The sequence below is a fragment of the Pseudomonas sp. O39 genome, from assembly GCF_045447295.1.
In the GTDB taxonomy this organism is placed as follows: Bacteria; Pseudomonadota; Gammaproteobacteria; order Pseudomonadales; family Pseudomonadaceae; genus Aquipseudomonas; species Aquipseudomonas antarctica_A.
In genome coordinates, this window is sequence record NZ_JBJGXV010000001.1 from 113,953 (window position 1) to 344,638 (window position 230,686).

193 protein-coding genes, 2 tRNA genes, 4 pseudogenes and 1 riboswitch (2 of these 200 running past the window's edge) are annotated in these 230,686 nt (G+C 60.9%); of the genes and pseudogenes, 89 read left to right on the forward strand and 110 right to left on the reverse strand.

What is annotated here, in order from left to right:
• Window positions 1–698, reverse strand: the 5' portion of a protein-coding gene (locus ACI77D_RS00485) for an NEL-type E3 ubiquitin ligase domain-containing protein (RefSeq protein WP_407015865.1). Its footprint begins 6,340 nt before the window's first position; the window shows 698 of its 7,038 coding nt (coding positions 1–698); its start codon is at window positions 696–698; its stop codon lies beyond the left edge, outside the window.
• A gap of 80 nt (window positions 699–778) precedes the next feature.
• A complete protein-coding gene (locus ACI77D_RS00490; protein WP_064450450.1) occupies window positions 779–1,717 on the reverse strand; it encodes a DnaJ C-terminal domain-containing protein in 939 nt (312 codons plus the stop codon).
• Window positions 1,718–1,955: 238 nt separating this feature from the next.
• Between ACI77D_RS00490 and ACI77D_RS00495 the strand changes: the two genes are divergently transcribed.
• Window positions 1,956–3,224: an Hsp70 family protein gene (locus ACI77D_RS00495; protein ID WP_064450449.1), complete on the forward strand. Its 1,269-nt coding sequence runs from the start codon at window positions 1,956–1,958 to the stop codon at window positions 3,222–3,224.
• 152 nt (window positions 3,225–3,376) lie between these two features.
• Here the strand turns inward: ACI77D_RS00495 and ACI77D_RS00500 are convergent, their stop codons facing one another.
• The 4 genes from ACI77D_RS00500 to ACI77D_RS00515 form a co-directional block, all read right to left on the reverse strand.
• Window positions 3,377–3,955, reverse strand: coding sequence for a hypothetical protein (locus tag ACI77D_RS00500; protein WP_064450448.1), 579 nt, complete (start codon window positions 3,953–3,955; stop codon window positions 3,377–3,379).
• Between the two features lie 35 nt (window positions 3,956–3,990).
• The gene (locus tag ACI77D_RS00505) at window positions 3,991–5,004 is read right to left on the reverse strand and encodes an AI-2E family transporter (protein ID WP_064450447.1); all 1,014 of its coding nucleotides are present in this window, start codon (window positions 5,002–5,004) and stop codon (window positions 3,991–3,993) included.
• A gap of 206 nt (window positions 5,005–5,210) precedes the next feature.
• Window positions 5,211–5,510, reverse strand: coding sequence for a PsiF family protein (locus tag ACI77D_RS00510; protein WP_407015866.1), 300 nt, complete (start codon window positions 5,508–5,510; stop codon window positions 5,211–5,213).
• Window positions 5,511–5,582: 72 nt separating this feature from the next.
• Window positions 5,583–6,371, reverse strand: coding sequence for an AraC family transcriptional regulator (locus tag ACI77D_RS00515; RefSeq protein ID WP_407015867.1), 789 nt, complete (start codon window positions 6,369–6,371; stop codon window positions 5,583–5,585).
• 97 nt (window positions 6,372–6,468) lie between these two features.
• Here ACI77D_RS00515 and ACI77D_RS00520 point away from each other — a divergent pair, with 97 nt between their 5' ends.
• Complete coding sequence (locus ACI77D_RS00520) at window positions 6,469–7,356, forward strand: DMT family transporter (RefSeq protein WP_128591419.1); 888 nt, start codon at window positions 6,469–6,471, stop codon at window positions 7,354–7,356.
• 113 nt (window positions 7,357–7,469) lie between these two features.
• On the opposite strand, the gene ACI77D_RS00525 is transcribed toward ACI77D_RS00520, so the two are convergent.
• Window positions 7,470–8,360 (reverse strand): esterase/lipase family protein, encoded by an 891-nt coding sequence (locus ACI77D_RS00525; protein WP_407015868.1) that lies wholly within the window; start codon window positions 8,358–8,360, stop codon window positions 7,470–7,472.
• Between the two features lie 176 nt (window positions 8,361–8,536).
• On the opposite strand from ACI77D_RS00525, the gene ACI77D_RS00530 reads away from it, so the two are divergent.
• The gene (locus ACI77D_RS00530; RefSeq protein ID WP_064450443.1) at window positions 8,537–9,067 is read left to right on the forward strand and encodes a bacterioferritin; all 531 of its coding nucleotides are present in this window, start codon (window positions 8,537–8,539) and stop codon (window positions 9,065–9,067) included.
• Between the two features lie 130 nt (window positions 9,068–9,197).
• On the opposite strand, the gene ACI77D_RS00535 is transcribed toward ACI77D_RS00530, so the two are convergent.
• Window positions 9,198–11,270, reverse strand: coding sequence for an AsmA family protein (locus tag ACI77D_RS00535; protein ID WP_221293790.1), 2,073 nt, complete (start codon window positions 11,268–11,270; stop codon window positions 9,198–9,200).
• Between the two features lie 368 nt (window positions 11,271–11,638).
• On the opposite strand from ACI77D_RS00535, the gene ACI77D_RS00540 reads away from it, so the two are divergent.
• The 7 genes from ACI77D_RS00540 (at window position 11,639) to ACI77D_RS00570 (ending at window position 16,791) form a co-directional block, all read left to right on the forward strand.
• Entirely contained in the window at window positions 11,639–12,010 is a 372-nt protein-coding gene (locus ACI77D_RS00540; RefSeq protein ID WP_064450441.1) for a hypothetical protein, read from the forward strand.
• A 151-nt stretch (window positions 12,011–12,161) separates the two neighbouring features.
• Window positions 12,162–12,794 carry a TetR family transcriptional regulator gene (locus ACI77D_RS00545; protein WP_064450440.1) on the forward strand — a complete coding sequence of 211 codons (633 nt, stop codon included), beginning with the start codon at window positions 12,162–12,164 and terminating at the stop codon, window positions 12,792–12,794.
• Between the two features lie 297 nt (window positions 12,795–13,091).
• Window positions 13,092–13,592, forward strand: a complete 501-nt coding sequence (gene ureE, locus ACI77D_RS00550) for an urease accessory protein UreE (RefSeq protein ID WP_064450439.1) — start codon at window positions 13,092–13,094, stop codon at window positions 13,590–13,592.
• Complete coding sequence (locus ACI77D_RS00555) at window positions 13,589–14,263, forward strand: urease accessory protein UreF (RefSeq protein ID WP_064450438.1); 675 nt, start codon at window positions 13,589–13,591, stop codon at window positions 14,261–14,263. Before ureE ends, ACI77D_RS00555 begins: the two co-directional genes overlap by 4 nt.
• A gap of 21 nt (window positions 14,264–14,284) precedes the next feature.
• Window positions 14,285–14,899, forward strand: coding sequence for an urease accessory protein UreG (ureG, locus tag ACI77D_RS00560; RefSeq protein ID WP_017849719.1), 615 nt, complete (start codon window positions 14,285–14,287; stop codon window positions 14,897–14,899).
• A gap of 26 nt (window positions 14,900–14,925) precedes the next feature.
• Entirely contained in the window at window positions 14,926–15,498 is a 573-nt protein-coding gene (locus ACI77D_RS00565; protein WP_407015869.1) for a HupE/UreJ family protein, read from the forward strand.
• Between the two features lie 171 nt (window positions 15,499–15,669).
• Window positions 15,670–16,791, forward strand: a complete 1,122-nt coding sequence (locus tag ACI77D_RS00570; protein ID WP_407015870.1) for an AGE family epimerase/isomerase — start codon at window positions 15,670–15,672, stop codon at window positions 16,789–16,791.
• A 120-nt stretch (window positions 16,792–16,911) separates the two neighbouring features.
• Here ACI77D_RS00570 and ACI77D_RS00575 read toward each other — a convergent pair whose 3' ends face one another.
• The 9 genes from ACI77D_RS00575 to ACI77D_RS00615 all read right to left on the reverse strand — a co-directional run bounded on the left by ACI77D_RS00575 (window position 16,912) and on the right by ACI77D_RS00615 (window position 28,118).
• Window positions 16,912–17,817: a cation diffusion facilitator family transporter gene (locus ACI77D_RS00575; protein ID WP_064450435.1), complete on the reverse strand. Its 906-nt coding sequence runs from the start codon at window positions 17,815–17,817 to the stop codon at window positions 16,912–16,914.
• Between the two features lie 188 nt (window positions 17,818–18,005).
• Window positions 18,006–18,770 (reverse strand): SDR family oxidoreductase, encoded by a 765-nt coding sequence (locus ACI77D_RS00580; RefSeq protein ID WP_064450434.1) that lies wholly within the window; start codon window positions 18,768–18,770, stop codon window positions 18,006–18,008.
• A gap of 866 nt (window positions 18,771–19,636) precedes the next feature.
• A complete protein-coding gene (locus ACI77D_RS00585; protein WP_064450433.1) occupies window positions 19,637–20,353 on the reverse strand; it encodes an ABC transporter ATP-binding protein in 717 nt (238 codons plus the stop codon).
• Entirely contained in the window at window positions 20,350–21,225 is an 876-nt protein-coding gene (locus ACI77D_RS00590) for an ABC transporter ATP-binding protein (RefSeq protein WP_064450432.1), read from the reverse strand. The genes ACI77D_RS00585 and ACI77D_RS00590 overlap by 4 nt, the downstream gene beginning before the upstream one ends.
• A complete protein-coding gene (livM, locus tag ACI77D_RS00595) occupies window positions 21,222–22,499 on the reverse strand; it encodes a high-affinity branched-chain amino acid ABC transporter permease LivM (protein WP_064450431.1) in 1,278 nt (425 codons plus the stop codon). The genes ACI77D_RS00590 and livM overlap by 4 nt, the downstream gene beginning before the upstream one ends.
• 2 nt (window positions 22,500–22,501) lie before the next feature.
• Complete coding sequence (locus ACI77D_RS00600; protein WP_064450430.1) at window positions 22,502–23,416, reverse strand: ABC transporter permease subunit; 915 nt, start codon at window positions 23,414–23,416, stop codon at window positions 22,502–22,504.
• A gap of 232 nt (window positions 23,417–23,648) precedes the next feature.
• Window positions 23,649–24,785, reverse strand: coding sequence for a branched-chain amino acid ABC transporter substrate-binding protein (locus tag ACI77D_RS00605; RefSeq protein ID WP_064450429.1), 1,137 nt, complete (start codon window positions 24,783–24,785; stop codon window positions 23,649–23,651).
• Between the two features lie 386 nt (window positions 24,786–25,171).
• Window positions 25,172–26,455, reverse strand: a complete 1,284-nt coding sequence (locus ACI77D_RS00610) for an FAD-binding oxidoreductase (protein WP_128588737.1) — start codon at window positions 26,453–26,455, stop codon at window positions 25,172–25,174.
• Between the two features lie 172 nt (window positions 26,456–26,627).
• Window positions 26,628–28,118 carry an aldehyde dehydrogenase family protein gene (locus ACI77D_RS00615; RefSeq protein WP_221293789.1) on the reverse strand — a complete coding sequence of 497 codons (1,491 nt, stop codon included), beginning with the start codon at window positions 28,116–28,118 and terminating at the stop codon, window positions 26,628–26,630.
• 154 nt (window positions 28,119–28,272) lie between these two features.
• On the opposite strand from ACI77D_RS00615, the gene ACI77D_RS00620 reads away from it, so the two are divergent.
• From ACI77D_RS00620 to nadE, 3 genes are all read left to right on the forward strand, one after another.
• The gene (locus ACI77D_RS00620; protein WP_064450426.1) at window positions 28,273–29,160 is read left to right on the forward strand and encodes a LysR family transcriptional regulator; all 888 of its coding nucleotides are present in this window, start codon (window positions 28,273–28,275) and stop codon (window positions 29,158–29,160) included.
• A 214-nt stretch (window positions 29,161–29,374) separates the two neighbouring features.
• Window positions 29,375–30,589, forward strand: a complete 1,215-nt coding sequence (gene pncB, locus ACI77D_RS00625; RefSeq protein WP_064450425.1) for a nicotinate phosphoribosyltransferase — start codon at window positions 29,375–29,377, stop codon at window positions 30,587–30,589.
• A 3-nt stretch (window positions 30,590–30,592) separates the two neighbouring features.
• Window positions 30,593–31,420, forward strand: a complete 828-nt coding sequence (nadE, locus tag ACI77D_RS00630; protein WP_064450424.1) for an ammonia-dependent NAD(+) synthetase — start codon at window positions 30,593–30,595, stop codon at window positions 31,418–31,420.
• A gap of 168 nt (window positions 31,421–31,588) precedes the next feature.
• Here nadE and azu read toward each other — a convergent pair whose 3' ends face one another.
• Entirely contained in the window at window positions 31,589–32,035 is a 447-nt protein-coding gene (azu, locus tag ACI77D_RS00635; protein ID WP_064450423.1) for an azurin, read from the reverse strand.
• A 334-nt stretch (window positions 32,036–32,369) separates the two neighbouring features.
• On the opposite strand from azu, the gene ACI77D_RS00640 reads away from it, so the two are divergent.
• Window positions 32,370–32,552 carry a hypothetical protein gene (locus ACI77D_RS00640; protein WP_064450422.1) on the forward strand — a complete coding sequence of 61 codons (183 nt, stop codon included), beginning with the start codon at window positions 32,370–32,372 and terminating at the stop codon, window positions 32,550–32,552.
• 46 nt (window positions 32,553–32,598) lie between these two features.
• Here ACI77D_RS00640 and ACI77D_RS00645 read toward each other — a convergent pair whose 3' ends face one another.
• The 13 genes from ACI77D_RS00645 to rnr all read right to left on the reverse strand — a co-directional run bounded on the left by ACI77D_RS00645 (window position 32,599) and on the right by rnr (window position 50,842).
• Window positions 32,599–33,489, reverse strand: coding sequence for a transglutaminase family protein (locus tag ACI77D_RS00645; protein WP_262666883.1), 891 nt, complete (start codon window positions 33,487–33,489; stop codon window positions 32,599–32,601).
• Window positions 33,489–35,975, reverse strand: a complete 2,487-nt coding sequence (locus ACI77D_RS00650; protein WP_064450420.1) for a circularly permuted type 2 ATP-grasp protein — start codon at window positions 35,973–35,975, stop codon at window positions 33,489–33,491. The genes ACI77D_RS00645 and ACI77D_RS00650 overlap by 1 nt, the downstream gene beginning before the upstream one ends.
• 159 nt (window positions 35,976–36,134) lie before the next feature.
• Window positions 36,135–39,425: a DUF2126 domain-containing protein gene (locus ACI77D_RS00655; protein ID WP_064450419.1), complete on the reverse strand. Its 3,291-nt coding sequence runs from the start codon at window positions 39,423–39,425 to the stop codon at window positions 36,135–36,137.
• Window positions 39,426–39,601: 176 nt separating this feature from the next.
• The gene (locus ACI77D_RS00660; RefSeq protein ID WP_221293787.1) at window positions 39,602–40,051 is read right to left on the reverse strand and encodes a hypothetical protein; all 450 of its coding nucleotides are present in this window, start codon (window positions 40,049–40,051) and stop codon (window positions 39,602–39,604) included.
• On the reverse strand, window positions 40,044–40,967 hold the full coding sequence (locus ACI77D_RS00665) for a hypothetical protein (RefSeq protein ID WP_064450417.1): 924 nt from the start codon (window positions 40,965–40,967) through the stop codon (window positions 40,044–40,046). The genes ACI77D_RS00660 and ACI77D_RS00665 overlap by 8 nt, the downstream gene beginning before the upstream one ends.
• 204 nt (window positions 40,968–41,171) lie before the next feature.
• Window positions 41,172–43,475, reverse strand: coding sequence for a YgiQ family radical SAM protein (locus tag ACI77D_RS00670; protein ID WP_064450416.1), 2,304 nt, complete (start codon window positions 43,473–43,475; stop codon window positions 41,172–41,174).
• Window positions 43,476–43,665: 190 nt separating this feature from the next.
• Window positions 43,666–45,060, reverse strand: a complete 1,395-nt coding sequence (gene dnaB / locus ACI77D_RS00675) for a replicative DNA helicase (RefSeq protein WP_064450415.1) — start codon at window positions 45,058–45,060, stop codon at window positions 43,666–43,668.
• 110 nt (window positions 45,061–45,170) lie between these two features.
• Entirely contained in the window at window positions 45,171–45,617 is a 447-nt protein-coding gene (gene rplI / locus ACI77D_RS00680) for a 50S ribosomal protein L9 (protein WP_003171376.1), read from the reverse strand.
• Window positions 45,618–45,635: 18 nt separating this feature from the next.
• The gene (locus ACI77D_RS00685; protein ID WP_110623877.1) at window positions 45,636–46,529 is read right to left on the reverse strand and encodes a hypothetical protein; all 894 of its coding nucleotides are present in this window, start codon (window positions 46,527–46,529) and stop codon (window positions 45,636–45,638) included.
• A gap of 36 nt (window positions 46,530–46,565) precedes the next feature.
• The gene (rpsR, locus tag ACI77D_RS00690; RefSeq protein ID WP_002551829.1) at window positions 46,566–46,796 is read right to left on the reverse strand and encodes a 30S ribosomal protein S18; all 231 of its coding nucleotides are present in this window, start codon (window positions 46,794–46,796) and stop codon (window positions 46,566–46,568) included.
• Window positions 46,797–46,824: 28 nt separating this feature from the next.
• Window positions 46,825–47,247, reverse strand: a complete 423-nt coding sequence (gene rpsF / locus ACI77D_RS00695) for a 30S ribosomal protein S6 (protein WP_003217491.1) — start codon at window positions 47,245–47,247, stop codon at window positions 46,825–46,827.
• A 200-nt stretch (window positions 47,248–47,447) separates the two neighbouring features.
• Window positions 47,448–48,212 carry a 23S rRNA (guanosine(2251)-2'-O)-methyltransferase RlmB gene (rlmB, locus tag ACI77D_RS00700; RefSeq protein WP_128588782.1) on the reverse strand — a complete coding sequence of 255 codons (765 nt, stop codon included), beginning with the start codon at window positions 48,210–48,212 and terminating at the stop codon, window positions 47,448–47,450.
• Window positions 48,209–50,842 (reverse strand): ribonuclease R, encoded by a 2,634-nt coding sequence (rnr, locus tag ACI77D_RS00705; protein WP_064450412.1) that lies wholly within the window; start codon window positions 50,840–50,842, stop codon window positions 48,209–48,211. Before rnr ends, rlmB begins: the two co-directional genes overlap by 4 nt.
• A gap of 224 nt (window positions 50,843–51,066) precedes the next feature.
• Between rnr and ACI77D_RS00710 the strand changes: the two genes are divergently transcribed.
• The 4 genes from ACI77D_RS00710 (at window position 51,067) to ACI77D_RS00725 (ending at window position 54,165) form a co-directional block, all read left to right on the forward strand.
• Window positions 51,067–51,153, forward strand: a tRNA-Leu gene (locus ACI77D_RS00710).
• A 177-nt stretch (window positions 51,154–51,330) separates the two neighbouring features.
• Window positions 51,331–51,417 (forward strand) — tRNA-Leu (locus ACI77D_RS00715).
• A 157-nt stretch (window positions 51,418–51,574) separates the two neighbouring features.
• Window positions 51,575–52,600 carry an extracellular solute-binding protein gene (locus tag ACI77D_RS00720; protein WP_221293785.1) on the forward strand — a complete coding sequence of 342 codons (1,026 nt, stop codon included), beginning with the start codon at window positions 51,575–51,577 and terminating at the stop codon, window positions 52,598–52,600.
• On the forward strand, window positions 52,600–54,165 hold the full coding sequence (locus tag ACI77D_RS00725; RefSeq protein ID WP_221293784.1) for an iron ABC transporter permease: 1,566 nt from the start codon (window positions 52,600–52,602) through the stop codon (window positions 54,163–54,165). Before ACI77D_RS00720 ends, ACI77D_RS00725 begins: the two co-directional genes overlap by 1 nt.
• A 91-nt stretch (window positions 54,166–54,256) precedes the next feature.
• Here ACI77D_RS00725 and ACI77D_RS00730 read toward each other — a convergent pair whose 3' ends face one another.
• From ACI77D_RS00730 to ACI77D_RS00790, 13 genes and pseudogenes are all read right to left on the reverse strand, one after another.
• Window positions 54,257–55,141: a methyl-accepting chemotaxis protein gene (locus ACI77D_RS00730; protein WP_407015982.1), complete on the reverse strand. Its 885-nt coding sequence runs from the start codon at window positions 55,139–55,141 to the stop codon at window positions 54,257–54,259.
• A gap of 21 nt (window positions 55,142–55,162) precedes the next feature.
• Window positions 55,163–56,218, reverse strand: a pseudogene (locus ACI77D_RS00735) (methyl-accepting chemotaxis protein); the annotation flags it as partial.
• A gap of 112 nt (window positions 56,219–56,330) precedes the next feature.
• Complete coding sequence (locus ACI77D_RS00740) at window positions 56,331–57,620, reverse strand: adenylosuccinate synthase (protein ID WP_064450408.1); 1,290 nt, start codon at window positions 57,618–57,620, stop codon at window positions 56,331–56,333.
• 54 nt (window positions 57,621–57,674) lie between these two features.
• A complete protein-coding gene (locus tag ACI77D_RS00745; RefSeq protein WP_407015871.1) occupies window positions 57,675–58,862 on the reverse strand; it encodes an ATP phosphoribosyltransferase regulatory subunit in 1,188 nt (395 codons plus the stop codon).
• A gap of 303 nt (window positions 58,863–59,165) precedes the next feature.
• On the reverse strand, window positions 59,166–60,032 hold the full coding sequence (gene hflC, locus ACI77D_RS00750) for a protease modulator HflC (protein WP_003217510.1): 867 nt from the start codon (window positions 60,030–60,032) through the stop codon (window positions 59,166–59,168).
• Window positions 60,032–61,207: an FtsH protease activity modulator HflK gene (gene hflK / locus ACI77D_RS00755; protein ID WP_012721916.1), complete on the reverse strand. Its 1,176-nt coding sequence runs from the start codon at window positions 61,205–61,207 to the stop codon at window positions 60,032–60,034. Before hflK ends, hflC begins: the two co-directional genes overlap by 1 nt.
• A 96-nt stretch (window positions 61,208–61,303) precedes the next feature.
• Complete coding sequence (gene hflX, locus ACI77D_RS00760; RefSeq protein WP_221293781.1) at window positions 61,304–62,605, reverse strand: ribosome rescue GTPase HflX; 1,302 nt, start codon at window positions 62,603–62,605, stop codon at window positions 61,304–61,306.
• A 12-nt stretch (window positions 62,606–62,617) separates the two neighbouring features.
• Window positions 62,618–62,878, reverse strand: coding sequence for an RNA chaperone Hfq (gene hfq, locus ACI77D_RS00765; RefSeq protein ID WP_003188059.1), 261 nt, complete (start codon window positions 62,876–62,878; stop codon window positions 62,618–62,620).
• A gap of 93 nt (window positions 62,879–62,971) precedes the next feature.
• Window positions 62,972–63,943: a tRNA (adenosine(37)-N6)-dimethylallyltransferase MiaA gene (miaA, locus tag ACI77D_RS00770; RefSeq protein WP_407015872.1), complete on the reverse strand. Its 972-nt coding sequence runs from the start codon at window positions 63,941–63,943 to the stop codon at window positions 62,972–62,974.
• Window positions 63,943–65,856: a DNA mismatch repair endonuclease MutL gene (gene mutL / locus ACI77D_RS00775; protein ID WP_407015873.1), complete on the reverse strand. Its 1,914-nt coding sequence runs from the start codon at window positions 65,854–65,856 to the stop codon at window positions 63,943–63,945. Before mutL ends, miaA begins: the two co-directional genes overlap by 1 nt.
• Window positions 65,856–67,277 (reverse strand): N-acetylmuramoyl-L-alanine amidase, encoded by a 1,422-nt coding sequence (locus ACI77D_RS00780; RefSeq protein ID WP_064450403.1) that lies wholly within the window; start codon window positions 67,275–67,277, stop codon window positions 65,856–65,858. Before ACI77D_RS00780 ends, mutL begins: the two co-directional genes overlap by 1 nt.
• 17 nt (window positions 67,278–67,294) lie before the next feature.
• Window positions 67,295–67,765: a tRNA (adenosine(37)-N6)-threonylcarbamoyltransferase complex ATPase subunit type 1 TsaE gene (gene tsaE, locus ACI77D_RS00785; RefSeq protein ID WP_221293780.1), complete on the reverse strand. Its 471-nt coding sequence runs from the start codon at window positions 67,763–67,765 to the stop codon at window positions 67,295–67,297.
• On the reverse strand, window positions 67,753–68,613 hold the full coding sequence (locus ACI77D_RS00790) for an NAD(P)H-hydrate dehydratase (RefSeq protein WP_407015874.1): 861 nt from the start codon (window positions 68,611–68,613) through the stop codon (window positions 67,753–67,755). The genes tsaE and ACI77D_RS00790 overlap by 13 nt, the downstream gene beginning before the upstream one ends.
• 63 nt (window positions 68,614–68,676) lie before the next feature.
• Here ACI77D_RS00790 and queG point away from each other — a divergent pair, with 63 nt between their 5' ends.
• Window positions 68,677–69,741 carry a tRNA epoxyqueuosine(34) reductase QueG gene (gene queG / locus ACI77D_RS00795; protein WP_407015875.1) on the forward strand — a complete coding sequence of 355 codons (1,065 nt, stop codon included), beginning with the start codon at window positions 68,677–68,679 and terminating at the stop codon, window positions 69,739–69,741.
• Here the strand turns inward: queG and ACI77D_RS00800 are convergent.
• Together ACI77D_RS00800 and orn are read right to left on the reverse strand one after the other, a co-directional pair.
• Entirely contained in the window at window positions 69,738–70,355 is a 618-nt protein-coding gene (locus ACI77D_RS00800; protein ID WP_169875734.1) for a trimeric intracellular cation channel family protein, read from the reverse strand. The two genes, queG and ACI77D_RS00800, sit on opposite strands and share 4 nt — an antisense overlap.
• Window positions 70,356–70,539: 184 nt before the next feature.
• Complete coding sequence (orn, locus tag ACI77D_RS00805) at window positions 70,540–71,082, reverse strand: oligoribonuclease (RefSeq protein WP_003171343.1); 543 nt, start codon at window positions 71,080–71,082, stop codon at window positions 70,540–70,542.
• A 108-nt stretch (window positions 71,083–71,190) separates the two neighbouring features.
• Here orn and rsgA point away from each other — a divergent pair, with 108 nt between their 5' ends.
• Window positions 71,191–72,222, forward strand: coding sequence for a small ribosomal subunit biogenesis GTPase RsgA (gene rsgA / locus ACI77D_RS00810; RefSeq protein WP_003171340.1), 1,032 nt, complete (start codon window positions 71,191–71,193; stop codon window positions 72,220–72,222).
• Window positions 72,223–72,271: 49 nt separating this feature from the next.
• On the opposite strand, the gene motB is transcribed toward rsgA, so the two are convergent.
• Together motB and motA are read right to left on the reverse strand one after the other, a co-directional pair.
• Complete coding sequence (gene motB / locus ACI77D_RS00815; RefSeq protein ID WP_407015876.1) at window positions 72,272–73,300, reverse strand: flagellar motor protein MotB; 1,029 nt, start codon at window positions 73,298–73,300, stop codon at window positions 72,272–72,274.
• A 3-nt stretch (window positions 73,301–73,303) separates the two neighbouring features.
• A complete protein-coding gene (gene motA / locus ACI77D_RS00820) occupies window positions 73,304–74,155 on the reverse strand; it encodes a flagellar motor stator protein MotA (RefSeq protein ID WP_064450398.1) in 852 nt (283 codons plus the stop codon).
• Window positions 74,156–74,321: 166 nt separating this feature from the next.
• On the opposite strand from motA, the gene ACI77D_RS00825 reads away from it, so the two are divergent.
• The 3 genes from ACI77D_RS00825 to asd are packed head-to-tail and all read left to right on the forward strand — an operon-like array spanning window position 74,322 to window position 77,607.
• Window positions 74,322–75,857, forward strand: coding sequence for an HDOD domain-containing protein (locus ACI77D_RS00825; protein ID WP_407015877.1), 1,536 nt, complete (start codon window positions 74,322–74,324; stop codon window positions 75,855–75,857).
• A gap of 57 nt (window positions 75,858–75,914) precedes the next feature.
• Window positions 75,915–76,730 (forward strand): thiosulfate sulfurtransferase, encoded by an 816-nt coding sequence (rhdA, locus tag ACI77D_RS00830; RefSeq protein WP_407015878.1) that lies wholly within the window; start codon window positions 75,915–75,917, stop codon window positions 76,728–76,730.
• A 16-nt stretch (window positions 76,731–76,746) separates the two neighbouring features.
• On the forward strand, window positions 76,747–77,607 hold the full coding sequence (asd, locus tag ACI77D_RS00835) for an archaetidylserine decarboxylase (RefSeq protein WP_064450395.1): 861 nt from the start codon (window positions 76,747–76,749) through the stop codon (window positions 77,605–77,607).
• A 142-nt stretch (window positions 77,608–77,749) separates the two neighbouring features.
• On the opposite strand, the gene serB is transcribed toward asd, so the two are convergent.
• Complete coding sequence (gene serB, locus ACI77D_RS00840; RefSeq protein WP_064450394.1) at window positions 77,750–78,964, reverse strand: phosphoserine phosphatase SerB; 1,215 nt, start codon at window positions 78,962–78,964, stop codon at window positions 77,750–77,752.
• Between the two features lie 133 nt (window positions 78,965–79,097).
• Here serB and ACI77D_RS00845 point away from each other — a divergent pair, with 133 nt between their 5' ends.
• Window positions 79,098–80,633: an AhpA/YtjB family protein gene (locus ACI77D_RS00845; RefSeq protein ID WP_221293777.1), complete on the forward strand. Its 1,536-nt coding sequence runs from the start codon at window positions 79,098–79,100 to the stop codon at window positions 80,631–80,633.
• A 189-nt stretch (window positions 80,634–80,822) separates the two neighbouring features.
• Here the strand turns inward: ACI77D_RS00845 and ACI77D_RS00850 are convergent, their stop codons facing one another.
• From ACI77D_RS00850 to ACI77D_RS00890, 9 genes are all read right to left on the reverse strand, one after another.
• A complete protein-coding gene (locus tag ACI77D_RS00850) occupies window positions 80,823–81,533 on the reverse strand; it encodes a membrane integrity-associated transporter subunit PqiC (protein WP_064450392.1) in 711 nt (236 codons plus the stop codon).
• 173 nt (window positions 81,534–81,706) lie between these two features.
• The gene (gene parC, locus ACI77D_RS00855) at window positions 81,707–83,971 is read right to left on the reverse strand and encodes a DNA topoisomerase IV subunit A (protein WP_053254034.1); all 2,265 of its coding nucleotides are present in this window, start codon (window positions 83,969–83,971) and stop codon (window positions 81,707–81,709) included.
• Between the two features lie 10 nt (window positions 83,972–83,981).
• Window positions 83,982–84,503, reverse strand: a complete 522-nt coding sequence (locus tag ACI77D_RS00860) for a TIGR02281 family clan AA aspartic protease (protein WP_064450391.1) — start codon at window positions 84,501–84,503, stop codon at window positions 83,982–83,984.
• A complete protein-coding gene (locus ACI77D_RS00865) occupies window positions 84,500–85,495 on the reverse strand; it encodes an esterase-like activity of phytase family protein (protein ID WP_407015879.1) in 996 nt (331 codons plus the stop codon). The genes ACI77D_RS00860 and ACI77D_RS00865 overlap by 4 nt, the downstream gene beginning before the upstream one ends.
• Entirely contained in the window at window positions 85,495–87,399 is a 1,905-nt protein-coding gene (gene parE, locus ACI77D_RS00870; RefSeq protein ID WP_128588807.1) for a DNA topoisomerase IV subunit B, read from the reverse strand. The genes ACI77D_RS00865 and parE overlap by 1 nt, the downstream gene beginning before the upstream one ends.
• A 45-nt stretch (window positions 87,400–87,444) precedes the next feature.
• A complete protein-coding gene (locus ACI77D_RS00875; protein WP_064450388.1) occupies window positions 87,445–88,053 on the reverse strand; it encodes a YqiA/YcfP family alpha/beta fold hydrolase in 609 nt (202 codons plus the stop codon).
• Window positions 88,054–88,257: 204 nt separating this feature from the next.
• Window positions 88,258–89,073 carry a 3',5'-cyclic-AMP phosphodiesterase gene (gene cpdA, locus ACI77D_RS00880; protein ID WP_221293775.1) on the reverse strand — a complete coding sequence of 272 codons (816 nt, stop codon included), beginning with the start codon at window positions 89,071–89,073 and terminating at the stop codon, window positions 88,258–88,260.
• Window positions 89,074–89,172: 99 nt separating this feature from the next.
• Window positions 89,173–89,622 (reverse strand): DUF1249 domain-containing protein, encoded by a 450-nt coding sequence (locus ACI77D_RS00885; protein WP_017138485.1) that lies wholly within the window; start codon window positions 89,620–89,622, stop codon window positions 89,173–89,175.
• The gene (locus ACI77D_RS00890; protein WP_064450386.1) at window positions 89,613–90,230 is read right to left on the reverse strand and encodes an NUDIX domain-containing protein; all 618 of its coding nucleotides are present in this window, start codon (window positions 90,228–90,230) and stop codon (window positions 89,613–89,615) included. Before ACI77D_RS00890 ends, ACI77D_RS00885 begins: the two co-directional genes overlap by 10 nt.
• A 193-nt stretch (window positions 90,231–90,423) precedes the next feature.
• On the opposite strand from ACI77D_RS00890, the gene ACI77D_RS00895 reads away from it, so the two are divergent.
• Window positions 90,424–91,170 (forward strand): RsiV family protein, encoded by a 747-nt coding sequence (locus ACI77D_RS00895; RefSeq protein ID WP_064450385.1) that lies wholly within the window; start codon window positions 90,424–90,426, stop codon window positions 91,168–91,170.
• Here the strand turns inward: ACI77D_RS00895 and cytX are convergent.
• A complete protein-coding gene (cytX, locus tag ACI77D_RS00900) occupies window positions 91,139–92,428 on the reverse strand; it encodes a putative hydroxymethylpyrimidine transporter CytX (protein WP_064450384.1) in 1,290 nt (429 codons plus the stop codon). The genes ACI77D_RS00895 and cytX overlap by 32 nt on opposite strands.
• Before the next feature lie 139 nt (window positions 92,429–92,567).
• On the reverse strand, window positions 92,568–94,457 hold the full coding sequence (gene thiC, locus ACI77D_RS00905; protein ID WP_407015880.1) for a phosphomethylpyrimidine synthase ThiC: 1,890 nt from the start codon (window positions 94,455–94,457) through the stop codon (window positions 92,568–92,570).
• Window positions 94,458–94,603: 146 nt separating this feature from the next.
• Window positions 94,604–94,709: riboswitch (TPP riboswitch) on the reverse strand.
• 196 nt (window positions 94,710–94,905) lie between these two features.
• Here thiC and ACI77D_RS00910 point away from each other — a divergent pair.
• Complete coding sequence (locus ACI77D_RS00910; protein ID WP_064450382.1) at window positions 94,906–96,345, forward strand: TolC family outer membrane protein; 1,440 nt, start codon at window positions 94,906–94,908, stop codon at window positions 96,343–96,345.
• A gap of 110 nt (window positions 96,346–96,455) precedes the next feature.
• On the opposite strand, the gene waaA is transcribed toward ACI77D_RS00910, so the two are convergent.
• Entirely contained in the window at window positions 96,456–97,733 is a 1,278-nt protein-coding gene (gene waaA / locus ACI77D_RS00915) for a lipid IV(A) 3-deoxy-D-manno-octulosonic acid transferase (protein ID WP_407015881.1), read from the reverse strand.
• A 23-nt stretch (window positions 97,734–97,756) separates the two neighbouring features.
• Window positions 97,757–98,647 carry a LysR family transcriptional regulator gene (locus ACI77D_RS00920; protein WP_407015882.1) on the reverse strand — a complete coding sequence of 297 codons (891 nt, stop codon included), beginning with the start codon at window positions 98,645–98,647 and terminating at the stop codon, window positions 97,757–97,759.
• Between the two features lie 102 nt (window positions 98,648–98,749).
• Between ACI77D_RS00920 and ACI77D_RS00925 the strand changes: the two genes are divergently transcribed.
• The 4 genes from ACI77D_RS00925 to ACI77D_RS00940 are packed head-to-tail and all read left to right on the forward strand — an operon-like array spanning window position 98,750 to window position 102,135.
• Window positions 98,750–99,085 carry a DMT family transporter gene (locus ACI77D_RS00925; RefSeq protein WP_407015883.1) on the forward strand — a complete coding sequence of 112 codons (336 nt, stop codon included), beginning with the start codon at window positions 98,750–98,752 and terminating at the stop codon, window positions 99,083–99,085.
• Window positions 99,086–99,140: 55 nt separating this feature from the next.
• Window positions 99,141–100,316, forward strand: coding sequence for an NAD(P)/FAD-dependent oxidoreductase (locus ACI77D_RS00930; RefSeq protein ID WP_407015884.1), 1,176 nt, complete (start codon window positions 99,141–99,143; stop codon window positions 100,314–100,316).
• On the forward strand, window positions 100,313–101,125 hold the full coding sequence (locus tag ACI77D_RS00935) for an aldo/keto reductase (protein WP_407015885.1): 813 nt from the start codon (window positions 100,313–100,315) through the stop codon (window positions 101,123–101,125). Before ACI77D_RS00930 ends, ACI77D_RS00935 begins: the two co-directional genes overlap by 4 nt.
• 41 nt (window positions 101,126–101,166) lie before the next feature.
• Complete coding sequence (locus ACI77D_RS00940; RefSeq protein WP_064450376.1) at window positions 101,167–102,135, forward strand: hypothetical protein; 969 nt, start codon at window positions 101,167–101,169, stop codon at window positions 102,133–102,135.
• A gap of 122 nt (window positions 102,136–102,257) precedes the next feature.
• On the opposite strand, the gene ACI77D_RS00945 is transcribed toward ACI77D_RS00940, so the two are convergent.
• The 3 genes from ACI77D_RS00945 to msbA form a co-directional block, all read right to left on the reverse strand.
• Window positions 102,258–103,193 carry an NAD-dependent epimerase/dehydratase family protein gene (locus ACI77D_RS00945; RefSeq protein WP_407015886.1) on the reverse strand — a complete coding sequence of 312 codons (936 nt, stop codon included), beginning with the start codon at window positions 103,191–103,193 and terminating at the stop codon, window positions 102,258–102,260.
• Window positions 103,186–104,610, reverse strand: a complete 1,425-nt coding sequence (gene hldE, locus ACI77D_RS00950) for a bifunctional D-glycero-beta-D-manno-heptose-7-phosphate kinase/D-glycero-beta-D-manno-heptose 1-phosphate adenylyltransferase HldE (RefSeq protein WP_064450374.1) — start codon at window positions 104,608–104,610, stop codon at window positions 103,186–103,188. The genes ACI77D_RS00945 and hldE overlap by 8 nt, the downstream gene beginning before the upstream one ends.
• Window positions 104,611–104,749: 139 nt before the next feature.
• Window positions 104,750–106,555, reverse strand: coding sequence for a lipid A export permease/ATP-binding protein MsbA (gene msbA / locus ACI77D_RS00955; protein ID WP_221293770.1), 1,806 nt, complete (start codon window positions 106,553–106,555; stop codon window positions 104,750–104,752).
• A 159-nt stretch (window positions 106,556–106,714) separates the two neighbouring features.
• Between msbA and ACI77D_RS00960 the strand changes: the two genes are divergently transcribed.
• Entirely contained in the window at window positions 106,715–108,574 is a 1,860-nt protein-coding gene (locus ACI77D_RS00960; protein WP_407015887.1) for an O-antigen ligase family protein, read from the forward strand.
• Between the two features lie 45 nt (window positions 108,575–108,619).
• Here the strand turns inward: ACI77D_RS00960 and ACI77D_RS00965 are convergent, their stop codons facing one another.
• From ACI77D_RS00965 to ACI77D_RS01005, 9 genes are all read right to left on the reverse strand, one after another.
• A complete protein-coding gene (locus ACI77D_RS00965) occupies window positions 108,620–109,504 on the reverse strand; it encodes a glycosyltransferase (protein WP_221293768.1) in 885 nt (294 codons plus the stop codon).
• Window positions 109,501–110,655: a glycosyltransferase family 4 protein gene (locus ACI77D_RS00970; protein ID WP_064450370.1), complete on the reverse strand. Its 1,155-nt coding sequence runs from the start codon at window positions 110,653–110,655 to the stop codon at window positions 109,501–109,503. Before ACI77D_RS00970 ends, ACI77D_RS00965 begins: the two co-directional genes overlap by 4 nt.
• Window positions 110,652–111,536 carry a DUF6625 family protein gene (locus ACI77D_RS00975; protein WP_407015888.1) on the reverse strand — a complete coding sequence of 295 codons (885 nt, stop codon included), beginning with the start codon at window positions 111,534–111,536 and terminating at the stop codon, window positions 110,652–110,654. Before ACI77D_RS00975 ends, ACI77D_RS00970 begins: the two co-directional genes overlap by 4 nt.
• A gap of 60 nt (window positions 111,537–111,596) precedes the next feature.
• On the reverse strand, window positions 111,597–113,012 hold the full coding sequence (locus ACI77D_RS00980) for a PIG-L family deacetylase (RefSeq protein ID WP_221293765.1): 1,416 nt from the start codon (window positions 113,010–113,012) through the stop codon (window positions 111,597–111,599).
• The gene (locus tag ACI77D_RS00985; protein WP_221293764.1) at window positions 113,009–113,905 is read right to left on the reverse strand and encodes an antimicrobial resistance protein Mig-14; all 897 of its coding nucleotides are present in this window, start codon (window positions 113,903–113,905) and stop codon (window positions 113,009–113,011) included. The genes ACI77D_RS00980 and ACI77D_RS00985 overlap by 4 nt, the downstream gene beginning before the upstream one ends.
• Window positions 113,905–115,035: a glycosyltransferase gene (locus ACI77D_RS00990; protein WP_407015889.1), complete on the reverse strand. Its 1,131-nt coding sequence runs from the start codon at window positions 115,033–115,035 to the stop codon at window positions 113,905–113,907. The genes ACI77D_RS00985 and ACI77D_RS00990 overlap by 1 nt, the downstream gene beginning before the upstream one ends.
• The gene (locus ACI77D_RS00995) at window positions 115,019–116,776 is read right to left on the reverse strand and encodes a carbamoyltransferase (RefSeq protein ID WP_017138507.1); all 1,758 of its coding nucleotides are present in this window, start codon (window positions 116,774–116,776) and stop codon (window positions 115,019–115,021) included. The genes ACI77D_RS00990 and ACI77D_RS00995 overlap by 17 nt, the downstream gene beginning before the upstream one ends.
• Window positions 116,777–116,917: 141 nt before the next feature.
• Window positions 116,918–117,274, reverse strand: a complete 357-nt coding sequence (locus ACI77D_RS01000) for a YceK/YidQ family lipoprotein (protein ID WP_407015890.1) — start codon at window positions 117,272–117,274, stop codon at window positions 116,918–116,920.
• A 65-nt stretch (window positions 117,275–117,339) separates the two neighbouring features.
• Window positions 117,340–117,675 carry a YceK/YidQ family lipoprotein gene (locus tag ACI77D_RS01005; RefSeq protein ID WP_407015891.1) on the reverse strand — a complete coding sequence of 112 codons (336 nt, stop codon included), beginning with the start codon at window positions 117,673–117,675 and terminating at the stop codon, window positions 117,340–117,342.
• Between the two features lie 173 nt (window positions 117,676–117,848).
• Here ACI77D_RS01005 and ACI77D_RS01010 point away from each other — a divergent pair, with 173 nt between their 5' ends.
• On the forward strand, window positions 117,849–119,951 hold the full coding sequence (locus ACI77D_RS01010) for a TonB-dependent receptor family protein (protein WP_407015892.1): 2,103 nt from the start codon (window positions 117,849–117,851) through the stop codon (window positions 119,949–119,951).
• 96 nt (window positions 119,952–120,047) lie between these two features.
• Here ACI77D_RS01010 and ACI77D_RS01015 read toward each other — a convergent pair whose 3' ends face one another.
• The 8 genes from ACI77D_RS01015 to glnE form a co-directional block, all read right to left on the reverse strand.
• Entirely contained in the window at window positions 120,048–121,499 is a 1,452-nt protein-coding gene (locus ACI77D_RS01015; RefSeq protein ID WP_407015893.1) for a lipopolysaccharide kinase InaA family protein, read from the reverse strand.
• Complete coding sequence (locus tag ACI77D_RS01020; RefSeq protein WP_064450362.1) at window positions 121,499–122,251, reverse strand: lipopolysaccharide kinase InaA family protein; 753 nt, start codon at window positions 122,249–122,251, stop codon at window positions 121,499–121,501. The genes ACI77D_RS01015 and ACI77D_RS01020 overlap by 1 nt, the downstream gene beginning before the upstream one ends.
• Window positions 122,248–122,982, reverse strand: a complete 735-nt coding sequence (locus tag ACI77D_RS01025; RefSeq protein ID WP_064450361.1) for a lipopolysaccharide kinase InaA family protein — start codon at window positions 122,980–122,982, stop codon at window positions 122,248–122,250. Before ACI77D_RS01025 ends, ACI77D_RS01020 begins: the two co-directional genes overlap by 4 nt.
• On the reverse strand, window positions 122,982–123,788 hold the full coding sequence (gene rfaP / locus ACI77D_RS01030) for a lipopolysaccharide core heptose(I) kinase RfaP (RefSeq protein ID WP_407015894.1): 807 nt from the start codon (window positions 123,786–123,788) through the stop codon (window positions 122,982–122,984). The genes ACI77D_RS01025 and rfaP overlap by 1 nt, the downstream gene beginning before the upstream one ends.
• Window positions 123,785–124,909: a glycosyltransferase family 4 protein gene (locus ACI77D_RS01035; RefSeq protein ID WP_064450359.1), complete on the reverse strand. Its 1,125-nt coding sequence runs from the start codon at window positions 124,907–124,909 to the stop codon at window positions 123,785–123,787. The genes rfaP and ACI77D_RS01035 overlap by 4 nt, the downstream gene beginning before the upstream one ends.
• Window positions 124,909–125,970: a lipopolysaccharide heptosyltransferase I gene (waaC, locus tag ACI77D_RS01040; RefSeq protein ID WP_407015895.1), complete on the reverse strand. Its 1,062-nt coding sequence runs from the start codon at window positions 125,968–125,970 to the stop codon at window positions 124,909–124,911. The genes ACI77D_RS01035 and waaC overlap by 1 nt, the downstream gene beginning before the upstream one ends.
• Before the next feature lies 1 nt (window position 125,971).
• Window positions 125,972–127,006 (reverse strand): lipopolysaccharide heptosyltransferase II, encoded by a 1,035-nt coding sequence (gene waaF, locus ACI77D_RS01045; protein ID WP_407015896.1) that lies wholly within the window; start codon window positions 127,004–127,006, stop codon window positions 125,972–125,974.
• 186 nt (window positions 127,007–127,192) lie between these two features.
• Entirely contained in the window at window positions 127,193–130,132 is a 2,940-nt protein-coding gene (gene glnE, locus ACI77D_RS01050; protein WP_407015897.1) for a bifunctional [glutamate--ammonia ligase]-adenylyl-L-tyrosine phosphorylase/[glutamate--ammonia-ligase] adenylyltransferase, read from the reverse strand.
• A 383-nt stretch (window positions 130,133–130,515) separates the two neighbouring features.
• Here glnE and aceE point away from each other — a divergent pair, with 383 nt between their 5' ends.
• The 4 genes from aceE to msrA all read left to right on the forward strand — a co-directional run bounded on the left by aceE (window position 130,516) and on the right by msrA (window position 138,550).
• Window positions 130,516–133,161: a pyruvate dehydrogenase (acetyl-transferring), homodimeric type gene (gene aceE, locus ACI77D_RS01055; RefSeq protein ID WP_064450355.1), complete on the forward strand. Its 2,646-nt coding sequence runs from the start codon at window positions 130,516–130,518 to the stop codon at window positions 133,159–133,161.
• 11 nt (window positions 133,162–133,172) lie between these two features.
• On the forward strand, window positions 133,173–134,819 hold the full coding sequence (gene aceF, locus ACI77D_RS01060; RefSeq protein ID WP_064450354.1) for a dihydrolipoyllysine-residue acetyltransferase: 1,647 nt from the start codon (window positions 133,173–133,175) through the stop codon (window positions 134,817–134,819).
• A gap of 317 nt (window positions 134,820–135,136) precedes the next feature.
• Entirely contained in the window at window positions 135,137–137,830 is a 2,694-nt protein-coding gene (locus ACI77D_RS01065; protein ID WP_064450353.1) for a bifunctional diguanylate cyclase/phosphodiesterase, read from the forward strand.
• Window positions 137,831–137,902: 72 nt separating this feature from the next.
• A complete protein-coding gene (gene msrA / locus ACI77D_RS01070; protein WP_064450352.1) occupies window positions 137,903–138,550 on the forward strand; it encodes a peptide-methionine (S)-S-oxide reductase MsrA in 648 nt (215 codons plus the stop codon).
• 77 nt (window positions 138,551–138,627) lie between these two features.
• Here the strand turns inward: msrA and ACI77D_RS01075 are convergent, their stop codons facing one another.
• A complete protein-coding gene (locus ACI77D_RS01075) occupies window positions 138,628–139,464 on the reverse strand; it encodes a 23S rRNA (adenine(2030)-N(6))-methyltransferase RlmJ (protein WP_064450351.1) in 837 nt (278 codons plus the stop codon).
• Window positions 139,465–139,714: 250 nt separating this feature from the next.
• Here ACI77D_RS01075 and ACI77D_RS01080 point away from each other — a divergent pair, with 250 nt between their 5' ends.
• Window positions 139,715–140,992 carry an O-acetylhomoserine aminocarboxypropyltransferase/cysteine synthase family protein gene (locus tag ACI77D_RS01080; RefSeq protein ID WP_407015898.1) on the forward strand — a complete coding sequence of 426 codons (1,278 nt, stop codon included), beginning with the start codon at window positions 139,715–139,717 and terminating at the stop codon, window positions 140,990–140,992.
• On the opposite strand, the gene ACI77D_RS01085 is transcribed toward ACI77D_RS01080, so the two are convergent.
• The 3 genes from ACI77D_RS01085 to putP all read right to left on the reverse strand — a co-directional run bounded on the left by ACI77D_RS01085 (window position 140,978) and on the right by putP (window position 145,426).
• Window positions 140,978–141,703: a DUF4123 domain-containing protein gene (locus tag ACI77D_RS01085; RefSeq protein WP_407015899.1), complete on the reverse strand. Its 726-nt coding sequence runs from the start codon at window positions 141,701–141,703 to the stop codon at window positions 140,978–140,980. The two genes, ACI77D_RS01080 and ACI77D_RS01085, sit on opposite strands and share 15 nt — an antisense overlap.
• Before the next feature lie 25 nt (window positions 141,704–141,728).
• On the reverse strand, window positions 141,729–143,738 hold the full coding sequence (locus ACI77D_RS01090) for a type VI secretion system tip protein VgrG (RefSeq protein ID WP_407015900.1): 2,010 nt from the start codon (window positions 143,736–143,738) through the stop codon (window positions 141,729–141,731).
• 203 nt (window positions 143,739–143,941) lie between these two features.
• Window positions 143,942–145,426 carry a sodium/proline symporter PutP gene (putP, locus tag ACI77D_RS01095; protein ID WP_064450347.1) on the reverse strand — a complete coding sequence of 495 codons (1,485 nt, stop codon included), beginning with the start codon at window positions 145,424–145,426 and terminating at the stop codon, window positions 143,942–143,944.
• 460 nt (window positions 145,427–145,886) lie between these two features.
• Between putP and putA the strand changes: the two genes are divergently transcribed.
• Window positions 145,887–149,840: a trifunctional transcriptional regulator/proline dehydrogenase/L-glutamate gamma-semialdehyde dehydrogenase gene (gene putA / locus ACI77D_RS01100; RefSeq protein ID WP_407015901.1), complete on the forward strand. Its 3,954-nt coding sequence runs from the start codon at window positions 145,887–145,889 to the stop codon at window positions 149,838–149,840.
• Window positions 149,841–150,066: 226 nt separating this feature from the next.
• Window positions 150,067–151,869 (forward strand): acyl-CoA dehydrogenase, encoded by a 1,803-nt coding sequence (locus ACI77D_RS01105; RefSeq protein WP_407015902.1) that lies wholly within the window; start codon window positions 150,067–150,069, stop codon window positions 151,867–151,869.
• On the opposite strand, the gene ACI77D_RS01110 is transcribed toward ACI77D_RS01105, so the two are convergent.
• Together ACI77D_RS01110 and ACI77D_RS01115 are read right to left on the reverse strand one after the other, a co-directional pair.
• Window positions 151,866–152,159 carry a cell division protein ZapA gene (locus tag ACI77D_RS01110; protein ID WP_064450344.1) on the reverse strand — a complete coding sequence of 98 codons (294 nt, stop codon included), beginning with the start codon at window positions 152,157–152,159 and terminating at the stop codon, window positions 151,866–151,868. The two genes, ACI77D_RS01105 and ACI77D_RS01110, sit on opposite strands and share 4 nt — an antisense overlap.
• Window positions 152,156–152,386, reverse strand: coding sequence for a hypothetical protein (locus ACI77D_RS01115; protein ID WP_038844376.1), 231 nt, complete (start codon window positions 152,384–152,386; stop codon window positions 152,156–152,158). The genes ACI77D_RS01110 and ACI77D_RS01115 overlap by 4 nt, the downstream gene beginning before the upstream one ends.
• A 343-nt stretch (window positions 152,387–152,729) precedes the next feature.
• On the opposite strand from ACI77D_RS01115, the pseudogene ACI77D_RS01120 reads away from it, so the two are divergent.
• The 5 genes and pseudogenes from ACI77D_RS01120 to selO form a co-directional block, all read left to right on the forward strand.
• A pseudogene (locus ACI77D_RS01120) lies at window positions 152,730–153,386 on the forward strand (MCP four helix bundle domain-containing protein); the annotation flags it as partial.
• A gap of 303 nt (window positions 153,387–153,689) precedes the next feature.
• A pseudogene (locus ACI77D_RS01125) lies at window positions 153,690–154,289 on the forward strand (methyl-accepting chemotaxis protein); the annotation flags it as partial.
• A 237-nt stretch (window positions 154,290–154,526) separates the two neighbouring features.
• Complete coding sequence (locus ACI77D_RS01130; protein ID WP_407015903.1) at window positions 154,527–156,269, forward strand: potassium/proton antiporter; 1,743 nt, start codon at window positions 154,527–154,529, stop codon at window positions 156,267–156,269.
• Between the two features lie 56 nt (window positions 156,270–156,325).
• Window positions 156,326–159,664, forward strand: coding sequence for a mechanosensitive channel MscK (gene mscK / locus ACI77D_RS01135; RefSeq protein WP_064450341.1), 3,339 nt, complete (start codon window positions 156,326–156,328; stop codon window positions 159,662–159,664).
• A gap of 48 nt (window positions 159,665–159,712) precedes the next feature.
• Window positions 159,713–161,176, forward strand: a complete 1,464-nt coding sequence (selO, locus tag ACI77D_RS01140; protein WP_407015904.1) for a protein adenylyltransferase SelO — start codon at window positions 159,713–159,715, stop codon at window positions 161,174–161,176.
• Window positions 161,177–161,181: 5 nt separating this feature from the next.
• On the opposite strand, the gene ACI77D_RS01145 is transcribed toward selO, so the two are convergent.
• Together ACI77D_RS01145 and ACI77D_RS01150 are read right to left on the reverse strand one after the other, a co-directional pair.
• Window positions 161,182–161,583: a type II toxin-antitoxin system HigA family antitoxin gene (locus ACI77D_RS01145; protein WP_064450339.1), complete on the reverse strand. Its 402-nt coding sequence runs from the start codon at window positions 161,581–161,583 to the stop codon at window positions 161,182–161,184.
• Window positions 161,580–161,876, reverse strand: coding sequence for a type II toxin-antitoxin system HigB family toxin (locus tag ACI77D_RS01150; RefSeq protein WP_221293749.1), 297 nt, complete (start codon window positions 161,874–161,876; stop codon window positions 161,580–161,582). The genes ACI77D_RS01145 and ACI77D_RS01150 overlap by 4 nt, the downstream gene beginning before the upstream one ends.
• A gap of 235 nt (window positions 161,877–162,111) precedes the next feature.
• Here ACI77D_RS01150 and trxC point away from each other — a divergent pair, with 235 nt between their 5' ends.
• Complete coding sequence (gene trxC, locus ACI77D_RS01155; RefSeq protein WP_221293748.1) at window positions 162,112–162,546, forward strand: thioredoxin TrxC; 435 nt, start codon at window positions 162,112–162,114, stop codon at window positions 162,544–162,546.
• Between the two features lie 131 nt (window positions 162,547–162,677).
• Here trxC and ACI77D_RS01160 read toward each other — a convergent pair whose 3' ends face one another.
• Together ACI77D_RS01160 and ACI77D_RS01165 are read right to left on the reverse strand one after the other, a co-directional pair.
• Window positions 162,678–162,905, reverse strand: coding sequence for a DUF6124 family protein (locus ACI77D_RS01160; protein WP_407015905.1), 228 nt, complete (start codon window positions 162,903–162,905; stop codon window positions 162,678–162,680).
• 477 nt (window positions 162,906–163,382) lie between these two features.
• Entirely contained in the window at window positions 163,383–164,153 is a 771-nt protein-coding gene (locus ACI77D_RS01165; RefSeq protein ID WP_012721840.1) for a ParA family protein, read from the reverse strand.
• A gap of 338 nt (window positions 164,154–164,491) precedes the next feature.
• Between ACI77D_RS01165 and ACI77D_RS01170 the strand changes: the two genes are divergently transcribed.
• Genes ACI77D_RS01170 through ACI77D_RS01265 form a run of 20 tightly spaced genes read left to right on the forward strand, consistent with a single transcriptional unit; the run spans window position 164,492 to window position 181,843 of the window.
• A complete protein-coding gene (locus ACI77D_RS01170; protein ID WP_064450335.1) occupies window positions 164,492–165,211 on the forward strand; it encodes a beta-ketoacyl synthase chain length factor in 720 nt (239 codons plus the stop codon).
• Complete coding sequence (locus tag ACI77D_RS01175; protein ID WP_407015906.1) at window positions 165,187–165,999, forward strand: lysophospholipid acyltransferase family protein; 813 nt, start codon at window positions 165,187–165,189, stop codon at window positions 165,997–165,999. The genes ACI77D_RS01170 and ACI77D_RS01175 overlap by 25 nt, the downstream gene beginning before the upstream one ends.
• Window positions 165,977–166,246, forward strand: coding sequence for a phosphopantetheine-binding protein (locus ACI77D_RS01180; RefSeq protein ID WP_064450333.1), 270 nt, complete (start codon window positions 165,977–165,979; stop codon window positions 166,244–166,246). Before ACI77D_RS01175 ends, ACI77D_RS01180 begins: the two co-directional genes overlap by 23 nt.
• Before the next feature lie 9 nt (window positions 166,247–166,255).
• Window positions 166,256–166,510: an acyl carrier protein gene (locus tag ACI77D_RS01185; protein ID WP_064450332.1), complete on the forward strand. Its 255-nt coding sequence runs from the start codon at window positions 166,256–166,258 to the stop codon at window positions 166,508–166,510.
• On the forward strand, window positions 166,507–167,052 hold the full coding sequence (locus ACI77D_RS01190) for a hypothetical protein (RefSeq protein WP_407015907.1): 546 nt from the start codon (window positions 166,507–166,509) through the stop codon (window positions 167,050–167,052). The genes ACI77D_RS01185 and ACI77D_RS01190 overlap by 4 nt, the downstream gene beginning before the upstream one ends.
• A complete protein-coding gene (locus ACI77D_RS01195) occupies window positions 167,049–168,719 on the forward strand; it encodes an acyl-CoA synthetase family protein (RefSeq protein ID WP_064450330.1) in 1,671 nt (556 codons plus the stop codon). The genes ACI77D_RS01190 and ACI77D_RS01195 overlap by 4 nt, the downstream gene beginning before the upstream one ends.
• On the forward strand, window positions 168,712–169,446 hold the full coding sequence (locus ACI77D_RS01200; protein ID WP_064450329.1) for a glycosyltransferase family 2 protein: 735 nt from the start codon (window positions 168,712–168,714) through the stop codon (window positions 169,444–169,446). Before ACI77D_RS01195 ends, ACI77D_RS01200 begins: the two co-directional genes overlap by 8 nt.
• Window positions 169,443–170,378, forward strand: a complete 936-nt coding sequence (locus tag ACI77D_RS01205; protein WP_064450328.1) for a glycosyl transferase — start codon at window positions 169,443–169,445, stop codon at window positions 170,376–170,378. Before ACI77D_RS01200 ends, ACI77D_RS01205 begins: the two co-directional genes overlap by 4 nt.
• Window positions 170,362–171,903 carry a histidine ammonia-lyase gene (gene hutH / locus ACI77D_RS01210; protein ID WP_064450327.1) on the forward strand — a complete coding sequence of 514 codons (1,542 nt, stop codon included), beginning with the start codon at window positions 170,362–170,364 and terminating at the stop codon, window positions 171,901–171,903. The genes ACI77D_RS01205 and hutH overlap by 17 nt, the downstream gene beginning before the upstream one ends.
• Complete coding sequence (locus ACI77D_RS01215; RefSeq protein WP_064450326.1) at window positions 171,896–172,321, forward strand: thioesterase family protein; 426 nt, start codon at window positions 171,896–171,898, stop codon at window positions 172,319–172,321. Before hutH ends, ACI77D_RS01215 begins: the two co-directional genes overlap by 8 nt.
• A complete protein-coding gene (locus ACI77D_RS01220) occupies window positions 172,318–173,001 on the forward strand; it encodes an outer membrane lipoprotein carrier protein LolA (RefSeq protein WP_407015908.1) in 684 nt (227 codons plus the stop codon). The genes ACI77D_RS01215 and ACI77D_RS01220 overlap by 4 nt, the downstream gene beginning before the upstream one ends.
• Window positions 172,991–175,303 carry an MMPL family transporter gene (locus ACI77D_RS01225; protein ID WP_407015909.1) on the forward strand — a complete coding sequence of 771 codons (2,313 nt, stop codon included), beginning with the start codon at window positions 172,991–172,993 and terminating at the stop codon, window positions 175,301–175,303. The genes ACI77D_RS01220 and ACI77D_RS01225 overlap by 11 nt, the downstream gene beginning before the upstream one ends.
• 33 nt (window positions 175,304–175,336) lie before the next feature.
• A complete protein-coding gene (locus ACI77D_RS01230) occupies window positions 175,337–176,584 on the forward strand; it encodes an NAD(P)/FAD-dependent oxidoreductase (protein WP_262666832.1) in 1,248 nt (415 codons plus the stop codon).
• Complete coding sequence (locus ACI77D_RS01235) at window positions 176,581–177,315, forward strand: class I SAM-dependent methyltransferase (RefSeq protein ID WP_407015910.1); 735 nt, start codon at window positions 176,581–176,583, stop codon at window positions 177,313–177,315. The genes ACI77D_RS01230 and ACI77D_RS01235 overlap by 4 nt, the downstream gene beginning before the upstream one ends.
• Window positions 177,312–177,794: a hypothetical protein gene (locus tag ACI77D_RS01240; protein ID WP_407015911.1), complete on the forward strand. Its 483-nt coding sequence runs from the start codon at window positions 177,312–177,314 to the stop codon at window positions 177,792–177,794. The genes ACI77D_RS01235 and ACI77D_RS01240 overlap by 4 nt, the downstream gene beginning before the upstream one ends.
• Window positions 177,791–178,957, forward strand: coding sequence for a beta-ketoacyl-[acyl-carrier-protein] synthase family protein (locus ACI77D_RS01245; protein ID WP_407015912.1), 1,167 nt, complete (start codon window positions 177,791–177,793; stop codon window positions 178,955–178,957). The genes ACI77D_RS01240 and ACI77D_RS01245 overlap by 4 nt, the downstream gene beginning before the upstream one ends.
• A complete protein-coding gene (locus ACI77D_RS01250; protein ID WP_064450319.1) occupies window positions 178,954–179,415 on the forward strand; it encodes a hotdog family protein in 462 nt (153 codons plus the stop codon). Before ACI77D_RS01245 ends, ACI77D_RS01250 begins: the two co-directional genes overlap by 4 nt.
• Complete coding sequence (gene fabG / locus ACI77D_RS01255; RefSeq protein WP_064450318.1) at window positions 179,412–180,140, forward strand: 3-oxoacyl-ACP reductase FabG; 729 nt, start codon at window positions 179,412–179,414, stop codon at window positions 180,138–180,140. The genes ACI77D_RS01250 and fabG overlap by 4 nt, the downstream gene beginning before the upstream one ends.
• The gene (locus ACI77D_RS01260) at window positions 180,140–181,366 is read left to right on the forward strand and encodes a beta-ketoacyl-ACP synthase (protein WP_064450317.1); all 1,227 of its coding nucleotides are present in this window, start codon (window positions 180,140–180,142) and stop codon (window positions 181,364–181,366) included. The genes fabG and ACI77D_RS01260 overlap by 1 nt, the downstream gene beginning before the upstream one ends.
• Window positions 181,367–181,393: 27 nt before the next feature.
• A complete protein-coding gene (locus ACI77D_RS01265; RefSeq protein ID WP_407015913.1) occupies window positions 181,394–181,843 on the forward strand; it encodes a hypothetical protein in 450 nt (149 codons plus the stop codon).
• A 299-nt stretch (window positions 181,844–182,142) separates the two neighbouring features.
• Here ACI77D_RS01265 and ACI77D_RS01270 read toward each other — a convergent pair whose 3' ends face one another.
• Complete coding sequence (locus ACI77D_RS01270) at window positions 182,143–183,036, reverse strand: LysR family transcriptional regulator (RefSeq protein WP_064450315.1); 894 nt, start codon at window positions 183,034–183,036, stop codon at window positions 182,143–182,145.
• A gap of 172 nt (window positions 183,037–183,208) precedes the next feature.
• On the opposite strand from ACI77D_RS01270, the gene ACI77D_RS01275 reads away from it, so the two are divergent.
• Window positions 183,209–184,435 carry an MFS transporter gene (locus ACI77D_RS01275; RefSeq protein WP_259746777.1) on the forward strand — a complete coding sequence of 409 codons (1,227 nt, stop codon included), beginning with the start codon at window positions 183,209–183,211 and terminating at the stop codon, window positions 184,433–184,435.
• A gap of 180 nt (window positions 184,436–184,615) precedes the next feature.
• On the opposite strand, the gene hemE is transcribed toward ACI77D_RS01275, so the two are convergent.
• From hemE to pilM, 10 genes are all read right to left on the reverse strand, one after another.
• Complete coding sequence (gene hemE / locus ACI77D_RS01280) at window positions 184,616–185,683, reverse strand: uroporphyrinogen decarboxylase (RefSeq protein WP_407015914.1); 1,068 nt, start codon at window positions 185,681–185,683, stop codon at window positions 184,616–184,618.
• 253 nt (window positions 185,684–185,936) lie between these two features.
• On the reverse strand, window positions 185,937–187,355 hold the full coding sequence (locus tag ACI77D_RS01285) for an FAD-dependent oxidoreductase (protein ID WP_064450312.1): 1,419 nt from the start codon (window positions 187,353–187,355) through the stop codon (window positions 185,937–185,939).
• A 124-nt stretch (window positions 187,356–187,479) separates the two neighbouring features.
• Window positions 187,480–191,925 carry a glutamate synthase large subunit gene (gene gltB, locus ACI77D_RS01290; protein WP_064450311.1) on the reverse strand — a complete coding sequence of 1,482 codons (4,446 nt, stop codon included), beginning with the start codon at window positions 191,923–191,925 and terminating at the stop codon, window positions 187,480–187,482.
• 352 nt (window positions 191,926–192,277) lie between these two features.
• Window positions 192,278–193,846 carry an AAA family ATPase gene (locus ACI77D_RS01295; RefSeq protein ID WP_259763164.1) on the reverse strand — a complete coding sequence of 523 codons (1,569 nt, stop codon included), beginning with the start codon at window positions 193,844–193,846 and terminating at the stop codon, window positions 192,278–192,280.
• Between the two features lie 10 nt (window positions 193,847–193,856).
• Window positions 193,857–194,957 carry a 3-dehydroquinate synthase gene (gene aroB / locus ACI77D_RS01300; RefSeq protein WP_053253955.1) on the reverse strand — a complete coding sequence of 367 codons (1,101 nt, stop codon included), beginning with the start codon at window positions 194,955–194,957 and terminating at the stop codon, window positions 193,857–193,859.
• Between the two features lie 124 nt (window positions 194,958–195,081).
• Window positions 195,082–195,600, reverse strand: a complete 519-nt coding sequence (aroK, locus tag ACI77D_RS01305; protein ID WP_017138567.1) for a shikimate kinase AroK — start codon at window positions 195,598–195,600, stop codon at window positions 195,082–195,084.
• Between the two features lie 4 nt (window positions 195,601–195,604).
• Window positions 195,605–196,933 (reverse strand): type IV pilus secretin PilQ, encoded by a 1,329-nt coding sequence (locus ACI77D_RS01310; protein WP_064450308.1) that lies wholly within the window; start codon window positions 196,931–196,933, stop codon window positions 195,605–195,607.
• A 69-nt stretch (window positions 196,934–197,002) separates the two neighbouring features.
• Entirely contained in the window at window positions 197,003–197,974 is a 972-nt protein-coding gene (locus tag ACI77D_RS01315; protein WP_407015915.1) for a pilus assembly protein PilP, read from the reverse strand.
• Entirely contained in the window at window positions 197,971–198,522 is a 552-nt protein-coding gene (locus ACI77D_RS01320; protein WP_407015916.1) for a PilN domain-containing protein, read from the reverse strand. Before ACI77D_RS01320 ends, ACI77D_RS01315 begins: the two co-directional genes overlap by 4 nt.
• Window positions 198,519–199,175, reverse strand: a complete 657-nt coding sequence (pilM, locus tag ACI77D_RS01325) for a type IV pilus assembly protein PilM (protein WP_407015983.1) — start codon at window positions 199,173–199,175, stop codon at window positions 198,519–198,521. Before pilM ends, ACI77D_RS01320 begins: the two co-directional genes overlap by 4 nt.
• 220 nt (window positions 199,176–199,395) lie before the next feature.
• Between pilM and ACI77D_RS01330 the strand changes: the two genes are divergently transcribed.
• On the forward strand, window positions 199,396–201,858 hold the full coding sequence (locus tag ACI77D_RS01330) for a penicillin-binding protein 1A (protein ID WP_407015984.1): 2,463 nt from the start codon (window positions 199,396–199,398) through the stop codon (window positions 201,856–201,858).
• A 206-nt stretch (window positions 201,859–202,064) separates the two neighbouring features.
• On the opposite strand, the gene ACI77D_RS01335 is transcribed toward ACI77D_RS01330, so the two are convergent.
• Both ACI77D_RS01335 and rpmE read right to left on the reverse strand, forming a co-directional pair.
• On the reverse strand, window positions 202,065–203,333 hold the full coding sequence (locus ACI77D_RS01335; protein WP_064450304.1) for a malic enzyme-like NAD(P)-binding protein: 1,269 nt from the start codon (window positions 203,331–203,333) through the stop codon (window positions 202,065–202,067).
• Window positions 203,334–203,621: 288 nt separating this feature from the next.
• Complete coding sequence (rpmE, locus tag ACI77D_RS01340) at window positions 203,622–203,855, reverse strand: 50S ribosomal protein L31 (protein WP_064450303.1); 234 nt, start codon at window positions 203,853–203,855, stop codon at window positions 203,622–203,624.
• A 357-nt stretch (window positions 203,856–204,212) separates the two neighbouring features.
• Between rpmE and ACI77D_RS01345 the strand changes: the two genes are divergently transcribed.
• The 10 genes from ACI77D_RS01345 (at window position 204,213) to ACI77D_RS01390 (ending at window position 217,053) form a co-directional block, all read left to right on the forward strand.
• Complete coding sequence (locus ACI77D_RS01345) at window positions 204,213–206,432, forward strand: primosomal protein N' (protein WP_407015917.1); 2,220 nt, start codon at window positions 204,213–204,215, stop codon at window positions 206,430–206,432.
• A gap of 204 nt (window positions 206,433–206,636) precedes the next feature.
• Window positions 206,637–208,373, forward strand: a complete 1,737-nt coding sequence (gene argS / locus ACI77D_RS01350) for an arginine--tRNA ligase (RefSeq protein WP_221293736.1) — start codon at window positions 206,637–206,639, stop codon at window positions 208,371–208,373.
• A 1-nt stretch (window position 208,374) separates the two neighbouring features.
• Window positions 208,375–209,076, forward strand: a complete 702-nt coding sequence (locus tag ACI77D_RS01355) for an SPOR domain-containing protein (protein ID WP_053253947.1) — start codon at window positions 208,375–208,377, stop codon at window positions 209,074–209,076.
• A gap of 257 nt (window positions 209,077–209,333) precedes the next feature.
• Window positions 209,334–209,864, forward strand: a complete 531-nt coding sequence (gene hslV / locus ACI77D_RS01360; protein WP_064450299.1) for an ATP-dependent protease subunit HslV — start codon at window positions 209,334–209,336, stop codon at window positions 209,862–209,864.
• Between the two features lie 37 nt (window positions 209,865–209,901).
• Window positions 209,902–211,239 (forward strand): ATP-dependent protease ATPase subunit HslU, encoded by a 1,338-nt coding sequence (hslU, locus tag ACI77D_RS01365; RefSeq protein WP_064450298.1) that lies wholly within the window; start codon window positions 209,902–209,904, stop codon window positions 211,237–211,239.
• A 79-nt stretch (window positions 211,240–211,318) separates the two neighbouring features.
• Window positions 211,319–211,696, forward strand: a complete 378-nt coding sequence (locus ACI77D_RS01370; protein WP_064450297.1) for a gamma-butyrobetaine hydroxylase-like domain-containing protein — start codon at window positions 211,319–211,321, stop codon at window positions 211,694–211,696.
• Window positions 211,697–211,945: 249 nt separating this feature from the next.
• Window positions 211,946–213,625, forward strand: a complete 1,680-nt coding sequence (gene phaC, locus ACI77D_RS01375; protein ID WP_064450296.1) for a class II poly(R)-hydroxyalkanoic acid synthase — start codon at window positions 211,946–211,948, stop codon at window positions 213,623–213,625.
• Between the two features lie 163 nt (window positions 213,626–213,788).
• Complete coding sequence (gene phaZ, locus ACI77D_RS01380; protein ID WP_053253943.1) at window positions 213,789–214,634, forward strand: poly(3-hydroxyalkanoate) depolymerase; 846 nt, start codon at window positions 213,789–213,791, stop codon at window positions 214,632–214,634.
• 88 nt (window positions 214,635–214,722) lie between these two features.
• Window positions 214,723–216,405 (forward strand): class II poly(R)-hydroxyalkanoic acid synthase, encoded by a 1,683-nt coding sequence (phaC, locus tag ACI77D_RS01385; protein ID WP_064450295.1) that lies wholly within the window; start codon window positions 214,723–214,725, stop codon window positions 216,403–216,405.
• Between the two features lie 27 nt (window positions 216,406–216,432).
• Window positions 216,433–217,053, forward strand: coding sequence for a TetR/AcrR family transcriptional regulator (locus ACI77D_RS01390; protein ID WP_064450294.1), 621 nt, complete (start codon window positions 216,433–216,435; stop codon window positions 217,051–217,053).
• 171 nt (window positions 217,054–217,224) lie between these two features.
• On the opposite strand, the gene ACI77D_RS01395 is transcribed toward ACI77D_RS01390, so the two are convergent.
• From ACI77D_RS01395 to ACI77D_RS01405, 3 genes are all read right to left on the reverse strand, one after another.
• Entirely contained in the window at window positions 217,225–218,175 is a 951-nt protein-coding gene (locus ACI77D_RS01395) for a phasin family protein (RefSeq protein ID WP_407015918.1), read from the reverse strand.
• 12 nt (window positions 218,176–218,187) lie between these two features.
• Window positions 218,188–218,610: a phasin family protein gene (locus tag ACI77D_RS01400; protein WP_064450292.1), complete on the reverse strand. Its 423-nt coding sequence runs from the start codon at window positions 218,608–218,610 to the stop codon at window positions 218,188–218,190.
• A gap of 105 nt (window positions 218,611–218,715) precedes the next feature.
• Window positions 218,716–218,991 (reverse strand): polyhydroxyalkanoic acid system family protein, encoded by a 276-nt coding sequence (locus ACI77D_RS01405; protein ID WP_407015919.1) that lies wholly within the window; start codon window positions 218,989–218,991, stop codon window positions 218,716–218,718.
• A 144-nt stretch (window positions 218,992–219,135) separates the two neighbouring features.
• Here ACI77D_RS01405 and ubiE point away from each other — a divergent pair, with 144 nt between their 5' ends.
• The 12 genes and pseudogenes from ubiE to ACI77D_RS01465 all read left to right on the forward strand — a co-directional run bounded on the left by ubiE (window position 219,136) and on the right by ACI77D_RS01465 (window position 229,308).
• Window positions 219,136–219,906 (forward strand): bifunctional demethylmenaquinone methyltransferase/2-methoxy-6-polyprenyl-1,4-benzoquinol methylase UbiE, encoded by a 771-nt coding sequence (gene ubiE / locus ACI77D_RS01410; protein WP_003171186.1) that lies wholly within the window; start codon window positions 219,136–219,138, stop codon window positions 219,904–219,906.
• Entirely contained in the window at window positions 219,906–220,529 is a 624-nt protein-coding gene (locus tag ACI77D_RS01415; RefSeq protein WP_064450291.1) for an SCP2 domain-containing protein, read from the forward strand. Before ubiE ends, ACI77D_RS01415 begins: the two co-directional genes overlap by 1 nt.
• The gene (ubiB, locus tag ACI77D_RS01420) at window positions 220,526–222,130 is read left to right on the forward strand and encodes a ubiquinone biosynthesis regulatory protein kinase UbiB (RefSeq protein ID WP_064450290.1); all 1,605 of its coding nucleotides are present in this window, start codon (window positions 220,526–220,528) and stop codon (window positions 222,128–222,130) included. The genes ACI77D_RS01415 and ubiB overlap by 4 nt, the downstream gene beginning before the upstream one ends.
• 41 nt (window positions 222,131–222,171) lie before the next feature.
• On the forward strand, window positions 222,172–222,564 hold the full coding sequence (gene hisI, locus ACI77D_RS01425) for a phosphoribosyl-AMP cyclohydrolase (RefSeq protein WP_012721796.1): 393 nt from the start codon (window positions 222,172–222,174) through the stop codon (window positions 222,562–222,564).
• 2 nt (window positions 222,565–222,566) lie between these two features.
• Window positions 222,567–222,899, forward strand: a complete 333-nt coding sequence (locus tag ACI77D_RS01430; protein WP_053253935.1) for a phosphoribosyl-ATP diphosphatase — start codon at window positions 222,567–222,569, stop codon at window positions 222,897–222,899.
• A gap of 25 nt (window positions 222,900–222,924) precedes the next feature.
• Window positions 222,925–223,203 carry a twin-arginine translocase TatA/TatE family subunit gene (locus ACI77D_RS01435; protein ID WP_064450289.1) on the forward strand — a complete coding sequence of 93 codons (279 nt, stop codon included), beginning with the start codon at window positions 222,925–222,927 and terminating at the stop codon, window positions 223,201–223,203.
• A 10-nt stretch (window positions 223,204–223,213) separates the two neighbouring features.
• Window positions 223,214–223,633, forward strand: a complete 420-nt coding sequence (gene tatB, locus ACI77D_RS01440) for a Sec-independent protein translocase protein TatB (RefSeq protein ID WP_407015920.1) — start codon at window positions 223,214–223,216, stop codon at window positions 223,631–223,633.
• On the forward strand, window positions 223,630–224,421 hold the full coding sequence (gene tatC / locus ACI77D_RS01445) for a twin-arginine translocase subunit TatC (protein ID WP_064450287.1): 792 nt from the start codon (window positions 223,630–223,632) through the stop codon (window positions 224,419–224,421). Before tatB ends, tatC begins: the two co-directional genes overlap by 4 nt.
• Complete coding sequence (locus ACI77D_RS01450; RefSeq protein ID WP_407015921.1) at window positions 224,418–225,125, forward strand: 16S rRNA (uracil(1498)-N(3))-methyltransferase; 708 nt, start codon at window positions 224,418–224,420, stop codon at window positions 225,123–225,125. The genes tatC and ACI77D_RS01450 overlap by 4 nt, the downstream gene beginning before the upstream one ends.
• 186 nt (window positions 225,126–225,311) lie before the next feature.
• Window positions 225,312–226,370, forward strand: a pseudogene (locus ACI77D_RS01455) (methyl-accepting chemotaxis protein); the annotation flags it as partial.
• 144 nt (window positions 226,371–226,514) lie between these two features.
• Entirely contained in the window at window positions 226,515–227,228 is a 714-nt protein-coding gene (locus tag ACI77D_RS01460) for a methyl-accepting chemotaxis protein (RefSeq protein WP_407015985.1), read from the forward strand.
• A gap of 172 nt (window positions 227,229–227,400) precedes the next feature.
• A complete protein-coding gene (locus tag ACI77D_RS01465) occupies window positions 227,401–229,308 on the forward strand; it encodes a methyl-accepting chemotaxis protein (RefSeq protein WP_221293730.1) in 1,908 nt (635 codons plus the stop codon).
• Between the two features lie 5 nt (window positions 229,309–229,313).
• Here the strand turns inward: ACI77D_RS01465 and ACI77D_RS01470 are convergent, their stop codons facing one another.
• Together ACI77D_RS01470 and ACI77D_RS01475 are read right to left on the reverse strand one after the other, a co-directional pair.
• Window positions 229,314–230,048, reverse strand: a complete 735-nt coding sequence (locus ACI77D_RS01470; protein ID WP_221293729.1) for an amino acid ABC transporter ATP-binding protein — start codon at window positions 230,046–230,048, stop codon at window positions 229,314–229,316.
• Window positions 230,041–230,686 carry the 3' portion of an amino acid ABC transporter permease gene (locus ACI77D_RS01475; protein WP_064450282.1) on the reverse strand. It continues 314 nt past the right edge of the window, so 646 of the gene's 960 nt are visible here — the last part of the coding sequence; its start codon lies off the right edge, out of view — the gene reads right to left on this strand; it ends in the stop codon at window positions 230,041–230,043. The genes ACI77D_RS01470 and ACI77D_RS01475 overlap by 8 nt, the downstream gene beginning before the upstream one ends.

Sequence of the window (230,686 nt, forward strand, 5' to 3'; positions counted from 1 at the left end):
TGGGTCGCCTCGTCCGGTTGGACGATGGACTTGATGTGCTGCTGATACAAATTGCCCACGTCCAGGCTGCGGCACACTTGGGCAAATTCATGGGGCGCGATGGGCAGGGCCTGGGAATTGACCGCGCTGAAGGTCGGGATAACGTCGCCGTCATACGAACTCCAGGCGGTTATGATCTGGCAATCGTTGCAGGTACTGGCTCGTTCTTCATCGCGCTCGAAATTGGCCAGGGCGGCCTCAAGTAGGGAAACACCGCGGTATACATAGTTCAGCTCCGAGTCGCGTTGTTGGTCGAAGACAAACGCACCGAACAGGTCGTCGCGACTTTTGAACCCATACTTGCGCGCGAAATAGACGTTCTTGACGTCCACATCCAGGTTGAAGCGTTGCTTGAGTGCGTCTTTAAGCGGCTGCTCGGCAAAGGCGAGCACATCCTTGATATCACCGAGGGTGTTCTCTACCTGGTTCAAGGTTTCGCGATAACGGGTGTGGCTGGCAGCCAGGTCAGCCTTTTGCTGAGCCGTGGCGGTCAGGTACCAGCGAGGCAGTTGCAGTTCGTGGTGGGCGAGTTCTTCCTGGCGTGCAGTAGAGCCTTGGTTGAACCAGCCGGGCACACGGTCTTTGAGGAAGTCATAGTGAACGCCCCGAAGATCAGCGTTGAAGGTGCCTTCGGCGGTAGGGGCAGGTTGTTCTGACATAGTAGGGCTATCCATGACGGGCGGGAAAAAACCAACCTATCGAATAGCCCTACCTGAAAAGCCCTAGATAGTTATGCGGCTCAAAAATGCTCGCGCGGATTGAACGCCGCTTTCTGCGCCAGTTCCTGCCACAACGCCTTGACCTCCTCGTCGCTGCTTTTGGGCATCACGGCCTTGAGCTGCACAAACAGATAGCCGCGCTGCCCGGCTTTGTTGAGTAAGCCATGGCCCTTGGCGCGCATACGCTGGCCGTTCTGGCTGCCGGCCGGCACCTTGAGGTTGATCTTGCCGGTGAGGGTTGGCACCGCCACTTCCGCGCCCAATGCCAATTCCCACGGCGCCAGGGGCAAGTCGATGATCAGGTTTTCACCGTCCACCTCGAACTTGGGGTGCGACGCAAACTTGATGATCAGGTACAGATCGCCATTGGCGCCACCGCCAATACCCGGTGCGCCCTGCCCTTTGAGGCGGATGCGCTCACCGTCGGCCACACCGGCGGGGATCTTCACGTTCAGGCTCTTGGTGGTGTTACTGACGTGACGACCCGAAGCGTCGTATTGCGGCACCTGGAAGCTGATCTGCTTGGACTCGGTGGACAGCGTCTCTTCGAGGAGCACCGTCAGTTGCATCTCCACGTCCTGGCCCTTGCGCCCGGTTGGACGGCGCTGGCCACCACCGAAAGCATCGCTGCGGTTACCAAAGATCGAGCTGAAAAAGTCCGAAAAGTCCTCGGTGTTCTGGCCACCGCCAAAACCGCCACGGCTCTGCCAGCCCGGCGGGCCCTGGAACGGCTGGCCATGCTGGCCGTATTTGCGCAGTTCGTCGTATTCGGCGCGCTTATCGGCGCTTTTAAGCGCTTCATAGGCTTCGGACGCGTCCTTGAATTTTTCTTCGGCGTCTTTTTCCTTGCTCACGTCCGGGTGATATTTGCGTGCGAGCTTGCGATAGGCGGCCTTGATTTCCTTGTCATCGGCCGTCGGCTCGACACCCAGTATCTTGTAGTAGTCTTTGAAATCCATCGGCGGTTCACCATCCTTAATCGAGATCGCACAACCTGAGGCACAACGTGCGCTGCTTTGCACCTGTTGAGTCTTGTGGCCCGGGGGTGCGTCAAAGTGTTATCGGCACTAGCCGTATGCATAAGATGTGGGGGCGAATCCCTTACTTTCAAGCACGATTTAACGGATGGTTGGCCTACGCATCCGCCTTCGACTGGCATACACTGCGCGGCCGTTTTGCAACCGGAACCCGATAGACATGAAAAACCCATCCCCAGCCCGTGCCTGCGGCATCGACTTTGGCACGTCCAACTCCACCGTCGGCTGGATCCGCCCCGGCGAGGAGACGCTTATCGCGCTGGAGGACGACAAGATCACGTTGCCGTCGGTGGTGTTCTTCAACTTCGAGGAGCGCCGCCCGGTGTACGGTCGACTTGCGCTGCACGAATACCTGGAAAACTACGAAGGCCGGCTGATGCGCTCGCTCAAGAGCCTGCTCGGTTCCAAGTTGATCAAGCACGACACCAGCGTGCTCGGCACGGCCATGCCCTTCACCGACCTGCTGGCGCTGTTTATCGGCCAGCTCAAAAGCCGCGCTGAAACCACCGCCGGCCGCGAGTTCGAAGAAGTGGTGCTGGGCCGCCCGGTGTTCTTCGTCGATGACGACCCGATGGCCGACCAGGAAGCTGAAAATACCCTGGTGGATGTAGCGCGCAAGATCGGCTTCAAGGACATCTCGTTCCAGTATGAGCCAATCGCTGCGGCCTTCGACTACGAGTCCACCATCGAAAAAGAAGAGCTGGTACTGATCGTCGACATCGGCGGTGGTACATCTGACTTCTCGCTGGTGCGCCTGTCCCCGGACCGCCGCCACAACGACAACCGCCACGACGACATCCTCGCCACCGGCGGCGTGCACATCGGCGGTACCGACTTCGACAAACAACTCTCGCTGGCCGGCATGATGCCGCTGTTCGGCTACGGCAGCCGCATGAAAAGCGGTGCCTATATGCCGACCAGCCACCACATGAACCTGGCCACCTGGCACACCATCAACTCGGTGTACTCGCAAAAATCCCAGCTGGCCCTGGGCAGCATGCGCTACGACATCGAAGACACCGGCGGCATCGACCGCCTGTTCAAGCTGATCGAACAGCGCGCCGGGCACTGGCTGGCAATGGAAGTGGAAGAAACCAAGATCCAGCTGACCCACGAAGACAGCCGCCACGTGCTGCTGGACCGGGTTGAACCCGGGTTGAGCGTGGACCTGAGCCGCACACTCTTCGAGTCCGCGATTGATGGCTTGCTGGAGCGCGTGCGCAACAGCGTCACTAAGTTGCTGACCGATGCGTCGGTAGAAGTGGCGCAGGTGGACACGGTGTTCTTCACCGGGGGCTCCAGCGGTATTCCGGCACTGCGCCACAGTATTTCGGCGATGTTGCCAAATGCGCGGCACGTGGAAGGGAATATCTTCGGCAGCATCGGCAGTGGTTTGGCGATTGAAGCGAGCAAGCGCTACGGCTCCTGACCTGCCCCAATCTCACCAACACTGAAAATCAAATGTGGGAGCGGGCTTGCTCGCGATAGCGGAGTGTCAGTCGAAGTAAGTATCGACTGAACCACCGCCTTCGCGAGCAAGCCCGCTCCCACTTTTTTGAACGGTGAATACCTGAACACAGCCTAGCGGTGATAGATCGCCCACAAGCCAAGCAACGTCAGGCACCACATGACCGCGCCCAGCACGATCACCAGGTAGTTCCACAAGTTGAAGCGAGCGTTGCTCTGCCCCTCTGGGTCACCTGCCGCAAAATTGATCAGGCCTTGGCCTTGTTGAAGGATGTAGGCACACAGAGGCACCGCCAGGATCGCCAGGGGTTTATAGGCTAACCAGGTATCGATCCGGCCAGCCGCCATTTCGAAAAGCCGGGCACCTACTGTTACCACGACGAACACCGTCGCCCATTGCTCGAAGTCAAAATCGAATTTTCGACCGCTGCGGGCAATGCGATCATCGGCCCGGCGATACAACTGATGAATAAAGAAGATAAAGAAAATGGCCCGCGCCAACGGCCAGATATCCAGCTGATTGGCCTTCTTGTACAAGCTCCAGTTTTTATACGACCAAATGTAGGTGTACAGCCCGAAACTGAGCAGGCTCAGCACCAGCAGCTTGGTTTTGGAAATGACATAAAACTCGGCAGACGCCTTAACCGTCTCGGTCAACTCCGCCGTTGGCGGAGCATAGATATTTTCGCTCAATGCGGACCTCCCCTAATTCCCTTTAAGTTATTGCGTCAAACCATCCCGCCGAGCTTCAGCTCACTCTTCAAATACGCATAATAAATCGGCCCTGCCACCACGCCCGGCAGACCGAATGCGGCTTCAAACACCAGCATCGCCAGCAACAATTCCCACGATTTGGCACTGATCTGCCCGCCCACGATGCGCGCGTTGAGGAAGTACTCGACCTTGTGAATCACGATCAAATACCCCAACGCCGCCACTGCCACCCAGATCGACAGCGACAACGCGACGATGGTGATCAGTGTATTGGACATCAGGTTGCCGATTACCGGCAGCAGGCCGAGCAGGAAGGTCAGCACGATCAGGGTTTTGGTCAGCGGCAGGTGAATCCCGCACAACGGCAGCACCACCGCGAGGAAAATCGCCGTGAACATGGTGTTGAGCGCGGCAATCTTGATCTGGGCGAAGACGATGTTGCGAAACGCCTGGACCAGCAGGTGCAGGCGGTCGAACAAGGCGGCGGCCAGGGGCTTGCGCTTGGTCAGGTCGGGCACGCGCTGCAGCGCGATGATGGCGCCGAGCACCATGCCGATCAGCAGCGTGACGAACATGTGGGCGGCGTCTTTGCCGACCAGTTGCAGCTCGCTCAGGTGCTTGCTCAGCCAGTCGCCGATGGCCACGCGAAACTCGGCGGCGCTGGCAGGCAGGTAGGCGTCGAGGAACGGCGGCAACTGGCCGCGCGCGCGGTCGACCACGCCCATGAATTTATCGAGGGAAGCCCCAGGGTTTTCCGCTTCGTGGAGCAGGAAGCTGATGGCGCCGGCGAAAATCAGGGCCAGCACGCTGACGATCAAGGTGCCGAGCAATGCCACCGCCAGCCAACGCGCGCGCCGGCCTTCGATCAGCCGTTGCAACTGCGGGGTGAGCATATTGACCAGCTCATACACCAGCAAGCCGGCCAGCAGGCTGGGCAGCAGCTTGAGCGGCAGAACCAGCAGCAACCCACCGAAAATGATGACGCAACTGACCAGCAATAACACGTGACGCTGAGAAAACGTTGGCATACAGCCTCAAAACGAACGGCGTTAAAGGATGGGCAGTCTGCCAGCCTTGAGGGAATCAAGCGAGAGGCCAGGTTGTGAATGCGATCAAGTGTGGGAGCCGGGCTTGCCCGCGATGCAGGCGCCTGGGTTTACCTGGCCTACCGAGGTGATGCTATCGCAGGCAAGCCAGCTCCCACATTTGAGCTCCAGCGTTGGCGAAATCGTGGTCAGCCTTTGAGGCAAGTGCTCATAAAGGTCTTACGCGCATCGCCGGTCAACGCCTTGGTTTTCGCCGTGGCATTGCAGTCTTTCATTTTCTGCTGCTGTGGGGTCAGGGTCTTGGCGTCGTTGGCGGCAGGCGCCGACAGGCAGGTCTTCATGAACGTCTTGCGGTCATCGCCTTTGAGCGTCTTGGTAGTGGCTTCAGCATTGCAGGTGGTCATTTTATTTTGCTGGGCGGTAGCGGCGAAGCCTTGGGAACACAGCAGCAGGCCCATCATCAACAACGGAATACGCAGCATCTTCATGGAGTTTTCTCCCTGTTACCGTGCCGGAAGGGCACGGCCTACGCAGCAGTGTAGTCAAAGCCTGTTACATCTTCACCGGCCACGGATATTTGCCCGGCGGTACTGCTCCGGGGTGCAGCCCGCGTGGCGCTGGAACATGGCGATGAAGGCCGAGGCAGTGCTGTAACCCAAGTCAAAGGCCACATGCTGCACACTGTGCTCGCTGTCGAGGGCCTCGATGGCGGCGAGGTAACGCAGGCGCTGGCGCCATTCGCCGAAGCTCATGCCCAGCTCCCGCACAAATTGCCGGGCCAGGGTGCGTTCGCTCACATGCACTTGCTCCGCCCATTGCCCCAATGGGCGATTGTCGCCGGGCTCGGCCTGCATGCCTTCGAGCACACTGAGCAGCCCGGGGTGGCGCGCGTAGGGCAGAAAGCAATCGTGAATCGGCGCTTGCTTGAGTTGGTCCACCAGCACTTGGGCCAGGCGGATATCCGCCTCGGTTTGCGGGATGTTGACATCGCGCAGGGCAAAGTCGCCAAGGATCGCCTTGAGAATCTCGCTGATTGCCAAGGTGCACGGCGCCTGTGGCAGTTGCTCGCAGAGTTGCGGGGCAAGGCCCACCGAGCGATAGACAATGGCCTGGGCGTTGTAGGAGCTGTGCTCGGTGTTCGGCGGGATCCACACTGCGTACTGCGGCGGCGACATAAAGCGGCTGCCGGCCACTTCCATGCGCATCACGCCGTTGGCCGAGTAGTCCAGCGAACCCCAGAAGTGCCGGTGCGGCGTGCACTCGGTATCAGGCGCGAAATCGGAGTAACGGAAGTAGACCGGGCTCGGCAGGCGCGGGAAATCCGCGAGGCGTACGGTGTGTCTGGGCATATTGTCTGGATACAAAGGTCGTTTGTCTGGATCGCAGTATAGGCTTCGATCCAGACAGGGGATAATCCTGCCTCATCAACACACTTGGTTTCTTTCGATGCAATTTGCGTATCCCCTGCTGGCCATCTTTATCTGGGCCGGCAATACCGTGGTCAACAAATTGGCCGTGGGCACGATCTTCCCCGCTGAAATCGGCTTTTACCGCTGGTTGCTGGCAGCGCTGCTGTTTACCCCGTTCATGCTCAAGCCGGTGATTGCCCATTGGCCGCTGATTCGCCCGAACCTGGGCAAGATCTTCATCCTCGGCGTGCTCGGCATGGCCGTGTATCAAAGCCTGGCCTACTACGCCGCGACCCTGACCTCGGCCACCAACATGGGCATCATCCTCTCGCTGATGCCGTTGATGGCGCTGACCGCCGCCATCATCAGCCTCGGCCAGCGCCTGACCTTTGGCGCACTGACCGGCGCAGTACTGTCGTTCGCCGGCGTGGTGGTGGTGGTGTCGGCCGGCAGCCTGGGCGCGTTGCTGCAACACGGGGTCAACCTGGGCGACGGCATGATGCTGATCGCCACCCTGGCCTACGCGGTCTACAGCACTTTGCTGAAGAAATGGCAGCTGCGCCTGCCGCCGCTGGTATTGCTGTATTTGCAGGTGCTGGTGGCCGTGGTGGTGCTGTTTCCGCTGTTCCTGTTCTCCACCAAAGCAGGCCTGGGCTGGGCGAATATTCCGCTGGTGTTGTACGCCTGCTTGCTGGCGTCGATGCTCGCGCCGCTGGCGTGGATGCACTCGGTGAAGACCCTGGGGCCAAGCCGCACCACGCTGTTTTTCAACCTGCTGCCGCTGATTACCGCGTTGATTGCGGCGGTGGTGTTGAAGGAAGAGCTGGCGATGTATCACTTGGTGGGTGGCTTGCTGACGTTGGGCGGGGTGATTTTGTCGGAGCGCTGGACTACGCCGGTTCGCCGTCAGGTCAGTGTTGCCTGATAGGCCGCCTTCGCGAGCAAGCCCGCTCCCACATTCGATCACATTCCAAATGTGAAACTCGGTCGAATGTGGGAGCGGGCTTGCTCGCGAAGAACGATAACGCGGTAAACCTGCTAAACCCCCGCAGCCTTCAGCCTTTTCGCATGCTCTACAAACAACCGAATCGGCTCCGCGCCCTTGCCCACCAGCCCGAAGGACTGGTTCACGATATCGAAGTGGTCCAAGGGGTAGTCATCACCAATCACCCATCCCAGATGCGAGCTATAGCGCCCGACCATACCGTCGCATTGGCCCTTTTCGCGCACAAAACTGCGGGCGAACAGCCGGCAACTGCGGTTCGTGCCGTCCAGCAGGTTGCGCCCGCGATCAGTCTTGCCCGGCTGCAAGGTGCCGGACCATGAGTAATAGCGCACACCGTTGGCCAATTCGGCGCCCTGCCCGCCCCACGTATCGGGCAGGCCCTGAGGGTATTGCCGGTTGAACAGGGCCACGCCTTCGCTGGTCAGGGAATGATGGGAGGCTTTTAGATCAGCCTTGAAGCGCGGCCCGCGATAGCCGGTTTCCAGCAGGCTCATCATCCCTGCGACTAAATGAAACACCGCGCTCACGACTCGGCCTTTCCAACTGTCTGCGGGGTAATGGAGCTGGAAGTAGTCCGCCAATTCCGAGCCATGATTGGGCCCTGCCACTGACGTCACCGAAGCCACCCACTCAGGGCGCCTGGCCGCCGCGTAACGCGCCGTCAGCGAGCCCTGGCTATGGCCGAGCAGGTTGACCTTGTCGGCGCCTGTTTCCCGGCGAATCCGCTCAATCTGTGCCAGCAACTGCTCACCGCGCACCTCGCTGGAATCCAGCGGCGCCACCTGCACGGGAAACACCTGCGCCCCACCCGCCCGCAACGCCGGGACAATCCCGTACCAATACGGGAACAACCCCAAGCGTACGAAGCCCAGCATGCCGGGCACCAGCACCAGAGGGTAACGCGTGGCTAACAACTGCGACATGAGGCGAACGTCCTTGATCAAGTCAGGATGAAGGCAGGCTAACCCAATCCGGCGACGAGCAGATGACACGTTCGGGCAAATCCAATAAAACTTTTTGCCCCGCCCAAGACTCACAACTTGGAGCGATCACGCCGGCAGAGCGTGGCGCAAAACCGGATTAGCACCAGGAGATTGAGATGACTGAAGCACATTTGACTGACGTTGCGACCCTGCGCTCACGCGCCCGCCAGAACGTCGAAAACGGCGCCGTGACGGAAGGCTATGACGCCGACCGCGAGGAAATCATCCGCCTGCTCAACGCATCGCTGGCCACTGAGCTGGTCTGCGTGTTGCGTTACAAGCGCCACTACTTCATGGCCAACGGCCTGAAAGCAAGCGTCGCCGCCGATGAATTCCTCGAGCACGCGACCCAGGAAGCCGAGCATGCCGACAAACTGGCCGAGCGCATCGTGCAACTGGGCGGCGAGCCGGAGTTCAACCCCGACCTGCTGTCGAAGAACTCCCACGCGCAATACGTGGCCGGCAAGAACTTGAAGGAAATGGTCTACGAAGACCTGGTGGCCGAGCGGATCGCGGTGGACAGCTATCGCGAAATCATCCAATACATCGGCGACAAAGACCCGACCACGCGTCGCATCTTCGAAGAAATCCTGGCCCAGGAAGAAGAACACGCCGACGACATGGCGGATATTCTGCAGGACCTGTAAGCCGTAACACTGCAAGACCCATGTGGGAGCGGGCTTGCCCGCGATAGCTATCGAACAGTCAGTGTGTTTGTCGACTGTTACTCCGCTATCGCAGGCAAGCCCGCTCCCACATTTTTTGTTTGCGGTTTCGTCAGTTACTTTTCACGGTCTTCGGCGCCTTGCCTTCCCTCATCTGCTGCAACAGCGGTGCACACTGGTTCGGCTCATCGCCACTCGGTGCCACCAGCGCCAGCAACCCGGCTGCCGGGCCGGCGATCACACCCAGCGCGACCATGCCTGCGCCACGCAGCATCAGCGGTACCGCTTTCACACCCGCATTGGGCTTGATAAACGGGCCGTTGACGTACAGCGGCGAACGCAGGGAAAACAGGCGAAAGCCTTTGGACTCGGGCGTGATGGTCAGGTCGAGCTGTTCGGTCGCCATGTTTGCGGTGCCATCGATGTAGATGATCGCGTTCTCGGTATCGAACACAAACAGGCGAGTGGTCGCAAGGCCGGTCTTGATGCCGAAGTCCGCGGCCGCGCAGTTGATCTTCACTTCTTTGTCGCCGAACAGGCGGCCCACCACATAGTTGCCCACGTTGAGCCCGGCGATTTCCATCAGGCCACGGCTGATCGCGCCGTCGTTGATGAGCATTTTCAGGTCACCGTTGGAGGAGCCCAATAAGGCCGCCACGGAGTTGCCGCGCCCGGAAACATCGGCATCGCCGTTGAGTTCACCAAAGCTGGTTTTCATCGGTTCAAACGTTGGGAACAGCTGCTTGAGCTTGAAGTTACGCGCGGTGAGTTTTGCGCGCCCTTCCATCGGTGTGATGCGGCCGTTCAGGCGAATCTGTGCATCCAGCTTGCCCCCAGCGACCCCAAAGCGCAGGGGTTCCAGGCTCAGCTCGCCGTCGGTGAGGACCAGGTGGGTATAGAGGTCTGTGAACGGCAATTCGGCACTGTGCACGATGCGTTTGCCGGTGAATTCCACATCGGCATCCATGTCGCGCCAGCGCTCGGTGCGGAACTCTTCCACCGGCAGCACCTTGGTCGCCGGTTGTTTGCTTTCGCCGCCACGGGCTTTCTGCTTGGCATTGGAGTCGGCACCGATCAACGGGGCAAGGTCGGTCATCAGCAATTGGTTGGACACCAGTTTGCCGCTGAGCTTGGGCCGGGGCTGACTGGCGACATAGCTCAGGTCGCCGTGGATATCACTGTTGCCGATCTTGCCGTTGAAGTTTTCATAGGTGAATGACGCGCCACTGGCTTCATGCAGCTTGGCGATCAGGTGACCGTCGGTGGAATAGGCCGGCGAGTCGGGCAGCGTCACGCCGGTCAGCGGGTAGAGGTTACCCAGGCTGGAGCCGGCGAGTTTCAGCCGCAGATCCAGGGCGCCAAGGTTCAGCGGGTCGGTCAGAGTGCCGGCGAGGGCAACGCTGGTGTCGGCGATTTTCACCTGGGCTTGCAGCGGGAACGGCTTGGCCGCGTCCTGCAAGGCGAGCAGGCCGCCGATTTTGCCGGTGCCGTCGAGCTTCTGACCGTGATATTGGCCTTTGACCTTGAGGCCGAACGCATAGTCCTGAGGCGCCGAACCTTTCTCGAGGGCCTTCTTGGCGTCGGCGTCGCCGACGATCTCGCCGAACGGAATAGGCTTGCCCAGCAGGTCAATGATCACATCCAGTTGGGTGTTGAGCGTTTGGTCGTCGAGCGTCACATGGCCTTTGTCGAAACCAATAGCGCCGATGTCCACCACCCAACTGGACGGTTCAGCGTTGGGGTCTTTGGGGTCGAACTTGAAAGTCCAGTTGGCGCGACCATCGGCCAGGCGCTGCAAGTCGGCACTCGGCTCAGTGAGGTCAATACGCGGGATGACCACACGCTGCGCCAGCAGCGCCAACGGAGAAATGCGCAGTTCTACGCGCTTGAGCGTGACCATCTGTGGTTTTTTCGACCAATCCGGGTTGCCCAGGGTCAGGTCCTCGGCAATCACGTGCGGCCAGGGCACCCAGGCCCGCCAGCCACCTTCATCCGCCTCACGTGCCCACACCACCGCCAGGTTGCCATTGATGGCAAAGGGGCGATGCAACTCTTCGGAGACCTTGGCATTGAGCGGCGGCTTGATGCGGTTCCAGTCGAAAAACACCAACACCAACACCACGACGGCGATTAACAGAACGAAGCTGGCGCAGCTCCAAGCGACAATTTTACGAGTGCGCGTCATTGCACAGGACTCCTGATTACGACTGAGGGTGCGCGCTGCCGCGCACCTTTTGACTACAGCTTATATGGCTACGACTGACAAATGATCTGGGGGTTTAGCCCGAGTACGAATTCATCGCAAAAAAAGCGACTCGTCCTACAGCCTGAAGCGACTGAACCATCAACAATGCACCGGTGTTACCCATGAACGGGTCGAAAATACCCACCATGGTGCAAAACCGCGGGCTTGAGAGGTGCGTTCTAGAGCCTCCGAAGGGAACAATCAATTCTGTTGATTATTACCATTGTGTTTATGAACTTTTATATCGACTTATCGAGAGTAGCATTAGCCCTGTACCCACTTTATCGCCCTCCTAAGGAGCAACCCTCATGAAACGCCAATTACTCGCTACTGTTCTGCTGTCTGTCCTGGCTTCCAGCGCTTTTGCCCTGCCAGCCGCTGAACAAGCCACCCCACAGAACAAAGCCCAAGCCGTGCAGTCCAGCCAAACCCTGGCGCGCAGCGGTTCGCAAGAAGACGAAAACCGTGACTACGCCAAAGGCGCTGTTGCAGAAAATGGCTCGGATCACGCCAACAAACGTGCTTACGCCGAAGGCGTTGTCGAAGGTGGCCGTGATCGCCTGGAACAGAAAGGCCTGGTAGAAGGCGGTGCTGAACAAGCCAACGACCGCGCTTACACCCAAGGTGTTGCCGAAGGCGGTGCTGACCGTCTGCAAGAACTGCATCAAGCACAGAGCTAAGCCCGTGCTGGCCCAGAAAAAAGCCCGATCGGCCGATCGGGTTTTTGCTTTTATATAGACCCCGTCACGCTCAGCCCCCGCCAAGTTCGACGCCGATGAAGCTGTTTTGCTAGAGTGCGTCGCTGTACTTGCCGACAAAGCCCGCCCGCCGATGCTGCCCCGCGCCGAACAGAAGCAACAGACCCGCCTCGCCTTGATGGACGCAGCCCGCCATCTGATGGAGTGTGGCCGTGGGTTTGGCAGCCTGAGCCTGCGCGAAGTGGCCAAGACCGCCGGGATCGTGCCGACCGGGTTCTATCGTCATTTTGACGACATGGACCAGCTTGGGCTCGTCTTGGTGAGCGAAGTCGGCCAGACCTTCCGCGCCACCATCCGCCTGGTGCGCCACAATGAGTTCGTCATGGGCGGCATCATCGATGCGTCCGTGCGGATCTTCCTCGATGTGGTCTCGGCCAATCGCTCGCAATTCCTGTTCCTGGCCCGCGAGCAATACGGCGGTTGCCTGGCCGTGCGGCAAGCCATCGGCGCGCTGCGCGAAGACATCACCAGCGACTTGGCGGCGGACCTCACGCGGATGCCCAAGCTCCAGCACCTGGATGCCGAAGGTCTGCACGTGATGGCCGACCTGATCGTCAAGAGCGTGTTCGCCACCCTGCCCGATATCATCGACCCTCCCGCCCATGCGCTGCCTGCTCACCTCACGCCGCAGGCGAAAATCACCCAGCAATTGCGCTTTATCTTTATCGGCCTCAAACATTGGCAAGGGCTGGGCAGTACCGAGTAAGCCCATCAGCCTGGCGTGCGGAAGTCCGAATCCTGCCTCCCATAGGCCAAACCCCTGAAAACGCCAGCACGAAAGAGATGAAAGAAATTTCATACAGAAGGTGGCGGATCTCGACGCAAAACGCCCACATCCAGTGCTATAAATCCCATTACGCACCAAATTGAAACACGACCGGAATGAGCGAATGCCCTATTCGGTGGCATGACGGTGCCTGCTTACAGGGTTTTCCTACTCACAGGTGTGATTGGCAAGCCCCTTGCTCTACCTCTCGCATCGCTCATAGCTGGAAGCCTTCTGATGCTGGTGATCCACCGCCGAATCGCCCCCCAAGCCCTCTGGGCTGCCGAACTGCTGCTGAACTTCGAAGCGCGCAGTAAAAGTCGCCTGCGCTGTTTCAGTGCCGATGGCGAAGATGTCGGCCTGTTTTTGGAGCGCGGCCAGCCGCCGCTGCACGATGGGGAATTCCTACACGCTGAAGACGGACGTGTCGTACGCGTCTGTGCTCGCCCTGAACAACTGCTGCACGTCACCTGCAGCAACGCGTTTGAACTGACCCGCGCGGCTTATCACCTCGGTAACCGCCATGTGGCCCTGCAAGTTGGCGACGGCTGGCTTCGCCTGCTCGATGACTACGTGCTCAAGGCCATGCTCGAACAATTGGGCGCCCACACCGAAACCATTGAAGCACCGTTCCAACCGGAACACGGCGCCTATGGCGGTGGCCATCATCATTCACGTCACGGTGATGAAGACTTCAATTACCCGCCCAAGCTGCACCAGTTCGGCGTACGTCTATGAACCCAGCCTGGGCGCTGTTGCGTCTGGCCAGTCCGCAACTGCCGATTGGCGGCTATAGCTATTCACAGGGCCTGGAAATGGCCGTGGAAAATGCGCGCGTCAATGACGCCGCCAGTGCGCGACGCTGGATCAGCGACCAACTGCTGCTCAACCTTGCGCGCTTCGAAGCACCGCTGTTGCTCGCCCATTGCCGCGCCGCCGCCGAACAGGATTGGCCGCGCCTGGCGCAATTGTGCCAAGAGCATCGCGCCAGCCGCGAGACCCGCGAGCTGTATCAGGAGAGCCGCCAGATGGGTTACTCCTTGCAACAACTGCTCAATGGCTTGCCGGAACTGGACGACGCCGCGCGTGCATTTCTGGAGCCATGCGCCGAACCGCACCTGGCTCTGGGCTGGGCCCTGGCAGCACGCGCCTGGCACATCAGCCCCGACGACGCCCTCGCCGCCTGGCTATGGAGCTGGCTGGAAAACCAACTCGCCGTATTGATGAAGACGCTGCCCCTGGGCCAGCAAGCCGCCCAGCGCCTGACCAGCGAACTGCTGCCGCTGCTGCAACAAGCCCAGCAGGACGCCGGCCGACTCGCCCCTAACCATTTCGGCAGCGCCGCGTTCGGCCTGTCCCTGGCGTGCATGGCCCACGAGCGCCAGTACAGCCGACTGTTCCGTTCCTAAGCCCTTTATCTGGAGAAGCACATGAATACACAACCCTTGCGTGTCGGCATCGGCGGCCCGGTGGGTTCCGGCAAGACCGCCCTGACGCTGGCGCTGTGCCTGGCCCTGCGCGATCGCTATAACCTGGCCGTGGTGACCAACGACATCTACACCCGTGAAGACGCCGACTTCCTGGTGCGCAACCAGGCCCTGGCGCCGGAACGCATCATTGGTGTGGAAACCGGGGGCTGCCCGCACACGGCAATTCGTGAAGACGCCTCGATCAACCTGGAAGCAGTGGATCAACTCAACCGCCGGTTTCCGGGCCTTGACCTGATTTTGGTGGAGTCCGGCGGTGACAACCTGTCGGCGACGTTCAGCCCGGAGCTGTCGGACCTGACGATCTATGTGATCGATGTGTCTGCCGGCGACAAGCTGCCGCGCAAGGGTGGGCCCGGTATTTGCAAATCCGACCTGCTGGTCATCAACAAGATCGACCTGGCGCCGCTGGTGGGCGCCTCGCTGGAATTGATGAACAGCGACACCCAACGCATGCGCAACGGTAAGCCCTTTGTGTTCAGTAACCAGAAAACCGGCGTCGGCCTGGATGAAATCGTCGCCTTCATTGAACGTCAGGGCCTGCTGACCGCCGCCTGATCTCACCCTAAAAAAGGAGCCTGTCCATGGGCCTCAACAAACTTCTCGCAACCGCCGCCCTGCTGCTCGCCCCCGCCCTCGCCTTCGCTCACCCCGGGCATGGGGACAATGGGCTGGTGGCAGGCATCAGCCACCCATTGGGCGGCATCGATCACTTACTGGCCATGGTCGCGGTCGGCCTCTGGGCGGCGCAGCAAAAAGGTAACGCGCGCTGGGCACTGCCTTGCACCTTTGTCGGCGTCATGTTGATGGGCGGCCTTTTGGGCTTTGAAGGCCTGCAATTGCCGGCGCTTGAGAGCGGGATTGCCGCGTCGGTGCTGGCGCTGGGCCTGGCAGTGGCACTGGCGGTGCGGCCGCCGTTGTTCGTGGCAGTCGGTGCCACGGCATTGTTCGCGCTGTTTCAGGGCGTGGCGCATGGATTGGAGCTGCCGGACATGTCCAGCCCGTGGGCGTATGCGGCCGGTTTCGTGGGCGCAACGGCAATATTGCATGCGGCGGGGTATGCGGTGGTGCGTTTCCTGCCGGCGGCGGCTGCACCGTTGGTGCGGGTAGCAGGTGCGGCTTCGGCGGCGACTGGGGTTTGGTTGCTGGCGGGCTGATTTCCAGCGCCTGCAAGGGCTTCATCGCAGGCAAGCCAGCTCCCACATTTGATTGGGTTCACACATCAAAATGTGGGAGCGGGCTTGCCCGCGATAGCGGTAGCACAGACACCGCCTATCCCAAGCCTGCTACCATGCGCGCCTACACCCCTGCCGTGACGACGCCAGCCGATGCCCATCGCTCCAAACTCCGCTTCCCAGCCTTCATTGAATGCCGTGCTCACGCACTTCCATGACCTGATCGTGCCGCTGTGGCAGGGCCCGGGCTGGAATGCCGAGTTGGCGTTGCCGTATGAAGCTCTGGACGCTAATCACACGCCATTGCCCCCGCAGCGCTACCGCGCCATGGCCTGTGCCCGGCAGCTGTACCTGTTTGCCAGCCTGATCGGCAAGCCCGGTTCGGCCTTCGCCGAAGAGCGCGCGGCGGCGCTGTTTCGTTCCCTGCAACGGCACTTCCATGACGCCGAGCACGGTGGCTGGTTCTACAGCATCGACGCCCACGGCAAGCCGCTGGACAAGCGCAAAGACCTCTACACCCACGCCTTCATCATCTTCGCCTGCGCCCACTACTGGGCCAAAGTGCGTGAGCCGCTGGTGGAGTCGGTGCTCGATGCTGCCCTGGAAGTGGTCGCCGAACGCTTCGCCACCGGCGACGGCCTGTACGAAGCGGTATTGGAACGCAACTGGTCGTCCCTCAAGTCCGGCCCCCTGCAAAACCCGCTGATGCACCTCGCCGAAGGCTTCCTCGCCACGCTGGCCGTGCGTGAGGACGCCATTACGCAAGATGCGCTGCTGGACCTCGCTAGCGCGATGCAGAAGCGCTTCATCGACCGCCAGCACGGCGTGATGGTGGAGAAACCGCTGGGCGCTGTGGATAACTGGTTTGAGCCAGGCCACCAGTTCGAATGGTTCTTTTTGCTGGAATCGTCAGACGTACTGCGCAGCACACCGTTGCATGCGTCGCTGACCCGGGCGTTTGCCTACGCCGAGCTCAAGGGTGTGGATAAACTCAGCGGTGCGGTCAGCGGCATGCTCGCCCTGGATGGCAGCGTGCGCGACGGCACTCAGCGAATCTGGGCCCAGGCTGAATACCTGCGCGCACTGACCTTGCGACCGGACAGTGAAGCGGTGCTGCAACGCCAATTGCTGGCGCTGCAACAGCACTTCCTGCATGACAAAGGCTGGCACGAATGCCTGGACGCCAAGGGCGCCGTGAGCCGACGGGATATGCCGTCGACCACGCCGTATCATTTGGCGACCTGCTATCAAGGCCTGATCCAGCATCTCGGCTGATTTTCAGGGCCTCATCGCAGGCAAGCCAGCTCCCACATTCGACCGCATTCCAACGGTAGGACGCGGTTAAATGTGGGAGCGGGCTTGCTCGCGAAAGCCTCCCCTCGGTCTAACTGACTGTCACGCAATCCACTTGCGATCCCCGGTAAAACTGATCGTCAGCCAGCGCGCCGCATCCGGCGTGCCGAGCCCTGTGGATATTTCTTCACGCAGCCCATCGAGGGTCGCGACGTTATCCACCGGGTAGTTGGCCGGCAATACCACATGAATCTCGATAAACCGCGCCCGCCCGTGTTTTTGCACGTAGGACACATAGTCGTCGAAACCATGCTTGGCCTGGGCCGCGTCCATGACCTCGCGCACCTTGTCGTCCAAGTGGTCCGGGGCAATCCCCAGCACTTCGCGCAACGCCGGGCGCAGGATCTTGAACGCCGGCGCCAGCATGCTCAGGGCCAGCAGGATCAGAATCAGCGGGTCGACATACACCGCCCACTCGCCATAGCCCTGAGACTTGAGCAACAGCGCGGCGAGAAAGCTGATTAGCAAGCCCACCGAGAGCATCGCGTCCACCATCCAACTGATGTTGTCGAACTGGATCAGTGAGGATTTGAGTGTGCGATTTCGATAGCGCACGTAAAAGAAGTAGGCAAATTCGACGACGGTAAATACCGCCGCATAAATGATCACCAGTCCCAACTCGATTTCGCGCCCGCCATTGATAATGCCGAACACACCGTTGAGAAACGCGTAGATGGCGATCAACAACAGAAAGCTGCCTTCGATCAGCAACACCATGGGTTCCAGGTGCCAATAGCCGAACTGGAAGCGCTCGTTGCTTTTCTTGGCGATCAGCTTGGCCGTGATCAGCATCAACACCTTGATGGCGGTGGCGATTAGCGAGAAAAAGCCGTCGAATAGAATGGATTGGGCGCCAGAAATAACACCCGTGACAATCCCGGCGATCGCTACGGCGAACATCAGGATGGTCGATTGTTTGAGCAGTGCCTGCTCACCTCGGTTACTCACATTTCCTCCTGTCAAAACCTTTTAACCGCACAGTGCGGAGGGGTTTTCAGGGGTGGAGTGTACCTTATGTCGTGTTTTGGCCGATTTGACGCCATCGCAGGCAAGCCAGCGCCCACATTTTGACCGTGTGAACCCGATCAAATGTGGGAGCTGGCTTGCCTGCGATGGACGCGACGCGGTCTTAAGCCTTACTTGGCCCCACGCTCAATCGCAAACCCAGCCCAGGTCTGGCTCACCGGCATCAACTCAAGACGGTTGATGTTGACGTGCGCCGGGGTGTTGAGCACCCAGAAGATGGTGTCGGCGATGTCCTGCGGCTGGATCGGCTCGGCACCGGCGTAGGTGGCGTCGTAGCGCGCCTGGTCACCGCCGAAGCGCACCAGCGAGAACTCGCTCTCGCACAGGCCTGGCTCGATGTTGGTCACACGCACGCCGGTGCCTTGCAGATCGCAACGCAGGTTCAGCGAAAACTGCTTCACGAACGCTTTGGAGCCGCCATACACGTGGCTGCCCGGGTACGGATAGCTGCCGGCGATGGAGCCCAGGTTGATGATCCCGGCACCACGGCCGTGGGCGATCAGGCGCGGCAACAGCAGGCTGGTGGTGGTCAGCAGGCCTTTGATGTTGGTGTCGACCATGGTTTCCCAATCGTCGAGGCTGCATTTGGGCGCAGGGTCGGTGCCCACCGCCAGGCCGGCGTTGTTGATCAGGCCGCGCAGTTTGGCGAATGAGGGCGGCAAGTTGGCGATGGCGTCTTCCATGCCCTTGCGGTCACGCACGTCCACGACCAGGCCGTGCACTTCGGTCTGCTTGGAAAGCTCTTCAACCAATGCATTCAAACGGTCGGCACGACGGCCGGTGAGCACCAGTTTCCAGCCGGCGTCGGCAAAACGACGGGCGCAGGCTTCGCCGAAGCCTGAGGTTGCGCCAGTAATAAACAGCGTGTCGGACATGGTGTTCTCCTTGCGAGCATCGGAAAAAAGTTGCCAGCAGAATGCCCTTACGCCGTCGTCGCGGCAACCGCTAAGCGCACAACTTCATCTACAGCTGATCAATTTTTAACCACTCACATCTAACCCATATAAACCGGGCCCTGCAGCCACATGCGCGCAGGTTATCCACAACTGCGCCCACAGTCTTTGGGGGCAAGTGCAAAACAGCTCAAGCCGCTGTGTGCAAGGCTTACAGGCAGTTTTAGAAAGTTTTTTGCTTGACCTTGGACGGGGCGTATGTAGGCCCATGCACAGAGGGAAAATTCGAACGATGGCTCCAGGCCAGTCATTCCGGCCTCTGCGGCCGTCTTTCCAGAGTTTAGTCACAGACTTATCCACAGGCTGGAGGGACATTTTTCGGTCATATACCTGTGTCTTTAAACAGGTTGACAAAACCCTTGGCCGGTCACGAAAAACCTGCTGATCATAAAACAACCACCACGCTGCAGGCCGCGCAGTTAAAGGCTTTCAGCCAGCTACTCCCACGTTACCCACAGCCGGTTCCACAGCGAATGGGGACAAGTCAAAACTGTGACAAAACAGGGATTTGCGGCGGCTATATGTCGCGCTTTAGAGGGTGGCTAGATTTGTTTTCCACAATTTGGCGGACGGCCTGGGAACACTACAAAAACAAATGTGGGAACCGGGCTTTATGTGGGAGCTGGCTTGCCTGCGATGCAGACACCTCGTCCGTTCGGGCAAACGCAAAACAACTGTGGGAGCGGGCTTGCTCGCGAATGCGGAGGGTCAGTCAAACCATCTGAAACTGACACACCGCATTCGCGAGCAAGCCCGCTCCCACAGGGGGACTTGCGCCAAAATTTAAATCAGTGCCCGCCCAGATAGGCGTTACGCACTTCCTCATTCACCAGCAACTCCTTACCGGTGCCGGTCAGGCGAATCTCGCCGTTAACCATCACATACGCACGGTCCGACAAGCGCAATGCATGGTTGGCGTTCTGTTCCACCAGAAAGATGGTCATCCCGGTGGCCGCCAGCTCGCGCAGGGTGGCGAAGATCTGCTTCACCACAATCGGCGCCAGGCCCAGGCTTGGCTCATCCAGCAGCAACAGCTTGGGCCGGCTCATCAGCGCACGGGCAATGGCGAGCATTTGCTGCTCACCACCAGACATGGTCATCGCCCGCTGGGTACGCCGCTCCTTGAGCCGGGGGAACAGCTCAAACATGCGCTGCATGTCTTCCTGGGCGAATTTATCGCCAATCGGGATGGTGCCCATCAGCAGGTTTTCCTCGACGGTCATGTCGGGGAACACCCGCCGCCCTTCCGGCGACTGCGCAATGCCGTTGGAGGCGATGTAATGGGACGACTTGTGGGTAATGTCGACACCGTTGTAGATGATCTGCCCCGACTCGGCCCGTGGCTGGCCGAAGATCGACATCAGCAGCGTGGATTTACCCGCGCCGTTGGAGCCGATCAGGCTGACGGTTTCGCCTTCGTTAATGTGCAGCGAGACTTTTTTCAGGGCCTGGATCGGGCCGTAAAACACGTCCAGGTCCTTCATTTCGAGGATAGGCCCGTTCATACAAGCTCCTCTTCGTCTGCGCCCAGGTAGGCGGCAATCACTTTTGGATCATTACGGATCGCTTCCGGGCCGCCCTCGGCGATGACGTTGCCGTGGTCGAGCACCACGATGTGGTCGGAAATACTCATTACCATGCCCATGTCGTGTTCGATCAGCACCACCGTGAGGTCGTGTTCGTCGCGCAGCAGGCGAATCATCGCGCTGAGCGCTTCGGTTTCCTGCGGGTTGAGGCCCGCTGCCGGTTCGTCCAGGCAAATGATCTGCGGCCGGGTGCACATGGCCCGGGCGATTTCCAGGCGGCGCTGCTGGCCGTAGGAAAGCTCACCGGCCAGGCGGTTGGCGCAGTCCACCAGGTCGACCACTTCCAGCCAGTAGAACGCGTGGTCGAGGGCGTCGCTTTCGGCCTTGCGATAGCCTTTGGTGTTGAGGATGCCCGCAAGCATGTTGCGGTTGACCCACATGTGCTGGGCCACCAGCAGGTTTTCCAGCACCGACATTTCCTTGAACAGGCGAATGTTCTGGAAGGTCCGCGCCAAGCCGGCGCGGTTCACCAGGTGGGTGCCGCCGAACATCTTGTAATACACGCGGCTGAGGAAGCTTTTCGGCGACACGAAGTCCACCGCTTTAAACCGCTCACCGAGCAGCTGGATCACGTTGGTCTGCTTGCCCCGCACGTTGAGTTCGATCTTGCCGCCACTGGCTTTGTAGAAGCCGGTGAGGCAGTTGAACACGGTGGTCTTGCCGGCGCCGTTGGGGCCGATCAGGGCGAAGATCGAGTTGCGTTCGACCTTGAGGCTCACATCGCTCAAGGCCTTGATGCCACCGAAGTGCATCATCAGATGTTCCACGGACAGAACGACTTCCTTGCTCATGGCGCCACTCCTTTACGTGGGGTCACACCGGTTCGGCTGATTCGAATCAGGCCGCGCGGTCGCCAGATCATCATCACCACCATCAACACGCCAAACAGCAGCACGCGGTACTCCGAGAAGCTGCGCAGCAGTTCCGGCGCCACCGTCAACACGAACGCCGCGATCACCACACCGACGGTCGAACCCATGCCGCCCAACACCACGATGGCCAGGATCAGCGCCGACTCGAAGAAGGTAAACGACGATGGGTTGACGAAGCCCTGGTAGCTGGCGAAGAACACCCCGGCCAGACCGGCCGTGGACGCACCGATGGTGAACGCCGACAGCTTGACCAGTACGTGGTTCAGGCCCATGGAGCGGCAGGCGATTTCATCTTCGCGCAAGGCTTCCCAGGCGCGGCCGACCGGCATGCGGGTCAGGCGATGCTTGATATACAGCACGGCCAGCACCACCAGGAACAGCACAATGTAGATGAACATGAACTTGATGTTGGGGTTGTAATCGATGCCGAAGAACTCATGGAACGGAATCCCGCCATCCTTCGCTTTACGCCCGAATTCCAGGCCGAGGAAGGTCGGCGAAGGCACCGGCATGCCGTTCGGCCCACCGGTAAACGACAGCCAGTTGTTGAGCACCAGTCGAATGATTTCACCGAAGCCTAAGGTCACGATGGCCAGGTAGTCACCGTGCATTCGCAGCACCGGGAACCCGAGTATGCACCCCGCCAGCGCCGCACAGATTGCGGCCAAGGGCAGCACCGTCCAAAAGCCCAGGCCGAGGTATTGATAACCCAATGCCAGGCCGTAGGCACCGATGGCGTAGAACGCCACATAACCCAGGTCCAGAAGACCGGCCAGGCCCACCACGATGTTCAGGCCCAGGCCGAGCAACACGTAGATCAGCCCGAGGATAACCACGGTCAGCAGGTACTTGTTGGCGAAGATCGGGAACACGATGGCGATCACGATCAGTGCCGGGATGATCCAGCGCAGCCGCGACTTGTAGTCCGGCGGCAGCACATGCACGCCGGAGCCACTGCTCTCGAAGCCCTGCAAAATCTTCAGGCCCTTGGGGGTTTGCAGGAACAGGCTCATGGCAAAGCGGCCGACCATCACGATGGCGACCAGGACCGCCACACGGGCCGGTTGCAGGTTGAAGCTGTAGCCGTCGAGGACCACGCCGACGATCGGACCGAACACGATCAACGAAATCAGCCCGGCAAGGACCGTATCGACGACACTTTTCTTGATATCGATAGATTTGGCAGCAGACATGTTTACACCTTCGCCACGAGCGGACGACCAAGCAGGCCCTGAGGACGGAAAATCAGAATCACCACCAGCAGGGAGAAACTGAACACGTCTTTGTAGTCAGAGTTGATCAACCCCGAGAACAGCGACTCGGAGATACCCAGGATGATCCCGCCGAGCATGGCCCCAGGCAAGGAACCGATGCCGCCGAGTACCGCTGCGGTAAACGCCTTGATGCCGATGATGAAGCCGGCGTAGAAGTCGAACGTGCCGTAATTCAGGGTAATCAACACGCCGGCCAGGGCCGCCATGGCTGCACCGATCACGAATACGTAGGAGATCACCCGGTCGGTGTTGATACCGAGGATCGACGCCATCTTGCGGTCTTGCTGGGTGGCACGGCACATGCGGCCGAGCTTGGTGTATTTGATGATGTAGGTCAGCAGCCCCATGCCGAGAAACGCGGCCACCAGGATGAACACCTTGGTGTAGGTCAACTGCACGAACCCGCTGCCGATATCGACACGCCAGGCGCCGGCCAGCAGGGTGGGAATACCTTGTTGTTTCGCGCCCTGAGCAATCTGGGCGTAGTTCTGCAGGATCAGGGAGATACCGATGGCGCTGATCAGCGGTGCCAGTCGGGTGGAGTTGCGCAGCGGTTTGTAGGCGACACGCTCGATGACCCAACCGTAAACGCCGGTGACGACGACGGTGAAGACCAGGGTGCCAAGAATGAGCAGCGGGAAGGATTCGATGCCGAAGTAAGCCAGCAGTGCCAGACTGATCGCCGCGAGGTAAGCGGAAATCATATAAACCTCGCCGTGGGCGAAGTTGATCATGCCAATGATGCCATAGACCATTGTGTAGCCGATGGCGATCAGGCCATAGACCGACCCGAGGGTCAGGCCGTTGACCAGTTGCTGCAGGAAGATACCATCCATAACGCAATCTCACGCGGTGAGAACCTGCACACCGGTGGGTGTGCGGCCCTTCTGGAGGAAAAGACAGACTTGATGCCTGACACGATGGGACGGGCAACCACGCCCCCTGCGGGAACCGGGCTTGCCGGCGATGACGGACTGACAACCAACACCTGTGTTGAATGTGCAACCGCTATCGCAGGCAAACCAGCTCCCACAGGGGATTGAGGCGCTTAAACGATCGTGTTTATTCTTACTTCTGCTTTTCCAGCTGGTGGTATTTGCCGTCTTTGTCCCACTGGTAAACCACGTAGTCGGAGATTTTCAGGTCACCCTTGGCGTCCCAGGTCTTCTCGCCCATAACGGTTTTAACCGGGTGAGCTTTCAGCCACTTGGCTGCATCTTCGCCCTTGTCGGACTTGGCACCGTTGAAGCCGGCTGCCAGGGCCTGGATCGAAGCGTAGGCGTACAGGGTGTAGCCTTCAGGCTCGGTGCCGTTTTTGCGGAACTCTTCCACCACGGTCTTGCTGTCCGGCAGCAGGCGCGGGTCAGCGCCGAAGGTCATGTACACGCCATCGACGTACTGCTTGCCGCCAGCGGTCGCGACCAGTTCGTCGGTCACGATGCCGTCATCGGACATGAACTTGACGTCTTTGAGGCCGGCTTCACGAATCTGGCGAACCAGTGGACCGGCTTCCGGGTGCAGGCCGCCGAAATAAACCACGTCAGCACCGGTGGAGCGGATTTTGGTGACCAGGGCGCTGAAGTCTTTCTCGCCACGGGTCAGGCCTTCTTCCAGCACCGGCTTCACGCCGCGCTTGGTCAACTGGGCAGCGGTAGCGTCAGCCAGGCCTTTGCCGTAGGTGTCTTTGTCATTGATAACAGCGACCTTCTTGCCCTTGAGCACGTCGACGATGTAGTCGCCGGCGACGATGCCTTGCTGGTCATCACGGCCGCACATGCGGAACACTGCCGACAGGCCGCGCTCGGTGACCGTCGGGTTGGTGGAGCCTGGGGTGATCATGATGATGCCAGCATCGGCATACACCTCGGAGGCAGGAATGGTGTTGGAGGAGCAGAAGTGCCCGACCACGCCGATCACTTTGTCCTGGTCTGCCAGGCGGTTAGCCACCGCTACAGCCTGCTTTGGCTCACAGGCGTCGTCGCCGGCCACCAGTTTGATCTGCTCGCCGTTGATCCCGCCGGCCTTGTTGATCACATCGGCTGCCGCTTGGGCACCCTTCATGTACTGCTCACCGAAAGCTGCGTTGGCGCCCGTCATCGGGCCCGCCACGCCAATCTTCACATCAGCTTGAACAAACGTAGAAACACCCAGCGCCGTTGCAATGGCGAGGGCCAGAAAGCCTTTCTTGTAAAACGTCTGGGACATGAGTGGTGCTCCGAGGTTTTTGTTTATTGGCACTACGAATTCAATGCAAACCTTCAACTGAAACTTTCAGAGAAAGCCAAGAGCAAGGCGCGTGCCATTACGTTTTTATTCTTCAAAAAGACACGGTGTCATTGTTATTACAGGCGTTTCGACTCCTTTTGCCAGGACGTGCAACCGTCTAGCATCGGAAGGTGCAACCAATGGACCCAAAAAGTACAACCCTGGCAGGTCGCACCTGCAACCAGGCGGATAAACGGTCGTTCCTGCACCTGTAACAATGTGCGTAACGGAACTGCACATTTACAGTGCGTGATTGCTACGACTTGCACCAATACAGATTAGTAGGCTGCTAAGAAAATGCAGGCTTCTGAGCGGTATTTCGCTGATCAGATCACGATCCGCAGGCATTGCCCGGCGTGATACAGCGAAAATCCTGCTTCATAGAGACAACTGCGCAGGCCCACCCCGGCCAACGGCTGCATCGGCGCGAAGGGGATCGGTAACGCCTGGGGGTTCTGGTGACATAAGTAGTCGGCAAATGCTTTGCCCACCACGCTGCCGGTGGTCACACCACGCCCGTTATAACCCGTTACGGCGACCAGGCCCGGCGCCGGCTCGAACAGGCGCATCAAGTGGTCCGGGGTGAAGGCGATACAGCCGGTCCAGGTGTATTCCCACTGCACCGATTTGAGGTACGGGAAGTAGTGCTGCTGCACCCGATCAGCCCATGCCTTGAGGAACCACGCCGGTTTCTGGTTACCGTTGCCCAGGCTGCCGAGCAACAGGCGGCCATCGGCATCGCGGCGGATGCTGCTGAGTACCTGACGCGTGTCCCACGAGCCCTGCCCGCCGGGAAGGATCTGCTGGGCGGCGTCATCGGTCAGAGGGGCTGACGCAACCTGGTAGTAGTAGCCGGGGAAGAAATTGCGGCGAAGCTCGGTCCACTCACCTTCGGTGTAGGCATTCGAGGCGATCACCACTTGTGCCGCCTGCACTGAGCCCTGTGCGGTCTGCACTGACCAGTGCGCGCCTTGGCGTTCAAGCTGGGTGACCGGGGAATGATCAAACAGTTGGCCGCCAAGGCCCGCGGCGGCATTGGCCAAGCCAGTGGTATACGCCATCGGGTTCAAGGTGCCGGCGCGTCGGTCGAGCAACGCAGCGGCAATTTTTTTAGTGCCCGTGGCCTCTTCGCAGGCCTGGCCGGTGAGCAACTCAACCGGCGCGCCACGGCGTTTCCATTGTGCTTCACGGCTGCGCAAATCCGCCTCGCCACGGGCATTGTGCGCCATGTGCAAGGTGCCCTCGCGGCGCAATTGGCAATCGATGTTGTATTTGTCGATGAGGCTGAACACCAGCGATGGCGCCGCGCCCAACATGCGGTTGAGCTGGCTGCCCACCGCTTCGCCGAAACCGGCTTCGATTTCATCCGGGGGAATCCACAGGCCGGCGTTGACCAGCCCGACGTTACGCCCCGAACCGCCATGGCCGGTGCGATGGGCCTCCAGCACGGCGACGCTTTTGCCCTGTTCCAGCAAGTGAATGGCCGCCGACAAACCGGTAATCCCGGCGCCGATCACGCACACATCCACCTTGACCTCGCCCTTGAGCGCGGCGCGATCCGGCCGGCCAGGGGTAAGGTGTTCCCACAAACATGCTTCGCGTAATGGCATTGCCAGACTCCGGAGAGGACCTAACAAACAACAATTATTTTGAATTGCAAACACCATCAAATGTGGGAGCTGGCTTGCCTGCGATAGCATCACCTCGGTGTTCCCGGCACACCGAGGTGTCTGCATCGCAGGCAAGCCAGCTCCCACATTGACTGCACTGCGACGTGAGGGGTCAGTCGAACGTAATACCCTGCGCCAGCGGCAGTTCCAGCGAGTAGTTCACGGTGTTGGTCTGGCGACGCATATACCCGCGCCACGCATCCGAACCCGACTCACGCCCGCCACCGGTCTCTTTCTCACCGCCAAACGCGCCGCCGATTTCCGCGCCGCTCGGGCCGATATTGACGTTGGCGATGCCGCAGTCACTGCCCACCGCCGACATGAACTGCTCGGCTTCACGCACATCGGTAGTAAAGATGCACGAAGACAGGCCTTGCGGCACAGCATTGTTCAGGCGCAGTGCCTCGGCGAAGTCGCTGTAGCCAATGACATACAGAATCGGCGCGAAGGTTTCGGTGCACACCACGTCGCTTTGCTCAGGCATTTCCACAATCGCCGGCGATACGTAGTAGGCATTCGGGAATTTATCTTCCAACTGACGCTTGCCGCCGAACACCCTGCCGCCTTCGCTCAAGGCTTGCTCCAGGGCGTCCTGCATGTTTTCGAAGCCGTGTTTGTCGATCAGCGGACCGATCAGGTTGCCTTCCAGCGGGTGGCCGATGCGCACCTTGGAATAAGCGGCCTTGAGGCGAGTGACGATTTCTTCCTTGACCGACTCATGGGCGATCAGCCGGCGCAGGGTGGTGCAGCGTTGACCGGCAGTGCCGACGGCACTGAACAGGATCGCGCGTACGGCCATGTCCAGGTCGGCGCTTGGGCCGAGGATCATCGCGTTGTTGCCGCCCAGCTCGAGAATGCTGCGGGCGAAACGCGCGGCGATTTTCGGCGCCACTTCGCGGCCCATGCGGGTGCTGCCGGTGGCGCTGATCAGGGCGACACGCGGGTCGTCAACCAGTGCAGCGCCGGCGTCGCGGCCGCCGATGATCACTTGGCTGAGGTACTCGGGGGCATCGGTGAATTTCTTCAGCACGCGCTCGAACAACGCCTGGCACGCCAATGCGGTGAGTGGTGTCTTTTCCGACGGTTTCCAGATCACCGCGTTGCCGCACACCAGCGCCAGCGTGGTGTTCCACGCCCATACGGCGACCGGGAAGTTGAAGGCGCTGATCACGCCGACCACGCCCAGCGGGTGCCAGGTTTCACGCATGTGGTGGCCCGGGCGCTCGGAAGCGATGGTCAAGCCGTACAACTGGCGGGACAGACCGACGGCAAAGTCGCAGATGTCGATCATTTCCTGCACTTCACCCAACCCTTCCTGGGTGATTTTGCCGGCTTCCCAGGACACCAGCTCGCCCAGGTCGGCCTTATATTCGCGCAGCACATCACCAAACTGACGCACCAGCTCGCCGCGACGCGGCGCCGGTACTTTGCGCCAGGCGTCGAATGCATGCTCGGCGCGACTGACCTGCTGCTCCACCTCGGCGGCACCTTCCCAGTGCACACTGCCAATACGGCTGCCATCAATCGGCGAATGCACGGGTTGTTTACCCGACTGGTACAGCGCCGGGTTTACCCCGAGACGGTCAAGCAATGCGGCAACCATGGGTCACTCCTTCAATCTACAAACAAAAAAATTGCGCCGCGGCCCACACGGCGATCCAGACCTTATTTGTAGCTGGCCCAAGACTTGCCAACAAACGACGATTAGGCGAGATATCATTCCGTTTATTCATGCAAAGAATAAAAAGAGGCGTGCCGTGCTGAACAAAAGACATTTGCCCTCGATCACCGCCCTGCAGTGTTTCGAAGCCGCCACCCGCCACCTGAGCTTCACCCGCGCCGCCGAGGAACTGAACCTCACGCAAAGCGCGGTGAGCAAACAGGTCGCCCAGTTGGAAGAATTGCTGCAGCACCTGCTGTTTCGCCGGGTGCGCCGCCGCTTGCAGATGACCCCGGCGGGCGATTTGTACCTCGTGGAAGTGCGAAAAATCCTCACACAGGTGGAGATGTCCACCCATTACCTGCGCTCCTACGGCGGCGAGACCGAAGTACTTCGCGTGTCCACGCCCTACACCTTCGGCGCGCGCTGGCTGGTGCCGCGCCTGAAGGGCTGGCGTTTGCGCCACCCGCAAATCCACCTGGACCTGTGCAATGAACAGGAACCGGACGAGTTGCTGCAAGGCAAGGCGGACATGGCGTTCTATTTCGGCCAGGGCTCACGTCCCGGCACGGAAAGCCTGAAACTGTTCAGCGAAGAATTGGTGCCTGTGTGCGCGCCGGAAAGCCTGCCCGCACAGGCATTCACCGACCCCACGCAATTGAGTGACCTGGTGCTGCTGCAAAACGCCTCGCGGCCGCAAGGCTGGCATGACTGGTTCGCCAGCCAGGGCTTTCACACCGAACACAGCTATCACGGGCCGCGTTTCGACACCTTCTATATGTGCATCCGCGCGGCGCAGGTCGGCTGTGGCGTGGCCCTGCTGCCACGTTTCCTGGTGGAAGAAGAACTGGCCGACGGCAAGTTGGTGATTCCTTGGCAGCATGCGTTGCCGAGCCAGGATGCGTATTACCTGGCGTACCCGGAGCATTCGGCGGAAGTGCCCAAGGTGCGCGACTTTGTGAAGTGGATGATGGAGCAGGTTTAGTTATTTTTTGGCTGCACCACCGCCATCGCAGGCAAGCCAGCTCCCACATTTGGAATGCATTTCTACGGTGGGAGCTGGCTTGCCTGCGATAGGGCCAGTGGCCACTCCAAAAAAATCACTGGCAAAACAACACAGGTCTATGCGCCACTAGCGCCATTCCTTAATTGTGCGTAAAGGTCGGCACCCATCGCCGATCCGTCTGGAGATTCCCGTTATGAGCGAGAGTGTGTTTGCCGATCGCATCGTGCAGAACCTGCTCGACACCGACTTCTACAAGCTGACCATGATGCAGGCGGTGCTGCACAACTACCCGAATGTGGACGTTGAATGGGAGTTTCGTTGCCGCAACAGTGAAGACCTGCGCCCGTACCTGGCGGAAATCCGCTACCAGATCGAGCGCCTGGCCGAGCTGAGCCTGAGCCCAGACCAGTTGGGTTTCCTGGAGCGCATCAGCTTCATGAAGCCGGACTTCCTGCGCTTCCTCGGGCTGTTCCGCTTCAACCTTCGTTATGTGCAAACCGGCATCGAGAATGGCGAACTGTTTATCCGCCTGCGCGGGCCGTGGCTGCATGTGATCCTGTTTGAAGTGCCGATGCTGGCCATCGTCAGCGAAGTGCGTAACCGCTACCGCTACCAGACCGTGATCCTTGAACAGGCCCGCGAGCAGCTTTACCGCAAGTTCGATTGGCTGACGGCGAACGCCAGCAGCGACGAGCTATCGGAGCTGCAAGTGGCCGACTTCGGCACGCGCCGGCGCTTCTCGTACCGGGTGCAGGAAGAAGTGGTGAGCGTGCTCAAGCATGACTTCCCCGGGCGATTTGTCGGCACCAGCAACGTGCACCTGGCCCGTGAGTTCGATATGAAGCCGCTCGGCACCATGGCCCACGAGTGGATCATGGCCCACCAGCAACTCGGCCCGCGCCTGATCGACAGCCAGATCGCCGCACTCGACTGCTGGGTCCGCGAATACCGCGGCCTGCTGGGGATCGCCCTGACTGACTGCATCACCACCGACGCCTTCCTCAGCGACTTCGACTTGTACTTCGCCAAGCTGTTCGATGGCCTGCGCCATGACTCCGGTGACCCGGTGCAATGGGCCGAAAAAGCCATCGCCCACTACCACAAGCTCGGTATCGAGCCGATGAGCAAGACCTTGGTGTTCTCCGACAGCCTGTCGCTGCCCAAGGCGCTGGAGATATTCCGCGCGTTGCGGGGTCGCATTAATGTGAGCTTTGGTATCGGCACCAACCTCACCTGCGACATTCCAGGTGTTGAGCCAATGAGCATCGTGCTTAAAATGACCGCCTGCAATGGCCAGCCCGTCGCGAAAATCTCTGATGAAGCGGGCAAGACCCACTGCACCGACCCGAATTTCGTCGCCTATTTGCGTCACGTTTTTAAAGTACCTGCCCTTTCCAGCAAGGAGTGAATCATGCAAGCCGTACAGCGTGAGATTGCGCAGCAGCTCAAGGTCCAAGCACCGTTCAAGGACCAGGCCGCCCTGGAGGCTGAAGTTGCCCGCCGCGTAACCTTTATCCAGGACTGCCTGCGCAATTCCGGGCTCAAGACATTGGTGCTGGGCATCAGCGGCGGCGTCGATTCCCTGACTGCCGGCCTTTTGGCTCAACGCGCGATGCAGGAACTGCGCGCCAGCACCGGAGATGACGCCTACCGTTTCATCGCCGTGCGCCTGCCCTACGAAACCCAGTTCGATGAAATCGACGCCCAGGCCTCGGTGGACTTCATCGAGCCGGACGAGCGCCACACTGTGAACATCGGCCCGGCGGTAAAATCCCTGGCCAGTGAAGTGGCGGCGTTTGAAGGCAAGGCCGCGGTGTCCCGCGATTTCGTGCTGGGCAACACCAAGGCGCGCATGCGCATGGTGGCGCAGTACACCATCGCCGGTGCGGCCAGTGGCCTGGTGATCGGTACCGACCACGCGGCGGAAGCGGTGATGGGCTTTTTCACCAAGTTCGGTGATGGCGCCTGCGATCTGGCACCGTTGAGCGGGCTGGTGAAAAACCAGGTACGGGCGATTGCTCGGCACTTTGGTGCGCCGGAATCACTGGTAGAGAAAATCCCGACGGCCGACCTTGAAGATTTGTCGCCAGGTAAGCCGGACGAAGCCTCCCACGGCGTGACTTACGCCGAGATAGACGCCTTCCTGCACGGAGAGCCGGTGCGTGAGGAAGCGTTCCGGATCATTTGCGACACCTACCGCAAGACCGAGCACAAGCGGGTCATGCCATTCGCGCCGTGAGGTAGATCGCCATCGCAGGCAAGCCAGCTCCCACCGTTGACCGCATCCTCATGCTGGAACTCGGTCAACTGTGGGAGCGGGCTTGCCTGCGAAGAACGATAACGCGGTACCACAGACCGCCCACAAAAAAGCGCCCCGCAAGGCGCTTTTTTTTCGACCGCAATCGGCTTACTTGACGGTCACAGTGCCTTTCATCATCGAGATGTGGCCCGGGAACGAGCAGAAGAACGCGTAGTCGGTACCGGCAGCCAGCTTCGACACATCGAAGGTCACCGAATCTTTCTCACCGGCACCAATGATTTTGGTGTGGGCGATGATGCGGGTGTCGCCTTCTTTCAGGTAGTTCTTGTCGATACCGGCAGCCATGCCGTCGCTGGCAATGCCAGGCATGTCGGCGGCGGAGCTCAGCACCCAGTTATGGCCCATCACGTTCTTCGGCAAGCTGCCGGAGTGAGTCAGCTCAACGGTGAACGTCTTGCAGCTCTTGTCGATTTCAATGGCCTTTTTGTCGAAGGACATTTGGTCGGTGGAGTCGACGGTGACCTTGCACTCTGCAGCAAGCAACTGGCCGCTCGCCAGAGTCAGCAGGGAAACAGCAACGAGTTTGGCAAACATGTGAATCTCCAAGGCAGGGTTTAAATAACGCGGATTGGGACAAGGGTGCCTCAAGCAGGCTTGAATTCTTATGATCTGCATCAACAGATTGTATACAACTTTAGGCTATCAGACTGATCAACACAATCTACCAGCCAAAGATCTGCCACCCGCTTATGATCGGCCCATACCCCATTGGAGCCCGCGCCATGCACCTCAACCAACTGTTCAACGGCCTGCTGGCCGCGTACGCCTGCGGTAAGTGAAGGCCAAGCGAGGTGCTAAGCTGCTACCATAGCGACCCAAGGCAGCTGCGCGCCGCCCCACCCTCACCTTCGACCCTAGAGGATCGCCCATGGCCAAACCTAATTACTCCTTCGCCAAACGTCAGAGAGACTTGGCCAAGGAGCAGAAGAAAGAGGAAAAGCTGCAACGCAAGAAAGCCACTGCAGATGAAGAAGCAGGTGCACTGAACCCGGATGCTGAAGGTGAAGTGGCAACAGACGAAACCGAAACACCGAAAGACCCGGCTGAATAAATTCTGTTGGGGTGAGCAGGCCCTCCCTGCTCACCCCAACCCACCCTCATTCCAGCGGCATCACCGTCACCCGCACCTCCGGGTCATGGCTCCCTCCCCCCAGAATCACCCCCCGCAACGGCGACACATCTGAGAAATCACGGCCCCAGGCCAAGGTGATGTGCTCCAGTGCCGGCTGCACATTGTTGGTCGGATCGAAATCTACCCAGCCCGACACCGGGCAATACACCGAGACCCACGCGTGGGACGCATCGGCGCCGATCAGCCGTGGCTGGCCGGGCGGTGGCTGGGTGAGCAGGTAGCCGCTGATGTATCGCGCCGCCAGGCCCCGCGAGCGCAGGCAAGCGAGCATCAGATGGGCGAAGTCCTGGCACACGCCGCGACGGCGCTCCAGCACTTCCACCAGCGGCGTGGCGACCTGGGTGGCTTCGGCATCGAACGTGAACTCGCTGAAGATCTTCTCCATCAGCGCCTGTACACCCAGCAGCAATGGCTCGCCGGGAGGAAAACAGCTTTCGGAAAACTCGACGAAGGTTTTTTTCAGGTGCACGTAGGGTGATTCGAAGCGATAGCGGCAGGCTTCGACCAGTTCCACAGACACCGGCCGGCTGCTATAGGTCAGGCTGTCGCGGGTCTGGTCCCAGGCGGGCGACTGCTGGAAATCCAACACCGGCCGCGCCAGCACTTCCACGGTCAGCCCGGCATTCACCAGCAACTCATCGTGGGGCCGCTCAAAGGCCAGCCGGGTAATGGGGTTACCAAACACGTCCAGCTCATCGCGGCGCGAAGACGGCTCCGGGCTGATATCCAGTTGCTGCGAGGTGCAACGCTGCCAGGCACAAGGCCGTGGCCACAGATGCGCCAGTTGCTGGGCCAGGGAGACCGGGCTGTCGTAGTGGTAGTGGGTATCGTGGAAAATCTGGTAGCGCGCACTCATCACACCGACACCGTTTGCTGGCTGACATCATCCACATGGGCAAAATGGCGCAAGGCCAGGCGATCCGACACTTGCCCGCTCTCATCGGCGACTGCTTGCAGCAAGTCAGCCAGGCCATCCAGCGCGGCACGCACGCTGGACTCGCCAAACAACGGGTTCTCCAGGCAACCCAGGTCGAAACACGCCAGGCGCTCCACCAACGGCGCCAGCCCGGTTTCACGAGGCACAGCAAAGTCATCGTTGAGGCGACGCAAGGTGCGGCTGACCAGTTTCAGCTGGAACAGCACCGCGTGCGGGTTCTGCTCGTCCAGCAGCAGCAGGTCGAGCACCGGAATCAGCTGCGGCACCGCCAGGTAGCGCGAACGATAGGTGATGCTGCTGTTGCCCAACTCCAGCAGCCACTCAAGCCCCGCCTGATCGAACACCGCCACGCCACGCAGGAACGCCGCAAGGCTGCTGCTCAGAAATTGCAGGCGCTCAATGCGCCGGCCCATCATCAAAAAGCGCCAGCCTTCGTCGCGGGTCATGTCGTCGAGGGCAAAGCCGGACAGCGCCGCCAGGGACATCACCAGGCGGTTGAGGAAATCCAGCAACTCGCCAAAATCCGGGGTTTCGCTTTCCAGTTCCAGGGCTTCGCGTTGCAGTTCGACCAGGGCCTGCCAGTTTTCCCGGGACAGTTTGCCGCGCACCTGGGACGCCGCCCACTGCAGGCGCTGCAGGTTGGCGCGCAGGCTCGACGGCCAGTCATCACCCAGCAAGGCGGCGAGCAGGCGCTCAGGCAACTCGCCCTCCTCCGGCAACAAGCGCAAGCTCTCGCCCAGCTCGACCGCCGCCTGCAAGGCCAGCGGATCGTCGCCGTCGACATAACGCGCGAGCACGATACGCAGCCAACGCGCGCTGTCGTCACAGCGCTCGCAATAGCGGCCAAACCAGAACAGGTTTTCCACCACGCGAGAGGGCAGATACGGGTCGCGGCGCACCAGGTCATGGGCACCAATCGCCCGTTGTGCACGCCAATGCTCGCCACCGGCAACGCGTTCGCTGAGCACCCAGGTGTCTTTGCTCGCGCCACCGCGTTGCATCGACACCACTTCGGCATCCGCCTCGGCCGCCACGCGGGTCAGGCCGCCGGGCAGTACACGGTAGCCGTCATCACTGGCCACGGCGTACACGCGCATGCCGATGGCACGGTGTTGCAAATGGTCGTCGACGGTGTGCCACACCGGTGCCTGGGACAGTTGCGCCAGCTCCTGGGCGACGTAGGCGTAAGGCCTTGCGCGCATGCGTTCGGCCAGGGCCTGGCGTTGTTCCTCATTCAAATCGCGGCCAAATACCGGGCTGAAGCTTTGCGACGGAAACGCGGGTTTGATCAGCAAATCCGGCAGTTTCTCCAAAGCCTCGGCCAACACCGGTGCTTCACCGCACCACCAAGTGGCGATCGACGGCAGGATCAATTCTTCGCCGAACAGGAACTGGTTGATCTTCGGCAAAAAGCCGAGCAACCCGGGCGACTCCAGTACGCCACTGCCGAGGGCATTGGCCACCAGCACATTGCCCTGGCGCACGGCATCGAGCAGGCCGGGCACGCCGAGGGCCGAATCGGTGCGCAGCTCCAGCGGGTCGCAGAAGTCGTCGTCCAGGCGGCGCATGATCGCGTGCACCCGGCGCAGGCCGCTGAGGGTTTTCAGGAACACAGTGCTGTCGCGCACGGTGAGGTCGCCGCCCTCCACCAACGGGTAGCCGAGTTGGCGCGCGAGGTAGAGGTGTTCGAAATAGCTTTCGTTGAATCGCCCCGGGGTCAGCAGCACGATCAGCGGCGACTGGTCGTCACTGGGCGCCTGGCGGGCCAGGGTTTCCTGGAGCGTGCGGAAGAAACCGGTGAGGTGCTGCACCTGCAGATCGCGGTACAAGTCCGGGAACGCACGGGACACGATGGTACGGTTTTCCAACGCATAACCGGCACCCGACGGTGCCTGGGTGCGGTCGGCTGTGACCCACCAGCGGCCATCCGGCGTGCGCGCCAAGTCCACGGCATACAGGTGCAAAAACGCGCCGTCCGGCGGCTGAATGCCCTGGCAGGGCCACAGGAAATTGTTATGCCCAAACACCAGCTCAGCCGGCAGCAGGCCCTCTTTGATCAATCGCTGCGGGCCATACAGATCGGCCAGCACGGCATTGAGCAGGCGCGCCCGCTGGGCGATACCGGCCGACAGGTGCTGCCACTCATCGGCGGCCAGCACATGGGGCAGTAAATCCAGCTCCCACGGGCGATCCGCGCCCTTGGGGTCGGCGTAGACGTTATAGGTCACGCCGTTTTCCTGGATCTGCCGGGTCAGCAGTGCCTGGCGTTGGGCCAGTTGCGCAGGCGTGCTGCGTTGCAGGTGATCAAGCAAGCGCTGCCAATGGGCACGCACCGCGCCACTGTCGTCCAGCAGTTCGTGATAAGTGCCCGCGGTCAGCGGGTAACGGTCGAGCAAGTCGGGCATGGAACGCTCGGCAGAAGGCAAGGGAAGTCAGATTAACTCAAATTCACTGCAATCTATTGTGGGAGCTGGCTTGCCTGCGATTGCGATTTTCCAGTCACCTTATTGGCTGGCTGATATATCGCTATCGCCGGCAAGCCAGCTCCCACATTTAAATCGCATTCAGTCATTTTTATTGGGAAAACGCCGCAGATCCAGGGTCATCGGTAGTTCATCATTAACCATTAAGGAAGGCACGGGGAGCTTGCCAGGGGTATGCCCCAAGCGGAAAAACCGCGCCATCCGCCGGCTTTCGGCTTCATTGGCATTCACCGGCAAGCTGTCGTAATTGCGCCCTCCCGGGTGGGCGACGTGGTACTGGCAGCCGCCCAGCGAGCGCTGCATCCAGGTGTCGAGCACGTCGAACACCAACGGCGCGTGCACCGGGATAGTCGGTTGCAGGCAGTTGGCCGGTTGCCAGGCGCGATAACGCACGCCGGCCACGAACTCACCGACACGCCCGGTCGGTTGCAGCGGCACCGGTATGCCGTTGCAGGTCAGCAGATAACGCTGCGGCGCCAGCCCGCTCAACTTCACCTGCAAGCGCTCCAGAGACGAATCCACATAGCGCACCGTGCCGCCCACCGCGCCCTCCTCGCCCAGTACGTGCCAGGGTTCCAGCGCCTGGCGCAGTTCCAGCTCGATGCCGCTGACGGCATAGTCGCCAACCTTGGGGAAACGGAACTCCAGGTGCGCGGCAAACCATTCGGCCCGCAGCGGGTAACCCGCAGCATTCAGCTCGACTATCACGTCGGCAAAATCCTGCTCGATAAAATGCGGCAGCAAGAAGCGATCGTGCAGTTCCGTACCCCAGCGCGCCAGTTTCGGCGGCGCATACGGCTCACGCCAGAAGCGTGCGACCAAGGCCCGCAGCAGCAATTGCTGGGTCAGGCTCATGCGCGCATGGGGCGGCATTTCAAAGGCGCGCAGTTCCAGCAGGCCCAGGCGCCCCGTGGCGCCGTCGGGCGAGTAGAGTTTGTCGATGCAGAACTCGGCGCGGTGGGTGTTGCCCGTCACGTCGATCAGCAGGTTGCGCAGCAGGCGGTCCACCAACCATGGCGGGCATTCTTCGCCAGGGGCGGGCATTTGGGCGAACGCGATTTCCAGCTCGTACAATGCGTCGTTACGCGCTTCATCCACCCGTGGCGCCTGGGATGTCGGGCCGATAAACAACCCGGAAAACAGGTACGACAGCGATGGATGGTTATGCCAGTAGCTGATCAAACTGCGCAGCAAATCGGGGCGACGCAAGAACGGTGAGTCCTTGGGCGTCGCGCCGCCCAGCACAAAATGGTTGCCGCCGCCGGTGCCCGTGTGACGACCGTCGATCATGAATTTTTCAGTGGTCAGGCGGGTTTGCCGTGCCTCTTCGTAGAGGAATTCCGTGCGCTCCACCAACTCGTCCCAGGTGGCGGACGGCTGCACGTTGACCTCAATCACACCCGGGTCCGGCGTGACCCGGAAGTTGCTCAAACGCGTGTCGAACGGCGGCTCGTAGCCTTCCAGCAATACCGGGCAGTGCAGCTCCTCGGCGGTGGCTTCGATGACGGCCACCAATTCCAGATAGTCCTCGACGCGCTCCAGCGGCGGCATAAACAGGTACAGGCGCCCTTCCCGCGCTTCGGCGCACAAGGCGGTGCGGGTCAGCCAGTCGGCGGACTCGTCGACTTCAGGCACGCGTTCATCGGCTGGCGCGGGTTCGCCATGGCTTTGCAGTTGCGCGGTGGTCGGCAACTCCGGCTGATCCTGGTTAGGGTCAGTCGGATGCACGAACGGGTACTCCGCCGCCGTCACCCAAGGTTGCGAGGCCAGCGGCAGGCGATAGCCCAGCGCTGAGTCGCCCGGCACCAGTCGGCAGTGATTGTCGCGCAGGTACCAGCGCCCACTCTGCCAGCGGTCATTGGCCGCCGTGCGCGCCAGCGGCAGCACTTGGCCGATAACTTTGTCCAGGCCCTGGCTGAATACTTTGCGCAGGCGCTCGCGCTCCAGGTCGTCGCTCAAGCGCGGGTCTTGGGCGGTGACGTTTTGCGGCAGTGCACCTTCGCGCCACAGGTAATAGAAATTGTCTTCGAAGGCCGGGAATACAAAGTACGCCGGCAGTTTGAGGCGTTCGGCGACACTGGCCAGGAAACGCCCGGCCATGAGCCCGTCGGCAGCATAATCTTCTTGCTCATCGGCTATCAGCGCGGTGTTGTGCCAGATCGGCACGCCGTCGCGCCGCCAATAGCAGTTGAGCGACCAGCGCGGCAACTGCTCGCCGGGGTACCACTTGCCCTGACCGAAGTGCACCAGGCCCTTGGGCGCGTAGTGCTTACGCATGCGTTGGAACAGCTCGGCGGACAGCCGACGTTTGTCCGGCCCGAGGGCGGCGGTGTTCCACTCGGCGCCGTCGGGGTCGTCGATGGAGACGAAGGTCGGTTCGCCGCCCATGGTCAGGCGTACGTCGTCCTTGAGCAGGTCGCCATCGATCTGCCGGCCCAGTGCCTGGATCGCCAGCCATTGTTCTTCGGTGTAGGGCTTGGTAACCCGAGGTGCTTCCCAAATGCGCTCCACCGACATCTCGTGGGTAAATTCGCACTCGCACGGTTCCACCAGCCCACTGATCGGTGCGGCGGACGATGGATCAGGACTACAGGCCAACGGGATATGGCCTTCACCAGCGAATAACCCTGAGGTAGCGTCCAGGCCGATCCAGCCGGCGCCGGGCAAATACACTTCGCACCAGGCGTGCAGGTCGGTGAAGTCCACTTCGGTGCCGGACGGGCCGTCGAGGGCTTTGACGTCGGCGGTGAGCTGAATCAGATAGCCGGAGACAAACCGCGCCGCCAACCCCAGGTTGCGCAGCAATTGCACCAGCAGCCAGGCCGAATCGCGGCAGGAGCCGGAGGCATTTTCCAGGGTGAATTCCGGGGTTTGCACGCCTGGTTCCATGCGGATCAAGTAGCCAATATCGGCCGCCAGACGCTGGTTCAGCCCCACCAGGAAATCCACGGCCGGCAGGGGCGTGCGGTCGATGCCCGCCAGGTAAGCGGCAAACTTCGGCGTCAGCGGCAGGGTTTCCAGGTACGGCGCCAGCTCTCGCTGCTCGTCAGCGGCGTAGCTGAAGGGGATTTTTTCGGCGTAGGGTTCAAGGAAAAAGTCGAACGGGTTGAACACCGCCATCTCGGCGACCAAGTCGACTTCGATACGCAGTTCGTCCGTCTTTTCCGGGAACACCAGACGCGCCAGGTAGTTACCCTGGGGGTCTTGTTGCCAATTGATGAAATGCTGCTCGGGCAGCACTTTCAGTGCGTAGGACAAAATCCGCGTGCGACTGTGGGCCGCCGGGCGTAAACGCACGATCTGTGGGCCGAGTTCGACAGCGCGGTCATAGCGGTAATGCGTAACGTGGTGCAACGCGACATGAATCGACACGGCGGCCTCCTGCGAGCCAGGGCATGGACACAACGTGCGCAAGACTTATGCCAGAGCAGCCGTCATTGCGCTTTCTCGTTAGACCCGGTGCAGTAGAGCACCAAAACGGCGCCATCACCGGTGCCCTGGTGCAAGTGCTGCACATATTTGTGGCGCAGGGTGGTGAATCTACCCAGCTAGCGTGCTTTGTGCGTTGCGATGATGGCTTGGCGCAGCCGCCTCACTTCAACGAGTTTCTGGCGCATCTCGCGGTGACGCTTGCTGTTGAGCAGCAGCAATCCCAGCAGCGGGAACAGCAGGCTCAAACTATAGGACAGCGGATGCGGAGCGAAGGCGATGGTGGGCAGCACTGCCAGAACACAGAGCGCAAGCAGCATCACCAGCGGCCATACCCACTGCGGCCGCCCGCGCGCGATCATGAAGTTGCACTGCACGATGCCCCACGTCAGCGCGAGGCCACCCAGGAAGGAATACTTGAGGTTGTCGTCCATCGACAAGCGTGGGAAATAACTGTCGAAAATCAGCGGCACCGCAAACACCAGGCTGAACACCGCCGCGAAAATTGCGCCCATAAAGACCGGAAAGTATTGCGCCAGAAAACTGCGAATGCCGGGTAGCTCATTCATCGCTCATTTCCTCATACAGCCCCACGGCAATGGTGCGTACGTTCCCCGAGATTGCACTGCCGGTAAAACCGATCGCCGCGCCCAGGGCATCCTGTATCTGAGTCACCGTCGCATGCTTGACCTGGGCGGGGGCGAAACGCTTGGTCGCCTCGCCAGACAGTTGTTTCAACTTGAGCATCTTGGCGCTCATTCGCGGGTCCTGAATGCTGAGCAGCTCCTTCGTCAGCTTGGCGCGCTCTTGCCGGGTTAATCCTCGTAGCACCTCCCGCACGCTTTTGCCGGTGGCGGCCTGATTCAGCCGCACCAGCTTTATCGTGGTCAGCGTCGATGCACCGACCCCGATCAACGACGCAGCATCCAGCGCGATCATCGTGTACTGATACCACTCCGAGCTGTCGAGCTTGTCATTTTTGGAGGGGTCACTGATCTCATTGCTGACGCGATAGCCACTGGCAAAACACTGGAGCGTGCTGGCCGTGGCAGCGGTATAACCGATGGCCGTAATCACGCTGCTGGCACCCGCCGTGAACGGTACAGCGACGGTGCCGCTGAGCACCACGATCCAACCGATGATCGCGCCCGCGCAGGACAGAGACGTATTGACCGCCTCTCCCACCAGGCGCGATTCGCGGGGATTGTCCTGGACCTGTTGCGCAAACTGCGCCGGGGCGATGTACTTCTGCGCTTCACGCAAGATCAAACGTTTAGGAGCGATGCTGCAGATGGGCTGAAATTCGCGCAGCGTGAGGACGTTGAAGTCGGCGTCAATGTACACAACGCCCGCGCCGACAATGCCGGGGTCAGCGTCGATGGCCGCAAACAGGCGTGGCAGGTTGATCTGGCTTTCGATGCGCTGGCGCGCCATGAACTGCGAGCGGTTGGAGTCCATGCCGATGCTGAGCAGGGGGTTGCTCATGAGAGTTCTTCCTTGAAGGTGATGGTGGCCTGGCAGGCCTCATCGCGGGCAAGCCCGGCTCCCACAAGGGAACGCGTTCCAACTGTGGGAGCTGGCTTGCCTGCGATGGCGATCTAATGACCACCACCTTAACAAACGGTCTACCCACCCGCTAGAAAGCAAAACGCCAGCACGAGGCTGGCGTTTTGCATGTTCAGGCTACGATCAACGCGGCACTACCGGCTTGCGCGCAGGCTTACCGCCTTTGCCCTTCGCCGCATCGGCGCGCTCCTTGGCAGCCTGCTTGTTGCGTACCATGGCCGCAGCCTTGGCTTGTTCGCGCTTGTCCCACGGGTTGCTGCCATCACTGCCACGCGGCGGCAAACCGGTGTGCTGGGTGAGGATCCTGGTGGTGGTTTCCTTGGCAACCTTATGGCTGCCGGCCGGCGTCGAGTTCTTGCGACGGGCGCTCTGGTAGCTGTCGGTGGCCGGCTGGTGCAGCGGGATCAATTGGTCCTTGCCCGGCCCGATCAGGTCGGCACGGCCCATGCGGGTCAATGCTTCACGCAGCATCGGCCAGCCTTTCGGGTCGTGGTAGCGCAGGAACGCTTTGTGCAGACGGCGCTGCTCTTCGCTCTTGACGATGGTCACCGCGTCGCTCTTGTAGGTGACCTTGCGCAGCGGGTTCTTGCCCGAGTGGTACATCGCGGTGGCGGTGGCCATCGGCGACGGGTAGAACGCCTGCACCTGGTCGGCGCGGAAGCCGTTGCCCTTGAGCCACAGGGCCAGGTTCATCATGTCTTCATCGGTGGTGCCCGGGTGGGCGGCGATGAAGTAAGGAATCAGGTACTGCTCCTTGCCCGCTTCCTTGGTGTACTTCTCGAACATGCGCTTGAACTTGTCATAGCTGCCAATGCCCGGCTTCATCATCTGGTTGAGCGGACCTTCCTCGGTGTGTTCCGGGGCGATCTTGAGGTAACCACCGACGTGGTGGGTCACCAACTCTTTAACGTATTCCGGCGACTCGACCGCGAGGTCATAGCGCAGGCCGGAAGCAATCAAAATCTTCTTCACACCCGGCAACGCACGGGCGCTGCGGTACAGCTGAATCAGTGACGAGTGGTCGGTGTTCAGGTTCGGGCAGATGCCAGGGAATACGCACGACGGCTTACGGCATGCAGATTCGATTTCCGGGCTCTTGCAAGCGATGCGGTACATGTTCGCGGTCGGGCCGCCGAGGTCGGAGATCACGCCGGTAAAACCTGGAACCTTGTCGCGGATCTCTTCGATTTCGCGAATGATCGACTCTTCGGAACGGTTCTGGATGATCCGGCCTTCGTGCTCGGTGATCGAGCAGAAAGTACAGCCGCCGAAGCAGCCACGCATGATGTTCACCGAGAAACGGATCATGTCGTAGGCCGGGATCTTTTCCTTGCCGTACGCCGGGTGCGGGACACGGGCGTAAGGCATGCCAAACACGTAGTCCATTTCTTCGGTGGTCATCGGGATGGGCGGCGGGTTGAACCACACATCCACTTCACCGTGCTTCTGCACCAGAGCACGGGCGTTGCCTGGGTTGGTTTCCAGGTGCAGCACGCGGTTGGCGTGGGCGTAGAGCACCGAGTCACCACGGACTTTTTCTACCGATGGCAGGCGAATCACGGTCTTGTCGCGGGTCATGCGCGGGCTGGCCAGGATCTGCACGACCTTGGCTTCTTCCGGGTCTTCAACCGGGCCTTTTTCCTGCTCAATGGCGCAAGCCTGGGTGTCCTGGGTATTCACGTACGGGTTGATGATCTTGTCGATCTTGCCCGGGCGGTCGATACGCGTGGAGTCCACTTCGTACCAGCCTTCAGGCGTGTCACGGCGAATGAACGCGGTGCCGCGCACGTCAGTGATGTCTTCGATCTTGTGGCCCCAGGACAAACGCTGGGCGACTTCGACGATAGCCCGCTCGGCGTTGCCGTACAGCAGGATGTCGGCGCAGGCGTCGATCAGGATCGAATTGCGCACGCGGTCTTGCCAGTAGTCGTAGTGGGCGATGCGGCGCAGGGACGCTTCGATGCCACCGAGTACGATCGGCACGTTCTTGTAGGCTTCTTTACAGCGCTGGCTGTACACCAGGCTCGCGCGGTCCGGGCGTTTGCCAGCCATACCGCCAGGGGTGTAGGCGTCGTCGGAACGAATCTTCTTGTCGGCGGTGTAGCGGTTGATCATCGAGTCCATGTTGCCGGCCGCGACGCCGAAGAACAGGTTCGGCTCGCCGAGCTTCATGAAGTCGTCTTTGGACTGCCAGTTCGGCTGGGCAATGATCCCGACGCGAAAGCCCTGGGACTCCAGCAGCCGGCCGATGATGGCCATACCGAACGAGGGGTGATCCACGTACGCATCACCGGTGACGATGATGATGTCGCAGGAATCCCAGCCAAGCTGATCCATCTCCTCCCTGCTCATCGGCAGGAATGGCGCAGGACCGAAACATTCGGCCCAGTACTTGGGATAGTCAAATAACGGCTTGGCTGTTTGCATGACGGTGACCGGTGTTGAGATGAAAAATCGCGGGCGCGGAATATAGCACAAATTTTGACCAATTCCGACGGTAATGGTCGGAATTGTGGTGACGCCATCGCAGGCAGGCCAGTTCCCCCATTTGAATGCATTTACACATCAATGTGGGAGCTGGCTTGCCTGCGATAAGGCCCTTACAGGCGCTGGAGAGTTACTCGTCGTCGAAGTTGTAGCTGCCCGGCGCCAGGTTTTCGAAACGGGTGTATTTGCCGATAAAGGCCAGGCGCGTGGTGCCGATTGGCCCGTTACGCTGCTTGCCGATAATGATTTCAGCGATGCCTTTATGCTCGGTCTCCGGGTGATACACCTCGTCCCGGTAAACAAACATGATTACGTCAGCATCCTGCTCGATCGCTCCGGATTCCCGCAAGTCGGAGTTGATCGGGCGTTTGTTCGGCCGTTGCTCCAAGGAACGGTTGAGCTGCGACAGGGCAACCACTGGGCAGTTGAATTCCTTGGCCAGGGCTTTCAACGAGCGGGAAATCTCGGAAATCTCGTTGGTACGGCTGTCGCCACTGGAGCCCGGGATCTGCATCAGTTGCAGGTAGTCGATCATGATCAGGGCGATATCGCCGTGCTCACGCACCAGGCGTCGGGTACGCGCGCGCATTTCCGAGGGGCTGATGCCCGCGGTGTCATCGATAAACAGCTTGCGGTCGTTAAGCAGGTTAACGGCCGAGGTCAAGCGCGGCCAATCGTCATCTTCCAGACGACCGGCACGCACCTTGGTCTGGTCGATACGGCCCAGGGACGACAACATCCGCATGATCAGCGATTCGCCTGGCATCTCCAGCGAGTAGACCAGTACGGCCTTATCGCTGCGCAACACGGCGTTCTCCACCAGGTTCATCGCAAACGTGGTTTTACCCATGGACGGACGGCCGGCGACGATGATCAGGTCAGACGGCTGCAGGCCGCTGGTCATGCCATCGAGGTCGGTGTAGCCGGTGGACAGGCCGGTGATGGCGTTGTCGGTGTTGAACAAGGTATCGATCCGGTCGATGGCCTTGGTCAACAGGTCGTTGACGCTGACCGGGCCGCCGGTTTTCGGACGGGCCTCGGCGATCTGGAAGATCTGCCGTTCGGCCTCGTCGAGAATCTCTTCAGCGGTACGGCCTTCGGGGTTGAAGGCACTGTCGGCAATCTCGGTGGCGATGCCGATCAACTGGCGCAACGTGGCCCGCGCACGGACGATCTGCGCATAGGCCTTGATGTTGGCGACCGATGGCGTGTTTTTCGCCAGCTCGCCCAGGTAACCCAGGCCGCCCACTTGGGACGTCTGGCCTTCCTTGTCCAATTGCTCGGCCAGGGTCACCACGTCGATCGGCGAGTTCTGGTCGGCCAGCTTGGCAATGGCACGGAAGATCAAGCGGTGGTCATGACGGTAGAAATCGCCGTCCGAGACTTGATCCAGCACGCGTTCCCAGGCGTTGTTGTCCAGCATCAAGCCACCGAGCACGGCCTGTTCGGCCTCGATGGAATGCGGTGGCACCTTCAGGGCAGCGGTTTGCAGATCGTATTGCTCAGGAGCTGAAATATCGTTCATGGCCACTTGGAATTAGGGGATTGTAGAAAAACAAAAGGCACGACCTGTAAACAGGATCGTGCCCGATGTTAACTGGCTGACACGCGAGGTGCCAGTCAGTTAGGTGCTGCTTAAGCTGCTACCACGACAACGCGTACGGTGGCTTCAACTTCGGCGTGCAGGTGCACGGCTACGTCGAATTCGCCTACGTTGCGGATGGTGCCGTTCGGCAGACGAACTTCGCTCTTCTGCACTTCAACGCCGGAAGCGGTCAGTGCATCAGCGATGTCGTGGGTGCCGATCGAACCGAACAGCTTGCCTTCGTCACCGGCGGTGGCAGTGATAGTCACTTCCAGCTCAGCCAGTTGGGCAGCGCGAGTTTCGGCCGAAGCTTTTTTGTCTGCTGCTGCTTTTTCCAGCTCAGCACGACGCTCTTCAAACGCAGCCAGGTTGGCAGCGGTTGCAGCGGTGGCTTTGCCGTAAGGCAGCAGGTAGTTACGACCGTAGCCGGCCTTAACGTTCACTTTGTCGCCCAGGTTGCCCAGGTTGGCGACTTTTTCCAGAAGGATCAGTTGCATGTGAAAATCCTCTAACTTTTAACCTTCACCGTTCGCGTTATCGGCGTCTTTCGACGCCAGACGACCGCGAAAATCAATCAGGCCGTCGACAATGGCCAAAACCACGAGTAACGGATAGATCAGCTGCATGAACAGCAACAGCGTTACGTACAACCCCACCAGCCAAAACCTGGCCAGACGCTTTCGCGCAACCAGCCCATGAATCAGGGCCAACCCGGCAAACACCAGCGGTACGCTGCAAATCGGCGCCAGCAAGGCCATCTGTGGACCGAAGTTCGGCCCGACAACCATGCACGCCAGCAGCAACATCGCCGGCCCCGCGGGGATTCTGATACTGCGAAACTCGCGACCAAAACCACCCGGGTTGTACAACAACGCCTGCCAATAACGCCCAAGAATCAGGCTCAGCACGCTGACGACCTGCAACAATGCCGCAATCAGGCCGGTCAGGACCGGGGCAATCAGTGACGCAAACCGCGCTCGCTCATCTACCGACAACTGCTGGTAGAGATCCCCGAGAGCCATCGGCAGGATCTTGACGATTTCCTGCGACAGCGCCTCGATTTGCGGGCGGAAAGCCGCGCCAAGCATCACTGAGTACACCAACCCCAATGCCACGCTGACCAGCAGCGTACGGACCCAGGACTCACTTGCGCGTAAAACCAACGCAAGGCTCGATGACCCCAGCAGTACCAAAAGTACGCGTGGATCACCAAATTGCAGCCACCAGATCAAGGCCGGCAACAATCCCAGGGCAAGGACGCCAAGGGCGTCCTTCAAACCGCGCCGCAGCAGCACTAGGCAACCTGCGGCAGCACCCAACCAATAAAGCAACGGCAATGCCGCACATCCAGCCACTACGAGAGTGGCCTGCACGCGACCGCGCATGATGAACTCAGCTAAGGCGCGCATGCATTCAATCCCTTACTACTTGTCGACTGCCCGGTCTCAGCGGCCGTGGCTGTCGGTGTAGGCCAGCAGGGCCAGGAAGCGGGCGCGCTTGATAGCGGTGGCCAGCTGACGCTGATAACGTGCTTTGGTACCGGTGATACGGCTTGGAACGATTTTGCCGGTCTCGGATACGTAAGCTTTCAGAGTGTTGAGATCTTTGTAATCGATCTCCTTCACGTCTTCAGCGGTGAAGCGGCAGAATTTACGACGACGGAAGAAACGTGCCATTTGATAGGCTCCTTAAAAGGTCCGTGGATTACTCGTCAGCGTTATCGCTGTTGTCGCTGTCATCACTATCAGCGCTTTCGGCGCCTTCGTGCTCAGGACGGTCGCGACGCTCACGGCGCTCACTGCGGTTTTCTTCAGCCTTGAGCATCTCGGATTGGCCGGTAACGGCTTCTTCGCGACGGATGACCAGGTTACGGATCACTGCATCGTTGTAGCGGAAGTTGTCTTCCAGCTCGGCCAGGGCCTTGCCAGTGCACTCAACGTTCAGCATCACGTAGTGAGCCTTGTGAACATTGTTGATTGCGTAGGCCAGTTGACGACGGCCCCAATCTTCCAGACGGTGGATTTTGCCGCCGTCTTCTTCGATCAGCTTGGTGTAACGCTCAACCATGCCGCCGACTTGCTCGCTTTGATCCGGGTGGACCAAAAAGATGATTTCGTAATGACGCATGAATGCTCCTTACGGGTTGTAGCCTGCCGCTCAAAAACGGTCAGACAAGGAGTGAATGACACTTATGGATCTTGCCAAAGGGAGGCACATGCGTGCCTGCCATGAAGGCAAGGGGCGCAATAGTAGAGGAGCAGGGGGGAAGCTGCAAGCTGCAAGCTACAAGTGGTCAACCACCCTGCCTTCAACTTGCAGCTTGGCGCTTACGACTTGCGCGAAGCGGCTGACTTTTTGACGCCACGCTGGCGCCGGGCTTCGAACAGGCACACGCCGGTAGCAACCGACACGTTGAGACTGCTCACACTACCGGCCATCGGCAGGTGCACCAGGTAATCGCAATGCTCACGGGTCAGGCGACGCATGCCTTTGCCTTCGGCGCCCATGATCAGAATGGTCGGGCCGGTGAGGTCCTGGTCATAAATGCTGACCTCAGCCTCGCCTGCCGTGCCCACGACCCACAGGCCGCGCTGCTGGAGTTTTTCCAGGGTGCGCGCCAGGTTGGTCACGGCCACCAGCGGAATCACTTCCGCCGCGCCGCAGGCAACTTTACGCACGACCGGCGTCAGGGTGGCCGACTTGTCTTTCGGCACAATTACCGCCAGCGCGCCGGCAGCGTCCGCCGAACGCAGGCAGGCGCCGAGGTTGTGCGGATCGGTCACGCCGTCCAGTACCAGCAGCAGCGGCGCGCCTTCGGTACGGTCGAGCAACTCGTCGAGCATCGCCTCGCCCCAGACCTGGCTCGGGCTTACGTCCGCAACCACACCCTGGTGAACGCCCTCTACCCACACGTCCATTTCACGACGCTCGGCCTGACCGATGGCAACCTTATTTTGGGTAGCCAGCTCGACCAGCGCTTGTACACGCGGTTCGCTGCGGCCTTCTGCCAACCACACTTGCTTGACGCGTTTGGGGTGGTGACGCAGCAGTGCTTCTACGGCGTGTACGCCATAGATTTTTTCCAGACTCATGACTTGGCCTTAGGTTTGCGCGACCCGCCGCTTTTCGCGGGGGCCGAACCCGCTTTAGGCGGGCCTTTACGGTGTTTACTCGGCTTGCTCGACGGCTTTTCCGCCTCGCGGGACTTTCCCCCAGACGCCGCTTTACCACCGCTTTTGGCTTCGCTGAGCAACTGCTGCTTCAACTCGCGGCTCTTGCGCAGTTCTGCGTTTTTTGCCGCGGCATCGCTTGGGCGGTAGGCTTCGGGGGCCTTGTCCTTGGCAGACGAACGACGAGCAGGCTTGGCTGGCGCAGGCTCGGCGACCGCTGCTTTCGCAGGAGCACCTTTGCCTTTGCTGGCCGGCGCAGTCGTCTCGCCGCCACGTTTCTTACGGCCAGTCGGCTCGGCTGGCTTGTCAGGCATACCGAAGTCGATCTTGCGCTCGTCGAGGTCGACGCGCATGACCTGTACCTCAACGGTATCGCCCAAGCGGAAGCTGCGACCGGTGCGCTCGCCCGCCAGGCGGTGATGCACAGGGTCAAAGTGGTAGTAGTCACCCGGCAAGGCGGTGACGTGCACCAGGCCCTCGACATAGATGTCAGTCAGCTCAACGAACAGACCAAACCCGGTTACGGCCGTGATGACGCCAGGGAACGACTCGCCCACGCGGTCTTTCATGAACTCGCACTTAAGCCAGTTCACTACGTCGCGGGTGGCTTCGTCGGCACGGCGCTCGCTCATGGAGCACTGCTCGCCCAGCTGTTCCAGGGCCGCTTCGTCGTACGGATAAATCCGCGCTTTCGGAATGGTCATGGCACCGGCGCGCTTGACGTGCGGGGTGTTCTGCTTGGAATGGATCACGCTGCGGATCGCGCGGTGCGTGAGCAGGTCCGGGTAACGACGAATCGGCGACGTGAAGTGGGTGTACGCTTCGTAATTCAGGCCGAAGTGGCCCTGGTTATCAGCGCTGTACACCGCCTGGCTCAGGGAGCGCAGCATCACGGTCTGGATCACGTGGTAATCCGGACGGTCCTTGATGCTCGCGAGCAGTGCCTGGTAGTCCTTCGGCGTCGGGCCGTCCTTGCCTTTGTGCAGGGACAGGCCGAGCTCACCGAGGAACGCGCGCAGCTTCTCCAGGCGCTCCGGCGGCGGGCCGTCATGCACCCGGTACAACGCAGGAATCTCGTGCTTTTTCAGGAATTCCGCAGTGGCCACGTTGGCCGCCAGCATGCATTCCTCGATCAGCTTGTGCGCATCGTTACGCGTGGTCGGGGTGATTGCCGCGATCTTGCGCTCGGAACCGAAGACAATTCGGGTTTCCTGCGTTTCAAAATCGATCGCGCCACGCACGTGACGAGCGCCCAACAGCACTTTGTACAACGCGTACAGCTGCTTGAGGTGCGGCACAACATGACCATACTCACCGCGCAGTGCTTTGGCTTCGCTGGTCTTCGGCTGTTCCAGGATGGTACTGACCTTGTTGTAGGTCAGGCGCGCCTGGGAATGAATCACCGCTTCGTAGAACTGGTAGTCCGTCATTTCGCCGGTTTTCGAGATGGTCATCTCGCACACCATGGCCAAACGGTCGACTTTCGGGTTCAGGGAGCACAAGCCGTTGGACAACTGCTCAGGCAGCATCGGAATCACGCGCTCAGGGAAGTACACGGAGTTGCCGCGCACCTGAGCTTCGTTGTCCAGGGCCGAACCAATCTTCACGTAGCTGGACACGTCGGCAATCGCGACGAACAACTTCCAGCCGCCGGAGAACAGGCGCAGCTTGCCAGGCTTGGCTTCGCAGTAGACCGCATCGTCGAAGTCACGCGCATCTTCGCCGTCAATGGTGACGAACGGCAGATGGCGCAGGTCGATGCGTTTTTCTTTGTCTTTGTCTTCAACTTCCGGCTTGAGCTTGGCGGCTTCTTTGAGCACAGCCTCAGGCCAGACGTGAGGAATATCGTAGGTGCGCAGCGCAACGTCGATTTCCATGCCCGGCGCCATGTAGTTGCCGACCACTTCAACGATATCGCCTTGCGGCTGGAAGCGCGCAGTCGGCCAATGGGTGATTTTCACCTCGACGAACTGGCCTACCTTGGCGGCGCCATTGCGACCCGGGGTAATCAGCACTTCCTGCTGGACCTTGGGGTTATCTGGCACAACAAAGCCAATACCGCCCTCTTCGAAGTAACGGCCGACGATAGACTCGTGGGCACGCGACACCACTTCGACGATCACGCCTTCACGACGACCGCGACGGTCCAGGCCGGAAACGCGCGCCAGGGCACGGTCGCCATCGAACACCAGGCGCATTTGCGCCGGGCTCATGAACAAGTCGTCGCTGCCGTCGTCCGGGATCAAAAAGCCGAAGCCATCACGGTGACCGGCAATGCGGCCAAGGATCAGGTCGAGCTTATCCACAGGCGCGTAGGTGCCACGGCGGGTGTAGATCAGTTGAGCGTCGCGCTCCATGGCACGCAAACGGCGGCGCAGGGCTTCGAGCTGGTCTTCGGTGGTCAGACCGAACTCTTCAACCAGCTGCTCGCGGCTAGCAGGCGAACCACGATCGGCGAGATGCGCCAGGATCAGTTCGCGGCTAGGAATAGGGTTTTCATATTTTTCCGCTTCACGAGCGGCCTCGGGATCGAGGGACTGCCAATCGGCCATTAGAGAGTTTTCACCTTGTCTATATGCGGGTTAGTTTGGCATACGCGTATTGAAACGGGAAATTTCAGACGTCAACAAGCCTTTAAAAGCTCTTTGTAGCCCCCGACAGACACCTTGCACGACCATTGGCGAAATTTTCCAGGCTTTTTTCATAGCAGGGCTTTACAGCTTAAAATCCGCTCCGTATAGTGCGCGCCATCGACGACGGCAACGTTGTTGATGCTGCCCAGGTGGTGAAATTGGTAGACACGCCAGCTTCAGGTGCTGGTGATCGCAAGGTCGTGGAAGTTCGAGTCTTCTCCTGGGCACCAATTTCAAACTCAAGGTTACGCCTTGAGTCTCCAAAAACCCGCGAAAGCGGGTTTTTGCGTTTCAGGCCTTTGATTTTTAACGAGAATATAGATTTATATTTTTGATATCAGGGGTTTACAGATCAAAAAGCCCTCCGTATAGTTCGCTCCATCAACAGCGCAAGCGTTGTTGATAATGCCCAGGTGGTGAAATTGGTAGACACGCCAGCTTCAGGTGCTGGTGATCGCAAGGTCGTGGAAGTTCGAGTCTTCTCCTGGGCACCAAATTCAGATCAAACCCGCGAAAGCGGGTTTTTTCGTTTCCGGGGTTTAAAAACTTCCCCAGTGATTTCCCCCTCATCCGCACTTGAGAAGTTTTATCGTTTATCCTGCTCATACAAATCGGCAATGATTTGTTGCACTTATACGAGGAAAGCTTCGGATGACCATAAGCAATACCCGTCTCAAAACATCCCTTCTGCGTGGCCTGACCCTCACCCTGCTCAGCCTGACCCTGCTCTCGCCCGCCGCCTATTCCGCCGACAAGGTGTCACTGACCTTGTACAACGGCCAACACAAAGAAGTCGGCGATCAACTCGCCAAGGCCTTCGAAGCCAAGACCGGCATTCACGTCAATGTGCGCAAAGGCAGCAGCAACCAGCTGGCCAGCCAGGTTGCCGAAGAAGGCGACCGCTCCCCCGCTGACGTGATCTACACCGAAGAATCGCCGCCGCTGAACAAACTCGGCGAGCAAGGCCTGCTGGCCAAGATCGACGCCAGCACCCTCGACGTATTACCCAAAGACTATGTAGGCAAAAACGCTGACTGGATGGGCGTGACCGCACGCACCCGCGTCGTCGCGTTCAACCCGAAACTGATTGCCGAAAAAGACCTGCCTAAATCGGTACTGGATTTCGCCGGGCCCGAGTGGCAAGGCAAAGTCGGCTTTGTACCTACCAGCGGCGCCTTCCAGGAACAAGCTGTGGCGATTATCAAGCTGCACGGTCGTGAAGCCGCTGAAGAATGGCTGACCGGCCTGCGCGCTTTCGGCAAGGTGTACAGCAACAACATGGTCGCCCTCAAAGCGGTGGAAAACGGCGAAGTGGCCACCGTGCTGGTGAACAACTACTACTGGTTTGCCCTGAAGAAAGAAAAAACCAATCTGGACTCGCAACTGCATTACTTCACCGATGGTGATGCCGGCGGCCTGATCACCGTGTCTTCCGCTGCCGCACTGAAATCCAGCAAACACCCGAAAGAAGCCCAGCAACTGCTGGCATTCATGACCAGCGAAGAAGGCCAACGCGTAATCACCGATACCTCGGCTGAATACCCGCTGCGCAAGGGTATGGAATCCAACCGTGGCCTCAAGCCTTTCAGCGAGCTGCAACCGCCGAAAGTCACTCCCGCCGACCTGGGCAACGCCGAAGAAGCCCTGGACCTGGAACGTGACGTTGGCTTGAACTGATGAACCCACCGCCACTCGCCCCCACCTTGCGTGGGGGTTTCAGCCCGCGACGCAAACGTCCCTCGATCTGGCTGTTACTCCCCGTTCTGTTTCTGTTGGGGTTGAGCCTGTTGCCGCTGCTGTATGTCGGGGCCAAGGCCTGGCAGGCGGGCTGGACGGAGGCGGTGCATCTGCTGTGGCGGCCCTATGTATTTGGGCTGCTGCGTAACACCCTGGCCTTGATGGTCGGGGTGACCCTGGCCTGCGGCGTGATCGGCCTGTCACTGGCTTGGCTGCTCGAACGCAGCAACCTGCCGGGCCGACGCATCTGGGGCGTGATCCTGTGCCTGCCGTTTGCGGTACCGGCGTTTGTCAGCAGCTTTACCTGGGTATCGCTGAGCGCCAACTTCGAAGGGCTGGGCGGTGCGATCCTGGTGATGACCCTGTCCAAATACCCGCTGGTGTTTCTGCCGGTAGCGGCAACCTTGCGCAATCTGGACCCGTCCCTTGAAGAGTCGGCCCGCACCCTTGGGCAGAATCGTTGGGGCGTGTTTTTCCGTATTACGCTGCCCTTGCTGTGGCCTTCGCTGCTCGCGGGTGCGCTGCTGATCGCCCTGCACATGCTGGTGGAGTTCGGCGCGCTGTCGATCATCGGCCTGCAGACGTTCACCACTGCCATCTACCAACAATTCGAACTGGAATTCAGCAATGCCAATGCCGCGATGCTCTCGGCGGTGTTGCTGGTGATGTGCCTGACGCTGCTGTGGCTGGAGCTGCGCGTACGCGGCAAGGGCCGACATGTACGCATCGGGCAGGGCGCGGCGCGGCATGCTGAGCAGGTTCAATTGGGTAAATGGGCGCCACTCGGTCAACTCTATTGCCTGGCGCTGGCGATCATTGGCAGCGGCATTCCTTTGGGGATGCTCGGCTACTGGCTGGCGGTGGGTTCGTCGGCGGCATTTCCCGTGGCCGAAATCGGCGAGGCACTGCTGTCTTCCCTGGCGCTGTCACTGGGTGGCGCCGCGCTTTGCCTGATCCTGGCCGTGCCGGTGGGCCTGCTGGTGGTGCGCTACAAAGGCTCACTGGCGATCTGGGCTGAACGCCTGCCTTATCTGCTGCACGCCCTGCCTGGCCTGGTGATCGCGCTGACGCTGGTGTATTTCGCGCTGCATTATGTGCCGGCGCTGTATCAGACGTCGGCGTTGCTGCTGATCGCTTACGCGCTGCTTTTTTTGCCGCTGGCCCAGGCGCCGATTCGCACAGCACTCAACAAGGCAGCACCGCAGCTGGAGGAAGCCGCACGCACACTGGGCGCGTCCTCTTTCAGCGCGTTTTGCCGAGTGACCCTGCCGATTATCTTCCCGGCGTTGGGCGCGGCGTTTGCGCTGGTGTTTCTGGATGCGATGAAGGAATTGACGGCGACGTTACTGCTCAGCCCGACCGGGCTGAACACCCTGGCCACCGCCGTGTGGGCGCACACCTCGAATGTGGAGTTTGCAGCGGCGGCGCCTTATGCGGCGCTGTTGATTCTGGTGTCGGGGTTGCCGGTGTATCTGCTGACGACGCGGATGTATCTGAGCCGCTGAAATAGCTTTCGCGAGCAAGCCCGCTCCCACATTTGAAACGCATTCCAATGTGGGAGCGGGCTTGCTCGCGAAAGGGCCCTCCCAGGCGACATCAAGCCCTGAACTGCCCCAGGCTCGCCTTCAACTGCGCCGCCAACCCATCCAGCACCTTGCCGCTGGCCGTGGTCTCCAGCACCGCCTGCGCGGCGCGCTCGGCCTGGGCGTGAATCACTTCGACCCGCCCACGCACCGCATGCGCGCCCTGGGCCTGATGCTCAGCCGCACGCGTCGCCAAGCCAATCGCCGCATGCACCTGCTCCACCGAAGCCTGCACCGTCTGCTGCAGGCGCACGCTGTCGCGCAGCACCAGCAAGCCTTCGCTCGCCTGACGTCCTGCCTTGCCGATGGTGTCCACCGCCTCACGTGCGCCCTGCTGCAACGCCACGATATGCGCCTGGATATCACCCGTGGAACTCTGGGTTTTGCTGGCCAGGGCACGCACCTCGTCGGCCACTACCGCGAAGCCACGCCCGGTCTCACCGGCACGCGCGGCTTCGATCGCGGCGTTAAGCGCCAGCAAGTTGGTCTGCTCGGCAATGCCGTGAATCACTGTCAGCACCACTTCAATTTGTTCGCTTTGCTGCGCCAGGCGCTCAATAACCTGAGACCCCGCCTGCACCTGCCCCGCCAGCGCTTCGATCAAGCTGCCGACCTCCGCTGAAGTGCGCGAGTTTTCATCCGTTGCCTGGCGGATTTCCACCACCTGTTGCAACGCCGCTTGCATCGCATGGCTTTCGGCCTGGGCCTCGTCTGCCATTTGCGACAGTGCGCGCAAGCTCTCGGCCACTTCATCACGCTGCAAACCGGCCGCCTTGTCGGCACCGGCATTGCGCAAGGTCATGGCGCCGATTTCCACGCCGGTACGCTGGGCCACATCCCCCGCCTCACGCACGATCGGCTGCAACTTATCCACAAAGCGATTGACCGCCGAGGCCATGTCGCCGATTTCATCCTTGCTGCTGATCTGCACGCGCTTGGTAAGGTCGCCCTCGCCCGCCGCCAAGTCATCCATGGCCGCAATCAACAGCTTCAGGCGGTTGACCACACGGCGCCCCAACACGATAGCGATCAGCAGCAACACGCCGAACCCCACCACGGCGAGCCCCATGCCGATACGCCAGCGCAAGGTGCCGGCGGCGTCCTGTACGGCGCTGGTGGTGTTGGCGGTCATCTGGGTGGCGGTGGCTTGCGCCGATTGCAGGCGCGCGCCCATGGCTGACGCACTGTCCGCGGCAGCCCCTTTGAGGCTGTCACCGACCAACTGATCACTGCTGGCGATGAGTGCGGCAAAACGTTTATCGAGCGCTTGCAGATCAGTCTCCACGGACGCCGTCGAAACCCCCATGCGGACTTTGCCGATCTCGACGCCGTTGGGGCTGATGGATGCCTCAACGTAGTAAACAGCAGGATCAGCCTTCGCAGCGTCCAGCACTTTATCCAGGGCGCGGTCGCCCTGCCCTTTCGCCAGCAATGCCTGGTTGATCGGGTTGTCACGGTTGAGATAACGGGTCAGATGCTCACCGGCAGCGTCGTCGTAGACCACGAACAACACGTTGGGATTGCGCTGGGCGCGCCGGGCAAACTCCGACAAGGTCGGTACGTCGCTGTCCCACATGGCACGCGGCGCCACCGAGGCCAGCAGTTGCGCCATATCATTGGCGGAGTCTTGCAGGTCTTTTTCCAGGGTCGCACGCAATTGCTTCTGCTCTTCCTGCAGTCGCGTGGAAAGTCCTGCGGTCAGGCGCTGACGGGTGCTGGAAGACAGGCTGTCCAGACTCGATGTGACTTCCTTGCCGGCTTGCGCCAGTTCACCGGAGAGTTTCTGGCTGTCGATACCCAGGCGATTGCCCAAATCAGCTTCCAATGCAGTGACCGTGCTCCTCGTCAGAGCGACAGCCACCAGCACTTGCACCAAAAGAGCGATACCTAGGGTAACGAACACCGGCCGCAACAGCCGGCTTTGTAACAGTGAGAGAACAGCAGACACTGGGAATCCCTCCACCACGGGTGCCATTAATTTGATAGCACCGCGAAAGAGAGAACCAAAGCAAGGGTCGTGCCGTTTGCCTGGCGCCAATAAAAAAGGGCTCCCGAAGGAGCCCTTTACTTTTTACATCAACAGCTTATTACGCGAACGGGTGACGCAGAACGATGGTCTCGTTGCGGTCCGGACCCGTCGAAATAATGTCAATCGGCGCGCCGATCAGCTCTTCAACGCGTTTGATGTAAGCACGAGCGTTGGCTGGCAGCTCTTCCAGGGTTTTGGCACCCACGGTCGATTCGGTCCAACCCGGCACTTCTTCGTACACAGGCTGCAGGCCTACGTAGCTGTCAGCGTCAGTCGGAGCAACGTCCTTGCCTTCTGCATCTTTGTAGCCGACGCAGATGTTGATGGCTTCCAGACCGTCGAGTACGTCCAGCTTGGTCAGGCAAATGCCCGAAATGCTGTTCACATCGATTGCGCGACGCAGGATAACGGCGTCAAACCAACCACAACGACGAGCACGGCCAGTGGTCGCGCCAAACTCGTGACCTTGCTTGGCCAGGTGCGCACCGACTTCGTCGAACAGCTCAGTCGGGAACGGACCCGAACCCACGCGCGTGGTGTAAGCCTTGGTGATGCCCAGGATGTAGTCCAGGAACATAGGACCAACGCCCGAACCGGTAGCAACGCCACCGGCGGTGGTGTTGGAGCTGGTCACGTACGGATAGGTGCCGTGGTCGATGTCGAGCAACGAACCTTGGGCGCCTTCGAACATGATGTCTTTGCCAGCACGACGCAAGTCGTGCAGCTCGGCAGTCACGTCCAGCATCAGCGGCTTGAGCAGCTCAGCGTATTCCTTGCACTCGGCCAGGGTGGTTTCGAAGTCGATGGCGGGTTCTTTGTAATAACCGACCAACATGAAGTTGTGGTATTCCACCAGTTCACGCAGCTTGTCTTCAAAACGCGGCATGTTGAGCAGGTCGCCCACACGCAGGCCACGACGAGCCACTTTGTCTTCGTACGCGGGGCCGATGCCGCGACCGGTGGTGCCGATCTTCAGCTCGCCACGGGCCTTTTCACGGGCCTGGTCCAGCGCTACGTGGAAGGACAGGATCAGCGGGCAGGACGGGCTGATACGCAGGCGCTCGCGCACCGGTACGCCTTTCTCTTCCAGCTTGATGATCTCGCGCAGCAGGGCGTCAGGTGCAACCACCACGCCGTTACCGATCAGGCACTGCACGCCTTCGCGCAGTACGCCCGACGGAATCAGGTGCAAGACGGTTTTTTCGCCATCGATGACCAGGGTGTGGCCAGCGTTGTGGCCACCTTGATAGCGCACTACGGCGGCAGCATGTTCGGTCAGCAGATCAACGATCTTGCCTTTGCCCTCATCACCCCATTGGGTGCCCAGGACTACGACATTCTTACCCATAACACTTGTCCTCATTCGCGCAAACTTGGTGCCGGCGATGGCCGGCAGGAATACTCAAGAAGCCAGTGGCGATACTTGCCAAAGCCCGTTCTGCAGAATCAATTGCTGGTCGCAGTCCGCTTCACGGGCGGCGGCCAATGGCTGCCCAGGCAGGGCCTGGACGACACGCTGACCCTCACTGCGCAACTGGCAAACCTGCTGCCAGAGTGCTGCGTCCGTACTGTCGGGCATCCAGATGCCACCAGACGGCAGCTCGACCTCAGCACGCCCCAGGGTCACCAGGGTTTTCAAATCGGTAGAAAAGCCAGTCGCCGGACGTGCGCGACCGAAGTCGGCGCCGATATCGTCATAACGACCGCCTTGGGCGATGGCCTGGCCAACACCCGGCACAAACACTGCGAACACCACACCGGTGTGGTAGTGGTAGCCGCGCAACTCGCCCAGGTCAAAATACAGCGGCAACTGCGGGAACCGCGCCGACAACCGTTCGGCAATCGCCAGCACGTCATCCAGCGCCGCCAGCACTGGCGCCGGCGCATTGGCCAGGCGCTCGCGTGCAGCCGCCAACACTTCACGACCGCCGCACAGGTCAACCAGCGCGCGCAACATGCCGGCAAGGTCAGCAGGCACACCCTCGGTAAGGGCGATCACTTCATCGATAGCCTTGCGTTGCAGGGCATCGAACAACTGCTGCTCAACTTCCCCCGACAAGCCGGCCGCACGGGCCAGGCCACGGTAAATACCGACGTGCCCCAGGTCCATGTGCACATCCGGCACGTCAGCCAGTTGCAGCATGGCCAACATCAAGCTGATCACTTCAACGTCGCTGCTCGGGCTGGCATCACCGTACAACTCGGCGCCCAGTTGAATCGGGCTACGGGACGACGACAAGGCGCGCGGCTGCGCGTGCAGCACGCTGCCGGCGTAGCACAGACGGCTCGGACCTTCGCGGCGCAGGGTATGCGCATCGATACGCGCCACTTGCGGCGTGATGTCAGCCCGGAAGCCCATTTGCCGGCCCGATTGCGGGTCGATGACCTTGAAGGTGCGCAGATCCAGGTCCTGGCCCGCGCCGGTCAGCAGGGATTCCAGGTACTCGATATGGGGAGTTACGACAAACTCGTAACCCCAGCTCTGGAACAGATCCAACACCTGGCGACGCGCTACTTCAATGCGCGCAGCTTCTGGTGGCAGTACTTCTTCGATGCCATCTGGCAGCAGCCAGCGGTCTACCGTTGCCATTACGCCATTCCCCTATGATCCGGGCGGCCAGCCCTCGGCCGAGCCTTGAGTGAAGCAGAAAATACCCGGCTCCTGCATAAACAACGCGCAAGAACGACGTGACGAACGGCCTGCAAACGGCCTCGTCGGGCACTTTCCTCGAAAAACCTGTGGCGCCTGCGCAACCAGCAACAATCAAACATGCAGACGCAAAAAAGCCGGGAATTTCCCGGCTGCCGCATCATACACCCGTTTTCTGAAAGGATCACCCCGCCAGGCGTTTTAGCCGCCCGACGGAGTGCTTCCTACAGAGTCACAGGCTGATTACTTGGACTTTTCCAGGTAGCGGAAGAAGTCGCTGCTTGGGTCCAGCACCATGACGTCGGTTTTGTTCGCGAAACTTTCGCGGTAAGCGCGCAGGCTACGGTAGAACGCGTAGAACTCCTGGTCCTGGCCGTAAGCCTTGGCGTAGATCGACGCCGCTTGAGCATCACCATCACCACGGGCCTCTTCAGACTCGCGATAAGCTTCTGCAAGCAGTACACGGCGCTGACGGTCGGCATCCGCACGGATACCTTCAGCCAGCTCGTTACCCTTGGCGCGGTGCTCACGGGCTTCACGCTCACGCTCGGTGCTCATACGCTCGAACACGCTGCGGTTCACTTCCTTCGGCAGGTCGATCGCCTTGACCCGAACATCGATCACTTCGATGCCCAGCTCTTTCTCAGCCATTGCGTTCAACGAGCGCGTGATGTCAGCCATCAGCGCATCACGTTCACCGGATACCACCTCGTGCAGGGTGCGCTTACCAAACTGGTCACGCAGGCCCGACTCCAGACGGCGCGACAAACGCTCGTCGGCAATCTGCTTGAGGCCGGAAGTCGCGGTGTAGAAACGCTCAGCATCCTTGACGCGCCACTTGGCGTAGGCGTCAACCATCACGGCTTTCTTTTCCAGGGTCAGGAAGCGCTGTGTCGGTGCATCCAGGGTCATCAGGCGGCCGTCGAACTTGCGCACCTGGTTCACGTAGGGGACTTTCACATGCAGGCCCGGCTGGACATCCGCCTGGACCACACGACCGAATTGCAGCAACACCGCGCGCTCGGTCTGAGACACGATGTAGAAGCAGTTCCAGGCAGCGATGACCACGACGACGCCCACAATCAGGGCGGTCAGCGATTTATTGCTCATCAACGACTCTCCCTGGTACGTGTTTGCTGTTGCAGCAAGTCAGCGGCCGCACGGGCGCTCGCTTCGTTAGCAGCAGCGTTCGAACCGGTGGACGGCGCGCTGGTGCTGCTACGACCACCTTCGATCATCTTGTCCAGCGGCAGGTACAGCAGGTTGTTCTGCCCACCTTTGCTGCCGGTCACGAGAACCTTGCTGGTGTTGCTGAAGACTTCCTGCATGGTGTCCAGATACAGACGCTCACGCGTGACTTCCGGCGCCTTGCGGTACTCGGCGACCAGCTTGGTAAAGCGATCCGCTTCACCCTTGGCACGCGAAACCACTTCATCGCGGTAACCGTTTGCATCCTCAAGGATACGCTGGGCCTGACCACGCGCTTCCGGCACGACGCCGTTGGCATAGGTTTCGGCCTGGTTACGCGAACGCTGCTCGTCTTCACGGGCGCGGATCACGTCGTCAAAGGCTTCCTGTACTTCGCGCGGTGCAGCTGCGCTCTGTACGTTCACCTGGGTGACGGTGATACCGGTGCGATAGGTATCGAGGAACCGTTGCAGGCGCTCCTTGATTTCGCTGGCCATCAACTCACGACCTTCGGTCAGCACCTGGTCCATGGCGGTGGAACCCACCACGTGGCGCAGGGCGCTTTCGGTTGCGTGTTGCAGGCTGATTTCAGGCTGATCAACGTTCAGCACGAAGTCCTGCAGGTTGCTGATCTTGTACTGCACGGTCAGCGGCACTTCGACGATGTTCTCGTCTTCGGTCAGCATCTGGCCCTGCTTGGTGTAGGCACGCTCACGCGTGACGTTCTCCATGTACTTCTTGTCGATCGGCGGGAAATAGATGTTCAGGCCTGGCCCGACAGTCTCGTAGTACTTGCCGAAGCGCAGCACCACGGCTTGCTCCTGCTCGTCCACCACGTACACGGCGCTGTACAGCCAGACGGCAGCCAGCACGACAAGACCCAGGCCCAGCAGGCCATAGCCGCCGCCCTTGCTTGTGCGACCGCCTTCGTCACCACCGCGTTTTTTTCCACCACCGAACAACCCATTCAGGCTTTCCTGCAGCTTTCGGAAGGCCTCGTCGAGATCTGGTGGCCCCTTGCGGTCGCCATTATTGCGGCGCTTACCACCCCAAGGATCCTGATTATTCGAGTTGCCACCCGGCTCATTCCAAGCCATAGCGCTCTCCATCTGATAAAGCAAAGACGCACCCACGGCGCGCCGACCAATGCTACAGAATGCCTGCTACTGCGGCACAACCGCTTTAGGAGGCTTTTATTGCAAAGTGTGTTGTTCGATGAACTCGGCCGGTACCACACCTTCACGACTGACCAGCCGATTCAGCTCCGAACGCGGCAATCGAACGGCCAGCAAGCTGACACCTTCTTCGTCGTATTCTTCTTTCTGTACCGCGCCCAACTCAAAAAACTGTGCACGCAGTCGAGCAAAACGCTGAGGCAAGCGCAAGGTGCCGACAAACAAATCGCTGCCCAGCAACTCGGCAATGGCCTGTTCAAGCAAATCCAAGCCAGTACCATCGCGCGCCGACAGCCATACCCGCTGGGGCTTGCCGTTCTCATCGCGCTGGATTTGTGGCTCAACGCCTTCAAGCAAATCGAGTTTGTTATAGACCTCGAGGATCGGCAAGTCTTGTGCACCAATCTCGCCCAGCACCACCATCACCTGCTCGATCTGCAACATGCGATCCGGTTCGGCCGCATCGATCACGTGCAGCAGCAGGTCGGAGTTGCTCGACTCTTCGAGCGTAGACCGAAACGCCTCGACCAGCTTGTGGGGCAAGTGACGAATGAAACCCACGGTGTCGGCCAGGACAATCGGCCCCAGGTCGTCCAGTTCCAGACGGCGCAAGGTCGGATCAAGCGTGGCGAAGAGTTGGTCGGCCGCGTACACGTCCGATTTCGTCACTTTATTGAACAGTGTGGATTTGCCGGCGTTGGTATAGCCCACCAGGGACACGGTAGGGATATCCGCACGCATCCGGCCGCGTCGCGACTGCTCGCGCTGGCTGCGTACCTTTTCCAGGCGACCCTTGATCTGGCGCAGGCGAACCCGCAGCAGACGGCGGTCGGTTTCAAGTTGGGTTTCACCCGGGCCACGCATGCCGATACCGCCACCTTGACGCTCAAGGTGAGTCCAGCCACGAACCAGGCGGGTGCTCATGTGGTCAAGCTGGGCCAGTTCGACCTGGAGCTTACCTTCATGAGTGCGGGCGCGCTGGGCGAAAATATCGAGAATCAGACCGGTGCGGTCGATCACGCGACACTCGAAAACACGTTCGAGGTTACGTTCCTGACTGGGCGTGAGGGTGTGATTGAAGATCACTAGATCGGCTTCTTCAGCATGCACCAGATCGCGTAATTCCTCGACCTTGCCGCTGCCGATCAGGTATTTGGCGGTTGGCCGATGACGCGGTACGTTAAAAAACGCAACGGTCTCGGCGCCGGCCGAATTTGCCAACTCCTGAAACTCCTGCGGATCTTCGCGCGCCTCAGGGTCCTGTCCATCCAAGTGAACGAGGATTACTCGCTCACCACCACCGTGGCGCTCAAAGAACAAAGGAGACTCCTATCAGGCGTTACCTGGCTCAGCGTCACCCTGTTCGTCACCCGCTGCGCTAGGCAGACGGATAGGACGCACTGGAACGACTGTCGAGATAGCGTGTTTGTAAACCATCTGGCTGACGGTGTTTTTCAGCAGGATCACGAACTGGTCGAACGACTCGATCGTGCCTTGCAACTTGATACCGTTGACCAGGTAGATGGAAACCCCAACTTTCTCTTTACGTAAAGTATTCAAGTAAGGGTCTTGTAGCGAATGCCCTTTTGACATGTGCCGCACTCCTTTAAGGATCAATAATAAAATTCGGAAAATAGATAGCTTATGGCCGTCACACCCCCAAGGATAGACGGCAATTGCAAGGACTCAGCTCAATATGGAGACCGTTCCCAAGTATTTCAAGGCGCGTGACAGATTGTCGCTGTCCAGGCTGTCCAACCAGTGCAAATCGCTCCAGCTGCGCAGCCAGGTGAACTGGCGCTTCGCCAATTGGCGCGTGGCAATGATGCCGCGCTCCTGCATTTCGGCTGACGTCAGCTTGCCATCCAGATGATCCCAGACTTGGCGATAGCCAACAGCACGTATCGAAGGCAACCCAGCATGCAGATCACCTCTTGAACGCAGTGCTACGACCTCGTCCACAAACCCCTGTTCCAACATAATTGTGAATCTTTGTGCAATTCGCTCATGCAGCACCTGACGATTTGCCGGAGCAATGGCCAGATTCGCCACAGTATAGGGCAATTGTGACTGTCCAGATGCGCCTGCTTGAGCACTTTGCGTAGTTTGTTTCAGCCTATGTTCAGTCATGGTCTGGCCGCTCACGCGCCAGACTTCCAGGGCCCGGGTGAGGCGCTGGGGGTCGTTGGGATGAATGCGCGCGGCGGACACCGGATCAATAGCCGCCAACTGGTCGTGCAGGGCTTGCCAGCCAAGGCGTGCAGCTTCTTCCTCAAGCTCGGCACGCACCTGGGCGTCGGCCGGCGGCATATCCGCCAGGCCTTCCTGCAAAGCCTTGTAATAGAGCATCGTACCGCCCACCAGCAGCGGAATATTGCCCCGCGCGGTGATTTCGGCCATGGCGGCCAGGGCATCGGTACGGAAATCCGCTGCGGAATAGCTCTCGGACGGGTCAATGATGTCGATCAGCCTATGCGGATGCTCGGCCAACAGCGCTTTGGACGGTTTGGCAGTGCCAATGTCCATGTCCCGGTAAACCAGTGCAGAGTCGACACTGATCAGCTCGCACGGCAACACCTTGGTCAGCTCGATAGCCAGGTCGGTCTTGCCGGCGGCCGTGGGGCCCATCAGGAAGATGGCGGGGGGCAAGGCACTCATCAACGGCCGCGCAAGAACAGTTTGTCCAAATCGTCCAGGCCCATCTGGGTCCAGGTCGGTCGGCCATGGTTGCATTGCCCGCTGCGCTCGGTGTTTTCCATGTCGCGCAGCAGGCCGTTCATTTCCGGCAAGGCCAGGCGGCGGTTGGCGCGGATCGCACCATGACAGGCCATGGTACCGAGCAGTTCGTTGATATGCGCCTGGATCCGGTCGCTGGTGCCATATTCCATCAGATCGGCCAGTACGTCGGCGACCAAACGGTTGGCCTCAGCCTGCTTGAGCAGTGCGGGAATCTGGCGGATAGCCAACGTTTCAGGGCCCAGGCGTTGCAGTTCGAAGCCCAGTTTCTGGAACACGCTGTGGTGTTCTTCGGCGCAGTCGGCCTCGCGCTGGCTGACCGCCAGGGATTCGGGCACCAACAGGGGTTGGCCGCTGAGACCTTCACTGGCCATGGCGATCTTCAGGCGCTCGTACATGATCCGCTCATGGGCGGCGTGCATGTCCACCAGCACCAGGCCGTGGGCGTTTTCCGCCAAAATGTAGATGCCCTTGAGCTGGGCCAGCGCATAGCCGAGCGGCGGAATATCACCACCGCCCTCCGGCAACGCGACAGCGCCCGGCTCGGCACCCGGCAGCGGTTCGAAGAACTCACGATAGGCCGCCTGGGCCTCAGCTACCGGCACCGTCGACTGCGGACGCGGCGTGTATTGATACTGATAACCTGCGCCTGCCCCGGAACCCGGCGCGGTATAAGCCGGTTGTGGCTGTGGCGACTGCAGCAGGTTGGCCGCCAGGCTCATTTCGCCCTGAGGACCGAACTCGCCGGCTTCCGGACCACTCGGGCGCACAACGGCCGTCACGATTGGCGCAGACAGCTGATCATCCGGGCGCACATCGCCCAGGGCGCGGTGCAAGGTGCCATACAGGAAGTCATGCACCATGCGCCCGTCGCGAAAGCGCACTTCGTGTTTGGTCGGGTGCACGTTGACGTCGACCACCGACGGATCGACCTCAAAGAACAGTACAAATGTCGGATGGCGACCGTTGAACAACACGTCGCGATAAGCCTGGCGTACCGCGTGGGCCACCAGTTTGTCGCGCACCGCACGGCCATTCACAAAGAAATACTGCAAGTCCGCCTGGCTACGGGAGAACGTCGGCAAGCCTACCCAGCCCCACAGCCGCAAGCCGTTGCGTTCGATTTCAATCGGCAGCGCCTGCTCCAGGAAGCCCGCGCCGCAGATTGCCGACACACGCCGAGCACGGGCGGCATCGTCATGGGCTTCGTGCAGGCTGAGGATAGTCTTGCCGTTGTGGCGCAAATGGAACGCCACGTCGAAGCGCGCCAGTGCCAGGCGCTTGATGACTTCTTGCAGGTGATCGAATTCGGTTTTTTCGGCCTTGAGGAATTTGCGTCGCGCCGGAGTGTTGAAGAACAGGTCGCGCACCTCAACCGACGTACCCACCGGGTGCGCCGCAGGCTGGACCCGAGGCGCCATGTCGCGGCCTTCGGTTTCCACCTGCCACGCCTGCTCGGCGTCGCGGGTGCGGGAAGTCAGGGTCAGGCGCGCCACGGAGCTGATGGACGCCAATGCTTCACCGCGAAAGCCCAGGCTCATGACCCGTTCAAGGTCTTCCAGGTCGCGAATCTTGCTGGTCGCGTGACGGGCCAAGGCCAGCGGCAGGTCATCCGAAGAGATGCCACTGCCGTCGTCGCGCACCCGCAGCAGCTTGACGCCGCCTTGCTCCACGTCGACATCAATGCGTTTGGCACCCGAGTCGATACTGTTTTCCAGCAGTTCCTTGATCACCGATGCCGGGCGCTCAACGACCTCGCCCGCCGCAATCTGGTTGGCAAGGCGCGGGCTGAGCAGTTCGATGCGTGAACCGCTGTTCAGAACTGATTCGCTCATTACTGCGCCGCCAATTCAGTGCCAGGAATGGTCAATACCTGACCGACTTTCAACTCATCGGTTTTCAGGTTATTGGCGCTGCGCAAGGTCGCGGCCGAGACCTGGAAACGCACGGCGAGCATGGCCAGGGTGTCACCGGGCTGCACGCGATGGTCGCGCGGGCCCTGGGCGATTTTCCCGGAGTCACGCAGCCAGGCGATGTAGGTGCCCGGTGGCGGGTTCTGCTGGAAGAACTGACGAATACCCGCACTGATCGAGCGGGCCAGGGCCTGCTGATGGCCGGCACTGGCCAACTTCGAGGCTTCGTTGGAGTTGGAGATAAACCCGGTTTCCACCAGGATCGATGGAATGTCCGGCGACTTCAACACCATGAAACCCGCCTGTTCCACGCGCTGTTTGTGCAGCGAGGTCACGCGGCCAATGTTGCTCAGAACCTTCTGGCCGACGTTCAAGCTGGACGTCAGCGAAGCGGTCATCGACAGGTCGAGCAGTACGCCGGCGAGCATTTTGTCCTTGTCATCGAGGGACACGTTGCCGGCGCCGCCGATCAAGTCGGAACGGTTTTCACTGTCGGCCAGCCAACGTGCAGTTTCGGATGTAGCACCGCGGTCCGACAGGGCAAACACCGAAGCGCCAAAGGCGGCGGCCGAAGGTGCGGCGTCGGCATGGATCGACACAAACAGGTCAGCGCCCTTCTTGCGGGCGATTTCGGTACGGCCGCGCAACGGAATGAAGTAGTCGCCGGTACGGGTCAGCTCGGCGCGATAGCCTTTCATGCCATTGACCTGACGCTGCAGTTCACGGGCGATGGCCAGTACCACGTCTTTTTCGTGCTGCCCGCGCGAGCCGGAGGCACCCGGGTCTTCACCGCCGTGGCCGGCGTCGATCACCACGATAATGTCGCGCTTGCCCGCAGGCGCTGGCGGCGGCGGTGGCAGCTTGACCTGTGGTTGCGACGGGTTGACGGGCACTGCCGGCACGGTCGCAACACTTGGGGTTGGCGCAGGCGGCGGTGCGGCATCGGCGGCGTTGTCGAACAGGTCGACCACCAGCCGATTGCCGTATTGGGCGTTCGGCGCCAGCACAAAACTTTTCGGGGTCACGGCCTTTTTCAGGTCGATGACCACACGCAGATCGGTCGGCGTGCGCTGAGCCGAGCGCATCGACGTGATCGGCGTATTGGCAGTGGAGACTTTCAGCGGCGCGGCCAGGGTCGCGCCATTGATGTCGATCACCAGGCGATCGGGCGCCGTCAGGGTAAAGACGCTGTGCTGGACCGGGCCAGACAGGTCGAACACCAGTCGCGTGTTATCCGGCGCTCGCCATAGGCGAACACTTTTCACCTGTGAAGCAGCCAGAGCATTGAAAGTCATTGCCGCAAGCAACACCCCTACGACAGCAACCATCGCGCGAAAGCGCATACCTAACCCCACCAATTTTATTTGAATTCCAATGCCAGAGCAGCGCACCACGACTCACCGCGCGCACTCTGGGGCAACAACTTCAGCTGACGTCCGTGATCATGCGGCGTAATGGTAATGGTCAGGTCCGGCTTTGGCAAAAAGCCTGTGCCTTTATCTGGCCACTCGATCAAGCACAACGCATCTTCGTCAAAGTAATCACGGATGCCCATGTACTCCAGTTCTTCGGGATCTACCAGGCGATACAGGTCGAAGTGGAAGGCGCGAACATCACCGATCTCGTAAGGTTCGACCAAGGTAAATGTAGGGCTTTTTACCGCCCCGGCGTGACCCAACCCACGAATAATCCCGCGGGACAGCGTGGTTTTCCCGGCCCCCAAATCGCCCTCGAGAAAGATCAACCCGGCACCGGCCGTAACCTGAGCAATACGATTGCCGAACGCGACCATGGCGTCTTCATCCGCCAGGAAAAGGGTTACTTCAGACACGGCGACTGCTCCTCCAGCAATTGACGAATGGCAGGTATCAGGTCGCTGGCAGCCAAGCCGCGCCCAAAGGTGCCCTGGCGATCACCCGCCGTGGCGTGCAGCCACACGGCCAGGCAGCTGGCTTCATAAGCGGGCATGCCTTGGGCAAGTAATGCGCCCACCAAGCCACTCAGGACGTCACCCAAACCGGCGGTGGCCATCGCCGGGTGGCCTTGGTCACATCGCGAAACACGTCCGTCCGGGCTAGCAATCAAACTGCCAGCACCCTTGAGAATAGTCACTGCATTGAATTTCTGGCTCAACGCGCGCGCCACCTTAAGGCGATCGGCCTGAACCTCGACTGTCGTGATGCCCATCAAACGCGCCGCCTCGCCAGGGTGCGGCGTAATCACGCTGTTAGCGGGAAGGCTTACGCCGCCCGTGGCCAACTGATTCAACGCATCTGCGTCCCAGACTTGCGGCTGCGAGGCATTGGCGGCGACGGACAACAGGCTTTTACCCCAGGACGCAGCGCCCAGGCCCGGGCCGATGACAATGACTGAGATCTTTTCCAGCAGCCCCATCAACTGGTTGGCCGAACTCACGCCGACGGTCATGACTTCCGGCAAGCGCGCCAGTGCGGCCGGCACGTGTTCAGGCCGGGTCGCCAGGGACACCATGCCCGCGCCACTGCGCAAGGCGCTTTCGGCACTCAACAGTGCCGCGCCGCCAAAGCCTCGGTCGCCGCCAATGACCAACAGGTGGCCGAATTGGCCTTTATGGGCGTCCGGGGCGCGCGCAGCGAGTTGCGGCAAATGGCCGTGCAACAGGGGCTGTACGTCGGTTATTGCGTGTTTTGTCTGCGGCATGCGTCTTCAAGCTCCGATGTCTGGCAGAATTATACCTATCTAACCTGCGGTTTCCCTTGTCTCATGCCTGCCATCACCACCGATCTGCCCGCCCTCGCCCAATCGATCAAAGACTGGGGCCTTGAACTGGGCTTTCAACAAGTCGGCATCAGCGGCCTGGACCTGGCCGAGCATGAGCAGCACCTGCAACGCTGGCTCGACGCGGGCTACCACGGCGAGATGGAATACATGGGCGCCCATGGCAGCAAACGCTCCCATCCCGATGAACTGGTGCCGGGCACTCTGCGCGTGGTGTCGCTGCGCATGGATTATCTGCCAGGCGACACCCAAATGGCGCAACTGCTGGCAAAGCCAGAGAAAGCCTACATCTCCCGTTACGCCCTGGGCCGGGATTATCACAAGCTGATCCGCAAACGCGTGCAGCAACTGGCTGACCGCATTCAGGCGCAGATCGGCCCGTTCGGCTTTCGCGCCTTTGTCGACAGCGCGCCGGTGCTGGAAAAAGCCATCGCCGAACAGGCAGGCCTGGGCTGGATCGGCAAAAACACCCTGGTACTCAATCGCAAGGCCGGCAGTTATTTCTTCCTGAGCGAACTGTTTGTCGATTTGCCCCTGCCGGTTGACGCCCCTCACACCACCGAACATTGCGGCCGCTGCACGGCCTGCCTGGACATCTGCCCCACCAACGCCTTCGTCGGCCCCTATGTACTGGATGCACGACGCTGCATTTCCTACCTGACCATCGAGCTCAAGAGCGCAATCCCGGAAGACCTGCGCCCCCTGATCGGCAATCGCGTGTTCGGCTGTGATGACTGTCAGATCGTTTGCCCGTGGAATCGTTTCGCCCGCGCTACCGACGAAGGTGATTTCAAGCCACGGCATAATCTGGATAACGCAGAGCTGGCTGAACTGTTTATGTGGGACGAGGATAAATTCCTCAGCAGCACGGAAGGCTCACCGCTACGCCGCGCCGGTTATGAGCGCTGGCTGCGCAACCTGGCTGTGGGCCTGGGTAATGCGCCGTCGAGCATTCCGGTGCTGGAAGCCTTGAAGGCGCGCCGCGATTACCCCTCGGACCTGGTGCGCGAACACGTAGAGTGGGCGCTGAACCAACACGCTACGCGCTAGTGCACGTCGTCGTTGTAGACGAATTTGGGCATTTCCCAGTGAAAACGGATCGCCAGCAGGCGCAGTAGAAAGCCGCTGAACAAGGTGAGCAAAATTGCCTGCTCGCTGGGCAGTTCCAGGTACAGGCACAGCATGTAGAACCAGGCGGCGAGGAACGACACGCTGGCATACAGCTCACGACGGAAGATCAGTGGGATGTCGTTGCAGAAGATATCCCGCAGGATCCCGCCGAAAACCCCGGTGATGACGCCGCTGACCGAGGCCACCAGCATGCCGTGGCCCATTTCCAGCGCCGTCATGCAGCCAATCAAGGTGAAGGCCACCAGCCCCACCGCATCCAGCGCCAGGAACAGAGAACGCAGGTGACGCATCAGCGGCGCAATAAAGATCGTCACCAGCGCGGCGATCGAAGTCAGCACCAGGTATTCCGGGTGCTTGACCCAGGTCAGCGGGTAATGCCCCAACAACACATCACGCACCGAACCGCCGCCCAGCGCCGTGACGCAGGCGATCAGCACCACGCCAAACCAGTCCATGCCGCGCCGACCGGCGGACAGGGCACCGGTCATGGCTTCGGCGGTGATGGCGATGAGGTAGAGCATCAACAGCATGATGGCGATCCTTGCAAAGAGGCCGGCAGTCTAATCATTTGCTGGTGGCACCAAAAGAGGGCGCCAGGCGAAAGACCGCGCTGCACCCTATCGCAGCCAAGCCAGCTCCCACACCCAGACATTGCGAATCCATTCAAATGTGGGAGCTGGCTTGCCTGCGATGGCGTCAGTTCTGACGCCCCAATCATCAAGCCTTGATGAAATGCTTGCGATAATGCTGCAGCTCGGCGATCGATTCGCGGATATCGTCCAGTGCCAAGTGAGTGCTGCCTTTATGGAAGCTGTCCTTAACTTCCGGCGCCCAGCGTGCGGCCAGCTCTTTCAAGGTGGACACATCCAGGTTGCGATAGTGGAAGTAGCTTTCCAGCCCCTTCATGTGCGTATAAAGGAAGCGGCGGTCCTGGCAGATGCTGTTGCCGCAGATCGGCGACTTGCCCTTGGGCACCCATTTTTCCAGGAAGGCGATGGTTTCGGCTTCAGCTTCAGCCATGCTGATACGGCTGTCGCGCACGCGCTGGGTCAGCCCGGAGTTGCCGTGGGTGCGGGTGTTCCACTCGTCCATGGTGGCGAGTACGGCGTCGCTGTGATGGATGGCGATCACCGGACCTTCAGCCAAGGTGTTGAGGTTGCTGTCGGTGACAATGGTCGCCATCTCGATGATGACGTCGGTGTCGGGGTTCAGACCGGTCATTTCCAGATCGATCCAAATCAGGTTCTGTGGGTTTTGCATGGCTTGATTCTCTTGGCACCTTAGCGTAGCTGCGCAGTTTAGCAGGCGGGGCCGTGCTAGACTCGCGACCGTTTTACCCAACCTTTGCATTATCGACACGGAACACCAATGGCCAAACGCCAGCTCAATCGTCGCCAAAATTGGCGCATCGAAAAGATTCAAGGTGAACGCGCCGCCCGCGCCGCCAAACGTGAATCCTCCGCCGTAGAAGCGCTCGAGGGCGGCGACCTGGGCCCCGAACAAACGGGCCTGGTGATCGCACACTTTGGTGTGCAGGTCGAAGTCGAGGCGCTGGAAGGCGAACTCGCGGGTTCTGTTTCCCGTTGCCACTTGCGCGCCAACCTGCCTGCGCTGGTGACCGGCGACAAGGTCGTGTGGCGTGCCGGCAACCAAGGCATCGGCGTAATCGTCGCCCAGTTGCCACGCACCACCGAACTGCGTCGGCCTGACAGCCGCGGGCAGCTCAAGCCGGTGGCCGCCAACGTCGACATGATCGTGATCGTGTTCGCGCCGCTGCCCGAGCCACATGCCAACCTGATCGACCGCTATTTGGTTGCAGCCGAGCATGCCGGCATTCGCCCGTTGTTGCTGCTGAACAAATTCGACCTGATCGACGAGCAGAACGCCCCGGCGCTCAATGCGTTGCTGGCGGTCTATCGCACCCTGGGTTACCCGGTGCTGGAAGTCTCGGCGCATCACGGCAACGGCATGGAACAGCTGCAACAGCAGTTGGACGGGCGCATCAGTGTGTTTGTCGGCCAGTCGGGCGTGGGCAAATCGTCGCTGGTCAACAGCCTGCTGCCGGAAGTCGACACCCGTGTCGGCCCGCTGTCGGAGCTGTCCGGCCAGGGTACCCACACCACCACCACCGCACGGTTGTTCCATTTCCCCGGCGGCGGTGAACTGATCGACTCCCCAGGCATTCGTGAATTCGGCCTCGGCCACGTCAGCCGCAGCGATGTGGAAGCGGGCTTCATCGAATTCAACGACCTGATCGGCACCTGCCGCTTCCGCGACTGCAAACACGACCGCGAGCCGGGCTGTGCACTGCTCAAGGCCCTGGAAGATGGCCGCGTACAGCAGCAGCGCATGAACAGCTATCGTTCGATTATTGCGAGCTTGCCCGAGAGCAGTTACTAAACTGCAGAGACAAAAAGGCCGCGATCATCGCGGCCTTTTTGCATGCGGCTTACGAGCCGGGCGCCGGTGCAGGCGCCGTAGGATCTTTCACCCCGCCATCATCAAACAGGTTCAGCTTCTGCCGCAGCTCATGGGCAGGCAACGGCTCCTGACCTGGTGGAATGGCGTTCGGATCAGCCGGCACTTCGCCTGGCGCACCGGCACCTTGGGTCGGTGCCGATGGGGCCGCGCCTTGATCGCCTTCGATCGCACGCTGGGCTTTTTTGGTCAGCACCACGATATCGATCCGACGGTTGATCGGGTTGAACGGGTCCTTGGGATCGAACAGCTGCGAGGAGGCAAAACCCACCACGCGCGCCATTTGCGGGTCCGGATAGCTGCCCGCCACCAGCGCACGCCGGGCAGCGTTGGCACGGTTGGCCGAAAGCTCCCAGTTGCCGAAGTCGCCCTGGCCTGCATAGGGCTTGGCGTCGGTGTGGCCACTGATGCTGATCTTGTTCGGCACCGCTTTGATCGTGTCGGCCATGGCCAGCAGGATGTCTTCAAAGTACGGTTTCAAACGCGCACTGCCGGAGTCGAACATCGGCCGGTTGGCGGCGTCGGTGATCTGGATGCGCAAGCCTTCCGGCGTGATCTCGAAGGAAATCTGATCCTTGAATTTCAACAGCTGCGGGTTTTCTTCAACCTTGGTCTGCAGTTCCTGCAGCAACAACTCGAGGCGCTCTTTCTCGACCTGCTCGGCCATGCTCTCGACAGTGTCGCGCTCGATCGGGATGTTTTCCTGCGGCGATTCGGTCTTGACCTCGGGGTTGATGGTGCGCTCAGGCGCCAGCTGCGGCGAGCCGCCCAGGTCAATCACAAAGGGCGTACCACTCTCCGAAAAGCCTATCGGGTCTTTGAAGTAACCGGCGATGGCGATTTTTTGTTCCGGCGTAGCGGTCGACATCAGCCACAGCACCAGAAAGAACGCCATCATCGCCGTCGCGAAGTCGGCGAAGGCGATTTTCCATGCGCCACCATGGTGCCCCGCAGCGAAGCGCTTGACGCGCTTGATGATTATCGGCTGGTTGTTTTCCATGGTTTAGCGACCGCGAACCGCTTGTTCCAGCTCGGAAAAACTTGGGCGATGTTTCGGGTACAGCACCTTGCGCCCGAACTCCACCGCCAGCGATGGCGGCATACCGGACGCCGAAGCCACCAGGCACGCCTTGATCGCTTCGTAGAGGTTGACCTCTTCCTTGGCATCGTGGGCCAGGCAGGTAGCGAGCGGGCCAAAGAAACCATACGCCGCCAGAATACCGAAGAAGGTACCGACGAGGGCCGCACCCACGTGCATGCCAATGGCCTTCTGGTCGCCTTCGCCCAGGGACGCCATGGTCACCACAATACCGAGCACCGCCGCGACAATACCAAACCCGGGCATGGCGTCAGCAACGCCGGTCACGGCGTGCGAAGGGTGTTCCAACTCTTCTTTAAGGCTGAACAGCTCCATGTCGAACAAGCCTTCCAGCTCGTGAGGCGCCATGTTGCCGGAGGACATGATGCGCAGGTAATCACAGATGTAGGCGGTCATGCGCTCATCTTTGAGCACGGCCGGGTACTTGGCGAAAATCGGGCTGGCGGCGGCGTCTTCGATATCGCCTTCGATGGCCATCATGCCTTCGCGGCGGCTCTTGTTGAGGATCTCGAATATCAGACCCAGCACTTCCAGGTAGAAGGTGTGAGAGAAACGCGAGCTGAACATGCCCAGCGACTTCTTGATCACATGCATGGTCATGTAGCCGGGGTTGGCCTGCAAGAATGCACCCAAGGCCGCACCGCCGATAATCATCACTTCGAAGGGCTGGATCAGCGCAGCAATTTTACCGTGGGACAGGACGTACCCACCGAGCACGCTTGCGATGACGACGATGATGCCGATAATTTTAGCCATAGGGGATTGGTACTTGCGCCGTCGGGTTCATGGACATATTGAGTGCAGCCGAAAACTCTTGTTCTACTTATCGGCAAAACTGCGCCAGACTATAGCCCGTTAAGGCGAAAAGCCAATTCGGCCCGTTCCGGGCGTGTTGAACGCAAGTGATGATCGCGCCCCAATCATGGCAAATGAAACGACAGTACCCACTGCAAAACCCACCACACTCGCCGCTTGGATCAAGCGTCTGGACGACGTGCCGCTGCCCGTGCCTCAGGCCAGTCACGAGCGCGTGTGCAAAGCCATTCGCGACAGCCGCAGCTCATTGCGAGACATTGCCGAGCTGATGCAAAACAGCCCGGCGCTGGTGCTCAGCGTGATGCGCGAGGCCAACAGCCATACGCACAACAGCCTGGCGGAACCGGCGGAAAACCTCGAAGTGGCGCTTAACCGTCTTGGTTTGAAACGCGCCGAAGAACTGCTGGCGCGACTGCCCTCGGTTCCAGCCAATGAAATCCCCTTGGCCCTGCGCCAACTGCTGCTGGTGAGCCAACACGCGTCCCAGCAAGCCAGCGGTTTGTTCGCCAGCCGCCTGGCGCGTTTGTGGCAAGACATCCACTGGGGCAGCCTGCTGTTTCTGTCCCCGCTATGGCCATTGGCCGTCGCGTATCCCAAGCTCCTGGAAGAATGGGAACTGCGGGTTATCCATAAAGGCCAGTCGGCTTACAAGGTCGAACGGGAGCTGTTCGGTGTGCGCCTGCTGGACTTGTGCCTCGGTTTGACCGAAGCCTGGCACCTGCCGATCTGGGTCTCCCAGGGCTATAACCTGCTGCTGACCGAGCAGCGCTTGCTGGTCAAGGCGCTGCACATCGCCCGTGAAGATGACGCGCTGCGCCAGCAGCAATTACTGGATGCCGAACCCAACCTGCGCCGCTGGCTCAACCAGCCGGCGAACACCGTGCTGCTGGCCAACGGCCTGGCGATGTCGGCCCAGGAATCGTGGACCTGCCCGCACACCGAGCGCTGGCAATACCTCACCGCGCTGTACTTGCAGGAGCCGTTGAGTGACGTGCAGCAGCAGGTTCACCAGCAAGCGGTGGCCAGCGCCCGCACCACCCTGATGCCCGATCTTTGGCACCCGGCGCTGTCGCTGATCTGGCCGTGGCATGTACAGAAAATTCATCGCGGCTTGTTGCCCGCACCGCCGCCCACCGCCGAAGCATTGGCCGTGTGGCGCAAGCGCTGTACCGAATTGCTGGTCGAGCCGAGCCGCTTTGCCAACGCCATGCACCTGACTACGTGCGCCAAAGAAGCCCTGGTCGCCAGCGGCATGCAACGGGTGTTGCTGTTTATGGCGGACCGCGCCCTGAGCACCTTGCGCGTGCATCAAGCCGACGGTTTGCCCAAGGACGCCGCGAGCCTGAGCCTGGATGTGGTCAACAGCACGCTGCTGCAGCGCCTGCTGGAAAAGCCCGCCCAGGTGCGCCTCACGCCGGACAATCACGCGCAGTTTTCCGCGCTGTTACCGCCAGTCCTGCGTCGCCTGTTTACCGGCGAACACCTGCTGTTGCGCTCCCTGAGCTGTAACGGTCGCGTGGTGATGCTGATGGTCGCCGACCAGGGCGGCGGCCCCTTCTCGGAAACCACCGTGCAGGCGTTCGGCAAAACCGCCCAATGCATCGAGAAAGCGCTGCACAGCTTTACCAACCGCAGCGCCTGATGCTTGCGCTACAATCGCCCTCCTTTATCGCCAACATTTGTGCCCAGGAGACCTCACATGCCTGACTTCTCTGGCTTGCCGCTGGTGATCGAATCCAGCGACCTGCTCGGTCAACTGGATGCCGGACACCTGATTCTGGTGGACCTCACCAGTGCCGCCCGCTACGCCGAAGGGCATATCCCCGGCGCGCATTTCGTTGACCCCAAGCGCACCCAACTGGGCCAACCGCCCGCGCCGGGTTTGCTGCCGAACAAGGCCGACCTGGAAAAACTGTTCGGCGAACTGGGGCACACCCCGGATGCCACCTACGTGGTCTACGACGACGAAGGCGGCGGCTGGGCCGGGCGTTTTATCTGGCTGCTCGACGTGATCGGACACCAGAAATACCACTACCTGGACGGCGGCCTGCTGGCGTGGCTGGACGGCCAACACCCGGTATCCACCGAGGTACCGGCCCCTGTCGGTGGCCCGGTCAGCCTGACCTTGCACGACGGCCCCACGGCCACGCGCGAATACCTGCAAAGCCGCCTCGGTGCAGCCGACCTGGGTATCTGGGACGCACGCGGCCCGCTGGAGTATTCCGGTGAAAAGGTCCTCGCCGCCAAAGGGGGTCACATCCCCGGCGCGGTGAACTTCGAATGGACCGCCGGCATGGACAAGGCGCGCAACCTGCGTATCCGCCGCGACATGCCGCAAATCCTCGAAGACCTCGGCCTGACCAAAGACAAAGAAATCATCACCCACTGCCAGACTCACCACCGCTCTGGCTTCACCTACCTGGTGGCCAAGGCGCTCGGTTATCCGCGAGTCAAAGGTTATGCCGGTTCCTGGGGCGAATGGGGCAACCACCCCGACACCCCCGTTGAGATTTAAGGTTTAAGGACACTTAATGAAAAAGCAGTTGTTTATCCTCAGCCAATACTTGCTGCCGCACCACTTGCTGTCGCGCCTGGCCGGCTGCGTTGCCGAGTGCCGCGTGCGCTGGTTCAAGAACGCCTTCACCAGTTGGTTCGCCAAGCGCTACCAAGTGGACATGTCCCAGGCGCTGGTTGAAGACCTGACCGCCTACGAGCATTTCAACGCATTCTTCACCCGTGCATTGAAAGACGGCGCCCGCCCGCTGGACCAAACCCCAGGTGCGGTACTGAGCCCGGCCGACGGTGCCGTCAGCCAGCTTGGCCCGATTGAACACGGCCGCGTATTCCAGGCCAAGGGCCACAGCTTCAGCGTGCTGGAACTGCTGGGCGGCGACGCGGCACTCGCTGCGCCGTTTATGGGCGGTGATTTCGCCACCATCTACCTGTCGCCGAAGGACTACCACCGCGTGCACATGCCGCTGGCCGGCACCCTGCGCGAGATGGTCTACGTGCCTGGGCGGATTTTCTCGGTAAACCAGACCACCGCCGAAAACGTGCCTGAGCTGTTTGCACGTAACGAGCGTGTTGTCTGCCTGTTCGACACCGAACGCGGCCCAATGGCGGTGGTGTTGGTCGGTGCAATGATCGTTGCGTCGATTGAAACGGTATGGGCCGGGTTGGTTACGCCGCCGAAGCGCGAGCTGAAAACCTTCCGCTACGACGAAGCCGCCCGCGCGCCGATTCACTTGGAAAAAGGAGCGGAACTGGGTCGCTTCAAGCTGGGTTCGACCGCGATCGTGCTGTTCGGGCCGGATCAGGTGAAGTGGGCAGAAGAGCTGGTGGCGGGTACGCCTGTGCAGATGGGCCAGGGCATCGCACTGCCGAAGGCCTGATTCAAAGCCGATTGAAGATCAAAATGTGGGAGCGGGCTTGCTCGCGAATGCGGTGTGACAGTCAATAGAGATACCGACTGATCTACCGCATTCGCGAGCAAGCCCGCTCCCACTTTGACCAGGGTGCTTCAGTTATTTCGGCTTACAGCTGACCGTCGCGGTCACGCAGGCCCAGCAGGTACAGCACGCCATCCAGCCCCAAGGTCGAAATCGCCTGCTTGGCCGATTGCTTGACCAGCGGCTTGGCGCGAAACGCCACACCCAAGCCGGCAATCGCCAGCATCGGCAAGTCATTGGCGCCGTCACCGACCGCAATGGTCTGTTCCAGACGCAAACCTTCCTTGTGGGCCAATTCCTTCAGCAGATCCGCCTTACGCTGAGCGTCGACAATCGGCTCGACGGCCACGCCGGTCACCTTGCCATCCACCACTTCCAGCTCGTTGGCGAACACATAGTCGATGCCCAGCTTGGCCTGCAACTGCTTGGCGAAGTAGGTAAAACCGCCCGACAGGATTGCGGTCTTGTAGCCCAGGCGCTTGAGTTCGGCGAACAGGGTTTCGGCGCCTTCGGTCAGGCGCAGCGAAGCACCGATGGAGTCCAGCACGCTGACATCCAGGCCCTTGAGCAATGCCAGGCGCTCCTTGAAGCTCGCGCGAAAGTCCAACTCGCCGGCCATTGCGCGTTCGGTGATGGCGGACACCTGCTCGCCCACGCCGGCAGCCTTGGCCAACTCGTCGATGACTTCGGCTTCGATCAGGGTCGAGTCCATATCGAACACCGCCAGGCGGCGGTTACGGCGGAACAGCGAATCTTCCTGGAACGCGATATCAACATTCAGCTCCTGGGCCACGCTCAGGAACTCGGCGCGCAGGGCTTGGGGATCAGCCGGCTCGCCGCGCACGGAGAACTCGATACAGCCCTTGCCCTTGTCGGCCGGCGTGTCCAATGGCATGCGACCCGACAAACGGTCGATATGGTCGATATTCAGACCGTACTGCGCGGTGATTGAGCTGACACGTTGCAATTGCTCGGCCGTCACCTTGCGAGTCAGCAAGGTCACGATGTGGCGCTTTTTGCCCTGGCCGTCGACCCAGTGTTGGTAATCTGCTTCGGAGACCGGGGTGAAACGCACCTGTTGATCCAGCTTATACGCCGTAAACAGGATGTCCTTGAGTACAGAAGACGCCTGTTCAGTGCTCGGGATTTCCACGAGAATCCCGAACGACAAGGTGTCGTGGATCACCGCCTGGCCGATGTCGAGAATGCTCACACCACCCTGGGCCAGAACACCGGTAATGGCTGCGGTGAGACCCGGGCGGTCTTCACCTGTGATATTTATCAGGACAATTTCGCGCAAAGCGCACCCCCAGGCTGGAAAAAAACCGCATTCTACCCACTTTCAGTGACCATCGGGCACAGGCAGCGCTTTGCCGGTTCTAGGCCTGTCGCTATACTGCGCGTCAACTTCACGGACCAAGAGCCGAGCGCAAGTGAACCGGCCCACGCCAGTAAAAACCGATAACTTCTTCCTGCTGATCTTCCGGGCACTGCGCCACCGCCGTGTACCGATCGCATTACGCATCGCCAGCCATAACGTGATCCTGGTCGCTCTGGCCTTGGTGATCTACGCCTGCGTGATGGGTTTGCAGTTCAAGCAGGCCATGCACGAGCAAGCCGACGCCCTGGGCGAAAGCTTGACCACCCAGACCGCCACCTCGGCGACTGAGTTGCTGGTGTCCAACGACATCCTCAGCCTCAACGTGCTGCTCAATAACCTGACCAAGAACCCGCTGGTGGCTCACGCTGCAATCTATAGCGTGGACAACCGGATCATGGCCGAAGCCGGGCAGCGCCCGAAAAACGGCCTGCTAGGTGAAGCCGAAGGCCTGTATCAGAGCAATATCACGTTTCAGGACGTGAAAGCGGGCCAACTGCGTATCAGCCTCGACATGCAGCAATTCCAGCAGCCGATGACCATCAGCCTGCAAAGCATGGGCATTCTCAGCGCGATCCTGCTGGCATTGGCCCTGGCCTTGAGCCTGCGCCTGGGTCGGCACATCTCCACGCCGCTGATGCAACTGCGCATCTGGCTGCGCGACATCGACGAACACACCCCGGCCACCGACCGCCAGGATGAGATCGGCGACCTCGCCCGCCAGCTTCACGCCAGCTTCGCCCCGGAACCTGTCATCGTGCCAGAGGCTGAACCCGAGCCTGAATACGACGACACCGATTACGACGACGAGCCCGAGTTTGAAGTGCGCGACCTGCGCGACCCAGGCTTTGACGAAAGTGCACCGGTGGCCGGCCTCAAGCCTGCCACACGCCAGGTGATCAAGGCCGAAGAGGATGAACTGGATGATGAAGATCCGTTCTCCGACCTGCGCGACACCTCGGCCGCCGCACCCGCTGTCGCCCCAAAGCCTGAGCCGGTGAAAAACACCGAACCGCAGCACAGCGCCGTATTGGCTGTGCAACTGGGTGCCCAGGACCAACTGCGCCGCCTGCCCCGCGCCCGCCTGACGGAATTGCTGGAACGCTACCGCGACTGCCTCGACCAGGCCGCTTCGCTCTATCAGAGCGAACTGCACACCCTGAACGATGGCAGTACGCTGATGCTGTTCCACAGCGAAGACAGCGGCGAAGACTACCTGACCAACGCCATCTGCTGCGGCGAACTGCTGCGCGCCCTGGGCCATGCCCTGCAGATTGAAGTTGCGGACAGTGGCATCACGTTGCAACTGCAATTGGGCCTGACGGTGGGTGACGATCTGTTCGGCATGAGCCAGATCGACCTGCTGCTGACCGAAATTGCCCAGGATGCACTGGCCTTGTCTCAACACAGCCGCAACCTGCTGCTGGTGGAGCGCAAGATCAGCGAAGATGCACTGATCCGCCAGCGCGCACGTATCCGCCCGATTGCCAGTCCTGAAGGCGCAAGCTGTGTGGAGCGGTTGATGGAACCGTACCCGTCGATGCTTGAGCGCCAGTTGGCGCGCATGCATGAGACCCGTACCAAGCCCTAAACAACACCGATGGATCAATGTGGGAGGGGGCTTGCTCCCGATAGCAGAGTGTCAGTCAGCACATGCATTGGCTGACCCACCGCTTTCGGGAGCAAGCCCCCTCCTACATTTGGTCTGTGCCAAGCTTCGAATCGCAGACAAAAAAAGGCCCGCTGAGTCAGCGGGCCTTTTTTGTGGGTCGGTTTCAGGTCAGAACCTGAACACTTCCATATCCGTACGAATCGGCGTTGCCATCGGCATCTTCGGCTTTCCCGGCACTGCCGGTTTGGCCTGAGCCGGGGCCTGCTTACGCGGTGCCTCGGCAACCGGCGGCTGATTAGCCAGCGGCTTGAGCGCCACCGACAACTGCTGCGCCAAATGCTGCAACAGCACGCCCTGGGCCTGGACCTGGGACGCGGTGGTGCCGGTGTGCTCTTCCTGCAGATGCACGATGCGGTTATCGCGCACTTGCCCACGACGGTCGATCAAACGCCACTGCGCATCCAGGATCGCCGGCTGCGAGGCCCCCGAGTCGAGCCGCGTAATCGTCAGCAACACCTGCACATCCGGGGTGAAGCCGGTTGGCGCCGGCGCAAGCACCACACGCTGGCTGTCGAGATGGCCTGCAACCTGGCGCAGCATCAGTTGGTTGATATCGGACGACAAACTGCCCGCCCAACGACCATCTGTGGAACCTTGCAAGCTGCCGTCGTTCTGACGTTGCAGCAGGGTTTCACGTTGCAGGTAATCGGCAACGACGACCGGGCCAAGCAATACGGCCATACCCGCCGTTTGGGCGGGCTGAGCCGGACTTCCGCTGTCCAGCTGGTACAGCGACACAGGCTGGTGTGTGCTGCAGCCCGCCAGCCCCAAAAGGCCAGCGAGCATCAAAATTAAAGGAAGGCGTGGAGCAGTCATCATCCCATCCAGGTGGCTGCCACAAGGCGAACCACAATGTAATACTAAAAATAACCTAAACACGCTCGGCCACGCCGGCGCTGGAAAGGCCATATCATCCGTGAATATGCGCCCTGACTCCAGCGCCAAAGCGTCGATCTACGCGTTAAATCGTAGATCGAGGGCTCTAATCGGCGTTAAACAGGCGTTTCCACGAGCAAAGCATCCACTCGCTGGAAACCCCGCGGCAGTTTGTTGCCGCGTCGGCCACGCTCACCCTTGTAGTGTTCAAGGTCGTCAGGGCGCAACGACAGCGTGCGCTTGCCGGCCTGGAGCACCAGGGTTGAACCTTCCGGGATCACGGCGATGTCGGTCACGTACTCTTCGCGACTGGCCACACGCTCCCCGGGAATCCCGATTATCTTGTTGCCCTTGCCTTTGCCCAACTGCGGCAAGTCGCTGATTTTGAACACCAGCAAACGCCCCTCGGTGGTCACCGACGCCAGCCAGTTGCTCTCGCGGTCGTCCACGGTGCGCGGCAGGATCACCTTGGCGTTGTTCGGCAAGCTCAACAATGCCTTGCCCGCCTTGTTCTTGGCCTGCAGGTCTTCGCCCTTGACCACAAAACCGTAACCCGCATCGGAGGCGATCACATACAGCGAATCATCATCCGGCAGCAGCACGCACTCAAAATTCGCCCCCGGTGGCGGTGTGAGGCGCCCGGTCAGTGGCTCGCCCTGGCCCCGTGCCGATGGCAAGGTGTGCGCCGGCACCGAATAACTGCGCCCGGTAGAGTCGATAAACACCGCAAACTGGTTGGAACGCCCGGCCGCAGCGGTCTTGAAACCATCACCCGCCTTGTAGGAGAGGCCGGTGGCGTCAATATCATGCCCTTTGGCGGAACGAACCCAACCCTTTTCCGACAGAACGACGGTAATTTTCTCGTTAGGTAGCAGCTCGGTTTCTGTCAGAGCTTTGGCTTCAGCGCGCTCAACGATTGGCGAGCGGCGATCATCGCCATAGGTTTCGGCGTCTTTGATCAGCTCACTGCGCACCAGCTTCTTGAGTTTGGCTTCGCTGCCCAGCAGGGCTTGCAGCTTGGCTTGCTCTTTGAGCAGTGCATCTTGCTCGTCACGCAGCTTCATTTCTTCCAGTCGCGCCAATTGGCGCAAGCGGGTATCGAGGATGTAGTCGGCCTGGATCTCGCTCAGCTCAAAACGCGCGATCAGCTCGGCTTTCGGGTGCTCGGCAGTACGGATGATGTGGATCACTTCATCCAGGTTGAGGTAGGCAATCAGCAAACCGTCCAACAGGTGCAAGCGACGCTCAACCTTGTCGAGACGGAATTGCAGGCGGCGGCGCACGGTCTGCACGCGGAACTCCAGCCACTCCACCAGCAGGTTGCGCAGGTTTTTCAGCTGCGGCTTGCCGTCCAGGCCGATGATGTTGACGTTGACCCGGTAGCTGGACTCCAGGTCGGTGCTGGCGAACAGATGCTGCATCAGCACTTCGTGGTCGACGCGGCTATTGGTCGGGATGATCACGATGCGGCATGGGTTTTCGTGGTCAGACTCGTCACGCAGGTCCGCAACCTGCGGCAATTTCGACGGTTTGGCCTGCATCAGCGCAGCGATCTGTTCCAGCACCTTGGCACCGGACACCTGATGCGGCAGCGCGGTGACGATAATGTCGCCATCTTCGATGTGATAAACCGCGCGCATGCGCACCGAGCCCTTGCCGGTCTCGTACATCTTCAGCAGGTCGGCGCGCGGTGTGATGATTTCCGCTTCGGTCGGGTAATCCGGGCCCTGGATATGCTCGCAGAGTTGCTCGACCGTGGCTTTGGGCTCGTCCAGCAAGCGCACGCAGGCGGTGGCCACTTCACGCAGGTTGTGCGGCGGCACGTCGGTGGCCATGCCGACCGCAATGCCGGTGGTGCCATTGAGCAGGATATTCGGCAAACGCGCCGGCAACACCAGGGGTTCGTCCAGGGTGCCGTCGAAGTTCGGCCCCCAGTTAGCGGTGCCCTGCCCCAACTCGCTGAGCAGCACTTCCGAATAACGCGACAGGCGCGCCTCGGTATAACGCATGGCAGCGAAAGACTTGGGATCATCCGGCGCACCCCAGTTACCTTGCCCGTCCACCAAGGTGTAGCGGTAGCTGAACGGCTGGGCCATCAGCACCATGGCTTCATAGCACGCAGAGTCGCCGTGGGGGTGGAACTTACCGAGCACGTCACCGACGGTACGCGCCGACTTCTTGTGCTTGGAATCAGCGTCCAGGCCCAACTCACTCATGGCGTAGATGATGCGCCGTTGTACCGGCTTCAGGCCGTCGCCGATATGCGGCAAGGCACGGTCCATGATCACGTACATGGAGTAGTTGAGGTAGGCATTTTCGGTGAAGTCAGCCAGCGATCGGCGTTCTACGCCATCTAAGCTGTCTGCGAGGATGTCACTCATGCGGGCCTCATCATTGTTTGGTCTGGCGCAGCAGCAATGTGCCGCTGCGCTGGGTAAATTCAAGTTGTTTCAATGCACTCATGCCCAACAGCACCTGTTCCCCGCCCAAGCCCGGCGCCACCAGCGCACGGACGTCCTGAAGGACGATATCGCCCAGTTTCAGGCGGTCGAGCTGGGTACGGTAGCCCTGACTCCGCCCATTGGCGGTGCTCAAGGTCACCGGCATGCCACGCTTGAGCCCGAGACGGTCGGCCAATTCGGCCGGAACCGCCACGTCGGTCGCCCCGGTGTCGAGCATAAACTCCACCGGTTGACCGTTGATCTGGCCGCTGGCAACAAAATGGCCTTGGCCGTTGCCGAGCAATTTCACTTCGATGTAACCCTCGTGCTGTTCCGAGGTCACCACGGCATTCGGGTTTTGCTGACGCGCTTCCCACTGCCCAAAAAACCGTGTGGCCAAAAACAGCCCCGCTCCCCACGCCACGAACATCAACACACGTCCGGCGCGCTTGCCGGGCGGTTGTGCACTCATGGCTGAGCGCCCCAGCCACCGGCAGGCGCGGCAAAACGATAGACCATCGGCCGTTTTTCACCATCGGCACGAGGGCCGAAATTGTTGTCGATCCCCAGCCAGGCTCCGTCGGCATCCACCACCAGTGCTTCGGCCAAACCATAAGGCTGGGCATAACGCCGATTCGGCGTCAGGGTCTCGTCGGCAAACGACCAGCACAACTCGACTTTTGCAGTGACCGCATCGCGCCGGCAAATCTGGAACGCATTGCGTTCCAGCGTAAACAGCTTGCCGTTGAACAGCGCGAGGTCGGCAAAGTCCTTGGACACGGCCTTGGCATCGGTGAACTGCACCGGCTGCACTTCCTGCCCGGCCTCGCTCAGCAACACACAAGGCCCCTCACAATCCCACACACTTTGCCCGCGCTTGATCGAGATCAAGCCACGTCGCTCACGCTCGGCGGCCAGCCAGATCTGATTGCCTTGCGGGTTGATCGCCAAGCCTTCGAACAAGGCATTGAAATGCAGCAACATGCCGCTGGCCCGTGCTTCGCGCACCATGCCCGGGGCGATTTTCAACCACTGCGGCGCACCGCTCACCGGCACTTGCAGCACCGCCGCATGGGCTTCGCTGACAATGTAGCGGTTACCGGCGGCATCGCAGGTGATGCCTTCAAAGTCCAGGTCACCACCGCGAATGAACGAAGCAGCCTTGGTGCGCGAGCGCAGCCCCCACGGTAAACCGGACTCCGGCACCGGCGGCACGTCGATCTTCAGCGTTTCGGCCTTCCAGGTCGGCGCGCTGATATCGAGGCGGTAGATCTGGTCGTCATCGCGGTCGGAAACGGTCCACAGCTCTTTGCCACACAGGGCCAGGCCCGACAGGTTACCGCCGCGCATGCCGTCCACCGGGTGTTCGGACACGAGTTTAAGCTCAACCGCGGGCGCGGCGACCACCTCGGTGGCCGCCAACCCGCTCAACATCAGGATCGCCAGGGCGAAACCTGTGCGCATCAGCCCAGAACCTCGGCCAGGTTGCCTTTGGACTCCAGCCAGGCTTTGCGATCCGGTGCACGCTTCTTCGCCAGCAACATGTCCATCATTTCCGACGTGCCGGCGAAGTCTTCCAGGGTCAACTGCACAAGGCGCCGAGTGTTCGGGTCCATGGTGGTTTCGCGCAGCTGCGGCGGGTTCATCTCACCCAGACCTTTGAATCGTGTGACCTGTGGTTTGCCGCGCTTTTTCTCGGCGACCAGACGGTCGAGGATGCCATCGCGCTCGGCTTCGTCGAGGGCGTAGAAAATCTCTTTGCCCAAGTCGATGCGGTACAGCGGCGGCATCGCGACATAGACGTGACCGGCATCCACCAGTGGGCGGAAGTGCTGGACGAACAGCGCGCACAGCAACGTGGCGATGTGCAGGCCGTCAGAGTCGGCGTCGGCGAGGATGCAGATCTTGCCGTAGCGCAGCTGGCTGATGTCTGCCGCGCCCGGGTCGACGCCGATGGCCACGGCAATGTTGTGCACTTCCTGGCTGGCCAGGACTTCGCTGCCGTCGACTTCCCAGGTGTTGAGGATCTTGCCGCGTAACGGCAGGATCGCCTGGAATTCCTTGTCCCGCGCTTGCTTGGCGGAACCGCCGGCGGAGTCACCTTCCACCAGGAACAGCTCGGAACGCATCGGGTCTTGCCCGGCGCAATCGGCCAGTTTGCCCGGCAGTGCCGGGCCAGCCGTAATGCGCTTGCGCTCGACCTTTTTGCTGGCTTTGAGGCGACGGCCGGCGTTGTTGATCGCCAACTCCGCCAGGGCCAGGCCCAGTTCCGGGTGTTCATTGAGCCACAGGCTGAAGGCGTCCTTGACCACACCAGAAACAAACGCCGCCGCCTCACGGGACGACAGCCGTTCTTTGGTCTGGCCGGAGAATTGCGGCTCCTGCATTTTCATCGACAGTACGAACGCGATGCGCTCCCACACGTCTTCCGGCGCCAGCTTCACGCCGCGCGGCAACAGGCTGCGGTATTCGCAGAATTCGCGCATGGCATCGAGCAAACCCTGGCGCAAACCATTGACGTGGGTGCCGCCCTGAGCGGTGGGGATCAGGTTGACGTAGCTTTCCTGCACGCTGTCGCCGCCTTCGGGCAACCACAGCAGCGCCCAGTCGACCGCTTCTTTATTACCGGCCAGGCTGCCGCAGAACGGCTCGTTGGGCAGGCGTTCGAAGTCGCTGACGGAGTCTTCCAGGTAGGAGCGCAGGCCGTCTTCGTAGTGCCACTCGACCTTTTCGCCGGTGCCTTTGTCTTCAAAGCTGACCAGCAGGCCCGGGCACAGAACCGCCTTGGCCTTGAGCACGTGCTTGAGGCGGCTGATGGAGAATTTTGGCGAATCGAAGTATTTAGGGTCCGGCGCGAAGTACACGCTGGTGCCGGTGTTGCGCTTGCCGACGGTGCCGATCACTTCCAGGTCGGTGGCTTTGTAGCCATCGGCGAAGGTCATCTGGTACTCGTTGCCGTCGCGCTTGACCTTGACCCGCACCAGTGTGGACAGGGCGTTGACCACCGAAATACCCACACCGTGCAAGCCACCGGAGAACTGGTAGTTCTTGTTGGAGAACTTGCCGCCGGCGTGCAGCTTGGTGAGGATCAGCTCGACGCCCGACACACCCTCTTCCGGGTGAATGTCCACCGGCATGCCGCGACCATCGTCAGACACTTCCAGGGAATGGTCGGCATGGAGGATGACTTGTACCGACTTGGCGTGCCCGGCCAAGGCTTCGTCGACGCTGTTGTCGATGACTTCCTGGGCAAGGTGGTTCGGCCGACTGGTGTCGGTGTACATGCCGGGGCGTTTGCGCACCGGGTCGAGGCCCGAGAGGACTTCGATGGCGTCGGCGTTATAAGAGCTAGCGCTGGGAGTGGCCATGGGGTCTCGTCGTGAGTCGTTCGATTAAAAAGTAACCCGCGATTCTCACAGTGAAGAAAAATCGAAGGATTGATACTGATCAGGGCCAATGCCGGCAAAGCTCAACATTGCCGGCAATTGCAGGGCGAACCCTTGATAACCATGGTCGCCACCGGCCTGGATGCGCAAGGCACAGGCTCGGTAATACTGTTGGGCGAGGCGATAGTCCAGTGTTTCATCGCCGGTCTGCAACCACACCTGATAACGCGCGGCATCCTGGGGCGCCGGAACTTCCAGCTCGGCCAGTGCCGTGACGTGATCGTGGGTCAATTCCCAGGTTTCATCGGTGTAAAGGTTCTTCTGGGTGCCCAGGTAACCGTCGAACATCCGATGAGGGCTGACCGCCGGGTTGACCAGCAGCGCCTTAAGGCCATGGCGTTCGGCAAGATGGGTTGCATAGTAGCCGCCGAGTGAGCTGCCGACCAGCAGCGGCCGACCCAGCTGTGCAATGGCCTCCTCCAACTGAGGAATCGCCTGGCGGGGGTGGTGATGCAGGGCCGGCACGCGCAATTGGTCGGCCAGGCCGAGGCTGTCCATCACAGTCATCAGTTGGCTGGCCTTGTTGGACGCAGGCGCGCTGTTGAAACCGTGGATATACAAGATCGAAGCGGACATGCCGGGCTCTCCGTGCTTCAGCCAAAGAGGCGCAGTTTACAGGGATCGAGGGGGTGTGTGAGTCCCTCTATCTAAAGGACACAGAAGATCCACTGTGGGAGCTGGCTTGCCTGCGATGGCGGTGTATCAGCCACACATTTGTTAACCGGCATGCCGCTATCGCAGGCAAGCCAGCTCTCACATTTTGATCAGTGTTTACAGCTTTTAGTAGCCGTTGCTGCCGTAATCCACGGTAAAGGCAAAGCCTTTGACTCGCTCAACGCCAGTTTCCAACCGTCCGTCGGCGTGCAGGCGCAGCCATCGGTAGCCTGGCGCTTGTTCGCTGACCTGGAAGTCTTCACTGCCCGGCGTGAACTGGATGCAGGTGGACGGCGAAGCCAGCAGGCGTACACCGTTGCGTTCGCGGTCGATCTCTTGGTGCACATGCCCCCACAGCACCGCCTTGACCTGCGGAAAACGGTCGAGTACGGCAAACAAGGCGTCGGGGTTGCGCAGCCCGATGGGCTCCATCCAGGCACAGCCGATAGGCACCGGATGATGGTGAAAGCACACCAGATGGTGCCGACCCGGCGCCTCACTCAAGGACTGGGCCAACAATTGCAGTTGCTGGTCTTGCAGGTAACCGGGCACCGAACCGGGAACTGCCGAATCCAGCAGGGTGACGCGCCAGTTGCCGATGTCGACCACCGGCTCCAGCAGATCACTATGCACGGCGGCATGCGCCATGATCTGTGGCTCGTCGTGGTTGCCGGGAATCCAGCGCGCCGGCGCATCAATCGGCCGGCTCAGGTCGCGAAACTGTTGATAAGACTCAAGCGTGCCGTCCTGGGACAAATCGCCCGTTGCCAGCACCAAATCGATCTGCGGCTGCTGCTCGCGTACCAACTCGATCACCCGCTGCAGGCTCTCGCAGGTATTCATGCCCAGCAGCGTGCCGTCGGCCTCGGCAAACAGGTGGCTGTCGGACAACTGCACCAGCAACGCCGGCGCATCAGGGTTCAAGGCGGATACGCTTGGCAAGGCGCTCTCCCAAGGCAATCACAGGAAATGGACATTTGGCGCGATTATGCTGGGGCAGGACACAAAGAGGAAAGCGGAGGAAGCAGACGCAGTTCACATCTACCGCACGACTTCAAACTCGTGGCCCAGGGCCAGGCAGTGACTCAACCATTCACCGAGGAACACATTGAGCTGTGCTTTCTCATCGGGCTGGTGCATGAACACATTCGGGTAAGGATAGATGCTGCGAAAGCGGCGTGCATGTTCGGCGCTGATCACTTCGGCCATTCGCGCATCGTGATACACCTGCACTTCCAGCTGCGGCACCGGCAGCCACGGCAGGCTGTGTTCCTGGCGCACACGCAGGGTAGTGGTGTACGGGCAGTTGACGATCACCTCGAGGGTCAGTACGCCGAGCATCTGGTCGCCGTGGGTCACGGCAATGCGCCGCGCTTCGGGGGCGTGGCGCATGTCGGGGAGCAAGCGCATCAACCGCGCATAGTTAGCCTCGCAGGCGGCTTGCAGCCCGATCAGGTCGACTCGATAACGTTCCCGTGCCTTTACTGCCATAACCCCCTCACTTCCGCGCGATTAAGCGCAAGCCATTGCAGGGCGATAATGCTGGCTGCGTTGGAAATTTTGCCGTCACGCACCGCTTGCAAGGCATCTTCGAACGCCCAAGGGGTGACGCGGATATCTTCTGCCTCTTCTTCCAGTCCATGGACGCCACCCGCCCCGGCGCTGTCGCAACGGCCCAGGTACAAGTGGACGAATTCAGTGCTGCCACCGGGCGATGGAAAATACTGGGTGATCGGCCACAGCGCGGAGAATGTAAGCCCAGCTTCCTCCTCGGCTTCGCGGTGTGCAACCTCCTCCGGCTCTTCATCCTTGTCGATCAGGCCGGCGACCATTTCCACCAGCCACGGGTTGTCGGTACGGCCCATGGCGCCGACACGAAACTGCTCGATCAGGACCACTTCATCGCGCTGCGGGTCGTAAGGCAACACGCACACCGCGTCATGCCGAACGAAGACTTCGCGATTGATCACCCGGCTCATGCCGCCATCGAATTTCTCGTGGCGCAACTGCACGCGATCAAGCGTGTAGAAGCCCTGGTAAGCAGTGTCGCGCTGAACAATCTCGATCTTGTGCGGCGTCGACTTGGCAATGTCCGTCATGTCTGTCCTCGTTATGCCCGTGCAATTCGGGCCATCCTAACGCGCTCCTGCCCGTTGGTGCAGCCCCTTTCCAGTTGCCGGGATAGACGGCGGACGTCAAACTCACTCTAATCAGCTTAGTGGCGAACTGACTGCCCTGTTGGCAGTCCAAGCGCTACTCTTTTCGCTTCCCATCGATTTCCGAAGGACACACATGTCGCTTTTAAAAGTCGCCTCCGTGGCCTGTATTGCCTTGACCCTCGGTGCTTGCCAGAGCCTGTTCCAGCCCAGCTACCTAAAGCCGCTGGATACCAAGCCAGACGCCTCGGAGCAGATCAAACCCGGCTGCAACAGCCCTGATTGTCCGCTGGTGAACATCGATACCGTGCACTTCCCCACCGAGCCGCAACTCGACACGCTGGTGGAGCAGCGCCTGCTGCAAATGACCCGCACCACACCCGGCGCCAGCGTGCCGCCGACGCTGAATGCCTACCGCGACAAGTTCCTGCGCGAATCGCCCGACCGCAACAGCATGTACTTGCAGGCCAAGGTACGTGAGCAGCATGACGGACTTGTGATCATCGAGGTGTCCAGCTACCTCGACACCGGCGCCGCCCATGGCGAGCCCGGCCGTGGGTTCATCAACTATTCACGCCTGCTGCACAAGGAACTGAGCCTGACCGACATGCTGTTGCCGGGCCAGGAGCAAGCGTTCTGGAATACCGCGAAAGTCGCCCACAACAGCTGGCTGATCAACTCGCAGATGGACCGTGACCCGGAGTTCGTGAAGAGCTGGCCGTTCCAGAAAACGCCGAACGTGGCCTTGACCAGCAACGGCGTGGTGCTCAAGTACAACGTGGCGACGATTGCGCCTTACGCATTGGGGCTGATCGAAATGACCATCCCCTATGCGCGCCTCACCGGCGTACTCAAGCCCGAACTGGCGCCCGCACGCCACTGAAGGCCCGGCCCAGGATGAACTGCAGCAATCCTGCCAGCACCAGTGCCGGCAGGGTTGCGCCGATATCCGGATAAAGATTGGCGAGCAGATGATACGTGCCGATGCCGCCCAACCAGGCCACCAGCGCAGGCCAGTGCAGGTTGCCAACCGCGCCTTGGCCACGGCGGCGCAGGATAAAGTGATCCACCAGCACCACGCCGAACAAAGGCGCAAACACCGAGCCGATCAGCAACAGGAAGTTCTGATACTGCGCCAACGGTGCGAAGCAGGCGATCAACGTGCAGATCACGCCGATAGCCAGCGCCAGATGCTCGACTTTCCAACGCAACAGAATCCCGCTGGACACCGCCGCCGAGTGAATATCGGCAAAGGCGTTTTCCGACTCGTCCAACAGGATCAGCAACAGCGGAATGCCCAAGCCTGCGCCGGCCAGGGCCAGCAACAGCGCATTCACCTCACCACTCGGCGCAAACGCCAGGGTGTAGGCCACGCCCAGGCTCATCAGCCAGAAATTGCCGATAAAGAAACCCAGCGCCGTACCGCCGAAGACATGTTTGGCGCGCTTGCCGAAACGTGAGTAATCGGCAATCAGCGGCAGCCAAGACAGCGGCATGGCGATGGCGATATCAAAACCCACGGCGAACGGCATCGAGCCGTCACCGGACTTGGCCCAGAGTGCGGCGAGGTCGGCCTTGGCGAACAGGTTCCAGGTCAGCCACAGGCAGGCGGCGAGCAGCAGCCAGATGCCCCATTTGCGCAGGATTTGCCGTACGAACGTCAGCGGGCCGCTGACCGCCAGCAACGTCGCCAAACCGCCGAAAAACAGCGTCCACAGCAAAGGGTTCGCCAGCAAGCTGCCTTCGCTGAACGCGCGCGTGCCCAACAAACTGGCGGCATCGCGCATCACGATGATTTCAAACGAGCCCCAGCCGATCAGTTGCAGCAGGTTCAGCAACGCCGGCAGGCTCGCGCCCCGGGCGCCGAGGCTGAGTTTAAGCGCGGCCATGGCCGACAGGCCGGTGTCGCTGCCAATCACGCCGACGGCGGCCAGTAACAGCACGCCGACCAGGGTGCCGAGGAAAATCGCCAGCAACGAGCCGGACAAGCCCAGGCCCGGCGCGAGCAAGGCGCCGGTTTGAAGAACCATCAGGCCGATGCCGAGGGAGAACCACAGGGAAAACAGGTCGCGGGCGCCGAAGACGCGTTTGTCAGCGGGCACCGCGATGTCAGGGGAATAGGTGCTGGGTTGAATGCTCAAGGGTGTTATCTCTGAGGGACACTTTGTTGTTTGTCAGATTGCCTTCGCGAGCAAGCCCGCTCCCACATTTGGAATGCATTTCAAATGTGGGAGCGGGCTTGCTCGCGAAGAGGCCGGTACAGGCGCCTACAATCCCGGATCAGACCTTCTTGTAAAGCTGGCTCCCTTCCTGCTTGAACCGCTGCGCCTGCTCGGCCAAGCCCTTGGCCACATCCACATCCACCGCTTCAATGCGCTGGTTGGCCGCGTACTCACGCACTTCCTGGGTGATTTTCATCGAGCAGAACTTCGGCCCGCACATCGAGCAAAAATGCGCGACCTTGGCCGAGTCCTTCGGCAGGGTTTCATCGTGGTAGGAACGTGCGGTGTCCGGGTCCAGGCCGAGGTTGAACTGGTCTTCCCAACGGAACTCGAAGCGCGCCTTGCTCAAGGCGTTGTCGCGAATCTGCGCGCCGGGATGCCCCTTGGCCAAGTCCGCAGCGTGGGCGGCGATCTTGTAGGTGATGATCCCGGTCTTCACGTCATCCTTGTTCGGCAAGCCCAGGTGTTCCTTGGGCGTGACGTAGCAGAGCATGGCGCAACCAAACCAGCCGATCATCGCGGCACCAATGCCCGAGGTAATGTGGTCGTAGCCCGGTGCAATGTCGGTAGTCAGCGGGCCGAGGGTGTAGAACGGCGCCTCGTCGCAGCATTCCAACTGCTTGTCCATGTTCTCCTTGATCAACTGCATCGGCACGTGGCCCGGGCCTTCGATCATGGTTTGCACGTCGTGCTTCCAGGCGATTTTGGTCAGCTCGCCGAGGGTTTCCAGTTCGCCGAATTGCGCAGCGTCGTTGGCGTCGGCAATCGAGCCCGGGCGCAGGCCGTCGCCAAGGGAGAAGCTGACGTCATAGGCCTTCATGATTTCGCAGATTTCGTCGAAATGCGTGTAGGTGAAGTTCTCTTTGTGATGCGCCAGGCACCACTTGGCCATGATCGAGCCGCCACGCGACACGATGCCGGTGACGCGTTTAGCGGTCAGCGGTACGTAACGCAGCAACACACCGGCATGGATAGTGAAGTAGTCGACGCCCTGCTCGGCCTGTTCGATCAACGTGTCGCGGAACAGCTCCCAGGTCAGGTCTTCGGCGGCGCCGCCGACTTTTTCCAGGGCCTGGTAGATCGGAACGGTACCGATCGGCACCGGCGAGTTGCGGATGATCCACTCGCGGGTTTCGTGGATGTGCTTGCCGGTGGACAAGTCCATCACGGTGTCCGAACCCCAGCGGATGCCCCAGGTCAGTTTCGCCACTTCTTCTTCAATGGACGAACCCAGGGCGCTGTTGCCGATGTTGCCGTTGATCTTCACCAGGAAGTTACGGCCGATGATCATCGGTTCCAATTCGGTGTGGTTGATGTTGGCCGGGATAATCGCGCGGCCACGGGCGATTTCTTCGCGGACGAATTCGGGGGTGATAATTTTCGGCACGCTGGCGCCGAAACTGTGGCCGGCATGTTGCTGGTCGAGCAGGCCACTGGCGCGGGCTTCTTCAAGCTTCATGTTTTCGCGGATGGCGACGTATTCCATCTCGGCGGTGATGATGCCTTTGCGCGCGTAGTGCATCTGCGTGACGTTGGCGCCGGCCTTCGCGCGACGCGGGTTCTTCACGTGGGCAAAGCGCAGGGCCGTAAGCTCGGCATCGCTGAGGCGCTGCTGGCCGAAGTGCGAGCTCAAGCCGGACAGGCGCTCGGTGTCGCCACGTACTTCGATCCACGGCGAACGTACATCGCCCAGGCCTTTGCGCACGTCGATGATGACGTTGGGGTCGGTATACGGGCCGGAGGTGTCGTACACCACCACGGGCGCGTTGATCTCACCGCCGAAATCGGTGGGGGGCACGTCCAGGCTGATTTCACGCATCGGCACACGAATGTCCGGGCGAGTGCCTTGCACGTAGATTTTTTGCGAGCGGGTAAACGGCTGCACGGAGCCGGAGTCGACCTTGGCCGATTCACTCAGGTGCACGGTGTTTTTTAATTTTGTAGTCATCACGGGCTCTCCAACTATCCAGGCGGTGGATTTTTGTCGGAGCGAACCTGGGACGGATGGACGCACTGAAAGCAGTGCTGTGCAAGGCACGAGGGCTGTTCGATTGTCGAACAACATCCCGGACGAAGCACAAGAGGACTCGCCGGGTGACGAGAAATCTTGTTCCCTACGCAGGCGCTAACCTGATCAGGTTCAACGGGATCCGGTATTTACCGATCTCAGCCTTCCAACAAGGCACCCCGACAAGAACGAGGCCAGTCTAGACCATGGCGTGGGCAAATTGCCAATAGCGGTGCATTCAGCGTGATGAATGGCGTGATTGCGGGATTGTTGCGCCGGGTCAGCCCCACTACACTCGGGGGCTGCCACAATGCTTGACGCCAGGAATGGCAAAACTTAGCCTTGGGCGCTAAATTATCGCCGTAATATTCACACTAGGGATCGCCTCATGCTGCGCAAACTTTCACTGGCTCTTGCCGTGTCTTGTGCGACCAATGGAATGGTCTGGGCAGCTGAAGCGCCCTTGTCCGCGAAAACCGATTTGGTCAGCGTCTACCAGGAAGCGGTGAACAACAACGCCGACCTGGCCGCCGCCCGCGCTCAATATGGCGCGCAAAAAGAAGTGGTGCCCCAGGCTCGCGCTGGCTTGCTGCCCAACCTCTCGGCCGGCGCCGACAGCAATAACGTGCGCACCCAGATCGCCCAACCGGCGGCCACCGCCAATCGTGACGCGCATTCCTGGCGTGCAACCCTGAGCCAGCCGCTGTTCCGCGCCGATCGCTGGTTCCAGTTGCAAGCCGCCGAAGCCGTCAACGAGCAAGCCTCGCTGCAACTCTCTGCCACCGAGCAGAACCTGATCCTGCAAAGCGCCGAAAACTACTTCGCCGTGCTGCGCGCCCAGGACAACCTGGCGTCGACCAAGGCCGAAGAAAACGCCTTCAAGCGTCAGCTCGACCAGTCCAACGAGCGCTTTGATGTGGGCCTGTCGGACAAGACCGACGTGCTGCAATCCCAGGCCAGTTACGACACCGCCCGCGCCAACCGCATCGTCGCCCAGCGCCAGGTGGACGACGCCTTCGAAGCGTTGATCACCCTGACCAACCGCCAGTACAACGCGATCCAGGGCGTCGTGCACACACTGCCGGTGCTGCCACCGGCGCCGAATGACGCCAAGGCCTGGGTTGAAACCGCCGGTCGCCAGAACCTCAACCTGCTGGCCAGCAACTACGCGGTGACCGCCGCCGAAGAAACCCTGAGACAGCGCAAGGCCGGCCACTTGCCGACCCTCGACGCCGTGGCGCAATACGAAAAGGGTGACAACGACGCACTGGGTTTCAGCAACCCTAACCAACTGCCGGTGCCCTATGGTGGCGATGTGTCCCAGCGCACCATCGGCTTGCGCCTGAACATCCCGATCTACAGTGGCGGCCTCACCAGTTCACAAGTGCGCGAATCCTATTCGCGCCTCGATCAAACCGAACAGCAACGCGAAGGCCTGCGTCGCCAGGTGGTGGAAAACACCCGCAATCTGCATCGTGCGGTGAATACCGATGTGGAACAGGTGCAGGCGCGTCGCCAGTCGATTATCTCTAACCAGAGCGCGGTGGAAGCCACGGAAATCGGCTATCAGGTGGGCACGCGCAACATCGTCGATGTGCTGGATTCACAGCGCCAGCTCTACGCTTCGGTGCGCAACTACAACAACAGCCGCTACGACTACATCCTCGACAACCTGCGCTTGAAGCAGGCCGCGGGCACGCTCAGCCCAGGTGACTTGCAGGACCTGACGCGTTACCTCAAGGCTGACTACAACCCGGACAAGGACTTCCTGCCGCCGGACCTGGCCAAAGCCGCCGCCGAGCAGCTCAAGGCCCGCCCAGGCTACTGAGCACAGCACAAAACCAATGTGGGAGCTGGCTTGCCAGCGATAGCATCACCTCGGTCTACCTGATGGACCGAGGCGTTTGCATCGCAGGCAAGCCAGCTCCCACATTTGGATCAGCGTTGAATCAGTCTGTCCAGGCCATCCAGCAAGCGCTTGAGCGCGCCCTGGTTGGCCTGCATCACCGCGAGCCCCGCCTGCGCCATCTTGCGCGCGTCCTGCGGCAGCTCGAACAGTTGCCGCACCGCCTCGGCTAATCCCTCAGCATCGTCCACCTCACGCAACGCCCCGGCGTCGCGCATCATCACGCTGATTTCGAGGAAGTTGAACAGGTGCGGCCCCATGATCACAGGCTTGCCCAACGCGGCCGGCTCCAGCGGATTATGCCCACCGGTCGCCACCAGGCTGCCGCCGACAAACGCACTGTCGGCCAGGGCATAGAGAAACAGCAGCTCGCCCATGGTGTCGCCGAGCAGCACCGAGGTGTGCGCGGTAACGGCTTCACCGCTGGAGCGGCGTACCGTGGCAAACCCTTGTTGCCCACACAGCTCGAACATCGGGCCGAAACGTTCCTGATGTCGCGGTACCAATATCAGCAGCGCGTTGGGATAACTTTCGAGCAGTTGGCGATGGGCGGCCAGTACCACGTCGTCCTCGCCTTCATGGGTGCTGGCGGCGATCCACACCGGGCGCTCACTGGCGCCCCACTGCTCGCGCAAGGCCGCAGCACGCACCGGCAGCTCGGGGTCGATGGTCAGGTCGAACTTGATCGAGCCGGTGACTTCGACCGTTTCCGGGCGCGCACCCAAGCTCAGAAAACGCTGGGCTTCGGTGTGGGTCTGCACCGCGAACAGGCTCATTTCAGACAGCATCGGCGCGGTCAGCTTGGCGAAACGCGCATAGCCCTTGGCCGAACGCGCCGATAGGCGCGCATTGGCCAGCGCCACTGGAATACCGCGTTGTGCGCAGGCGTGGATGTGGTTGGGCCACAACTCGGTTTCCATGATCACCGCCAGCTTGGGCTGCACGCGATCAAGAAAACGCTTGGCCGCGCAAGGCAGGTCATAGGGCAAATAGCAGTGCTGAATGCGCGGCTCATTGGCGAACAGCGCCTGGATGCGCTCGGAGCCGGTAGGCGTCATGCAGGTCACCGTGATCGGCAGCGTGGGATGGCGCGCCATCAGCCCACGGATCATTGGCGCAGCGGCAATGCTTTCGCCCACCGACACCGCATGCACCCAGATCCCGCCCGGCTGCATCACCGGCAAACCATAGGAAAAACGCTCGCCGACACGCTTGGCATAGGCCGGCGCCTTGCGCGCACGCAGCCACAGACGTAAAGCCACCAACGGCAGCGCCAGGTAAAACAGACAGCTGTAGAGAGTTCTATTCATGGCGGCGGAGTTTATCGGCTTTTTCAGTCAATCGCCTGCAAGCACTCGGCAAATCGTTCAGTCAGGAAACGCGCTGCAGGGCCGAGGTGCTCGTCACGACGCCAGACCAGTTCCACCACCAGCGCGGGCGGCGTCCATTCGCTGTTCAATTCCACCATTTGTTGGTGGTAGGTCGGGTACTGCACGATATGCCGAGGCAACCAGGCCCAGCCCAGGCCACTCATCAGCCATTCGGCCAACACGTAGAAACTGTCGGCACGCCACACCAGCGGGCTGGCGGCTTCGCTGCCGGGGTAGACACTGGTCTGGGTCGACATCAGCAACTGGCGATACTGCGCCAGGCGCTGGCAGTCCACATACTCGTCCCTGGCCAACGGGTGGTTCACGCCGCACACCGTGACCATTTCCACACTGCCCACCACCCGACGCTCAAGGGCCTCGGGCATCTGGTCGTGATAGAACAACAGGCCCAGGTCGGCTTTACGCTCCACCAGCTTGCGCGCCACATCGCCTTGCGCGGCGCTGGACAGCTGCACTTCCAGGAGTGGAAATTGCACGGCAAGCGCCTCAAGGCTATCGAGTACCGGCTGGTACAACATGGCTTCATCCTGGGCCAGGCGCAGACAGGCTTCCTCGCCGCGCGTCAGTGACAGCGCCCGGCCATTGAGCCGTTCGCACTGGCGCAGCACCTCGCGTGCCTCCTCCAGCAATACGCTGCCGGCTTCGGTCAGGCGCGGCTGGCGGCCGCTGCTACGCTCAAACAGGCTGAGCCCCAAATCAGCCTCCAACAAGGCAATTGCGTTGCTCACCGCCGATTGCGCCTTGCGCTCGCCGCGCGCTACAGCCGAAAACGAACGCTGCTCGGCGACGCTCACAAACAGGCGCATCTGCTCCAGATTCCACTGCATGCTCATGGCTAGCCCATCTTTAATTCGGATAGGTAATGACTTTATCTCATCTTCTGAAGCGTTAGAATGCCGACCTAAACAAGCCTGCAACACATCGAGGACTACCCCATGAATGCCGCCTACATTTATCTGGCCATTGCCATTTGCTCGGAAGTGGTTGCAACCGTTTCCATGAAAGCCATCAAGGGCTGGAGTACGCCTCTGCCGCTGGCACTGGTCATCATCGGCTACAGCATTGCGTTCTGGATGCTGACCCTGGTGGTGCGCACTGTACCGGTGGGCGTGGCGTATGCGGTCTGGGCCGGCATGGGCATCGTGATGGTCAGCATCGCGGCGCTGTTTATCTACGGGCAAAAGCTTGATGTCCCGGCGATACTCGGGATGGGCCTGATTGTGCTGGGTGTGGTGGTCATTCAACTGTTCTCGAAAACCGCCGGGCACTGACCGCCACTCAACAGCCTGTATACTGCGCCTCTTGTCTTGAACACTGAGGTCGCCGATGCCATCCGTTATTTCCACCGACGTTCTGATTGTCGGCGCCGGAGTTGCCGGCCTCTGGCTTAACGCGCGCCTGCGCCGCCAGGGGTTTTCCACGGTGCTGGTGGAAAGCGCCACACTGGGTGGCGGGCAAAGCGTGAAGTCCCAGGGGATCATCCACGGCGGTGCGAAGTACGCCCTGCACGGCGCCCTCACCGGCGCATCCGAAGCAATTGCCGACATGCCGCGACGCTGGCGCGAAGCCTTGGCCGGTCACGGCGAGCTGGACTTGTCCGGCGTACGCTTGCTGTCCGAAGCCCATTACCTTTGGTCCCCCGGCACACTTGCCGGCAACCTCACCAGCTTCTTCGCCAGCAAGGCCGTGCGTGGCCGTGTCGATCAGGTCAAAGGCGACGACTTGCCCCCGGCCCTGCAGGACCGACGCTTCAAGGGCAAGGTCTATCGCCTGGCGGAACTGGTGGTGGACGTGCCAAGCCTGATCGAACGCCTGGCCCAACTGGCCGGTGATGGCTTGCTCGCCGGGCAGCACATCGAACCGCTGCTGGACGGCGACACGCTCGCGGGGTTGAAGGTCGATGGCCGCGAGATCCGCGCCCAGCGCATCGTGCTGAGTGCCGGGGGTGGCACCGCTGATCTGCTGACCTCTTTGGGCCTCAGCCAACCCGCCATGCAAACGCGCCCGCTACATATGATTATCGCCAAAGGCCCGGGCCTGAAGCCGTTGTATGCGCACTGCCTGGGCGGCGGCACCAAACCGCGCATCACCGTCACCACTCACCCGGCTGCCGATGGCGATTGGGTGTGGTACATGGGCGGCGATATCGCCGAGGCGGACGGCGTCGCACGCACGCCTGAAGAACAGATCGCCACCGCGCAAAAAGAGCTGGCGCAATTACTGCCGTGGATCGACATGAGCCAGACCCAGTGGGCCACGCTGCGGGTTGATCGCGCCGAGCCACTGCAATCGGGCCTGACCCGCCCCGACAACGCCTTCCTCGCCGAACAAGGCCGCCTGCTGGTGGGCTGGCCGACCAAGCTGGCGTTGGCGCCGGACTTCGCTGATCGCGTGCTCAACGCCCTGGAGCGCGACGGCATCCGCCCTAGCGCCAGCGAAACCCTGCCCGACCTGCCAAAACCGGCCCTCGGCCAACCTGCCTGGGAGCACCTGTTGCCATGAGCCTGCCAACCCTGCACGACCTGCATCGCCCACTGGGCAACACCGGCCTGCTGGTGTCGCCACTGGGCCTGGGCACCGTCAAGCTGGGCCGCGACCAGGGGGTGAAATACCCCAACGGCTTCCAGATTCCCAACGACGACGAAGCACGGATGTTATTGCGCCAAGCCCAACAGCTGGGCATCAACCTGATCGACACCGCCCCCGCCTATGGCCGCAGCGAAGAACGCCTGGGGCCGCTGTTACGCGGCCAGCGCAAGGATTGGGTGATTGTCAGCAAGGTCGGCGAAGAATTTGCCGATGGCGTGTCCCGTCATGACTTCAGTGCCGCCCATACGCGCCTGTCGATTGAGCGCAGCTTGAAAAGACTTGAAACGGATTTTATTGACCTGGTGCTGGTGCATTCCGATGGTAACGACCTGCATATCCTCAACGATTGCGAGGTGTACCAGACCCTGGCGGAGCTGAAAAAAGAGGGCAAGATTCGCGGTTTCGGCTTCTCCGGCAAAACTGTCGAAGGCGGTATGAAGGCTCTGGAACAGGGTGATTGCGCGATGGTCACCTACAATCTGAACGAACAAGCCGAGAAAGCCGTGATTGATTATGCGGCGGCCCATGGCAAAGGCATCCTGGTGAAAAAGGCCCTGGCCAGCGGCCATGTGTGTCTTGCGTCTGGAATGGATCCAATTCGCGCCAGTTTCATGTTGTTGTTTGCGCAAACGGGTGTCGCCAGTGCTATTGTCGGGACCATTAATCCGCTGCACCTGGCCCATAACGTGGCGACCGCTGCCCAAGTCATTCGTCAACTCTGATGCCGCCGACGCGGCCGACACCGTCGCAAAAAGGAGCCGACATGCCGCGTACGCTCATTAGAAAAAACCCCAGCAACTTTAAAACACTGCCGCTGCACGTCGAAGCCACCCCCGAAGGCCTGAGCTACCAGAGCGTGGGCATGCCGCTCAACTTTGCCCAGACCCTGCAACGGCGCAAGCCGGTGGAGGTGGCTGACCCCGAGCGTTTCGCCCTCGAGCTGGCGAACCTCGGCGTGTCGGTGCGCCTGACCCTGCACTGGCAGAACAAGGATTACTGGGTGCTGGTGCGCCAACGCCGCCAGGACCGTGGCGATGTGGTGCTCAAACTGATCTCCGGCTACGTCCCCGCCCACGAACTGAACCTGCCGCTGCACACTGCCATTCAGGAAATTGCCGAAGAGTGCCTGCTGGAAACTCCCGAGGGCTGGCTGGGCGGGCGCTTCAATGACACCTGGCTGCCGGCACCCTACTCTGCGGCCTTGCATTACCGTGAAGCCTTGCCGTTTCGCTTGAGCCCTTTGTCCGGTGCCGCACGCCCGGTGCGCTGCGCGACCACGCAATTGATCGAACGCCCACGCGCTTACGTGCACCTGCCCACAGCGTCGCTGCAATTGATTTACGACCTGCGCCTGGAAGTGCCGAAGGAAGCCAAGTCCCTTAGCCTGTTCCATGTGGATGAACGGCTTGAAGGCGACCAACTAGTGGCGCGCCTGGACCGCCAGCGGCCCGACCTGTACCTGATGCCCTTGAAAGATGGCCAGCCGCTTGCAGAGCTGTACACCGTCAAGAAAGACCAGCTTTACCCGGCCAGTACGCGAGGCTTGTACCTGGCGGAAAGTTTCGCCCAGCAGGAGGGTTGGCTGGTGCGCGACGAGCGAATTCGCTGGAAGGATTGGGTCAGGCAGCAAGGCCTGGCGGAGCCGGAAAAAGAATCGAAGCTCAAGCGCTTGACCGGCAAGGCCCGGCAGATGCTGCGCAAGATCGTGCCGAAGAAAAAGGCCAGCCGCTGAACTCAAAAACGAAGCAGATCAATGTGGGAGCGGGCTTGCTCGCGAACGCGGTGCATCAGTTACACATGTACTGACTGACACGCCGCATTCGCGAGCAAGCCCGCTCCCACAGTTGATTGTGTTCAGCTGTTTAGTAGCCGCTCCAGGCCGACCTTCAACGGGGTTGGCTCAGGCAGCGTGAAACTGGCCAGCAACCGCTGGTTGTTGGCCCGCGAATGCCGAATATCCCCCGAACGCGCCGGCCCGTAGGTGATTACCGGCAACTGCCCCACCACCTCTTCCAGTGCCTGCAATACCTGCTTGAGCGTGGTGGTGCGGTTCCAGCCGACGTTGATCGCACCCAACGGTGCCTCAGGCGCTTCAATGGCCTGTACCAACACATCCACCAGGTCTTCCACGTACATGAAATCGCGGGTTTGCTCGCCATCGCCAAACACGCTGATCGGCACACCCTGTTGCACGCGCTCGCTGAAGATACTGATCACGCCTGAGTACGGCGATGAAGGGTCCTGGCGTGGCCCGAAGATATTGAAGAAGCGAAAAATCACCGGTTCCAGACCATGCTGGCGGCGGTAGAAATCGAAGTAATGCTCACCGGCCAATTTGTCCGACGCGTAAGGCGTCAGCGGAGCCTTGGTGGTCTCTTCGTCAATCGAAGCGCCCTCGCCATTGTTGCCATACACCGCAGCGCTGGAAGCAAACACCACACGCTTCACACCGGCCTTGCGCATGGCTTCGCAGACATTCAAGGTGCCGACAAAATTGCTCTGGTGCGTGCTGACCGGGTCATCCACCGAAGCTTGCACGGAAGCCACTGCCGCCAAGTGCACCACCGCCGTGGCGCCGACGGCGGCTTGCGCCACCAGTTCGGCGTTGGCGACATCACCTTCAATCAGCTGTACGCGCGGGTTGTCCAAGGGCACATTGCTGCGCTTGCCGGTGGACAGGTCATCAAGCACCCGCACGGCGTAGCCTTTTGCGAGCAATGCATCGACCAGGTGCGAGCCGATGAAGCCGGCACCACCGGTGATAAGGACCCACTTATCTGCGTTACTCATTGTTGCGGATCTTCTCGACAATGGCCGTGGTCGAGCTGTTTTCAACCAGCCCCAGCACTTTGACCGTACCGCCGTAAGCGCTGACGATGTCTGCGCCCACGACTTGATCAACGGAGTAGTCGCCGCCCTTGACCAGCACGTCTGGCTTGACTTGGGCCAACAGGTTTTCCGGGGTGCCTTCAGAGAAGCTGATCACCCAGTCCACAGCCCCCAAACCGGCCAATACGGCCATGCGTCGGTCGACACTGTTGATCGGACGGCCCGGGCCTTTCAAGCGGCTGACCGAGGCGTCGTCATTGACGGCGACGATCAGGCGATCGCCTTGAGCGCGCGCCTGTTCCAGGTAAGTCACGTGACCGGCATGCAGGATGTCGAAGCAACCGTTAGTGAACACAATGCTTTCTTTGTGGGCACGGGCATCGTCAATCGCCAGCAGCAATTGTTCGAGACTCAGCACGCCACGCTCCGAGCCTTCGGAACGCTGGATCGCCCGGCGCAACTCAGGTGCGCTGATGGCAGCGGTACCCAGTTTGCCGACCACAATACCCGCCGCCAGATTGGCCAGGGCCACGGCGTGGGGCAATTCTTCACCGGCCGCAATGGACGCCGCCAGGGTGGAAATCACCGTATCACCGGCACCGGTGACATCGAACACTTCACGGGCCCGCGCCGGCAGGTGCATCGCCGGGTGGCCCGGGCGCAGCAGGGTCATGCCGTGCTCACCACGGGTGACCAGCAAGGCACCCAGGTCGAGGTCGGCCATCAGCGCGGCGCCCTTGGTCACCAGTTCGTGCTCATCGGCGCAACCGCCGACGATGGCTTCGAACTCGCTGAGGTTTGGCGTGATCAGGCTGGCGCCCCGATAAATCGAGAAGTCCTTGCCCTTGGGATCGGCCAGCACCGGGATGTTGCGGGCCTTGGCGGCCTGGATAAGCACTTGATGATTCTTCAGGGCGCCTTTGCCGTAGTCGGACAGGACCAGCACCTTGATGCCTTCGAGCAACGCGTCAACCTGACCGCTCAGGGCCAGGGCGTCGGTGGCGAAGGGTTCTTCGAAATCGATACGCAGCAATTGCTGGTGACGGCTCATGACCCGCAGCTTGACGATGGTCGGCTGATGGGCAATGCGCTGGAACAGCGCGCGCACGCCTGCACCGCGCAGGCTGTTGGCCAGGCTGTCGGCGGCTTCGTCGTCGCCGGTTACACCCACCAGGGAGGCCGGTGCGCCGAGGGCGGCAATATTGAGGGCAACGTTGGCAGCGCCACCTGGACGGTCTTCGATTTGCTCGACCTTGACTACCGGTACCGGTGCCTCAGGGGAAATCCGTGAGGTACCGCCATGCCAGTAACGGTCGAGCATGACATCGCCGACCACCAAGACAGGGGCTTGATCGAATCGCGGCATGGACAACTTCATGGAGCAACCCACATACAAAATGAACAGGGGCGCGATATTAGCACAGGGTTACAGGCGGCTTGTGGAGGGCGTGACAGAAGATTGTGTGGCAGGCCTGCCAGGGATGCGCTATCGCGGGCAAGCCCGCGCCCACCGGGTTTTAGGTGATGTCGGCAGACACCGGCGCGTCCAGGCCCATAGCATGCAGGCGCGCGTAATAGCCGTTCTGCTTGAGCAATTCGGCGTGGGTACCGCGCTCGACAATCCGGCCGTCGTCCATCACCAGGATCAGGTCGGCCTTCTCGATAGTGGACAAGCGGTGCGCAATCACCAGGGTCGTGCGGCCCTGCATGACCTTGTCCAGAGCCGCCTGAATGTGCCGCTCGGATTCGGTGTCGAGGGCCGAGGTGGCCTCGTCGAGAATCAGCAGCGGCGCATTCTTGAGCAAGGCCCGGGCGATTGCCAGGCGCTGGCGTTGGCCGCCGGACAACAGCACGCCGTTTTCGCCCACCTGGGTATCGAAGCCTTTGGGCAACTGGTCGATGAAGTCCTTGGCATAGGCATCCGCCGCCGCCGCTTCAACGTCTGCCCGTGGCGCACCGGCCAGGTCGCCGTAGGCGATGTTGTTGGTCACGGTGTCGCTGAACAGGGTGACATGCTGGGTCACCTGGGCAATGTGCCTGCGCAGGTTGAGCAGTTTGTAATCTTCGATCTCTACACCGTCGAGCAGGATTTCGCCGCTTTCATGGTGGTAGAACCGCGGGATCAGGCTGGCCAGGGTCGACTTGCCGCTGCCGGAGCGGCCCACCAGAGCGATCATCTGCCCAGGTTCGGCCGTAAAGCTGATGTCCTTGAGCACATGGCGTTCGGTGCCGGGGTAGGTGAAGTTCAGGTTACGTACGTCCAGGCGGCCGCTGACCTTGTCGCGTTCGACGGTGCCGCGGTCGACTTCCTTCTCTTCGTCCAACTGTTCGAAAATGCTTTCAGCACCCGCCACGCCTTTCTGGATGGTCGAGCTGACTTCCGAGAGTTGACGGATCGGCTTGGGTAACAGGCCGGCCAAGGTGATGTAGGCAACCATGTCGCCAGCAGACGCATCGCCGCGAAGGTAAAGCACCAGGAACATCAGCACGGCCATGGCGGTGTAGATCACCAGTTGCAGCAACGGCGTGTAGATCGCCCCGGTGCGGGTCATGCGCAGCTGCTTGTCGGTGTTGCCCTGGCTGGCCTTGAAGAAGCGCTTCTCTTCGTAGACTTCGCCGCCGAAGCTGCGCACCACGCGGTAACCCTGAATGGTTTCGGAAGCCACGTGGGTCACGTCGCCCATGGCCACTTGGATCTTCTTGCTCTGCTTGCGGAATTTCTTGCTGGCCGTGCTGACCATCACCGCAATCAGCGGCAGGATGGCGATCATCACCAGCGTCAAGCGCCAGTTCATGAACAGCAGTGAGGCAAACAGGAAGATCACCGTCATGCCTTCGCGAATCACCACCTTGATGGCATCGGTCGCCGCACCCGTGACCATGGTCACGTTAAAGGTGATGCGGGAAATCAGATGCCCGGAGTTGTGGTTATCGAAGTAGCGGTTGGGCAGCGTCAGCAGGTTATTGAATAACTGCACGCGCAGGTCGTGGACCAGGCCCAGGGAGACCTTGGCCAGCAGGTAGTTGCCCAGGAACGAACCCAGGCCCTGCCAGGCCGCGATCAGAATGATCAATAAAGGCACGGCTTGCAGCAATTGCAGGTCGCGCAGGAACGGTACGTTGGGGAACAGCACCGCTTCCGGGTTGGATAGGCCGTCGACGAAGTACTTGAGGATGTACCCCAGCATGGGCTGGGTCGACGCGAAAATCAGAAATCCAACGATACTCAGCGCGAACAAGCCGGCATAGGGCTTAACGTACATGAGCAGGCGGAAGTATATTTTCAAGCTCGAAGGGCTTGCGCTCGGACTGGAGTCGGTCATATCACGCGGCGTTTTGAAAAAGGAGGCTGACTTTAGCACAGCTTCTCTGTTGTACTTGCACCCGGTATAACCCACGGCCCGGTTGGATCCAACCGACGACATTACATAGCGACTACTTTAAGATGGTCGGCTTTCTCAATTCTGGAATGGCTTTTCTGTATGCACTCCAAGCGCCTTGCCTACGGCTCAAATCGCGTTTTCGACTTCCTGGTCCTATGGATTTTGCCCATTGGCTTGTTGTTGCTCCTGAGTTCGCTGTTCTACGTCACCAATCGCAATGTCATGCACCGGTTCTACTACGGTTTTTTCAGTGTGCCGACCTTGTTCCTGCTGTGCTTGCGCCCTCGGGAAATCAAGGAGCTGTTGCGTGAACCCCTGATCGTCGCGTTCCTGGCGTTTTGCGCCTGGGCGCTGACCACCGTGTTGTGGAGCCCGGAACCTACCGGCGACTCCAACCTGTACAAGGTGCCACTGCAAACGTTCATGCTGTTTGCCGGCTGCGGGCTGCTGCTGCATTACCGCAAAGAGCTGTTCAAGCCGATATTCTTCAGTGCCGCCGTGATCGCGCTGGTGGTGTGCCTGTGCAACCTGGTGGCATTCGCCAAAGGCTTCGAGCCCGGCCTGAGCATGCGCATGATCGGGGGCCGCGGTGCCCTCGACAACCCACTGCTCAGCTCCCACCTCTTCGGCTTTTTCTGCGTCTATTGGCTCTATATCTGCATCACCACCCAGCGCCTTCGCGTGCTGTGCTTCAGTGCGCCTGCACTGGCGATCATGACGTTAGCGATCCTGGCCACCGGCTCCCGCACGCCGCTGGTTGCGCTGACGCTGGCCGCCGTGTGGATCGCCTTTGTCAGCCGCAATCGCCGCTCGGCACTGATGATTGCAACCCTCGTGCTGGGGGCTGCGGCGCTTCTGCTGTTTTATCCCGAAGCAATTACCGAGCGTGGCAGTTCGTACCGCTTTGAGTTGTGGGGCATGACGCTGCAGCGTATCGCCGAGCACCCCTTCATCGGACACAGCTACGACTCCGAATTGTCCCTGATCGTGGACGGTGTCGAGCTGATGGAACCCCACAGCTTTGCGCTCGGCGTGCTCTATTATGTCGGCATCATCGGCTTTATCCCGTGGATCTTTATGCTTGGCTGGGGCCTGTACAAAGGCTTTAAAGAGCGGGCACAGCCGCTGTTCCTAATGACTTCCGCCCTGCTGGCCTACGGCATCGGCGCCGGCCTGACTGAAGGCGGTGGCATCCTGTCGCGGCCCAAGGAGCACTGGTTCCTGCTGTGGATCCCCCTGGCCCTGATCGCCGGACTGAGCATCGCCAAACGTCGTGGCAGCCTGCTGCGCATGCCGGTGCAAACGCCCAAGCAGCAGGCGTTTGAAGCACTGCGCAGCGGCGCTGATGTCATCGAGGAAGATGGTCTTGGGCCGAAAGTCCTGCGCCTGCAGGATGGTAGCTTCCTCAAGCTGTTCCGGGCCCGCCGCTGGTACACCTCCGGCATGTTCAACCCCTATTCGGAACGCTTTGTCAGCAACAGCGAACAACTGCGACGGCTAGGCGTTGCATCACCGGCCATCCTTGATCTGTATTATCTGCAGGATGGCAGCAGCGCCGTGCACTATCGGCCGCTGCCCGGCCTGACGCTGCGTCAGGCCCTGCAAAGCCTGGACAGCAGCCTGCGTGAATCGCTGATTGAACGGTTCGGCCGGTTTATGGCTCAGTTGCACGAACGCGGTGTGTACTTCCGCTCCCTGCATTTGGGCAATGTGCTGCTCTTGGAGGACGGTGAGTTCGGCCTGATTGACGTGGCAGACATGCGCATCTTTCCGTCAGCGCTGCGCAACACGCTGCGCCAGCGCAACTTGAAGCATATGCAACGCTATTCGCAGGACCGCAACTGGTTGTTCGAAACCCACTTCGAACAGCTGGCCAACGGGTATGCGTCGGTCGCATCGCCGCAAGCCACGCTGAAAATCCGCGAGCAGGTCCTCACACTCGCTCGCCCTGCCACCTGAAGGCGAGCCCGGTGCGCCCCTGAAACGGGGCGCACTCACGCGGTATCAGTCTTTTTCCAGCGGGGAAAAGTACAGTCGGCCAAGGCCGCGCCAGGTTTTCTTGTTCCAGGCACGAAACGGAATCTGCGCCAACAGTTCTCGCGCCAATGCACGATTGCGATTGGACGTCTTGAGGAACATGGAGCTTAGGAACTTGTAACGCACCTCGTCATATTGCGGGTGGTCACTGAACAGCGCGTAGGAACGCAGGATGTTGTCGATCATGAATCGATGATTCTTGTACGAGTTGGTAGCGTGCTTGCGGTAGCGCGCCATCACCACGTTCAAACCGTCGATGAAGTACCCGGCGCGGGTAATCTTCAGCTCGATCAACAAGTCTTCCAGGCGAATCTGCGGGTCGAACCCACCGACCTTTTCCAGCGCCTCGCGCCGGATCATCAGCGTGGGCGCTGGCGGGTAGGGTTTGCGCTCCAGAAACATATCGTCGAAGTCCAGGCGCCGAAAAGGCACATCCCGGCGCTGGCGCTTCTCGGGAAACAGCTCGCCGTTGGAGTCGATCAGCTCGATATTACCGGCACAGATACCCACCTCAGGCTTGCCATCCATATAGGCCACCTGGGTCGCTATGCGCTCCGGCAACATGATGTCGTCGGAGCCGAACGGCACAATCAGCGGGCCTTGAGAGCGTGCAATCGCGCCATTGAGCGTATTGGTCAGCCCTTGATTCTGCTGGACACGAAAGTCGAAGGCATGGTGTTCCTGCAATCGACGAATGCGCTCGACACTGTCGTCTGTCGACCCATCGTCAATCACCAACAGCTCGATGTTGGGATACGTCTGGTTCAGGACGCTGAGGATGCTTTCCTCAATGTAGGGCGCATGGTTGTAAGACGCGATGATCACCGTGACCAAGGGCTGACTCTGGTTCATACATTGTTCCTGCGTGCTTGAGCCAATCCTGAATCAATCAGTTCCAGGTATTCCTGGCGGAACACCTCAATGTCGTGCTGCGCCTGAAGGTACTGATAAGCCTGCTCGCCTTTCTGCGCGAGCGCTTCATCGGACAGCGCCAGGTAGGTGTCCAGCGCCTGGGTCAGCTCGGGCACGTTGGCCGGCTCCACGGCCAGGCCACCCGCGCCTTCAATCAGCGGCAGCATGGCCGGTACGCTTGAGGCGATCACTGGCAGGCGACCGCTCATGCCTTCCAGCAGTGCCAGGCCCAAGCCTTCTGCCAGCGAAGGCATCGCCCAGATATCAAAGGCGCGTACGTATTGCAGGGCATTTTCCTTGAAGCCCAGCAAATGCACACGACCCGCCAGACCGAGGCTGTTGATTTGCGCGGCCAGGTTGGACTCTTCGCGCCCGGCTCCAATGATGGCGAGCTGCGCCGAAGGGTATCGGTCTTTAAGCGCCGCAAATGCCTGCAACAAATAGGTGTGGCCCTTCACCGGCACCAGTCGCCCCAAGGCGCCGATCAACCGAACCGAAGGGTCGATGCCCAGCAACTCGCGCGCGCGTTCACGCGAATGCTGCAAGCCTTCGGCCTGCTCGATGTCGATGGCATTGGTAATGGCGTAGGTATTGCGGTCGGTAAACCCGCACTTGCAGTCCAGCAGGTACTGCTTGACCGCTGGCGACACGCCAACAAAACGCCAGTGCTCGTCGATCCAGCGCTGGGCCTGCTTGCGTCGGTAAAGGCGGTCGTACTCGCCAAAACCGTGGGAGATGCCGATGCACAACGGGATCTTCAACCAACGGTTCAGCTGCAACATCATGTTGACCGGCTTGAAGCGGTTGCACACCACGACGTCAAATTTTTCCTTGCGGCAAAACTGATACAGCCGCCACATGGCGCGCAGTCTCAAGCCCTTGAGCGACTTGTCGGAAAACTCAAAGTAAACGGACGTGGCGGCGCGACTGACCGGGTCCGCAGGCCCAGGCCGGCCACGCAAAAAGGCGGCGGTGACTTCATAGCGGTCCGCAGGCAATGCCTTGACGATCTGTTCGGCCAGGTCGGCAAAATCATGGGATTTAACATTGTAGTCAGGCTGCAATTGCAGGACCTTGAGACGCCGACTCATAACTCTCCTCGATGGAAACCTGTGGCATCAACAACCCAGGTTTTTTCAGCGGCCAGCGTCTCGATGTACTCGGCGTCTGGCGCCGGCAGCAACGGCCACTGATTACGCTTCCAGCAGACAAAATGGAAATACGGAAACTCCCGACCGCCATCCCTGTCGTTGGTCAGGCGACCATTATTCCAGAACCATTGATGCGGGAAGCGATCACTGCCGTCGTGCCATTTGATCGCACCACCCGGCGTACTGAACGCCTCGGTGAATTCACTGCGCCGACGCCACGGGTTGAGCTTGCCTACCAGCTCGAACAGCGGCTTCGGAAAATTCTTGCGCCACAGGAAAATCCTGCTGAACGCGCCTTCATCCAGGGCATGATGCTCCTGATCAGTGAAGCGCGCTTCCCAATCCTTGATCTGCATGAACACTTGGCGCTTTTTGGCGGTATTGCGCATCAGGCACAAATGGCCGGCCACCCGCCGCTCATGGGTCGAGAACAGGTCATAGCCGGCCAACCGATCGGCAGTGAAGTATTCGCGCAGGTTGCCATAGATCAGGTCCAGGTCGCCAAACGCCCAGAAATCGTAGCCATTGAGGCGGTCAGCATGAATGTGCCCCAGCGCTGGCTTGATATCACACAGCTTGTACGGCGCCTGGGGCGCAAAGTTGATGTACAACCGCTGTGACACCAAAGCGCAGTAATCGGCAAAGCTAATACTTTCAATCCGGACGTTGTCCGGCACGTTGGCCGGTATCGGACAGTCGCTGAACAACAACCAGTCGATGTCCGCGTTGCGTCTGCAGCTTTCGAGAAAAAACGGCATCCAGAATGGCCAGTGACCAAAGTACGGGATAAGAAAAAGGATGCGGGGGCATGGATTAATCACTGGGGACTCACTGTCATTTTTTTTACTGGGACGTGCTGCACGCCACTTCGTTGCTTAACGTTACTTGTGCTTGATGAACCAAAAAAGTTCATGCCGCCGGACGGCCTTGCGGAAAAACTCATTTTCACCCCACGGCGAAACGGCTCTTCCCGCCAGCAGGCGTTGTATGACACGCCGCACCCGCCGCTTGAACGGCATCCTCGGTTGCAGGTCATGCATCATGCCCAACGACATCGCCTTGTCACATTGCCGGTCTTGGGATAACGGCAGGCAATAAGGCGACAAAGTGTAAGTGGAATCAAAGGCTGGCGGCAAAGCAACACCGTTGCCCGAATCCCCCATAGGCCAGCGGTCGTTGTCATGCAGATGGTTGGCGTAGCCGAGCAAAGTGGTCGGCTGCCACTCCAGGCCCTGCAAGGCTTCCAATACGGCCTGCTGGGCGCAGATATGGTCAGGGTGCGGGTCAAGCACCGGATGGGGCAACACGATGACTTCAGGGCGCGCCATCAACAGCACGGCCCGCAGGTCAGCCAACAGATTGTTCCAGGTTGGCTGGCCGTCGGTGTCGGCAGGCAAGGGGAAAGGGTTGAATTGGCGAAACACACGAATATCGCTCAGCTCGGCCTCTCGAGAAGCCACTGCGCGATCCGGCTCGGCCTTCATCGCCGCCAACTGCAGGCAAAAATACCCAAGCTGAACGGAGTGTTCTTGCGGTACCCCGGCCCAACGCGGCACGGCGATGCTGTCCCAGGCACGCAAACGGCCCTTGAGCCGTGCCGCCTCAGGCTTGCCCAAGCCCATTTGCTGATAGTGTTCGGCTTCAATCTCGCCGGCCGTCAGCGTCACGATCCAGGGTTGCGCCGCCTGACTGTACAGGCCAAAAGCTGCAAGCTCGGCATCATCGGCATGGGGCGCAATCACCATCACCCGCTGCTGGCGCACATCAGGCTGGCGGAATACCGACAACACAGGCACGCCCTGCACACGACAGAACCGACCACGCAGCTGCAGTTGCCCATCGAGCAGCGCTTGCGTTTGGCCGGTCAGGTTCAGATAACGCAGGCCATTGACGCCGCGCTCGAATACTTGGCGATCACCGTCGGGCAACGCGATGAACGGGTCGACAAAGCGGCCCAGCACACTGCTCTTGAGCCGCAGCGCGAGGATCAACGTCTCGTCGCCCGACAGCTCAACGGTTTCGCCCAACAGCAGCCGGCCCTCGCTCAGCACCACCTTGGGTTGCTCGGTATCCGCTGCAAACTGATACTGGTAGTCGTCCTTGGGCGAGTAAAACAGATGGTCGGCAAACCAGGCCTCATGGGCGACCCAGGCCAGCACTGCCAACAGCAGCGGCAGCCACCAGGCCACCAGCACACCCACGCCGACCAACACCAGCAAACTGACCAACAGACCCATGCGTTTATTGCGGCGATGGCGCTTGAGCAGCGCCTGCTTGCGGCTCGTAGACTCACTCATACCGTGAACACCGGCACGGGGTTGCACCAACGGTCCTTGTACTCGCGGTCCGCACGGCCAAACGAAAACCGCAATGGCTTGCCGGCTTCGCGCGCTTGCTCCCAGGCACTTTGGGTATTGAGGAAGCTCAATACGCTGCCCGGGCTGAAGGCGCGGGTTTCGGGGTCCACGCCGCCATTGATGTACTCGACACTGATCCACTGCGGCGCTTCGACGCGGTAGACCAACTGAATGGCGATCGGCGCATCGTTGAGGAAAATCACCGAACCGATCAGCCACTCACGCAGCAGCTCGATCACCTGTGCCATGCGTTCGGCGCCCGTGGCGGGAAAGCCCCAGCGGCGCTGAAACAGGTCGCAGTAGATCGCCGACAGCTCTGCGCTGGAGAACGCCTGCACCGGCCGCACCACACCGCCCGCCTCTTCCAGCAGGCGCAACTCGCGGCGTTGGTTATAGCGAAACTTCTTCGACAACTCTTCCGGCGTACGCGCCATGGCCAGTTGCTCGGCCTGCGGCTTGAGGCCTGCAAAGCGGCCCTCATTCAGGGCCGACAGGTAACGCGCGCGATGGCGCAGCGCGGCTTGGGCATCCTCGGCGGCGGGCAGGATCAACTCGGCGTTACCCAGGTCGAACAAGCCTTTCTTGCCATGCCGTTTGAGAACATCCTTGGACAACGCCAGGTCGCGTCCCCAGGTCGCAATGCAGGCCTTGAGCTCGCCGCGCTGCTCCCATGCCAGATAGCGCACGGGAATGTCGGCCAAGCCGGCGAGACGCTCGACCACCTGCGGATGCGTGGCGACACTGCCACCAAAACGCTGCCAGGCTTCGCTGTAGGTCGGCGCGTCAACGACGGACCAGCCGCGCTCGCGCCAGCCTTGGAATCGATTGAGCATCAAGCCCTCGCGGTCAATTCAAGTACGGGGGGCAACTGCCAGAAAGTATCGCGCACCGCCTGGTCAGAAAACCGTTGGTGCAGGCGTTCCAGCATCATCTCGGCACACAGCTGGTGCTGTTGACGATCCATCGCCGCCAGGTGCCGAAGGCCCTGGCCCAAGTGCTCGGCATCACCCAACGGAAACAGAATGCCCACGCCCTCGACCACTTCCCGGGCGCCGCCGCAGGACGTGGCGAGCAACGGCACACCGGCGACCATGGCTTCCAGCAACACCATGCCGAACGGCTCATGATCGGAGCTCAGGGCAAAGGCGTCGAACGCGCGAAAATACCGGCGTGCGTCCGGCACCTGGCCGAGGAACAGCACTTGGTCGGCAATGCCCAGCTCCCGCGCCAGGGCCTTGAGGTCTTTCTCCAGGCGCCCGGTGCCGAGGATCGCCAGGCGACTCTGCGCCGGCAAATGTGGCAACGCCAAGGCAAAGCCCTTGAGCAAGGTAGCCTGGTCCTTGTCCGGATGCAGGCGACCGACGTTGCCGACCACCCATTCATCCGGTGACAGCCCCAGGGCATCCCGCGCCTCATCGGCCGGCACCTGCAGCGCTTGCATGGCCTCGACATCGATGCGGTTATACAACGTCTGAATACGCGCCGCAGGCCAGCCCGGCAGGCAGCGACGCATATCATCGCGCACCGCATCGGACACACCGAGCAGGCTCAGGCGCTTGCTGAAAATCGACGCGAGCAGCTTGCGGCTACGGCGCTGATAGTCACCAAACGCATGATGCACGCCGATCACCGGCAGGCGCGTGCCGAGCAAGGCGATATAGATCGGCTTGAACCGGTGGGCGATGCAGAAACTGAAGTTGCGCGACGCGGCGATCTTGCGCAACTCACGGATGGCGCCCAGCTTCAGGCCACGAATGGCCTTGGAGCTGAACTCCATGAACAACACTTCATCGGATGCGCAACCAGCGGCTACCGCAGGGTCGGCGGCCCCGGTAAGAAACACCGTGGTCACCTTGTAGCCGGTGCCTGCGAACAAACTGGCGTACTGCCGCGCGCAGTCCAGAAACGGCCCGTCATAGCCGTGGCAGAACTGCAGGACGTGGCGCTCAGCCGACCGAGTCATAAGGGTCCACGCCGTCTTTGACGACCAGGATGTCTTCCATGATCAGGTATTGCAGGTCGGAGCCGAAGAACATGTTCAGCGCGTCGGTCGGCGAGCAGATCATCGCTTCGCCACGGCGGTTGAGCGAGGTGTTCAGCGACACGCCGTTACCGGTCAGCACTTCCAGCTCTTTCATCATGTCGTAGTAGCGCGGGTTGTATTCGCGCTTGAGCACCTGGGCGCGGGAGGTGCCATCTTCATGGACCACTTCCGGTACGCGGGTTTTCCACTCTTCCGACACTTCAAACGTGAAGGTCATGAACGGCGCCGGGTGATCGACCTTGATCATCTGCGGGGCCACGGTGTCGAGCATCGACGGGCAGAAAGGCCTCCAGCGCTCGCGGAACTTGATCTGGTGGTTGATGCGGTCAGCCACGCCGGTGGCGCTCGGGCAACCGATGATCGAACGACCGCCCAATGCACGCGGGCCAAACTCCATGCGGCCCTGGAACCAGGCCACCGGGTTACCGTCGACCATGATCTTGGCGATGCGCTTGGGCATGTTTTCGATCTTGCGCCACACCGGCTTGCTTTCGTGTTTGGCGCACGCAGCGATCACGTCTTCGTTGCTGTAGGACGGGCCGAGATAGACGTGTTCCATCTTCTCTACCGGTACACCACGGGCGTGGGACACATAGGCCGCCGCGCCAACCGCGGTGCCGGCATCGCCGGACGCCGGCTGCACGAACAGCTCTTTGACGTCGTCACGGGCAATGATTTTCTGGTTCAGCTTGACGTTCAGCGCGCAGCCGCCGGCGAACGCCAGCTTGCCGGTGTCCTTGAGGATGTCGCCCAGGTAGTGGTCGATCATCTGCAGGGCCAGCTTTTCGAACAGCGCTTGCATGCTGGCCGCGTAGTGGATGTAAGGCTCGTCGGCGATGTCGCCTTCGCGCTTGGGACCCAGCCACTCGATCAGTTTTGGCGAGAAGTAGAAACCCTTGCCCTTCTCTTTATAACGGCGCAGACCGATGACGTTGGCGTAGTCGGTGTTGATCACCAGCTCGCCGTTTTCAAACGAGGCCAGGCGCGAGAAATCATACTTGCTGGCATCGCCATATGGCGCCATGCCCATGACCTTGAACTCGCCGTCGAGCATCTCGAAACCGAGGAACTCGGTAATCGCGCCATACAGGCCACCCAGGGAGTCCGGGTCGTAGAATTCCTTGATCTTGTGGATCTTGCCGTTTTCGCCGTAGCCGAAGAACGTGGTGGCGTACTCACCCTTGCCGTCGATGCCCAGGATCGCGGTTTTTTCCTGGAAGCCCGAGCAGTGGTAGGCGCTGGAAGCGTGGGCCAGGTGGTGTTCAACCGGCTCGATCTTGATTTTTTTCGGATCGAAGCCCAGTTGCTCCAGGCACCAGACGATCTTGTTGCGATAGCGCTTGTAGCGACGGTTGCCCATCAGGATCGCGTCGAGCGCGCGGTCCGGGGCGTACCAGTAACGCTTGGCATAGTGCCAGCGCGCCTCGCCGAACAGGCTGATCGGCGCGAAGGGAATCGCCACCACGTCAACGTCGGAAGGCTTAATGCCGGCTTGTTCCAGGCAGAACTTCGCCGATTCGTAAGGCATGCGGTTCTTTGCATGTTTGTCGCGTACGAAGCGCTCTTCTTCGGCGGCCGCGATCAGCTTGCCGTCGATATACAACGCTGCGGAAGGATCATGGCTAAGGGCGCCGGACAGGCCAAGAATCGTCAATGCCACAGGGGTCTAGCCTCTTTTAGTCTGCATACAGGCGGGTTGCGCCTGAAAAAAGTGTGCCTCCCGCCTGGGCGAGAAACAGCTAAAGGGCGGGATTATAACTTAAAAGCAGTAGGAAGCTGTTAGCGGCAACCGGCAAGCGGGCTACTGGTAGATCTCGATGCTGCCGTCTTTGCTCTGGCGGTAGATCGTGTAGGGCAACACCAGCGTGTCCGCCACGCCGGAGGCGAGCGCCTCGATGGCAATGATCGGGAAGGCATTGCCCGCACGGTCCGAGAAGCTTTGGTCGTTCAGGCTTTTGTCAGGCTTGGGCTCGCCGTTGAGTGTGCAAAAGCCGTAGATAACTCCGCTGTAGATACGCGGCACGTTTTCGCAGTGACTGCGTGATTCCTTGAGGTTCTGGCTGGCAACCGCGTCCGGGCGGAAGACGGTATTGATCGTTCCGCAGCCAGTGAGCAGTACGAGCGTTAGCGCCAATAGAATATTAGAAACACGGTTCACGGATGACTCCTTGTGTCTTGAACGGGCGAATGCGGACAACGCCGACGTGCTTATACCTGCCCCGCTCAAGAGCCGCCGGGGCGCCAATAGATACTGATATTGCCGTCACTCGCCTGTCGATAAATCGTATAGGGCAACACAACGGTGTCGGCAACGCCGGACACGGCAATGTCCAGCAACACGAAGGGTATCAATATACCGGTCGGGTCAGGTGCCGCATGCAGCGAGCAAAAATCAAAGGCCACCCCACTGTAAACGCGGGGTATGGATTGGCAATAGGTTTTTATGAGCCTGAGTTCACGCGCGGTGTCACCGTCTTTGCGAATAACGCTGTTCACGGTTCCACAACCGCTCAACAGCAGTGCAGCAACGCCCAGTGCAACCGTAATGCTTACTGTCATAGTGCGGCCCTCACAAACGGTCAGCCACACTATCACCGGGGTATCGGCCCCCCCCCCCCCGGCGCGCCGACAACTTACGTGAGAAAAATCCGAAATGGAAAAAATTGACCAAGTCACTAAACTCGCGCCCTTTTGCGCGTTTATGTCCTATGCGCCACAGATCCCGGCTGACCATGAAAACCTTTGCCCGCCTCACCTCGTTGCTGCCCTGCCTGCTTGCCCTGAGCGATACCACCCTGGCCGATGATGCACCACTGATCCTCGACCCCAGCGTCGTCACCGGCTCGCGCAGCGCCAACCCGACCTTTGACCTGCCCTACTCGGTCGACAGCATCAGCCGCGAACAGATCAGCGACGGTCAACTCGGCATCAACGCCTCCGAAGTCCTGTCCCGCGTGCCCGGGCTGGTGGTACAGAACCGTCAGAACTATGCGCAGGACCTGCAGATTTCCTCACGCGGCTTCGGCGCGCGCTCGGCGTTTGGCGTACGCGGCATCAAGCTGATTGCCGACGGCATCCCCGCCAGCACCCCGGACGGCCAGGGCCAGGCGGCCACGTTCAATCTCGATACCGCCGAGCGCATCGAAGTCTTGCGCGGCCCGGCAGCCACCTTGTATGGCAGCAATGCCGGCGGGGTCATCCAGATGTTTTCCCGCGACGGCGAAGGCCCGCCACGCATCGGCGCTGAAACCCTGGTGGGCAGCGACGGCTTGAACAAAAACCACCTAACCGCCGAAGGCGCGGCGAACGGCGCCGGTTTCGTGCTCGATGCCTCGCGCATGGACACCGACGGCTACCGCGACCACAGCAGCGCCCGCCGTGACCAGACGTTTGCCAAGCTTAACTTCCAGCCGGATGACGACAGCAAGCTGGCGCTGATCTACAGCAGCCTGGAGCAGAACGGCACGCAGGACCCGCTGGGGCAAACCTGGGCGGCGTACAAGGCCGACCCGCGTTCGGTAGCGCCGGCCGCGTTGCAATACAACACGCGAAAAAGCATCGACCATCAGCAATTAGGCATGAATTATGAGCGCTACATCGGTGATGCGACGCTGCAGGTGAATGCGTATACAGGGCGGCGGAGTGTGATTCAGTACTTGTCGATTCCGGACACATTCGCCAGTGGCGCACTCAACCCGGCAAACGCTCGCGGCGGCGTAGTGGCTTTCGACCGCAAATTCTACGGTGGCTCGGTCCACTGGCTGCAACCCATCACCAGCACCCCCGGCGACCTGACCTTGATCGCCGGCCTTGATTACGACCGCAGCCAGGATGATCGCCAAGGCTATTCCAACACCCTCAACGGTGTGCACGGCGTCAAAGGCGCGTTGGGCCGCGATGAAATCGACACCGCCACCAGCCTTGACCCGTTTGTGCAAGCCAACTGGCTGCTGGGCGACTGGACCCTGCAGGCAGGTCTGCGTCACAGCACCATGAAGATGGATGTGGACGACCGCTTCCTGAGTGACGGCAATGACAGCGGCAGCAAGACTTATCAGAAGAACACGCCATCGGTCAGCGTGATGTATGCCTTCACGCCCGACCTGCACGGTTACGTAAGCGCGGGCAAAGGTTTCGAAACTCCAACCCAGGCGGAGTCCGCGTATTCCAGCACTTCAAACGGCTTCAACTTCGCGCTCAAGCCGTCGGTCAGCAAGCAAATTGAAGTCGGCCTGAAGGCACGCATTGGCCAGGACACGCGCCTGAATGCTGCCGTATTCCAGATCACGACTGAAGACGAGCTGGTCGTGCAACAATCCAGCGGCGGTCGTACCACCTATCAAAACGCTGGCCGCACCCTGCGCCGCGGTTTCGAACTGGGCATCGAAAGCCAGCTGTCGGATCAGTGGAGCACGCACCTCGCCTACACCCGCCTGCAAGCCACTTACGACAGCGACTTCGTCAGCGGCGGCAACACTGCCATCAACAAAGGCAACTACCTCCCCGGCGTGCCGCAAACCACGCTGTTTGCCGAGCTGAACTGGAAACCCCGCGACTGGGTCAGCACCGCCCTTGAAGGCATGTACCGCAGCAAGGTCTACGTCGAAGACACCAACCAGCAACACGCCGCGCCGGGCTACAGCGTGTTCAATTGGCGCGCACGCTTCGAGCAGAAGGTGGAGCACTGGACCTTCCACCAGACGCTGCGCCTGGATAACTTGCTGGATCGCCAGTACGTCGGCTCGGTGATTGTCGGTGACGGCAACTTCCGTTATTACGAAGCGGCGCCGGGGCGGTCGTGGTATGCGGGTGCGGGGGCTGAATACCAGTTTTGATCAGGTCATGTAGCGCCTGAGCGGCCGCCTTCGCGGGCAAGCCCGCTCCCACACTTGACCGCGTTTACACATCAAAATGTGGGGGGCGGGCCGGCTTTAACCGGCGACGCCGATCTCTCGGGGCAAACGCTGGTCGATCAGTTGGTACAGGGCGCTGCTCTCAGGCCAGTTGCGCATAAACCGCGCGCGGTCCTTGGCAAATGCCGGGGCGAAGCTGGCGTTGCTGCGGTGCTGGCACATGGCATCGAGGTCAATCAGCGCCCAGCGATCCTCGGCCCAGAACAGGTTATGGCCTTTGAAATCGCCATGGCTGATGCGCTCACGAATCAGCTCGGCAAACAGATGATCCAGGGCCAGCAGTTCGTTTTCGGGCGCATCACCGTTCTCAACATACGGGGCGAAGCGCTCGATGATGTCCGGCCCCGGCAAGTATTCGGTGACCAGATAAGCCCGGCTGCGCAGCCAGAAAAAGCGCTTTTCCAGCACGGCCAGCGGCTTGGGTGTGGCGATCCCCAGAAAGGCCAGGCGGTTGCCTTCGCGCCAGGAGTGCCAGGCACGACTGGGGCGCCAGAAACGCTTGAGCCAATGGGCGAATCCCTTGATGTTGTAGCGCTTGATCACCAGCGGCCGACCGGCCACTTCAACCTTGGCGACAGTGGCCGCACCACCGGTTTTGTACAGGTGGCCCTGGTCAAGCAACGCATCGGCCTGTTCCAGCACCGGCAGCATCGCAGGCTCTTCCTCGCGCCGAATCGCACGCAAGGCAAAGGCGCCACGCACCACGCTGAACAGCGTGCATTCACGGCCGACCTTGTTCAGAAAGTCCTTCAAGCGCCAGGCACTGACCTTGCGCACCTGTTTCTCCAGGGCTTGCAGCGGCAACGCGTGCTCGCCGTTGCTCAGCAGGTAGTACACCAGCAACTCTTCGGTGAACGGCTCAAGGTTTTTCGGCAACTGGGCGAAAAACACCCCGAGGTTTTCCAGCACCCGAGTGCGCGACAGCGGCTTGCCCGCCTCTTCGACGCGAATCCCGGCACCGTCAATCAGGTACAGCTTGCCGTCCTGGCGCAGCAGGTTGTCCAGGTGCAGGTCTTCCTGCCACAAGCCTTTGCTGTGCATCTGCGCGATCGCCGCCAACGCCTCGGCGAGCACGGCGGTCTGTGCGTCCGCCAACGGCGGCAAACCTTCGACCGCCTGCCAGGCATCGGCGAGGCTTTCGGCGCCTTCAATAAAGTCGAACAGCAGCCAGCCGCCCTCACCTTCCTGCAAACCATCGGCCAGCAGCTGCGGCGTGGTCAGGCCTTGCTCAGCCAGCAGGCGTGCGCCGCCGAGTTCGCGCTGAAAATGCCGTGCCGCCTTGTTGCCCACCAATAATTTGGCCAGCACCGTGCGACCGCGCCACACGCCTGCGCCCACATAGCGCTCGCCTGGCAATACGCGCAGCAGGCTGAGCAGTTGCAGTTGCCCGGGGCCGGCAGCATCCGCCAGCTCGATGGTCAGCGGAAGGTCAGGCGTGCGACCGGCTTTTTTCAGCTCGGACAAACGCATCAGCGCTTCTCCTTGTGACTGCGACGAGCCGTCAGGCGCTCGAACCAGGCGGTGGTCAGCGAGCTGTCTTCAGGTTGATCAAGATAGGCCGCCAGCAATTGCCGCACGTGGGCATCCGACCACTGCGGCGCGCGCCGCAACAGCGGCTCCAGGTCCTTGACCCGGTCGCGCCTGCCGAACAGCAACGGGCGGGTTTTCTCCAGGTCGATCAACTGCGCGGCATACCCTGTGCCTGTGGCCTGCAGGAAAATGTGCTTGGGGTAAAAACAGCCATGCACCTGACCCACGCTGTGCAGGTGTCGCGCCAGCTGACCGCACGCCAGCAAGATCGCACGGTGCTGGGCGTCCGTCAGTTGCGGCCACTGCTCCAGCAATGAATCCAGGTCGTTCCAACCGTCCAGGGCACGGGTCAGCAACATCGCGCGGTGCTCGCCATTGACCTTGCGCTCACCGAAAAACGCCGCCTGCAACGCCGGAATACCGCGCTCGCGATAACGGCTGATGTTACGGAATTCGCGGGCAAACGTCGGCTCGCCCAACGGTTTGCTGAGGGTGCGTGTCAGGTAATTGCTCTGGCGCTTGAGGTAGTAGCCCTGACCTTCAAGCTCCAGGCGAAACACGCTGCTCCATCCTCCGTCGCTGGTATTGGGCTCATCCACCGCGTCCAGTTGCCTGGCCCACAGGGCATCGAAGTCAGCCAGGCCGTTGCGCTCAAGCAGAGCGCGATCTTCGGCCGCCAGGAAATCACTCATTCGCGCCCCTCGAAAAACTTCACCACGTGGCGAATCCGCTGTTTGTCCGACGCCGTCAGGTGCGGGCGTTGGCGGTATTGCAGGTAGAAGCGCAGGCGCTGGGTAGCCGACAAGTGATACTTGGCGACTTTGTCCAGGCAGGCCAGGTCTTTGGTAATACGGTACTTGAGCCAGAACCCGCGCCAGAAATCACCGTTGGGGCAATCGATCAGGTACAGGGTCTGATGATCGTCGACCAACAGGTTGCGCCACTTCAAATCGTTATGGGTGAAGCGATGCTCGTGCATGGTACGGGTGTATTCGGCAAGCTGGCGACTGACCACGCTGACCCACTTGGGGTCTTTCAAACAGGCATCGTTGCGATCAGCCAGCACCGACAAGTCGGCGGTTCTCGGCAGCTCGCGGGTGATCATCGCACCCCGGGCATAGGCCAGGCCCTTGCGCTCCAGGCCCCAGGCCACCACGTCGGCGGTAGGAATCCCCCACCTGGCGAAGCGCTTGAGGTTCTGCCATTCGGACTTCACTCGCGGCTTGCCCAGGTAGCGGCGCAGGCCTTTACCGGCACCGACGTAACGCTTGACGTAGAAATTCACCCCGCCGCGCTCTACGCGGATCACTTCCGACAACGGGTCGCGTGTCAGCTGCTCGCCCTGCAGCGCAAACACCGCCTCAAGGCTGCCGAAATCATCCGCAAGTGCGGCGTAAGCAGGTTCCAGGTTCCAACCCGCCATCAGAGCGCGTCCCCGTAGCGTTGTTTTCGTGCATAAAGCTTGTCGGCCTTGGCTTGCAGCCACTGCAGCAAGGGGCTTTCTTCGGCCAGGATCTGGCGCAGCGGCTGCTGGAAGTAGGCCTTGAGGAAGCGCAACTTGTCGCGACGCGTGAGGCCGATGTCCAGCGCCGAAAAATACAGCGCGGCCAAGTCTTTGTCGCGCCAGCGATGGCTGATTTTGTCGCGGGTCTGGGCGCGGTGCAGGTCGATCACCGACAGCTTGAAGTGATCGAAGGTGACCGGCGTATCCGTGTGCAGCAGGAAGTGGCAGATGTAGCAGTCGCGATGGTTGACCCCACCGCGATGCATCATGCCGGTCATGCGCGCCACTTCAGCGATCAGCGCGCGCTTGAGGCGCGGCTCGGGGGGCTGTTTGGCCCAGTTGATGCTGAAATCTTCGAGGCTGACAGTAGGCGCCAACTCTTCGGTGATGATGAACGAGTGCTGGTCGGCCGGGTTGCTGCCGCGCTCGCCGTAGGCCACGGCGGTCATGGTGGGCACGCCGATTTCCTGCAGGCGCTCGATGGCCTGCCACTCCTGGCCCGCGCCCAGCACCGGCAGCTTGGCGGTGACCAGGTTCTTGACGATCTCGCCCCAGCCGATGCCACGGTGGATTTTCACAAAATAACCACGGCCATCTACTTCGGTACGCAAGGTGCGACGCGCTTCGAGCTCACGGTACACCTCGCCTTGCAGCCGCTCGACTTCGGCGAAGGCATCGCGCCCGGCCCAGAGGGTCTTGAACGGCTCGGCAAGCATCAACTTCATCGTTTTGGCTCCGCCAGAATCACATCCGCCGCGTGCTGCGGCATGCTGTAGAGGTCGGCCGTCTCGGCGAAGGCCAACCCATTGCGGCCCCAGGCCGCGCGCTGTGCAGTGTCGGTGAGCATTCGCGCCAGATACTGGTTGAGCTGCGCCTGTTCAAAAGGTTCATCCAGCACCAGGCCGCTGTCGGCTTCGGCGATGTAATGGGCATACCCACACACGGCCGAGACCAGCACCGGCAACCCGGCCACCAGGGCTTCGAGCAACACAGTGCCGGTGTTTTCGTTGTACGCCGGGTGGATCAACAGGTCGGCACCCAGCAGGAAACGCGGAATATCGCTGCGACCCTTGAGGAACTGCACGTTATCGCCCAGCCCCAATGTGGCGCTCTGCAGTTGGAATACTTTGGGGTCGTCCTGGCCAATTACAAACAGGCGCGTGCGTTTTTTTAGTTCTGCCGGCAAGGCGGCTAAGGCCTTGAGGCTACGATCGACGCCCTTGGTCTTGAAGCCGGAGCCGATTTGCACCAACAGCAGGTCGTCCTCGCGCAGGTTGAATTCCTTGCGGAAACCTTCGCGAATCTCGGCGGCGTTCGGCGGTGCCCGGCGATCCTGGGCAATGCCCGGTGGCAACAGGTGGAAGCGCTCCAGCGGGGTGTCGTAATGCTTGATGAACAGCGGCTGCTGCACTTCGGAGATCATCAAGACTTCGGTCTTGGCATCCTTAGCGAACACCGCACGCTCGTACTCGGCAAAGTGCTTATAGCGGCCAAAGCTGCGGTACAGCGAGTGGCGCAGGTTTTGCGCCTTGTCTTCAAAACAGCCATCGGCGGCGTAGTAAACGTCCAGGCCAGGCATTTTGTTGAAACCGATCAGGCGATCCACCGGGCGCTTGGCCAGGTCGGCTTCCATCCAGGCGCTGAGTTTCTCATTGCGCCGATGATTGAAGATCGCCTTGACCGGCGCCACCAGCACTTCGAAACCCGGCGGAATGTCGCCTTCCCAGATCAGCGTGTAGACACGAATCTGGTGGCCGCGCTGCTGGCACTCCAGGGCGATACGCATGAAGTCGCGCTGCAGGCCACCGAAGGGGAAATATTTGTACAGAACAAAAGCCAGTTGCATCAGTGCAGCTCCTCAGCCAGTAACAACGTGCTCAGTCGGCTTGCCACACGCTCAGGGTTCAAGCGCGTGAAGCACAGGGGCGACTCACGCTTGATGTCGAACCGACGCAAATCGTCGGCCGTTGGTTGATAGGTACAGTGCTTTTGCAGGCATGGCGCACAGGGGAAGTCGCTGGCCAGATGAATCTGGCCCTTGCCGTAAGCGCCCGTCAGGCCGGGGTTGGTGGGGCCGAACAGGGAAATGGTCGGCACGTCCAACGCGGCGGCCAAGTGGCCGAGGCCGGTGTCCACCGCCACACAGGCGCGGGCGCCGGCGAGCACACGGGCGACGCCGGCCAGGTTCAGCTTGGGCAACACTTCGGCGTTTTGCAGGCCTTGCGCCAGGCGCTCGGCGCGGGCTTTTTCGTCGGCATTGCCCCACGGCAACTTCACGTCCACACCCAGGCGACCCATGCGTTCGGCCAGCTCGCGCCAATAGGCTTCGGGCCAGTGCTTGGTGTCCCAGGTGGTGCCGTGCAGCAGCAGCACAAACGGTTTTTTCGGCGGCAGGCCGAGCAGCTTGTCGACGCTCAGGCCGTAATCGCCCAGACCTTTGGGCAAGTCATAGCCCAGCGCCACAGCGAACAACTGGCGCAAACGCTCCACCGCATGTTGCCCACGGGCCACGGCCAGGCGCCGCGAGTAGAAACGCGCGGCGATTGGCTCGCGGGCGGAGTGTTTATCGAAGCCCGCCACCGGGGCACGCACGTAGCGTGTCAGCCAGGCGCTTTTGAACAGGCCCTGGGCGTCGATCACCAAGTCGTATTTAGTCGACTGGACGCTCTGTTTGAAGCGTCGCCACTCACCGCTCTTGATGGTTTGCCAGATGTTTTTGCGCCAGCGGCGAATCGCCACCGGGATCACCTTGTCCACCGCCGGGTGCCAGGTAGGGATCTCGGCAAAGCCTTCTTCCACCACCCAATCAAAGCGAATGCCAGGGATTGCCCGCGCCGCGTCGGTCAGTGCCGGCAAGGCGTGGATCACGTCGCCCAGGGATGAGGTCTTGATTACCAGTACGCGCAAACTAACGGACCTCGACCACAGAGCCCTGCAACCGCTGCAAGGCATCGCTGACCGGTTGCGGCAGCAACTGGCGCAGGCAATTGTAGTGGCCGAAACGGCAGGTGCGCTCGAAACACGGGCTGCACTCCAGGCCCAGCCGCACCACTTCGACCTTATCGGCCAATGGTGGGGTGAAGCCTGGAGAGGTCGAGCCGTAAACGGCCACCAACGGGCGGTTCAACGCCGCCGCCACATGCATCAGGCCCGAGTCGTTGGACACCACCGCGTCGGCGCAGGACAACAGGTCGATGGCCTCGGCCAACGAGGTGTCGCCACTGAGGTTCACGGCTTCTTCGCGTAGACCGGGAATCAGGCGTTGGCGGATGTCTTCACCCACCGAATGATCGTTTTTCGAACCGAACAACCACACCTGCCAGCCTTCACGAATCTTCATTTCGGCGACTTTGGCGTAATGCTCCGACGGCCAGCGCTTGGACTCGCCAAACTCGGCGCCAGGGCAAAGCGCCAGCACCGGACGGTCGAGCATCAAGCCGAACTTGGCCAGTGCCGCGTCGCGTGTAACCGGGTCGATCTGCAGGCTCGGGCGCGGGTAAGGTGTCGGCAACTCGGCACCGGGCTCGTAGGCCAGGGCCATGAAACGCTCGATCATCAGCGGGTAACGCGCCTTGTCGAGGGTGCGCACGTCATTGAGCAGCACGTAGCGAAACTCGCCGCGCCAGCCGGTACGTTTAGGGATGCCGGCAAAGTACGGCACCAGCGCCGATTTCAGCGAGTTGGGCAGCAGGATCGCTTGCTCGTACTGGCCGAGCATGGATTTGCCGATGCGCCGGCGCGTCGCCAGTTCGAGTGCGCCGTGACCGAGCGGGAAGCTCAAGGCGTTGCGCACCTCGGGCATGCGCTCGAGGATCGGCCGGCTCCACTCAGGGGCGAGCACGTCGATTTGGCAGTCGGGATGACGCTGTTTCAGGCACTGGAACAGTGTCTGCGCCATCACCATGTCACCGACCCAACTGGGCCCAACGATCAGAATATTCATGTAGTTTCCACAAACGATGCGGGGAGGCTTATGCCTCCCCGCCTCAATAATTACTGCCAGTCGCGGTGGGCCTGGGAACCGCTTTGTGCGGGAGCTGGCTTGCCTGCGATGGCATCGCCTCGGTAGGCCTGCTACACCGAGTCGCTTGCATCGCAGGCAAGCCAGCTCCCACATATCAGTCGAGTATCAGCTTAACCCCAGCGCTTGCCAGATTCGCATCACCTGGCGCCGTTCGTCGGCGAACTGATCCCCGGCCACTGTGCCCGCCTCGTTTTGCAAGGCCTGGCGGTGCGCGGCGGAACGGTAGGCCTTATACACCTCGCGCAGCAGATGGGCATCGGCGGCGGGCATCAGCCCAACCTGCTCCAGGCCTTCCAGAATGCGGATATTGTCGGTGTAGCGCAGCAACGATGGATGTTGCGCAGACCACGCCAAAGCGGCGTATTGCACCATAAATTCAATATCGACGATACCTCCGGCGTCCTGCTTGAGGTCGAACGCCGCCGTGGGCTCGAAGGCATTGGCACCGGTACCGGCCGCCGTGGTCCGGGTGCCCAGGTTATCGCGCATCTTGGCGCGCATCTCGCTGACCTCCTGGCGCAGCTTCGCCAAGTCCCGTTCACGCCCCAGCACTTTGGCGCGTACTTGCTCGAACGCATGGCCCACATCCTGGCTGCCCACCAGCACTCGAGCGCGGATCAGGGCCTGATGCTCCCAGGTCCAGGCTTCATTTTCCTGATAGCGCTCAAACGCCCCCAGCGAACTCACCAGCAAACCGGACGCGCCCGAAGGCCGCAGGCGCATGTCCACTTCATACAACTGGCCCGAGTTGGTCTGGGTGGTCAACAGGTGAATGATGCGCTGGCCTAAACGCGTAAAAAACTGCGCACCGTCAATCGGCTTGGCACCGTCGGTTTCCGCCTGCGGGTCACCGTCGTGGATAAACACCAGGTCCAGGTCCGAACCATGCCCCAATTCGATCCCGCCGACCTTGCCATAACCGACAATGATAAACCCAGGATTGCACAGGCTGCCGTCCACCCGCTGCGGCGAGCCGTGGCGCGCCACGGTCTGGCGCCAGGCCAGGGCCAGCACTTGTTCGAGGATGGCCTCGGCGAGCCAGGTCAGGTAATCGCTGACTTTCATCAGCGGCAGGCTGCCGGCGATTTCCGAAGCCGCGACACGCAGGCGGTGGGCCAGTTTGAAGTGGCGCAGGGCTTCCATTTGCTGCTCAAGGTCATCCTCGGGAATGCGCGTGAGGCGCTCGCGCAGCTCTGCGGCGAGTTCCGGCGCCAACGGCGGCTTGAACAGGCGGCCTTCGTTGAGCAGTTCGTCGAGCAGGAGCGGGAAGCGGGTGATTTGTTCGGCGATCCACGGGCTGGCGGCGCACAGGGTCAACAGCCGGCGCAGGGCGTCGGGGTTTTCGGTCAGCAGCACGAGGTAGGCCGAACGGCGGGCGACGGCCTCCACCAGCGGCAATACGCGCTCCAGTACCAAGTCCGGGTTGGCGTGCTCGACCGCCTGGGCCAGCAGGCGCGGAATGAAAGCATCCAGCCGTTCGCGGCCCAGGCGCTGCATGGCGCGCAATTGCGGGCTGCCACGCAGGCTGGCCAAGGCCTTGAGCGCTTTGGTCGCATCCGTAAAGCCACCTTCGGCTAATTGCCGGCACGCGGCCTCTTCGTCCTGGGACTCTTCCCACAGCGGCAACCACTCACCGCCCACAACCAATTCGCTTTCTTCGCCCTCTTCCTCGTCGGGATCAGCGATCACCTGGCGGAAATGCCAATCCACACGGCTACGCCAGTACATCAGGCGCTCATGGAATGCCGCCCAATCGGCAAAGCCCAGCATAAAGGCAATACGCGCCTGGTCTTCCGGGCCGTCCGGGAGCATTTGCGTCTGCCGGTCGGCAATCGCCTGGATGGCGTGTTCGGTGTAACGCAAAAACTCGTAGCCATTGCGCAACTCGGCGATCACGGCTTGTGGCAGGTAGCCCTGGCCTTCCAGGGTTCCCAAAACGTTGAGCAACGGCCTCTGTTGCAGGCTCAGGTCGCGGCCACCATGGATCAGTTGGAACGCCTGCGCGATAAACTCCACCTCGCGGATGCCGCCCGAGCCCAGCTTGATGTTGTCGGCCATGCCTTTGCGCCGCACTTCCTGCTGGATCAACTGCTTCATGGTGCGCAGCGCTTCAATGGCGGAAAAATCCAGGTAACGCCGATAGACGAAAGGTCGCAGCATGTCGAGCAACTGCGCACCGGCAACCTGGTCACCGGCCACTACCCGCGCCTTGATCATGGCGTAGCGCTCCCAGTCGCGGCCCTGATCCTGATAGTACTGTTCCAGCGCATTGAAACTGAGCACCAACGCGCCGGCCGAGCCGTATGGCCGCAGGCGCATGTCGACACGGAATACAAAACCGTCGACGGTCATCGGGTCGAGGGCCTTGATCAATTTTTGACCAAGGCGAATGAAAAACTCCTGGTTATCCAGCGCGCGCTTCACGCCCACCGTCTCGCCGCCTTCGGGGTAGGCGAAGATCAGGTCGATATCGGAAGACAGGTTCAGCTCCACCGCACCGAGCTTGCCCATGCCGAGGATGACCATGTGCTGAGCTTCGCCGCTGCGCCGGCCGGTAGGTGTGCCGAACTGTACGCAGTGGCGCTGATACAGCCACTGGTAGGCCTGGTCGATGCAAGCGTCAGCCATGTCGGAGAGGTCGCGACAGGTTTGCACCAAGTCCGCTTGTCGGGTCAGGTCGCGCCAGATGATGCGCACTTGTTGGCGCGTACGCTGGCGGCGCAATACACGGCCCAGCTCATCTTCTGTTTCGGCCTGTTGCGCAGCGCCAGCGATCTGGCCGCACAGCTCACCGGGCGCGAAGCCCCGGTCCAACTCGCCCCAGGCCACCAGCTCGAGCAACATCAAAGGGTCACGAACGCTCTGTTCAATGACGAAATCACTGGCGGCGCACACCCGGGCAAAGTCGGCCCACCGTTGCGGCGTCCACGCAGAAAGGCCATGATCGTCGTCCAGCGCGGCCACTGCGTCACGAAATGACTGCTCGGCCCGGCTGGCGTAAGGCAAGAGAATGGCCGGTAATTCGGCGAGTGTTGGAAGGCTCATGGTCTATCCTTGATCGGCGCGTAAATGGCTTGTTGCTGTGAACGCAAGAACCACGCTCGGTGAAGGACTGTCGAACAAAGGTTATAAATAGCTGAAATTAAATTAATCTTGGCAGGCAACATCAAACTTTTACCTTTTCTTGTTCGCAAAAGATCAACAATAACGATTATGCTCACCAGCCAGACCGAGCAATCCGCTCAGTCTTGTGTAGTTTTACTACTCGTATATACATTCGAAAGGCTGAAATGGCCGACGATTTGTAGTAAAACTACAGGACGCCGAAGCAACCTTCGGCCATCCAAGAATTTATGTCGTCTGCCCACAAGGCCAGTCGCAAACTTCAGGCAACCGATTCTGGTAGCCTTTCCGCCCTGGAGCAAGCCATGCAAGACCTCGATCCCGTCGAAACCCAGGAATGGCTGGACGCCCTGGAATCGGTTCTCGACAAAGAAGGCGAAGACCGTGCTCACTATTTGATGACCCGTATGGGCGAACTCGCGACCCGCAGCGGCTCGCAACTGCCTTACGCCATCACTACGCCATACCGCAACACCATCCCCGTTACCCACGAAGCACGCATGCCTGGCGACCTGTTCATGGAACGCCGCATTCGCTCGCTGGTACGTTGGAACGCCATGGCGATGGTAATGCGCACGAACTTGAAAGATTCTGACCTGGGCGGTCACATCTCCAGCTTCGCTTCCAGCGCAACCCTGTATGACATTGGCTTCAACTACTTCTTCCAGGCCCCGACCGACGAACACGGCGGCGACCTGATCTACTTCCAGGGCCACACCTCGCCAGGCGTTTACGCCCGTGCGTTCATGGAAGGCCGCATCACCGAAGAACACATGAACAACTTCCGCCAGGAAGTGGACGGTAACGGCCTGTCGTCGTACCCGCACCCTTGGCTGATGCCTGATTTCTGGCAGTTCCCGACCGTTTCCATGGGCCTTGGCCCGATCCAGGCGATCTACCAGGCACGCTTCATGAAGTACCTGGAAGCCCGTGGCTTCATCCCTGAAGGCAAGCAGAAAGTCTGGTGCTTCCTGGGCGACGGCGAGTGTGACGAGCCGGAATCCCTGGGCGCCATCTCCCTGGCCGGCCGCGAGAAGCTGGACAACCTGATCTTCGTCATCAACTGCAACCTGCAGCGCCTCGACGGCCCGGTTCGCGGCAACGGCAAGATCATCCAGGAACTCGAAGGCGTGTTCCGCGGTGCTCAGTGGAACGTGACCAAAGTCATCTGGGGCCGTTTCTGGGACCCACTGCTGGCCAAAGACGTCGACGGTATCCTGCAACGTCGCATGGACGAAGTCATCGACGGCGAGTACCAGAACTACAAAGCCAAAGACGGCGCGTTCGTGCGTGAACACTTCTTCAACACGCCTGAACTCAAGGCGATGGTTGCAGACCTGTCAGACGACGAGATCTGGAAACTCAACCGTGGCGGCCACGACCCGTACAAGGTCTACGCGGCGTACCACGAAGCGGTCAACCACAAAGAACAACCGACCGTCATCCTGGCCAAGACCATCAAGGGTTATGGCACCGGTGCCGGCGAAGCGAAAAACACTGCGCACAACACCAAGAAAGTTGATGTTGAAAGCCTGAAGCTGTTCCGCGACCGTTTCGACATCCCGGTCAAGGACGAAGAGCTGGAGAACCTGCCGTTCTTCAAGCCGGAGCCAAACAGCGCCGAAGCCCGCTACCTCAGCGAGCGTCGCACTGCACTGGGCGGTTTCGTGCCACAGCGCCGCGCCAAGAGTTTCGACATTCCTACACCGCCGCTGGATACCCTCAAGGCTATCCTGGACGGCTCGGGCGACCGTGAAATCTCCACCACCATGGCCTTCGTGCGAATCCTCGCGCAACTGGTCAAGGACAAGGAAATCGGCTCGCGTATCGTCCCGATCATCCCGGACGAAGCCCGTACCTTCGGTATGGAAGGTATGTTCCGTCAGTTGGGCATCTACTCCTCCGTCGGCCAGCTCTACGAGCCAGTCGATAAAGACCAGGTGATGTTCTACAAGGAAGACAAGAAGGGCCAGATCCTCGAAGAAGGCATCAACGAAGCGGGCGCCATGAGCTCCTTCATCGCTGCCGGTACTTCGTACTCCAGCCACAACCAGCCGATGCTGCCGTTCTACATCTTCTACTCAATGTTCGGTTTCCAGCGTATCGGCGACCTGGCATGGGCAGCAGGCGACAGCCGTACCCGTGGCTTCCTGATCGGCGGTACTGCCGGGCGGACCACGCTGAACGGCGAAGGCCTGCAACACGAAGACGGTCACAGCCACATCCTGGCTGCCACCATCCCGAACTGCCGCACCTTTGATCCAACCTACGGCTACGAGCTGGCGGTGATCATCCAGGACGGCATGAAGAAGATGACCGAACAGCAGCAGGACGTTTTCTACTACATCACCGTGATGAACGAGTCCTACCAGCAGCCAGCCATGCCGGCCGGTGTCGAGGAAGGCATCATCAAGGGCATGTACCTGCTCGAAGAAGACACCAAGGAAGCGGCGCACCACGTGCAGCTGATGGGCTCCGGCACCATCCTGCGTGAAGTCCGTGAAGCGGCGAAGATCCTGCGTGAAGAGTTCAACGTCGGCGCTGACGTGTGGAGCGTTACCAGCTTCAACGAACTGCGTCGCGATGGCCTGGCGGTCGAGCGCAACAACCGCCTGCACCCAGGTCAGAAGCCTGCGAAGAGCTACGTCGAAGAGTGCCTGACTGGCCGTAAAGGTCCGGTGATCGCCTCTACCGACTACATGAAACTGTTTGCTGAACAAATTCGCCAGTGGGTCCCGTCCAAGGAATTCAAAGTCCTGGGCACCGACGGTTTCGGCCGCAGTGACAGCCGCAAGAAGCTGCGTCACTTCTTCGAAGTCGACCGTCATTTCGTGGTGTTGGCAGCCCTGGAAGCCTTGGCTGACCGTGGTGAGATCGAACCCAAGGTGGTGGCTGACGCTATCGTCAAGTTCGGGATCAACCCGGAAAAACGCAACCCACTGGACTGCTGAGGAGATTTTTTGTGAGCGAACTCATTCGCGTACCTGACATCGGCAGCGGTGAAGGTGAAGTAATCGAGCTGTTTGTGAAGGTCGGCGACACCGTCGAAGCCGACCAGAGCATTCTGACCCTCGAATCGGACAAGGCGAGCATGGAAATCCCTGCTCCCAAGGCCGGCGTGGTCAAGAGCCTGAAAGTGAAGCTGGGCGATCGCCTGAAAGAAGGCGACGAACTGCTGGAGCTGGAAATCGAAGGTGCCGCTGATGCGGCCCCTGCGGCAGCGCCTGCTGCCGCTGCTGCACCTGCACCGGCTGCTGAAAAGCCTGCCGCCGCCGAGGCTCCCGCCGCACCGGCTGCTGCACCGGCCGCTGCCACTGTTCAGGACATTCACGTTCCGGACATCGGTTCGTCGGGCAAGGCCAAGATCATCGAGCTGCTGGTCAAGGTCGGCGACACCGTCGAAGCCGACCAGTCGCTGATCACCCTGGAGTCCGACAAGGCCTCCATGGAAATCCCTTCGCCGGCTGCCGGCGTGGTGGAAAGCATTGCGGTCAAGCTGGAAGACGAAGTCGGCACTGGCGACTTCATCCTCAAGCTGAAAGTACAAGGCGCTGCTGCCCCGGCTGCTCCGGCACCGGCTGCCGCACCTGCGGCCAAAGCTGAAGCGGCTCCGGCCGCTGCCGCCCCTGCACCTGCTGCAAAAGCCGAGGCCGCACCGGCCCCTGCGGCTGCCGCACCTGCGCCAAGCGGTGCCAAAGTTCACGCCGGCCCTGCCGTGCGTCAACTGGCCCGTGAGTTCGGCGTTGAGCTGAATGCCGTATCGGCCACTGGCCCTCACGGTCGTGTGCTGAAGGAAGACGTGCAGGTTTACGTCAAAGCCATGATGCAGAAGGCCAAGGAAGCTCCGGCTGCCGGCGGCGCTACTGGCGGTGCTGGCATCCCACCGATCCCGGTCGTGGACTTCAGCCGCTTCGGCGAAACCGAAGAAGTGCCGATGACCCGCCTGATGCAAATCGGCGCGTCGAGCCTGCACCGCAGCTGGCTGAACATTCCGCACGTGACCCAGTTCGACCAGGCCGACATCACCGACCTGGAAGCTTTCCGCGTTGCGCAGAAAGCCGTGGCCGAAAAAGCCGGCGTGAAACTGACCGTGCTGCCACTGCTGCTCAAGGCCTGTGCGCACCTGCTCAAGGAGCTGCCGGACTTCAACAGTTCGCTGGCGCCAAGCGGCAAGGCGATCATTCGCAAGAAATACGTGAACATTGGCTTTGCCGTCGACACCCCGGATGGCCTGCTGGTACCGGTCATCAAGAACGTCGACCAGAAGAGCCTGCTGCAACTCGCTGCCGAAGCGGCTGCGCTGGCTGCCAAGGCCCGCGACAAGAAGCTCACCGCAGACGACATGCAGGGCGCGTGCTTCACCATCTCCAGCCTCGGTCACATTGGCGGCACTGGCTTCACGCCAATCGTCAACGCGCCGGAAGTGGCGATCCTGGGTGTTTCCAAGGCCACTATCCAGCCTGTATGGGACGGTAAAGCGTTCCAGCCGAAGCTGATGTTGCCGCTGTCGTTGTCCTACGATCACCGTGTGATCAACGGCGCTGCCGCTGCACGTTTCACGCAGCGTTTGAGCCAACTGCTGAACGACATCCGCACCATCCTGCTGTAAGCATCAACGGGCCTCCCTTTCACCGGGGAGGCCTGGCTGCACCGATTTCCGAGCGCCACGCTCGTACCTCAACCCCGCCAATTGGCGGGGCTTTTTTTCGCCTGCTTTTTTGTCGGCGCGAGAGGCGTCGCGCCTGCGTCAATACGCCACCCATCACCCCGATTGCAGAAACCGCCCTCGCGGCCGATAACAGCCTTATAGCACTTAGCCTTCATCCTCTCTTGTCAGTGCGTGCTGCATGATGCAACCTTGCCGCAGGCGACAGTAAAGAGGGCGTGAGCCCGGCGCAGTGCGCATTTTTCCAAGCGAGTTCCCCCATGAAAAGCCAACCCGATGTCGCCCGTATGGCGGCCGAGGTAGTGACGCAGTTACCGGTGCCTTCGCGCCTCGGTATGCTGCGTTTCGAGCGGCTTAATGAGGCAAGCTGGGCCTTGCTGTACCTCGACCCCAATTGCGAGCGCCAATTCGGCCTGCCGGCAGTCGAACTGTGCGCGCTGGTCGGCACCCCCTACGCCAGCCTGATGGAACCTCAGGCGCGCTATCAACTGCACGACGCGATCCAGCAGCAACTGACCCAGAGTCCGCATTACCTGGTGCGCTACACCCTGCACACCAGCGACGGCCCCCTGAGCCTGTTGGAGATGGGCGAGGCTTACAAACAACACAATCGTCACCTGGTGCGCGGCTACCTGATGGTGGTCGACGGGCTGTTCAGCGAAATCCCCGCCCCCGCGCCAACCGCCGACCTGGAAAACCAGAACAGCCGCCTGCAGATCGCACTGGAGCTCAATCAGCGCGCCCAACAGGAACAGTTGCAGCACCTGGAACGGGTGCGCGCTCAACAGGAGCTGATCCTGCTGCTGGCACGCCAGCGCTACACCACACCCAACTCGCTGCAAGAAGCCGCCGAGCTGATCACCCGCAGTGCGTGCGACATCTACCAGATCGACTGCGCGAGTATCTGGAACCTTGAGGGCCAGCGCCTGGTGCCGATCTCGGCCTACCACCGCGCCGACCAACAGCATCATCTGCCCGAAGCGATCGACGCCAGTGGCTTCCCGGACTATCTGGAAGCCCTGCATTCGAGCCGCGCGATCGACGCCACCCATGCGATGCGTGACCCACGCACCCGGGAAATGGCCGAGAGCCTGCGCGCCAAGGATATACACGCGATGCTCGACGCGAGCATCCGCGTTGATGGCCAAGTCATCGGCGTGCTATGCCTGGAACAGAGCGGCAGCTCACGCGCCTGGCAGGCCGATGAGATCGCCTTTGCCGGCGAGCTGGCAGACCAGTTCGCGCAAGTGATCAACAACCACAACCGCCGCACCGCCACCAGCGCGCTGCACCTGTTCCAGCGTGCGGTTGAGCAAAGCGCCAACGCCTTTTTGCTGGTCAACTGTGACGGCGTGGTGGAGTACGTCAACCCGAGCTTTACCGCAATCACCCAGTACAGCGCCGAAGAAGTCCATGGCCACCGCCTGGCGCAATTGCCGGCCCTGGAAAATCTCAGCGAACTGCTATTCGACGCGCCGTCGAGCCTGGCCAAGAGCAACAGCTGGCAGGGTGAATTCAAGAGCCGGCGCAAAAACCTGGAACCCTACTGGGGCCAGCTGTCGATCTCCAAGGTGTATGGGGACAACCGTGAGCTGACCCACTACATCGGCATCTACGAAGACATCACCCAGACCAAGCTGGCCCAGCAACGCATTGAACGCCTGGCGTACACCGACAACCTGACCAACCTGGGCAACCGCCCGGCGTTTATCCGCAACCTTGATGAACGCTTTGCCCGCGACAGCGACAGCCCGATCAGCCTGCTGCTGGTAGACATCGATAACTTCAAGCGGATCAACGACAGCCTCGGCCACCAGACCGGCGACAAGCTGCTGATCAGCCTGGCCCGCCGCCTGCGCAACAGCCTGAGTGCCGGTGGCAGCCTGGCGCGGTTTGCCAGTAACGAGTTTGCGGTGTTGCTTGACGACGCTGATCTGGAGAGTGGCCAACTGGTCGCCAGCCAGTTGTTGGCAACCCTCGACAAGCCGATGTTCGTCGACAACCAGTTGATCAGTGTCACCGGCTCCGTGGGCCTGGCTTGCGCGCCATTACACGGCCGTGACCCGCAGACCCTGATGCGTAACGCCGGGCTCGCCCTGCACAAGGCCAAGGCCAACGGCAAGCACCAGGTGCAGGTGTTTACCGAGGCCCTGAATGCCGAGGCCAGTTACAAGCTGTTCGTCGAAAACAACCTGCGCCGCGCCCTGACCCAGAACGAGCTGGACGTGTTCTACCAGCCCAAGCTGTGCCTGCGCAGCGGCCGCTTGCTGGGCATGGAAGCGCTGTTACGCTGGAACCATCCGGAAAAGGGCATGATCCGCCCCGATCAATTTATCAGCGTGGCTGAAGAGACCGGCCTGATCATTCCTATCGGCAAATGGATCGCGCGCCAGGCCTGCCGTATGAGCAAGCAGTTGAGCGCCGCCGGCATGGGTAATTTGCAGGTGGCGATCAACTTGTCGCCCAAGCAATTCTCCGACCCGGACCTTGTGGCGTCGATCGCCACGATCCTCAAGGAGGAACAGCTGCCGGCCAATCTGCTGGAGCTGGAGCTGACCGAAGGCTTGCTGCTGGAAGCCACCGAAGACACGCGCCTGCAGCTGGATCAATTGAAGAGCTTTGGCCTGACCCTGGCCATGGATGACTTCGGTACCGGCTACTCGTCGCTGAGCTATTTGAAAAAATTCCCCATCGACATCATCAAGATCGATCGCAGCTTTATCCACGAAATTCCGGATAACCAGGACGACATGGAAATCACCTCAGCGGTGATCGCCATGGCCCACAACCTCAAACTCAAGGTGGTGGCCGAAGGCGTCGAAACCTGCGAGCAACTGGCGTTCCTGCGCCGGCACCGCTGCGATGTGGGCCAAGGCTACCTGTTCGACCGGCCGATCCCCGGTGCAGAGCTGCTGGAGAAGCTTAAACGCTATCCGCGCGGGCCAATCGCCTGACAGCGCTGTAACACTCGGGCACACTGGCTGTCTGTCTTATTACATAACTCAATCTGACTGAGAGGACTGATCATGGTCTTGCGCTCGGAAATTCTGGTGAACAAAAACGTGCTGCCTACTCAAGAACAAGCTTTGCCTGGCCGTGAAACGCCGATGAATCTGCCGGAAATGCATTTCGTCAACGGCAACCCATTGCTGGGCCCATTTGTCGACAACGTAGAGTTCGCGATTTTCGGCCTGGGTTGCTTCTGGGGCGCGGAGCGCAAATTCTGGCAGCGCGACGGCGTGGTCAGCACCGTCGTCGGGTACGCCGGCGGCTACACGCCGAACCCGACGTACGAAGAAGTCTGCTCGGGCCTGACCGGCCACAGCGAAGTGGTACTGGTGGTGTTTGACCAAGACAAGATCAGCTATGAAGAACTGCTGAAAATGTTCTGGGAACTGCACAACCCCACCCAAGGGATGCGCCAGGGCAATGACATCGGCAGCCAATACCGTTCGGTGATCTACGCGGTCAAACCTGAACATCTGGAGGCGGCGAAGGCCAGTGCCCAGGCTTATCAGAGTGAGCTGACCAAGGCCGGGCTGGGCACCATCACCACAGAAATCGACGAAGCGCCGACGGTGTATTTCGCCGAGGCGTACCACCAGCAGTACCTGGCGAAGAATCCGCAGGGCTATTGCGGCATCGGTGGCACGGGCGTGACGTGCCCGATCTAAGGATCGAAGCCGCAAGTTTCAAGCTACAAGCTGCAAGTGATGGGTTTTACTTGTAGCTTGTAGCTTGTAGCTTATAACTACTCAGCAATGAGCCAATCCATCTGCCACCCACCCTGGGTCTGGCCAAGCTTCTTGGACAGCCACGGCAGCAACTCACGCAATTCCTCCTCCAACCCCCACGGCGGATTGGCAATCGCCAGGCCCGAGCCGTTCAGGGTATTGGGCGTGTCCAGCGGATGCACCAGCAACTCCACCCGCAGCAACTTCGGCGCACCAGTGCCAGCCAGGTCCTGGTAGAAGCGGCGCAACATGCGCTGGTCCTTGACCGGATACCAGATCGCCGCAACGGTCTGGCGCATACGGCTGACCGCCTCCTTGAGGGACGCCGCGCAGCGCTGCATTTCATCGAGTTGCTCAAACGGCGGGTCAATCAGCATCAGTGCGCGTTTCTCCGGCACCGGTAACAGCGCACGCGGTACATGCCAGCCCTCGCCCAGGTGCACTTTGACCCGGCGATCACCTTTCATGTTGTCCTTGAGCAGCACGCCGTCTTCCGGGTGCTTCTCATTGAGCAACACACGGTCCTGGGGCCGCGTGAGACGGCGCGCCAGCTCCGGCGAGCCCGGGTAGTAACGCAACTGGCCATCCGGGTTCATTTCGTGCAGCACGCGCATGTAATCGGCGGTCAGCGGCGGCAGATCACTTTCGCCCCACAGACGCGCGATGCCTTCCAGGTATTCACCGGTGCGGTTGGCCTGGTCGCCCTGCAAGTCGTACAGACCTATCCCGGCGTGGGTGTCGAGGTAGGCGAACGGCTGTTCCTTGCGCGACATCAGGGCGATGAGGCGGGTCAAGGTCAGGTGTTTGAAGACATCGGCGTGGTTGCCGGCGTGAAAGGCGTGACGATAATTCATGGTTGCTCCTGCGCAGGGGGCGAAGTTTACCTTCAACAGGGGCAAAGGTGCAGGGCTGCGTGTCGGGCGGTGCTTATGTCACGAACACAGGCACACCGCAGAAAACAGTCTAATCCCACCTATGGCAGCGGGCTTGCCCGCAATGCAAGTGACGCGGTATTACCCGTACACCGCGGTGATGCCATCGCCGGCAAGCCAGTTCCCACAGTGTTCGGGGGCACCCATGAATCCAAGGAGGTCTATAACAATCATGAAAGACGCCACTATTGCACTGCATCACGGCTTCAAATCGGACCCGACCACCAAGGCTGTCGCTGTGCCGATCTACCAGAACGTCGCCTTCGAATTCGATAACGCCCAACATGGCGCCGACCTCTTCAACCTGGACGTACCCGGCAACATCTACACGCGCATCATGAACCCTACCAACGATGTGCTGGAACAGCGTCTCGCCGCGCTTGAAGGCGGCATTGCGGCCCTGGCCGTTTCGGCCGGCAGCGCGGCGATCCACTACGCGATCCAGACCCTGACCCGCGCCGGTGACAATATCGTCACCACCCCGCAACTCTATGGCGGCACCTACACCCTGTTCGCCCACCTGCTGCCGAGTTTTGGCGTCGATGTGCGTTTCGCCCGCAACGACTCTGCCGAAGCCATCGCCGAACTGATCGACGACAACACCAAGCTGGTGTACTGCGAAAGCATCGGTAACCCGGCCGGCAATATCATCGACATTGAAGCCCTGGCGGAAGTCGCCCACGCCCGGGGCGTCCCGTTGATGGTGGACAACACCGTGGCCACGCCGATCCTGTGCAAGCCGATCCAGTTCGGTGCCGACATCGTGGTGCACTCAGTGACGAAATACGTCGGCGGCCATGGCAACTCATTGGGCGGCGTAATCGTCGACAGCGGCACCTTCCCCTGGTCCCAATACCCGGAGAAATTTCCCGGCCTCAACCAACCCGAGCCGGCCTACCACGGCGAGGTCTACACCGAAAAATTCGGCCCTGCCGCCTTCATCGCCCGCGCCCGTACCGTGCCGTTGCGCAATACCGGCGCAGCCCTCGCACCGATGAACGCGTTCCTTTTGCTGCAAGGTCTGGAAACCCTGGCCCTGCGCATGGAGCGCCATACCGAGAACGCGCTGAAAGTCGCGCAATTCCTGCAAGGCCACACCGAGGTGGAATGGGTCAGCTACGCCGGGTTGCCGGAGCACCCGCACCACGCACTGGCGCAAAAATACATGCAGGGCAAACCCTCGGCGATCCTGTCCTTTGGCTTAAAGGGCGGCTATGACGCTGGCGTGCGCTTCTACGACGCCCTGCAAATCTTCAAACGCCTGGTGAATATCGGCGACGCCAAATCACTGGCCTGCCACCCCGCGTCCACGACTCACCGACAGATGAACGAGCAGGAACAGGCCAAGGCAGGCGTGAAGCCGGAGATGATTCGCCTGTCAGTGGGCATCGAGGCGATTGAGGACCTGATCGAAGACCTGCAGCAGGCATTGGGTTCAACTCAACGCTGAGGCGAGGTCATCGGCCAGCGCTTCATGGCTGATGTCCGGCCTGCGCGCGAAGTAGGCGACCTTGTGCCGCAAGGTCGCCGGCTTAAAGGCGGTGTACAGGTCAGGGCGCTGTTCCTCGAGCCATTGCAGCAGGTTATCGATCAGCACGTGGGGCGATCGCGCTGCCAGGTGTTCCAGCAACGATTCCGGCACTCGCCACCAAGGGCTGGCTTTGGCGGCGGTGACGGGCCCAGTCGCAACGGTCAGCGGTTGGCCATTGATCAGATACCGCTGGAACACCGGCAATACGCTCCCCGTCTCGTTACCCAGGCTGCGCACAATCGGTAGAAACTGCGCAGCATCCCAGAAGCGCAAAAACACTGCCTGGTCATTGTGCGCAAACACCTTGGTCAAGCTTTGCAGGTGCGCGAGCACTGTTTCAGGCGGGCTGGATGAAACCGCCAGCCAGCCCCAATCCATTGATTCGGTGGTTGCGACCCAGTCGAGGAAGGGACTGCCGGGCTCGATGAGCCCAACATAAGGCATTACCTCGCTCCACTGCGCGTAGGCTGTGCCTGCCCAGATCGCCCGGGGCGGCGCGCCGGCAGCCATGGCTTGCCAAGCGGCAAAGGGCTTGGCGTCGCTGGTTCCACTCAGCACCACAAACATCTGCTCATTGGGTAGCAAAGGGCATTGAGCCAGCCAAGCGCGTGGCGCCAAAGCGTGACGCATAAGGGCAATTCCTTTTGATTAAAGCTTAAAGGTGTCGGGTGATATCACACTGACCGTTCTTGCAGCGCTCACACTCTTCGCAAAACGGTGCGCTGCGTTTCAGACTGGCCACTTGCACGCGGCTCAACGGTGCGGGAATAACCGCCAGCAGTTTTTCTTTTATTCCTGCCATTAACGGCGCAGCGGCAGGACCGGGCGCACCGCCAATCTGAATCGGCACGCTGCTGAATATCCCGGCCGCCGACACCGTGATCGACTGCCCTCCGGCCTGGATCGTAACGGCGGCACCCGCGTCGATGACGATGCTTTGCCCTGCGCCTATCTGAATGCTGCGACCGGCCCGCACCTGCTGCGACCCGCCGACTACCAGGTGATCGTCCTGCTTGAGCTCGGTCAGGCGGTTGCCATGGGTGATGCGTTGCTCTTCGCCTTGAAGCTCATGATGGGACTCACCACCGACCCTCACCCGGCGCAGGTTATCAACCTGTACCTGCTGGTCATGCAACACGTGCTGGGTCCAGTCACGCTGGGCACGCAAGTAGATTTCCTCGGCACCCTTGCGGTCCTCAATCCGCAATTCGTTGTAGCCCCCACCACCCGGGCTGCTGTGACTGCGCAAAATGCTGCGGGTCTTGTCCGCCGGCAAGTCCAGAGGCACCGGTGTCGATGCGTTGGGCAGACAACCCATCACCAGGGGCATATCCATGTCGCCATTGACGAAGCCCACCAGGACTTCCATGCCAACCCTGGGGATCAGCACCGAGCCATAACGGTCATGGGCCCAGGCACTGGCGACGCGCAGCCAGCAACTGGAATGGTCGTTGTGCGCCCCGTCGCGATCCCAGGCCATCTGCACTTTGACCCGACCGTATTCATCGCAATGGATTTCGCTGTCGGCAGGGCCGGTGACCACCGCGTTCTGATAACCCGCAAGGGTCGGACGCTGCTGCTCAGGCATGGGTGGACGAAAGATCACATCCCACGGCGCGGCGATAAATTCGTTGCGATAGCCCTGGCGAAAATCCCCGCCTTCGACCTCAGTCACGGCCTCCTCGAGCACTTGGGGTTGTTTACCTTCGTGGGTTACTTGCGTCACCAGCCACAAGTTGTTCCATTCTTCACGTGGGTGCCCGCTCAGCATGAGGAAACGCCCGCAGACCAACGCCGGCTCATCGCCTTCGCCGTGGGCGACGCGAGCGTCTCGGCGGTGGCGCTCCAAACCACGTTGCGCGAGGTATTTGCCATGGAGCCGGTCAGAAAATTGACCGGGGTAGGTTTGCTCCTCCAGCGTGGGAAACGCCTCGCCGGCGACTTCGCTCTCCAACGCCAGGCGTGGCTTGCGGAAATCGTAATCGCGCAGGCTCACTGACGTCGTGCGGGTTTCCAATTGCACCGCAAACCGTCTGATCGCCGGGGCGCCCGCCACCATTCCGGAACCGGGTGTATACGGGGTGGGCTGGTCAGCCTGGGCAAACACTGTCTGGTCATCGCCGAACACCAGCACGTGCCCCTCGGGCGAATGCTGGAAGTGATAGTGAATCCCCAGCTCGGCACACAGGCGCTGAATGAACGCCAGATCGGTCTCACCGAACTGCACACAATACTCACGCTCCGGGTAGTGACCGCTCAGCCGAAACTCGAAGCGGTCGCCCTGAATCCCCTGCCCCACCAGCACCAGCGCAACAATCTGCGGCACCGTCTTGTGCTGGAAAATACGCTGATGGCTGCTGTGCATCAGGTACGCCAATTGCGGCACAAGACTGATCTGGTAGCGCGTAAGACGTCGTCCGGAATCGCCCTGGGCCACCCGATAAACCAGGCCGTGAACGCCATGGCCCTGTTCATCAAAACCCAGATATACCTGGCGATGCAGCATGCTTTCCAGGTCGATATCGGGTTGCTCGCTGACCAACTCAAGCTCAAAACGATAGGGCTGGCTGAGCGCCTCCTGACCTTTGAAGCTAAAGACTTTAAGGTCGCACGCAACCCCACTCAGGGTTAGGTTAAAGGCACTTTGATTGGCAGGAGCGAACATCCGGTGTTTCTCTGCGAAGGGTAGGCGCCAGATTCTGCACCACTGCTGCGCCCGGCTGAGCACGTCCTGGGAAAATCAGTAAAGCCCTACACGCACACGTCCGAATGTTCTTGCCGCGGACGTAAATCGCACGCAAAAAAAGGCCCGCATCCTACGGATGGCGGGCCTTTTTTAAGCTCATCTGGCGCTAAACGCCCGAAGAATTACTTGTTGAGGTTGTAGTCTTTTTCCGCAGCATCAAAACGCTCAACCATACCCGCAGTCGGTGCGCCCAGCTTGCTCACGACGTAGATCGCCAAGCTGGCGAAGATAAAGCCCGGGATGATTTCGTACAGGCCCAGCAGGTTGAAATGCTTCCACACGATCACAGTGATCGCGCCCACCAGAATGCCCGCCAATGCGCCGTTGCGGGTCATGCCTTTCCACATCACTGAAATCAGTACCACAGGACCAAACGCAGCGCCGAAACCGGCCCAGGCGTAGCTCACCAGACCCAACACGCGGTTGTCCGGGTTGGCGGCCATAACGATAGCAATCAGGGCAACCAACAGCACCATGGCACGGCCGACCCACACCAGTTCAACCTGGGAAGCGTTTTTGCGCAGGAAGGTTTTGTAGAAGTCTTCGGTCAAGGCGCTGGAGCACACCAGCAACTGGCAGCTCAGGGTGCTCATGACGGCCGCCAGAATGGCCGACAACAGCACGCCAGCGATCCACGGGTTGAACAGCAGCTTGGCCAGTTCAATGAACACACGTTCGTGGTTCTCGTTGACCGGCCCCGCCACTTCAGGGTGCGCCGAGAAGTAAGCGATGCCGAAGAAGCCCACCGCCACGGTGCCGCCCAGGCACAGGATCATCCAGGTCATGGAAATACGGCGCGCCTTGGCAATCGACTTCACCGAATCCGCCGCCATGAAGCGCGCGAGGATGTGCGGCTGGCCGAAGTAACCCAAGCCCCAGCCCATCAGCGAGATAATGCCGATGAACGAGGTGTTTTTCAGCATGTTGAAGTTGTCCGGATTCTTGGCTTCGATCGCCAGGAACGTGGTGTCGATGCCGCCGGTAGCCAGCAGCACGATGATCGGCGTCAGGATCAGGGCGAAGATCATCAGCGTGGCTTGGACGGTATCGGTCCAGCTGACGGCAAGGAAACCACCCACGAAGGTGTAGGCAATTGTCGCCGCAGCACCGGCCCACAGCGCCGTCTCGTAGGACATGCCGAACGTGCTTTCAAACAGGCGGGCACCGGCCACGATGCCGGAGGCACAATAGATGGTGAAGAACACCAGAATCACCACCGCAGAGATGATCCGCAGCAGGCCGCTTTTGTCTTCGAAGCGGCTGGAGAAGTAATCCGGCAGCGTCAGGGCGTCACCGTTGTGCTCGGTCTGCACTCGCAGGCGGCCGGCCACGAACAACCAGTTCAGGTAGGCACCAACGATCAGGCCGATGGCGATCCAGCTTTCCGACAGGCCGGACATGTAGATCGCGCCCGGCAGGCCCATCAACAACCAGCCGCTCATATCGGAAGCACCGGCCGACAAGGCTGTGACCACGCTACCGAGGCTGCGACCGCCGAGGATGTAATCGGAAAGGTTGTTGGTGGAGCGATAGGCCATGAAGCCGATCAGCACCATTGCTGCGATGTAGATCACGAACGTGATCAGGGTAGGATTACTAACGCTCATAAGAGTGACGCCCTGGCTTTGTTTTTATGTAGCGACGGTCTGTCAGACGCCACCCACTGGTTCAGTGAGTAAACGTAACTGGTTGCCGCGCATTTATGACTGACGTTTCCCCAGGAAAGCCGCCAGCCGATGAACCGAACCTTGAAGGTGGTTGCACCTTGGCCGCGAATGCTATTCAACAAAGCAAATAAGGTGCAACCAGTTTCTTGAGAATAAGTTGCACCTTAGCGTGATTCGTCGAAAACCCTTCTTTTTTGCTCCTTTTCGGAGCAAGAACAGCCGATCTCAGAAGCAAATGCACCAAGGTGAAGCCGATTCGGTTGAAGGCCGGATTTTTTCCTGTGAACCGTCGAAAATTTCCTGAACAAAAGGGTTGCACCCGGTTGCACCTCTTGTTGGGCAAAGCTAATCTTGCCGCCAGCAGATGCCACTCGGTAGTGGCACCCATGAGGATAAAAAGATGGCAACGACCACCCTTGGGGTCAAACTCGACGACCCGACCCGCGAACGCCTGAAGGCGGCCGCGACCTCCATTGATCGCACGCCGCACTGGCTGATCAAGCAGGCAATTTTCAATTACCTGGAGAAACTTGAGGGTGGTGCAACCCTGACCGAGCTCAATGGTTTGGGCAGTAAGGACGCTGAAGACGCCGGCGAAGTCCAGCCCGACCACGCCCACCAGTGCTTCCTGGAGTTTGCCGAGAGCATCCTGCCGCAATCGGTACTACGCGCATCGATCACCGCCGCTTACCGCCGCCCTGAGCCGGAAGTGGTGCCGATGCTGATCGAGCAGGCACGCCTGCCGCAGCCAATGGCCGAAGCCACCAACAAGCTGGCCGCCTCGATTGCGGAAAAACTGCGCAATCAGAAGAGTGCCGGCGGCCGTGCCGGTATTGTTCAGGGCCTGCTGCAAGAATTTTCACTGTCGTCCCAGGAAGGCGTGGCCCTGATGTGCCTGGCCGAAGCGCTGCTGCGTATCCCGGACAAAGGCACCCGCGATGCGCTGATCCGCGACAAGATCAGCACCGGCAACTGGCAGCCGCACCTGGGCAACAGCCCGTCGCTGTTCGTCAACGCCGCCACCTGGGGCCTGCTGCTGACCGGCAAACTGGTCGCCACCCACAACGAAGCGGGTTTGACCTCGTCCCTGAGCCGTATTATCGGCAAGAGCGGCGAGCCGATGATCCGCAAGGGCGTCGACATGGCCATGCGCCTGATGGGCGAGCAGTTCGTCACCGGCGAAACCATCGCCGAAGCCCTGGCCAATGCGAGCAAGTTCGAAGCCAAGGGTTTCCGCTATTCCTACGACATGCTTGGTGAAGCCGCGCTGACCGAACACGATGCCCAGAAGTACCTGGCCTCGTACGAGCAAGCCATTCATTCCATCGGCAAAGCCTCACACGGCCGTGGGATTTATGAAGGCCCGGGCATCTCCATCAAGCTCTCGGCACTGCACCCGCGTTACAGCCGTGCGCAGTACGAGCGCGTGATGGATGAGCTGTACCCGCGCCTGCTGTCACTGACCTTGCTGGCCAAGCAATATGACATCGGCCTGAACATCGACGCCGAAGAAGCCGACCGCCTTGAGCTGTCGCTGGACCTGCTGGAACGCCTGTGCTTCGAGCCGCAACTGACCGGCTGGAACGGCATCGGTTTCGTGATCCAGGCTTACCAGAAGCGTTGCCCGTATGTGATCGACTACGTCATCGACCTGGCGCGCCGCAGCCGCCATCGCCTGATGATCCGTCTGGTGAAAGGCGCGTACTGGGACAGCGAAATCAAGCGCGCCCAGGTTGAAGGCCTGGAAGGCTACCCGGTCTATACCCGCAAGGTGTACACCGACGTTTCCTACATCGCCTGTGCACGCAAACTGCTGTCGGTACCGGAAGTCATCTACCCGCAATTCGCTACGCACAACGCCCACACGCTGTCGGCCATCTACCATATCGCCGGTCAGAACTATTACCCCGGCCAGTACGAGTTCCAGTGCCTGCACGGCATGGGTGAACCGCTGTACGAGCAGGTTGTAGGCAAGGTTTCCGATGGCAAGCTGAACCGTCCGTGCCGCGTGTACGCACCGGTCGGCACCCACGAAACACTGCTGGCCTACCTGGTGCGGCGCCTGCTGGAAAACGGCGCCAACACCTCGTTCGTCAACCGGATTGCCGACCACACCATCTCGATTCAGGAGCTGGTGGCCGATCCAGTGGCCAACATCGAGCAAATGGCGACGCTGGAAGGCGGCTTCGGCCTGCCGCACCCGCGTATTCCATTGCCGCGCGACCTGTATGGCAGCGACCGCGCCAACTCGGCCGGTATCGACCTGGCCAACGAACACCGCTTGGCGTCGCTGTCTTGCGCCTTGCTGGCCACGGCCCACAACGACTGGAAGGCCGCGCCGATGCTCGGTTGCGCGTCCAGCAATGAAGCCGCCGCCCCTGTGCTGAACCCATCCGACTTGCGCGATGTGGTCGGACATGTACAGGAAGCCACCGTCGAAGACGTCGACAACGCCATCCAGTGCGCCATCAACGCCGGTCCGATCTGGCAGGCCACCCCGCCCGCCGAACGCGCCGCGATCCTGGAGCGCGCCGCCGACTTGATGGAAGGCGAGATCCAGCCGCTGATGGGCCTGCTGGCTCGCGAAGCCGGTAAGACCTTTGCCAACGCCATTGCCGAAGTGCGTGAAGCCGTGGACTTCCTGCGCTACTACGCGGTGCAGGCCCGTAACGATTTCACCAACGACGCCCACCGCCCATTGGGCCCGGTGGTCTGCATCAGCCCGTGGAACTTCCCGCTGGCGATTTTCAGTGGCCAAGTCGCTGCAGCACTGGCGGCCGGTAACCCGGTATTGGCCAAGCCTGCCGAGCAAACACCACTGGTGGCCGCCCAGGCCGTGCGTATTTTGCTCGAAGCCGGCATTCCGGAAGGCGTGCTGCAACTGCTGCCGGGCCAGGGCGAAACCGTCGGCGCGCGCCTGGTGGGTGATGATCGCGTCAAAGGCGTGATGTTCACCGGCTCCACCGAAGTGGCGCGCCTGCTGCAACGCAGCGTCGCCGGTCGCCTGGATACCCAGGGCCGTCCGATTCCGCTGATCGCCGAAACCGGTGGCCAGAACGCGATGATCGTCGACTCTTCGGCACTGACCGAACAAGTGGTGATCGACGTCGTGTCCTCGGCCTTCGACAGCGCCGGCCAGCGTTGCTCGGCCCTGCGTGTACTGTGCTTGCAGGAAGATTCGGCAGACCGTGTCATCGAAATGCTCAAGGGCGCCATGGCTGAATGCCGCCTGGGCAACCCGGAGCGCCTGTCGGTGGATATCGGCCCGGTGATCGACGCCGAAGCCAAGGCCGGCATCGAGAAACACATCCAGGCCATGCGTGACAAAGGCCGCGCCGTGTACCAAGTGGCGATTGCCGACGGCGAAGAGATCAAGCGCGGCACTTTCGTGATGCCGACCCTGATCGAGCTGGAAAGCTTCGACGAACTGCAACGGGAAATCTTCGGCCCGGTGCTGCACGTGGTGCGTTACAAGCGCAAAGAGATCGACCAGCTCATCGCGCAGATCAACGCGTCCGGCTACGGCCTGACCCTGGGCGTGCACACTCGCATCGACGAGACCATCGCCAAGGTGATCGACAACGTGCATGCCGGTAACGTCTACGTGAACCGCAACATTGTCGGCGCCGTGGTCGGCGTGCAGCCATTCGGCGGCGAAGGCCTGTCGGGTACTGGCCCGAAAGCCGGTGGGCCGTTGTACCTGTACCGCCTGCTGTCGACGCGTCCTACCGATGCGATCGAGCAATCCTTCGTGCGTGGCGACAAGCTGGCCGCACCGGACGTGCGTCTGCGCGATGCCATGAGCCAACCACTGACCGCCCTGAAAACCTGGGCCGACAGCAACCAGTTCAGCGACCTGAGCGCCCTGTGCAGCCAGTTCGCCGCGCAATCGCAAAGCGGTATCACCCGCCAACTGGCCGGCCCGACCGGCGAGCGCAACAGCTACGCCATCCTGCCCCGCGAGCACGTGTTGTGCCTGGCGGAAGTGGAAGGTGACCTGCTGACGCAACTGGCGGCGGTATTGGCCGTCGGCGGTTCGGCGGTATGGCCGGAAACCGACCTGACCAAGGCCTTGTTCCCACGCCTGCCAAGGGAGATTCAGGCGAAGATCAAGCGCGCTGCTGATTGGACCAAGGACGAGGTGGTGTTCGATGCCGTCTTGCACCACGGTGATTCCGACCAACTGCGCGCTGTTTGCCAGCAAGTGGCCCAGCGTGGCGGGGCGATTGTCGGGGTGCATGGTTTGTCGCAGGGTGAAACCACGATAGGCCTTGAACGCCTGGTGATCGAGCGCGCGTTGAGCGTTAACACCGCTGCAGCGGGTGGTAACGCCAGCCTGATGACCATCGGCTAACTGACGAGACGCGGTAAACATGTGGGAGCTGGCTTGCCTGCGATAGCGGCGGGTCAGTGACAAAGATGTCGGCTGGTGTTGCCTCATCGCAGGCAAGCCAGCTCCCACATTGACCGCATCCCACCTTCAGCCCCTGTTCTGCCCTTCCATCACGCAAATCAATCTTGCTATCCAGCCTCCATTCGCACACTTAGACTCAGGCCTATTCCCCTACAGGTAAGCCGCCATGTCCGAGACGCTGCTCAGTTCCCGCAATCTGGGTTTCGAGCTGTACGAAGTCCTCGATGCCGAGGGCCTGACTCAGCGCGAGCGGTTTGCCGAACACAACCGTGAAACCTTTGATGCCGCCATCAGCACCGCGCGCAGCATTGCCGAGAAGTTTTTCGCGCCGCACAACCGCAAGAACGACGAAAACGAGCCGCGTTATGAAGACGGCAAGGCGATCCTGATCCCGGAAGTGAAACCCGCCGTGGACGCGTTCCTCGAAGCTGGTTTTCTGAACGCCGCCCGCAGTTTTGAAGCCGGTGGCATGCAACTGCCGACGTTGCTGTCCCAGGCCTGTTTCGCGCACTTCCAGTCTGCCAACGCCGCCTCCACGTCCTACCCGTTCCTGACCATGGGCGCCGCCAACCTGATCGAAAGCTTCGGCACCGAGGAGCAGAAACAGCGCTTCCTGCAACCGATGATCGACGGCCGTTTCTTCGGCACCATGGCCCTCACCGAGCCGCATGCCGGCTCGTCGCTGTCGGATATTCGTACACGCGCCGAGCCCGCTGCTGACGGCAGTTATCGGCTAAAGGGCAATAAAATTTTTATCTCCGGCGGCGATCACCCGCTGTCGGAAAATATCGTGCACATGGTGCTGGCCAAGTTGCCGGATGCACCGGCCGGGGTGAAGGGCATTTCGCTGTTTATCGTGCCCAAATTCCTGGTCAACGACGATGGCAGTCTGGGCGCACGCAACGACGTGCTGCTGGCCGGGCTGTTCCACAAGATGGGCTGGCGCGGTACAACGTCCACGGCACTGAACTTCGGCGATAACGGCAACTGTGTCGGCTATCTGGTGGGCAAACCGCATCAGGGCCTGAGCTGTATGTTCCAAATGATGAACGAGGCGCGCATCGGCGTAGGCATGGGCGCGGTGATGCTGGGTTACGCCGGCTACCTCTACTCGCTGGAGTACGCTCGCGAACGTCCGCAAGGGCGCCTGCCCGACAGCAAAGACCCGAGCACCGCGCCGGTCTCGATCATTCAGCACGCTGATATCAAGCGCATGCTGCTGACCCAGAAAGCCTATGTGGAAGGTGCCTTCGACCTCGGCCTGTATGCAGCGCGCCTGTTCGACGACACCACCACGCTGGCCACCGATGCCGAGCGCAAGCACGCCCACGAATTGCTCGATTTGCTGACGCCCATCGTCAAGTCCTGGCCGTCGGAGTTCTGCCTCAAGGCCAATGAACTGGCGATCCAGATTCTCGGCGGCCATGGCTACACCCGCGAATACCCGGTGGAGCAATACTACCGCGACAACCGCCTGAACCCGATCCATGAAGGTACCCACGGCATTCAGTCGCTGGATTTGCTCGGGCGCAAACTCGCGCAAAACGGCGGTGCGGGGTTGAAACAGCTGATCCGCCTGATCGCCGAAACCGCCGCGCGCGCTCAGGAACACTCATCACTGACGGCATTGCGAGAACCCCTGGAACACCTGGTGGCACGCCTGCAAAGCGTGACGATTGGCCTGCTGACCGATCTGGCCCAAGGCAAGGTCAACAGCAGCCTGGCGAATTCGGCGTTGTACTTGAAGGTATTCGGGCACACGGTGATTGGCTGGCGCTGGCTGGAGCAGGCGATTCGCGCCGAGGAAGGGTTGGGCAAGGGCAATGCGGCCGATGTCGCCTTTTATAAAGGCAAGCTCCAGGCCGCTCGGTACTTCCTGACCTGGGAAGTGCCGAGCTGCCATCATGAACTGGCGATTCTGGAGGCACGCGATGACACGTGCCTGGGGATGCAGGATGAGTGGTTCTAAGGCGTTCCGATCGCCTTGGAAATCACATCGACCGTGGCGCTGACTTGCTCTTGGTAACGGTCGAGTTCCTGCTGGTGGTGCTTTTTCATTTCGATCTGCTCGGCGCACAGGTTCAGTGCGGCCAGTACCAATAATTTGTCACCGATCAGGGTCGGGTACTTTTTCTTGGTGGTGGCCAGGGACGCCTTGAGCATGGTCACGGCGTGCATCAGGGTTTGATCTCCCCCGTCCGGCGCCTTGATCGAGTAATCCTCTCCGAGAATCGAAACGACCTTTATCCCTTCATTCATGCGCCGACAGGCCCTGCGCTAACACGCTCAACCAACGCCTGGATGCGAGCGGCGGTGGCGCCGTGCTTTTCTTCCTGCTCCATCAGATTCAGTTGCAGGCTGTCATTTTCATCCTTGGCGCGGGCCAGTTCCGCTTTGAGGGATTCGTTGCTGCCCAGTAGGTCCTGATTCTGCTGTACCAGGTCGCTGACCAGTTGTTCCAATTGGCTGAGGGATGCTTCTAACATTTTGATTTCTCGGGCATTTTCAAAGGGCGGTGACGATAAAGAAAATTCACCTCGGATGCCAGGGTTATCCCCGGCGCGCAGCCCGTTTTTTAAGGGCCGGGCCGCACTTTCGAGCCTTAGTGACTGCATTTACCCGATCTGGTTCCTGAATCCGCGCAACTGCTCGTCAGATGCGACAAAAGCGCGCGCCCCCTTAAGACTTTAGTCGCATGGCCGATAGTTCATACACACCCCGTCTCACGGCCGCACGGATCGCGCTTCTCCCCAGGATTCCAGCATGTCTCTTCGTAATATGAATATCGCGCCGAGGGCCTTTCTTGGCTTCGCGTTTATTGGCGCACTCATGTTGTTTCTCGGTGTGTTCGCCCTGAACCAAATGAGCAAGATTCGCGCAGCCACCGAAGACATCACCCTGTCCAGCGTGCCAAGCATTCGCGCCCTCGACGAGTTCACCCAGCTGACTCTGCGCCTGCGGGTGTTGTCGTATCGCCTGCTGACCAACCGCGAGCCGGACGTGCAGCAAAAGACCCTTGAGGCGTTTGAACTGCGCAACCAGCAGATCCGCAGCGCCCAGGGCGTCTACGAAAAACTCATCGAAAGCGGCGAAGAGCGGGCCGCCTATGACGAATACGTGCGTTTGCTCAGCCAGTACCATCAGATCGAGGAGCGCATGAAGAGCTTGTCTCGCGCCAACCAGATCGACGAGCTGCGTGCCTTGCTCAACACCGAGTTGCTGAGCAACTCCGAGCAGGTCAACACGGTGCTGACGCGCCTGCTCGACATCAACAACAAGATGGCCAACGCCACCAACCAGCAAGCCAAAGACCAGTACGACATGGCCTTTGAGCTGGTGGTGGGACTGTTGATCATTGCCACGGCGCTGACCCTGTTGTTCGCGTGGCTGCTCACCCGCAGCATCACCCTGCCAATCGCCCAGGCCCTGGAAGCCGCCGAAGAAGTGGCCGAAGGCAACCTGACGCGCCCGATCAAGGTCGACGGCAACGACGAAGCCGGCCGCCTGCTGGCCGCCATGGCCAAGATGCAAGACAAGCTGCGCGACACCCTGCAACGCATCGCCGGTTCCGCCACCCAGCTTGCGTCGGCAGCGGAAGAGCTGAACGCCGTCACCGACGAAAGTGCGCGCGGCCTGACCCAGCAAAACAATGAAATCGAACAGGCCGCCACCGCCGTCAACGAGATGACCAGCGCCGTCGAAGAAGTCGCACGCAATGCGGTGAGCACTTCCGAAGCGTCGCGCAATGCGACCACTTCTGCCGGTGATGGCCGTGATCTGGTGCAGGAAACTGTCAGCGCCATCGAGCGCATGAGCGGCGACGTGCAAGCCACGGCCACCTTGATTGGCGACCTGGCCAATGAATCGCGGGATATCGGCAAGGTGCTGGACGTGATTCGCGGCCTGGCTGACCAGACCAACCTGCTGGCGCTGAACGCTGCGATTGAAGCCGCGCGTGCCGGTGAAGCCGGCCGTGGGTTTGCCGTGGTGGCGGATGAGGTGCGGGCCTTGGCCCATCGCACCCAGCAGTCCACCAGCGAGATCGAGCGGATGATCGGCAGCATTCAAGCCGGCACCGAGCATGCGGTGAATTCGATGCGCAACAGCACCGAGCGCGCGGAATCGACGTTGAATATCGCCAAAGGCGCCGGGATGTCGCTGGACACCATCAACACCGCGATCGTCGAAATCAACGAGCGCAACCTGGTCATCGCCAGCGCGGCGGAAGAGCAGGCACAGGTAGCGCGGGAAGTGGACCGTAATCTGGTGAATATCCGCGATCTGTCGGTGCAGTCAGCGACCGGCGCCAGCCAGACGAGTGCGGCGAGCAGTGAGCTGTCGCGTTTGGCGGTGGATTTGAATGGGATGGTGGGACGCTTCAGGCTGTAACCCATAACCTGCCTGGCGAAGTCGATTCCTGTGGGAGCTGGCTTGCCTGCGATAGCATCGCCTCGGTGAACCTGGCTTACCGGGTTGCCCGCATCGCAGGCAAGCCAGCTCCCACATTGGATGGGTGCAGGCCCGCGAAAGCTTTTTGACAGCACTGCAATTCAACAGGTTAGAATCGCTGGCACGCAGACTGCATGGTCAGTTCGCGCCCGTCTTCCCAGTTCTGGAGTACTGCCTTTGAATGCGACGACCATCAACAGCCTGTTCTTGATCGGCGCGTTGCTGGTGGGTGCGAGCATTCTGGTAAGTTCTCTTTCGTCACGCCTGGGCATCCCGATTCTGGTGATCATCCTGGCCGTAGGCATGGCCGCCGGCGTCGACGGCGGCGGCATCATCTTCGATAACTACCCGACCGCCTACCTGGTGGGCAACCTTGCGCTGGCAGTGATCCTGCTCGACGGCGGCTTGCGCACACGGGTGGCGAGTTTCCGCGTGGCACTCTGGCCGGCATTATCGCTGGCCACGGTGGGGGTGTTGATTACCACCGGCCTCACCGGCATGGCTGCGGCCTGGCTGTTCAACCTTAATATCATTCAAGGCTTGTTGATCGGCGCCATCGTCGGCTCGACGGACGCCGCGGCAGTGTTCTCGCTGCTGGGCGGCAAGGGCCTGAACGAAAGGGTCAGCGCCAGCCTGGAAATCGAATCCGGCAGCAACGACCCAATGGCCGTGTTCCTCACCGTCACCCTGATCGACATGCTGGCCAGCGGCCAAACCGGCCTGCACTGGAGCCTGTTGGGCCACCTGATCCGTGAATTCGGCATCGGCGGTATTGTCGGCCTGGGCGGCGGCTGGCTGATGCTGCAAATGGTCAACCGCATCAACCTGGCCACCGGGCTGTACCCGATTCTGGTGATCGCCGGTGGCCTGCTGGTGTTTGCCTTGACCAACGCCCTGCACGGTAGCGGTTTCCTCGCCGTGTACCTGTGCGGCCTGGTGATCGGCAACCGCCCGGTGCGCAGCCGTCACGGCATTTTGCACATGCTCGACGGCATGGCATGGCTGGCACAGATCGGCATGTTTTTGGTGCTGGGCCTGCTGGTCACGCCCCATGACTTGCTGCCGATTGCCCTGCCAGCATTGGGCCTGGCGCTGTGGATGATCCTGTTTGCGCGGCCGCTGTCGGTGATGGTCGGCCTGCTGCCGTTCAAAGCGTTCCACGGTCGCGAAAAAGCCTTTATCGCCTGGGTCGGCCTGCGCGGCGCGGTACCGATCATCCTGGCGGTGTTCCCGTTGATGGCCGGCCTGCCTCACGCGCAGCTGTATTTCAACCTGGCGTTCTTTATCGTGCTGGTGTCGTTGCTGGTGCAGGGCACAAGCCTGCCGTGGGTGGCCAAGCTGCTGAAAGTCACCGTACCGCCGGAACCTGCGCCGATTTCCCGCGCGGCCCTCGAAGTACACGTCACCAGCGAGTGGGAGCTGTTCGTCTACCGCCTGGGCGCGGAGAAGTGGTGCATCGGCGCGGCCCTGCGCGAGCTGAAAATGCCCGAGGGCACACGCATCGCCGCCCTGTTCCGCGGCCAGCAACTGCTCCACCCGTCGGGTAGTACGGTGCTGGAAGTCGACGATTTGCTCTGTGTGATCGGCCACGAACACAACCTCTCGGCCTTGGGCAAGTTGTTCAGCCAGGCACCGCAACGCGGCCTCGACCTGCGTTTCTTCGGCGATTTTGTGCTCGAAGGCGACGCCCAGTTGGGCGCGGTCTCCGCCCTGTACGGCCTCAAGCTCGAAGGCATCGACCCGGATATGCCATTGAGCCGCTTCATCACTCAGAAAGTCGGCGGCGCGCCGGTTGTGGGCGACCAAGTGGAATGGAACAACACCCTGTGGACCGTCGCAGTCATGGACGGGAACAAGATTGGAAAAGTCGGCGTCAAATTCCCCGAAGGAAGTCGTCCAGGCCCTGGACTCTTCCTCTAAACTGCGGGGCTATGGCGCCACGCCACCACCTTCTTTACCTTGCTCGACCGGTATCCATGACAACTCTGCGCACCTTTATAGCCACTGCCCTGCTGGGCCTGACCCTTTGTGTCGGCAGCGTTTACGCCGCCGACCCGCCCAGCGCCGACGCCATCCAGCAAACCCTGGACAAGCTGCCCGACCGCAAGCTGCCCGACGCCGACATGAAGGCGCTGCAAACAATCCTGCAACAGACCCTGACCTACCTGGGCAACAAGCAGGATTACGAGCAGCGCCTCGCCGACCTCAAACGCCAGCTGGAAGCCGCCCCGCGCCAGACCACCGACAACCAGCGTGAATTGGTGCGGCTCAAGGCCACCAAAATCATCCCGGTGGCCCAACGCTACGCCACCCTGCCGGTGCCGCAGCTCGAGCAATTGCTGGTGCAGCGCACCACCCAGCAAGGCGACCTGCAAAAAGAGCTGGCCGAGGCCAACAGCCTGACCATCGCCGCCCAGACCCGGCCCGAGCGCGCCCAGACTGAAATCAGCAGCAGCCAGACGCGCATCCAGCAGATCAACTCGATCCTCAAGGCCGGCAAAGACAACGGCAAGACGCTCAGCGGCGACCAGCGCAACCAGTTGAACGCCGAACTCGCGGCCCTCAATGCCCTGATCCCGCTGCGCCGCCAGGAACTGGCCGGCAACAGCCAACTGCAAGACCTGGGTAACAGCCAGCACGATCTGGTGGTGGAAAAAACCGCGCGCCTGGAACAAGAGATCCAGGACCTGCAAACCCTGATCAACCAGAAACGCCTGGCCCAATCTCAGCAGACCGTTACCCAACAATCCATCGAAGCGCAGAAAGCCGGCGGCAGCAGCCTGTTGGCCACGGAGAGCGCAGCCAACCTGAAGCTCTCCGACTACCTGCTCAAAAGCACCGACCGCCTCAACGACCTGACCCAGAAAAACCTGCAGACCAAGCAGCAACTGGACACCGTGACCCAAAGCGACTCGGCGCTGGACGAACAGATCAACGTGCTCAAGGGCAGCCTGCTGCTCTCCAAGATTCTCTATAAACAAAAACAAGCGCTGCCACGCCTCACCGTGGATCGCAACCTGGCAGACGATATCGCCAACATTCGCCTGTACCAGTTCGAGGTCAACCAGCAGCGCGAGCTGATCAGCACCCCCAGCACGTATGTGGATAACCTGCTCGCCAACCAGCCACCCGACGACGTAACGCCGCAACTGCGACGTACCCTGCTGGAGCTGGCAATCACCCGCAGCGACCTGCTGGAGCGCCTGAGCCGTGAGCTGAGCGCGCTGCTCAACGAATCGATCACCCTGCAACTGAACCAGAAACAACTGCTCAGCACCGCCACCAACCTGCGTGCGACCCTCGACGAGCAAATGTTCTGGATCCCCAGCAACAAGCCGCTGGACACCGAGTGGCTGGAAACCGTACCGGACCACCTGAGCAAGCAAGTCACCACCCTGCCCTGGGCTTCCAGCGTCAGCGAACTGTATGACGGCCTGACCCAGCGCCCACTGCTGTTCCTGCCGTTACTGCTATTGATCGGCGCGCTGTTGTGGCGGCGCAAAGCCTTGTACCAGCGCCTGAACAAGGTGCACCTGGACATCGGCCACTTCAAACGCGACAGCCAGTGGCACACGCCGCAGGCGATTTTGATCAATATCCTGCTGGCGATGCCGGTGTCCCTGGGCCTGGCGCTGTGCGGCTACGCATTGCAAATTGACGCCCGTGGACAAAACGCCAACCTGGGCGCTGCCTTGTTGCAGATCGCCCAGGCATGGCTGGTGTTCTACACCGCTTACCGAATCCTCGCCCCGGGCGGCGTGGCAGAGCTGCACTTCCGCTGGGAACGGCCTCAGGTCCACTTTCTGCAGGGATGGGTACGCAAGCTCGGGCTGGTGGTGCTGGCCCTGGTGGCGGTGGTGGCGATCGCCGAGCACCAGCCGGCAGCGCTGGCCGACGACGTGCTGGGCATCGGCGTGGTGCTGACCTGCTACGCGCTGATGGCCTGGCTGCTGGGCCGCCTGCTGTTGAACAGCCCGACCCACGAAAAAGCCTCGCTGTTTCGTAAAGCCGTAGGCTTGATGTTTACCGCCCTGCCCATCGCCCTGTTTATCGCGGTGTGCTTTGGCTACTACTACACCGCGCTCAAGCTCAGCGACCGCTTGATCAACACCTTGTACCTGCTGATGTTCTGGCTCGTCATAGAGGCCACCTTCGTGCGCGGCCTGGGAGTGGCCGCACGGCGCCTGGCCTATGCGCGCGCCCTGGCCAAACGCCAGGCCGCCAAGGAAGCCGGTGACGGCGAAGCGGTGATAGAAGAACCGACCCTGGACATCGAGCAAGTCAACGAACAGTCCATGCGCCTGATTCGCCTGGCCCTGCTCGGCGGTTTTATCGCCGCGCTGTATTGGGTGTGGAAAGACCTGATCACCGTGTTCTCCTACCTGGACAACGTCACCCTCTACGAATACACCAGCGGCACCGGCGCCAATATCAGCATGGTGCCGATCAGCATCGGCGACTTGCTCGGGGCGTCGATCATCATCAGCATCACCTTTGCCCTGGCGCGCAACCTGCCCGGTTTACTCGAGGTGCTGGTGCTGTCCAAGCTGGATCTGGCCCAAGGCAGCGCCTACGCCACAACCACCTTGCTGTCGTATGTGATTGCCGGCGTGGGTTTCGTCTCCACGCTGTCTACCCTCGGCGTGAGCTGGGACAAGTTGCAATGGCTGGTGGCGGCGCTGTCGGTGGGGTTGGGCTTCGGGATGCAGGAGATCTTCGCCAACTTTATCTCCGGCATCATGATCCTGTTCGAACGCCCGGTGCGCATCGGCGACACCATCACCATCGGCAACCTGTCGGGCACGGTCAGCAAGATCCGCATCCGTGCCACCACCATCACCGACTTCGACCGCAAAGACATCATTGTCCCTAACAAAACCTTCATCACCGGGCAACTGATCAACTGGTCGCTGACCGACACCATCACCCGCGTCACACTGAAACTGGGCGTGGACTACGGTTCAGACCTGGATCTGGTGAAGGATCTGTTGCTCAAGGCCGCCAGGGAAAACCCCCGCGTGCTGAAAGAGCCGGAACCCCATGTGTACTTCCTCAACTTCGGCGAAAGCACCCTCGACCACGAACTGCGCATGCACGTGCGCGACCTGGGTGACCGCAACCCGGTAATCGACGAGGTAAACCGCTTTATCAACCGTGAGTTCAAGAACCACCACATCAACATCTCGTTCCGTCAGATGGAGGTCTACCTCAAAAACCTCCACGGCCAGGAATACAAACTGGTAGAAGTCGACACCCCGGCCAAGCCCGCCAACGACGGCGGTGCGCAAGAGCCGCCGCCGAGCAAACTCGACTAACGCGTCTATCCCCAGCAGAATGCTCGGACATTCTGCTGGAGATGGCCGGTGAAAGCCCTCGACGAACTGACCTTCGACAACCGCTTCGCACGCCTGGGCGACGCGTTCTCAACCCACGTACTGCCCGAACCCCTCGACGAGCCGCGCCTTGTCGTGGCGAGCAGTGCCGCCATGGCACTGCTTGACCTCGACCCGGCGGTGGCCGAAACGCCGGTGTTCGCCGAGCTTTTCAGCGGGCACAAGCTGTGGGCCGAAGCGGAACCACGGGCGATGGTCTATTCCGGGCATCAGTTCGGCGGCTACACACCGCAACTGGGTGATGGCCGTGGGTTGTTGCTGGGTGAGGTGTACAACGCGGCTGGCGAGCATTGGGACTTGCACCTCAAAGGCGCCGGGATGACGCCTTACTCGCGCATGGGCGATGGTCGCGCGGTGCTGCGTTCTTCGATTCGTGAATTTCTCGCTTCCGAAGCCCTGCACGCACTGGGCATTCCCAGCAGCCGCGCGTTGTGCGTGGTCGGCTCCAGCACCCCGGTATGGCGCGAGAAACAGGAACGTGGCGCCATGGTGTTGCGCCTGGCTCACAGCCATATTCGCTTCGGGCATTTCGAATATTTCTACTACACCAAAAAGCCTGAGCAGCAGGCAGAACTGGCCGAACACGTGTTGAACCTGCACTACCCCGAGTGCCGCGAACAGCCCGAGCCCTACCTGGCAATGTTCCGCGAAATCGTCGAACGCAATGCAGAGATGATCGCCAAATGGCAAGCCTATGGCTTCTGCCACGGAGTGATGAACACCGACAACATGTCGATCCTGGGCATCACCTTCGACTTCGGGCCGTTTGCGTTTCTCGACGACTTTGATGCTCACTTCATCTGCAACCATTCCGATCATGAAGGGCGTTACTCCTTCAGCAACCAGGTGCCGATCGGGCAGTGGAACCTGAGTGCGCTGGCCCAGGCACTCACGCCGTTTATCAGCGTCGACGCCTTGAAAGAAGCGCTCGGTCTGTACCTGCCGCTGTATCAGGCGCACTACCTGGACTTGATGCGCCGCCGGTTGGGGCTCACCACCGCCGAAGAGGATGACCAGAAGCTGGTGGAGCGCTTGCTGAAACTGATGCAGAACAGCGGCGTGGACTACACGCTGTTCTTCCGGCGCCTGGGCGATGAGCCGGCGGCGTTGGCCGTGGCGCGGTTGCGTGATGACTTTGTCGATTTGGCCGGGTTTGATGCTTGGGCTGAGCTGTACAAAGCCCGGGTTGCCCGGGATGGGGATTACAGCGAAGTGCAGCGCCGTGAGCGGATGCATGCGGTCAACCCGCTGTACATCCTGCGCAACTATCTGGCGCAGAACGCCATCGCCGCCGCCGAGTCAGGCGATTACAGCGAAGTAAGGCGGCTGCATGAAGTGCTGAGCAAACCGTTCGAAGAACAGCCGGGGATGGAGCAATACGCCCAGCGGCCGCCGGATTGGGGCAAGCATTTGGAGATTAGTTGTTCTTCATAAACCCCCTAGATAAAGGTTTCCACTGACACCCCAAATCGGTCGGCCAACCAACGAATTTGCCGCAGGTTGAGCTTACGCTTACCGCTCAGAATTTCAGAAACAACTGACTGCGTGCCTACACCTGGCAAATCACTCTGGTTCAAACCGTGCTCGCGCATCATTGCGCGCAGCACGTCCACACCACTGGCGACGGGCATCGGGCGATGCTCAAGGTCGTAGGCTTCAATCCAATCACTGAGAATATCCACCAAGCTCATCAGAGGATTTGATTCATCCTCACCGATCAGGTCCAGCAGTTCGTCGAGAGCAGTCACCAGTACGTCGTAATCCGCCTCATTTTTAGGCTTGCGCAGCAAGGGTGAAACAAATTGCCAATGTTCAGCAGCGAGCCGAATGAGTGCGCTCATCTGATTTTCTCCTTCCAGTTGTCCTGTTCATAGGCGCGGTGATCTAGCAGATACTTGATGTAAATTCGTTGCTTTTGGTACCGCACGAAAGCGATTAGCCTCAGCTTGTTTCCCCCAATGTCGAACACATGGAGCTGCCCAACTTTATCTGTTGCGGGAAAAATGCCTTTCATAGAAGCGAAGTCAGCCGGGCTGTTGCGCTTAATCCGGCGGTACCACTCATCTAAAGCACTTGCTGAACGCGGCCATTTTTCCTTTGCCTCCCAAATCCTTTTCTCGCTGATCACTCGCATGCAACATCCTTATCGCATCGTGCCATGAAGGTTAAACCCGAATCCGAACTATCGCAATTTGCTATATCCGCAAACAGACAGATGGCGCAAAACAGAACAAGCTCCGACAGCGTAGACAGGCGGCCTCACATCAGCATCGGCAAACTGTGAGGGGATAAGTCATTTGCTCCACGCCTTGATAAACCCGGGCGCTGACTCCAAATTCACTCCATTGGCCATACCCAAGGAGCCCACCATGTCCGAACCTCTTGTCATCCCCTGCCCGCATTGCAACGGCCTCAACCGTATCCCCGGCGAACGCCTGGCTGATGCGCCGAAGTGCGGGCGCTGCAAGCAACCCGTTTTGCTGAACAAGCCTTTTGAGCTGAAACAAGGTGACTACGCCAGCCAGATCAAGGGCGACTTGCCGCTGCTGGTGGACGTGTGGGCCGAGTGGTGTGGGCCGTGTAAGTCTTTTGCGCCGGTGTTTGAGCAGGCAGCCGCTCAGTTGGAAGGCAAATGTCGCTTGGCCAAGCTGGACAGCGAGGCTAATCAGCAGCTCTCGGCGCAGTTGGGGATTCGTTCGATCCCCAGTTTGATTCTGTTCAAGAACGGCCGCGAAGTGGCGCGCCAGAGTGGGGCTTTTCCGTTGCCGCAGTTGATGAGCTGGTTGCGTAGCCAGGGCGTGTAATTCGGATTTTGCGAGCACCGCGACCAATGTGGGAGGGGGCTTGCTCCCGATGGCAGTGGGTCAGTCAATGTATGCAGTGACTGGCACACCGCTATCGGGAGCAAGCCCCCTCCCACATTTTTGTCAGCGTTTTACCTTGAGGCTACGGGGGATTCGCGGTCCATCATCTGGCCTACGAGTTGTACGCCGAGTTCGCTTAATTGATGGATAGCCAGGGCGACGTCGCGGTGTTCGCCGGTGAGATCGTTGGGCAGGTTGAGCAATAGGGTTCGAACGGAAGAGAAGGTCTCGTAGCTGTTGAGCACGAGGGCTTCTGTGGAGAGGTTGGGGGTAATGCTGTAAAGATTACTGGTTTTCATCGTTATTCCCGGAGTTGGCCGCCCTTACCTCGCTACTAAACGAGGGTGGCAGCTGTGCGCAGGTTAGTAGACCGGGGAACAACGCAAAGCCGGCGCACCCGAAGATGCCCTACGCACAGCCACCATCAAACACAGACAAAAGTCTGCTAGATGAAGCTCGTGCACTTTACGCCGTTCTTCGGGCTACTAAACCCGACCACTGAACATTCAGCGGTCCGAGAACCTTAGAGACGCCCATCCAGACGCACAAGCCGGCGGATTCTGGCTTACCTGTAGGCAACGATACAAGGCACAACCCCGCTTGCCAGACCCTTCCTACAGCCTCTGTGGGCCCCATCCAAATCCCCCTACAGGAATGCAAAAACAAATGTGGGAGCTGGCTTGCCTGCGATGGCATCGCCTCAGTGTGCCTGACAGACCGGGTCGCCTGTATCGCAGGCAAGCCAGCTCCCACAGGTTATGCGGTGACGGCAAGGATCAGGCGTTTTCCAGCAAGTTATGCAACTCCACAAACTGTTGCGTCAGCTTATGCCGTGGGTCGAGGTGGATCAGCGGCTTGTTCTCCTGGTGCGACTCGCGCATGCGTACGGAGCTGGCCAGGTACACCGGCAGCACCGGCAGGCCTTCGGCAATCAGCTCATCAAGCATCTGCTGCGGCAGGCTCGCACGGGCCTGGAACTGGTTGACCACGATGCCTTCCACTTCCAGGCCTTCATTGTGGTCTTCCTTCAATTCTTCGATTTCCGCCAGCAAGCCGTACAGCGCCTGGCGCGAAAAACTGTCGCAATCGAAGGGAATTAGCACTCGATCAGCGGCAATCAGCGCCGAAACCGCGTAGAAATTCAGGGCCGGCGGGGTATCCAGGTAAATCCGGTCGTAATCCTCGCTCAGCTCATCCAGCAGCTTTCGCAACTTATTGATCTTGTGCTTGGCCTCAAGCTTGGGCTGCAGGTCCGCCAGCTCGGCGGTCGCGGTGATGACATGCAGGTTATCGAACGGCGTTTCGTAGATATCCACCCGATTTTTCTTCGAAAACGGCCCGGAAGACAGGGTTTGCTTGAAGAATTCGGCAATGCCCATCGGGATATCGTCGCCGGTCAGCCCAGTGAGGTACTGGGTTGAGTTGGCCTGTGCATCGAGGTCCACCAACAGGGTTCGATAGCCTTCACTGGCGCTCACCGCCGCCAGGTTGCAGGCGATGCTGGACTTGCCAACGCCACCTTTCTGATTGAACACCACACGCCGCATGGAAAAACCTCCGTGTATCAATGAATGTCCGAGTGTAGAGGGCAAAAGCGCCTGTTAGCTACCTCGTTCATCCATGCACTGCCGCATCACGGCGGTCAGATTCTCCCGCCCCCCGACACATTAAAAGGAATAGTCCGACAATCCTCTTGGCCTGAGGTAAAGGACAATGTGTAAATCCTTTCCAGAAAATTGTAATAAGCAGTGAACAATTATTTACCAATGTTTGCTAGAACCCCGCAGCACCGGGATAATGCGCGCCATTCGGTCATTGTTCCCTGTCCCGGTATTCGGGGCCAACGGCCGCACATGGAAGCCCGCAGGGGCGGGATAACTTCTCAGTGATCACTTTCAATATCGCCCAATGGCGCGCCTGGGCTCCTGGCCTGGAGACTGCGCACGACTGGCACGCCTGGTGCCAGGCGCCCGTGATGCTGCCCGCAAGCGATGCGTCCCCCGATGTGTCATTCCTGCCCGCCATGCAGCGCCGCCGCCTGAGCCGACTGGCGCGCATGGCGTTCAGCGTGGGCTGGCCGCTGGCCGAGGGCCTGCAAGACCTGCCGCTGGTGTTTATCTCCCGGCACGGCGAAACCCCGCGCACCCTCGACATCCTCAGCGACCTGGCCAACGAGCAGCCGCTGTCGCCCACACAGTTCAGCTTGTCGGTGCATAACGCGGTGATTGGCCTGTGGTCGATCCTGCGCAATGAAACCAGCGAAATGACCGCCCTCGCCGCTGCCGGCGATGGCCTGGAACACGGCATGCTCGAAGCGGCCGCGCTGCTCAACGAAGGCGCCCCCGCAGTATTGCTGGTGATTACCGAAGAACAACCGCCCGAGGCCTACGCCAGCTGGATCGTTGACGTGCCCTTTCCCTATGCACTCGGCCTGCTGTTGACACCGGGCGACGAGTGGCGATTGGAACTAAACAGCGGCGCTGTCCAACTCACTCAAAACCAGTGGCCTCATGCCCTGAACCTGCTGCGCACCCTGCTCACTGAACAGGCCGCCTGCCAACATGCCTGGAAGAACCGCGTATGGAACTGGCAACGCCAGCCATGACCGACAAGCCACGGGACGCCTATTACTGGCGCCTGTTTGCCACCGCCGCCAGCTTCTTCCTGTTCGGCGTCGGCGGGCTGTGCCTGCGTCTGCTGGTTTTTCCCTTGCTCGCCTGCCTGCCGGGCAGCGCTGAAAAACACCAGCGCCGTGCCCGTCACACCATCAGCAAGCTGTTCTGGTTCTTTATTCGCCTGATGCAACGCGCCGGCGTGCTGACGTACAGCGTCGAAGGCGCGGAAAAACTCGGGCGCCCCGGCCAGATGATCATTGCCAACCACCCGTCGCTGATCGACGTGGTGTTTTTGATCGGCCTGGTGCGCCAGGCCAACTGCGTGGTCAAGCAGAGCCTGTGGCAAAACCCCTTTACCCGTGGGCCGGTGCGTGATGCCAGCTATATCAGCAACGACGGCAGCGCCGAAATGCTTGATGCCGCCGCCGATGCCCTGCGCGAAGGCCAGACACTGATCATCTTTCCCGAAGGCACCCGCACTTCACCCGGCGCGGTGCCCGCCTTTCATCGCGGGGGCGCCGCCATTGCGCTGCGCGGTGCGACAATCATCACCCCCGTGGTGATCAAGGTCAGCCCCAGCACCCTGACCAAGGCCGAACCCTGGTATCGCATCCCTAAATGCCGCGTGCACTTCAGTTTGCGGGTAGGGGCCGATATACAACCACAAGCGTTTGCCGCACTCGGGCCCGCGCCCCAGGCTTCACGCAAGCTCAACGATTCCCTGCACGACTATTTTATTAAGGAGCTCGCCGAAGATGAGCGACCAACACAGCCTTGAGCACGACATAAAGACACTGATCATCGAGGCCTTGGGCCTGGAAGACATCAGCGTCGACGACATCGGCAGCGAACAAACCCTGTTCGGCGAAGGCCTGGGCCTGGATTCAGTCGACGCCCTGGAATTGGGCCTGGCGATTCAGAAAAAGTACGGCATCAAGATCGATGCCGACGCCAAGGACACCCGCAATCACTTCACCAACGTGGCCAGCCTTGCGGCGTTCGTCACGGCCAGACAGGCAGCTTGAGACCGGACCATGCAAACTCGTGACGATATTTTCAACACCCTGCGCAACGCCATGGTGGAACTGTTTGAATTGCCGCCGGAACGCGTCACCCTCGACGCGAACCTCTACCAGGACCTGGAAATCGACAGCATCGATGCCGTGGACCTGATCGACCATATCAAGCGCCAGACCGGCAAGAAGATCGCCGCCGAAGAGTTCAAGGCGGTGCGCACCGTCGATGACGTGGTTGAGGCGGTATACCGTCTGGTCAGTCCAGCCGCATGAGACGCTTGATCGGCCTTGGCCTGTTGCTGGCGGGGCTGCTGTACCCCTTTGCGGTGTATTACGGCACCGAACACTTTGCGCCATGGCAATTCGGCTTGCTGCTGGGCAGCCTGTGGCTGTTGCGTGCGCTGACCGGAGCGCGCCGCCCCGGCAGCCGCTGGATGGCCGTGGCGGTGATCCTGTTCTGCCTGCTGCTGGCCTGGTTCGACAACCCGCGTCTGCTGCGCTGGTACCCGAGCCTGGTCAGCGCGTTCATGCTGGCGCTGTTTGGCCTGAGCCTGAAATATGGCCCGCCGATGGTCGAACGCCTGGCGCGCATGACCGAGCCGCAGCTGCCGCCCGAAGCGGTTGTGTATACCCGCCGGGTCACCGTGGTATGGAGTGTGTTTTTTCTGTGTAATGGCCTGCTCGCCGCCGCCCTCACCCTGTGGGCGCCGCTGAGCTGGTGGACGTTGTACAACGGGCTGATCGCCTACGGGCTGATGGGGCTGTTGTTTGCCGTGGAATGGCTGGTACGACAAAGGGTTCGAGGCCGCGTATGAATGGGTTGAAACTTGAGCACTTGCTGCTTGAGCCGCTGGAACAACGGTCGGTCACCACCGAACCTGCGATGAATCACGCCCAACTGTGGGCCCAATCCCTGAGCCTGGCGGCGGGCCTGCAAGCGCAGGGTATCCAGCGTTTGGCGGTGCACCTTGAAGATGCCGGCCAGCTGGCGATTGCCCTGCTGGGCGCCTGGCGAGCCGGGGTCAGCGTGCTGCTGCCCGCCGACCTGCAACCCCAGACCCGCCAACGCTGGGACGCTGCCGTAGACGCCTGGCTGGTTGACACCGCCGATCTCGATGCGTTGTATCAAGTGCCATTGAGCCCTGCCGCGCTCGACCTGGATACTTGCCAACTCAGCCTGTGCACCTCTGGCTCAAGCGGCGAGCCCAAGCGTATCGACAAGACCCTGCGCCAGCTGGCCAATGAAGTCGAGGCCCTGGAAGACCTGTGGGGCGCGGACCTCAAAGACGCCTGCATCATCGGCAGCGTCGCCACCCAGCACATCTACGGCTTGCTGTTCCGCGTGCTGTGGCCGCTGTGCGCCGGTCGCACCTTTGTGCGCAAACAACTGGCCTTCCCCGAAGACATGCAGCGCGCCAGCCGTGAGCACCCGCAGTTCGCCTGGGTCGCCAGCCCGGCATTGCTCAAGCGCATGGGCGATAACCTCGACTGGCCCGCGCTGAGCCAGGTGTCGCGTGTCTTCTCTTCTGGCGGCGCGTTGCCCGTGGAGGCTGCCGGCAGTCTGTACGACCGTTTGCAGCAATGGCCGACGGAAATCCTCGGCAGCTCCGAAACCGGCGGCATCGCCTGGCGCCAGGGTGCACAACCCTGGCAGCCGTTTGCCGACGTGCAACTGAGCCAGGACGCCGACGGCGCCCTGCGCATCGCCTCACCGTACCTGCCCGCCGGGCATATCGAACAAACTGCCGACGCTGCGCGCATCCATTCCGATGGCCGTTTCGAGCTGCTGGGGCGTCTGGACCGTATCGTCAAACTGGAAGAAAAACGCATCTCGCTGCCCATGCTGGAACAGGCGCTGATGGCCCATGACTGGGTCGCCGACACCCGGCTGGGCGTGGTGCAGGAAAACCGCGCATCACTCGGCGCGCTGGTGGTGCTCAGTGCCGAAGGCTTGCATGCCCTGCGCAACCAGGGCCGCCGCACCGTCACTCAAACCTTGCGCCAGCACCTGAGCCAACATTGCGAAGCGCTGGCCCTGCCCCGCCGCTGGCGTTTGCTGCGCCAGTTACCCCTCAATGCCCAAGGCAAACTGCCCCAGGCCGACGTCGCCGCGCTGCTGCTGGCGCCACGGCCAAAAGCGCCGGAAGTGCTGGAGCAAGTCCAAGCCAATGGCGAATGGACCGTGCAGCTGAACATTCCGCCGGACCTGGCCTACTTCAGCGGCCACTTCCCCGTCACACCGGTGCTGCCAGGCGTGGTGCAAGTGGAGTGGGCGTTCAACCTCGGCCAGCAACTTCTCGACCTGCCCGCCACCTTTGCCGGCATGGAAGTGCTCAAGTTCCAGCAACTGGTGCGCCCCGGCGATCAAGTTGAGTTACACCTGCGCTTCGACCCGGAACGCGGCAAGCTGTACTTCGCCTACCGCAACGGCGTCGCAGCCTGCTCCAGCGGCCGAATCCAACTGGTGACCGCGCATGCATAACCCCTGCGCCCTGATCCCGGTCTACAACCACGAAGCCGCCGTACCCGCCGTGGTTCACAGCCTGTTGAACAGCGGCCTGCCGTGCCTGCTGATCGACGACGGCAGTAGCCCGGCCTGCGCAGCGGTATTGGCGCAATTGGCGACGCTTGAAAACGTCACCTTGCTGACCCTGCCGAACAATCAAGGCAAGGGCGGCGCGGTCATGGCCGGTTTCCGCGAAGCTGCGCGCCTGGGCTTCACGCACGCCCTGCAAGTGGATGCCGACGGCCAGCACGACCTGCGTGAAGTCGAGTGCTTCCTCGACACCTCCCGCATGCAACCGGACGCCGTGATCTGCGGCTACCCGGAATACGACGAGAGCGTGCCCAAGGGCCGCCTGTACGCACGTTACCTGACCCACGTATGGGTGTGGATCAATACCTTGTCGCTGCAGATTCGCGACTCGATGTGCGGCTTTCGCGTGTACCCGCTGGCGCCCACCCTGGCGTTGATGGACTCGGCCTACATCGGCACGCGCATGGATTTCGACTCGGACATCCTGGTGCGCCTGGCCTGGCGCAACCAGCCGATGCGCTGGCTGCCGACCAAAGTGCATTACCCCGCCGACGGCTTGTCGCACTTCCGTTTGTTCCGCGACAACGTGCGTATCTCAGCCATGCACACGCGGCTGTTCTTCGGCATGCTGGTGCGCGCGCCAATGATCCTGTGGCGACGGTGGCAGGCATGAGCGACAGCAGCAAACACTGGGCCGACCGTGAGGAGCGTGGCAGCTTCTGGCTGATGAAACTCACCGCCGTCGCCGCCAAGGTGCTCGGCCGCCGCCTGTTAAGCCCGGTGCTGTACGGCATCGTGCTGTACTTCTTCCTGTTCGGCCGCACGGCACGCCAGAGTGCCTGGGAATACCAGCAGCGCCTGGCCGACTGGAGCGGGCGCGATGCGTTGCGGCCCACCCACAAACGTGTATTCGGGCAGTTCATGGCCTTCGCCGACTCCTTGCTCGACAAGCTCGACGTGTGGAATGGCAAGCTGCGCATCGAACAGATTGAAATCAACGACCCCGCGCAATTGCGTGGGCAACTGCGCGGCGAGCGCGGGCAGATGCTGGTGGGCGCGCACCTGGGCAACCTCGAAGTGTGCCGTGCGCTGGCCGAGATCGGTGAACAAGTCACCATGAACGTGCTGGTGCACACCAAGCACGCAGAACGCTTCAACCGTCTGCTGGGCGAAGCCGGGGCAACCCATTTGCGCCTGATCCAGGTCAGCGAGCTGGACCCCGCGACCATGCTGCTGCTCAGCCAGCGCCTGGACGACGGCGAGTGGCTGGCGATTGCCGGCGACCGCGTGCCGCTGCACGGTGGGCGCAAGGTCCGCGTGGATTTCCTCGGCCATCACGCCGCGTTCCCCCAAGGCCCGTGGCTGCTGGCCGGCCTGTTGAAATGCCCGGTCAACCTGCTGATGTGCCTGAAACACAACGGCCGCTATCGCCTGACCATCGAGCCGTTCACCCCATTGATCGAATGGAAGCGCAGCACCCGCGAGCAGGTGATTGCCCTGTGGACCGCGCGCTACGCCGCGCGCCTGGGCCAGTTCTGCCTGGAAGCGCCCCAACAGTGGTTCAACTTTTACCCTTTCTGGAAGACCGATGACGACGCATCTTGAGCCGGTAACCTTTGGCGAACACGCTTTGCGCATTGAAGACGTATTGGCCCTGGCCAACCGTCAGGTGCCCACGCAATTGCAGGATGATGCCGCCTATCGCCAGCGCATTGCCAAGGGCGCGCAGTTTCTCGACTCGTTGCTGGACAAGGAAGGCGTGATCTACGGCGTGACCACCGGCTACGGCGACTCCTGCGTGGTGGCGGTGCCGTTGCAGCATGTCGAGGCTTTGCCGCGTCACCTCTACACATTCCACGGTTGCGGGCTGGGCAAGTTACTGGACGCCCAAGCCACGCGGGCCGTACTGGCGGCACGTTTACAGTCGTTGTGCCACGGTGTTTCCGGTGTGCGTGTGGAGTTGCTGGAGCGTCTGCACGCGTTCCTTGAACACGACGTACTGCCGCTGATCCCGGAAGAAGGCTCGGTGGGCGCCAGCGGTGATCTGACCCCGTTGTCCTACGTCGCCGCGACCCTGTCCGGCGAGCGCGAAGTGATGTTCCGAGGTGAACGTCGCCAGGCCGCTGACGTGCACCGCGAATTGGGCTGGGAGCCGCTGGTATTGCGCCCCAAGGAAGCCCTGGCATTGATGAACGGCACCGCCGTGATGACCGGCCTCGCCTGCCTGGCCTTCGCCCGTGCCGACTACCTGCTGCAACTGGCCACACGCATCACCGCGTTGAACGTGGTGGCGTTGCAAGGCAACCCGGAACACTTCGACGAGCGCCTGTTCGCCGCCAAGCCGCACCCGGGGCAGATGCAAGTCGCCGCCTGGTTGCGCAAGGATCTGGCGATTGATGCGCCGACCGCGCCGCTGCACCGCCTGCAGGATCGCTATTCGTTGCGCTGCGCGCCCCACGTGCTTGGCGTGTTGGCCGACAGCCTGAACTGGCTGCGCTCGTTTATCGAAATCGAACTGAACAGCGCCAACGACAACCCGATCATCGACGCCGAAGAAGAACGCGTGCTGCACGGCGGGCACTTCTACGGCGGGCATATCGCCTTCGCCATGGACAGCCTCAAGACCCTGGTGGCCAACGTTGCCGACCTGCTCGACCGCCAGCTCGCACTGCTGGTGGACGTGCGTTACAACCACGGCCTGCCGAGCAACCTGTCGGGCGCCCCGGCCGACCGCGCGATGATCAATCACGGTTTCAAGGCTGTGCAGATCGGCACCAGCGCGTGGACCGCCGAAGCGCTGAAAAACACCATGCCGGCCAGCGTGTTCTCGCGCTCTACCGAGTGCCATAACCAGGACAAAGTAAGCATGGGCACCATCGCCGCCCGCGATGCAATCCGCGTGCTGGAGCTGACCGAGCAGGTCGCCGCCGCGACGCTGCTTGCCGCCAACCAGGGCGTGTGGCTGCGCGCCCAGGCTGACGATGCACGCGCGCTGCCGCCTGCCTTGGCCGCCATGCATGAAGAACTGGCCAAGGACTTCCCGCCGGTCATCGAAGACCGCGCACTGGAAGGCGAACTGCGCCTGTGCCTCAAACGTATTGCCGAGCAACACTGGAGGCTGCATGCGTAGCCAGGGCGTGTTGCATTGCGACACCGAGATCCTCGTGCCGTTTTTCGATATCGACACCATGAATGTGGTGTGGCACGGACATTACGTGAAGTACCTGGAAGTGGCGCGCTGCGCGCTGCTGGACATGATCGGCCACAACTACACGGCGATGCTCGAGTCGGGTTACGCCTGGCCGGTGATCGACATGCAGCTGCGCTACGTGCGCGGCGCCACCTTTGGCCAGACGATCAATGTGCGCGCCAGCCTGGTGGAATGGGAGAACCGTTTGAAGGTCAACTACCTGATCACCGACCTCGCCAGCGGCGAACGCCTGACCCGTGCAAGCACCGTGCAAGTCGCGGTGGAAATTGCCAGCCGCGAGATGCAATTGGCCTCGCCCAAACCATTCACCGACGCCGTCGAAAGGGCCCTGAAATGAGACCTCCTGTGGGAGCGGGCTTGCCCGCGATGGACGTTAACGATAACGCCGGGCGCCTGACACTGCGCAGCGCCCTCAGGTTCTTCGCGAGCAAGCTCGCTCCCACAGGGGCCGGATTGTTGCTCAGTCTCAGCGCCCACGCCTTCGACCTGCAGCAGCTAAGCGATCAGTTGGCAAAACCGTCCGTGATCCACGGCAGCTTCATCCAGGAAAAACACCTGCGCGCCCTGCCCCAGCCACTGGTCAGCAAGGGCTCCTTCGTGCTCGCCAAAGACCACGGCCTGTTGTGGCTGCTGAAGGCCCCGCTGCAACAGGATTACCGCATCAGCGCCCAGGGCATTGCCCGACGTGACGCCAACGGCTGGCAACTGCTGCCGAACAAGAGCGCCGGCGCCGAGCAGAATCGCCTGTTCCTCGCCGTGCTCCAGGGCGACAGCAGCGGCTTGCAGCGCGACTTCGAACTGCAACTGCAAGGCGCAGCCAACCAGTGGAAGCTGACGCTGACCCCACGTTCACTGCTGCTCAAGCAGGTCTTCACCCAGATCAATATCGACGGTGGCGAGCTGGTTAACACCATCGAATTGCTGGAAACCCAAGGCGACAGCACCGTGCTGCGCATGCAGGACAGCTCAGCCAGCCAGCCGTTGAGCGAATCGGAGCAACACGACTTTGCCCAGTGAGCGCCTGCTGCCGCGCCTGTTCCTGATCCTGCTGGTGGCCGTGCTGGCCCTGGCCGGCTGGCAATGGCGGCATGGCGCGCCGCTGTCGGCCAACTTGATGGAGCTGGTGCCCGGCAACACGCCGGATGCCCTCGAGCTGAAAGCCGAGCAGCGCATGCAAGAGCCCTTGAACCGCGAAATGCTGGTGCTGGTGGGGCATACCGACCGCCAGCAAGCGGTGGCCGTGGCACAACAACTGGGCGAGCGTTGGCAAGCCAGCGGCCTGTTTGAAAAGGTGCAGTGGAACCTGCAAGCCGACTTGCCGGCGCTGCGTGAGCAATTGCTGCGCGGGCGACTGGCGATGCTCTCGGCCAAAGACCGCGAACAACTGATCGAGCACCCCGACGCCTTTATCCAGCAGCGCGTGCAAGCGCTGTTCGACCCTTTCACCGGGTTCAGCCTGGTGCCGAGCCAGGACGACTGGCTGGGCCTCACCGGGCGCATCCAGAACAGCCAGCCGCAACACGGCTCGGTACAACTGGATATCGGCAGCGGCGCGTTGATCGCCGACGCCGACGGCAAAAGCTGGGTGCTGCTGCGTGCACGCACCACCGGCAATGCCTTTGATATGAAACTGCCGCTGCAAGTGGCGGATTTGCTCAAGGCCAGCCGCGCGCAGGCCAGCGAGCAAGGCGCGCAATTGCTCGCCGCCAGCGGCTTGCTCTATGCGGCCAACGGGCAGCAGCAGGCCACCCGGGAAATCACCTGGGTCGGCGGCGGCGCGACCCTTGGCATTCTGCTGCTGTTGCTCCTGGCGTTCCGCCGCTGGCGCGTGCTGCTGGCCTTTGTGCCGGTGCTGGTCGGCATGCTGTTTGGCGCGGTGGCCTGTGTAGCGCTGTTCGGCCATATGCATGTGATGACACTGGTACTCGGCTCCAGCTTGATCGGCGTGGCGGTGGATTACCCGCTGCACTACCTGTCGAAAAGCTGGAGCCTGCAGCCGTGGCGCAGTTGGCCGGCCTTGCGCCTGACCCTGCCGGGGCTAAGCCTGAGCCTGGCGACCAGTTGCATCGGCTACCTGGCGCTGGCCTGGACGCCCTTTCCGGCGCTGACGCAAATCGCGGTGTTCTCGGCTGCCGGCTTAGTCGGTGCCTACCTCTCGGCCGTGTGCCTGTTGCCCGCGCTGCTCAAGGGCCTCGAACTGCGCCCGGCGCAATGGCCGCTACGCATTGCCGAATGCCTGTGGCTGTTGCGTGCGTCCTTGATCAAGCGCATACCGAGCCCGTTTTTGCTGGCGTGGGTGCTGGTGTTTTGTGCCGGTGGCCTGTGGCAACTGAACAGCAAAAACGACATCCGCCAATGGATCGGTGCCCCGCCACAACTGCTGCAAGAGGCCCAGGCCGTGGCGCGCATCACCGGTTTCCAGCCCACCAGCCAGTTCTTCCTGGTGCGTGCAGACAACCAGCAACAGTTGCTGGAACGCCAGGCCGGCTTGGGCAAACGCCTGGACCAACTGGTGAACATGAACAAGCTGCAAGGCTACCTGGCGCTCAACCAACTGGTCAGCCAGCCTGCCGAGCAGCAACAACTGCGTGATGCGCTGGACCAACTCCCGCAACACTGGCAGCCGCTGCTGGACCTCGGCGTTCCCGCCAGCGCCCTGCACGCTGAAGTCGCGCAACTGAAAGCACTGCCCACCGAAGACATCGACGCTGCGCTGGTGGGGCCATTGGCAGAACCGTGGCGCACGCTGTGGCTCGGCCCGGTAGACGGCGGCGTGGCCGCGATGGTCAGCTTGCAAGGCTTGAACAACCCGGCGCTGCTGCGGGTGCAGGCGCTGGACTTGCCCGGCGTGCAACTGGTGGATCGCCTGGGGGATTTGAACCGGGTGTTCGCCGACACGCAGATCAGCGCGGCTGAACTGAAATTGATGTCATGCGTGCTGATCGTCGTGTTGCTGATCCTGCCGTTCGGCTTTGGTGGTGCCTTGCGCATCGTCGCCCTGCCACTGCTCGCGGCGCTGTGCAGCCTGGCGAGCCTGGGCTGGCTGGGCCAGCCGTTGACGCTGTTCAGCCTGTTCGGCCTGCTATTGGTCACCGCCATCAGTGTCGACTACGCGATCTTGATGCGTGAGCAGATCGGCGGCGCCGCCGTGAGTCTTTTAGGTACGCTGCTGGCGGCGCTGACGACCTGGTTGTCGTTTGGCCTGTTGGCCGTGTCGAGTACACCGGCCGTGAGTAATTTCGGCCTGTCGGTCAGCCTGGGCCTGGCTTTCAGCTTTATGCTGGCGCCTTGGGCCGGCCATCAGAAGCACGCCTTATGAATGTGATTATCGCCAAAGTGGCAAGGAGCCCTCGTGCCCACAGTTGAAATGGAACGTCGCCAGGTGGTGGTGATCGGTGCCGGCCCGTCCGGTGCCATCGCCGCTGCGCTGTTAAAGCGCAACGGGCATGATGTATTGATTATCGAGCGCCAGCATTTCCCACGCTTCTCGATTGGCGAAAGCCTGTTGTCGCACTGCATCGACTTTATCGAAGAAGCCGGCATGCTCGACGCCGTGCAGGCCGCGGGTTTCCAGGTAAAGACCGGGGCCGCATTCGCCTGGGGCGAGCGCTACAGCGCGTTTGATTTCGGTGACACATTCAGCAACGGCAAGCCCACCACCTTCCAGGTGCAGCGGGGCGAATTCGACAAATTGCTGGCTGACCAGGCCGCCTTGCAAGGCGTGGAAATTCGCTACGGCGAAACCATCGTCGGCGTGGATTTCGCCGGCGAAAGCCGCTACCTGCATGTGCGCCGCGAGAACGGCAGCGAATACCACCTCAAGGCCAAGTTCGTGCTCGACGCCAGCGGTTACGGCCGTGTGCTGCCGCGTCTGCTGGACCTTGAAGCACCGTCGAATTTCCCGGTGCGCCAGGCGGTGTTCACCCACGTTGAAGACCACATCGCCCACCCGGGCTTCGACCGCAGCAAAATCCTTGTCACCACCCACCCAACCCAGCGTGATATCTGGTTCTGGACCATCCCGTTCAGCAACGGCCGTTGCTCGGTGGGTGTGGTCGCGGCCAAAACGCATTTCGACGGCCGCGACGGCGACCTCGACGCCTGCCTGCGCGGGTTTATCGACGAAACCCCAAGCCTGTCCGGCGTGCTGCAAAACGCCGTTTGGGATACGCCTGCGCGCACCATCGGCGGCTACTCGGCCAACGTCAAAACCCTGCACGGCCCGGGCTTTGCGCTGCTGGGCAATGCGGCGGAATTCCTCGACCCGGTGTTCTCCTCTGGCGTGACCATCGCCATGCGTTCGGCGAGCATGGCCGCCGGGCTGCTGCATCGCCAACTCAAGGGCGAAACAGTGGACTGGCAAACCGAGTTTGCCGAACCGCTGAAACGCGGTGTCGACACCTTCCGCTGCTACGTCGAAGGCTGGTACGCCGGGACCTTCCAGGACGTCATTTTCCACCCGGGCAGTTCGCCGGAGATTCGCCGGATGATCAGCGCAATCCTCGCCGGTTACGCGTGGGATGAGCGCAACCCGTTTGTCAGCGAGCCCAAGCGGCGTTTGCGGATGCTGTCGGAGATTTGTGCGAGTGAGCCGGTATGAGCAGCCAGTATTTAAGTAAGAACTACGTCGAAGAAACCAAATTCGGCTTCTGGTTCCTGCGCAGCCATACGTGGCAGCACCACGTATTGCGCGTAGCGATCAACGACCTGCGCGGCCTGTTCAGCGAGCCGCTCCCCGTGGCACCCGTGTTGCTGGACGCCGGGTGCGGCCAGGGCAAATCCTTCAAGCTGTTGCAGCACGCATTTGCGCCCAAGCACCTGATCGGCCTGGATGCCGACCTCCACAGCCTGGAGCTGAGCAAGGCCGAAGCCGCACGCCAAGGCCTGGCCATCGAGTTGATCGGCAGCGACTGCGCCACCCTGGAGGTGCCGGACGAAAGCGTCGATATCCTGTTCTGCCACCAGACGTTCCACCATCTGGTCGAACAGCATCGCGCGCTGAAGGAGTTCTACCGCGTGCTCAAGCCGGGGGGCTATTTGCTGTTTGCCGAATCCACCGAAGCGTATATCGACACCTGGGTAATTCGCTGGTTGTTCCGCCACCCGATGCAAGTACAGAAAAGCGCCGAAGAATACCTGGAGATGCTCCGCGAGCAGGGCTTTGAATTTGGCCCGCAGAACGTTTCCTACCCGTATTTGTGGTGGAGCCGTTCGAGCGATTTTGGCCTGCTCGAGCGCTGGGGCCTGCGTAACCCGCCGCCGGTGGGCGAGCGCGAAGAAACCCTGGTCAACTGCGTCGCACGCAAACCTTTAGTGAGCGCCACAGCATGATCCGCATGCTGTTGATCGGTTGCCTGCTGCTGTTGAGCGCCTGCGCCAGCCAGCCGCCGCTGCCGGAGAGAACGCCGGTGTTGAGCTTGCCCATGCAACTGCACGTGCAGCGCCGGGCGGGCGGCCAGAGCCAGGACTGGCTGCTGGTGATCCAGCGCGAAGGCGCTGCCCTTCGCTGGTCGATGATGGACCCGCTGGGCATTCCCCAGGCCCGGCAAAAGCTGATCAATGGCGAGTGGCAGGCCGATGGCTTGCTGCCGCCCAATCCCCAGGCGCGCGAGCTGTTTGCCGCCTTGCTGTTTGCCCTGACCTCGGCGAATGACGTGCACACGCTTTACCCGAGTGCCCAGGCGAGGGACCTCACACGCACGCTGCCGGGCCATTGGCAAATTGTGTACCAGTCTTCCGAGGTGTTTAGCGTGAACATGACGGGCCAACCCTTGAGCTACCGCATCACGCCGCTTGGGGTCGCCCGATGACGGCTTATCTCAACGCGCTCGGCGTAATCTGCGCCCTGGGCCGCGACCCGTCCGAGGTCAGCCGCAGCTTGTTTGCCGGCGACTGCTCCGGCATGCGCGCCGAAAGTGGTTGGGTGCCGGAGCGCGTGGTGCCGGTGGCGGGTGTGCATGGCGAACTGGCGAGTATCCCGGCTGAGTTGAACCAGCAAAGCAGCCGCAATAACCAGTTGCTGCTGGAAGCGGCGTTGCAGATCGAGGTTGAGATCCGCCAGGCGATCCACACCTACGGTGCCTCCCGCGTCGGCGTGGTGCTTGGCACCAGCACCTCGGGCATCGACGAAGCCAGCCGTGGCATCGCGCACTACCTGCGCGACCAGCAGTTCCCCGGCGACTACGACTACCAGCAACAGGAACTCAGCGCTCCGGCGAACTTCCTGGCCGACTGGCTGCAATTGAGCGGCCCGGCTTATGTGATTTCCACCGCCTGCACTTCCAGCGCCCGCGCGCTGATGAGTGCCCAGCGCCTGCTGGACCTGGGCGTGTGCGACGCGGTGATCTGCGGCGGTGTCGACAGCCTGTGCAAGCTGACGCTTAACGGTTTTACCTCACTGGAAGCCGTCTCCAGTGAACGCTGCAATCCATTTTCGGTGAACCGCAACGGCATCAATATCGGCGAAGCAGCGGTGCTATTCCTGATGACCAAAGCGCCCGCGCCCATTGCCTTGCTCGGCAGCGGTGCCAGTTGCGATGCGCACCATATCTCCGCCCCCGAGCCCACCGGCAAAGGCGCACTGCTGGCCATGCGCAAGGCCTTGGCCAGCGCGAAACTGGCGCCCGAGCAGATCGGTTACCTGAACCTGCATGGCACCGCGACCCATCATAACGACGCCATGGAAAGCCTCGCTGTCGCCAGCCTGTTCCCCGATGGCGTTGCCTGCTCATCGACCAAACCCATGAGCGGCCACACCCTCGGTGCGGCCGGCGCGCTGGAAGCGGCGTTCTGCTGGCTGAGCCTGACCCATGGCCGGGTTCCGCCGCACGTGTGGGACAGCCAGGCGGACCCGGCGTTGCCCGCGTTGCAATGGGCGCACACTGGCGACACCTTGAAAAAACGCTGCCTGATGAGCAACTCCTTTGCCTTCGGTGGCAACAACGTCAGCCTGATTATCGGAGAGGCCCCATGATCGATTGGCCACTCGCCGAACTGCTGCCTCACGCGGGCGACATGATCCTGATCGACCAGGTGCTGTCGTTCGATGAGGAGCAAGTTCACACCCGCACCACCGTCAAGCCCGGCGGCCTGTTCAACCGCCCGGACGGCAGCCTGCCGGCCTGGGTCGGTATTGAGCTGATGGCGCAAAGTGTCGCCGCCTATGCCGGTTGCCGCGCCCGCCAAAAAGGCGAAGCCGTGGAACTGGGTTTCCTGTTGGGCACACGTAAGTTCGAGTGCAACGTGGAATGCTTCCCGGCCGGCGCCGAACTGCGCATCCATGGCCTGCGCTCCCTGGAAGACGACAACGGCATGGGTGTGTTCGAATGCCACCTCACCGGCGACGGTATCCAGGCCAGTGCGCGCTTGAACGTATTTCGACCGCCCCAGGCGGCCAACTATTTAGATGAATCGAAGGACGAAACGCCATGACTGAATCCGTACTGGTCACCGGCTCCAGCCGTGGCATCGGCCGCGCCATTGCCCTGCGCCTGGCCCAGGCCGGGCATGACATCGTGCTGCATTGCCGCAGTGGTCGCGTTGAAGCCGACGCGGTGAAGGTCGAGATCGAAGCCCTGGGCCGCAACGCGCGGGTGCTGCAATTTGATGTGGCGGACCGCGCCAGCTGCAAAGCCATCCTTGAAGCCGATGTGGAGCAACATGGCGCCTATTACGGCGTGGTGCTCAATGCCGGCCTGACCCGCGACGGCGCGTTCCCGGCCTTGTCCGAAGACGATTGGGACGTGGTGATGCGCACCAACCTGGATGGCTTCTATAACGTTTTGCACCCGGTGATGATGCCGATGATTCGTCGTCGCGCGGCGGGCCGTATCGTCTGCATTACCTCGGTTTCCGGGCTCATCGGCAACCGTGGCCAGGTCAACTACAGCGCCTCGAAAGCCGGCTTGATTGGTGCGGCCAAAGCCCTGGCCATCGAGCTGGGCAAGCGCAAGATCACCGTCAACTGTGTGGCTCCCGGCTTGATCGACACCGCCATGCTCGATGAAAACGTGCCGGTGGAAGAGCTGATGAAGATGATCCCTGCGCAGCGCATGGGCACCCCGGAAGAAGTCGCCGGCGCAGTGAATTTCCTGATGTCGGCCGAAGCCGGCTATATCACCCGCCAGGTCCTGGCCGTGAATGGAGGCCTGTGCTGATGAAACGCGTCGTCGTCACCGGCATGGCCGGCATGACCTCCCTGGGCAGCGACTGGGACACCATCGCCGCCAACTTTCGCGCCAACCGCAGCGGCATTCGGCGCATGGACGAGTGGGACCGTTTCACCGAATTGAACACGCGCCTGGCCGGGCCGATCGACGATTTCGTGGTGCCCGCCCACTGGACACGCAAGCAACTGCGCAGCATGGGCCGTGTGTCGCGCCTGGCGGTGTGGGCGGCGGAGCAGGCGTTGCAGGACGCCGGCTTGCTCGGCGACGAGTCGATCAAGGACGGGCGCATGGGTGTGGCCTGCGGCTCGTCCACCGGCAGCACCGACGAGATCAAGGCGTTCGGCAATATGCTGCTGAATTCGGTGGCCGAAGGGCTGAACGCCAACTCCTATGTGCGCATGATGCCGCACACTACGGCGGCGAATATCAGCATCTTTTTTGGCCTCACCGGGCGCTTGATTCCCACGTCCAGCGCCTGCACCAGCGGCAGCCAGGGCATCGGCTATGCCTATGAGGCCATCAAGTTCGGCCGCTTGCCGTTGATGCTCGCCGGTGGCGCCGAGGAATTGTGCCCCACCGAAGCCATGGTGTTCGACGCGCTCTACGCTACCAGCCTGAAAAACGATGCGCCACAGACCAGCCCGCGCCCTTATGACAGTGGCCGTGATGGCCTGGTGATAGGCGAAGGCGGCGGCATGCTGGTGCTGGAAGAACTGGAACACGCCCTCGCGCGTGGCGCGCATATCCATGCCGAGATTGTCGGTTTCGGCAGCAACGCCGACGGCCAGCACACCACCCGCCCGGAGCAGAAAACCATGCGCCGCGCGATGGAGCTGGCCCTGGAAGATGCCGGGCTGGAGCCGTCCGCCATCGGCTACGTCAACGGCCATGGCACCGCGACCGATCAAGGCGATATCGCCGAGACGTTGGCAACAAGCAGCTTGTTCGGCAGCCGTATGCCCATCAGTTCGCAGAAGAGCTTCCTTGGCCACACCTTGGGCGCCTGCGGGGCGCTGGAGTCCTGGTTCAGCATCGAAATGATGAACCGCGACCAGTACGTACACACCTTCAACCTGGATACCGTCGACCCGCAATGCGGCGAGCTGGATTACCTGCAAGGAGGCTTTCGCGAGATGCACCACGACTACGTGATGAACAACAACTTTGCGTTTGGCGGCGTCAACACCTCGCTGATCTTCCGCCGCTGGTCCTGAATTTTTTAATCGATTGGAGAAAACGGAATGTCTTCCTTGCTACGCGCCACCCTGATCACCCTGGCCCTGCTGAGCACCGCCGGCTGCACCAGCAAGCCGGTCCTGAACACCCAGCACGACCTGCCAACCGCAACCCAGGTCAGCGAAGAAACCATGAAACAGGTGATCGTCGCAGCCCTGCAAAAACGCGAGTGGACTGTACAACGCCTCAGCCCGCAACTGGTGCAGGCCGAGATCACTGTGCGTAACCAGTATTACGCGGCCATCGACATTCGCTACACCCGCAACAGCTACGCCATCACCTACCGCGACAGCCGCGACCTGGGCTACAAGGACGGCAAGATCCACCGCAACTACAACCGCTGGGTGAGCATGCTCGACCGCGACATCATGGCGGGCTTGCAGAGCAGTGGTGCGAATGTGCCGGGTTCGGCGGCGCAAGTGCTTGAGCAGCCAGGGGCTTCGAAGCAGAACTGAAGTTTTCCGATGCTGCAGAAACGACAAAGGGCGCCTTTCGGCGCCCTCTTCACAAACAGGTAGGCTTGTCATCGCCGCGTCCTGCCTGGCTCTGCGATGGCTGGATGCCCAGGATCCTCAGAGTCTCACAAGCCCCTTTCGGGAACTCGGCCAGTATGCCTGAAAACAGCTCGCCTGCAATCGGTGGCAAAGCGCCGCTCATCTCTGACCCACTTCATCGCAACCCCAGCGCACTGCGCACCGCCGCTTTATTCTTGCGAATGACTAAGCCGGTTGCGTTACCTGATAGGTGACAGTCCCTACATCGCCGCCTTGCGCGTGAGAAGCTCCACAAACGCCCTGGCCATCGGGGTTTGCGCGCCCTTGCGTTGCACCAGCCACACGGCCGTCACCGCTTCCTGATCGAGCAAAGTGCGATACACCACGCCATCAATGCGTATGCGCTGATAAGACGCCGGCAGCACCGACACCCCCAACCCCGCCGCCACCAGCCCAATGATGGTCATCGCCTCCCCCGCTTCCTGGGCGAAGTGCGGGCTGAAGCCAGCGTCACGCGCCAGGGTGAGCAATTGTGCGTAGAGGCCGCTGCCGTAGCTGCGAGGGAAAAACACGAACGGTTCTTCAGCCAGCTGCGCCAGGTACAAGCCGCGCTCGCTGCCTTCCACCAAGGGATGGCCGGCGTTCAGTACGGCGACCAGGGGCTCACGCATCAGCTCGATGACACTCAACGAGTCCGGCAACGGCAACGGGCGCATCAGCCCCACCTGAATCGACTCATCCACCAGCGACTCGGCCACTTCGGTGCTGCTCATTTCCTGCAAACTCAGGTGCACCGCCGGGAAGGCCTGGCGAAATGCAAAAATCGCCTGCGGGATGCTGGCGTTGAACGGCGCCGACGAAGTGAAGCCGATCTTCAACTCCCCAAGCTCGCCCAACTGCGCGCGGCGCGCCACATCGGCGGCTTTATCGACCTGCGCCAGCACCAATCGCGCCTCGTGCAGAAACAACCGCCCCGCCTCGCTCAGCTCGACACGACGATTGGTCCGCTCAAACAAGCGCGCGCCCACCTCTTGTTCCAGCGCCTGAATCTGCTGGCTCAGCGGCGGTTGCGAGATGCCCAGCACCTGCGCGGCACGGCCGAAATGCAGTTCTTCGGCGACGGCGATGAAGTACCGCAGGTGACGCAATTCCATGCAAGCCTCATTAGGTCGTAAAAGCTATCAAACAGGTCGAACAATATATTGGAAAGAATCATTAGGCAGCTATATTCTTTTTTGCATTGCCAGTCCTGGCAGGCTTTCCCTCGCCGAGGTCCCCGTGAAATCTGCTGTCGCTCCCTTTGCTCAAGAAGTCCCGCCTACCGCCCTGGATGAGGTGGTGGCCCAGCTCAACGAGACGTTCATCGAAAAAGGCACGCCGATGTTCATGCGCACGGTGCTGGCGCTGTTCTCCGGCGGGTTTGCGACCTTTGCCCTGCTGTATTGCGTGCAGCCGATGATGCCGGCGCTGTCTCACGAGTTCTCCATCAATGCCGCGCAAAGCAGCCTGATTCTCTCTGTAGCAACGGCGATGCTCGCCTTGGGCTTGCTGATCACCGGCCCGATTTCCGACACTTTGGGGCGCAAACCGGTGATGGTCGCCGCGCTGTTCTGCGCGGCACTGGCCACCATTGCCAGCGGCTTGATGCCAACGTGGGAAGGGATTCTGCTGATGCGTGCGCTGGTGGGCCTGTCATTGAGCGGCCTGGCCGCCGTGGCGATGACCTACCTGAGCGAAGAGATCCACCCGCAACACATCGGCCTCGCGATGGGCTTGTATATCGGCGGCAACGCGATTGGCGGCATGAGTGGGCGCTTGATCATCGGCGTGTTGATCGACTTCGTCAGCTGGCACACTGCAATGCTGATCATCGGCGCCCTGGCGCTGATCGCGGCCACCGTGTTCTGGAAAATCCTCCCCGAATCACGCAACTTCCGCGCCAGCAGTCTCAAGCCGCGCAGCCTGGTCGACGGCTTCGTCATGCACTTCAAGGACGCGGGCCTGCCGTGGTTGTTCCTCGAAGCCTTCCTGCTGATGGGCGCGTTCGTGACGATGTTCAACTACATCGGCTATCGCCTGCTGGCCTCGCCCTATGAATTGAGCCAGGCCGTGGTTGGCCTGCTGTCGCTGGTGTATTTGTCGGGCATCTACAGCTCGGCAAAAATCGGCTCCCTGGCTGACCGCCTCGGCCGTCGCCGCGTGCTGTGGGGCACCATCGTGCTGATGCTCGCCGGCATGGCCCTGACCCTGTTCACCCCGCTGTGGCTGGTGGTGCCGGGCATGCTGATCTTCACCTTCGGCTTCTTCGGCGCCCACTCGGTGGCCAGCAGCTGGATCGGCCGGCGTGCAGTGAAAGCCAAGGGGCAGGCGTCGTCGCTGTACCTGTTCTGCTACTACGCAGGCTCGAGTATTGCCGGTACGGCGGGCGGGTTCTTCTGGCACTTTGCCGGGTGGAATGGGATTGGTGGCTTTATCGTGGCGCTGCTGATTGGCGCGCTGTTGGTGGCGCTGAAGCTGGCGAAGTTGCCGCCGCTGAGTACCGTGAAAGCCTGAGGCGATTTTGCCTTAAGTGGGAGCTGGCTTGCCTGCGATAGCATCACCTCGGTTTAACGGATGGACCGAGTTGTTCGCATCGCAGGCAAGCCAGCTCCCACCTTTGAGATGTACCGTCTATGAGATGACATCACACACACAAAAGCCCGGCATAAGCCGGGCTTTTTTATTGGGTGAGGATCACTCGTGGTACTGCGCCGACAGCTCATGCACCGCGCGCAGGAACGCGCCGGCGTGTTCCGGGTTCACTTCCGGCGTGATGCCATGGCCGAGGTTGAACACGTGCCCGCTGCCCTTGCCGTAGCTGGACAGGATGCGGCCGACTTCAGTGCGGATCGCTTCCGGCTTGGCGTACAGCACGGTGGGGTCCATGTTGCCTTGCAGCGCAACGCGGTTGCCCACGCGCTGACGGGCTTCGCCAATGTCGCAGGTCCAGTCCAGGCCCAGGGCATCGGCACCGGCGTCGGCGATGCTTTCCAGCCACAGGCCGCCACCTTTGGTGAACAGGATGACCGGCACTTTGCGGCCTTCGTGCTCGCGGATCAGGCCGCTGACGATCTTGCGCATGTAGGCCAGGGAGAACTCCTGGTACGCCGCCGCTGACAGGTTGCCGCCCCACGTGTCGAAGATCTGCACCGCTTGGGCCCCGGCCATGATCTGGCCGTTGAGGTAGCTGGTGACCGACTGCGCCAGCTTGTCGAGCAGCAGGTGCATGGCTTGCGGGTTGTCGTAGAGCATGGCCTTGGTCTTGCGGAAGTCTTTCGACGAGCCGCCTTCGACCATGTAGGTGGCCAGGGTCCATGGGCTGCCGGAGAAGCCGATCAGCGGCACGCGGCCGTTGAGCTCACGGCGGATGGTGCTGACAGCATCCATCACATAGCCGAGGTCTTTGTGCGGATCAGGGATCGGCAGGGCTTCGATATCGGCCAGGGTGCTGACGACTTTCTTGAAACGCGGGCCTTCGCCGGTTTCGAAGTACAGGCCTTGGCCCATGGCGTCAGGGATGGTGAGGATATCGGAGAAGAGGATGGCCGCATCCAGTTGTGGGTAGCGGTCCAGCGGCTGCATCGTGACTTCGCAAGCGAACTCCGGGTTCATGCACAGGCTCATGAAGTCGCCGGCGTGGGCGCGACTGGCGCGGTATTCCGGCAGGTAGCGACCGGCTTGACGCATCATCCATACGGGCGTGACGTCTACGGGTTGCTTGAGCAGGGCACGAAGGAAACGGTCGTTCTTGAGGGCAGTCATGTCGGCATCCGCAAAAAAAGTGCGGGCATTTTCTCAGAGCGCGACGCAAAAGGCACGGAGTGAGCCGTGCCTTTTGTCTATCGGGTCAATTTGTCGCAATGGCTGGCACTCCAAGCCTCAATGTGAAATGAGGTTTGTGTGGGAGCTGGCTTGCCTGCGATAGCATCACCTCGGTGCATCTGATACACCCAGTTGCCTGCATCGCAGGCAAGCCAGCTCCCACATTTGACTGCATTCCACCTTTGGATCGGAGTCAGACTTGCAGGTAGTCCAGGATCCCTTCAGCGGCATTGCGGCCTTCGAAGATCGCCGTCACCACCAGGTCAGACCCGCGCACCATATCGCCACCTGCGAAGATTTTCGGGTTGCTGGTCTGGTGTTTGTACTGACCTTGTTCCGGGGCTACAACGCGGCCCTGGCTGTCGGTCTGGATCTCGAACTGCTCGAACCACGGCGCCGGGCTCGGGCGAAAGCCGAAAGCGATGACCACGGCGTCGGCCGGGATGATCTCTTCGGAACCCGGGATCGGCTCGGGGCTGCGACGTCCACGGGCATCCGGCTCGCCGAGACGGGTCTCGACCACCTTCACGCCTTCGACGCGGTCTTCACCGACGATAGCGATCGGCTGGCGGTTGTAGAGGAATTTCACGCCTTCTTCCTTGGCGTTCTTCACCTCTTTACGCGAGCCCGGCATGTTGGCTTCGTCACGACGATACGCACAGGTCACCGACTTGGCGCCCTGGCGGATCGAGGTGCGGTTGCAGTCCATCGCGGTGTCGCCACCGCCCAGCACCACAACCTTCTTGCCTTTCATGTCGACGAAATCTTCCGGCGACTTTTCAAAGCCCAGGTTGCGATTGACGTTGGCGATCAGGAAATCCAAAGCATCGTAAACGCCCGGCAAGTCCTCACCAGCAAAGCCGCCCTTCATGTAGGTGTAGGTGCCCATGCCCATGAACACCGCATCGTATTCGGCGAGCAGCTGCTCCATGGTGATGTCTTTGCCAATCTCGGTGTTCAGGCGGAACTCGATACCCATGCCGGTGAATACTTCACGACGGTTGCTCAGTACGGTTTTTTCCAGCTTGAACTCGGGGATGCCGAAGGTCAGCAGGCCGCCGATTTCCGGGTTCTTGTCGAACACCACCGGGGTCACGCCGCCACGCACCAGCACGTCGGCACAGCCCAGGCCCGCCGGGCCTGCGCCGATGATCGCAACGCGTTTGCCGGTCGGCTTGACCTTGGACATGTCCGGGCGCCAGCCCATGGCGAACGCGGTGTCGGTGATGTACTTCTCCACCGAACCGATGGTCACCGCGCCGAAGCCGTCGTTAAGGGTGCAGGCACCCTCGCACAGGCGGTCTTGCGGGCACACCCGGCCGCAGACTTCCGGCAAGGTGTTGGTCTGGTGCGACAGCTCGGCGGCGGCGAGGATGTTGCCCTCGGCCACCAACTTGAGCCAGTTGGGAATGAAGTTGTGCACCGGGCACTTCCACTCGCAATACGGGTTACCGCACCCCAGGCAGCGGTGGGCCTGGTCGGCCGAGTGCTGGGGTTTGAAGGGTTCGTAGATTTCCACGAACTCTTTCTTGCGTTGACGCAACAGTTTCTTCTTCGGATCTTTGCGCCCGACATCGAGGAATTGGAAGTCGTTGCTGAGACGTTCGGCCATCTTTAAAACCTCGTACACGACAATTTCAAGCTACAAGCTTGAAGCTGCAAGAAATCAAATAAACCGGCACACCGCGCACTGCTCTTAGCTTGCGGCTTGAAGCTTGCGACTTGCCGCTGCGTCGTCATTGCGGGCTCGCAAGTGTGCTGGAGAGCAGAGATTTCAAACTCGCTGCCTTCGGTTTGACCAGCCAGAAACGACGCAGGTAATCATCGAGGTTTTCGGCGAGGTTGCGGCCCCATTCGCTGCCGGTCTCCTCGACGTACTCGTCCAGCACGTGCTGCAAGTGGTTCCGGTAGGACTCCATGGCTTCGCCGCTGATCCGCTGGATCTCGACCAACTCGTGGTTGACCTTGTCGACGAAGGTGTTGTCCTGGTCCAGCACGTAGGCGAAACCGCCGGTCATGCCCGAACCGAAGTTGTAACCGGTCTTGCCCAATACCGCGACAAAACCACCGGTCATGTACTCACAGCAGTGATCGCCCGTGCCTTCCACCACGGTGTGGGCACCGGAGTTACGCACGGCGAAACGCTCACCGGCAGTACCCGCGGCGAACAGCTTGCCGCCGGTAGCGCCGTACAAGCAGGTGTTGCCGATGATGGCACTGTCCTGGGTCTTGTAGATGCTGCCTTTAGGCGGAACGATCACCAGTTTGCCGCCGGTCATGCCCTTGCCCACGTAGTCGTTGGCGTCACCTTCCAGGTACATGTGCAGGCCACCGGCGTTCCACACGCCGAAGCTCTGGCCCGCAGTGCCGTTGAAACGGAAGGTGATCGGCGCCTTGGCCATGCCCTGGTTGCCGTGCTTGCGCGCGATTTCACCGGAGATGCGTGCGCCGATGGAACGGTCGCAGTTGCAGATATCCAGGGCGAAGTCGCCACCGCTGGCGTCGTTGATCGACGAGCTGGCCATTTCGACCATCTTCTCGGCCAGCAGGCCTTTGTCGAACGGCGGGTTGCGCTCCACCTGGCAGAATTGTGGCTTGTCTGCCGGGATATGGTCGCTGCCCAACAGCGGCGTCAGGTCCAGGTGCCGTTGCTTGGCGGTCTGGCCTTCGAGGATGTCGAGCAAATCAGTACGCCCGATCAGCTCTTCCAGCGAACGCACACCCAGCTTGGCCAGCCACTCGCGGGTTTCTTCGGCGACGTAGGTGAAGAAATTCACCACCATGTCGACGGTGCCGATGTAGTGGTCTTTGCGCAGCTTCTCGTTCTGGGTCGCGACGCCGGTGGCGCAGTTGTTCAGGTGGCAGATGCGCAGGTATTTGCAGCCCAGGGCGATCATTGGCGCAGTACCGAAGCCGAAGCTTTCGGCGCCGAGGATCGCGGCCTTGATCACGTCGAGGCCGGTTTTCAGGCCACCGTCGGTCTGCACCCGCACTTTGCCGCGCAGGTCGTTGCCGCGCAGGGTCTGGTGAGTTTCAGCCAGGCCCAGTTCCCACGGCGCGCCGGCATACTTGATGGAGGTCAGCGGCGATGCGCCGGTGCCGCCGTCGTAGCCGGAGATGGTGATCAGGTCGGCATAAGCCTTGGCCACACCGGCGGCGATAGTGCCGACGCCAGCTTCTGCGACCAGTTTCACCGAGACCAGGGCCTGCGGGTTGACTTGTTTCAAGTCGAAAATCAGCTGCGACAAGTCCTCGATGGAGTAGATGTCATGGTGCGGCGGCGGCGAAATCAGCGTCACACCTGGCACTGCATAACGCAGCTTGGCGATCAGGCCGTTGACCTTGCCGCCTGGCAGCTGGCCGCCCTCACCGGGCTTGGCGCCCTGGGCGACTTTGATCTGCAGCACTTCGGCGTTGACCAGGTATTCCGGGGTTACACCGAAACGGCCCGTCGCGACCTGCTTGATTTTCGAACTCTTGATGGTGCCGTAGCGCGCCGGGTCTTCACCGCCTTCGCCGGAGTTGGAACGCGCCCCCAGGCGGTTCATGGCTTCGGCCAGGGCTTCGTGGGCCTCAGGCGACAAGGCGCCCAGGGAAATACCGGCGGAGTCGAAACGCTTGAGGATCGATTCCAGTGGTTCGATTTCGCTGATTGCCAGCGGCGTGTCCAGGGTTTTCACCTTAAACATATCGCGGATCATCGACACCGGGCGGTTATCCACCAGCGCGGTGTATTGCTTGAACTTGGCGTAGTCGCCCTGCTGCACAGCGGCTTGCAGGGTGCTGACCACGTCGGGGTTGTACGCATGGTATTCGCCACCGTGGACGAACTTGAGCAGGCCGCCTTGCTGGATCGGCTTGCGCGCGCTCCAGGCTTCGGCCGCCAGGGCTTTCTGTTCGGCTTCGATGTCGACGAAACGCGCGCCCTTGATGCGACTCGGCACACCCCGGAAACTCAGGTCGCAGACTTCTTCGGACAAGCCGATGGCTTCGAACAATTGAGCGCCACGGTACGAGGTGACGGTAGAGATGCCCATCTTCGACAGGATCTTCAACAGGCCCTTGGTGATGCCCTTGCGGTAGTTTTTGAAGACCTCATAGAGGTCGCCCAGCACTTCACCGGTGCGAATCAGGTCGCCCAACACTTCGTACGCAAGGAACGGGTACACCGCCGAGGCGCCGAAACCGATCAGCACCGCAAAGTGATGCGGGTCGCGGGCAGTGGCGGTTTCGACGAGGATGTTGGAGTCGCAGCGCAGGCCTTTTTCGGTCAAGCGGTGGTGCACCGCGCCAGTGGCCAGCGAAGCGTGGATCGGCAGTTTGCCTGGCGCTATGTGGCGGTCGGTCAGCACGATCTGGGTACGACCGGCGCGCACAGCTTCTTCGGCCTGATCGGCGACGTTGCGCACAGCGGCTTCAAGGCCGAGGCTCTCGTCGTAGTTCAGGTCGATGATCTGGCGGTCGAAGCCTGGGCGCTCCAGGGTCATCAACGAGCGCCATTTGGCCGGGGAAACAACCGGCGAACTGAGAATCACGCGGGAAGCGTGCTCAGGCGATTCCTGGAAGATGTTGCGCTCGGCACCGAGGCACACTTCCAGCGACATCACGATGGCTTCGCGCAGCGGGTCGATCGGCGGGTTGGTCACCTGGGCGAACTGCTGGCGGAAATAGTCGTACGGCGTGCGCACGCGCTGGGACAGCACGGCCATTGGCGTGTCATCACCCATGGAGCCGACGGCCTCGTAGCCTTGCTCGCCGAGCGGACGCAGCACTTGGTCGCGCTCCTCGAACGTGACCTGGTACATCTTCATGTACTGCTTGAGCTGGTCGACGTCATAAAAAGCCGAACCGTGGTCGTTGTCTTCCATGGTCGCCTGGATGCGCAGGGCGTTCTTGCGCAGCCATTGCTTGTACGGGTGACGCGACTTCAAGCGGTTGTCGATGGCGTCGGTGTCGAGGATCTGCCCGGTTTCGGTATCCACGGCCAGGATCTGACCAGGGCCGACACGGCCTTTGGCGATGACATCTTCAGGCTTGTAGTCCCATACGCCGATTTCCGACGCGAGGGTGATGAAACCGTTGGTCGTGGTGACCCAACGCGCCGGGCGCAGCCCGTTACGGTCGAGCAGGCACACCGCGTAGCGGCCGTCGGTCATGACCACGCCGGCCGGGCCGTCCCACGGCTCCATGTGCATCGAGTTGTACTCGTAGAACGCACGCAGATCCGGGTCCATGGTTTCGACGTTCTGCCACGCTGGCGGAATGATCATGCGCACGCCACGGAACAGGTCGATGCCGCCGGTGACCATCAGCTCGAGCATGTTGTCCATGCTGGAAGAGTCGGAACCCACGCGGTTGACCAGCGGGCCGAGCTCTTCGAGGTCCATCAAGTCGTTGGCGAACTTGGTGCGACGGGCCACAGCCCAGTTGCGGTTGCCGGTGATGGTGTTGATCTCGCCGTTGTGGGCGAGGAAGCGGAATGGCTGAGCCAGCGGCCATTTCGGCAGGGTGTTGGTGGAGAAGCGCTGGTGGAACACGCAGATTGCGGTTTGCAGGCGCTCGTCGCTCAGGTCTGGATAGAAGGCGGTCAAATCCGCCGGCATCATCAGGCCTTTATAAATGATGGTCTTGTGCGAAAAGCTGCAGATGTAGTGGTCAGTATCGGCGGCGTTGGACACCGACGAGCGACGACGCGAGGTGAACAGCTTGATCGCCATGTCCTGATCGCTAAGGCCATCGCCGGCGATGAACACTTGCTCGATCTGAGGCAGGCGCTCCAGGGCCAGGCGGCCGAGCACACTGGTGTCGATCGGCACTTTGCGCCAGCCGACCAGCTGCAGGCCGGCAGCGACGATCTCGCGGTTCATGTTCTCGCGCGCGGCTTCGGCTTTGACCGGGTCCTGGTTGAAGAACACCATGCCCACGGCGTACTGCTTGGGCAGGTCGACAGCAAATTGTTCTTTTGCGACAGCGCGCAGGAACTGGTCGGGCTTTTGAATCAGCAAGCCGCAACCGTCACCGGTTTTGCCGTCGGCGTTGATCCCACCGCGGTGGGTCATGCAGGTCAGGGCCTCGATGGCCGTTTGCAAAAGGGTATGACTGGGCTCGCCCTGCATGTGGGCTATCAGGCCGAAACCGCAGTTATCCTTGAATTCATCGGGTTGGTACAGACCTGCTTTCATAGACACTTTCTCACCAGGCTGCCTCTGTTACCGAGGCAAATTTCTTTTCAATTCAACCCGTTACCTTCCACGCCGAACGTACGCCAGCTTTGCGGGGGCAAAAGGGAGGTCATTGTACACACCGACACGAACGCTCACAAATTTGGCGACGAAATGTCGCAAATCTATGTCGCATTTATGAAAGGTTTAAAGCGATATGCTGTGCTAGTCAAAACTTTTTTAATTCTGACCGCTACGACTCAAAAGCCACTGTGACGCAGACACCACAAAGCGCGCGGCCTTGAGGGCAGCACGCACTTGCGGATTTTTTTGAGGTGCCGGGAGAGGCGGCCTGGGTAAGGCCGCCGAATCTTCAGCGAGTTGTTGCGAGTTCTTGTTGAACGCTGGCAACAGTGCGAGGCCAAGGTTTACCAGCCTGAACCTTCGCTGGCAAGGCTTTGATAGCGGAATCAGCTGCTGCACGGCTTGGGAAGCTGCCGTAAGTGATCACGTAGAGAGGCTTGCCGTTGAGCACTTTCTTGAAATAACGGTACTCGCCGCCCTGCTCCTTCACGAAGGCCTGAGCATTGGCTTCGGAACTGGTGCCGAGGATCTGCACCACGAAGTGGCCGGCCGGCTGGCTGGTGTACCAGCTGCTACCGGCGGCGGCAGGGGCAGCTGCTTTGGCGACGGCGGCAGGTTTTTCCGCAGGTTTGGCGGCTGGCGCCGGTTTAGCCACTGGCGCAGGCGCGACAGGCTTGGCAACCGGAGCTGGCTTGGCAGTGGCGACGGCCGGGGCCGGGGTCGGCTTGGCCGCTGGAGTGGCTGCCGGGCCGGCAGGTACGCCCGCAGGCGGCGCGGTAGTGGTCACGGTTGGCGGCGTGGCGCTGGAGCCTTCCACCGGCACACCGTCGTCGCCTTCGGAGATACCACCGGCTGCTTCGGCGAGCGGGCCGCGCATCACCGGCTGACCCACCATCGGCAGGTTGGTCGGCTGGCCGGAGTTGGCGAATTCAACATTTGGCGTGGGTTTGCCCAGTGGCAACTGCGCCTGTTCGGTTGGCGCACCGGCGGTGGCGGGTGCCTTGCTGCGGCCCGGAATCAACCAGGCGGCGGCAACAGCGACCACGACAACGGCGGAAATAGCCAATACGTGCTTCTTAGGCATAGTAAACCCCATCTTTGGACGCTTAACCGCAGAGCGGCTTGCAATCATGGCTTCGATCAAGGCATCCCGGGCAACCTGGTTGATGGTGCCAGGCCAGCCGTCGGAGCTTTCGTGAATATCAGAGATCTGCGAAGCGGAGAAAAGTTCGATACCGGCCCCGGCGCCTTCGAGGCGTTGAGCCAGGTATTCGCGGGTTTCTTCCTCTTCGTACGGTTGCAATTCGATGACGTGAAACAGCTCCTGGTCGCCACTGATCTGCTCCAGATCGGCGATCAACGACGACTCGCCAAACAGGAATACGTGCGGGCGACCTTCGGGCGTGCCCGCGGCCAGCGCCAGCAGCGCTTCCAGGGCGGACTCATCGAGTTGTTCGGCGTCATCTACCAGCAAATACACTTCTTGCCCGGTGAGGCCCAGTTGCACCACTTGCTTGAGAATCGCGTTTGGCTCGGCATTGGAAACGTTCAGCGCCTGGGCCACCTGGCGCAGCACGCCAGCCGCATCACCGGCGCCACGGGCCGACACCACCACGCTCTGTACCGATTGCTTGTTGGTACTGGCAACCAGCGCCTGGCGCAGCAGGGTCTTGCCACTGCCCAACGGGCCGGTCACAACCAGCAGCAATTGGCTGTAGCGCGCCAGATGGTGCAACTGACCGAGCACCGGCTTGCGCTGGGCAGGGAAAAATTTGAAACCAGGCACCCGCGGAGCAAAAGGGTCATGGCTTAACTGGTAATGGCCGAGGAACGCCTCGTCGGCATGCAAACTAGTCATCGGGATCTTATTAACCTTTAAGCTGGGCCAGGGCGCGGTAATCCGCTCCCAGCGTGGCCTGTAAAATCTCTTTCGGATAATCGTCGGTCACTACCGCTTCGCCCATGTGGCGCAGCAACACCAGTCGCAGGCGACCGTCGATCACTTTCTTGTCTATTGCCATATGTTCGAGGAAATCCGCCTCGGTCATCTCCAACGGTGGAACGACCGGCAAGCCGGCGCGCTGGAACAGGCGTATACCCCGATCCCGCTCCTGAGCACTGATCCAGCCCAAGCGTTGCGACATCTCCAATGCCATCACTGTGCCAGCCGCGACGGCTTCCCCATGCAACCACACACCATAGCCCATGTGCGTTTCGATCGCATGGCCGAAGGTGTGACCCAGGTTCAAAGTGGCCCGCACACCGGACTCCCGTTCGTCGGCATTCACCACCAGCGCCTTGGCCGCGCAGGAGCGGGAAATCGCTTCGGTCAGCGCCACTTGGTCCAGCGCGCGCAGGGCATCCATATGTTCTTCGAGCCAGGTCAGGAACGGCTCGTCGCAGATCAGCCCGTACTTGATGACTTCCGCCAACCCCGCCGACAACTCGCGCGGCGGCAGGGTGTTGAGGGTCGCGGTGTCGATCAGCACCACGTTGGGCTGATAGAACGCGCCGACCATGTTCTTGCCCAGCGGGTGGTTGATGCCGGTCTTGCCGCCCACCGACGAATCGACCTGGGAAAGCAGGGTGGTCGGCACCTGGATAAAGTCCACGCCGCGCTGGTAACAGGCTGCCGCAAAACCGGCCATGTCGCCAATCACACCGCCGCCCAAGGCGACCACGGTGGTACGACGGTCATGGCGCGCAGTCAGCAGGCCATCAAAGATCAGTTGCAGGGTTTCCCAGTTCTTGTGGGCTTCGCCGTCAGGCAAGATCACTGAGATCACCGAATACGCCGCGAGGCTGCGGCTCAGACGCTCAAGATACAGCGGCGCGACCGTTTCGTTGGAGATGATCGCCACCTGCCGCCCGGCAATATGCGGAGCGAGCAATTCGGGCAGGTCCAACAAACCTTCGCCAATATGGATTGGGTAGCTGCGCTCGCCTAGATCGACCTTAAGTGTCTGCATGTGTCCCCGCGTGAAGATATATGTACGATCGGCAACGCTCAGATCTGACGTCGCCCGATGGCTCTACGCCACACCTGGAAGGGTAATGACGTGCCGCCGAGAATAGCGCATTTCGGATCTGCCTTTAACGGGGCGGCAACTGCTGCAAGCGCTCAAGAATGTCGAGAACGACCATTCGTGGCGGCCGCTCATCGGTTTCCACCACCAGATCGGCGATTTCCCGGTAAAGCGGATCGCGCAACGTCAGCAAATCCCGCAACGTTTTTGCCGGGTCGGCCGTGCGCAACAATGGGCGGTTGCGATCGCGAGCGGTGCGGCCCACCTGCTGCTCGACCGATGCATGCAGATAGACCACGCGACCACCGGCATGCAGTGCCCGGCGGTTTTCATCGCGCATGACGGCGCCGCCGCCGGTGGCCAATACCACGCCATCGCAGCCGCACAGTTCGGCAATCATTGCCTGCTCGCGGTCGCGAAAGCCCAGCTCGCCTTCCTTATCGAAGATCCATGGGATATTGGCACCCGTGCGCAATTCAATTTCCTTGTCGGAATCTTTGAACGGCAGGCGCAGCTCTTTGGCCAGCAAACGGCCGATGGTGCTTTTTCCAGCGCCCATCGGTCCTACAAGAATCAAATTTCGCACAGAATCAACGACTCACAGCAATCGCCTGGTTATTCATAATACGCGGAGTCAGGAATACCAGCAGCTCGGATTTTCTTTCCGCCAGCACATCGCGCCGGAAAAGGCGGCCAAGATACGGCACATCGCCCAAAAATGGCACTTTATCTACCACTTTGCTTTGGGTATTGGAGAAAACGCCACCGATGACGATGGTCTCGCCATCCTTGACCAGCACCTTGGCGTTGACTTCGTTTTTCTTGATCGGCGGTACGTCATTGAGCTTGTTCAGATAGTCGGGCTCGTCCTTGGTGACCTTGACCTCCATGACCACCCAGCCATCCGGGGTGATTTGCGGCGTCACCTCCAGCGACAGCGAGGCTTCCTTGAACGACACCGATGTAGCACCGCGCGAGGTAGATTCCTGATAGGGGATCTCGGTGCCCTTGAGGATGCGCGCGGTTTCCTTGTCGGAGGTGACCACCTTGGGCTGCGAGACGATTTCACCGTTGCCGGTTTTCTCCATGGCCGTCAGCTCAAGATCCAGCAACAGGTTGTCGGTGATATAGGCGATACCCAGGCCTGAAGTACCCGTGAGCGAACCCATGTCGACAAACGGCGAGCTGGGCGGGTTCTCCGGCGGTTCAGCACCCTCGGCCGAAGGTTTGTTGATACCGCCCGCCCCCCACTTGCCACGGTTCAGGCGCCCACCCCAGCGCACGCCAAGGCTTTTGTCGTAATCGACATTGGCTTCAACGATCCGCGCCTCGATCATCACCTGGCGCACCGGGACATCCAGTTGCGCCACGATCCGCCGCAGCTCTTCGAGCCGTTCGCCGGTCTGGTAGGCAATAATGTTATTGGTGCGCTCATCCACGGCTACCGAACCGCGCTCATCGGGGATGCCTTCAAGGCTGGTGACCGATTGGAACAATTTGGCCAGGTCCGCCGCCTTGGCGTAATTGACCTGCAACAGTTCCCGGCGCAAGGGCGCCAACTCGGCCATTTGCTTGCGCGACTCCAGGGTCAGCAGTTCGCGGGCGGCCAACTCTTCGGCCGGCGCCACCAGCAACACACCGGCCTTCACCCGCTTGTCCAACCCCTTGGCTTGCAACACCAGGTCCAGTGCCTGATCCCAGGGCACCTCCTTGAGCCGCAGGGTGATGGAGCCTTGCACATCGTCGCTGGCCACCAGATTAAGCCCGGCGACATCCGCAATCTGCTGCAATACAGCGCGCAAATCGATGTTCTGGAAGTTGAGGTTCAGCTTGTCACCGGAATAGCTGGTATTCACCGCCGAGCTGCCGGGAGGTGGCAGCTGGATCAGGTCCAGGCGATTGGGCACAGCAAATGCCATCGGTGCCGTGAACGCTATCCATAGCGCCACACCGAAGGACGAGAAAGTCCTTTTCATTGTTGGATTCCGTTATGAGTTGATAGTTAACACGAGGGTTCGGGAGCGCTCCAGCCATGCGCCCTGCTCATCCGGGAACAGCTCGGCCAGTTCAATGTGGCCTGCATGAATGGCCGTGACCCGGCCGTGGTTGGGCCCCAGGTAGTCGCCAACCGCCAGCCGGTGCACAGCCGATGCTGCGCGCAGCAGGACGAAGGTTTGCATGCCGCGGGACAAGGTGCCGACCATTTCGACTTGATCGAGGGCCAGACCTTCCAGCACTCCACGTTTACGGGCCAAGTCCGGCGCACGTGCCGGCAGGCCTGCCGCGTGATAGGCCTGCGAGGTGGGCGGCTGGAACGGATCACGCAGAGAGGTCGCATCGTAGACAAATCGCGCCACCGGCTCGACAACGCGCTCAGGCTTGCCGCCAGGCAACCTGCCGCGATAAGCCTTGGCCAGTAGCTCAAGGCGCAGTAACGGCCCATCAGACCGAAGCGCAACATCGTGCACCGTGACCATCTGCGACAGCCCACCCAAGGCACTCGCGAACATCGCCAGGTCGTGATAGGCGCCAAACACCCCAACCTGCACAGGCTCCTCGATGTAGAGCGGCAGAGACAGTTCGTCCAGGACCGTGACGCCCTCGACCACCACGCCGTTGGCCGCCGCCAGCCGAGCAATGGCTTCGAGTAGGCCAGGCATATCCGACTCGCCGGGCAATTGGCGTAAAAGCCCGCCAACCGCCTCCTGCATCACCTGCCCCTGACGGGCACGTTCCTCAAGACTGTCTGCCAAGCCAGCCTTTTGTGTGAGTTCCTGTTGCAGCGCCACTGCCTGCGTTTCCAACGTGTGCAGCCGCTCGCTTGCCGGGGCCAGCAGCCAACCATTGCCCACCACCCACACCAGACCTGCCAGCGCGCAGCCCAGCAGAACCTTGCCCGGCAGGGGCCATTTAGCAGCGTTGTAAGCGAGCGTGGAAAAGTCGAGCCTGGGCAGGCTCATGGCTGGACCTCGGTGGATTCCCCCTGGCGCACCATCAATTGAAAGGCATTGCCGCCACCTTGCGCCTCCGCACGCACATGTTGCAGGCGAGTGGCGTGAGCACCTTCAGACGCCTCCAGGCGGCGCATCAGTTGGGCGATATCCTGGCTGGATTCGGCACTGCCGCTGACACTCACGGTGTTGCCCTTGGCTACAACCTCGTGAAGATGCACCCCATCCGGCACCGCACGGGCCAACTGGTCCAATAGCTGGGCGCTGGCCGAGCGGGATTCGTGCAGGTCCTGCACGACCTTCATGCGCGCAGCCAGTTGCTGGCTTTGCTCCTGCAAGTCGTCGATGGTCTTGATGCGGGAGTCCTGAACGGCGACTTCTTTGGTCAGGTGATTGTTGCGCGTCACCTGACGGTCTATAGCCTGATCGATGACCTGGTCCGCCAGCCAAACCGCCGCGAGCGCCACACCGGCGAACGCCAGCAGAAATATCAGGAAGTATTTGCGCCGCCGCTCCGCCAGCGCCTGGCGCCAAGGCAAAAGATTGATTCGTGTCATCCAGCGAAACTCCTCAGGGCCAACCCGCAAGCAACTCCCATCCCATGGGCATCCACGGCCCACTGTGCGCCATCAACGCGATAGCCCGGCGTGAAGCTGGCGAAATCCTGACTGCAAGCGCGCTCCAATGCAAACCCTTCGACATCCACCACCCGTGCCGCCAACCCGGCCAGGGCCAAAACCGCTTTGCGGGCCTCGACCTGCTCCTTGAGGCAGGCTGCCAGCAACACCTCGACCCGCGCCGAGCCCTGGGGCGAAGGGCCACGGACCTGAAAATCAATGGCGACATCGTCCAACGGGTAAGGAATGTACTGGTCGGCCTCCATCTGGATCTTCCAGACCATTTCCTCGTCACTGAGCCCCGCGTCCATTTCAATCACCCGTGTGATGACCGATGGGCCCGAGACTGCCACAGCTGCCTGCCGGGCGGACGTATGCAACCGAGATAACGCCTGCTGCAACGTCCGCGCTATCGCCTCGAGGTCCAACAGCGTGCCATCGACTACGGCATTGGCAGGCAACCCCTGCGTAACATAAGACTGAACGCTGTAACTACCGACTGAATGGCCCAGCTCAATCAGCTTGATGCCTGTGTCATTGATGTCGACGCCCAGCAGGGTGCTGGCTTTTCGCCTGAAAAATCCCTTTCTCATAAAACTCCCCAAAACTTTGCCTGTCATACCGCCTGATTGCGGCCGGGTATCGTGCATTCGGTCGACTTGTTTAACGGGTACGAATGACGCCCCAAGCCGAAAATGCTTTAATGCCCAGCGTTTTTTCCCGCTTTTTATTTGCAGCTCGGGTCGATCCATCGTTTGCCATGCATGCCCCGACGCCTAACTCATTCTTTTCTCTGGAAATCCAAAAGCCTTGATTCGTCTGCTGAAGTTTTTCGGGTACTCCATTGTCGCGATCGTCTGCGGGCTGCTGCTCGTGCTCAGCGGTGCCTACCTCTACCTTAGTCCGGGTTTGCCTTCCGTAGAGGCGCTCAGAAGTATCCAGTTGCAGATTCCTTTGCGGGTTTACAGCAGCGATGAAAAACTGATCGCGGAGTTCGGCGAAATGCGCCGTACACCGATCCGTTTCGCCGACATTCCACCCAATTTCATCAACGCGCTGCTGTCGGCTGAAGACGATAATTTCGCCAATCACTACGGCGTCGACCCCAGCAGCCTGGTGCGTGCAGCCACACAGCTGGTAAAAAGCGGACACATTCAGTCCGGCGGCAGCACCATCACCATGCAGGTGGCGAAGAACTTCTTCCTCACCAGCGAGCGCAGCTTTTCGCGTAAAGCCACTGAAATCCTGCTGGCATTGCAGATCGAACGTCAGCTGACCAAGGACGAAATCCTTGAGCTGTACGTCAACAAGATCTACCTGGGCAACCGCGCCTACGGGATCGAAGCGGCGTCCCAGGTTTACTATGGCAAGTCGATTCGTGACGCCAGCCTGGCGCAGATGGCAATGATTGCAGGCCTGCCCAAGGCCCCGTCACGCTTTAACCCACTGGCCAACCCTGCGCGCAGCAAAGAGCGTCGCGACTGGATCCTGGGGCGCATGTACAAGCTGGGCAAGATCGACCAGGCCGCCTATGAAAGCGCCGTAGCCGAGCCGTTGAATGCCAGCTACCACGTGCCGACACCGGAAGTGAATGCACCGTACATCGCTGAAATGGCGCGCGCCGAAATGGTCGGTCGTTATGGCAGCGAGGCCTACACCGAAGGCTTCCGCGTGACCACGACCGTTCCGAGCAACCTGCAGGACATCGCCAACAACTCAGTCCATGACGGCCTCGTCACCTATGACCAGCGCCATGGCTATCGCGGCCCCGAATCACGCCTGCCCGGCAAAACCCTGAGCGCCTGGACCACCGAACTGAGCAAACAGCGCCCAATCAGCGGCCTGGAACCGGCCATCGTCACCCAAGTGACGAAAGATGGCGTGCAAGTACTGACCCGCACCGGTGAAGGCCATGTGTCGTGGGACAGCATGAAGTGGGCGCGCCCCTTCCTGAACACCAACAGCATGGGCCCGATGCCCAAGCAGCCGGCGGATGTCGCGCAGGTGGGTGACCTGATCCGCGTAAAACGCCAGAAAGACGACAGCCTGAAATTCAGCCAGGTCCCTGTGGCTCAAGGCGCCCTGGTGTCTCTTGACCCACAGAACGGTGCGATCCGCGCCCTGGTCGGTGGTTTTGCCTTCGAACAAAGCAACTACAACCGCGCCACCCAGGCCAAGCGCCAGCCGGGATCGAGTTTCAAGCCGTTCGTCTACAGCGCCGCACTGGACAATGGCTACACCGCTGCCAGCCTGGTCAACGACGCGCCGATCGTGTTTGTCGACGAGTACCTGGACAAGGTCTGGCGCCCGAAGAACGACACCAACACGTTCCTCGGCCCTATCCGTATTCGCGAGGCGCTGTACAAGTCGCGTAACCTGGTGTCGATCCGCCTGCTGCAGGCGATGGGCGTTGGCAAGACTATCGACTACATGACGCGCTTCGGCTTCAACAAGTCGGACCTGCCACCCAACCTGTCCCTGGCCCTCGGCACCGCGACCCTGACGCCGATGGAAATCGCCACAGGCTGGAGCACGTTTGCCAACGGCGGCTACAAGATCACGCCGTACCTGATCGACAAGATCGAGAGTCGCAATGGCGACACACTGTTCACCGCCAACCCGCCACGCGTGCCAGGTGATGTGGTCAACGGTGTTGCAGCACCCGATGGCATCGCCGCACCCAGCAACGGCGGCATCACCATTGAGCCAACACCCGGTGCAGCACCAGCCGCAAACGCCCCTGCGCCAACCGAGCCACAAACACCTGCGGTTGCTGAACGTGTCGTGGATGGCCGTACCACCTATATCCTCAACAGCATCCTGGAAGACGTCATCAAGAAGGGTACCGGCCGTCGCGCCCTGGCCTTGGGCCGTGCAGACATTGCAGGCAAGACCGGTACCACCAACGAATCCAAGGACGCCTGGTTCTCCGGCTACAACGCTGACTACGTGACCACCGTATGGACCGGCTACGACCAACCGGAAAGCCTCGGTCGTCGCGAGTTTGGCGGCACCGTCGCCCTGCCGATCTGGATGAGTTACATGGGCGCGGCCTTGAAAGACAAGCCGCTGCACACCCAGCCTGAGCCGGAAGGCATTCTCAGCCTGCGGATTGATCCGGTGAGTGGCCGTGCGGCTTCGCCAAGCACGCCAAATGCGTACTTCGAGTTGTTCAAGAGTGAAGACACGCCACCGTCGGTCAACGAGCTGGGTAACGGCACCGCACCGGGCAGCCCGCTGCCGGCGGATGAGGCGGCGCCGATCGATCTCTTCTAACTCGGTCTGCGCCTGAACGCAGATCCAATGTAGGAGCGGGCTTACTCGAGAAAGCGGAGTGTCAGTCAATGAACCTGGCGACTGACCCACCGCGTTCGCGAGCAAGCCCGCTCCCACCCTTGGACCGCCACCAGGCCCAAGCGAATCGCCACAAAAAAGCCCCGACTCGTGAGAGCCGGGGCTTTTTGTTGTAGCGTTACAACAGCTTAGCCGTTGAACACATCATCCACGCTTTGCAGCGGGTAGTGCTTCGGATACGGCAGGGTGGCCACACCCGTCTCGATGGCAGCTTTAGCCACGGCATCGGAGATCAGGGTGATCAGGCGCTTATCCATTGGTTTCGGAATGATGTACTCACGGCCGAACGCCAGCGGGGCACCACCGTAGGCATCGCATACGTCCTGAGGTACCGGCAGCTTGGCCAGTTCACGCAGGGCGTTGGCGGCAGCTACTTTCATCTCTTCGTTGATGCGCTTGGCGCGAACGTCCAGGGCACCACGGAAGATGAACGGGAAACCCAGTACGTTGTTGACCTGGTTCGGGTAGTCCGAACGGCCGGTGGCCATGATCACGTCGTTACGGGTGGCGTGCGCCAGTTCCGGGGAGATTTCCGGGTCTGGGTTGGAGCAGGCGAACACGATCGGGTTGGCCGCCATGGACTTCAGGCCTTCAGCGCTCAGCAGGTTCGGGCCGGACAGGCCAACGAACACGTCTGCACCGTTCAAGGCGTCAGCGAGGGTGCGCTTGTCGGTGGCGTGGGCAAACATCGCCTTGTACTGGTTCAGGTCGGTACGCTCGGACTGAACAACGCCCTTGCTGTCGACCATGAAGATGTTTTCCAGCTTGGCGCCCATGCTCACCAGCAACTTCATGCAGGAGATGGCCGCAGCGCCAGCGCCCAGGCAGACGATTTGGGCGTCAGCCAGAGTTTTGCCAGCGATTTCCAGGGCGTTGATCATGCCGGCCGCAGTAACGATCGCGGTGCCGTGCTGGTCATCGTGGAATACCGGAATGTCGCACTGTTCGATCAGGGCCTTTTCGATCTCGAAGCACTCAGGTGCCTTGATGTCTTCCAGGTTGATGCCACCGAAGGTGATGGAAATGCGCTTAACGGTGTCGATGAAAGCCTGCGGGCTCTCGGAATCGACTTCGATGTCGAAAACGTCGATGCCGGCAAAGCGCTTGAACAGCACGCCCTTACCTTCCATGACTGGCTTGGAAGCCAATGGGCCGAGGTTACCCAGGCCGAGAATCGCGGTGCCATCGGAAATCACTGCAACCAGGTTGCCTTTGCCGGTGTACTTGTACGCCAGTTCGGGGTCGCGGGCGATTTCACGTACGGGCTCGGCAACGCCAGGGCTGTAGGCCAGCGACAGGTCGCGGGCGGTGGCAGTGGCTTTGGTGAGCTCTACACTCAGCTTTCCTGGACGAGGATGGGCATGATATTCGAGAGCGGCAGTTTTCAAATCAGACATATCGGCATTCCGCTTTTACTGTTGGTCGACGGACCGCCGAGGATACGCGTGTCGCAAAGTCCCTACAAGACTGGGCAGTCACAGGTGTCAAGGGCCCTGCGCTACGACTTTCGGCCAAGAGCCACGGGATACAAGGGCTCAACTGTTCACAATTGATATAAAAAATGTCTACAATTTTTTATTCAAACGTCGATTTTTAGCGGCACTGCCAAATCACAGGCACAAAAAAGGCGTCCACAAGGGACGCCTTTTTCAACAGCCGGCAAAAACCCAGAGGGCTTTTGAGCCTTACTCTGCTGGAGTAGCAGCAGGCTTCTTGCCGAAAGTACCAAAGCGATCTGCGAAGCGCTGTACACGGCCGCCGGTGTCCAGAGTTTTCTGCTTACCGGTGTAGAACGGGTGGCACTCGTTGCATACGTCAGTACCCAGTGGCTTGCACAGGTTCGAACGCGTTTCGAACTTGTTGCCGCAGCTGCAGGTTACTTCGATGGTTTCGTACGCTGGATGGATATCGGCTTTCATGGTGACTTCCTCGGGCTAGCGTGCCGCCACTCGACACTATTGTCGAATACCGCACGTAATTAGGCCGCGGATTCTACCAGACCTTTTTAAACGCGCAAGCAGCGCTTCCCGTGGTTTACCCACATAAAAGCCCCTTTCATCAGAAAAACCCAACACACCAGCGTCCATGTGGGAGCTGGGCTTGCCCGCGATAGCGATATCTCAGGCACCCCATCTAGCGACTGACAAGCCGCCATCGCGGGCAAGCCCGGCTCCCACAGTTGAGCTGCCGTATTCCGAACAACGCGGGACACCCCCACAGCAGGTCTGCTAGGCTCCCGCCCCTGCGCCACCGCCTGCCTTTATATGAGACCCCGCGTGCCCGACGCCATTTTGCGCCTCGCCCTGCCCTCGCCCCTGCGCCGCCTGTTCGACTACCGGGCCCCGGCTGGCGTGCTGCGGGCACAGTTGCAGCCAGGCATGCGCGTGCGCGTGCCGTTTGGTCGTCGGGAAATGATCGGCATCCTGATCGAAGTCGCCGATCACAGCGAAGTGCCCGCCGAAAAGCTCAAGCCGGCACTGGCTATTCTCGACGCCACGCCACCGCTGCCGCCCGCCTTGTTCAAACTGTGCCTGTGGACGGCCCAGTATTACCAGCACAGCCTGGGCGACACGCTGAGCTGGGCGCTGCCGGTGCTGTTGCGCCAGGGCGAACTGGCCGAAGCGCGCCAGGAACGATTTTGGTCGATGGTGCCCGGTGCGCGCCTCGATGACCCGCGCATCGCCCGCGCCCCGCGCCAACGTGAAGCCCTGGCGACCCTGGCCCAACACCCACACGGCGTGGCCCATCAGCTATTAAGCAAGCTGATGCTGAGCAAGGACAGCCTCGACCTGCTGTTGGCCAAGGGCATGGTGCAGGTGGAAATCCGCAAGCACGCGCCGGACCCGCGCCACGAACACTGGCTGGCCCAGCCCGAACTGCCGCTGAACCCCGAGCAGCGCGCGGCGTATGAAGCCATTCGCGCCGGTTTCGACTGCTTTCATGCGTTTCTGTTGGCCGGCGTCACCGGCAGCGGCAAGACCGAAGTGTATTTGCAACTGATCCGCGAAACCCTTCAGGCCGGTAAACAGGCGCTGGTGTTGATCCCCGAGATCAACCTGGGCCCGCAAACCCTGGCGCGCTTCGAACAACGCTTTAACGCGCGCATCGCCCTGGTGCACTCGGCGGTCAACGACCGTGAGCGTTTGGAATCGTGGCTGGCGGCGCGGGACGGCGAGGCCGACATTATTATCGGCACCCGCTCGGCCCTGTTCACGCCCATGAAAACCCCCGGGCTGATCATCATCGACGAGGAGCACGACGGCTCCTATAAACAGCAAGAAGGCCTGCGCTACCACGCCCGTGACCTGGCACTGGTGCGCGCACGCCAGGAAAACATCCCGATTGTGCTGGGCTCCGCCACGCCCTCCCTGGAAAGCCTGCACAACGCCTACACCGGCCGCTATGGGCTCCTGCGCTTGAATGAGCGCGCAGGTGGCGCCAAGCAACCACGTTTCCTGCGCCTGGATGTAAAAAGCCGCCCGCTGGACAGTGGGATTTCCGGGCCGATGCAACAAGCCATCGGCCAGACCCTTGCCGCCGGCCAGCAAGTGCTGGTGTTTCTCAACCGCCGGGGTTTTGCGCCGACGCTGTTGTGCCACGACTGCGGCTGGATGTCAGAGTGCGAACGCTGCGATGCGCGCATGACCGTGCACCAACGCCACGGCGAGTTGCGCTGCCACCACTGCGGCCATGTAGAGCGTGTGCCGCGCCACTGCCCGCAATGCGGCAAAGTCGACCTGCGCCCGGTAGGCGCGGGCACCGAGCGCGCCGAAGAGCGCTTGGGCATCCTGTTCCCGGATTACCCGGTGCTGCGGGTCGACCGCGACAGCACCTCGCGCAAAGACGCGATGAACCAGCTGTTTGCCACCATCCAGAAAGGCCAGCCGTGCATTCTGGTCGGCACGCAGATGCTTGCCAAAGGGCATCACTTTCCACGCGTCACGCTGGTGTCGATCCTGGATGCCGACGGTGGCTTGTTCTCCGGGGACTTCCGCGCCAGCGAGCGCATGGCGCAGTTGATCGTGCAGGTCGCAGGCCGTGCCGGGCGCGCCGAAGAGCCGGGCAAAGTCATTATCCAAACTCACCTGGCCGACCACCCGCTACTGATACAGCTGACCGAACAAGGCTACTTTGCCTTTGCCGAACAAGCGCTGAGCGAACGCCGCTCCGCCGGCCTGCCGCCTTTCTCTCATCTGGCCCTGCTGCGGGCTGAAGCACATAAACCGGGGCAGGCGGAAAGTTTTCTGGATGAGGCGTGCAGTGCCGCCGAACGTTTGCTGGGCGAACTGGGTCTGACCGGCATCGAATTGCTCGGCCCGGTGCCCGCCCCCATGGAACGTCGTGCCGGGCGCTACCGTGCTCAGCTACTCTTGCAGGCATCGTCCCGCGCACCGCTGCATCGGCTATTAAGTAGCTGGTTGCTTGCCCTGGAGCAAATGCCCAGTGGCCGCCAAGTGCGATGGTCGTTGGATGTGGACCCGGTAGATTTGTATTGACTGCAAAATCGCTATCGCAGGCAAGCCAGCTCCCACATTTTGAAATGTGAATACCCTTAAATGTGGGCGCGGGCTTGCCCGCGATGAGGCCCGCAGGTCTACCAACCCGTCTGAACGGTTGGCAAGCCCGCCCTCGCCACGGATAATGCCCAGTTTTTCCACCTGCGCATCGCGCGCCGCCGCTTGCGGTCGAAAGAGAACACCATGAAAGACACCATTCGCCAGCTGATCCAACAAGCCCTCACCCAACTCGTCAACGAAGGTGTGTTGCCTGAAGGCCTGACGCCGGCGATCCAGGTGGAAAACACCCGCGACAAGACCCACGGCGACTTCGCCAGCAACATCGCGATGATGCTGTCCAAGCCTGCGGGCATGAAGCCGCGCGACCTGGCGGAAAAAATCATCGCCGCGCTGCCGGTTGACGAGAGTGTCACCAAGGCTGAAATCGCCGGCCCTGGCTTCATCAACTTCTTCCAGAACACCCAGGCCCTGGCTTCGCGCCTGGACGCGGCCCTGGCCGACGCCAGCATTGGCGTGCGCAAGGCCGGCCCGTTGCAGCGCGTGGCCATCGACCTGTCGGCACCGAACCTGGCCAAAGAGATGCACGTCGGCCACTTGCGCTCGACCATCATTGGCGACGGCGTGGCGCGGGTGCTGGAGTTCCTGGGCGACGACGTGATCCGCCAGAACCACGTGGGCGACTGGGGCACGCAGTTCGGCATGCTGATGGCGTACCTGCAGGAAAACCCGATTACCAGCAACGAGCTGTCGGACCTGGAAAACTTCTACCGCGCCGCGAAGAAGCGCTTCGACGAATCCGAAGAGTTCGCCGACCGCGCCCGTGGCCTGGTGGTCAAGCTGCAAGCCGGTGACAAGGAATGCCTGGAACTGTGGGGCCGCTTCCGTGAGATCTCGCTGTCGCACTGCCAGGAAATCTACGAACTGCTCAACGTGAAACTGACCATGGCCGACGTGATGGGCGAAAGCGCCTACAACGACGACCTGATCAACGTGGTCAACGACCTCAAGGCCAAGGGCCTGCTGGTTGAGAGCAACGGCGCGCAGTGCGTGTTCCTCGAAGAATTCAAGACTGCCGACGGCGAGCCGCTGCCGGTGATCATCGTCAAGGCCGATGGCGGCTACCTCTACGCCACCACTGACCTGGCGGCCGTGCGCTACCGCAGCGGCGTGCTGAAAGCCGACCGCGCCCTGTATTTTGTCGACCAGCGCCAGGCCCTGCACTTCCAGCAGGTGTTTGAAGTGGCACGTCGCGCGGGCTTCGTCACCCACCCGATGCACATGGAGCATATGGGTTTCGGCACCATGAACGGCGCCGACGGCCGCCCGTTCAAGACCCGTGACGGCGGCACCGTGAAGCTGATCGACCTGCTGAACGAAGCCCAGGAGCGTGCCTACAACCTGGTGAAGGAAAAGAACCCGGAACTGGCCGAGGCCGAGCTGCGCAACATCGCCCGAGTGGTGGGCATTGGCGCGGTGAAATACGCCGACCTGTCCAAGCACCGCACCAGCGACTACAGCTTCAACTTCGAGCTGATGCTGAACTTCGAAGGTAATACCGCGCCGTACCTGCTGTACGCCTACACCCGCGTGGCCGGTGTGTTCCGCAAGTTGGGCAAGGACTTCAGCGAAGTTGAAGGCCAGATCAATCTTGAAGCGCCGCATGAACAGGAACTGGCTGCCAAACTGGCGCAATTCGGCGAAGTGCTGAACAGCGTCGGCGAGAAAGGCACGCCGCATATCCTCTGCACCTATTTGTACGAAGTCGCCGGCCTGTTCTCCAGCTTCTACGAGAACTGCCCGATTCTCACTGCCGACGACGAAGCCCAAAAGCAAAGTCGCCTGCGCCTCGCCGCATTGGCTGGACGGACCCTCAAGCAAGGCCTGGAACTGTTAGGCCTGGAAACTCTGGAGCGTATGTAAGTTGGCTGCCAAGAAAAAACCTGCACCCAAGCGCGGCGCCAGCCGCTATCAGGCACCGGCGAAGAAACCTATTCCGGGCTGGCTATGGATGGCTATCGGCCTGGCGGTCGGCGCGTTTGTGGTGATTCTGATGAAGCTGGAGCCCGGCAAGGGCGACGACGTCAAACGCGTCAAGCAAGAGCAGCAGAAGGCCACGAAAATGGCCGAAGCCAACAAAACTGCGCCTAGCCCTACAGCACCGGTGAAGCCGAAATACGACTTCTATACGCTGCTGCCTGAATCGGAAGTGATCGTGCCGCCCGACGCCGTGCCGGAGAAAACCCTGCCGACGCCGCAAGTGCCGACCACGCCGGTGACCCCAGCGGAAGCCGCGAAAATCGACACAGCGCGTGCCCAGGCCGCGCTGGCCGGCATCACCCCGCCACCGCCGCCGCCCGTCGCGACTACCAAGGCTGCGCCGGTGACCAAGTTCTTCCTGCAAGCGGGCTCGTTCCCGAAACAGGCGGATGCGGATCGCGTGCGGGCTCAGATCATTCTGTTGGGCCAAGCGGTGACGGTGGAGTCCGGCACAGTGAAGGACGCGACCTGGTATCGCGTACTGGTCGGGCCGTTCAGCAACCGCGAACAGCTGACCGTGGCGCAGAAACAATTGGCGGGAGCCGGCTTTAGTAACCTGTTGTTACAACAACGCCAGAGCCGCTGATTCTGAGAACACAGTAGGCCCCATGTGGGAGCGGGCTTGCTCGCGAATGCGGTAGATCAGTCACTATTTCCGGCGACTGACATACCGTATTCGCGAGCAAGCCCGCTCCCACATTTGGTTTTGGGACGCTCGCAAAAATGTGTCAGACCAATAAACACCACTCGTCCGCCACACCCCCCTACGGTTGAAATCCCCCTCGCCACCCCCATATGAGTTTCCATCAGGGCATTTTCGCCCCGCTGCGTGGAGACTCCCCCTTGACCACCATCGTTTCAGTACGTCGCCACGGCAAAGTCGTCATGGGCGGCGACGGCCAGGTTTCCCTTGGCAACACCGTGATGAAAGGCAACGCCAAAAAAGTGCGTCGTCTGTACCACGGCCAGGTGCTCGCAGGCTTTGCCGGCGCCACCGCCGACGCCTTCACCCTTTTCGAGCGTTTTGAAGGGCAACTGGAAAAACACCAGGGCCACCTCGTTCGCGCCGCTGTCGAACTCGCCAAAGAATGGCGCACCGACCGTACCCTCAGCCGCCTGGAAGCCATGCTGGCAGTCGCCAACAAAGACGCGTCCTTGATCATCACCGGTAACGGCGATGTGGTTGAGCCTGAACATGGCCTGATCGCCATGGGTTCCGGCGGTGGCTACGCCCAAGCGGCAGCCAGCGCCTTGCTGAAGAAAACCGACCTGTCGGCCCGTGAAATCGTCGAGACCGCCTTGGGCATCGCCGGCGATATCTGCGTGTTCACCAACCACAACTTCACCATTGAGGAGCAGGACCTCGCCGAATAAGCCGTAGGCTTATTCCCGCTTGAGGCCGCCAAACACTATGTCCATGACTCCCCGCGAAATCGTCCATGAACTTAATCGCCATATCATCGGCCAGGACGATGCCAAGCGCGCCGTTGCCATTGCGCTGCGTAACCGCTGGCGCCGGATGCAACTGCCCGAAGAACTGCGCGTTGAAGTAACGCCGAAGAACATTCTGATGATCGGGCCGACCGGCGTCGGTAAAACCGAAATCGCCCGGCGCCTGGCCAAACTGGCCAACGCCCCGTTCATCAAGGTCGAAGCCACCAAGTTCACCGAAGTGGGCTATGTGGGCCGCGACGTTGAGTCGATCATTCGTGACCTGGCCGACGCCGCGCTGAAACTGCTGCGCGAACAGGAAATGACCAAGGTCAGCCATCGCGCCGAAGACGCCGCTGAAGAACGCATCCTCGATGCCTTGCTGCCGCCGGCACGCATGGGTTTCAACGAAGACGCCGCACCGGCCTCGGATTCCAATACCCGCCAGCTGTTCCGCAAGCGCCTGCGTGAAGGCCAACTGGATGACAAGGAAATCGAGATCGAAGTCGCCGAAGTGTCCGGCGTCGATATCTCCGCACCGCCTGGCATGGAAGAAATGACCAGCCAGTTGCAGAACCTGTTCGCCAACATGGGCAAGGGCAAGAAGAAAAGCCGCAAGCTCAAGGTGAAGGAAGCGCTGAAACTGGTGCGCGACGAAGAAGCCGGGCGCCTGGTCAATGAGGAAGAACTCAAGGCCAAGGCCCTGGAAGCGGTCGAGCAACACGGCATCGTGTTTATCGACGAGATCGACAAGGTGGCCAAGCGCGGCAACTCCGGTGGCGTCGATGTCTCGCGCGAAGGCGTACAACGCGACCTGTTGCCGCTGATCGAAGGCTGCACCGTGAACACCAAGCTGGGCATGGTCAAGACCGACCACATCCTGTTCATCGCCTCGGGTGCATTCCACCTGAGCAAGCCAAGCGACCTGGTGCCGGAGCTGCAAGGCCGCCTGCCGATTCGCGTGGAACTCAAGGCGCTGACCCCGGGCGACTTCGAACGTATCCTCAGCGAGCCACACGCTTCGCTCACCGAGCAATACCGTGAGCTGCTGAAAACCGAAGGCCTGGCCATCGAGTTCCTGCCAGACGGCATCAAGCGCCTGGCGGAGATCGCCTGGCAGGTCAACGAGAAGACCGAGAACATCGGTGCCCGTCGCCTGCATACCTTGCTTGAGCGCCTGCTGGAGGAAGTGTCCTTCAGCGCCGGTGACATGGCAGGCTTGCAGAATGGCGAAGCGATCAAGATCGACGCTGAGTACGTCAACAGCCACCTGGGCGAATTGGCGCAGAACGAAGATCTGTCGCGCTACATTCTGTAGAGCTCAAGCTGTAAGCTACAAGCGGCAAGTTGATCGCGTTCAACTTGAAGCTTGTAGCTTGCAGCCCAAGGTCTCCCACATGTTGAAATTTCCCACTGCTGTAAATCTCCACAAAACCTCCAACACCCTCGGCCTCACCTACGGGCCCGACGAGGTCTACCAGCTCCCCGCCGAACTGCTGCGCACCCACTCGCCTTCCGCCGAGGTCCAGGGCCACGGCAAACCCATCCTGCAATTCGGCAAACTCAACGTCCGGTTGATCAAGATAGAACCGGCCGGTCAGTACGCACTGAAATTGACCTTCGACGACGGGCATGACAGCGGACTGTTCACCTGGGACTACCTCTACCAACTGGCTGTGCGCCAGGAAGCGCTGTGGGCCGACTATCTTGCTGAACTCAAAGCCGCCGGTAAAACCCGCGATCCGAGTGAGTCGGTCGTGCGGCTGATGCTCTAGCCCAGGCTTCTTGCTCTTTAGAGGGCATTTTCTAATTTCATCTGCTTGAATGCCCTGTCGCGTGGCCAACGATTGGCCCGCTTGCGAAAAAAATTAAACTCGGGTAACCAATGGAACTGGCAAGTTCCCTGCATTTAACGATGCGGTATTTACGGTCACCCGAGTCGCAGTACCAGGCTGGTGTCGTGTATCGAAATTGGGTGCGCAGCAATCGCCGGTACTCGTCTTTCGGACAATGGAGCGTCGTAGATGAGTAACAAGAATAACGATGACTTGAAACGCCAGGCCTCGGAAAACACCCTGGGGCTGAACCCGATCATCGCGTTACGCAAAAAGGACTTATTAGCCTCGGCGAAGATGGTGCTGACCCAAGCCATCAAGCAACCGTTGCACAGCGTCAAGCACGTCGCCCACTTTGGCATCGAATTGAAGAATGTGATGTTCGGCAAATCCGCGCTGGTGCCCGAAAGCGACGACCGCCGCTTCCACGACCCGGCCTGGAGCCAGAACCCGCTCTATAAACGTTACCTGCAAACCTACCTGGCGTGGCGCAAGGAACTGCACGACTGGATCGGCGACAGCAACCTGTCGGAACAGGACATCAGCCGCGGCCACTTCGTGATCAACCTGATGACCGAAGCCATGGCCCCCACCAACAGTGCGGCCAACCCGGCGGCGGTCAAACGCTTCTTTGAAACCGGCGGTAAAAGCCTGCTCGATGGCCTGTCCCATCTGGCCAAGGACATGGTGCACAACGGCGGCATGCCGAGCCAGGTCAACATGGGTGCCTTTGAAGTGGGCAAGACCCTGGGCACCACCGAAGGCGCGGTAGTCTTTCGCAACGATGTACTGGAGCTGATCCAGTACAAGCCCATCACCGAACAGGTACACGAGCGCCCACTGCTGGTGGTACCGCCGCAGATCAACAAATTCTATGTGTTCGACCTGAGCCCGGAGAAGAGCCTGGCGCGCTTCTGCCTGCGTAATGGCCTGCAGACGTTTATCGTCAGTTGGCGCAACCCGACCAAGGCCCAGCGCGAGTGGGGCCTGTCGACCTATATCGAGGCGCTCAAGGAAGCGGTCGATGTGGTCACGGCGATTACCGGCAGCAAAGACATCAACATGCTCGGCGCCTGCTCCGGCGGCATCACCTGCACTGCGCTGCTGGGCCACTACGCCGCGCTGGGAGAAAAGAAGGTCAACGCCCTCACCCTGCTGGTGAGCGTGCTGGACACGACCCTCGACACCCAGGTGGCGCTGTTCGTCGACGAACAGACCCTGGAGGCGGCCAAGCGCCACTCCTACCAGGCCGGTGTGCTGGAAGGCCGCGACATGGCCAAAGTGTTTGCCTGGATGCGCCCCAACGACCTGATCTGGAACTACTGGGTCAATAACTACCTGCTGGGCAACGAGCCGCCGGTGTTCGACATCCTGTTCTGGAACAATGACACCACGCGCTTGCCGGCTGCCTTCCATGGCGACTTGATCGAGCTGTTCAAGAACAACCCGCTGGTGCGCGCCAACGCCCTGGAAGTGTGCGGCACGCCGATCGACCTCAAGCAGGTCACCGCCGACATCTACTCCCTGGCCGGCACCAACGACCACATCACGCCATGGCAGTCCTGCTACAAGTCGGCGCAGCTGTTTGGTGGCAAGGTCGAGTTTGTGTTGTCCAGCAGCGGGCATATCCAGAGCATCCTCAACCCGCCTGGCAACCCCAAGGCGCGCTATCAGACCAGCGATGGGCTGGCGGGCAAGGCGCTGGAGTGGCAGGAAAATGCGACCAAGCACACCGATTCCTGGTGGCTGCACTGGCAGGCATGGCAGGCAGAGCGGGCGGGAAAAATGAAGAAAGCACCTACAAGTTTGGGTAACAAAGCCTATGCCGCAGCTGAGGCTGCGCCGGGTACTTATGTGCACGAAAGATAACAACACACATATTTGGGATTGAAATGGGATCAAACGTGGGAGCGGGCTTGCTCGCGAATGCGGTGTGCCAGCCAGCACATCTGATACTGATACACCGCTTTCGCGAGCAAGCCCGCTCCCACAATGACTGCATTCCAGCTGTAACACTCCACAGGGCTTGAGCATGCCGCAACCGTTCATCTTCCGAACCATCGACCTGGATGGCCAGACCATCCGCACGGCGGTGCGCCCGGGCAAGCCTCACTTGACGCCGCTGCTGATCTTCAACGGCATCGGCGCCAACCTTGAGCTGGTGTTTCCGTTCGTCCAGGCGCTGGACCCGGACCTGGAAGTGATCGCCTTCGATGTGCCGGGCGTGGGCGGCTCCTCGACGCCCAAACGGCCCTATCGATTTCCCGGATTAGCCAAACTTACCGCGCGCATGCTCGATTACCTGGACTATGGCCAGGTGAATGCGGTGGGTGTTTCCTGGGGCGGGGCACTGGCGCAACAGTTTGCGTATGACTACCCGGAGCGCTGCAAAAAACTGATCCTCGCAGCCACCGCTGCCGGTGCATTCATGGTGCCGGGCAAGCCGAAGGTACTGTGGCTCATGGCCAGCCCCCGGCGTTATATCCAGCCGTCCCATGTGGTGCGCATTGCGCCAATGATTTATGGCGGCTCGTTCCGCCGCGATTCAAAACTGGCCGCCGAGCACGCCAGCAAAGTGCGCTCGGCCGGCAAGCTGGGTTACTACTGGCAGCTGTTCGCGGGGCTGGGCTGGACCAGCATTCACTGGCTGCACAAAATCCGCCAACCCACCCTGGTGCTGGCGGGGGACGACGACCCGCTGATCCCGCTGATCAACATGCGCATGCTCGCCTGGCGCATTCCCAACGCACAGTTGCACATCATCGATGACGGCCACTTGTTCCTGATCACCCGGGCCGAAGCCGTGGCGCCGATCATCATGAAGTTTCTCGAGGAGGAGCGCCTGCGGGCTGTGATTCACCCGCGACCGGCGGTGTAAGGACTGCACCGCCGCGCAACTTGCCGAGAACCGACTATGGTTCTGAATTGGCGTGCCTGTTGTTGCCTTGACGAAGGAGTGTTGGCTCATGCGAGAAAGACCCGTGACGAACCCGGCGCCCATCCCTGCCGCGTTCATCAATGCGCAAAATGCGATTACCGGCCTCAGGGGGCGGGATCTGCTGGCGACCCTGCGCAGCGTTGCAGCTCACGGCTTGCGCAACCCGGTGCATACCGCGCGTCATGCGCTGGCACTGGGCGGTCAGCTGGGCCGCGTCTTACTGGGCGAAACCGTGCACGAGCCCAACCCTAACGACGCGCGCTTTATCGACCCTACCTGGAAGCTCAACCCGCTGTATCGACGCAGCCTGCAAGCCTATTTGAGCTGGCAGAAACAGACCCGCCACTGGATCGATGACAGCGCCTTGAGCGCGGATGACCGAGCCCGTGCGCACTTCGCCTTCGCCTTGCTCAACGATGCTGTCTCGCCCTCCAATACGCTGCTCAACCCGCTGGCCATCAAGGAGTTGCTCAACTCAGGCGGCAACAGTGTGGTGCGCGGCGCGAGCAATCTGTTTAACGACTTGCTGCACAACAATGGCCTGCCAAGCCAGGTCAGCAAACACGCGTTTGAAGTGGGCAAGACCGTCGCCACTACTCCGGGCTCAGTGGTGTTTCGCAACGAGCTATTGGAGCTGATCCAATACAAGCCGATGAGCGAAAAACAGTACGCCAAGCCCCTGCTGATCGTGCCGCCGCAAATCAACAAGTACTACATTTTCGACCTCAGCCCGGCCAACAGCTTTGTGCAGTACGCCCTGAAAAACGGCCTGCAGACCTTTATGGTCAGCTGGCGCAACCCGGATGTGCGTCACCGCGAATGGGGCCTGTCCACCTACGTAGCGGCGCTGGAAGAAGCGTTGAATGTGTGCCGGGCGATCACTGGCGCCCGCGAGGTCAACCTGATGGGGGCTTGCGCCGGCGGCCTGACCATCGCCGCGCTGCAGGGCCACCTGCAAGCCAAGCGCCAGCTGCGGCGCATTTCCAGCGCCAGTTACCTGGTGAGCCTGCTGGACAGCCAGATCGACAGCCCCGCCACGCTGTTCGCCGATGAACAAACCCTGGAAGCCGCCAAGCGCCGCTCCTACCAGCAAGGCGTGCTGGACGGTCGCGACATGGCCAAGGTGTTTGCCTGGATGCGCCCCAACGACTTGATCTGGAACTACTGGATCAACAACTACCTGCTGGGCAAGGAACCGCCAGCGTTCGACATCCTGTACTGGAACAACGACAACACGCGGCTGCCCGCCGCGCTGCATGGCGATTTGCTGGACTTCTTCAAGCACAACCCGTTAAGCCATCCCGGCGGCCTGGAAGTGTGCGGCACGCCTATCGATTTGCAGAAGGTCACGGTGGACAGCTTCAGCGTGGCCGGGATCAACGACCACATCACACCGTGGGACGCGGTGTATCGCTCCACACAATTGCTGGGCGGCGAGCGACGCTTCGTACTGTCCAACAGCGGGCATATCCAGAGCATCCTCAACCCGCCGGGCAACCCCAAGGCCAACTACGTCGAAAACCCCAAGCTGAGCAGCGACCCACGCGCCTGGTACTACGACGCCAACCACGTCGAAGGCAGCTGGTGGCCGCAGTGGCTGGAGTGGGTTCAACAACGCTCCGGCGTACAACGCGAAACCCTGACCGCCCTGGGCAACCAGAATTACCCACCGATGGAAGCGGCGCCGGGCACTTATGTGCGAGTGCGCTGAGCTCAACGATCACATTAAGAAGACTGGATGAAGACCCGCGACCGTATCCTTGAATGTGCCCTGCTGTTGTTCAACCACAAGGGCGAACCGAACGTGTCGACCATGGAGGTGGCCAATGAAATGGGGATCAGCCCTGGCAACCTCTACTACCACTTCCATGGCAAGGAACCGTTGGTGCTCGGGCTGTTCGAGCGTTTCCAGAACGAACTGGCACCGCTGCTCGACCCACCGGCAGATGCGCAGTTGAGGGCCGAGGACTATTGGTTATTCCTGCACCTGATCGTCGAGCGCATGGCCCATTACCGGTTTCTGTTTCAGGACCTGTCGAACCTTGCAGGACGCCTGCCGAAGCTGGCCAAGGGCATTCGTAATTTGCTCACGGCGCTCAAGCGAACACTGGCTTCATTACTGGCGCGACTCAAGGCGGCGGGGCAGTTGGTCAGTGATACCCAGGCGCTGGGGCAACTGGTGGAGCAAATCACCATGACCCTGCTGTTTTCGCTGGATTACCAGCGGATTCTGGACCGTGAGGGCGAGGTGCGGGTGGTGGTGTACCAAATCATGATGCTGGTGGCGCCGCATCTGCTGTTGCCGGCGCGACAGGCGACCGAGAAGTTCGCACTGAAATACTTGGATGATCTGGATTGAACATGTGGGAGCGGGCTTGCCCGCGATAGCGGTGGATCAGCCAATTTCAATGTGACTGACACTGCGCCATCGCGGGCAAGCCCGCTCCCACACTGGATTTGAGGTGTTCATAAAGTCGCAAAAAAACGCCCGACCTTCGCAGGCCGGGCGTTTTTTTGTGCCCTGAAAAAATCAGGACTGACTGGATGGCGTCGGGGTTGCCGGCGTTACAGTCGGGGCAGTAGCAGCGTGCGTCGGCGCGGAGACCGAATTGGCTGTCGAAGCGGTTGGCGCTGGCGTTGCAGGCTTGGCCGCGACGGCAGGCTTTGGCGCTGCTGGCTTTTTCGCTACAGCGGGCTTCTTGGCGGCGGCTGGTTTTGCCGCTGGCTTGGCAGCCACAGGTTTTGCCGTTGCAGCTTTTGCTGCAGCGGGCTTGGCAGCTGGTTTTGCCGCTGCGGTTTTACCTGCTGGCTTCGCGGCGGGTTTTGCGACCGCCTTGGCTGCAGGTTTAGCCGCTGGCTTGGCAGCTGCTTTAGCGGCCACTGGCTTAGCCGCAGACTTGGCGGCCGGTTTGGCAGCAGCGGTTTTCGCCGCGGGCTTGGCAGCCGCTTTAGCCGCAGGTTTGGCAGCCGGCTTGGCAGCCGCTTTAACCAGAGGCTTGGCCGCTGTTTTCACAGCCGGTTTGGCGGCGGCGGTTTTGGCGGCAGGCTTGGCAGCGGGTTTAGCCGCGGCGGTTTTAGCCGGGGCCACTTTAGCGCCGGTGAGCTTTTCGATTTGCTTGGTCAGGGTATCGACCTTGCCGTGAAGCGTTTTCAACTCCGCTTTGCTGGGCACGCCCAATCGCGAAATAGCACTGTTGAGACGCTTGTCGAAAGTCTCTTCCAACTTGCCCCATGTATCCGAAATACTTGATTTGGCAGAACCGGCGCTCGCTTTTGCCGCCTCTACTTTTTTACCGACTGTGCTCTTGGTCAACTTCTCGGCCTTCTCGCCGTCCTTGACCAAAGTCTCGAAGTATTTGCCGCCGTCACTGCTAACCTTCGAGTACACGCCTAAACCAGCAAGCCAGATTTTACGGGAATATTTTTCAACTTCCCCGATCCACGAGCTGCCTTCTTTCTGAGTCGTCTTTTTAACAGCCATCCCGATGTCTCCTTAGTGTTTACGCGCGACACGTTCTAGCAATGCCGTCAGCTCTTCGAGCTTAGCAGAGAGTGTCTCAACGTCATGTTTAGACGCAATGCCGATCCGATTCAAGGCACTTGCAACACGCGTGTCAAAAGCTTTTTCAACTTTATCCAGTTGAACTTCAACCAGGCCTTTGACGCTTGAGACATTACTCTTTACTTGGTCAATTTGACTGTTGGCGGCATCAAGTTGTTCAACCACAACTTTTTTGCCTTTACTTTCAACATGTTGACCGGTCTTAACCAGCTCTTTGAAGTACTCGGTACCCTCGCTGCCGACCTTGGCATAGGCACCAAGGCCCGCCAGCCAGATCTTGCGGGCATAGCTTTTAACGTCACTCAGGGCGGTAGACTGAACGTCGATTTTTTTCTTCAAAATAACTTTGGCCATGGTGCACCTCACGCAGATTAGGGTCGAGGAACGGCCCGCAGGAGTTGAGGGCTTGGGCACAAAGTAGGGTGAAAAATTAGAATCGGCACCCTAAGAACACAGCCATCAGGCCAATGCCTTATCCAGGGCTTTCTCGATTTCAGACTTGATAGTGCCACTCATGGCCGACATCAACAGTCCCAGTTCCACATCAATGCGCAACGAATCATCCGCAACCACCACGGTGCCTTTAACCCCCGAACGCTTGAGGTTCAAGGTATCGCCGGACCACGACGGCTCCAGGCCGTATTGCTCCTTGAGTTTGTTCGCCAACTTCTCGGCCTTCGCGCGCGCGCCGTCCTTACCCAGGGTGTGCGCACGTTCAACGGTAATACGGGCCATTGCTATGACTCCTCTTTATAGCGACTGGAACACCTGCCATGCGGCAAAAGGTCTCGGTGACCGTCTATCTTACCTTCAGCCTTGCCAAGACAAAGCAGGCCTTGGGGATTATCATGTCCCGCATTCTCTTTTGGTGACAGCGATATGACTGATCAGCGCAAAGGCAGCGATGCCGAACCCACCACTCACTTCGGCTTCAAGAACGTCCCGGAAAGCCAGAAAGCGGAAAAAGTCGCTGAGGTGTTCCACTCCGTAGCCGCCAAGTACGACCTGATGAACGACGTGCTGTCGGGCGGCATGCACCGCCTGTGGAAACGCTTCACTATCGAACTGTCGGGCGTACGCACCGGCAACCGCGTGCTGGATATCGCCGGCGGTACGGGTGACCTGGCGGCCAAGTTCTCCAAGCTCGTCGGCCCTACCGGCCAGGTCGTGCTGGCGGACATCAACGGCTCTATGCTCAAGGTCGGCCGTGATCGCCTGCTGGATAAAGGTGTGGCCGGCAATATCGAGTTCGTCCAGGCCGACGCAGAAAAACTGCCGTTCCCGGACAACCATTTCGACTGCGTGACCATCGCCTTCGGCCTGCGCAACGTGACCCATAAAGAGGACGCGATCCGCTCGATGCTGCGCGTACTCAAGCCGGGCGGCCGCCTGCTCGTGCTGGAGTTCTCCAAGCCGACCAACGCGCTGATGTCCAAGGTCTACGACACTTACTCGTTCGCCTTCATGCCGCTGATGGGCAAGCTGATCACCAATGACGCCGAAAGCTACCGCTACCTGGCTGAATCGATCCGCATGCACCCCGACCAGGAAACCCTGAAGTCCATGATGGTAGAAGCCGGTTTCGACCGCGTGACCTACCACAACATGACCTCGGGTATCGTCGCCCTGCACCGCGGTATCAAGCCCTGATGCTGTTCGCCGGTCTTCTCGCCAGCGTTGAACACGGCCTTAACCGTGTACTGCGCCTGGACAGCACCGCCCTGGCGCGGCTCGCGCACTTGAACGGCAAAATCATTGCCGTAGATTGCCGCAGCCCTGCCTTGCAGCTGTTTATCCTGCCCAGCGATGAAGGCCTGCTGCTCGCCAGTGATTGGGCCGCCGAAGCCGACTGCACCCTGCGTGCGCCGGCGTCGAGCCTGTTGCACCTGGTGTTGAGTCGCAATAAAACCGCCATCCTGCACAGCCCTGAAGTGGAGCTGGAAGGCGACAGCGCGGTGCTGATGGACCTGGCCGCCGTGCTGCAAGACCTGGAACTGGATTGGGAATACGAGCTGTCGCGCTGGATCGGCCCCGTCGCCACCCAACTGATCAGCGGGCACCTGCGCAGCCGCGCGCGCTGGTACCAGCAGGGGTTCGCCAGCCTCAACCAGAACCTCGCCGAATACCTGAGCGAAGAATCGCGCACCCTGGTCGGAGAACGCGAAGCGCAAGCGCGCTTTCGCGAACTCGACAAGGCCAAAATCGACCTGGAACGCCTTGAGGCGCGCTTCGAGCGCCTGAGCCGGTCCCTTGATCCAAGCGATAACGCATGAAGCTGCTCGCCGTCCGCCGTTTGTTTCGTATCCAGCGCGTCGTAATCCGCTACCGCCTCGATGACCTGCTGTTCGCCCTGCCATTGCCATGGTTTCTGCTGGCGGTGCGCTACGTACTGCCGTGGCGCTGGTTCCCGCGCAAACCGCTGGAGCTGAGCCGTGGCGCGCGCCTGCGCCTGGCGTTGCAGGACCTGGGGCCGATCTTTATCAAATTCGGGCAGATCCTCTCCACCCGGCGCGACCTGTTACCGGAAGATATCGCCGACGAACTGATGCTGTTGCAGGACCGCGTACCGCCCTTCGACTCCCAGCAATCGATGAAGCTGATCGAAGAACAGCTGGGCAAGAAAATCAGCGAAGTGTTCAGCCGCTTTGACGTCGAGCCGCTGGCCTCGGCCTCGGTCGCACAAGTGCACGCAGCGCAGCTCAAGACCGGCGAAGAAGTGGTGGTGAAGGTGATTCGCCCAGGCCTCAAGCCGATCATCGGTCAGGACCTGGCGTGGCTGTTCATCTTGGCCCGGGCCGCCGAACGTTTCTCTGCCGATGCGCGCCTGCTGCACCCGGTGGACGTGGTCGCCGACTACGAAAAAACCATCTACGACGAACTCGACCTGCTACGCGAAGCCGCCAACGCCAGCCAGCTCAAGCGCAACTTCGAAGGCTCATCGCTGCTGTACGTGCCGCAGGTGTATTGGGACTGGTGCCGCCCTAAAGTGCTGGTGATGGAGCGCATCTACGGCGTGCAGGTCACCGACCTCGCCACCCTGGCCGACCAGCGCACCGACATGAAGATGCTCGCCGAACGCGGTGTAGAGATCTTCTTCACCCAAGTGTTCCGCGACAGTTTCTTCCACGCCGACATGCACCCGGGCAACATCTTCGTCAGCACCGTGAACCCGTGGAGCCCGCAGTACATTGCGATCGACTGCGGCATCGTCGGCAGCCTGACCCCGGAAGACCAGGATTACCTGGCGCGTAACCTGTTCGCCTTCTTCAAGCGTGACTATCGCCGCGTGGCGCAATTGCACATTGATTCGGGCTGGGTTCCGGCGGAAACCAAGCTCAACGAATTCGAAGCAGCGATCCGCACGGTGTGCGAGCCAATCTTTGAAAAACCGTTAAAAGATATTTCATTCGGACAGGTGCTGATGCGCCTGTTCCAGACCGCGCGCCGCTTCAATATGGAAGTGCAGCCGCAGCTGGTATTGCTGCAAAAAACCCTGCTCAACATCGAAGGCCTGGGCCGTCAGTTGTACCCGGACCTCGACCTGTGGAATACCGCGCAGCCGTTCCTCGAACGCTGGATGCGCGAGCGCGTCAGCCCGAAAACCCTGCTGGGCAACCTGCAAAGCCAAGTGGAGCAACTGCCGCACCTGGCCAACATGACCCGCGACCTGCTGGAACGGATGTCTCAGCCCCATGCCAAAGACCCCGCACCGCCATGGCAAACGCGCAAGGACGACTGGTTCCTGCGCCTGCTGGGTGCAGCGCACCTGGTCGGCGGCGTGATGCTGGCCATTGGCGGGCCGCTGAACCAACTGGGGCATTGGCCGGCGGGCATCATGGTCGCCGTGGGTGTTTATCTGATCGTGCGTCGATAACCCATCCGGTTATACACTGTCGCAAATTGCCGGAGCCGAACATGAAAGACTGGCTGGACGAGATCAAGTGGGACAGTGACGGCCTGGTGCCGGCCATTGCCCAGGACTACAAGACCGGGCGCGTACTGATGATGGCCTGGATGAACCGCGAGGCCCTGAGCCTCACCGCCACTGAGCAGCGCGCCATTTACTGGTCACGTTCGCGTGGCAAACTGTGGCGCAAGGGCGAAGAGTCCGGGCATGTGCAGACCCTGCACGAGATGCGCATCGACTGCGACGCCGACGTGGTGATCCTCAAGGTCGAGCAAATCGGCGATATCGCCTGCCACACCGGCCGTCACAGCTGCTTCTATCGCGTGTTCGAGAATGGCGAATGGAAGGTTGTGGAACCGGTGCTCAAAGACCCGCACGCCATTTACTCGGCAGGACACTGAACATGAGCGATACCCTGAACCGTGTGGCCCAGGTGCTGGAAGACCGCAAAGGCGCGGATGCCGACAGCTCCTATGTCGCCAGCCTGTACCACAAGGGCCTGAACAAGATTCTGGAAAAACTTGGCGAAGAATCCATCGAGACGATCATCGCCGCCAAAGACGCGCAGATCAGCGGTGATTGCAGCGATGTGATCTACGAAACCGCTGACTTATGGTTCCACAGTCTGGTCATGCTCGCCCAACTGGGGCAGCATCCGCAGGCCGTGCTGGATGAACTGGACCGTCGCTTCGGCTTGTCCGGGCACGTCGAAAAGGCCTCGCGCCCGTCCGCCTGAATAACTTTTACAGAGGAATTGCAGCATGGGCATTTTTGACTGGAAACACTGGATCGTCATTCTCGTGGTGGTCGTTCTGGTATTCGGCACCAAGAAACTCAAGAACCTGGGCACCGACGTAGGCGAGTCGATCAAGGGCTTTCGCAAAGCCATGAACGATGATGAAAAGCCCGTCGACCCGGTGGTCAACCCGGTACCTCCGGCCCAGCCTGTGCACCCGCAGGCGACCCAGCCGATCACCGAGCGTCGTACCTTCGACGTGCAGGCTGAAAAAGTCGAAGAGCCGACCCGCAAAGACTCGTGAGCACTGACTAATGTTTGGTATCAGCTTCTCTGAACTGCTCCTCGTCGGCCTCGTGGCCCTGCTGGTACTGGGGCCGGAACGCCTGCCCGGTGCCGCACGCACGGCCGGCCTTTGGATCGGGCGCCTGAAACGCAGTTTCAACGCCATCAAACAGGAAGTTGAACGGGAAATCGGCGCCGACGAGATCCGCCGCCAACTGCACAACGAACATATTCTGTCGTTGGAGCAGGAAGCGCGGAAGATTTTGTCGCCGGTGCAAGAGCCGCCCAAACCGGCCGAGCACAGCATCGCACCACCGCCCGTGGCCGACGTTGCACCGGTGGTGGAACACACCCCCGCGCCGCCCGCTCACACCCCGACCGAGCCAGCGTCGACGCCCGTTGCGTCGCCCGCTCCCCATGACCCTACATTGCCGCCGCGAGCCCCATGAGCGCTGATAAACCGGAAGACGACCATCACATGCCGCTGGTCTCGCACCTCACCGAGCTGCGTACCCGCCTGCTGCGTTGCGTAGCGGCCATCTTCATCATCTTTGCCGGGCTGTTCGCCTTCACCCAGCAAATCTATACCTTCGTCTCCACGCCGCTGCGCCAGTACCTGCCGGCCGGCGCGACGATGATCGCCACCGACGTGTCGTCGCCGTTCCTGACGCCGTTGAAGCTGACCATGATGGTCTCGCTGTTCCTGGCGATCCCGGTGATCCTGCATCAGATCTGGGGCTTTATCGCACCGGGCCTGTACAAGCACGAGAAGCGCATCGCGGTGCCGTTGCTGGTGTCGAGCATCCTGCTGTTCTACACCGGCATGGCCTTCGCCTACTTCCTGGTGTTCCCGCTGATCTTCAAATTCTTCGCCGCCGCCACCCCGGCCGGCGTGGAAATGATGACCGACATCACCAGCTACCTCGACTTCGTGATGACGCTGTTCTTCGCCTTCGGCGTGGCCTTTGAAATCCCGGTGGCCGTGGTGCTGCTGGTGTGGATTGGTGTGGTCGACGTCAAATACCTGAAGAAAGTCCGCCCGTACGTCATCATCGGCTGCTTCGTGGTCGGCATGATCCTCACGCCGCCGGACATCTTCTCGCAGACCCTGCTGGCTGTGCCGATGTGGATGCTGTTCGAAATCGGCATCCTGTTTGGCAGCCTGATCAGCAAGCGTGGCGACCACCCGGATGACCAACCCGCCGACGACGACCAGCCGCCAGCGACGCAGCCGTGAACCTGCTGCTGCTTGAAGAGGCCGACTTTATCGCGGCCGACCGGGTGATATTGCGTGATCGGCGCCTGGTGCACATGCAGGAAGTCCACCGCGCTGCGGTGGGCGACAACCTGCGCGTGGGCCGTATCGGCGGCCTGATGGGCAATGCGCAACTGCTGCGCCTGGAAGCCCTCGAAGCAGAGCTGCAAGTCAGCTTCGACCAACCGCCGCCGACCAAACTGCCCCTGACCCTGCTGCTCGCCCTGCCACGCCCCAAGATGCTGCGCCGGGTGCTGCAAACCGTGGCGGCGATGGGCGTACCGAAGGTGGTATTGGTCAACAGTTACCGGGTTGAAAAGAGCTTCTGGCAAACCCCGTTTCTGGAGCCTGGGGCGATTCGCGAGCAACTGATCCTCGGCCTGGAACAGGCACGGGACACCGTCCTGCCCGAAATCGTTATCGAAAAACGCTTCAAACCGTTTGTCGAAGATCGCCTGCCGGCCATGACCGAAGGCACCCTGGGCCTGATCGGCCATCCCGGTGATTACCCGGCCTGCCCCCGTGGGCTGGATACGCCTGTGACCCTGGCCATCGGCCCGGAAGGTGGCTGGATTCCTTACGAAGTGGACCTGCTGGCCAAGGCCGGCTTGCAACCGGTGCAACTTGGGGCACGAATCCTGCGCGTAGAAACCGCCGTCACCGCCCTGCTCGCCCGCCTCTTCTAACAACGCCAAACCCTGTGGGCGCGGGCTTGCTCGCGATAACGGTGGATCAGTCAGCCTATCTGCCACTGGTACACCGCTATCGCGAGCAAGCCCGCTCCCACATTGGATTGGCGTCGCTACAGAATCTTCCTACGCGGCCGATAGCCTCTGAATAAGTCCAAGCCTTGTTCAAAGGGAGTTCGCCGTATGTATCGTTGGTTAGCCGAAAAACTGGGGAATGTGAGCGTCAATCGCAAGCTGAGCATTGGCTTTGGCCTGGTGTTGGTCCTGACGCTGTTGACCACCTTCACCGGTTGGACCGGCCTGGGTGATGTGATCAGTCGCGGCGACAAACTGGGCTTCATCTCCAGCCTCAACGGCCTGACCAAAGACCTGCGCCTGGCGCGCCTGGACTTCGAAATGCGTCGCGGCGAACAGGGCACGGATGCGGTCAACGGCCTGCTCACACAGCTGGACAACGGCCTGAAAACCGCGCAAGCCCTGATCGAGCAACCCGATGACAAGGCCCTGGTAGAACAACAGCTGGACGCCTTGAACCAATACAAAAAGGCCTTCACCACCATGGTGCAGGCGGGACTGAAGCGTGAAGGCGCCCGCAGCAAGCTCGGCGACACCGCCGACAACGCCGTGGCCAAGATCAACGAGATCGAAGCCGCCTTGCTGCAAGGCGATAGCGTCACGCAGTTCAACAGCGTGGTCGACCTGAGCAAGCTGGTCCAGCAATCACGCTTCCAGGTTCGCGGCTACACCTACAGCGGCAAGACGGAGGCCGAACAGCCTGCCCTGGACGCTATCGATAACGCCCTGAAGAAAATCACCGAACTCCAAGGCCAATTGCCGGCCCAGTTTCAGGCCAATCTGCAAGAGGCCGGCGTCTCGCTGCAAGCCTACCGCGCCGCCGTCAGCCAATACCGCGACTCCCAGGTCGCCAGCGCTGCTGCCCTGAAAATCATGACCGCCCAAGGCGATATTCTGCTGGGCCACAGTGAGAAACTCACCACCTCGCAAACCGCCGTGCGCGATGCCGACGCCGCACACGCCAAACAACTGCTGCTGCTGGCCACCGTGCTGGCGCTGATCTTCGGCATGGTCGCCGCCTGGGCCATCACCCGTCAGATCGTCATTCCGCTGAACCAGACCCTCAATGTCGCTGAACGCGTAGCCTCCGGCGACCTGAGCCACAATCTGAACTCCGCGCGCCAGGACGAACTGGGCCAACTGCAACGCGCCATGCAAAGCATGACGGTCGGCCTGCGCGAATTGATCGGCGGCATCAGCGACGGCGTCACCCAGATCGCCAGCGCCGCCGAGCAACTGTCCGCCGTGACCGAGCAGACCAGCGCCGGGGTCAACAGCCAGAAGATCGAGACCGACCAGGTCGCCACCGCCATGAATGAAATGGCTGCGACCGTGCAGGAAGTGGCGCGCAACGCCGAGGAAGCCTCGGAAGCCGCCGTCGCCGCTGATCAGCAGGCCCGCGAGGGTGACAAGGTGGTCGGTGAAGCCATCGCCCAGATCGAGCGTTTGGCTACCGAGGTCGGCAATTCCACCGAGGCCATGAGCCATCTGAAACGCGAAAGCGACAAGATCGGCAGCGTGCTCGACGTGATCAAATCGGTGGCCCAGCAAACCAACTTGTTGGCACTCAACGCCGCGATTGAAGCGGCGCGTGCCGGTGAAGCCGGCCGCGGCTTCGCGGTGGTGGCCGATGAGGTGCGCAGCCTGGCCCAGCGCACCCAGAAGTCCACCGAAGAGATCGAAGAGCTGATCGTCGGCCTGCAAAGCGGCACCCAACAGGTAGCCACCATCATGGACAACAGCCGTGGCCTCACCGACAGCAGCGTCGAACTGACTCGTCGAGCCGGCAACGCACTGGGCAATATCACCCGCACGGTCTCGACCATTCAGGCGATGAACTCGCAGATTGCCACCGCCGCCGAGCAACAAAGCGCCGTGGCCGAAGAGATCAACCGCAGCGTGCTGAATGTGCGTGATGTCTCTGAACAAACCTCTTCGGCCAGTGAAGAAACTGCTGCATCCAGTGCGGAACTGGCGCGCCTGGGGATTTACCTGCAAACCCTGGTCGGCCGCTTCAAGGTTTGATCCCGTCGCGACGGCCATCATGGCCGTCGCCCTCACAGCTTGTGAAATTTCCTACGCGTTTTTCAGGTCGTGGATTACACACCTGGCGCCGAATAAAAGTAGCGTTTCAACTTCCCTGGCCCATGTCAGCCGGACCGTCGAAACGCTCCTTTTGATTCGTTGGAGGTTTACCATGATTCGTCCACTGATCCGCCTGTTAGGCAATCTCGGCATCACACTCAAACTTGCCCTGGGCTTTGGCCTGGTGCTCTGTCTTAGCCTGGTTATCGCGTCCACGGGCTGGCAGGCGTTGAACGCCTCGCTCGCACGCTCTCAGAAGCTGACCATCCTCTCGCAACTGGCTGTCGTCGGCGAAGAGCTGCGCGCCGATCGTATCGTTTACCGAACCCTCAGCGACCCGGCGAGCCTGGTCAAGATTGGTTTGCACATCGAAAAAATCGACGGTCTGCTGACGACGGTGTCACCGCTTTTTTCCGATCCGGTCAATCAACAGCAGGTGCAACAAAGCCGCCGCTTTGCGACCAGTTTCAAAACAGCCTTGGGTGGCCTGGAAAACTTGATCAAGCTGCGCGAAACCGCGCTGGAACAGCTCAAACTTGGCGCAGTACAGGCCAGCGATGCCCTGGCGCAGTTGTCCAGTGACCTGCCCAATCAGGACGACGAAAAAGCCCTCGATGCCGTAGAACAACTGCGTCAAGCCATGGAGCAAGCCGAAGATCGCGCGCGCAATCCTGCCTGGGCTTCGGCTTCGTTGGACAGTTACGCCAAAGGCGTCGATGAATCGATCCAGGCGCTTGACCGTGCAGAGGCCGCCGTGATGACACTGCCCGTTAACAACGTCGCGCTAAAGAGCACGTTGCTCGACTATCGCACGCAACTGGCGCGGCTCAAGGACGCACAGCTCACCACCGAGACCACCCAGAACCAGCTTGAGCAATGGCTGGATCAGTTGCTCACGGAAAGCGACCAGTTGAGCCAGGACCAAACCGCCAAACGCGACCAAGAAGCGGGTATCGCTCGCACCTTACTGCTCAATGTCACCGTAGCGGCGCTGTTAGTGGGTGCACTGGCCGCTTGGCTGATCGCCGTGCAGATCGTCAAACCGTTGCAACACGCGCTGTTGGCGGCCAATCGAGTCGCCCAGGGCGATCTAAGCCAGGACATCACAACCACTCGCCGGGATGAACTGGGCCAGCTGCAACGCAGCATCGGACAAATGACGGTCAACCTGCGCGGCTTGGTCGGCGGCATCGGCGATAGCGCGCGACAGATCGCCAGCGCTGCCGAGCAGTTGTCCAGCGTGACCGAACACTCGCGCGTCGGCGTCGAAGAGCAGAAACAGGAAACCGAACAGGTGGCCACGGCCATGAATGAAATGCTCGCCACCTCCCAGGAAGTTGCACGCCACGCCGAGCAAGCCTCGAACGCCGCCATCGAAGCCGATCAACAGGCAAGCGCGGGCGACCAGGTGGTGGCCGAGGCGATTGCTCAGATCGAGCACCTGGCCCAAGAGATGGCTCACTCAAGCCAGGCCATGCAAGGGCTGCGGCAGGAAAGCCAGAAGATCGGCAGTGTGCTGGAGGTGATCAAGTCGGTCTCGGAGCAAACCAACTTGCTGGCCCTCAACGCCGCCATCGAAGCCGCTCGCGCCGGTGAAGCCGGTAGAGGTTTTGCGGTAGTTGCCGATGAGGTACGCAGCCTCGCGCAACGCACCCAGCAGTCGGCCGAGGAAATTGAAGAGCTGATCGGCAGCCTGCAACGAGGCACACAGCGGGTCGCCGACATCATGGACAACAGTCGCAGCCTCACCGATAACAGCGTGCAACTAACCCGCCGCGCGGGGGACGCCCTGGCCAATATCACCCGCACGGTCTCCGTGATCCAGGAGATGAACCCCCAGATTGCCGCCGCTGCCGAGGAGCAAACGGCGGTTGCGGAAGAGATCAATCGCAGCGTGCTGAAGGTCAAGGATGTGTCGGAACAGACCTCGACCGCCAGTCAGGAGACCGCAGCGGCCAGTGTCGAACTGGCGCGCCTGGGCTCGGATTTGCAAGGCTGGGTGGGCAAGTTCACGGTGTAGAACCGTTACAGCACCTGACGCAGGAAGGCCTGGGCCCGTGGGTCTTTCGGCGCATCGAAGAACTCGGCCGGGGCCGCATCTTCCAGCAACTTGCCGTGATCGAAGAACAGCACCCGGTCCGCCACTTCGCGGGCAAAACCCATCTCGTGGGTGACGCAGACCATGGTCATGCCTTCCAGCGCCAGGGTCTTCATCACGTCCAGCACTTCGCCGACCATTTCCGGGTCCAGCGCCGAGGTGGGCTCATCAAACAGCATCACCTTGGGCTCCATGGCCAACGCGCGGGCGATCGCCACCCGCTGTTGCTGGCCACCGGACAACCGTGAGGGGAACTCGTTGGCCTTTTGCGCAATGCCGACTTTTTCCAGCAGCGCCAATGCCTTGGCTTCACGCTCTTGCTTGCCGCGCTTGCGCACGACTTTTTGCGCCAGGCACAGGTTTTCCAGCACGGTCATGTGGGGGAACAGGTTGAAGTGCTGGAACACCATGCCGACTTCGCGGCGATAGGCGTTCACATCAGTTTTCGGGTCGGCCAGTTGCAGGCCGTCGATGCTCACCGAGCCTGCGTCAAACTCCTCCAACCCGTTAAGGCAGCGCAGAAAGGTGGATTTTCCCGAACCCGAAGGGCCGATCACCACCAGCACTTCACCCTTGGCGACTTGGGTGGTGACGTGGTCCACCGCGCGCACCACGTGGCCACGGGTGTCGAAGACTTTTACCAGATCGCGGACTTCAATCACTTTGCGCGAGCCTCCGCTCAAGCCGGCTGGCCATTTTCGACAGCGGCAGGTTGATCAGCAGGTACAGGCCTGCCACACAGAACAGGATTTCAAACGGCGAAAACGAGGTGGTGATGACTTCACGACCACTTTTGAGCAACTCGGTAATCGCGATCACCGACACCAGGGACGTGTCTTTCACCAGGCTGATAAATTGCCCGGCCAGCGGCGGCAACACGCGCTTGAACGCTTGCGGCAACACCACGTGGCGCATCGACTGGCTGGCACTCAACCCCAGGGACCGTGCGGCTTCGTTCTGGCCACGGGTGATGGACTGCACGCCGGCGCGGACAATTTCCGCCACGTAAGCGCCGGTGAACAGCGACAACGCGGCGATCCCGGCGAATTCCCGGGACAGGTTGAGCACCGTCCCGATGAAGAAATAGAAAATAAAGATTTGCACCAATAGCGGCGTTCCGCGCACCAGTTCGACGTAGATCGTCGATAGATCGCGCAAGGTCGGGTTGCTGGACAGACGGCACAAGCCGGTTGCCAGGCCAATCACCAGCCCCAGAATTCCGGAGATGACCGACAGCCACAAGGTGGTCCACAAGCCCCACATCAGCGGGCCAAGCGCCCAATGCCGGGTTACGCCAATA

Coding starts and splice junctions, on each gene's coding strand:
- phaC (WP_064450295.1), top strand. CDS start 214,723: ATGCGAGAAAGACCCGTGACGAACCCGGCGCCCATCCCTGCCGCGTTC.
- ureE (WP_064450439.1), top strand. CDS start 13,092: ATGCTGGTGATCCACCGCCGAATCGCCCCCCAAGCCCTCTGGGCTGCC.
- ACI77D_RS00980 (WP_221293765.1), bottom strand. CDS start 113,012: ATGAGTGAGTCTACGAGCCGCAAGCAGGCGCTGCTCAAGCGCCATCGC.
- ACI77D_RS01240 (WP_407015911.1), top strand. CDS start 177,312: ATGATCCGCATGCTGTTGATCGGTTGCCTGCTGCTGTTGAGCGCCTGC.
- ACI77D_RS01010 (WP_407015892.1), top strand. CDS start 117,849: ATGAAAACCTTTGCCCGCCTCACCTCGTTGCTGCCCTGCCTGCTTGCC.
- ACI77D_RS00610 (WP_128588737.1), bottom strand. CDS start 26,455: ATGCCATTACGCGAAGCATGTTTGTGGGAACACCTTACCCCTGGCCGG.
- ACI77D_RS01435 (WP_064450289.1), top strand. CDS start 222,925: ATGGGCATTTTTGACTGGAAACACTGGATCGTCATTCTCGTGGTGGTC.
- ACI77D_RS01035 (WP_064450359.1), bottom strand. CDS start 124,909: ATGCAACTGGCTTTTGTTCTGTACAAATATTTCCCCTTCGGTGGCCTG.
- rpsR (WP_002551829.1), bottom strand. CDS start 46,796: ATGGCACGTTTCTTCCGTCGTCGTAAATTCTGCCGCTTCACCGCTGAA.
- putP (WP_064450347.1), bottom strand. CDS start 145,426: ATGAGCGTTAGTAATCCTACCCTGATCACGTTCGTGATCTACATCGCA.
- ACI77D_RS00590 (WP_064450432.1), bottom strand. CDS start 21,225: ATGAGCAAGGAAGTCGTTCTGTCCGTGGAACATCTGATGATGCACTTC.
- rfaP (WP_407015894.1), bottom strand. CDS start 123,788: ATGAAGTTGATGCTTGCCGAGCCGTTCAAGACCCTCTGGGCCGGGCGC.
- pilM (WP_407015983.1), bottom strand. CDS start 199,175: ATGAGAAAGGGATTTTTCAGGCGAAAAGCCAGCACCCTGCTGGGCGTC.
- phaC (WP_064450296.1), top strand. CDS start 211,946: ATGAGTAACAAGAATAACGATGACTTGAAACGCCAGGCCTCGGAAAAC.
- ACI77D_RS01465 (WP_221293730.1), top strand. CDS start 227,401: ATGATTCGTCCACTGATCCGCCTGTTAGGCAATCTCGGCATCACACTC.
- ACI77D_RS01190 (WP_407015907.1), top strand. CDS start 166,507: ATGAGACGCTTGATCGGCCTTGGCCTGTTGCTGGCGGGGCTGCTGTAC.
- ACI77D_RS01415 (WP_064450291.1), top strand. CDS start 219,906: ATGCTGTTCGCCGGTCTTCTCGCCAGCGTTGAACACGGCCTTAACCGT.
- ACI77D_RS01265 (WP_407015913.1), top strand. CDS start 181,394: ATGTCTTCCTTGCTACGCGCCACCCTGATCACCCTGGCCCTGCTGAGC.
- ACI77D_RS01395 (WP_407015918.1), bottom strand. CDS start 218,175: ATGGCTGTTAAAAAGACGACTCAGAAAGAAGGCAGCTCGTGGATCGGG.
- hflC (WP_003217510.1), bottom strand. CDS start 60,032: ATGAGCAATAAATCGCTGACCGCCCTGATTGTGGGCGTCGTCGTGGTC.
- ACI77D_RS00865 (WP_407015879.1), bottom strand. CDS start 85,495: ATGCGCACAGGTTTCGCCCTGGCGATCCTGATGTTGAGCGGGTTGGCG.
- ACI77D_RS01175 (WP_407015906.1), top strand. CDS start 165,187: ATGGAACTGGCAACGCCAGCCATGACCGACAAGCCACGGGACGCCTAT.
- ACI77D_RS01320 (WP_407015916.1), bottom strand. CDS start 198,522: ATGACACGAATCAATCTTTTGCCTTGGCGCCAGGCGCTGGCGGAGCGG.
- ACI77D_RS00740 (WP_064450408.1), bottom strand. CDS start 57,620: ATGGGTAAGAATGTCGTAGTCCTGGGCACCCAATGGGGTGATGAGGGC.
- ACI77D_RS01110 (WP_064450344.1), bottom strand. CDS start 152,159: ATGAATGAAGGGATAAAGGTCGTTTCGATTCTCGGAGAGGATTACTCG.
- rnr (WP_064450412.1), bottom strand. CDS start 50,842: ATGGCCGATTGGCAGTCCCTCGATCCCGAGGCCGCTCGTGAAGCGGAA.
- hflK (WP_012721916.1), bottom strand. CDS start 61,207: ATGGCTTGGAATGAGCCGGGTGGCAACTCGAATAATCAGGATCCTTGG.
- dnaB (WP_064450415.1), bottom strand. CDS start 45,060: ATGAACGATATTTCAGCTCCTGAGCAATACGATCTGCAAACCGCTGCC.
- ACI77D_RS00960 (WP_407015887.1), top strand. CDS start 106,715: ATGCACTCCAAGCGCCTTGCCTACGGCTCAAATCGCGTTTTCGACTTC.
- ACI77D_RS00670 (WP_064450416.1), bottom strand. CDS start 43,475: ATGCAAACAGCCAAGCCGTTATTTGACTATCCCAAGTACTGGGCCGAA.
- ACI77D_RS00650 (WP_064450420.1), bottom strand. CDS start 35,975: ATGCCCGACTTGCTCGACCGTTACCCGCTGACCGCGGGCACTTATCAC.
- ACI77D_RS01085 (WP_407015899.1), bottom strand. CDS start 141,703: ATGCGTCACGCTTTGGCGCCACGCGCTTGGCTGGCTCAATGCCCTTTG.
- ACI77D_RS01015 (WP_407015893.1), bottom strand. CDS start 121,499: ATGCGTTTGTCCGAGCTGAAAAAAGCCGGTCGCACGCCTGACCTTCCG.
- hfq (WP_003188059.1), bottom strand. CDS start 62,878: ATGTCAAAAGGGCATTCGCTACAAGACCCTTACTTGAATACTTTACGT.
- ACI77D_RS00790 (WP_407015874.1), bottom strand. CDS start 68,613: ATGCCGCAGACAAAACACGCAATAACCGACGTACAGCCCCTGTTGCAC.
- ACI77D_RS01270 (WP_064450315.1), bottom strand. CDS start 183,036: ATGGAATTGCGTCACCTGCGGTACTTCATCGCCGTCGCCGAAGAACTG.
- motB (WP_407015876.1), bottom strand. CDS start 73,300: ATGGAAAACAACCAGCCGATAATCATCAAGCGCGTCAAGCGCTTCGCT.
- ACI77D_RS01080 (WP_407015898.1), top strand. CDS start 139,715: ATGAAAGACGCCACTATTGCACTGCATCACGGCTTCAAATCGGACCCG.
- ACI77D_RS00685 (WP_110623877.1), bottom strand. CDS start 46,529: ATGCGCGCCTTAGCTGAGTTCATCATGCGCGGTCGCGTGCAGGCCACT.
- ACI77D_RS01200 (WP_064450329.1), top strand. CDS start 168,712: ATGCATAACCCCTGCGCCCTGATCCCGGTCTACAACCACGAAGCCGCC.
- ACI77D_RS00850 (WP_064450392.1), bottom strand. CDS start 81,533: ATGATGACTGCTCCACGCCTTCCTTTAATTTTGATGCTCGCTGGCCTT.
- ACI77D_RS00545 (WP_064450440.1), top strand. CDS start 12,162: ATGCTGCCCCGCGCCGAACAGAAGCAACAGACCCGCCTCGCCTTGATG.
- pncB (WP_064450425.1), top strand. CDS start 29,375: ATGAGCGAGAGTGTGTTTGCCGATCGCATCGTGCAGAACCTGCTCGAC.
- ACI77D_RS00570 (WP_407015870.1), top strand. CDS start 15,670: ATGCCCATCGCTCCAAACTCCGCTTCCCAGCCTTCATTGAATGCCGTG.
- ACI77D_RS00640 (WP_064450422.1), top strand. CDS start 32,370: ATGGCCAAACCTAATTACTCCTTCGCCAAACGTCAGAGAGACTTGGCC.
- ACI77D_RS01310 (WP_064450308.1), bottom strand. CDS start 196,933: ATGGCATTTGCTGTGCCCAATCGCCTGGACCTGATCCAGCTGCCACCT.
- queG (WP_407015875.1), top strand. CDS start 68,677: ATGCCTGCCATCACCACCGATCTGCCCGCCCTCGCCCAATCGATCAAA.
- ACI77D_RS00490 (WP_064450450.1), bottom strand. CDS start 1,717: ATGGATTTCAAAGACTACTACAAGATACTGGGTGTCGAGCCGACGGCC.
- ACI77D_RS00895 (WP_064450385.1), top strand. CDS start 90,424: ATGTCGCTTTTAAAAGTCGCCTCCGTGGCCTGTATTGCCTTGACCCTC.
- ubiB (WP_064450290.1), top strand. CDS start 220,526: ATGAAGCTGCTCGCCGTCCGCCGTTTGTTTCGTATCCAGCGCGTCGTA.
- hslU (WP_064450298.1), top strand. CDS start 209,902: ATGTCCATGACTCCCCGCGAAATCGTCCATGAACTTAATCGCCATATC.
- fabG (WP_064450318.1), top strand. CDS start 179,412: ATGACTGAATCCGTACTGGTCACCGGCTCCAGCCGTGGCATCGGCCGC.
- ACI77D_RS00940 (WP_064450376.1), top strand. CDS start 101,167: ATGCCGCGTACGCTCATTAGAAAAAACCCCAGCAACTTTAAAACACTG.
- ACI77D_RS00920 (WP_407015882.1), bottom strand. CDS start 98,647: ATGAGCATGCAGTGGAATCTGGAGCAGATGCGCCTGTTTGTGAGCGTC.
- ACI77D_RS00580 (WP_064450434.1), bottom strand. CDS start 18,770: ATGTCCGACACGCTGTTTATTACTGGCGCAACCTCAGGCTTCGGCGAA.
- ACI77D_RS00990 (WP_407015889.1), bottom strand. CDS start 115,035: ATGACTCGGTCGGCTGAGCGCCACGTCCTGCAGTTCTGCCACGGCTAT.
- ACI77D_RS01025 (WP_064450361.1), bottom strand. CDS start 122,982: ATGGCGGGTTGGAACCTGGAACCTGCTTACGCCGCACTTGCGGATGAT.
- ACI77D_RS00745 (WP_407015871.1), bottom strand. CDS start 58,862: ATGGCAACGGTAGACCGCTGGCTGCTGCCAGATGGCATCGAAGAAGTA.
- ACI77D_RS01090 (WP_407015900.1), bottom strand. CDS start 143,738: ATGTTCGCTCCTGCCAATCAAAGTGCCTTTAACCTAACCCTGAGTGGG.
- ACI77D_RS01150 (WP_221293749.1), bottom strand. CDS start 161,876: ATGCGAGTGATCAGCGAGAAAAGGATTTGGGAGGCAAAGGAAAAATGG.
- ureG (WP_017849719.1), top strand. CDS start 14,285: ATGAATACACAACCCTTGCGTGTCGGCATCGGCGGCCCGGTGGGTTCC.
- ACI77D_RS01180 (WP_064450333.1), top strand. CDS start 165,977: ATGAGCGACCAACACAGCCTTGAGCACGACATAAAGACACTGATCATC.
- ACI77D_RS00585 (WP_064450433.1), bottom strand. CDS start 20,353: ATGAACGGGCCTATCCTCGAAATGAAGGACCTGGACGTGTTTTACGGC.
- ACI77D_RS01315 (WP_407015915.1), bottom strand. CDS start 197,974: ATGAGCCTGCCCAGGCTCGACTTTTCCACGCTCGCTTACAACGCTGCT.
- ACI77D_RS00970 (WP_064450370.1), bottom strand. CDS start 110,655: ATGAGTCGGCGTCTCAAGGTCCTGCAATTGCAGCCTGACTACAATGTT.
- ACI77D_RS00540 (WP_064450441.1), top strand. CDS start 11,639: ATGAAACGCCAATTACTCGCTACTGTTCTGCTGTCTGTCCTGGCTTCC.
- glnE (WP_407015897.1), bottom strand. CDS start 130,132: ATGAGCCTTCCAACACTCGCCGAATTACCGGCCATTCTCTTGCCTTAC.
- orn (WP_003171343.1), bottom strand. CDS start 71,082: ATGCAAAACCCACAGAACCTGATTTGGATCGATCTGGAAATGACCGGT.
- miaA (WP_407015872.1), bottom strand. CDS start 63,943: ATGAGTGCCTTGCCCCCCGCCATCTTCCTGATGGGCCCCACGGCCGCC.
- rpsF (WP_003217491.1), bottom strand. CDS start 47,247: ATGCGTCATTACGAAATCATCTTTTTGGTCCACCCGGATCAAAGCGAG.
- ACI77D_RS00945 (WP_407015886.1), bottom strand. CDS start 103,193: ATGAGTAACGCAGATAAGTGGGTCCTTATCACCGGTGGTGCCGGCTTC.
- ACI77D_RS00890 (WP_064450386.1), bottom strand. CDS start 90,230: ATGACGGACATTGCCAAGTCGACGCCGCACAAGATCGAGATTGTTCAG.
- ACI77D_RS01405 (WP_407015919.1), bottom strand. CDS start 218,991: ATGGCCCGTATTACCGTTGAACGTGCGCACACCCTGGGTAAGGACGGC.
- putA (WP_407015901.1), top strand. CDS start 145,887: ATGGCAACGACCACCCTTGGGGTCAAACTCGACGACCCGACCCGCGAA.
- rhdA (WP_407015878.1), top strand. CDS start 75,915: ATGCCTGACTTCTCTGGCTTGCCGCTGGTGATCGAATCCAGCGACCTG.
- rpmE (WP_064450303.1), bottom strand. CDS start 203,855: ATGAAAGCCGATATCCATCCAGCGTACGAAACCATCGAAGTAACCTGC.
- mscK (WP_064450341.1), top strand. CDS start 156,326: ATGACAACTCTGCGCACCTTTATAGCCACTGCCCTGCTGGGCCTGACC.
- ACI77D_RS00530 (WP_064450443.1), top strand. CDS start 8,537: ATGACTGAAGCACATTTGACTGACGTTGCGACCCTGCGCTCACGCGCC.
- ACI77D_RS01115 (WP_038844376.1), bottom strand. CDS start 152,386: ATGTTAGAAGCATCCCTCAGCCAATTGGAACAACTGGTCAGCGACCTG.
- ACI77D_RS01295 (WP_259763164.1), bottom strand. CDS start 193,846: ATGACTAGTTTGCATGCCGACGAGGCGTTCCTCGGCCATTACCAGTTA.
- ACI77D_RS01245 (WP_407015912.1), top strand. CDS start 177,791: ATGACGGCTTATCTCAACGCGCTCGGCGTAATCTGCGCCCTGGGCCGC.
- ubiE (WP_003171186.1), top strand. CDS start 219,136: ATGACTGATCAGCGCAAAGGCAGCGATGCCGAACCCACCACTCACTTC.
- ACI77D_RS00925 (WP_407015883.1), top strand. CDS start 98,750: ATGAATGCCGCCTACATTTATCTGGCCATTGCCATTTGCTCGGAAGTG.
- waaA (WP_407015881.1), bottom strand. CDS start 97,733: ATGAATAGAACTCTCTACAGCTGTCTGTTTTACCTGGCGCTGCCGTTG.
- ACI77D_RS01195 (WP_064450330.1), top strand. CDS start 167,049: ATGAATGGGTTGAAACTTGAGCACTTGCTGCTTGAGCCGCTGGAACAA.
- ACI77D_RS01145 (WP_064450339.1), bottom strand. CDS start 161,583: ATGAGCGCACTCATTCGGCTCGCTGCTGAACATTGGCAATTTGTTTCA.
- ACI77D_RS00555 (WP_064450438.1), top strand. CDS start 13,589: ATGAACCCAGCCTGGGCGCTGTTGCGTCTGGCCAGTCCGCAACTGCCG.
- aceE (WP_064450355.1), top strand. CDS start 130,516: ATGCAAGACCTCGATCCCGTCGAAACCCAGGAATGGCTGGACGCCCTG.
- ACI77D_RS00725 (WP_221293784.1), top strand. CDS start 52,600: ATGAACCCACCGCCACTCGCCCCCACCTTGCGTGGGGGTTTCAGCCCG.
- argS (WP_221293736.1), top strand. CDS start 206,637: ATGAAAGACACCATTCGCCAGCTGATCCAACAAGCCCTCACCCAACTC.
- ACI77D_RS00660 (WP_221293787.1), bottom strand. CDS start 40,051: ATGAATGAGCTACCCGGCATTCGCAGTTTTCTGGCGCAATACTTTCCG.
- ACI77D_RS01105 (WP_407015902.1), top strand. CDS start 150,067: ATGTCCGAGACGCTGCTCAGTTCCCGCAATCTGGGTTTCGAGCTGTAC.
- ACI77D_RS01075 (WP_064450351.1), bottom strand. CDS start 139,464: ATGAATTATCGTCACGCCTTTCACGCCGGCAACCACGCCGATGTCTTC.
- nadE (WP_064450424.1), top strand. CDS start 30,593: ATGCAAGCCGTACAGCGTGAGATTGCGCAGCAGCTCAAGGTCCAAGCA.
- ACI77D_RS00515 (WP_407015867.1), bottom strand. CDS start 6,371: ATGCCCAGACACACCGTACGCCTCGCGGATTTCCCGCGCCTGCCGAGC.
- parE (WP_128588807.1), bottom strand. CDS start 87,399: ATGGCCACTCCCAGCGCTAGCTCTTATAACGCCGACGCCATCGAAGTC.
- ACI77D_RS01205 (WP_064450328.1), top strand. CDS start 169,443: ATGAGCGACAGCAGCAAACACTGGGCCGACCGTGAGGAGCGTGGCAGC.
- msbA (WP_221293770.1), bottom strand. CDS start 106,555: ATGACCGACTCCAGTCCGAGCGCAAGCCCTTCGAGCTTGAAAATATAC.
- ACI77D_RS00600 (WP_064450430.1), bottom strand. CDS start 23,416: ATGGATGGTATCTTCCTGCAGCAACTGGTCAACGGCCTGACCCTCGGG.
- ACI77D_RS00935 (WP_407015885.1), top strand. CDS start 100,313: ATGAGCCTGCCAACCCTGCACGACCTGCATCGCCCACTGGGCAACACC.
- motA (WP_064450398.1), bottom strand. CDS start 74,155: ATGGCTAAAATTATCGGCATCATCGTCGTCATCGCAAGCGTGCTCGGT.
- ACI77D_RS00720 (WP_221293785.1), top strand. CDS start 51,575: ATGACCATAAGCAATACCCGTCTCAAAACATCCCTTCTGCGTGGCCTG.
- ACI77D_RS00930 (WP_407015884.1), top strand. CDS start 99,141: ATGCCATCCGTTATTTCCACCGACGTTCTGATTGTCGGCGCCGGAGTT.
- ACI77D_RS00665 (WP_064450417.1), bottom strand. CDS start 40,967: ATGAGCAACCCCCTGCTCAGCATCGGCATGGACTCCAACCGCTCGCAG.
- ACI77D_RS01215 (WP_064450326.1), top strand. CDS start 171,896: ATGCGTAGCCAGGGCGTGTTGCATTGCGACACCGAGATCCTCGTGCCG.
- ACI77D_RS00910 (WP_064450382.1), top strand. CDS start 94,906: ATGCTGCGCAAACTTTCACTGGCTCTTGCCGTGTCTTGTGCGACCAAT.
- ACI77D_RS00535 (WP_221293790.1), bottom strand. CDS start 11,270: ATGACGCGCACTCGTAAAATTGTCGCTTGGAGCTGCGCCAGCTTCGTT.
- tatB (WP_407015920.1), top strand. CDS start 223,214: ATGTTTGGTATCAGCTTCTCTGAACTGCTCCTCGTCGGCCTCGTGGCC.
- ACI77D_RS00645 (WP_262666883.1), bottom strand. CDS start 33,489: ATGAGTGCGCGCTACCAGATTTTCCACGATACCCACTACCACTACGAC.
- rsgA (WP_003171340.1), top strand. CDS start 71,191: ATGGCCAAACGCCAGCTCAATCGTCGCCAAAATTGGCGCATCGAAAAG.
- hemE (WP_407015914.1), bottom strand. CDS start 185,683: ATGACTGCCCTCAAGAACGACCGTTTCCTTCGTGCCCTGCTCAAGCAA.
- hldE (WP_064450374.1), bottom strand. CDS start 104,610: ATGAAGTTGTCCATGCCGCGATTCGATCAAGCCCCTGTCTTGGTGGTC.
- ACI77D_RS01285 (WP_064450312.1), bottom strand. CDS start 187,355: ATGGCCGAACGTCTCAGCAACGACTTCCAATTCCTCGATGTCGGGCGC.
- aroB (WP_053253955.1), bottom strand. CDS start 194,957: ATGCAGACACTTAAGGTCGATCTAGGCGAGCGCAGCTACCCAATCCAT.
- ACI77D_RS00965 (WP_221293768.1), bottom strand. CDS start 109,504: ATGAACCAGAGTCAGCCCTTGGTCACGGTGATCATCGCGTCTTACAAC.
- gltB (WP_064450311.1), bottom strand. CDS start 191,925: ATGAAAGCAGGTCTGTACCAACCCGATGAATTCAAGGATAACTGCGGT.
- ACI77D_RS00510 (WP_407015866.1), bottom strand. CDS start 5,510: ATGAAGATGCTGCGTATTCCGTTGTTGATGATGGGCCTGCTGCTGTGT.
- ACI77D_RS00525 (WP_407015868.1), bottom strand. CDS start 8,360: ATGTCGCAGTTGTTAGCCACGCGTTACCCTCTGGTGCTGGTGCCCGGC.
- ACI77D_RS00875 (WP_064450388.1), bottom strand. CDS start 88,053: ATGTCCGCTTCGATCTTGTATATCCACGGTTTCAACAGCGCGCCTGCG.
- ACI77D_RS01065 (WP_064450353.1), top strand. CDS start 135,137: ATGAAAAGCCAACCCGATGTCGCCCGTATGGCGGCCGAGGTAGTGACG.
- trxC (WP_221293748.1), top strand. CDS start 162,112: ATGTCCGAACCTCTTGTCATCCCCTGCCCGCATTGCAACGGCCTCAAC.
- ACI77D_RS01370 (WP_064450297.1), top strand. CDS start 211,319: ATGTTGAAATTTCCCACTGCTGTAAATCTCCACAAAACCTCCAACACC.
- ACI77D_RS00505 (WP_064450447.1), bottom strand. CDS start 5,004: ATGCCAACGTTTTCTCAGCGTCACGTGTTATTGCTGGTCAGTTGCGTC.
- ACI77D_RS00860 (WP_064450391.1), bottom strand. CDS start 84,503: ATGAGTGCACAACCGCCCGGCAAGCGCGCCGGACGTGTGTTGATGTTC.
- ACI77D_RS01430 (WP_053253935.1), top strand. CDS start 222,567: ATGAGCGATACCCTGAACCGTGTGGCCCAGGTGCTGGAAGACCGCAAA.
- ACI77D_RS00495 (WP_064450449.1), top strand. CDS start 1,956: ATGAAAAACCCATCCCCAGCCCGTGCCTGCGGCATCGACTTTGGCACG.
- hisI (WP_012721796.1), top strand. CDS start 222,172: ATGAAAGACTGGCTGGACGAGATCAAGTGGGACAGTGACGGCCTGGTG.
- waaF (WP_407015896.1), bottom strand. CDS start 127,006: ATGAATATTCTGATCGTTGGGCCCAGTTGGGTCGGTGACATGGTGATG.
- ACI77D_RS01460 (WP_407015985.1), top strand. CDS start 226,515: ATGAATGAAATGGCTGCGACCGTGCAGGAAGTGGCGCGCAACGCCGAG.
- ACI77D_RS01400 (WP_064450292.1), bottom strand. CDS start 218,610: ATGGCCAAAGTTATTTTGAAGAAAAAAATCGACGTTCAGTCTACCGCC.
- ACI77D_RS00520 (WP_128591419.1), top strand. CDS start 6,469: ATGCAATTTGCGTATCCCCTGCTGGCCATCTTTATCTGGGCCGGCAAT.
- phaZ (WP_053253943.1), top strand. CDS start 213,789: ATGCCGCAACCGTTCATCTTCCGAACCATCGACCTGGATGGCCAGACC.
- ACI77D_RS01220 (WP_407015908.1), top strand. CDS start 172,318: ATGAGACCTCCTGTGGGAGCGGGCTTGCCCGCGATGGACGTTAACGAT.
- ACI77D_RS01235 (WP_407015910.1), top strand. CDS start 176,581: ATGAGCAGCCAGTATTTAAGTAAGAACTACGTCGAAGAAACCAAATTC.
- mutL (WP_407015873.1), bottom strand. CDS start 65,856: ATGAGCGAATCAGTTCTGAACAGCGGTTCACGCATCGAACTGCTCAGC.
- ACI77D_RS01390 (WP_064450294.1), top strand. CDS start 216,433: ATGAAGACCCGCGACCGTATCCTTGAATGTGCCCTGCTGTTGTTCAAC.
- asd (WP_064450395.1), top strand. CDS start 76,747: ATGAAAAAGCAGTTGTTTATCCTCAGCCAATACTTGCTGCCGCACCAC.
- ACI77D_RS01260 (WP_064450317.1), top strand. CDS start 180,140: ATGAAACGCGTCGTCGTCACCGGCATGGCCGGCATGACCTCCCTGGGC.
- ACI77D_RS00615 (WP_221293789.1), bottom strand. CDS start 28,118: ATGGTTGCCGCATTGCTTGACCGTCTCGGGGTAAACCCGGCGCTGTAC.
- ACI77D_RS01250 (WP_064450319.1), top strand. CDS start 178,954: ATGATCGATTGGCCACTCGCCGAACTGCTGCCTCACGCGGGCGACATG.
- rplI (WP_003171376.1), bottom strand. CDS start 45,617: ATGCAACTGATCCTTCTGGAAAAAGTCGCCAACCTGGGCAACCTGGGC.
- rlmB (WP_128588782.1), bottom strand. CDS start 48,212: ATGAGTCTGGAAAAAATCTATGGCGTACACGCCGTAGAAGCACTGCTG.
- ACI77D_RS00605 (WP_064450429.1), bottom strand. CDS start 24,785: ATGTCCCAGACGTTTTACAAGAAAGGCTTTCTGGCCCTCGCCATTGCA.
- ACI77D_RS01005 (WP_407015891.1), bottom strand. CDS start 117,675: ATGACAGTAAGCATTACGGTTGCACTGGGCGTTGCTGCACTGCTGTTG.
- ACI77D_RS01020 (WP_064450362.1), bottom strand. CDS start 122,251: ATGAGTGATTTCCTGGCGGCCGAAGATCGCGCTCTGCTTGAGCGCAAC.
- ACI77D_RS00565 (WP_407015869.1), top strand. CDS start 14,926: ATGGGCCTCAACAAACTTCTCGCAACCGCCGCCCTGCTGCTCGCCCCC.
- ACI77D_RS01160 (WP_407015905.1), bottom strand. CDS start 162,905: ATGAAAACCAGTAATCTTTACAGCATTACCCCCAACCTCTCCACAGAA.
- azu (WP_064450423.1), bottom strand. CDS start 32,035: ATGTTTGCCAAACTCGTTGCTGTTTCCCTGCTGACTCTGGCGAGCGGC.
- tatC (WP_064450287.1), top strand. CDS start 223,630: ATGAGCGCTGATAAACCGGAAGACGACCATCACATGCCGCTGGTCTCG.
- ACI77D_RS00985 (WP_221293764.1), bottom strand. CDS start 113,905: ATGCTCAATCGATTCCAAGGCTGGCGCGAGCGCGGCTGGTCCGTCGTT.
- ACI77D_RS00730 (WP_407015982.1), bottom strand. CDS start 55,141: ATGGCCTCGGCGGTCAATCGCTTTGTGGATAAGTTGCAGCCGATCGTG.
- livM (WP_064450431.1), bottom strand. CDS start 22,499: ATGTCTGCTGCCAAATCTATCGATATCAAGAAAAGTGTCGTCGATACG.
- ACI77D_RS00780 (WP_064450403.1), bottom strand. CDS start 67,277: ATGCGCTTTCGCGCGATGGTTGCTGTCGTAGGGGTGTTGCTTGCGGCA.
- thiC (WP_407015880.1), bottom strand. CDS start 94,457: ATGACTACAAAATTAAAAAACACCGTGCACCTGAGTGAATCGGCCAAG.
- parC (WP_053254034.1), bottom strand. CDS start 83,971: ATGAGTGACATCCTCGCAGACAGCTTAGATGGCGTAGAACGCCGATCG.
- ACI77D_RS00825 (WP_407015877.1), top strand. CDS start 74,322: ATGGCAAATGAAACGACAGTACCCACTGCAAAACCCACCACACTCGCC.
- msrA (WP_064450352.1), top strand. CDS start 137,903: ATGGTCTTGCGCTCGGAAATTCTGGTGAACAAAAACGTGCTGCCTACT.
- ACI77D_RS00885 (WP_017138485.1), bottom strand. CDS start 89,622: ATGGCAGTAAAGGCACGGGAACGTTATCGAGTCGACCTGATCGGGCTG.
- ACI77D_RS01165 (WP_012721840.1), bottom strand. CDS start 164,153: ATGCGGCGTGTGGTGTTCAATCAGAAAGGTGGCGTTGGCAAGTCCAGC.
- ACI77D_RS01335 (WP_064450304.1), bottom strand. CDS start 203,333: ATGTCTGATTTGAAAACTGCCGCTCTCGAATATCATGCCCATCCTCGT.
- hutH (WP_064450327.1), top strand. CDS start 170,362: ATGACGACGCATCTTGAGCCGGTAACCTTTGGCGAACACGCTTTGCGC.
- ACI77D_RS01185 (WP_064450332.1), top strand. CDS start 166,256: ATGCAAACTCGTGACGATATTTTCAACACCCTGCGCAACGCCATGGTG.